The sequence below is a fragment of the Bradyrhizobium sp. 190 genome, assembly GCF_023073415.1.
Lineage (GTDB): Bacteria > Pseudomonadota > Alphaproteobacteria > Rhizobiales > Xanthobacteraceae > Bradyrhizobium.
Genome location: NZ_JADPJL010000062.1, coordinates 228,667 through 406,885, shown reverse-complemented (window position 1 = coordinate 406,885; position 178,219 = coordinate 228,667). Strand labels below are relative to the sequence as shown.

General features: G+C 63.2%; 143 protein-coding genes and 2 pseudogenes (1 of these 145 cut by a window edge). 75 read left to right on the top strand and 70 right to left on the bottom strand.

Going from position 1 to position 178,219, the window contains the following annotated elements:
- Positions 1-186: 186 nt before the first annotated feature.
- Positions 187-1,320, bottom strand: coding sequence for a nitronate monooxygenase (locus IVB22_RS31030; RefSeq protein WP_247520956.1), 1,134 nt, complete (start codon positions 1,318-1,320; stop codon positions 187-189).
- Positions 1,321-1,548: 228 nt separating this feature from the next.
- Between IVB22_RS31030 and IVB22_RS31025 the strand changes: the two genes are divergently transcribed.
- A complete protein-coding gene (locus tag IVB22_RS31025; protein WP_247520955.1) occupies positions 1,549-3,207 on the top strand; it encodes an NAD(P)/FAD-dependent oxidoreductase in 1,659 nt (552 codons plus the stop codon).
- A 146-nt stretch (positions 3,208-3,353) separates the two neighbouring features.
- Here the strand turns inward: IVB22_RS31025 and IVB22_RS31020 are convergent, their stop codons facing one another.
- Positions 3,354-4,451: an aminotransferase class V-fold PLP-dependent enzyme gene (locus IVB22_RS31020; RefSeq protein ID WP_247520954.1), complete on the bottom strand. Its 1,098-nt coding sequence runs from the start codon at positions 4,449-4,451 to the stop codon at positions 3,354-3,356.
- Between the two features lie 255 nt (positions 4,452-4,706).
- Between IVB22_RS31020 and yghU the strand changes: the two genes are divergently transcribed.
- Positions 4,707-5,600 (top strand): glutathione-dependent disulfide-bond oxidoreductase, encoded by an 894-nt coding sequence (gene yghU, locus IVB22_RS31015; RefSeq protein ID WP_247520953.1) that lies wholly within the window; start codon positions 4,707-4,709, stop codon positions 5,598-5,600.
- A gap of 23 nt (positions 5,601-5,623) precedes the next feature.
- Complete coding sequence (locus IVB22_RS31010) at positions 5,624-6,379, top strand: alpha/beta fold hydrolase (protein ID WP_247520952.1); 756 nt, start codon at positions 5,624-5,626, stop codon at positions 6,377-6,379.
- Between the two features lie 85 nt (positions 6,380-6,464).
- On the opposite strand, the gene IVB22_RS31005 is transcribed toward IVB22_RS31010, so the two are convergent.
- From IVB22_RS31005 to IVB22_RS30985, 5 genes are all read right to left on the bottom strand, one after another.
- Complete coding sequence (locus IVB22_RS31005; RefSeq protein WP_247520951.1) at positions 6,465-7,085, bottom strand: flavin reductase family protein; 621 nt, start codon at positions 7,083-7,085, stop codon at positions 6,465-6,467.
- 149 nt (positions 7,086-7,234) lie between these two features.
- Positions 7,235-8,509, bottom strand: a complete 1,275-nt coding sequence (locus IVB22_RS31000) for an acyl-CoA dehydrogenase family protein (RefSeq protein ID WP_247520950.1) — start codon at positions 8,507-8,509, stop codon at positions 7,235-7,237.
- Positions 8,510-8,679: 170 nt separating this feature from the next.
- Complete coding sequence (locus tag IVB22_RS30995) at positions 8,680-10,008, bottom strand: amidohydrolase (protein WP_247520949.1); 1,329 nt, start codon at positions 10,006-10,008, stop codon at positions 8,680-8,682.
- Positions 10,009-10,176: 168 nt separating this feature from the next.
- On the bottom strand, positions 10,177-10,557 hold the full coding sequence (locus tag IVB22_RS30990) for a VOC family protein (RefSeq protein WP_247520948.1): 381 nt from the start codon (positions 10,555-10,557) through the stop codon (positions 10,177-10,179).
- A 120-nt stretch (positions 10,558-10,677) separates the two neighbouring features.
- Entirely contained in the window at positions 10,678-12,420 is a 1,743-nt protein-coding gene (locus IVB22_RS30985) for a transcriptional regulator (RefSeq protein WP_247520947.1), read from the bottom strand.
- A gap of 157 nt (positions 12,421-12,577) precedes the next feature.
- Between IVB22_RS30985 and IVB22_RS30980 the strand changes: the two genes are divergently transcribed.
- On the top strand, positions 12,578-14,158 hold the full coding sequence (locus tag IVB22_RS30980) for an amidase (protein ID WP_247520946.1): 1,581 nt from the start codon (positions 12,578-12,580) through the stop codon (positions 14,156-14,158).
- A gap of 209 nt (positions 14,159-14,367) precedes the next feature.
- The gene (gene htpX / locus IVB22_RS30975) at positions 14,368-15,309 is read left to right on the top strand and encodes a zinc metalloprotease HtpX (protein WP_247520945.1); all 942 of its coding nucleotides are present in this window, start codon (positions 14,368-14,370) and stop codon (positions 15,307-15,309) included.
- Between the two features lie 218 nt (positions 15,310-15,527).
- Here the strand turns inward: htpX and IVB22_RS30970 are convergent, their stop codons facing one another.
- Entirely contained in the window at positions 15,528-16,307 is a 780-nt protein-coding gene (locus tag IVB22_RS30970; protein WP_247520944.1) for an SDR family NAD(P)-dependent oxidoreductase, read from the bottom strand.
- Between the two features lie 164 nt (positions 16,308-16,471).
- On the opposite strand from IVB22_RS30970, the gene IVB22_RS30965 reads away from it, so the two are divergent.
- The 3 genes from IVB22_RS30965 to IVB22_RS30955 are packed head-to-tail and all read left to right on the top strand — an operon-like array spanning position 16,472 to position 18,622.
- On the top strand, positions 16,472-17,263 hold the full coding sequence (locus tag IVB22_RS30965) for an enoyl-CoA hydratase/isomerase (protein WP_247520943.1): 792 nt from the start codon (positions 16,472-16,474) through the stop codon (positions 17,261-17,263).
- A complete protein-coding gene (locus IVB22_RS30960; RefSeq protein ID WP_247520942.1) occupies positions 17,260-18,246 on the top strand; it encodes a phosphotransferase family protein in 987 nt (328 codons plus the stop codon). Before IVB22_RS30965 ends, IVB22_RS30960 begins: the two co-directional genes overlap by 4 nt.
- Before the next feature lies 1 nt (position 18,247).
- Positions 18,248-18,622, top strand: a complete 375-nt coding sequence (locus IVB22_RS30955) for a DUF6285 domain-containing protein (protein WP_247520941.1) — start codon at positions 18,248-18,250, stop codon at positions 18,620-18,622.
- Between the two features lie 226 nt (positions 18,623-18,848).
- On the opposite strand, the pseudogene IVB22_RS30950 reads toward IVB22_RS30955, so the two are convergent.
- Positions 18,849-19,627 (bottom strand): annotated as a pseudogene (locus IVB22_RS30950) (enoyl-CoA hydratase-related protein).
- Between the two features lie 226 nt (positions 19,628-19,853).
- On the opposite strand from IVB22_RS30950, the gene IVB22_RS30945 reads away from it, so the two are divergent.
- Positions 19,854-21,128, top strand: a complete 1,275-nt coding sequence (locus IVB22_RS30945; RefSeq protein WP_247520940.1) for an acyl-CoA dehydrogenase family protein — start codon at positions 19,854-19,856, stop codon at positions 21,126-21,128.
- 171 nt (positions 21,129-21,299) lie between these two features.
- Here the strand turns inward: IVB22_RS30945 and IVB22_RS30940 are convergent, their stop codons facing one another.
- Together IVB22_RS30940 and IVB22_RS30935 are read right to left on the bottom strand one after the other, a co-directional pair.
- Complete coding sequence (locus tag IVB22_RS30940) at positions 21,300-22,880, bottom strand: fatty acid--CoA ligase (protein ID WP_247520939.1); 1,581 nt, start codon at positions 22,878-22,880, stop codon at positions 21,300-21,302.
- 198 nt (positions 22,881-23,078) lie between these two features.
- Positions 23,079-23,951: an SDR family oxidoreductase gene (locus tag IVB22_RS30935; protein ID WP_247520938.1), complete on the bottom strand. Its 873-nt coding sequence runs from the start codon at positions 23,949-23,951 to the stop codon at positions 23,079-23,081.
- Positions 23,952-24,054: 103 nt separating this feature from the next.
- Here IVB22_RS30935 and IVB22_RS30930 point away from each other — a divergent pair, with 103 nt between their 5' ends.
- The 3 genes from IVB22_RS30930 (at position 24,055) to ppc (ending at position 29,559) form a co-directional block, all read left to right on the top strand.
- The gene (locus IVB22_RS30930) at positions 24,055-24,867 is read left to right on the top strand and encodes a crotonase/enoyl-CoA hydratase family protein (RefSeq protein WP_247520937.1); all 813 of its coding nucleotides are present in this window, start codon (positions 24,055-24,057) and stop codon (positions 24,865-24,867) included.
- 131 nt (positions 24,868-24,998) lie between these two features.
- Positions 24,999-26,546 carry an acyl-CoA synthetase gene (locus IVB22_RS30925; protein WP_247520936.1) on the top strand — a complete coding sequence of 516 codons (1,548 nt, stop codon included), beginning with the start codon at positions 24,999-25,001 and terminating at the stop codon, positions 26,544-26,546.
- A 220-nt stretch (positions 26,547-26,766) separates the two neighbouring features.
- Complete coding sequence (ppc, locus tag IVB22_RS30920) at positions 26,767-29,559, top strand: phosphoenolpyruvate carboxylase (protein WP_247520935.1); 2,793 nt, start codon at positions 26,767-26,769, stop codon at positions 29,557-29,559.
- A 163-nt stretch (positions 29,560-29,722) separates the two neighbouring features.
- On the opposite strand, the gene IVB22_RS30915 is transcribed toward ppc, so the two are convergent.
- The 4 genes from IVB22_RS30915 to IVB22_RS30900 form a co-directional block, all read right to left on the bottom strand.
- Complete coding sequence (locus IVB22_RS30915) at positions 29,723-30,889, bottom strand: SMP-30/gluconolactonase/LRE family protein (RefSeq protein ID WP_247520934.1); 1,167 nt, start codon at positions 30,887-30,889, stop codon at positions 29,723-29,725.
- A 205-nt stretch (positions 30,890-31,094) separates the two neighbouring features.
- Positions 31,095-32,009, bottom strand: a complete 915-nt coding sequence (locus IVB22_RS30910; RefSeq protein ID WP_247520933.1) for an SDR family oxidoreductase — start codon at positions 32,007-32,009, stop codon at positions 31,095-31,097.
- 149 nt (positions 32,010-32,158) lie between these two features.
- Positions 32,159-33,298, bottom strand: a complete 1,140-nt coding sequence (locus IVB22_RS30905; RefSeq protein ID WP_247520932.1) for a thiolase — start codon at positions 33,296-33,298, stop codon at positions 32,159-32,161.
- A 5-nt stretch (positions 33,299-33,303) separates the two neighbouring features.
- Complete coding sequence (locus IVB22_RS30900) at positions 33,304-33,717, bottom strand: Zn-ribbon domain-containing OB-fold protein (RefSeq protein ID WP_247520976.1); 414 nt, start codon at positions 33,715-33,717, stop codon at positions 33,304-33,306.
- Between the two features lie 242 nt (positions 33,718-33,959).
- On the opposite strand from IVB22_RS30900, the gene IVB22_RS30895 reads away from it, so the two are divergent.
- The 4 genes from IVB22_RS30895 to alkB all read left to right on the top strand — a co-directional run bounded on the left by IVB22_RS30895 (position 33,960) and on the right by alkB (position 37,586).
- Positions 33,960-35,309 carry an amidase gene (locus tag IVB22_RS30895; RefSeq protein WP_247520931.1) on the top strand — a complete coding sequence of 450 codons (1,350 nt, stop codon included), beginning with the start codon at positions 33,960-33,962 and terminating at the stop codon, positions 35,307-35,309.
- Positions 35,302-35,988 (top strand): DUF2848 domain-containing protein, encoded by a 687-nt coding sequence (locus IVB22_RS30890; protein WP_247520930.1) that lies wholly within the window; start codon positions 35,302-35,304, stop codon positions 35,986-35,988. Before IVB22_RS30895 ends, IVB22_RS30890 begins: the two co-directional genes overlap by 8 nt.
- Positions 35,989-36,173: 185 nt before the next feature.
- Positions 36,174-36,920 (top strand): 2OG-Fe(II) oxygenase, encoded by a 747-nt coding sequence (locus IVB22_RS30885; RefSeq protein WP_247520929.1) that lies wholly within the window; start codon positions 36,174-36,176, stop codon positions 36,918-36,920.
- Positions 36,921-36,932: 12 nt separating this feature from the next.
- Positions 36,933-37,586: a DNA oxidative demethylase AlkB gene (gene alkB, locus IVB22_RS30880; protein ID WP_247520928.1), complete on the top strand. Its 654-nt coding sequence runs from the start codon at positions 36,933-36,935 to the stop codon at positions 37,584-37,586.
- 154 nt (positions 37,587-37,740) lie between these two features.
- Here alkB and IVB22_RS30875 read toward each other — a convergent pair whose 3' ends face one another.
- The 6 genes from IVB22_RS30875 to hpaH all read right to left on the bottom strand — a co-directional run bounded on the left by IVB22_RS30875 (position 37,741) and on the right by hpaH (position 44,143).
- On the bottom strand, positions 37,741-39,369 hold the full coding sequence (locus tag IVB22_RS30875; RefSeq protein WP_247520927.1) for a thiamine pyrophosphate-dependent enzyme: 1,629 nt from the start codon (positions 39,367-39,369) through the stop codon (positions 37,741-37,743).
- 30 nt (positions 39,370-39,399) lie between these two features.
- Entirely contained in the window at positions 39,400-40,269 is an 870-nt protein-coding gene (locus IVB22_RS30870; protein WP_247520926.1) for a fumarylacetoacetate hydrolase family protein, read from the bottom strand.
- Between the two features lie 4 nt (positions 40,270-40,273).
- Positions 40,274-41,257, bottom strand: a complete 984-nt coding sequence (gene hpaD / locus IVB22_RS30865; protein WP_247520925.1) for a 3,4-dihydroxyphenylacetate 2,3-dioxygenase — start codon at positions 41,255-41,257, stop codon at positions 40,274-40,276.
- Positions 41,258-41,370: 113 nt separating this feature from the next.
- Positions 41,371-42,915, bottom strand: coding sequence for a 5-carboxymethyl-2-hydroxymuconate semialdehyde dehydrogenase (hpaE, locus tag IVB22_RS30860; RefSeq protein ID WP_247520924.1), 1,545 nt, complete (start codon positions 42,913-42,915; stop codon positions 41,371-41,373).
- Complete coding sequence (locus IVB22_RS30855) at positions 42,908-43,306, bottom strand: 5-carboxymethyl-2-hydroxymuconate Delta-isomerase (protein ID WP_247520923.1); 399 nt, start codon at positions 43,304-43,306, stop codon at positions 42,908-42,910. The genes hpaE and IVB22_RS30855 overlap by 8 nt, the downstream gene beginning before the upstream one ends.
- Positions 43,307-43,336: 30 nt before the next feature.
- Complete coding sequence (gene hpaH, locus IVB22_RS30850; RefSeq protein WP_247520922.1) at positions 43,337-44,143, bottom strand: 2-oxo-hept-4-ene-1,7-dioate hydratase; 807 nt, start codon at positions 44,141-44,143, stop codon at positions 43,337-43,339.
- Between the two features lie 135 nt (positions 44,144-44,278).
- On the opposite strand from hpaH, the gene hpaR reads away from it, so the two are divergent.
- From hpaR to IVB22_RS30810, 8 genes are all read left to right on the top strand, one after another.
- Positions 44,279-44,815 (top strand): homoprotocatechuate degradation operon regulator HpaR, encoded by a 537-nt coding sequence (gene hpaR / locus IVB22_RS30845; protein WP_374207741.1) that lies wholly within the window; start codon positions 44,279-44,281, stop codon positions 44,813-44,815.
- Positions 44,816-45,016: 201 nt separating this feature from the next.
- Complete coding sequence (locus tag IVB22_RS30840) at positions 45,017-46,102, top strand: malate/lactate/ureidoglycolate dehydrogenase (RefSeq protein WP_247520921.1); 1,086 nt, start codon at positions 45,017-45,019, stop codon at positions 46,100-46,102.
- Between the two features lie 51 nt (positions 46,103-46,153).
- Positions 46,154-46,933, top strand: a complete 780-nt coding sequence (locus tag IVB22_RS30835) for an HpcH/HpaI aldolase/citrate lyase family protein (RefSeq protein WP_247520920.1) — start codon at positions 46,154-46,156, stop codon at positions 46,931-46,933.
- Positions 46,934-47,035: 102 nt separating this feature from the next.
- The gene (locus IVB22_RS30830) at positions 47,036-48,559 is read left to right on the top strand and encodes a UxaA family hydrolase (RefSeq protein ID WP_247520919.1); all 1,524 of its coding nucleotides are present in this window, start codon (positions 47,036-47,038) and stop codon (positions 48,557-48,559) included.
- A 253-nt stretch (positions 48,560-48,812) separates the two neighbouring features.
- A complete protein-coding gene (locus tag IVB22_RS30825; protein ID WP_247520918.1) occupies positions 48,813-52,091 on the top strand; it encodes a DUF2126 domain-containing protein in 3,279 nt (1,092 codons plus the stop codon).
- A 28-nt stretch (positions 52,092-52,119) separates the two neighbouring features.
- Complete coding sequence (locus IVB22_RS30820) at positions 52,120-54,630, top strand: circularly permuted type 2 ATP-grasp protein (protein WP_247520917.1); 2,511 nt, start codon at positions 52,120-52,122, stop codon at positions 54,628-54,630.
- Entirely contained in the window at positions 54,627-55,505 is an 879-nt protein-coding gene (locus IVB22_RS30815) for a transglutaminase family protein (RefSeq protein WP_247520916.1), read from the top strand. Before IVB22_RS30820 ends, IVB22_RS30815 begins: the two co-directional genes overlap by 4 nt.
- Before the next feature lie 129 nt (positions 55,506-55,634).
- Positions 55,635-56,429 (top strand): transporter substrate-binding domain-containing protein, encoded by a 795-nt coding sequence (locus IVB22_RS30810; RefSeq protein ID WP_247520915.1) that lies wholly within the window; start codon positions 55,635-55,637, stop codon positions 56,427-56,429.
- Between the two features lie 291 nt (positions 56,430-56,720).
- Here the strand turns inward: IVB22_RS30810 and IVB22_RS30805 are convergent, their stop codons facing one another.
- Positions 56,721-58,427, bottom strand: coding sequence for a methyl-accepting chemotaxis protein (locus tag IVB22_RS30805; protein ID WP_247520914.1), 1,707 nt, complete (start codon positions 58,425-58,427; stop codon positions 56,721-56,723).
- A gap of 503 nt (positions 58,428-58,930) precedes the next feature.
- On the opposite strand from IVB22_RS30805, the gene IVB22_RS30800 reads away from it, so the two are divergent.
- The 6 genes from IVB22_RS30800 to IVB22_RS30775 all read left to right on the top strand — a co-directional run bounded on the left by IVB22_RS30800 (position 58,931) and on the right by IVB22_RS30775 (position 67,571).
- Positions 58,931-59,530, top strand: a complete 600-nt coding sequence (locus tag IVB22_RS30800; RefSeq protein WP_247520913.1) for a hypothetical protein — start codon at positions 58,931-58,933, stop codon at positions 59,528-59,530.
- 61 nt (positions 59,531-59,591) lie between these two features.
- Positions 59,592-60,974 (top strand): ethanolamine ammonia-lyase subunit EutB, encoded by a 1,383-nt coding sequence (locus IVB22_RS30795; RefSeq protein ID WP_247520912.1) that lies wholly within the window; start codon positions 59,592-59,594, stop codon positions 60,972-60,974.
- 161 nt (positions 60,975-61,135) lie between these two features.
- Positions 61,136-62,725, top strand: a complete 1,590-nt coding sequence (locus IVB22_RS30790) for a B12-binding domain-containing radical SAM protein (protein WP_247520911.1) — start codon at positions 61,136-61,138, stop codon at positions 62,723-62,725.
- Positions 62,726-62,742: 17 nt separating this feature from the next.
- The gene (eutC, locus tag IVB22_RS30785; protein ID WP_247520910.1) at positions 62,743-63,516 is read left to right on the top strand and encodes an ethanolamine ammonia-lyase subunit EutC; all 774 of its coding nucleotides are present in this window, start codon (positions 62,743-62,745) and stop codon (positions 63,514-63,516) included.
- 562 nt (positions 63,517-64,078) lie between these two features.
- Positions 64,079-66,457, top strand: coding sequence for an RND family transporter (locus IVB22_RS30780; protein ID WP_247520909.1), 2,379 nt, complete (start codon positions 64,079-64,081; stop codon positions 66,455-66,457).
- A gap of 55 nt (positions 66,458-66,512) precedes the next feature.
- The gene (locus IVB22_RS30775) at positions 66,513-67,571 is read left to right on the top strand and encodes a hypothetical protein (protein ID WP_247520908.1); all 1,059 of its coding nucleotides are present in this window, start codon (positions 66,513-66,515) and stop codon (positions 67,569-67,571) included.
- A 73-nt stretch (positions 67,572-67,644) separates the two neighbouring features.
- Here IVB22_RS30775 and IVB22_RS30770 read toward each other — a convergent pair whose 3' ends face one another.
- Positions 67,645-68,148, bottom strand: coding sequence for a hypothetical protein (locus IVB22_RS30770; RefSeq protein ID WP_247520907.1), 504 nt, complete (start codon positions 68,146-68,148; stop codon positions 67,645-67,647).
- A 427-nt stretch (positions 68,149-68,575) separates the two neighbouring features.
- On the opposite strand from IVB22_RS30770, the gene IVB22_RS30765 reads away from it, so the two are divergent.
- The 6 genes from IVB22_RS30765 to IVB22_RS30740 all read left to right on the top strand — a co-directional run bounded on the left by IVB22_RS30765 (position 68,576) and on the right by IVB22_RS30740 (position 74,777).
- Positions 68,576-68,821, top strand: coding sequence for a hypothetical protein (locus IVB22_RS30765; protein ID WP_247520906.1), 246 nt, complete (start codon positions 68,576-68,578; stop codon positions 68,819-68,821).
- A gap of 190 nt (positions 68,822-69,011) precedes the next feature.
- On the top strand, positions 69,012-69,890 hold the full coding sequence (gene hpnC / locus IVB22_RS30760; RefSeq protein ID WP_247520905.1) for a squalene synthase HpnC: 879 nt from the start codon (positions 69,012-69,014) through the stop codon (positions 69,888-69,890).
- Positions 69,887-70,726 (top strand): presqualene diphosphate synthase HpnD, encoded by an 840-nt coding sequence (gene hpnD, locus IVB22_RS30755; protein WP_247520904.1) that lies wholly within the window; start codon positions 69,887-69,889, stop codon positions 70,724-70,726. The genes hpnC and hpnD overlap by 4 nt, the downstream gene beginning before the upstream one ends.
- Positions 70,726-71,982 (top strand): hydroxysqualene dehydroxylase HpnE, encoded by a 1,257-nt coding sequence (hpnE, locus tag IVB22_RS30750; protein ID WP_247520903.1) that lies wholly within the window; start codon positions 70,726-70,728, stop codon positions 71,980-71,982. Before hpnD ends, hpnE begins: the two co-directional genes overlap by 1 nt.
- Positions 71,983-72,051: 69 nt before the next feature.
- Complete coding sequence (shc, locus tag IVB22_RS30745; protein WP_247520902.1) at positions 72,052-74,031, top strand: squalene--hopene cyclase; 1,980 nt, start codon at positions 72,052-72,054, stop codon at positions 74,029-74,031.
- Complete coding sequence (locus IVB22_RS30740) at positions 74,028-74,777, top strand: phosphorylase (RefSeq protein WP_374207739.1); 750 nt, start codon at positions 74,028-74,030, stop codon at positions 74,775-74,777. The genes shc and IVB22_RS30740 overlap by 4 nt, the downstream gene beginning before the upstream one ends.
- Before the next feature lie 100 nt (positions 74,778-74,877).
- Here IVB22_RS30740 and hpnH read toward each other — a convergent pair whose 3' ends face one another.
- Positions 74,878-76,038 (bottom strand): adenosyl-hopene transferase HpnH, encoded by a 1,161-nt coding sequence (hpnH, locus tag IVB22_RS30735; protein WP_247520901.1) that lies wholly within the window; start codon positions 76,036-76,038, stop codon positions 74,878-74,880.
- A 67-nt stretch (positions 76,039-76,105) separates the two neighbouring features.
- Positions 76,106-77,032 (bottom strand): 4-hydroxy-3-methylbut-2-enyl diphosphate reductase, encoded by a 927-nt coding sequence (gene ispH / locus IVB22_RS30730; protein WP_247520900.1) that lies wholly within the window; start codon positions 77,030-77,032, stop codon positions 76,106-76,108.
- A 446-nt stretch (positions 77,033-77,478) separates the two neighbouring features.
- Between ispH and IVB22_RS30725 the strand changes: the two genes are divergently transcribed.
- The gene (locus IVB22_RS30725; RefSeq protein WP_247520899.1) at positions 77,479-80,067 is read left to right on the top strand and encodes an MMPL family transporter; all 2,589 of its coding nucleotides are present in this window, start codon (positions 77,479-77,481) and stop codon (positions 80,065-80,067) included.
- On the opposite strand, the gene IVB22_RS30720 is transcribed toward IVB22_RS30725, so the two are convergent.
- A complete protein-coding gene (locus IVB22_RS30720) occupies positions 80,035-80,730 on the bottom strand; it encodes a DUF2147 domain-containing protein (protein ID WP_247520898.1) in 696 nt (231 codons plus the stop codon). The genes IVB22_RS30725 and IVB22_RS30720 overlap by 33 nt on opposite strands.
- A 103-nt stretch (positions 80,731-80,833) precedes the next feature.
- Between IVB22_RS30720 and hpnO the strand changes: the two genes are divergently transcribed.
- The 4 genes from hpnO (at position 80,834) to IVB22_RS30700 (ending at position 85,371) form a co-directional block, all read left to right on the top strand.
- The gene (gene hpnO / locus IVB22_RS30715) at positions 80,834-82,225 is read left to right on the top strand and encodes an aminobacteriohopanetriol synthase HpnO (RefSeq protein ID WP_247520897.1); all 1,392 of its coding nucleotides are present in this window, start codon (positions 80,834-80,836) and stop codon (positions 82,223-82,225) included.
- Positions 82,226-82,362: 137 nt separating this feature from the next.
- A complete protein-coding gene (locus IVB22_RS30710) occupies positions 82,363-82,770 on the top strand; it encodes a GFA family protein (protein WP_247520896.1) in 408 nt (135 codons plus the stop codon).
- 287 nt (positions 82,771-83,057) lie between these two features.
- Positions 83,058-83,330, top strand: a complete 273-nt coding sequence (locus IVB22_RS30705; protein ID WP_247520895.1) for a hypothetical protein — start codon at positions 83,058-83,060, stop codon at positions 83,328-83,330.
- A gap of 154 nt (positions 83,331-83,484) precedes the next feature.
- Entirely contained in the window at positions 83,485-85,371 is a 1,887-nt protein-coding gene (locus IVB22_RS30700; protein ID WP_247520894.1) for a sigma-54-dependent Fis family transcriptional regulator, read from the top strand.
- A 47-nt stretch (positions 85,372-85,418) separates the two neighbouring features.
- On the opposite strand, the gene IVB22_RS30695 is transcribed toward IVB22_RS30700, so the two are convergent.
- The gene (locus tag IVB22_RS30695; protein ID WP_247520893.1) at positions 85,419-88,268 is read right to left on the bottom strand and encodes an AMP-binding protein; all 2,850 of its coding nucleotides are present in this window, start codon (positions 88,266-88,268) and stop codon (positions 85,419-85,421) included.
- Between the two features lie 874 nt (positions 88,269-89,142).
- Between IVB22_RS30695 and IVB22_RS30690 the strand changes: the two genes are divergently transcribed.
- The gene (locus IVB22_RS30690; RefSeq protein ID WP_247520892.1) at positions 89,143-89,292 is read left to right on the top strand and encodes a hypothetical protein; all 150 of its coding nucleotides are present in this window, start codon (positions 89,143-89,145) and stop codon (positions 89,290-89,292) included.
- An 894-nt stretch (positions 89,293-90,186) separates the two neighbouring features.
- Positions 90,187-90,525, top strand: a complete 339-nt coding sequence (locus tag IVB22_RS30680; RefSeq protein ID WP_247520891.1) for a nuclear transport factor 2 family protein — start codon at positions 90,187-90,189, stop codon at positions 90,523-90,525.
- A gap of 223 nt (positions 90,526-90,748) precedes the next feature.
- Here the strand turns inward: IVB22_RS30680 and IVB22_RS30675 are convergent, their stop codons facing one another.
- From IVB22_RS30675 to IVB22_RS30660, 4 genes are all read right to left on the bottom strand, one after another.
- Positions 90,749-91,303 carry a flavin reductase family protein gene (locus tag IVB22_RS30675; protein WP_247520890.1) on the bottom strand — a complete coding sequence of 185 codons (555 nt, stop codon included), beginning with the start codon at positions 91,301-91,303 and terminating at the stop codon, positions 90,749-90,751.
- 89 nt (positions 91,304-91,392) lie between these two features.
- Positions 91,393-92,493, bottom strand: a complete 1,101-nt coding sequence (locus tag IVB22_RS30670; protein WP_247520889.1) for an LLM class flavin-dependent oxidoreductase — start codon at positions 92,491-92,493, stop codon at positions 91,393-91,395.
- Positions 92,494-92,737: 244 nt separating this feature from the next.
- Positions 92,738-93,646: an alpha/beta fold hydrolase gene (locus tag IVB22_RS30665; protein ID WP_247520888.1), complete on the bottom strand. Its 909-nt coding sequence runs from the start codon at positions 93,644-93,646 to the stop codon at positions 92,738-92,740.
- Positions 93,647-93,654: 8 nt separating this feature from the next.
- Complete coding sequence (locus IVB22_RS30660; RefSeq protein ID WP_247520887.1) at positions 93,655-95,274, bottom strand: GMC family oxidoreductase; 1,620 nt, start codon at positions 95,272-95,274, stop codon at positions 93,655-93,657.
- 149 nt (positions 95,275-95,423) lie between these two features.
- Between IVB22_RS30660 and IVB22_RS30655 the strand changes: the two genes are divergently transcribed.
- Both IVB22_RS30655 and IVB22_RS30650 read left to right on the top strand, forming a co-directional pair.
- Complete coding sequence (locus tag IVB22_RS30655; protein ID WP_247520886.1) at positions 95,424-96,596, top strand: M20 aminoacylase family protein; 1,173 nt, start codon at positions 95,424-95,426, stop codon at positions 96,594-96,596.
- Positions 96,597-96,738: 142 nt separating this feature from the next.
- The gene (locus IVB22_RS30650; RefSeq protein WP_247520885.1) at positions 96,739-97,911 is read left to right on the top strand and encodes a M20 aminoacylase family protein; all 1,173 of its coding nucleotides are present in this window, start codon (positions 96,739-96,741) and stop codon (positions 97,909-97,911) included.
- A 231-nt stretch (positions 97,912-98,142) separates the two neighbouring features.
- Here IVB22_RS30650 and ppk2 read toward each other — a convergent pair whose 3' ends face one another.
- A complete protein-coding gene (ppk2, locus tag IVB22_RS30645) occupies positions 98,143-99,069 on the bottom strand; it encodes a polyphosphate kinase 2 (RefSeq protein WP_247520884.1) in 927 nt (308 codons plus the stop codon).
- A gap of 345 nt (positions 99,070-99,414) precedes the next feature.
- Here ppk2 and IVB22_RS30640 point away from each other — a divergent pair, with 345 nt between their 5' ends.
- Positions 99,415-99,885, top strand: a complete 471-nt coding sequence (locus tag IVB22_RS30640; RefSeq protein WP_247520883.1) for a VOC family protein — start codon at positions 99,415-99,417, stop codon at positions 99,883-99,885.
- A 402-nt stretch (positions 99,886-100,287) separates the two neighbouring features.
- Here the strand turns inward: IVB22_RS30640 and IVB22_RS30635 are convergent, their stop codons facing one another.
- Positions 100,288-101,745: a UdgX family uracil-DNA binding protein gene (locus IVB22_RS30635; RefSeq protein WP_247520882.1), complete on the bottom strand. Its 1,458-nt coding sequence runs from the start codon at positions 101,743-101,745 to the stop codon at positions 100,288-100,290.
- A gap of 99 nt (positions 101,746-101,844) precedes the next feature.
- Entirely contained in the window at positions 101,845-103,083 is a 1,239-nt protein-coding gene (locus tag IVB22_RS30630; protein WP_247520881.1) for a putative DNA modification/repair radical SAM protein, read from the bottom strand.
- Positions 103,084-103,246: 163 nt separating this feature from the next.
- Between IVB22_RS30630 and IVB22_RS30625 the strand changes: the two genes are divergently transcribed.
- The 3 genes from IVB22_RS30625 to IVB22_RS30615 are packed head-to-tail and all read left to right on the top strand — an operon-like array spanning position 103,247 to position 109,111.
- Positions 103,247-104,041, top strand: coding sequence for an ImuA family protein (locus IVB22_RS30625; protein ID WP_247520880.1), 795 nt, complete (start codon positions 103,247-103,249; stop codon positions 104,039-104,041).
- Positions 103,932-105,524: a DNA polymerase Y family protein gene (locus IVB22_RS30620; RefSeq protein WP_247520879.1), complete on the top strand. Its 1,593-nt coding sequence runs from the start codon at positions 103,932-103,934 to the stop codon at positions 105,522-105,524. Before IVB22_RS30625 ends, IVB22_RS30620 begins: the two co-directional genes overlap by 110 nt.
- The gene (locus tag IVB22_RS30615; protein ID WP_247520878.1) at positions 105,521-109,111 is read left to right on the top strand and encodes an error-prone DNA polymerase; all 3,591 of its coding nucleotides are present in this window, start codon (positions 105,521-105,523) and stop codon (positions 109,109-109,111) included. The genes IVB22_RS30620 and IVB22_RS30615 overlap by 4 nt, the downstream gene beginning before the upstream one ends.
- Positions 109,112-109,142: 31 nt before the next feature.
- Here IVB22_RS30615 and IVB22_RS30610 read toward each other — a convergent pair whose 3' ends face one another.
- Entirely contained in the window at positions 109,143-110,375 is a 1,233-nt protein-coding gene (locus IVB22_RS30610) for an NAD(P)/FAD-dependent oxidoreductase (protein WP_247520877.1), read from the bottom strand.
- A 171-nt stretch (positions 110,376-110,546) separates the two neighbouring features.
- Here IVB22_RS30610 and IVB22_RS30605 point away from each other — a divergent pair, with 171 nt between their 5' ends.
- Positions 110,547-111,533, top strand: a complete 987-nt coding sequence (locus IVB22_RS30605; protein ID WP_247520876.1) for an AraC family transcriptional regulator — start codon at positions 110,547-110,549, stop codon at positions 111,531-111,533.
- Positions 111,534-112,347: 814 nt separating this feature from the next.
- Here the strand turns inward: IVB22_RS30605 and IVB22_RS30600 are convergent.
- From IVB22_RS30600 to IVB22_RS30585, 4 genes are all read right to left on the bottom strand, one after another.
- Complete coding sequence (locus IVB22_RS30600; protein WP_247520875.1) at positions 112,348-112,815, bottom strand: MgtC/SapB family protein; 468 nt, start codon at positions 112,813-112,815, stop codon at positions 112,348-112,350.
- Between the two features lie 100 nt (positions 112,816-112,915).
- Complete coding sequence (locus tag IVB22_RS30595) at positions 112,916-113,893, bottom strand: hypothetical protein (protein ID WP_247520874.1); 978 nt, start codon at positions 113,891-113,893, stop codon at positions 112,916-112,918.
- A 349-nt stretch (positions 113,894-114,242) separates the two neighbouring features.
- A complete protein-coding gene (locus tag IVB22_RS30590; protein WP_247520873.1) occupies positions 114,243-114,506 on the bottom strand; it encodes a PilZ domain-containing protein in 264 nt (87 codons plus the stop codon).
- A gap of 309 nt (positions 114,507-114,815) precedes the next feature.
- A complete protein-coding gene (locus IVB22_RS30585; RefSeq protein ID WP_247520872.1) occupies positions 114,816-115,586 on the bottom strand; it encodes an SDR family NAD(P)-dependent oxidoreductase in 771 nt (256 codons plus the stop codon).
- A 974-nt stretch (positions 115,587-116,560) separates the two neighbouring features.
- Between IVB22_RS30585 and IVB22_RS30580 the strand changes: the two genes are divergently transcribed.
- The 5 genes from IVB22_RS30580 to IVB22_RS30560 all read left to right on the top strand — a co-directional run bounded on the left by IVB22_RS30580 (position 116,561) and on the right by IVB22_RS30560 (position 124,973).
- Positions 116,561-117,955 (top strand): CoA transferase, encoded by a 1,395-nt coding sequence (locus IVB22_RS30580; RefSeq protein ID WP_247520871.1) that lies wholly within the window; start codon positions 116,561-116,563, stop codon positions 117,953-117,955.
- A 170-nt stretch (positions 117,956-118,125) separates the two neighbouring features.
- Positions 118,126-119,340 (top strand): efflux RND transporter periplasmic adaptor subunit, encoded by a 1,215-nt coding sequence (locus IVB22_RS30575; protein WP_374207736.1) that lies wholly within the window; start codon positions 118,126-118,128, stop codon positions 119,338-119,340.
- Positions 119,341-119,365: 25 nt separating this feature from the next.
- Positions 119,366-122,488: an efflux RND transporter permease subunit gene (locus tag IVB22_RS30570; RefSeq protein WP_247520869.1), complete on the top strand. Its 3,123-nt coding sequence runs from the start codon at positions 119,366-119,368 to the stop codon at positions 122,486-122,488.
- A 106-nt stretch (positions 122,489-122,594) separates the two neighbouring features.
- Positions 122,595-124,049, top strand: a complete 1,455-nt coding sequence (locus IVB22_RS30565) for a hypothetical protein (RefSeq protein ID WP_247520868.1) — start codon at positions 122,595-122,597, stop codon at positions 124,047-124,049.
- 15 nt (positions 124,050-124,064) lie between these two features.
- Positions 124,065-124,973 (top strand): methylenetetrahydrofolate reductase, encoded by a 909-nt coding sequence (locus IVB22_RS30560; protein WP_247520867.1) that lies wholly within the window; start codon positions 124,065-124,067, stop codon positions 124,971-124,973.
- Here IVB22_RS30560 and IVB22_RS30555 read toward each other — a convergent pair.
- Positions 124,961-125,926, bottom strand: coding sequence for an amidohydrolase family protein (locus IVB22_RS30555; protein ID WP_247520866.1), 966 nt, complete (start codon positions 125,924-125,926; stop codon positions 124,961-124,963). The genes IVB22_RS30560 and IVB22_RS30555 overlap by 13 nt on opposite strands.
- A gap of 274 nt (positions 125,927-126,200) precedes the next feature.
- On the opposite strand from IVB22_RS30555, the gene IVB22_RS30550 reads away from it, so the two are divergent.
- On the top strand, positions 126,201-127,796 hold the full coding sequence (locus IVB22_RS30550; protein ID WP_247520865.1) for an FAD-binding oxidoreductase: 1,596 nt from the start codon (positions 126,201-126,203) through the stop codon (positions 127,794-127,796).
- 80 nt (positions 127,797-127,876) lie between these two features.
- Here IVB22_RS30550 and IVB22_RS30545 read toward each other — a convergent pair whose 3' ends face one another.
- The 5 genes from IVB22_RS30545 to IVB22_RS30525 all read right to left on the bottom strand — a co-directional run bounded on the left by IVB22_RS30545 (position 127,877) and on the right by IVB22_RS30525 (position 132,339).
- Positions 127,877-128,251, bottom strand: coding sequence for a hypothetical protein (locus tag IVB22_RS30545; RefSeq protein ID WP_247520864.1), 375 nt, complete (start codon positions 128,249-128,251; stop codon positions 127,877-127,879).
- Positions 128,241-129,341, bottom strand: a complete 1,101-nt coding sequence (locus IVB22_RS30540) for a hypothetical protein (protein WP_247520863.1) — start codon at positions 129,339-129,341, stop codon at positions 128,241-128,243. The genes IVB22_RS30545 and IVB22_RS30540 overlap by 11 nt, the downstream gene beginning before the upstream one ends.
- A complete protein-coding gene (locus IVB22_RS30535) occupies positions 129,334-129,756 on the bottom strand; it encodes a hypothetical protein (protein WP_247520862.1) in 423 nt (140 codons plus the stop codon). Before IVB22_RS30535 ends, IVB22_RS30540 begins: the two co-directional genes overlap by 8 nt.
- A gap of 47 nt (positions 129,757-129,803) precedes the next feature.
- Positions 129,804-130,775: an alpha/beta fold hydrolase gene (locus IVB22_RS30530; protein ID WP_247520861.1), complete on the bottom strand. Its 972-nt coding sequence runs from the start codon at positions 130,773-130,775 to the stop codon at positions 129,804-129,806.
- Between the two features lie 130 nt (positions 130,776-130,905).
- Positions 130,906-132,339, bottom strand: coding sequence for a TolC family outer membrane protein (locus tag IVB22_RS30525; RefSeq protein ID WP_247520860.1), 1,434 nt, complete (start codon positions 132,337-132,339; stop codon positions 130,906-130,908).
- A 345-nt stretch (positions 132,340-132,684) separates the two neighbouring features.
- Between IVB22_RS30525 and IVB22_RS30520 the strand changes: the two genes are divergently transcribed.
- Entirely contained in the window at positions 132,685-134,538 is a 1,854-nt protein-coding gene (locus IVB22_RS30520) for an acetyl-CoA hydrolase/transferase C-terminal domain-containing protein (protein WP_247520859.1), read from the top strand.
- 114 nt (positions 134,539-134,652) lie between these two features.
- Here IVB22_RS30520 and IVB22_RS30515 read toward each other — a convergent pair whose 3' ends face one another.
- Together IVB22_RS30515 and IVB22_RS30510 are read right to left on the bottom strand one after the other, a co-directional pair.
- Positions 134,653-135,432: an enoyl-CoA hydratase gene (locus tag IVB22_RS30515; RefSeq protein ID WP_247520858.1), complete on the bottom strand. Its 780-nt coding sequence runs from the start codon at positions 135,430-135,432 to the stop codon at positions 134,653-134,655.
- Between the two features lie 92 nt (positions 135,433-135,524).
- Positions 135,525-136,217 (bottom strand): hypothetical protein, encoded by a 693-nt coding sequence (locus tag IVB22_RS30510; RefSeq protein WP_247520857.1) that lies wholly within the window; start codon positions 136,215-136,217, stop codon positions 135,525-135,527.
- A gap of 322 nt (positions 136,218-136,539) precedes the next feature.
- On the opposite strand from IVB22_RS30510, the gene IVB22_RS30505 reads away from it, so the two are divergent.
- Both IVB22_RS30505 and IVB22_RS30500 read left to right on the top strand, forming a co-directional pair.
- A complete protein-coding gene (locus IVB22_RS30505; protein ID WP_247520856.1) occupies positions 136,540-137,085 on the top strand; it encodes a sigma-70 family RNA polymerase sigma factor in 546 nt (181 codons plus the stop codon).
- A 2-nt stretch (positions 137,086-137,087) separates the two neighbouring features.
- On the top strand, positions 137,088-137,726 hold the full coding sequence (locus tag IVB22_RS30500) for an NrsF family protein (RefSeq protein ID WP_247520855.1): 639 nt from the start codon (positions 137,088-137,090) through the stop codon (positions 137,724-137,726).
- A 97-nt stretch (positions 137,727-137,823) separates the two neighbouring features.
- Here the strand turns inward: IVB22_RS30500 and IVB22_RS30495 are convergent, their stop codons facing one another.
- Together IVB22_RS30495 and IVB22_RS30490 are read right to left on the bottom strand one after the other, a co-directional pair.
- Complete coding sequence (locus IVB22_RS30495; RefSeq protein WP_247520854.1) at positions 137,824-138,951, bottom strand: DUF2336 domain-containing protein; 1,128 nt, start codon at positions 138,949-138,951, stop codon at positions 137,824-137,826.
- A gap of 64 nt (positions 138,952-139,015) precedes the next feature.
- Positions 139,016-140,161, bottom strand: a complete 1,146-nt coding sequence (locus tag IVB22_RS30490; RefSeq protein WP_247520853.1) for a GGDEF domain-containing protein — start codon at positions 140,159-140,161, stop codon at positions 139,016-139,018.
- Positions 140,162-140,580: 419 nt separating this feature from the next.
- Between IVB22_RS30490 and IVB22_RS30485 the strand changes: the two genes are divergently transcribed.
- From IVB22_RS30485 to IVB22_RS30470, 4 genes are all read left to right on the top strand, one after another.
- Complete coding sequence (locus tag IVB22_RS30485) at positions 140,581-141,150, top strand: sigma-70 family RNA polymerase sigma factor (RefSeq protein WP_247520852.1); 570 nt, start codon at positions 140,581-140,583, stop codon at positions 141,148-141,150.
- Entirely contained in the window at positions 141,147-141,860 is a 714-nt protein-coding gene (locus IVB22_RS30480) for a hypothetical protein (protein WP_247520851.1), read from the top strand. The genes IVB22_RS30485 and IVB22_RS30480 overlap by 4 nt, the downstream gene beginning before the upstream one ends.
- A gap of 63 nt (positions 141,861-141,923) precedes the next feature.
- Complete coding sequence (locus IVB22_RS30475; RefSeq protein ID WP_374207734.1) at positions 141,924-143,645, top strand: S8 family serine peptidase; 1,722 nt, start codon at positions 141,924-141,926, stop codon at positions 143,643-143,645.
- 527 nt (positions 143,646-144,172) lie between these two features.
- Positions 144,173-144,691, top strand: a complete 519-nt coding sequence (locus tag IVB22_RS30470; protein ID WP_247520850.1) for a TIGR03809 family protein — start codon at positions 144,173-144,175, stop codon at positions 144,689-144,691.
- An 11-nt stretch (positions 144,692-144,702) separates the two neighbouring features.
- Here IVB22_RS30470 and IVB22_RS30465 read toward each other — a convergent pair whose 3' ends face one another.
- The 6 genes from IVB22_RS30465 to IVB22_RS30440 form a co-directional block, all read right to left on the bottom strand.
- On the bottom strand, positions 144,703-146,073 hold the full coding sequence (locus IVB22_RS30465) for a TIGR03808 family TAT-translocated repetitive protein (protein WP_247520849.1): 1,371 nt from the start codon (positions 146,071-146,073) through the stop codon (positions 144,703-144,705).
- 222 nt (positions 146,074-146,295) lie between these two features.
- Positions 146,296-146,940, bottom strand: coding sequence for a pyroglutamyl-peptidase I (locus IVB22_RS30460; RefSeq protein ID WP_247520848.1), 645 nt, complete (start codon positions 146,938-146,940; stop codon positions 146,296-146,298).
- The gene (gene meaB / locus IVB22_RS30455) at positions 146,937-147,929 is read right to left on the bottom strand and encodes a methylmalonyl Co-A mutase-associated GTPase MeaB (protein WP_247520847.1); all 993 of its coding nucleotides are present in this window, start codon (positions 147,927-147,929) and stop codon (positions 146,937-146,939) included. The genes IVB22_RS30460 and meaB overlap by 4 nt, the downstream gene beginning before the upstream one ends.
- A 52-nt stretch (positions 147,930-147,981) precedes the next feature.
- Positions 147,982-149,493 carry a tripartite tricarboxylate transporter permease gene (locus IVB22_RS30450; RefSeq protein ID WP_247520846.1) on the bottom strand — a complete coding sequence of 504 codons (1,512 nt, stop codon included), beginning with the start codon at positions 149,491-149,493 and terminating at the stop codon, positions 147,982-147,984.
- A gap of 3 nt (positions 149,494-149,496) precedes the next feature.
- Positions 149,497-149,982 (bottom strand): tripartite tricarboxylate transporter TctB family protein, encoded by a 486-nt coding sequence (locus IVB22_RS30445; RefSeq protein WP_247520845.1) that lies wholly within the window; start codon positions 149,980-149,982, stop codon positions 149,497-149,499.
- 42 nt (positions 149,983-150,024) lie between these two features.
- Positions 150,025-151,020, bottom strand: a complete 996-nt coding sequence (locus IVB22_RS30440) for a tripartite tricarboxylate transporter substrate binding protein (RefSeq protein ID WP_247520844.1) — start codon at positions 151,018-151,020, stop codon at positions 150,025-150,027.
- 220 nt (positions 151,021-151,240) lie between these two features.
- Here IVB22_RS30440 and IVB22_RS30435 point away from each other — a divergent pair, with 220 nt between their 5' ends.
- On the top strand, positions 151,241-151,711 hold the full coding sequence (locus tag IVB22_RS30435) for an SRPBCC family protein (RefSeq protein WP_247520843.1): 471 nt from the start codon (positions 151,241-151,243) through the stop codon (positions 151,709-151,711).
- 12 nt (positions 151,712-151,723) lie between these two features.
- Here the strand turns inward: IVB22_RS30435 and IVB22_RS30430 are convergent, their stop codons facing one another.
- The 9 genes from IVB22_RS30430 to IVB22_RS30390 all read right to left on the bottom strand — a co-directional run bounded on the left by IVB22_RS30430 (position 151,724) and on the right by IVB22_RS30390 (position 159,807).
- On the bottom strand, positions 151,724-152,485 hold the full coding sequence (locus tag IVB22_RS30430; RefSeq protein WP_247520972.1) for a DUF3298 and DUF4163 domain-containing protein: 762 nt from the start codon (positions 152,483-152,485) through the stop codon (positions 151,724-151,726).
- 74 nt (positions 152,486-152,559) lie between these two features.
- The gene (gene scpA / locus IVB22_RS30425) at positions 152,560-154,716 is read right to left on the bottom strand and encodes a methylmalonyl-CoA mutase (protein WP_247520842.1); all 2,157 of its coding nucleotides are present in this window, start codon (positions 154,714-154,716) and stop codon (positions 152,560-152,562) included.
- 42 nt (positions 154,717-154,758) lie between these two features.
- Entirely contained in the window at positions 154,759-155,226 is a 468-nt protein-coding gene (locus IVB22_RS30420; protein WP_247520841.1) for a GFA family protein, read from the bottom strand.
- Positions 155,223-157,091, bottom strand: a complete 1,869-nt coding sequence (locus IVB22_RS30415) for a methylmalonyl-CoA mutase subunit beta (protein WP_247520840.1) — start codon at positions 157,089-157,091, stop codon at positions 155,223-155,225. Before IVB22_RS30415 ends, IVB22_RS30420 begins: the two co-directional genes overlap by 4 nt.
- Positions 157,092-157,185: 94 nt before the next feature.
- Complete coding sequence (gene folK, locus IVB22_RS30410; protein WP_247520839.1) at positions 157,186-157,677, bottom strand: 2-amino-4-hydroxy-6-hydroxymethyldihydropteridine diphosphokinase; 492 nt, start codon at positions 157,675-157,677, stop codon at positions 157,186-157,188.
- 1 nt (position 157,678) lies between these two features.
- Complete coding sequence (gene folB / locus IVB22_RS30405) at positions 157,679-158,050, bottom strand: dihydroneopterin aldolase (RefSeq protein WP_247520838.1); 372 nt, start codon at positions 158,048-158,050, stop codon at positions 157,679-157,681.
- Positions 158,047-158,904 (bottom strand): dihydropteroate synthase, encoded by an 858-nt coding sequence (gene folP / locus IVB22_RS30400; protein ID WP_247520837.1) that lies wholly within the window; start codon positions 158,902-158,904, stop codon positions 158,047-158,049. The genes folB and folP overlap by 4 nt, the downstream gene beginning before the upstream one ends.
- Positions 158,905-158,979: 75 nt before the next feature.
- On the bottom strand, positions 158,980-159,387 hold the full coding sequence (locus IVB22_RS30395; protein ID WP_247520836.1) for a DUF4332 domain-containing protein: 408 nt from the start codon (positions 159,385-159,387) through the stop codon (positions 158,980-158,982).
- A 54-nt stretch (positions 159,388-159,441) separates the two neighbouring features.
- Complete coding sequence (locus IVB22_RS30390) at positions 159,442-159,807, bottom strand: DUF2267 domain-containing protein (protein WP_247520835.1); 366 nt, start codon at positions 159,805-159,807, stop codon at positions 159,442-159,444.
- Between the two features lie 335 nt (positions 159,808-160,142).
- On the opposite strand from IVB22_RS30390, the gene IVB22_RS30385 reads away from it, so the two are divergent.
- The 4 genes from IVB22_RS30385 to IVB22_RS30370 all read left to right on the top strand — a co-directional run bounded on the left by IVB22_RS30385 (position 160,143) and on the right by IVB22_RS30370 (position 166,585).
- Positions 160,143-161,771, top strand: a complete 1,629-nt coding sequence (locus IVB22_RS30385; protein ID WP_247520834.1) for a helicase HerA-like domain-containing protein — start codon at positions 160,143-160,145, stop codon at positions 161,769-161,771.
- 35 nt (positions 161,772-161,806) lie between these two features.
- Positions 161,807-163,129, top strand: coding sequence for a glycosyltransferase family 87 protein (locus tag IVB22_RS30380; RefSeq protein ID WP_247520833.1), 1,323 nt, complete (start codon positions 161,807-161,809; stop codon positions 163,127-163,129).
- Between the two features lie 7 nt (positions 163,130-163,136).
- Positions 163,137-164,531: a M20/M25/M40 family metallo-hydrolase gene (locus tag IVB22_RS30375; protein ID WP_247520832.1), complete on the top strand. Its 1,395-nt coding sequence runs from the start codon at positions 163,137-163,139 to the stop codon at positions 164,529-164,531.
- Positions 164,532-164,968: 437 nt separating this feature from the next.
- Positions 164,969-166,585 carry a PAS domain-containing sensor histidine kinase gene (locus IVB22_RS30370; protein WP_247520831.1) on the top strand — a complete coding sequence of 539 codons (1,617 nt, stop codon included), beginning with the start codon at positions 164,969-164,971 and terminating at the stop codon, positions 166,583-166,585.
- Between the two features lie 142 nt (positions 166,586-166,727).
- Here the strand turns inward: IVB22_RS30370 and IVB22_RS30365 are convergent.
- From IVB22_RS30365 to IVB22_RS30355, 3 genes and pseudogenes are all read right to left on the bottom strand, one after another.
- Positions 166,728-167,710, bottom strand: a pseudogene (locus IVB22_RS30365) (NAD-dependent epimerase/dehydratase family protein).
- Between the two features lie 30 nt (positions 167,711-167,740).
- Positions 167,741-168,520 (bottom strand): class II aldolase/adducin family protein, encoded by a 780-nt coding sequence (locus IVB22_RS30360; protein ID WP_247520830.1) that lies wholly within the window; start codon positions 168,518-168,520, stop codon positions 167,741-167,743.
- Between the two features lie 115 nt (positions 168,521-168,635).
- Entirely contained in the window at positions 168,636-170,285 is a 1,650-nt protein-coding gene (locus tag IVB22_RS30355; protein WP_247520829.1) for a glycosyltransferase family 39 protein, read from the bottom strand.
- Between the two features lie 347 nt (positions 170,286-170,632).
- Here IVB22_RS30355 and IVB22_RS30350 point away from each other — a divergent pair, with 347 nt between their 5' ends.
- Both IVB22_RS30350 and IVB22_RS30345 read left to right on the top strand, forming a co-directional pair.
- Complete coding sequence (locus tag IVB22_RS30350) at positions 170,633-171,517, top strand: DUF308 domain-containing protein (protein WP_247520828.1); 885 nt, start codon at positions 170,633-170,635, stop codon at positions 171,515-171,517.
- A gap of 177 nt (positions 171,518-171,694) precedes the next feature.
- Positions 171,695-172,108: a MucR family transcriptional regulator gene (locus IVB22_RS30345; protein ID WP_247520827.1), complete on the top strand. Its 414-nt coding sequence runs from the start codon at positions 171,695-171,697 to the stop codon at positions 172,106-172,108.
- Between the two features lie 56 nt (positions 172,109-172,164).
- On the opposite strand, the gene IVB22_RS30340 is transcribed toward IVB22_RS30345, so the two are convergent.
- The gene (locus IVB22_RS30340) at positions 172,165-172,593 is read right to left on the bottom strand and encodes a SufE family protein (RefSeq protein WP_247520826.1); all 429 of its coding nucleotides are present in this window, start codon (positions 172,591-172,593) and stop codon (positions 172,165-172,167) included.
- Between the two features lie 82 nt (positions 172,594-172,675).
- Positions 172,676-173,095, bottom strand: coding sequence for a DUF5330 domain-containing protein (locus IVB22_RS30335; RefSeq protein ID WP_247520825.1), 420 nt, complete (start codon positions 173,093-173,095; stop codon positions 172,676-172,678).
- A gap of 422 nt (positions 173,096-173,517) precedes the next feature.
- Here IVB22_RS30335 and IVB22_RS30330 point away from each other — a divergent pair, with 422 nt between their 5' ends.
- The 3 genes from IVB22_RS30330 to IVB22_RS30320 are packed head-to-tail and all read left to right on the top strand — an operon-like array spanning position 173,518 to position 176,404.
- The gene (locus IVB22_RS30330) at positions 173,518-175,326 is read left to right on the top strand and encodes an ATP-binding protein (protein WP_247520824.1); all 1,809 of its coding nucleotides are present in this window, start codon (positions 173,518-173,520) and stop codon (positions 175,324-175,326) included.
- Positions 175,319-176,026, top strand: coding sequence for a peptidoglycan-binding domain-containing protein (locus IVB22_RS30325; protein WP_247520823.1), 708 nt, complete (start codon positions 175,319-175,321; stop codon positions 176,024-176,026). Before IVB22_RS30330 ends, IVB22_RS30325 begins: the two co-directional genes overlap by 8 nt.
- Before the next feature lie 33 nt (positions 176,027-176,059).
- Positions 176,060-176,404, top strand: coding sequence for a DUF1491 family protein (locus IVB22_RS30320; RefSeq protein ID WP_247520822.1), 345 nt, complete (start codon positions 176,060-176,062; stop codon positions 176,402-176,404).
- Here the strand turns inward: IVB22_RS30320 and IVB22_RS30315 are convergent.
- Positions 176,401-177,378: a DUF2336 domain-containing protein gene (locus tag IVB22_RS30315; RefSeq protein WP_247520821.1), complete on the bottom strand. Its 978-nt coding sequence runs from the start codon at positions 177,376-177,378 to the stop codon at positions 176,401-176,403. The genes IVB22_RS30320 and IVB22_RS30315 overlap by 4 nt on opposite strands.
- A 246-nt stretch (positions 177,379-177,624) precedes the next feature.
- Here IVB22_RS30315 and IVB22_RS30310 point away from each other — a divergent pair, with 246 nt between their 5' ends.
- Both IVB22_RS30310 and IVB22_RS30305 read left to right on the top strand, forming a co-directional pair.
- Positions 177,625-177,825 carry a hypothetical protein gene (locus IVB22_RS30310; RefSeq protein ID WP_057848126.1) on the top strand — a complete coding sequence of 67 codons (201 nt, stop codon included), beginning with the start codon at positions 177,625-177,627 and terminating at the stop codon, positions 177,823-177,825.
- Between the two features lie 16 nt (positions 177,826-177,841).
- Positions 177,842-178,219, top strand: the 5' end (the start) of a protein-coding gene (locus IVB22_RS30305; protein WP_247520820.1) for a hypothetical protein. The gene runs 396 nt beyond the window's last position; only the first 378 of its 774 coding nucleotides appear in the window; the start codon lies at positions 177,842-177,844; the stop codon falls past the right edge of the window.

Sequence of the window (178,219 nt, the reverse complement as noted above, 5' to 3'; positions counted from 1 at the left end):
TTCGCATGGCTTCGCGCGCCGCCCTCGCGCCCTGCCAAACCCAACCCAAGCCCGTCAAAGGACTTGACTCACAAATCCCCATATGAGGGTGGGCAAAGGCGCACTTGCGCCGTGCCCACCATCTAACGTCTTGCTCGAAAAATGGTGGGCACGCTTCGCTCTGCCCACCCTACGAGATTTTCGCACTCACTCCTCCATCAGCGCATTCATATGCTCCACCGCATCGGCGAAATCCTCCTTGAATTCCTGCACCACCGCGCCGGCCGATTTCACGCTGTCGATCAGGCCGACGCCCTGGCCGACAAAGTACGTCACGAGATCGCGTGCCTGCACATTGCCGGCGGCGGCGGCGCGGTCGATCGAGTTGAAGGCGTCGCGGCTGATGATGCTCTGCAGTGGCATAGGCAGCGCGCCGGGACTATCCGGCCCGCGGTCCCATGCATCCGTCCACACCGAACGCAATTGCCGCGCCGGCTTTCCGGTGCGGCCCTTGGAGCGCACCGCGTCGCGCGAGGAAGCCGCGATCATTTTTTCGCGGAAAATTTCGGTCGTCTCCGATTCCACCGTCGCCAGCCACACCGAGCCGGTCCATGCGCCCGCCGCGCCCATCGCCATGCACGCCGCCATCTGCCGCCCGGTCATGATGCCGCCCGCCGCCAGCACCGGCACGTCGCGGATCGGCTTGATCGCCTTGATCACCTCGGGCACCAGCACCATGGTCGAGACTTCGCCGCAATGGCCGCCGGCCTCGGTGCCTTGGGCTACCAGGATATCGACGCCGGCCGCAACTTGCCGTAGCGCGTGCTCCTTCGAACCCACGAGTGCCGCAACCGGCACGCCGTGCTTGCGGCCCATATCGATCATCTGCTTCGGCGGCACGCCGAGCGCATTCGCGATCAGCTTGATCGGATGGCGGAAGGAGACGTCGAGCACTTCGAGCGCGCGCTGCGCGTCGAACGGCTGCGGCTGGTTGTCGGCTACGTTGGTCGTCGTCAATTCGACGCCGTATTTCTTCAGCAGGTTCCGCGTGAAGTCGCGATGCTGCGGCGAGATCCGCGCCTCCAGGCTTTTCCAGGTGACGCCCTTTTCGCCCGCGGTCGAGATGTTTTCCGGGATCAGCACGTCGAGCCCGTAGGGCTTGCCGTCGGTGTGATCGTCGATCCATTTCAGTTCCTGCTCGATCGTTTCAGGCGAATGCGCGGTCGCGCCCAGCACGCCAAAGCCGCCGGCGCGGCTGACCGCTGCCACGACGTCTCGGCAATGGCTGAAGGCTAGCAGCGGAAACTCGATTCCCAGCATGTCGCAGATCGGCGATTTCATGGTTGGTCCTCCCGGCGGCAGCATTTCCAGGTTGCTGTTCGGCTTTCCGAGACGCTAGCGCATTGGAGGCTTGCATGCCAAGCGGCCTTGCCCCTCGCCTTGAGGAACGAACATTCCACCTCGCAAAATATGCAATGCCATGCCGCCGATTTGCGTCTTGCGCTTTCACGCTGCGGAGAGAATGCTGGCGACCAAATCAATAGATAATCTGCAAGGGAGCCTGCCTTTATGTCCGCCACGTCTTCCGTTACCGCCAAACCCATCGAGGCCTACGACGTCGTCGTGGTCGGTGCGGGCTTTGCCGGCATGTACATGCTGCATCGGTTGCGCGGGCAGGGGATGACGGCGCGCGTCTTTGAGCAGGGCTCGGGCGTCGGTGGCACCTGGTACTGGAACCGCTATCCCGGCGCGCGCTGCGACGTCGAGAGCATGCAGTATTCCTATTCGTTCTCGGAAGAGCTGCAGCAGGAATGGGACTGGAGCGAGCGTTACGCGCCGCAGCCGGAGATTTTGAAATACGCCAACCACGTCGCCGACCGCTTCAACCTGCGGCCCGACATCCAGTTCAACACCCGCGTCGAAAGCGCTGCCTTCGACGAGACGACCTCGCGGTGGTCGGTCAGGACTTCCGACGGCAAGACAGTCACCGCAAAATTCGTCGTGCTCGCCACTGGTTGCCTGTCGAACGCGCGGATGCCCGACATCAAGGGGCTCGATAAGTTCAGGGGCAAGGTCTACCACACCGGCCACTGGCCGCATGAAGAAGTCGATTTCACCGGCCAGCGCGTCGCCGTCATCGGCACCGGATCGTCAGGGATTCAGTCAGTGCCCGTTATCGCCGAACAGGCGAGCCAGCTCACGGTGTTTCAGCGCACGGCGAACTTCTCCATTCCCGCCCGCAACGCTGCGCTCAGCGAGCAGGAGCGGGAGAAGTTTCGCGCCAACTATCCCGAGATCAGGCGTTTTGCGCGCGAGGTGGCGAAGAACGGCATCTATACCGAAATGCCCGATCGCGGCGCGCTCGATGACGGCGACAATGAGCGCCGCTCGAAATACGAGGCACGCTGGAACCGGGGCGGGCTCACCTTCATGTCGGTCTACAACAACCTCGCGCTGGATCAGGCGGCCAACGACACCGCCGCCAATTTCGTCCGCGAGAAGATTGCGGAGATCGTGAAGGACCCGGAGACGGCAAAGCTGCTGCAGCCGAACAACCATCCGATCGGCTCCAAGCGCATCTGCATCGACACCGATTATTTCGCGACCTTCAATCGCCCCAACGTGACGCTGGTCGACATCAAGTCGAATCCGATCGAGGAGATCGCTGAAGGCGCGGTGCGCGTGGCCGGCAAGGACTACGAGGTCGATGCGCTGGTGCTGGCGACCGGTTTTGACGCCATGACGGGGTCGGTGGCGAAGATCGATATCAGAGGCCGCGGCGGGCAGACGTTGAACCAGAAATGGGCCGCAGGCCCGCGCACCTATCTCGGCCTGATGAGCGCAGGTTTTCCCAATCTCTTCGTCATCACCGGTCCGGGCAGCCCGTCGGTGCTGTCGAACATGATCGTCTCGATCGAGCAGCACGTCGACTGGATCACCGACTGCATGGCGTACATGCGCAATCGCGGCCTCGATACCATGGAAGCGGCCGCCGCTGCCGAAGACAAATGGGTCGCCCATGTCAACGAGGTCGCCTACACCACGCTCTACCCGCAGGCCAATTCCTGGTACATGGGCGCCAACGTCCCCGGCAAGCCAAGGATTTTCATGCCCTACATCGGTGGCGTCGGCCCCTACCGGCAGATCTGCAACGACGTCGCAGCCAAGGGCTATGAGGGTTTTGTGATGGAGAGGGCGGAGCAGCCGCGAGAGATGGCGGCGTCCTAATCCGCTCCCGTAGGGTGGGCAAAGCGCAGCGTGCCCACCCTCACGAGCGGAGCATTAGTGGTGGGCACGCTTCGCTTTGCCACCCTACAAGTCAGCTTCGCAGCCGCCGCGTCAACACCTCAACAAACCGATCGACATCAGCCTCGTCATTGTACACGTGCGGCGACACTCGCATGCGCCCCAGGCGCGGCGCGACATAGACGCCTTCGCTTGCCAGTCCTTCGATCAGGCCGGCCGGCATTCCGCCCTTGAATGCGAGGCTCAATACATGCGGCGCCCGCAGATGCGGTTCGAAAACGTGGACGCCGAGGCCGCGCACGGCTTGCGCGATCCGTTCCGTCAGCATCGTGAGACGTTGCCACAATGGCCGGCGTCCCCCATTCGACCATCATCTCCATGCCGATCGAGGCCATCTCCATCGAAATGAAATGATCGCGCTCGCCCATGTCGAAGCGCCGTGCATCGGGAACGTAGCTGACGTCGGTGAAATAGACCGCGTTCTCGGCGCGCACGTTGCGGCGGCCGGACGCGGTCTGTTCGAGCGGGATACCGCCTTGATGGCGTTTTGCAACATAGAGAAAGGCGCGGCCGTAAGGGCCGAGCAGCCATTTGTAGGTCGGGAAGATCAGGAAATCCGGGTCGAGACGCTTTACGTCCGTCGCCAGCACGCCGGCGCCTTGCGTCGCGTCGATCAGGAAAGCCGCACCCCGCTGCCGGAGCGCCGGGCCGACCTTGTCGACATCGATCAGCCCGCCGTCCGACCAGTGCACCGATGAGATCGAGGCCAGGCTGACCGGCTCGGCGCCAGATCGTTCGATCGCGGCAAGCACCGCCGATGTCCAGTCGCCGTCGTCCGGCTGCCGAACCGTCTCGACGGTGAAGCCTTCCGCCTCGGCCCGCGTCTGCCATTCGAGCACCGGTGATGAATGATCGTTCTCCAGCACGAGCACGCGCGTGCCGCGCCCGATCGGCACGATCTTCGCGGCGGTCGCAACCCCGTAGCTGATCGAGGCAATCAGCGCGACATCGGAGGCCTCGGCATTGATCAGCCGGGCGGCAGCAAGGCGCGCGCGTTCATGCTGCTGGTTGGCGAAGGAAGCCTCGAGCGTCCACGGCGTACCCTTGCGGAGCACCGCGGCGCGGCCGGCCTCCAGAGTCCGAAGCGGCAGCGGGCTGTAGGAGGCGGCATTCAGGTAGCAAATCTGGCGCGGTATCTCGAACAAGGCGCGCTGTGATGGGAGCATGTGGATGGTCTCTTTTGTAGCGACCCATCTATTATGGCCGATCTCGACTACGCCAGCCACAGGAGCATTGCTCCGAGTACACCCGCCTTGCCGTGCGATTAGGGCAGGCGCAGCATGGCGCATTGCTCCCCTGATTTTTGCGCGCTTTTTGTTTGGTTGCGCTGCTGATACGAAACCTTACATGGATTGCGGCGGCCGCCGCACGACGGATCACTTGAACCGCGAGACGGCCGAAGAAGCCTGGAGCCAACCCGAATGACCGACGCCCCCGTCAACGACCCCACAGTTTACGAGCCTCCAAAAGTCTGGACCTGGAACAAGGCAAGCGGCGGCCGCTTTGCCAGCATCAACCGCCCGATCGCAGGGCCCACGCATGAGGCCGAACTGCCGGTCGGCCGGCATCCATTTCAGCTCTATTCGCTGGCGACGCCGAACGGGGTCAAGGTCACCGTCATGTTCGAGGAGCTGCTCGCGGCTGGCTTCGGCGACGCGGAATACGACGCCTGGCTGATCAGGATCGACGGCAACCAGTTCGGCAGCGGTTTTGTCTCTGTCAATCCGAACTCGAAAATCCCGGCGCTGATGGACCGCAGCGGGCCTCAGCCGATCCGGGTGTTCGAGTCCGGTGCGATCCTCGTGCATCTTGCCGAAAAGTTCGGGGCGTTCCTGCCGGCCGGCGGCGAGGCGCGGGCCGAATGCCTGTCGTGGCTGTTCTGGCAGATGGGCAGCGCGCCGTTTCTCGGCGGCGGCTTTGGCCATTTCTACGCCTACGCGCCGACCAAGATCGAGTACGCCATCGACCGCTACGCCATGGAGGTGAAGCGCCAACTCGACGTGCTCGACCGGCGTTTGGCGAGCAGCGAATATCTCGCAGGCAAGGACTATACGATCGCCGACATGGCGACATGGCCCTGGTATGGCGCGCTGGCAAAGGGCCTCGTCTACGGCGCCGGCGAATTCCTGTCGGTGCACGAATACAAGAACGTGCAGCGCTGGACCGACGCGATTGCAAAACGCCCCGCCGTGAAGCGCGGGCGCATGGTCAACCGTATCTCGGGCGATCCGGCGAGCCAGTTGCACGAGCGGCACGACGCCAGCGATTTCGACACCAAGACGCAGGACAAGATCGGCGAGCCCGTCACAACGTAAAGCGCGGGCAGGGGGAAACCACCATGAGCTTTTTCGAAAAGGGCGCCGTCCGCATCCACTATCAGGAAGCCGGCTCCGGCTTCCCGCTGCTCTTGATTGCCGGCGGCGGGCTGAACTCGAACATCGCTGGCATCACCGGCGACTATCCGCCCTTCAACGCCATGAAGGAGTTTGGCGACGAGTACCGCTGCATCGCCTACGACCTGCGCAATGCGCCACCCGGCCAGTCCTCCGGCCCGCTCGATATCGATCGCCCCTGGGATTCCCACACCGACGACCAGCTCGCGCTGATGGACCATCTCGGGTTCGAAAAATTCATGGTGCTGGGATTCTGCATCGGCGGCCCGCTGATCTGGAATCTGCTCAAGCGCGCCCCAGATCGCGTCGTTGCCGGCGTGCTGGCGATGCCGTCAGGCTCGCGTCCCGAAATGCGCGACCTGTTCTACGACAACAACATGAAAGGCTGGGCGCCGGAACTGACAAAACGCCGGCCCGACATCACGATGGAGCAGGCCGAAAAATTCCTGACGCGGATGTACCGGACCAACCCGGATTTCGTCTTCACCGTGACGCGCGATTTCGTGCGGCAATGTCAGACGCCGGTGCTGATCCTGCCCGACGACATCCCGGCGCATCCTTATGCGGTTGCCATGGAGAGCGCGATGCTGGCGCCGAATGCGGAAGTGAGTTTATTTCCGTGGAAGGAGCCGAAAGAGCGGGTGCCGCTCGCGGTGCGCCAGATCCGGTCCTTCCTGCGCGCGCATCGGCCGGCGCCATAGTCCGTAGGATGGGTGGAGCGAAGCGATACCCATCAATACCGTTCGTGATGCCGATGGGTATCGCTGCGCTCCACCCATCCTACGCCTAGACCGCCGTCTTCGCCCCCTCGGCCGGCGGAAACACCACGCGGTCATCCGTCCGGCAGTAACGATCCGCGAACATGCGGCCGATCGGGTGATAGCGATCCATATGGACGCGCATCGCGGCGTGGTCCCACAATTCATCGCGGATGTGGAAGTGGATGCCTTCGCCCATCACCAGCAGCCGATCGCCGTTGACGTCGATTTCCTTCCAGGTCTTGCACTCCATCGCAAAAGGCGCATCCACCAGTCGCGGCACGGCGATTTTGGTCGAGGGCGCCAGCTTGAGATTGAGGTAATCCGGCTCGCCGATATCAGGGGGAAAATCGCCGCTGCTCTCATGCATCGCATGCGCCAGCGCCTCGTCGGTCATGTTGACCACGAATTCGTTCGTCGCGCGGATGTTGATCACGGTATCCTTCACCCGGCCGTCGGGCCGCAAATTGGCGGCGAACATGCAGAGCGGCGGATCCTCGCAGAACACGTTGAAGAAACTGAACGGCGCCGCATTGACCACGCCGGCAGGTCCCATCGACGTCACCCACGCGATCGGCCGCGGCAGCACGAACGATGTGAGCACCTTGTAGCGCTCGCGGGGTTTGAGGTCGCTGGGATCGTATTGCATGCAAGAGGCTCCGCGTAGGGTGGGCAAAGCGGCTTGTCCGCCGTAGCTCGCAGAGCGAAGGCGGAAGCGTGCCCACCATTGAAGACAACGTTCTGGATAGGTGGTGGGCACGGCGCTTGCGCGCCTTTGCCCACCCTACGCAGGTCAGCCTACGGCATGCTCAGCTCGTGCCTTCCGACCACCATCCAGTGCACCTCGTCCGGACCGTCGGCGAAGCGGAGGTGACGCACATCCTGGTACATTTCGCCGAGCGGGCTCCATTGCGAAATGCCGGTGGCGCCGTGCATCTGGATCGCCTGGTCGATGATCTTGCAGGTGCGTTCCGGCACCATGGCCTTGACCATGCTGACCCAGATCCGCGCTTCCTTGTTGCCGAGCACGTCCATCGCCTTGGCGGCTTTCAGCACCATCAGCCGCATCGCCTCGATCTCGCAGCGCGCCTGCGCGATGATCTGCAGATTGCCGCCGAGATGGGCGATCTTCTTGCCGAAAGCTTCGCGGGTCAGCCCGCGCGACACCATGAGGTCGAGCGCCTTTTCCGCCTTGCCGATCGTGCGCATGCAGTGATGGATGCGGCCCGGCCCGAGGCGGACCTGCGAGATTTCAAAGCCGCGGCCTTCGCCGAGCAGCATGTTCTCCTTCGGCACCCGGCAATTGTTGAAGCGCAGGTGCATATGGCCGCGTGGCGCGTGGTCGTGGCCGAACACGTGCATCGGGCCCAGAATTTCCACGCCGGGGGTGTCGATCGGCACCAGGATCTGCGATTGCTGCTTGCTCGGCGGCGCATCGGGATTGGTCTTCACCATCACGATCATGATCTTGCAGCGCGGGTCGCCGGCGCCGGAAATGTAATACTTCTCGCCGTTGATCACCCATTCGTCGCCGACGAGTTTTGCCGTGGTCGAAATGTTCTTGGCGTCCGACGAGGCGACATTCGGTTCGGTCATCGCGTAAGCCGAGCGGATCTCGCCCGCGAGCAGCGGCTTCAGCCACTTCTCCTTCTGCGCCTTGGTGCCAACGCGCTCCAGCACTTCCATGTTGCCGGTGTCGGGCGCCGAGCAGTTCATGGTCTCGGAGGCCAGCGGGTTCTTGGCGAGTTCGACCGCGATATAGGCGTAGTCGAGGTTCTTAAGGCCCTGGCCGGTCTCGTCGTCAGGCAGGAAGAAGTTCCACAGGCCTTCTTCCTTGGCCTTGTCCTTGGCCTTCTGCAGCACCGCGAGCTGTTCCGGCGTAAAGCTCCAGCGGTCCGTCTTGCCTTCGCCGAGCCGCATGAACTCGACCGACATCGGATCGACGGTTTCGCGGATGAATTTCTTGACATGCTCGTACAGCGGACGGACCTCGTCCGACATGCGCAAATCGTTGAGTTCTTCGCCCGGATTGAGATTGTAGGTCGTCGTTCGCGGGATGTAGGCGTGTTTCATGGATTATTCCTCCCATTGCGCAGATCGTCTGCGGGCGCGCACTCGGCTCGTTGGCCGGCAATGTAGACGGGCGGGCAGGGCTTGTACAAGCACGCGCGAAAGGGGCGCGATTTTCCGCCTCGTGGGAAGCCAGGCTAGTGTCCCGATATGGGCGAATTACGTTCCCACTCTCATTTGCGCCGGGCCTTGTCGAACGCGCTGAGCACCGCGAGCGTCATCGCGGTGACGCCGGTTTCGATGGTCGGCTTCGGCACCGGCGCAAACAGTGGCGAATGATTGGACGGTATTGGCGACCCGCCGTTGCGGGCTGCGTCGATACGTTCCTGGTCATAGACGCCGATGTTGAACATCATCGATGGCACGCCTGCACCGGCGTATTCGGAGAAATCCTCGCTGGCGGTCCCCGGCGGCGAAACCCTGAACTTGTCGCCAAATGCCGACTTCAACGCTTCAGCAGTGGCGGCGACCACATCGGGATCGTTCATGACGGGCTTGGTGCCCTCGGCGATCCTGATATCGGGCGCGGGTGCGCCTGACATGGCGGCAGCGGCCTTTGCCGTTCGTTCGATCCCGGCATGCAGTTTGGCGCGAACTTCGGGCTTGAACGAGCGAATGGTGCCGGAGAGTTGCACGGAGTCGGGAATGATATTTCCAGCGGTGCCGCCGTGAATGGCGCCGATGGTCACGACGCCGAATTCAGTTGGATCCTTTTCGCGGCTGATCACGCTTTGTACGTCGACGATGAACCGCGCCGCAATCGCTACGGGATCGATGGTCGTGTGCGGCGCCGAACCGTGACCGCCGCGGCCGTGGAATGTCACCTCGAGACTGTCGGCAGCGGACGTGCCGACCCCGGTACGATAGAAGACCGTCCCATGAGAGAATGGGCCGGCATGCAGGGCAAAGGCGGCGTCGGGCTTGGGAAAGCGCGTGAACAGGCCCTGCACAATCATGGCACGGGCGCCTGCCACAATCTCTTCCGCCGGCTGGGCGATGAACATCAGCGTGCCCCGCCACTGCTCCTTCAGGCCAAGCAGCGTCTTCGCCGTTCCGACCCAGCTCGCCATGTGGATGTCGTGGCCGCAGCTATGGGCGACGAACACCTCCCGCCCGTTCCAGTTGGCCTTGTCGCGGCTCGCATAGTCGAGGCCGGTCTTTTCTTCCATCGGCAGCGCATCGAGTTCGGTACGCACCATGATGGTGGGTCCATCGCCGTTCCGGTAGATGGCGACCAGCCCGGTCTTGCCGACATTCTCGGTGACCTCGAACCCGAGCGCGCGCATCTCTGCGGCGAGCCTGGCTGCGGTTTTCAGTTCCTGAAAGGCAAGTTCGGGATGGGCGTGGAGTTCTTTGTAAAGCGCGTCGAGCTTTGGATAGTCGCTGGCGAGCGATGTCGCGATCGCCTTCTTCAGACTGGGGACATCGAGTTCGGCATGGGCCGGCAGCGAGGTAGCGAACAGGGCGACGGATGCCACCAGGGATCTGACAAATCGATTCATTGCGCAACCTCCCTTGATTGCATCGCAGCGCTCTGTGCGTAGGGTGGGCAAAGCCACCGGGTCGCGCGAATGCGCGCCCGATGACAGGCTCCGCGTGCCCACCATCTATCCGCGACCGTTGTCTTGAATGGTGGGCACGCTGCGCTTTGCCCACCCTACGATCCGCTCCTACGTCGGCATCCGATGCATCACGCAGATCTTGTTACCGTCGAGATCGCGCAAATAGGCGAGATACATCTTTCCGGCCGAGCCTTCGCGGATGCCGGGCGGATTCTCGCAGCTCTTTCCGCCATTGGCGATGCCTGCCGCATGCCACGCGTCAGCCTGCTCGGGTGAGTTCGCCGCAAAACCAATGGTGCCGCCATTGGCATGCGTCGCCGGCTCGCCGTTGATCGGCTTCGACACCGAGAACACGCCGGTCTTGGTGAAGTAGAAGATGCGGTGGCCGTCGACCCTGGCCGGCCGGATATCGAGCGTGCCGAGCAGAGCGTCGTAGAACGCCTTGGCCTTTTCGAGGTCGTTGGTGCCGATCATGACGTGCGAAAACATATTCTATATTCCTCCCGGTTCTTGGAGCGAATGGACCACGCCGCCCGCCTGCGGGGAATGTAAACAGCTGCACGGGCGTTGCACAAGCAGGCAGGACGACGTGCCGGGCGGGTGCAACGCCTATTCGGGCAACCCGGCCAGCTTCAACCCTTCGTAGAAGCGATTGCGTTCCTGCCAGAATGCGGGATGGCGCGACAGCTCCGAGGCCTTCAGGGCGCCGACGGTGTGACCCGGATTGCGCTTTTGATACTCCACCAGATTCATCCTGGCCTGTTCGGTACGGCCGTGCAGCGCGTCGATCGCGGCGAGCCATTGCCATGGAAAAGCATTTTGCGGGCTGCTGATGGTCGCCTGCCGCATATGCTCGTAGGCGGCATCGTCATGGCGCAGATGAAATTCCGCCATGCCCAGCGTGAAGTAGCCAAGACTTACCTGTTCGGCATTGGCCGGATCGAGGCGAAGCGACAGCGTGACCAGTTCGGCGACCTCTTCGGCGCGGCCTTGCTGGAGCTTCAGAAATCCCAGGCGCTGCAGCGCCCGAGGATAGTTTGGATAGAGTGACAGCGCGCGCTGCACCGCCTGTTCGGCTTCGTCCAATCTTCCCTGCGCCGACAGCACGAGGCTGCGAAAATAGTTGGTGCGGGGATCGTTGGGCTGCAGCGCCAGCGAGCGTTCGATCGCCTGCGCGGCCAGCGCCGTCTGGTTGTGGGGATTTCCGCTCGTGCGGTTCAGCACTTCGGTGATGTGGCTGAGCGCCAGGCCCGAGAGCGCCGTGGCGGAATCAGGATCAATCTCCAGCGCCTGCTCGAACAGGGTGCGGGCGCGCTGCGGCATGTCGCGCGTATGCAGCCGTCTCAACAGACGCCAGCCTTCAAGCGTCGGGTCGATGGCCGCGAAGGTACGGCCGGCGTAAGGCTTGTCGAACGTTCTGCTATCGTCGAAGCGAACCCTCAGTTCATTGGCGATGCGCGCCGTGATGTCGCGACGCCAATTCCATCCGGCCTGCTCGCCATAGTCGAAGCGCCCCGACCATAGCAGCGCGCCGGTGGCCGTCGCCTGCAATTTCACCGCGATCGAAACCGCTTCGCCCTGCCGCTGCAGGCTGCCGCTCAGGGCATAGGTGGCCAACTGGCTGTCGATGCTCTTCTCTCCACCCGCCGCCCCATTTCCTGCCGGAGGCGCAATCACGAGCGTGTCGGGCAGACGCGACACTTCGATGGTCAGATCTTCCGTGACGGCCTCGGCGAGGTCGCCTGCATTCTGGCCGCCAACGCCGGCTAGCGGCAGAATGGTAATCGTGTGCTTGCCGACGACAGCGTCGGTTTGCCCGCGATATGAAAGCGCGAGCCAAAGCATGCCCGCGAACGCGATGACGCTCGCGAGGGCCAGAAGCGGCAGCAATGATCCCCTGTGCGAAGGCGAGCGCAGCTGTGCATCGTTGCCAGGTGCAGCGTTTTGGGTTGTCAGGGGCGCGACATCGGTGCGTGCCGGATCGGCCGGAGTTGCATCGAACAGGTAACCACGACGCGGAACAGTCTTGATCAGGCCCTGACCATCGTCTCGAAGGGCGGCCCGAAGTTCGCTGACGCATTGCACCAGCGAGTCGTCGGTCACGGTCACATCGGGCCATACCGCTTCGATCAGTTCGTCCTTGGTCAACAGCCGGCCGGGATGACCGGCCAGATAGGCGAGCAACGCAAAGGTCTTTGGACGGAGGGAAACCGGGGCGCCGCCAACGCGCAGTTCGCCCCGGCCGAGATCGACCTCGAAGCCCGCGAAGCGCAGCACGCCGCCGACAATTGTGACTGGCGTGCCACCGTCCGCGGCCGTCGGCTCGGTTTTCGCGCCAATTTCGGCGTTCATTCGGCACTCTTTCGGGTGTCGCGGCGTCAACGCGCCCAAACTCTCCCAACCGAAACAGAACGGCGGCAATGCCGACGCCATGCTCGCCCCCGATCCTAGGCCAGATCGTCGGCAACGGGAATGGCGTCCGCGCCGCAGGCGGAGAGGAGAGCCAATCATGACCATGAACCGACGTTTCTTTCTGGGCGCGGCCGCCAGCACCTTGGCGACCATGGCTGGCACGCCGCCCAATCCGGCTTCCGCCCAGAGCGCGCGCGCAGCCGCGTCAGGGCAGGGTCTGGATTACCGCAGCGTTAGTGAGCTGCGGGCGCTGCTCGATGCCCGCAAGGTTTCCGCGGTGGAGTTGCTCGATCATGCCGTGCGCCGGATCGAGGCGCTGGATTCCCGTATCAATGCCGTAGTGGTGCGCGATTTCGAACGCGCCCATGCAACGGCAGTGCAGGCCGATGCGGCGCTGGCGCGCGGCGAACGCCGGCCGTTGCTCGGCGTACCCATGACCGTCAAGGAATCGTTCAATGTCGGGGGATTGCCGACCACCTGGGGACTGCCGGCGGGCCGCGACTGGCAGGCGCCGGAAGACGCCGTCGCCGTTGCTCGTCTGAAAGCGGCCGGCGCCGTGATCCTGGGCAAAACCAATCTCGCGATCGCCATCGCCGACTGGCAGAGCTTCAATCCGATCTACGGCACGACGAACAATCCCTGGGATATCAAGCGCACGGCCGGCGGATCGTCCGGCGGCTCGGCGGCAGCGCTGGCCGCCGGATACGTGCCGCTGGAGCTCGGTTCTGACCTCAGCGGTTCGACCCGGATACCGGCGCATCTGTGCGGCGTTTTCGCCCACAAGCCCACATCCAATCTGGTCCCGCAACGCGGCCAGGCGCCGCCGCGCTCGCCCGCGTTGGCGACCGATCTGACAAGCGGACTTGGCGTCTGCGGACCAATGGCTCGAACCGCCGCTGATCTTTCATTGGCGCTGGACGTGCTGGCAGGACCGGACGAGTCTGATGCGCTCGCTTACCGTCTCACCCTCCCGCCGGCGCGCCACGCAGCCTTGAAAGACTTTCGTGTCCTGATGCTCGATAGTCATCCCTTGTTGCCGGTGGCGAGCGAAATTCGCGCTGCGCTGGATCAACTCGCGGGCAGGCTGTCGGCGACGGGCGCGAAAGTTGCGCGGTCAAGCTCGCTGCTGCCTGATCTCGCCGAATCCGCACGCTTGCACACTCGCATGGTGCGCAACTTCGTCGCCTTCGGCCGTTCTCCGGAATTTTTCAAGAAGCACCAGGAGGAAGTTGCGGCACTCATGCCGGATGACGACAGTCTGAAAGCGTGGCGAACCCGCGCGCCCTTGCTTAATCACCACCAATGGATGGCCGGTGAAATCGCGCGCGCCCGCCTGCGCCAGCAATGGGCGGTCCTGTTTCGCGAATTCGACGTGGTTCTGTGTCCGCCGTTTTCAGTGGTCGCATTCCCGCACGACCAGAAGCCGGATCAGGAGCAGCGCACGATCGACATCGATGGCGAAACCCACCCCTACCTCTCGCTGATCGTCTGGTCGACGGTCGCAACGCCGCCGGGTTTGCCGGCCACGGTAATGCCGGTGGGCCGTTCCAAAGCAGGTCTTCCGATCGGCGTGCAGATCATCGGCCCGCTGCTCGAAGATCGCACCCCGTTGGCCTTCGCGGCCATGCTGGAACGGAAATTCGGAGGCTTCGTCCGGCCACCGGAGCTTCAACTCTGATTTGACCTTTCCGGAGAACGATCCGGGTCCCTTACCCGTAAACAGGCGAGTGGAACCGATATGGCGGATTACGCTTTAGTAATCCGCCATGGGCCCGCCAGCAGCGCGGCGCCACGACGCACCATGGCATCTTGAAGGCCCGCCGGGGCAATCCCTACCTGTGGGATGCCAGCCGCGGCGTTTTTGTCGTGAGCTGCAGGGAGACGACAATGAGCTATTTGAAGACTGCCATTCTATTGGCCGGTCTTACCGGCCTCTTCATGGGCGTCGGCTATCTGATCGGCGGCGCTAGCGGTGCCGTGATTGCGCTCGTGATCGCCGCCGCGACGAACATTTTCGCCTACTGGAATTCGGACCGCATGGTGCTGTCGATGTACGGCGCCCATGAGGTCGACCGGAACAGCGCGCCCGACCTCGTCCATCTCGTGGCCGAGTTGGCCGGCCGCGCCGGCCTGCCGATGCCGCGCGTGTTCGTGATGGACGAGGCGCAGCCCAATGCGTTTGCCACCGGCCGCAATCCGCAGAACGCGGCGGTCGCCGTGACCACGGGCCTGATGCAGTCGCTCAGCCGCGAGGAGCTCGCCGGCGTCATCGCGCATGAGCTCGCGCATATCAAAAACCACGACACGCTCTTGATGACCATCACCGCGACCATCGCCGGTGCGATCTCGATGGTTGCACAGTTCGGCATGTTCTTCGGCGGCAACCGCGACAACAACCAGGGCCCCGGCATCATCGGCTCGATCGCCATGATGATCCTGGCTCCGCTCGGCGCCATGCTGGTGCAGATGGCGATCAGCCGTACCCGCGAATACGCCGCCGACGATCTCGGCGCGCGCATCTGCGGCCAGCCGATGTGGCTTGCGTCGGCGCTATCCAAGATCGCGAATGCCGCGCATGTGGTGCCGAACCCGGAAGCCGAGCGCAATCCGGCGACGGCGCACATGTTCATCATCAACCCGCTGTCGGGCCACGGCGTGGACAATCTGTTCACGACGCACCCGGCGACGGAGAACCGCATCGCCGCGCTGCAGCAGCTCGCGGCGGAGATGGGCGCGAGCGGCGGAACGCTTTCCGCCAACACCCGCGGCAGCTATCCGCGCCGCAGTCCGTGGGGCCGGCCCACGGCATCACGCGGACCGTGGGGATAAGCTGACGCGAAGTCGCGTAGCGTGGGCAAAGGCGCGTCAGCGCCGTGCCCACCATCCATCACCGAACGCGCTGCTCGATGGTGGGCACGCTTCGCTTTGCCCACCCTACGGCTTCTCGCCGTCATTGCGAGCGGAGCGAAGCAGTCCACGTCTCTGCAAGCCGCGCTATGGATTGACGACCTTCTGCGCGATGATGTTCTGCGCCAATCAACACCAACTCAAAACGCCGTATACCCGCCATCGATCACAAAGCAATCCGCCGTATGATACGACGACGCCTTGCTCATGATGTACACCGCGATGCCGCCGAAATCCGTGGGCTCGCCGAAGCGGCGCACCGGGATGCGCGGCATTACGTTGGCGACGAATTTGTCGTTGGCCATGATGCCGGCGGTCATGTCGCTCTTGATCCAGCCCGGCAGGATCGCGTTCGCGGTGACGCCGTGGCGCGCGAGCTCAACGGCGAGCGCGCGGCACAGCGCGTTCAGCGCGGCTTTCGTTCCGGCGTAATGCTCGTTGCGCGCGGTGCCGAACAGCGACGCCAGGCTCGAGGTCGCAACCAGCCGGCCGAACTTGTCGCCGGCCTCGGCGCGTTCGGTCATGTGACGCGCGGCGGCCTGAAACACGTGGAAGACGCCGTCGAGATTGGTCGCGAACATTTTTCGCCATTCCTCCTCGGTGCGGTCGATGAAGGCGCGGCGTCCGCCGCCGCCGACGCCGGCATTGGCGAAGCAGCCATCGACCCTGCCGAACGTATCGAGGGTGACCTGCATCGCGGCCTTGACGGAAGCGGGATCGGAGACGTCGCAGATTTGGGTATGCACCTTGCCGGGCCCGGCCGACATGGTTGCCGCCGCGTTCGTGTTCTTCTCCGCGTTGCGGCCCCAGATCGAGACGTTGCAGCCTTGCGCGTTCAACGCCTGCGCGATGCCAAGGCCGATGCCGCCATTGCCGCCGGTGATGACCGCCGTGCGGCCGGTGAGGTCAAAGATGCTCATTGGATGTTTCCATTTCGTGTGGCGCGGGTTAAGGCGTGCGCCCGGTGGCGGGCAGATGTTCTGTTGCAAGCATGGACAAGCGCGTCCGGAAAATCAAATATGGGTCGAGACATCCGATCTTCCGCGCAGCGAAATAGCGCGTAAACACAAGTCATGAGGAAGCAATGCAGTTCAAGCACGTCACGCTCGATTTCGATGGCCCGGTCGCCATCCTCAAGCTCGACCATCAGGAGGTCATGAACGCGGTCTCGATGGACATGCTGGGCGGTCTCGGCGAGGCGCTCGATGCGATCGACGACAAGCGGGAGGAGGTGCGCTGCCTCGTGCTGACCGGGGCGGGGCGCGCGTTCTGCACCGGCGCCAATCTGCAGGGCCGCAACAACCAGAAGGCCGGCAAGAGCAATGCCGGGCAATCGCTGGAAATCGGCTTTCATCCGTTCCTGCGGCGGCTGCGCCGGCTGCATTGCCCGATCGTGTCGGCGGTCAATGGTCCCGCCGCCGGCGCCGGGATGAGTTTTGCGTTGATGGGCGACATGATCGTGTGCGCGCGCTCGTCCTATTTCCTGCAGGCGTTCCGCCGCATCGGCCTGGTGCCGGATTGCGGCTCGACCTGGCTGCTGCCGCGCATGATTGGCAAGGCGCGCTCGGTCGAATTGTCGTTGATGGGCGAGCGGCTGCCGGCGGAGAAGGCGCTGGAGTGGGGCCTCGTCAACCGCGTCTATGACGATGCCGTCTTGATGGAAGAGGCGATGAAGCTCGCGCACGATCTTGCCAATGGCCCGACGATCGCGCTGTCCTTGATCCGAAAACTCTATTGGGACAGCCCGGAAAATTCGTTCGAGGAACAGCTCAACCTCGAATTCGAATCGCAACGCATCGCGGGCGCGGCGGAAGACTTCAAGGAAGGCGTCACCGCATTCCTCGAAAAGCGCCCCGCCAAGTTCAAAGGCAAATGATCGAGGACCAACTCGGACGCTGCGTCGCCTCCTGGTATCCGGGAGCGACCGGCGTGACTGGGGCCGCCAAACTTTCCGGCGGGGCCAGCCAGGAGACCTGGACGTTCGACATCGTTCACGCGAGCGGCAATGTCGGCGCCATCCTGCGCCGTGCGCCGCCGGGCTATGGCGCGTCGCCGGGGCGGGCCGCCGGGCTCGATGCGGAGGCGACGCTGATGCAACTCGCGCACGACGCCGGCCTGCCGTCGCCGCGTGTGATGCATGTGCTCACGCCTAACGACGAACTCGGCACCGGCTTCATCATGCAGCGCATCGAGGGCGAGACCATCGCGCGCAAGATTCTGCGCGATGAGCAGTTCGCTCAAGCGCGGCCGATTCTGGCGCGGCAACTGGGCGGAGTGATCGCGGGCATTCACGGCTTGCCGGTTGCGAAATTGCCGAAGCTGCGCGAGATGAGTGCGACAAAGGAAATTGCCGACCTCGAGCGGGAATATCGCAGCTTCAACTGGCCGCGTCCGGTGTTCGAACTGGCGCTGCGCTGGCTGCGCGAGCGCGATCCCGGGCCGTCGAAGGAGCTGACGCTGGTGCATGGCGATTTCCGCCACGGCAACCTCATCATCGGCCCCGATGGCGTCCGCGCCGTGCTGGACTGGGAGCTCGCGCATTTCGGCGACCCTATGGAGGATCTCGGCTGGATCTGCGTCAACTCCTGGCGCTTCGGCGAGATCGACAAGCCGGTCGGCGGTTTTGGTACGCGCGAGGCGTTGTTCGCGGGCTATGAGGAGGCCGGCCGCAAGGTCGATCCGGATCGCGTGATGTTCTGGGAAGTGATGGGCACGCTGCGCTGGGGCATCATGTGCTGCGGCATGATGCAGCGCTTCCGCTCCGGCCCGGATCATTCGATGGAGCGCGCGATGATCGGCCGGCGCTCGTCAGAGACGGAAATCGATTTGCTGAGATTGCTTGCTCCGAGAGGAGGGTAAGATGCAGGACGAACCGACACCCACCGAACTGATCAAGGCGGTCGCGGATTTCCTCCGCAACGAGATCGTCCCTCAGATCAAGGGCCACAACGCGTTCAAGCTTCGCGTCGGCATCAACGCGCTGGATCTTGTTACGCGGCAATTGGCGTTGGAGCAGGGGAACGATGCCGCGGAGTCAGCGCGGCTGACGCAGTTGCTCGGCGCGGGTGGTTCACTGATTGAGCTGAATCGTGCGCTGTCGGACAAGATTTCAAAGGGCGAGGTCGATCTGCAGACGCCGGGATTGGCCGAGCATCTCTGGCAGACCACGATGGACAAGCTCGCCGTCGATCAGCCGAACTACGCGTCGTACAAGCGGGAGTTGGGAAAATCGTAGGATGGGTAGAGCGAGGCGAAACCCATCATGAGCACCGATACTCCAGCGATGGGTTTCGCTTCGCTCTACCCATCCTACAAGGCTGAGTGCAATCTCGGCGGCGTTCCCCGGATGCAGCGCAGCGCGAAGCGGTGCACTGCTGTTCCGGGGGTCCACTTGCGGCGCCATGGGTCCCGGCTCTGCGGTGCAGCGCTGCGCGCCGCACCGCGTCCGGGACACGAGAGCATTACTTCCCCAGCCATTTCGGCGGGCGCTTCTCCGCAAACGCCTTCGGTCCCTCGATGTAATCCTGCGAGGCCGCCATCGCCTTTACCGCCGGGTACTCGCGCTGCTCAGCGATCGCCTGTTCCAACGATCCGTCAAGCCCCCGCTGGATCGCCTGTTTGGAGGCGCGGATCGACATTGGCGAATTCTTGCAGATCGTCTCCGCCCAGCGCTCGGCGGCGGCCAGCGCTTCACCCGCGGGAACCACCTCGTTCACAAAACCGAGCTCGAGGCCTTCCTTCGCCGAGACATGGCGGGCGGTGAGGATCATGCCCATGGCACGCTTCAGCCCGATCTGCCGCGGCAGCCGGTGCACGCCACCGGCGAGCGCAGCAAGGCCGACGCGCGGCTCGGGCAGCGCAAACGTCGCATTCTCCGCGGCGATAATGAGTCGCAGGCCAGCGCGATCTCGAAACCGCCACCCATCGCGACGCCGTTCACCGCGGCGATGATCGGCTTGTCGCAGTCAAACCGCGAGGTGAGGCCGGCAAAACCGCCCTTGTCCCAGCCGCGTTTGCCGCCGGCGGCCTGCCATTTCAGGTCGTTGCCGGCGCAGAACGCCTTGTCGCCGGCGCCGGTGACGATTGCGACCCATTGCGCAGGGTCGGCGGAGAAATCGTCGAACACCTTGTTGAGTTCGAAATGCGCGTCGATATGCAACGCATTGTACACTTCGGGCCGCGACAGCGTGATGATCGTGACCGGTCCCTTGCGCGTTACCTTGGAGAATTTCAGGTCCATGTTTGCTCCCGTTTCGATTTTCTGCGGAGAAGAATATATTTGGCCGCGATCATAGCGCCAGCGCGGCGTCCGATACCATCCAATTACGCAAGGCGCCTGCGCGTGCCAAGGTCCATTCCGTTGCTTGACTTGGACCGGGTCTTCTCACCTAAATCGATCCGAGCAGGAGCGCTCTCGTAGCGCCTAAACGCAAATCAAAACAAACGACATTCCGGGAGAGACCGCCTTGGATTTCAACCTGCCTGCCGAACTTACAGCCTATCTCGACGAGCTCGATCGCTTCATCGCGCGCGAGATCAAGCCGCTGGAGGAGGCCGACGACAACATCCGTTTCTTCGATCATCGCCGCGAATGGGCGCGCACCGATTTCGAAAACGGCGGCCTGCCGCGGCATGAATGGGAAGCGCTGCTGCGCAAGGCGAAGAATCTCGCCGACGCCGCCGGCCATCTGCGCTTCGCGATTCCGAAGCGCTATGGCGGCAAGGACGGCTCCAACCTCTGGATGGCCGTTATCCGCGAGCATTTCGCCTCGAAAGGCCTCGGCCTGCACAATGATTTGCAGAACGAGCATTCGATCGTCGGCAATCTGCCCATCGTCACCATGCTCGACCGCTACGGCACCGACGATCAGAAGGCGATGATCGACGGATCGATCACCGGAAAATATCGCATCACGTTTGGCCTCACCGAGCCCGAGCACGGCTCGGATGCGACGCACATGGAAACCAGGGCCGTGCAGGCGACCCGCGACAACGTCAAGGGCTGGATCATCAACGGCCAGAAGATGTGGACCACGGGCATGCATGTGGCGACCCATTGCGCGCTGTTTGCCCGCACGTCGGGCAACGACGGCGACGCGCGCGGCATTACCTGCCTGCTGGTGCCGGCCAAGAGCCCGGGCGTCAAGGTCGAGGAATACATGTGGACCTTCAACATGCCCACGGATCATCCGCGCGTCAGCTTCACGGACGTGTTCGTGCCCGACGATGCGCTGTTCGGCGAGGTCGGCCGCGGCCTGTCGCTGGCGCAATGTTTTGTGCACGAGAACCGGATCCGGCAGGCGGCGAGTTCGTTGGGCGCCGCCGTCTACTGCATCAACGAAAGCGTCAAATACGCGCGCGAGCGAAAGCCGTTCGGCAAGGCGTTGGCCGAGAACCAGGCGATCCAGTGGCCGCTTGTCGAGCTTGCGACGCAGGCCGAGATGCTGCGGTTGCTGATCCGCAAGACCGCGTGGGAAATGGACCAGCTCACCCAGGCGCAAGTCGAGCACATGCTCTCGGATCGGGTGTCGATGTGTAATTTTTGGGCCAACCGCCTGTGCTGCGAGGCCGCCGACCGCGCCATGCAGGTGCATGGCGGCATGGGCTATTCCCGCCACAAGCCGTTCGAACACATCTACCGCCACCACCGCCGCTACCGCATCACGGAGGGCAGCGAAGAGATACAGAAGCGGAAGGTCGCGGGATTCCTGTTTGGGTATATGGGGGCGGGGAAGCATTAGAGGATGCGATGCGCATCTCTCTCACCACGTCGTCCCTGCGAACGCAGGGACCCATAACCACAGGACGTGGTTTTGGGCATCAAACGAAGGCGATTGACACTTCCCGCATAACGACGGCACGGCGTATGGGTCCCTGCTTTCGCAGGGACGACGATGTTGATGGACAACGGTTCAATTCACCTGCCGATCCTTGCCCGCCCAATACGGCTCGCGCAAATTCCGCCGCAAAATCTTCCCCGACGGATTGCGCGGCAGCGCTTCCAAAAAGTCGACCGATTTCGGCGTCTTGAATCCTGCGATGCGTTCGCGCGTAAAATTGATGATGTCGGTTGCAGTCGCCTGCTTGCCGGGCTTCATCACCACGATCGCCTTGACCGCTTCGCCCCATTTGTCGTCGGGGATGCCGATCACGGCGGCTTCGGCGACGTCAGGGTGATCGCAGATCGCGCTTTCGACTTCGGCCGGGTAAATGTTCTCGCCACCGGAGATGATCATGTCCTTGATGCGGTCGTGGATGTAGAGATAGCCGTCCTCGTCCATGTAGCCGGCGTCGCCGGTGCGCAGCCAGCCGTCGCTGCCGAGCGTCCTGGCGGTCGCCTCGGGCAGGTTCCAGTAGCCGGCCATGTTGGAGCCGGAGCGGGTGGCGATTTCGCCGACCTGGCGCGGCGGCAACCGCTTGCCGTCAGCATCGAGGATCGCAAGCTCGATGCCGGGCAGCGCCTTGCCGGCGGAGCGCATGCGCTCCAGCCCCTCGACATGGTCCTCGGGCGGAAGGGCTGCGATGGTGCCTGTCGTCTCGGTCATGCCGTACAACTGCACGAAGCCGCATTTGAACACCTCGATGCACTCCTTCAAGAGCGCAGCGGGAATCGGCGAGGCGCCGTAGAGCATGTATTTCAGCCGGGAGAAATCGACCTGCCGCGCCCGCGGCTGCCGCACCACGAACTGCATCGCAGCCGGCACCATGAACAGTTTTGTAATCCCGGACTGCTCGAAGAAATCCAGCACCTTGGTCGGATCGAACTCGTGGGCGATCACGCCCTTGGCGCCGTGATAGAGCCCGATCACGCCCCAGCCGGAGCCGCCGATGTGGAAGACCGGCATCGCCACCAGCGACACATCGTCCGCCGTCCACTTGTTCCATTCGGGCTTCTCGGCCTCGCTGCCGGCGTTCACAAGATTGAGGAAGTTGGCATGCGACAGCATCGCGCCCTTGGGCTTGCCCGTGGTGCCCGACGTGTAGAGCTGGATCGCGATGTCCTTCGGGCTGATCGCAACCTTCGGATCATCGCCGCTGGCCGCATCGCGCCAGGCCGTAAAATCCTGCCATTCCGGCGCGCCGCCTTCAGTCGTGATGATCGTGCGGACATCGGCCAATTGCGGCTTGATGTTGCGAACCTGCGTGATGAACTCGGGTCCCACGAACAGCACTGGCGCCTTGCAGTCGCTGACGATGAAGGCGACCTCGGGGCCCGCGAGACGCCAGTTGACCGGTGCCATCACCACCTTGGCCTTCATCGCGCCCATCAAGAGCTCGAAATAGAAGTCGCTGTTCTTGCCGAGGTAGGCGATCCGCTCGCCCGGCTTGACGCCCATCGCGATCAACGCATTCGCAACGCGGTTGGTCTTGATGTCAAACTCGGCGAAGCTGGTCTGGCGTCCTTCGAACTCATAGGCGATGGCGTCGCCGCGCGTCCTGGCGCGCTCGCGCACCATGTCGGCAAGGTTCGTCAGTTGCTCTGGTGCAGACATGTCTCTCCCGTAGCGTCTTGTTTTCGTTGCGCGGAGTTTGGCGTCATCCAGCAGCAAAGACAATACGGGACTGTCGTCCCCGCGAACGCGGGGACCCATACGCCGCGGCCTATCGGCAAAACGATGCGGCTAGTTGCCTTCGTAAAAGCGGGCGCCGGTGATTATGGGTCCCTGCGTTCGCAGGGACGACAGCGGGGATCACCCCCTTGCCGCGCGGTCCTTTTCGTTTTGCGCCTTGATCGAGTCGCGCGCCTTGTTCCAGTCGTCGTCGCTCCAGTCGCGCAACTGGTAGAAATTGCCGCCCATCGCCAGCGCCTGCGCGCCGTCCATGGCGATGGTCTCGCCGTTGATCCAGTCGCAGCCGCCGGAGATCAGGAACACCGCGAGATTCTGCAGCTCCTCCATCGTGCCGACCCGGCCCATCGGGTTCTGTGCCCGGGTGCGCGCGCCGGCCTCGTCGCCGGGCTTGATGCGCTTGCTCATACCCTCGGTCGGGATTTCGCCGGGCGCAATCGTGTTGAGGCGGATGCCGTGTTTACCCCATTCGACCGCCAGCGACATGGTCATGGCGTGGATCGCGGATTTGCTCATCGCCGACGGCACCACATAGGGCGAGCCGTTGCGCACCCAGGTCACGGTGATCGACACCACATTGCCGGGCAGCTTGGCGGCGATCCAGCGCCGGCCGACCGCATGCGTGACGTAGAAGGTGCCATGCATGACGATATTGGCGACGGCATCGAAGCCGCGCGGCGACAGCTCTTCCGAACGCGAGATGAAATTGCCGGCGGCATTGTTGATGAGATCGGTGAGGGGGCCGGAGGTCCAGATCGCTTCGATCATTTCGTCGACGGCCATCGCATTGCGGATGTCGACGCCGTGGCTGACCACGCGCCCACCGTGCAGATCCATCAGTTCGGTTGCGGTCTCGTCGCACACGATTTTGCGGCGGCCGCAGATGTGGACCTCGGCTCCCAGTTGGAGAAACCGTGCGGCCATGGACTTGCCGAGGCCGGTGCCGCCTCCGGTCACGAGAATGCGCCGCCCGGCGAGAAGCTGATCGTTGAACATCGTTTCCACCCAAGGGGATTGTCTGTTAATTGGTCGATTGACTAAAACCGGCAACGGCCGTTCTGTAAAGCAGCAACTGAAGATATCAGCGAGGAGATTTTTCATGGAGCAACGCGTCTCGATCTCGATTTCGGATGGCATTGCCGATGTCCGGCTGGTACGGGCCGACAAGATGAACGCGCTCGATGCCGCGATGTTTGAGGCGCTGGTGGCTGCAACCGAGCGGCTCGCCCATGAAAAAGGCGTTCGGGCGGTAGTATTGTCCGGGGAGGGGCGAGCGTTCTGCGCCGGTCTCGATATGGGACGCTTCGCCGCGATGAAGGAAAACGGCGGTAACGGGATCGCCGGTGGCGAGAAACGAGACCTCACTGCACGCACGCATGGACTGGCGAACTTTCCGCAAGCTGCGGTCTGGGGCTGGCGTCAGCTTCCGGTGCCGGTCATCGCCGCGATCCAGGGCGTGGCGTTCGGCGGCGGGTTCCAACTCGCGCTCGGCGCCGACATGCGCTTCCTGACGCCGGATGCGCGGATGTCGATCATGGAGATCAAATGGGGCCTGGTGCCCGACATGGCCGGCACGCCGATCCTCGCAAGCCTCGTCCGCGACGATATTTTGCGTGACCTCACCTATACCGGCCGCATCTTCTCGGCGCAGGAAGCCATGAGCTACGGTCTCGCGACGCGGATCTGCGACGACCCGCTTGCTGCGGCCTTCGAGGTCGCGCGCGAAATCGCCGGCAAGAGTCCCGATGCGATCCGCGCCGCCAAGCGCATGTTGAACAATTTGTCCGTCGATCCCGGTCCGGCGCTGCTTGCCGAATCCATCGAGCAGCAGAAGTTGCTGGGCAGCCCCAACCAGACCGAAGCCGTGCGCGCCAACATGGAAAAGCGCCCGCCGCGGTTCGCGGAGGCTTGATACAAAGGACTCCGTCATCACCGGGCTTGTCCCGATGATCCACGTCCTTTGTAACCGCGAGCAAGAACGTGGATGGCCGGGACAAGCCCGGTCATGACGATCTGAGAAGTCCTCATAAGAAAAAGAAGACAATGACCGAAACTTCCTCCCCCTTCCTCGGCATCATCAGCGGCCCGCGCAGGCGCGATCACGGCGAGGTCGCCGATCGCGCCGACCGCATCGCCGGCGGATTGCAAAAACTCGGCGTCAAACAGGGCGACAGCGTCGCCATGCTGATGCGCAACGACATCGCCTTCATCGAGGCGGCCTATGCCGCGATGCGGCTCGGCGCCTATGGTGTGCCCGTGAACTGGCACTTCAAGGCGGAAGAGATCAACTATGTGCTGAAGGATTCCGGCACCTCGGTGCTGATCGCGCATGCCGACATGCTGCACCAGTTGCGTGAGGCGATACCATCCGGCGTCACAGCGCTCAGCGTGCCGACGCCGCCGGAGATTCTTAGCAATTACAAGATCAATCCCGATCATCTGGCAACGCCCGACTTCGCGATCGATTTTGAATCCTGGCTCAAGCAGCACCCGCGCTATGACGGGCCGGCGGTGCCGCAGCCGCAGAACATGATCTACACTTCGGGCACGACAGGCCATCCCAAGGGCGTGCGCCGCTTTGCACCGACGCCGGAGCAGAGTGCTAATGCCGAGCGCATGCGAAGCTTGATCTACGGCCTCAAGCCGGGCGCCCGTGCGCTGCTTCCGGGGCCGTTGTATCATTCCGCGCCGAACTCGTTCGGCCTGCGCGCCGGCCGCCTCGGCGGCGCACTGGTGATCATGCCGCGCTTCGACGCGGAAGAATTTTTGCGCGTGATCGAGACCGAGAAGATCGACACCATCTTCATGGTGCCGACCATGTTCATCCGCCTGATGAAACTGCCGGAGGAGGTGCGCGGGAAGTACGACATGTCTTCGCTGCGCCACGTCATTCATGCGGCTGCGCCCTGTCCGGCCGACGTCAAGCGCGCGATGATCGAATGGTGGGGGCCGATTATCTACGAATTCTACGGCTCGACCGAATCGGGCGCCGTCACGTTTGCCACTTCCGAGGACGCGCTGAGGAAGCCCGGCACCGTCGGCAAGATTTCGCCCGGCGCAGAGCTACGTTTCATCGGCGACGACGGCAAGGAATTGCCACAGGGCGAGATCGGCGAAATCTATTCGCGCATCGCGGGCAACCCTGATTTCACCTATCACAACAAGCCGGAAAAACGCACCGAGATCGATCGTGACGGCTTCATCACCTCGGGCGACGTCGGCTATATCGACGCGGACGGCTATGTCTTCATCTGCGATCGCAAGCGCGACATGGTGATTTCAGGCGGCGTCAACATCTATCCGGCCGAGATCGAGGCCGCGCTGCACGCGATACCGGGCGTGCATGATTGCGCGGTGTTCGGCATTCCCGACTCGGAATTTGGCGAGGCGCTGATGGCCGTGGTGGAGCCGCAGCCGGGCGTGACGCTCGACATCGCCTCCGTCCACGGACAGCTCAAGATATCGCTGGCCGATTACAAGGTGCCAAAGCACATCGAAATTCAGTCCAACCTGCCGCGGGAAGACTCTGGCAAGATCTTCAAGCGCCGCCTGCGCGATCCCTATTGGGAGCGGGCGGGGCGGAGGATTTGATCTCTGTCGTCCCTGCGAAAGCAGGGACCCATAACCACCGACTGCGGGCCTTATAAGAGGTCTCTCGCCAGCGTCTCATAAGAGAGGGCACGGAGTATGGGTCCCCGCGTTCGCGGGGACGACGGAGAACTGGCGACTGCCGCCCTCCATCTTTATCTTGCACTGCGGCAAAAAACTTGCACACTCGGAATTGCCGGGCAATTTCTGAGGTGGCCAGCCAATGTCTTCCCAGACCATGCCTTCCGAGATCGAGCTCCGGTTCAACCGTACCGAGGAAACGCTGGCGCTGGAGGAAGACGCTCGGCTGCGGACCGATATCCGCCTGCTTGGCCGAATTCTCGGCGATACCGTGCGCGACCAGGAAGGCGCCGACGTGTTCGATCTGGTCGAACGCATCCGGCAGACCTCGATCCGGTTCCACCGCGACGAGGACAAGCTGGCGCGGCGGGAACTCGAAACAATTCTCGATAGCATGTCGACCAGCGATACCGTGCGCATCGTCCGCGCCTTCAGCTATTTCTCGCACCTCGCCAATATCGCCGAGGACCAGAACAACATCCGTCAGATGCGCGGGCGTGGCGCCGGCGGGCCGAGAGCAAGCACGCTCGCGCAAACCCTGTCGCATGCAAAGACCGCCGGTCTCAGCGCCGCCGACCTGCGCCGATTCTTTGGGGCGGCCCAGGTCAGCCCGGTACTAACAGCGCATCCCACCGAAGTCCGCCGCAAGAGCACGATCGACCGCGAGATGGAGATCGCGGCACTGCTCGACCGCCGCGAACGCGTCCAGATGACGCCGGAAGAAATCGAGGCCAGCGCCGAGCAGTTGCGCCGCGCCGTCCTGACGCTGTGGCAGACCAATCTGTTGCGACGGACCAAGCTGACCGTGCTGGATGAGGTCGCCAACGGCCTGTCATTCTACGACTACACGTTCCTGCATGAGGTGCCCCGGCTGCATTGCGCGCTGGAAGACCGGCTGAACCAGGAGGAGGGCGGCACGCCCGGCGAGCTGGCGTCGTTCCTGACCATGGGAAGTTGGATCGGCGGCGACCGCGACGGCAATCCGTTCGTTACCGCCGACGTCATGCGCGGCACGCTCCGCCTGCAGTCGAGCCGGGTGATGAACTTCTATCTGGAGGAGTTGCACGTCCTCGGCTCAGAACTGTCGCTGGCGGCGCATCTTGCCGACGTCTCCGACGAATTGCGCGCGCTGGCCGAGCGCTCGCCCGACAAATCGCCGCATCGGAGCGGCGAACCGTATCGCCTCGCGGTGTCCGGTATCTATGCCCGCCTGACGGCGACCGCGCTGCGGCTGGAGGTTGAAACCACGCGCCGGCCGGTCGGCGAGGCCGCGCCCTATACAAGCGTGAAGGAATTCAAGGCCGATCTCGATGTGCTCGAGCGTTCATTGATCGCGAACAATTCTGGCGTGATCGCGCGCGGGCGGCTGCGGTCGTTGCGCCGGGCCGTGGATTGTTTCGGCTTCCATCTCGCCCGGCTCGATATAAGGCAGAATTCTGCTGTGCATGAACGCACGGTGGCGGAGTTGCTCGACGCCGCGACCCCCGGCACGTCCTACCTCGCGCTCGGCGAAGAGGCGCGCGTTGCTCTATTGGCGGGCGAATTGCGCAACCCGCGGCCGCTGGCGTCGTCCTTCGTCAAATACAGCGAGGAGACGCTGGGCGAACTCGCGGTGTTTCACGCCGCGGCCGAGGCGCACGCCAAGTTCGGCGCCGATGTGATCCACCAATGCATCATCTCCATGTGCAAAGGCATGTCCGACATGCTGGAGGTAGCGCTGTTGCTGAAGGAGGTCGGCCTTGTTAACCCCTCCGGTCGCAGCGCCATCAACATCGTGCCGCTGTTCGAGACCATCGAGGATTTGCAGGCCTCATCCGGCATCATGGACCGCATGCTGTCGCTGCACGACTACCGCAAGCTGGTGGACAGCCGCGGCGGCGTCCAGGAAGTGATGCTCGGCTATTCCGACAGCAACAAGGATGGCGGCTTCGTCACCTCGGGCTGGGAGCTCTACAAGGCCGAAATCGAGCTGGTCGATGTGTTCGAGCGCCACCACGTCCGGCTGCGGCTGTTTCACGGCCGCGGCGGCTCGGTCGGCCGCGGCGGCGGGCCGAGCTATGACGCCATCATCGCGCAGCCCGGCGGCGCCGTGAATGGCCAGATCCGTATCACGGAGCAGGGCGAGATCATCTCGAGCAAATATTCCAATCCCGAGGTCGGCCGCAGCAATGTGGAAATCCTCGCCGCGGCGACGCTGGAGGCAAGCCTGCTGCATCCCCGGCAGAGCGCACCGCGCAAGGAATATCTCACCGCGATGGAGCAATTGTCGGCCCTGGCCTTTAGGGCGTATCGCGGCCTGGTCTACGAGACCGAGGGCTTTGCCGATTATTTCTGGGGCTCAACCGTCATCACCGAAATCTCGACGCTCAACATCGGCAGCCGCCCGGCGTCGCGCAAGAAGACCCGCGAGATCGAGGACCTGCGCGCAATTCCCTGGGTGTTCAGTTGGGCGCAATGCCGGTTGATGCTGCCGGGCTGGTACGGTTTTGGTTCTGCGGTCGAAAACTGGATCGCGGAGCATCCAGAGCAGGGCATGCCGTTCCTGCAGGAACTCTATCGTGAGTGGCCGTTCTTCCGCACGCTGTTGTCGAATATGGACATGGTGCTGGCCAAGAGCTCAATCGCGATCGCCTCGCGTTACGCCGAACTGGTGCCCGACGTGAAATTGCGCGAAAGCATCTTTGGGCGCATCCGGCGCGAATGGCATTCGTCGATCGAGACGCTGCTCGACATCATGGGGCATGAGCGCCTCTTGCAGGGCAACCCGTTGCTCGAACGCTCGATCCGCAACCGCTTCCCCTATCTCGATCCACTCAACCATGTGCAGGTGGAACTCTTGAAGGAGCACCGCGCGCACAGTCCGGACGAACAGGTGCTGCGCGGGATTCAGCTCACGATCAACGGGATTTCGGCGGGGTTGCGGAATAGCGGGTGAGAGCACTCTCCCTCGTCGTCCCGGCGAACGCCGGGACCCATACCGCGTGATCTGTCGATAAGGCAGGGTAGGAGACATCCTTCCCCTGCAACGACGCTCTGTGGTTATGGGTCCCTGCTTTCGCAGGGACGACCAGTGGAGAGACCTCAGCAAATGAACGCAGTCACGGCTTCATCGCGCCCTGCACACTCGTATAAACCGCATAGAGCGACGACGAGCCGCAGATATAAAGTCTATTTCGCTGCTGACCGCCGAAGCACAAATTGGCGACAGTTTCCGGGATGTGGATCTTCCCAAGGAGATCGCCCTCCGCCGTGTAGCAGCGCACGCCGTCCTCGTTCGGATCGCCCCACCCCACGGAGCACCAAAGGCGCCCGGCGGTGTCGCAGCGCAGCCCGTCGGTAATGCTGGGCTTGGGCATGTCCGCAAAGACCTTGCTGTTCGAAAGCTTTCCGGCCCCGAGATCCACGTCGAACACGCGGATATGCGACGGGTTGTCCGGTCCGTCGGTGAAGCCGGTATCGCAGATATAGAGCTTCTTCTCGTCAGGCGAGAAGCAAAGGCCGTTCGGCTGCACGAAGTCATCGACCACCATCTTGATGTCGCCGGATTTCGGATCGACCCGGTAGACGTTTTTCTTGTCCTGCTCGGCGTCGGCCTTGATGCCCTCGTAAAAGCCGCCGATACCGTAGGCTGGGTCGCAGAACCAGATCGAACCGTCGGCCGCGACGACCGCGTCGTTCGGCGAGTTCAGCTTCTTGCCATTGTACTTGTCGGCGATGATCGTGATCGAGCCATCGAGTTCGGTCCGGGTGACCCGCCGACCGCTGTGTTCGCAAGTGATCAGGCGTCCTTCGCGGTCGATGGTGTTGCCGTTCGAGTTCATCGACGGCTGGCGATAGACGCTGAGGTGACCGTCGTCCTCTGTGAAGCGCATGATGCGGTTGTTGGGAATGTCGCTGAACAGAACATATCGCCCAGCCGGAAAGTAGACCGGGCCTTCGGCCCAGCGGAATCCGGTTGCGACGCGCTCGACGGCCATGGTGCCCGCGAAGGCCGGAAAACCTGATGGCCCGAACGAAACCTTCGGCTTCTTCATCGATTCCAGGCGAGCGTCCGGATAGCGGGCGCCGGAAAGCGGGCCGAGTGGCAGGGGCGGCGATGCCGTTGTTGGCGCGGCGGTCTGGCCGAGCGGCGCGACGGAAGCCGCAGAGGCCGTCTTCATCGTCACGGCTGAGGCGGCGAGTGCTGCCGCGCCGGTCAATATCTTGCGACGGTCAAAACCGCCGCCTTGTTGCTGGGAATCGGAAAGGGTCAGCGAGGTTGTCATGATTTCCTCCCGTGTATTTTTTGTTGGGAGGAAAAACATCTGCCCGCATTCCGGCATAAAGCGGGCGGGCTGTGCAGGAATAACCGGAAATGGCGTAACGCTTGGTAGGGTGGGCAAAGCGAAACGCGCCCACCATCCCAGACCATAGTCTCCGATAGATGGTGGGCACGGCGCTACGCGCCTTTGCCCACCCTACAATTTTCGCTCAGATCGGATCCCAGGGGAAAATATCCGCGGAGCGATCGAGCTTGTAGAACGATCCCTTGAGCGCCGGCATGCCGTGCTCGGCGATGGTCTGCGGCGTCCAGCCTTCGCTCCGCTGCACCGAGCGCAGCGGACGATTCTGGCTGAACAGGAAGATCTCGTTCATGCGTACCCCAAAAATCTGTCCGGTGACGTCCTTGGCGGCGTCGCTGAGCAGATAGGCGCAGACCGGCGCGATCTTCTCCGGCCCCATCTGCTGGATCTTCGCCACGCGCGCCTTCTCGGCTTCGGTCTCGGTCGGGATGGTGCCGATCATGCGGGTCCAGGCGAATGGCGAGACGCAGTTCGAGCGCACGTTGAAGCGGCCCATATCGAGCGCGATCGACTTCGACAGGCCGACGATGCCGAGCTTGGCGGCGGCGTAGTTGGCCTGGCCGAAATTGCCGATCAGGCCCGATGTCGAGGTGAAGTGCACGAAGGAGCCGCTCTCCTGTTCGCGGTACAGCCGCGCCGCGGCGTGGCTGACGTAGAACGAGCCCATCAGGTGCACCTTGATGACGGCCTCGAAAGCTTCCACGCTCATTTTGTGGAAGATCATGTCGCGCAAAATGCCGGCATTGTTGACGACGCCATCGAGCCGGCCGAAATGATCGGTTGCCGTCTTCACGATTTTGCTGGCGGGGATCGCTTCCGCCACCGACTCGAAATTGGCGACCGCGGTGCCGCCGCGCTTCTTGATCTCCTCGACCACTTCCTCGGCGGGGGCTGCGCTCGAACCGGCGCCGTCTGCGGCAACGCCGGGATCGTTGACCACGACCTTGGCGCCTTCGGCGGCGCAGAGCAGCGCGATCTCGCGTCCGATGCCGCGGCCTGCGCCGGTGACGATGATGACCTTGTCTTGCAGTGATTTTGTCATTGTTCCTGTCCTGTTTTCTGCGGCCGAAGCAGAATTCCACTCGTCATGCGCGGGCTTGACCCGCGCATCCACGCTTCTTCAGAAGAAGATGGATTGCCGGGTCAAGCCCGGCAATGACGGATTGAGCGCTGCGCTCGGGCCAGCCATTTCTAACGCTCGTTCGTAAAGATGATCGTGCCACTTGCCGCGAACATACCGCCGACGCCGTGGCAGACCGAGATTTTCGCGTCCTTGACCTGCGCCGGCGCGATGCCGCGCATTTGCCGCACGCTTTCCTGCAGCGCGTACATGCCGTACATGCCGGAATGCATATAACTCAATCCGCCGCCATTGGTGTTGAGCGGCAGCTTGCCGCCGGGGCGGGTGTTGCCGTCGGCGATGAACTTGCCGGTCTCTTCATGCGGCATGAAGCCGAGATCGCCCAGGCCGAAAAGCGGCAGATGCGCAAAGGCGTCGTAGATCATCAGATGATCGACGTCCTTGTGGCTGATGCCGGCTTCGCGGAACGCGGTGGGCCCCGCGACCTTGAAGGCGCGCGAGGAGTTGAACGTCTCCATCTGGCTGACCATCGGCGTTTCCACGCTCTCGCCGGTGCCGAGAATATAGACCGGCTTGTTCGGAAAGTCCTTGGCGCGGTCGGCCGAGGTGAGGATCAGCGCGCCGCCGCCGTCGGTGACGAGGCAGCATTGCAGGATGCGAAATGGATAGGCGATCATCTTTGAATTCAGGACGTCCTCGACCGTGATCGGCGCCTTCATGGTGGCGCGTGGATTCTTCGCGGCCCATTCCCGCTGCGCCACGGCCACCATGGCGATCTGCTCATGGGTGATGCCGTAGGTCTTCATGTAGCGCAGCACCGGGATCGGGAACATGCTGGGCGGGCCGTAGACGCCGAACGGCGATTCGAACTGGCCGTTCAAACTGTCAGGCGGCGTCGAGCGCGGCAGTTTGCCGATCATCGACTTGCCGCTCTCGGCGTGCGTGATCAGCACGGTCTTGCAGAGCCCGGCCTCGATCGCTGCGGCCGCATGGCGGACGTGCAGCATGAACGAGCAGCCGCCGACGGAAGTGCCGTCGACCCAGGTCGGCGTGATGCCGAGATAGTGCGCGATCTGCTGCGGGGTTTCCACGGCAGTGGCGATGCCGTCGATGTCAGACAATTTCAGTCCGGCATCGGCGATGGCGTTGAGCGCCGCATCCGCGTGAAGCTGGATCTGCGACATGTTCGGGATGACGCCGAGCTCGGTGGTCTCGGCTGCGCCGACGACAGCGACCGCATTCTTGCGCATAGTGCCTACCCCTTCGCCGGACGGAACAAAGGAAGGGTGATCTTGTCGTCGAGTTTTTCGAATGCGACTTCGAGCTTCATGTCGAGCTCCAGCGCCTCCGGCGTCTGCGGACAGTCGATGATGTTGCTCATCATGCGCGGACCTTCGTCGAGTTCGACGACGGCGATCGCATAGGGCGGGGTGAAGCCGGGCGCTGCCGGACGGTGGTTGATGACGTAGCTGTAGAGCGTGCCCTTGCCGCTCGCCTTGAATATCGAGACCTTGCGCGAAGCGCAGGAGGGGCAGAACGGGCGCGGCGGGAAATAGACATTGGCGCAGGCGTCGCAGCGCTGCAGGCGCAACTCTCCGGCCTGCGTTCCATCCCAGAAATGCTGCGTTTCCGGTGTGGGTTTTGGTTTAGCGCGCGCGGGCTCCGCCATATCGGCTATTCTCCTTGGGGCGCGGGCGTCGGCCCGCATGTTGCGATCTTGATGCGACATTTGTCTGTTCCCCGTCAACGGTCCAGCCGCTGCTGCATGGCCGCATTCCGAACGCGAGAGCGCTTGTATGCCAGCGTGTCATCGGAGATAGTCCGCGCCACGGCAAATCGCCGAGGACGCCTCTCGACACCAGGGTCGCTTCGGATTGACAAGTGACGCCAAAGGAAGCGAACGAGCAAGCCATGCCGAACCATCCGACACTTGCCAGCCTGGCCGCCGATCTCGACGCTGGACGCACCACTTCGCGTCAACTGGTCGATGAATGTCTCGCAAGGATCGCCGATCCCGCCGGTGAGGGCGCGCGAGCCTTTATTCACGTTGACAAGCACGCCGCGATATCGGCCGCGGACGCGATGGATCATCTGCGTAAAGCGCGCGCCGCGCCGTCGCCATTTGCCGGCATTCCCGTCTCGATCAAGGATTTGTACGACGTCAAGGGGCAGGTGACCCGCGCAGGCTCCCGCGCGCTGGAGGATTCTGCGCCGGCTGAGGCCGATGCGCCCGTGGTGGCGCGGCTGCGCCGGGCCGGCTTCATCGTGATCGGCCGCACCAACATGACCGAATTTGCCTATTCGGGCATCGGCATCAATCCGCATTACGGCACGCCGAAAAGCGTCTTCAATCGCAGCGTCGGTCATGTGCCGGGCGGCTCGTCCTCGGGCGCAGCTGTCTCAATCGCCGACGGCATGGCCTACGGTGCGCTGGGCACCGATACCGGCGGCTCGTGCCGGATTCCGGCGGCTTTTAACGGCATCGTCGGCTTCAAGCCGACGCAGGCGCGCGTGCCGCTCGAGGGCGGCGTCCCGCTATCGTCCTCGCTCGACAGCTTTGGTCCACTGGCGCGCACCGTCAACTGCTGTGCGGTGCTCGACGCCGTGCTCGCCAATGAAGCCGTGCAACCATTGCAACCGCGCCCGATCAAGGGCATGCGGCTTGCGGTACCAACCACGATCGCGCTGGACGACCTCGATGAAGAGGTCGCGAAAACCTTCGAGCGTGCGCTGGAGACGCTGTCGCGGCAGGGCGCGTCGATTGAGCGGATCGAGGTGCCGGAATTCCACGATGTCGGCGTCATGAACAGCAAGGGCGGTTTTGCCGCCGCTGAGAGCTACGCCTGGCATCGCTACCTGATCGTGAGTCATGGCGACGTCTATGACCCTCGCGTCCACGTCCGCATCCTGCGCGGCGAGGGCATCAGCGCGGCTGACTATATCGATATCCTCAACGCGCGCCGTTCGTTCATTGCACGCACCGAACAGCGCATCGCCCCCTACGACGCGCTGGTGCTGCCGACCACGGCGAATGCACCGCCCAGAATCACCGATCTTGCCGACGACAAGGCCTTCGCCACGCAAAATCTGCGCGCTTTGCGCAATTGCACGCTGATCAACATGCTCGACGGCTGCGCGATCTCGCTGCCGGCGCATCGCGAAGGCGAGGTGCCGGTTGGGCTGATGCTGGCCGCCGCGGGCGGATCGGATCGCCGCATCTTCGAACTCGCCGCCGGAATGGAGAACATCATCCGTGTTTGATCTGACCTTCAATGTCGACGACAAGGGCATGTTGACGCCGCTGACACTTGCGATCGAGCAAGCCGTCATCGCTGGCTGGACCGGCCGTGATCCGGTGGCGCGCGACAAGCACATCGCTGAGCTCGAAGCGATCGGCATCGCGCGGCCTGCGTCGACGCCGATCTACTACCGTTGCTCGGCGCGGCGGATCACCTTGGAGGATCGCATCGAGGTCTCCGGCGAAAATTCCAGCGGCGAGGTCGAGTTCGTGCTGATCGGCTGGCAGGGCCGCATCTTCGTCGGCTGCGGCTCCGACCACACCGACCGCAAGGTGGAAGCCTACAGCGTCACGGTCTCCAAGCAGATGTGCGACAAGCCGGTGGCGTCCGTGCTGTGGGAACTGGAGGACGTCATCGCCCACTGGGACAAGATGATCCTGCGCTCCTGGGCGGTCATCGATGGCGCGCGCGTGCTCTATCAGGAAGGCACGCTGGATGCCATGCTGCCGGTGAAGGACCTGATCGACCGAGGTTTCAGCGGCAAAGGCCTGCCCGACGGCTGCGCCATGTTTGGCGGCACGTTTGCTGCCAAGGGCGGCATCCGCCCGGCGGATCGCTTCGAGTTCGAGCTGGAAGATCCCGTGCTGAAGCGGAAGATCAGCCACGGGTATGACGTGATCACGATGCCGGTGTTGGGCTGATCCTGTCGTCCCTGCGAACGCAGGGACCCATACGCCGCGGCACCAATTGTTTTGGAAGACGTTAGCCATCTTGCTTTTATCGATAGGACAACGCGGTATGGGTCCCTGCGTTCGCAGGGACGACGTGGTAAGGGCCTGCCGGAAATCGGGTGGCCAAAGTCCGGGTGGTTTGCGAGACTGCCAGCATGAAAGCAACCGCAAGAAATATCGACCGTTCCGCGTCCCCCGACATCGCCACCCGCGTCGATGCCATCGACTGGACTCAGACGACCGCTGACCTCGACGCACAGGGCTGCGCCGTCCTGAAGGAATTGTTGTCGCCTGACGAATGCGCCGCGCTGGCGGCGCTCTATCCGGACGACAAGAATTTCCGCAGCCGGATCGTGATGGGGCGTCATGGCTTCGGCCGCGGCGAGTACAAATATTTCGCCTATCCGCTGCCCGATCTGATCGCGCAATTGCGCCCCGAGCTTTACGTGCGGCTTTGCCCCGTCGCCAATCGCTGGAACGAGACGATGGGGATCGATATCCGCTATCCCGACCGGCACGCGGCGTTCCTGAAGCGGTGCCACGACGCCGGGCAGGCGCGGCCGACGCCGCTGCTGTTGCAATATGGCGAGGGCGATTACAATTGCCTGCACCAGGATCTTTACGGCGAGCACGTGTTTCCGCTGCAGGTCGCGATCCTGCTGTCTCAGCCGGGCCGCGATTTCGAAGGCGGCGAGTTCGTGCTGACGGAACAGCGGCCGCGGATGCAGTCGCGGCCTGAGGTGGTTCCGCTCAGGCAGGGCGATGCGGTCGCCTTTGCTGTGCATCACCGGCCGGTGCAGGGGACGCGCGGGCCTTATCGCGTTAATCTGCGCCATGGCGTCAGCCGGATCCGTTCCGGCCACCGCCACACCGTCGGCGTGATCTTCCACGATGCCAAATGAGTGCGAATTGAGTTGACTGCAGATTTGTTCGAGGCCGTTCCGGATGCGCACCCGCCGCGTGAAGCGATAGCGGAGGGCGCGGTGTTGCTGCGCAGATTCGCGCGGCCGTTCGAAGCCGAGCTGCTTCCGGCACTGCGCGCGATCGTCAAACAGGCGCCGTTTCGGCATCTGATTACGCCGGGCGGCCACCGCATGTCGGTCGCGATGACCAATTGCGGCAGTGTCGGCTGGGTGTCGGACGACACGGGTTATCGCTATGACGCCATCGACCCCGTGTCCAAACTGCCGTGGCCGGCGATGCCGCCTGTGCTGCGCAGGCTCGCGGCCGCCGCTGCGGCGGACGCCGGGTTCAACGGCTTCGGGCCGGAGGCCTGCCTGATCAACCGCTATTTGCCAGGCGCGAAGCTGTCGCTGCATCAGGACAAGGACGAGCTGGATTTTGCCGCGCCGATCGTATCGGTGTCGCTGGGGCTGCCCGCGATCTTCCTGTTCGGCGGCCCGAAGCGCGCCGACAAGCCGAACCGTTACCGGCTGGAGCATGGCGACGTCGTGGTCTGGGGCGGCCCGTCGCGGCTGTTCTTTCACGGCGTAGCGCCGCTCGCCGACGGCGAGCACGCTGTCATGGGCCGCCAGCGCATCAACCTGACTTTCCGAAAAACGCGGTGATATTCCTTCTCCCCTTGTGGGAGAAGGTGCCTTCGCGGCACGCGAAGGCGGATGAGGGGTCTCTATCCGCGGAGACAGACCCCTTCCGTCTCGCATCTGACGATGCGAGCCACCTTCTCCCACAAGGGGAGAAGGGAAGAAGCATTCCATGTGGCTAGGCGTTCTTCGCCGGATGGATGAACGCCCACGGCGAGACTTCCGAATCCGTTGGCACCTCCACCGAAATCACGTAAGGGCCGCCGTCAGCCAGCGCCTTTTCCAGCGCGGGGCGGAAATGATCGGGCGAGGTCACGCGCGCAGCGCCGACGCCGAAGGATTCCGCGAGCTTCACGAAATCCGGATTGACCAGATCCGACGCCACCACGCGTCCGTCAAAATGCTGGCGCTGGTCGCGGCGGACATTGCCGTAGGCGTTATTGTTGAACACCAGCGTCACGACGCCGATCTTGAACTGCACGGCGGTCGACAGCTCCTGCACGGCGAACATGAAGCCGCCATCGCCGGTGATCGCGACCACCGGCCGGTCTGGATTGGCGACCTTGGCGCCGAGCGCGGTCGGGAAGCCGGAGCCGAGCGTGCCCTGATAGCCCGAGGTGATGAAGGTGCGCGGCTCGTAGATCGGAAAGCCGTACCAGGAAGCGAAACCGACCTGCGATAATTCATCGGTGACGATCGCATTGGTCGGCAGCACCTCGCGCAGGATGTTCAGATACGCCATCTGCGGCTGAACTTTTTGAATCTCCTGCTGCGCCGCCGCGGTGGCCTCGCGGATCTCGCCGCGCCGACCGCTGGTCTTGCTGTAGCCGGCCTTCTTCACCGCCGCCGCCAGATCGGCGGTGCCGGACTTGGCATCCGCGATGACAGCCGCGTCGGACACGTAGCGCCGCATCTCCACCGGATCGATATCGATGCGAACCGATTTCAGGCCGTCGGGACGATAGGGCCAGCGCGACATCGTCGGCAATTCCAGCCGCGTCCCGATCCCGATCATCAAATCGGTGGTCGGCCACAGCCTGTAGGCCGCCGCCATGGTCAGCCCGAGTTCGTGGGCATTGGAGACGATGCCGCGGCCGCTGCGGAACGCCACCACGGGCGCATCGATCATTTCGGCGAGTTCGAGGATTTCCTCGTGCGCATGGATCGCGCCGCTGCCGACGAATATCATCGGCCGCTTGCTGTTTTTGATGAGCGCCGCAGCTTCCTTGATCCGGTCGGGGTCGGGCTGCGGCGCGGGCAAAGCATCCAGCACCCTGGATGGCCCGACCTGCGCGCGCTGGGTAAACACGTCCCATGGCATTTCCAGCGACACCGGGCCGCGGCGGCCCGACATCATTTCCTGAAATGCACGCGAGACCATGGCCGGTGCGACGTCGGGATATTCGATGCGCTCGGCCCATTTCACGAAGGTGCGTAGCGTCGCGAGCTGGTCCGGCATCTCGTGCAGATGGCCGCGGCCCTTGTCCAGGAACTGCGTCGGCACCTGACCGGTGAGGCAGAGCACCGGCTCGTTGCACCCGAACGCGGTCAGAAGTGCCGCGCCCGCATTGAGCACACCGGGGCCGGGCACCACGCTGAATACGCCGGGGCGCCCCGAGGACCGCGCATAACCAAAAGCCATGTAACCGCAGGCCTGCTCGTGGCGTGCCCCGATCACCTTCAACTGCGCCTGATGGAAGGCATCGAACAGGCCGTAGGTTTGCGCGCCGGGCAGGCCGAACACCGTATCGACGCTATGCGCGACGAGGCCATTGACGATCGCTTCGCCGCCGGAGGTTGATTTCATAGCTCTTTCCACTCGCTTGCAGGGATTTTATCAGGCTTCGTCGACCACGCCGTTCTTCAGCACGCCGACTCCCTCGGCTTCAACCTCGATGATGTCGCCGGGCTTGAGATAGCGCGGCGGGTCGAACCGCGCACCGGCCCCCGTCGGCGTTCCCGTGACGATGACGTCGCCGGGCACCAGCGTTGTAAAGGTCGAGAGATAGTTGATCAAATAGCGGAAGCCGAAAATCAGCCGGCCGGTGCGATCGTCTTGCCGCGTCTCGCCATTGACCCGCGTGGTCAGACGAATGTCCGCAATTTGCGATTCACTGGTGTAGGGCACGAGCCATGGTCCCAGACTGCCGGTGGAATCGAAGTTCTTGCCCTGCGTGACGTTGAACTTGGCGTGCCGCACCCAGTCGCGGATGGTGCCTTCATTGCAGAGCGTGACGGCGGCGATGTGATCCAGCGCATCGCTCTCTTTAATATGCCGGCCGGCCTTGCCGATGATGAGCACCAGCTCGCCCTCGTAATCGAGCTGCGCGGAGGCGCGCGGGCGCACCAGCGGCGCGTTATGGCCGACAAAGGAACGCGGCGTGCGCATGAACATGCTCGGGTATTTCGGCGCGTCCTGGCCGTCCTTGTATTCGGCGTTGCGGTCCGGGTAGTTCACGCCGATGCAGATGATCTTTTCCGGCGAGGGGATCGGCGGCTGCCATGTAATCGCATCGAGCGCATGGTCCGGCGTACGCCGCGCCGCATCCTCGGCGAGCTTCATCAGCGCGCCATCAGCGATGACTTCGCGCAGGGTCGGATAATCCTTTGCGAAACGCGCCGAGAGATCGACGATGCCGGAATCGGTCACGGCGCCATATTTCTGCGAGCCGTCAACGGTGAACGTGGCAAGGCGGGGAGGGGTCATCTTCTCAGTCCGCAATCGTGACGTCGGCGACGAAGGCCGGTTCGCGCACCGCCTGGCCGGTGAAGGGCGTACCTTCCTCGAACCAGGAGCGCGGCGCGGGTGCGCCCCACAGCGTTTGCCGGCGTGGGTCCTTCAGCGACCAGCGCAGCGGCTCGTGGTCGTGGTCGCCGGTGAAATAATCGCTGGTGTAGAGTTCGAGCCGGTGGCCGTCGGGATCGCGGACATAAAGAAAGAACGCATTCGAGATGCCGTGGCGGCCCGGGCCGCGCTCGATGTTCTTCAGGTAGCCGCTGGAAGCCATGACGTCGCAGAGATGCAGGATATTCATCGCCGTCGGCGTCCAATACGCCATGTGGTGCAGGCGAGGGCCACGGCCATTGGTGATAGCGAAATCATGGACATTGCCCTTGCGGTGCATCCACGCCGCCGCGATGCGCCCGTTCGGGCCGTCTTCCTCGCCATATTCGGTCAGGCGGAAGCCGAGCCGGGCGTAGAAATCGACGGTGTTTTGGACCTCGGGCGCGAACACGTTGAAATGGTCGAGCCGCTGCGGATGGCAGCCCTTGTAGAGGTCGTAGCGCCTGAGCAGGTGCGGGCGCTTTTCCATCGACGCGTAGAGTTCGAGCTGGAAGCCGGCGGGATCGGTGAATTGCAGCGTGCGGCCCTGGAACGGCTGATCGACAAAGGCGTAGGCGATGCCGTTCTCGGAAAAGAAGCTGGCGGCCTTGTCGAGATCGCCGTCATTGCCGACCTTGAAGCCGAGGCGGTTGCAGGCCGCGACCGGGGCTTTCCGCAGCACCAGCGAGTGATGCTGATGCTCCTCGCTGCCGCGCAGGTACACCGCCTTGTCGTCGCTGTCCTCGACATGGAGGCCGACGGTGTTCTCGTAGAAGGCGCGGCTCTTGTTGAGGTCGACGACATCAAGCACGGCATGGCTGCAGCGGATGATGTTGAACGGCGGGTCGAAGATGTGTGTCGGAACGGGCATGTGTTTTATCCAGTCCTCAATTGTTGATCCTCATGGTGAGGAGGCGCGCCAGCGCCGTCTCGAACCATGTGGCCCGTGGCCCATCCTTCGAAACGCGGGCTTGCGCCCGCTCCTCAGGATGAGGGCAGGCCGAGCTTCTGAATCTTATGCGTCCCGCGGGCGAGCGAGACGTGCTTGGTTTCCATGTAGAAGTCGAACGAGTAGTCGCCGCCGTCGCGGCCGATACCTGAGGCCTTCATGCCGCCGAACGGCGTCGGCAGATGGCGGACGTTTTCGGAATTGAGCCAGATCATGCCGGCCTCCAGCGCATCGGCGACGCGTAGCGCGCGGCCCATGTCGCCGGTCCAGACATAGCCGGTCAGCCCGTACTGCACGCCGTTGGCGATCTCGATGGCGTCCTTCTCATCCTTGAACGAGATCACGGTCAGGAACGGGCCGAACACTTCCTCCTGCGCCACCCGCATTTTTGAATTTGCGCCGGTGACCAGCGTCGGCTGCACGTAATGTCCACCGCCCGGACCGTCATGCGGCTTTCCGCCGACCGCAATGGTGGCGCCGTCCTTCTGCGCGACGTCGAAATAGCTGCAGACCTTTGCGAGGTGCCGCTCATGGATCAGCGGCCCGATTTCGGTGGCGGGATCGAGGGGGTGGCCGACCTTCAAGGCCTTCACTCGCGCCGTGAGTTTTTCGATGAATTTTCCGGCGATGCCTTCCTGGACCAGCAGCCGGCTGGAGGAGGTGCAGCGCTCGCCGTTCAGCGAGTAGATCATGAAGACGACCGCATCCAGCGCCCGGTCGAGATCGGCGTCGTCGAACACGATCACGGGGTTCTTGCCGCCGAGCTCGAAATGGACGCGCTTCAGGGTGGGGGCGCCCTGGGCCATAATGGCCGAGCCGGTCGAGCTCTCGCCGACAAAGCCGATCGCCTTGATCGCGGGATGCTCGGTCAATGCCTTGCCGGCCTCTTCGCCCATGCCGTGCACGGTGTTGAGCACGCCGTCGGGCAGGCCGGCTTGTTTCGCGAGCTTGACCAAAAGGTCCGCCGTTATCGGCGACCATTCCGCAGGCTTATGCACCACCGTGCAGCCGGCGGCCAACGCCGGTGCAATCTTCCAGGTCGACAGCATGAACGGCGTGTTCCAAGGCGTGATCACGCCGACCGGGCCGATCGGCACCCGGGTCGAGATGTTCCAGTGTTCCTCGCTCGGCGTGTTGAGGCCGTCGCGGGCTTCGGCGCATTTGTCGGCAAAGAAGCGGAAGTTCTCGGCCGCCCGGATCGCGGCCTTGGCCATGAAGCGATGCGCCTGGCCGGTGTCGATGCATTCCAGCACCGCGATGTCATCGGCATGGTCCTCGATCGCGTCGGCCACGCGATGCAGCAATTTCTTCCGCGCTGCCGCCGGCGTGTCGCGCCAGGATTTGAAGGCAGCCGCGGCAGCGGTTGCTGCACGGTCGATGTCCTCGGCATTGCCGCGCGCCACCGACGCCAGCACCGCGCCATCCACCGGAGACTTCGTCTCGAACGTCTGGCCGGAGACCGACGGCACGGTCTTGCCGTCGATCATGTGGCCGATGCCTTCGCTCTTTAGTTTGGCGAGCAGGGGCGCTGCGCGGTCGCAGTTGGCCTGAAACACGTCCTTCGGGGTCGCCTTATCCATGGATAGCCTCCACTTTCAGAGCTTCGTGGATGTCGTTGCGTTTCCAGCTTGTTTCCTTGTCGTTGATCTGCATGTCGAACGACAGCGCGAACTTTTGGTTCGCGAACACGGGGTCAAGGTAGGCCGACAAGGTCTTGAAAATATGTTCACCGGCCTTCTTGCGGGTGGCGAGGTCGCGGCCTTCGCCGAGCCGCAGCACCATGTCGAGAAAACTGTAATTCGCAGCCCCGTCGGCGATCGCATAGTGCTCGCACCTGACCGCGCGGACACGAATACCGCCGAGCGGGAAGATGCCGGTCTCGACCGCGGCCTTGCGAACCAGTTCCACGACCGCGCCCATGTCGACGCGCCCGTCGAGATTGCCTGAATATTCAATCGTGAAGTGCGGCATGTTGCGATGACTCCCGTCTTCCCTAACGCATCAGGCGAAGTAGCAGCTCACGGAACCGTAGGGTCCATAGTCCGCCTGGATCGTGTCGCCCTTGCAGGTCTCGATCGGGCGGATGAACGAGCCCGCCAGCACCACTTGCCCGGCCTCCAGCGCCAGCCCGTTCGGCGCGATCTTGTTGGCAAGCCAGGCCACGGATGTTGCGGGATGGTTGAGAACGCCGGCCGCAAGCCCGGTTTCCTCGAGCTGGCCATTGCGGAAGCAGAGCGCGCCGATCCAGCGCAGGTCGGCATCCATCGGCCGTATCGGCCGGCCGCCGAGTACGATGCCGGCGTTGGCCGCGTTGTCGGCGATGGTGTCAAAAATCTTCCGGGTGGATTTGGTTTGCGGATCGACCCGCTCGACCCGTGTGTCGAGAATTTCCAGCGCCGGCACAACGAAATCGGTGGCGTTGAGCACGTCGAACATCGTGCAGTCCGGTCCCGCCAGCCGCGACTTCATCACGAAGGCGAGTTCGGCCTCGACGCGGGTGGCGATGAAGCGATCCGATGGCACCAGCCCGCCGTCGGCAAAGAACATGTCGTCGAGCAGGATGCCTGAATCCGGCTCGTCGATATTGAGCGCACTCTGCATCGCCTTTGAGGTCAGGCCGATCTTGTGGCCCTTCACGACGCGGCCCTCGGCGACTTTGATATCGACCCATGCCTTCTGGATAGCGTAGGCGTCTTCGATCGTTATGCCGGGATGTTCGAGCGAAAGCTGCCGGATCTGTTTCCGGGTCTTTTCGGCCTGATCGAGCCGTTCGGCGGACTTGCGGATTTCGTCCTGGGAAAGGGCCATATGCGTTCGCAAAAAGAGGGTGCTGAAATATGTTTAACATGTTAAGTTATATTGCGCAAACTGATTTGGTGCTTGTTGCAACGCAAAACTTTATCCTTCTCCCGATCAACGATTCCTGATGGCGGACGACTGAAGATGGCAGCCAAGAAATCGCCGGACGGATCGCATGGCGGCGCCGGCAAAGCGGGCGAGATGCGTAGCTTGCCGATGCGTGAGTTCTCCCGCTCGCTGCCGATGTCGCTTCTGCGCGCGCGAGAAGCCGTGATGCGCCAGTTCCGTCCATCCCTGCGCAACCATGGGCTGACCGAGCAGCAGTGGCGGATCCTGCGCGCGCTGACGGCGGTGGATACCATCGAGGTGACCGAACTGGCGCGCGTCGCGTTTTTGCTGGGTCCGAGCCTGTCGCGAATCCTGCGCGACCTCGAAGCGCGCGATCTGATCGAGCGGCGGACCGCCAAGGCCGATCTGCGCCGCGGCGAGGTGTCGATCTCGTCCAAGGGGTTGAAGCTGATCGAGGCCGTCGCGCCGACCTCGGAGGCGATCTATGCCGAAATCACCAGCCGCTATGGCGCGCGCAAGCTGGCTGAACTGCAGGATATGCTGGGTGAACTCGAACGCGGCCTTGCGGAAATGGAAGTGGCCGGTGAGGCAGAGGCTGATACCGACGAGTAAGCGCAAATTTGCATGATGCTAGCGGCCCGATGCATAACGGCCGGGCAAATGATTGCAATCATTTGTCTAATGGTAGACACGCGCGCGATTTTTCGCTCAAAGTGCCGGCCAAGCCGGTCATCAAAACCGGCGCGGGAGTCTTGGGGTTCGCCGCCAATACAGAGGCTGCCCCGGCGCTAGGACAAGGCTGAAATCCGAAAAATGGTCACCATACAAGTCAACAACCTGATCGATTTTGTCGCCGAGGTTTTTTCGCATTCGGAATCCTCGCCCGAGGAAGCCAGGCGCATCGCGACCTATCTCACCACTGCCAATCTTACCGGCCATGACAGCCACGGCGTGATCCGGGTTCCGGTCTACATCCGTTGGAAGAAGACAGGCAACGTCGTTCCCAACCAGATCCCCGAGATTGTCGTCGATACGCCGTCGCTCGCCGTGGTCGATGGCAAGTTCGGCTACGGCCAGACCGTGACGCCGTTCGCCGTGCGGACCGGCATCGAGAAATGCAAGAAGGCGGGGCTGGCAGCGATCGCACTGCGCAATGCCGGGCATATCGGCCGCGTCGGAGACTGGGCCGAAATGGCCGCTGCTGAAGGGCTGGTGTCGGTGCATTTCGTCAACGCCGCAGGCTCGCTGCTGGTGGCGCCGTTCGGCGGCGTCCAGAAGCGGCTTTCGACTGCGCCCTACTGCGTCGGCATTCCGCGCAAGGGGCAGGATCCGATCGTGCTCGATTTCGCCACCTCGATCGTTGCCGAGGGCAAGGTACTGGTGGCGAGCCGCGGCGGCAAGAAGTTGCCGACCGGTGCGCTGGTCGACGCCGACGGCACGCTGAGCGAGGAGCCGTCCGTGCTCTACGGTCCCTACACGCCGGATGGACCTCGGGACCACACCCAGGGCACCGGTGCGATCCGCGCGTTCGGCGAGCACAAAGGGTCGGGATTGGCCTTCATCTGCGAACTGCTCGGCGGCGCGCTCACCGGCACGGGCGCCACCTCGGGCGGCCGCCAGTTCGCCAACGGCATGCTTGCCTTCTATGTCGACCCCAAGGTGATCGACACCAGCAATTACTTCGACGACGAAATCTCGCGCTACACCGACTTCATCCGGGAGACCAAGCCGATCGCCGGCGTCGAGTCCGTGCTGGTCCCCGGAGACCCCGAACGCAAGATGCGCGCCGAGCGCACCAGGAACGGCGTACCGCTGCCTGATGATACCTGGGCTGCGATCGTCAACACCGCCCGCGAGGTCGGCGTCAGCGAGGCCAGCATCCAGCGCGCCGCCAGCTAATCCACTCCACGAACTCCAACTATCGCAACGATCACAAAGGGAAAGCGATCAATGGCAACCAACAACGTCAAGAAAGTATGGGCCTCGGGCAAGGCTGTGGTGAACGCGTGGCTCGCGATCCCGTCCGGCTTCTCGGCCGAAGTGATCGCGCAATGCGGATTCGACAGCGTCACCGTCGACATGCAGCACGGCGTGCAGGATTACCTCTCGATGGTGCAATGCTTTCAGGCGATGAACGGCCATCCGGTAACGCCGATGGTCCGTGTGCCCTGGAATGAGCCCGGCATCATCGGCAAGGTGCTCGACGGCGGCGCCTATGGCGTGATCTGCCCGATGATCAATACCTCGCAGGAAGCCAAGAACCTCGTCCAGTACGCCAAGTACCCGCCGAAGGGCACGCGCTCCAACGGCCCGATCCGTTCGGGCATGTACGGCTCGGCCGGCACCTACCAGCAGACGGCCAACGACGAAATCGTGCTGCTGCCGATGATGGAGACCAGGACGGCCGTCGAGAACATGGAATCGATCCTCGACGTCGAGGGCATCGACGGCGTCTATATCGGCCCGTCCGACCTCGGCTTCTCCTACGGCCTGGTGCCGAAGCTCGATCGCGACGAGCCGGAAATCCTCAAGATCTATGAGAAGATCATCAAGGAGTGCGGCAAGCGCGGCCTCAATCCCGGCATCCACTGCTCGGGCGCCGAGGGCGCGGTGCGCGCGATCAACATGGGCTTCAAGCTGGTGACGCTGTCGAACGAGAGCGGGTTGATGATGACCTACGCCAAGATGCAGGTGAACCAGACCCGGAAGGATTCCGGCGGGAAGGCCTAGGACGTAATAGCGAATGGCGAATAGGGGGTGGAGAGCAGCGTAACAGTCTTTACTATTCGCTACTCGCCATTCGCTATTCGCCGACTTTAAGGAGACACCCAAATGACCCCGGCACCCGTCATTCGCCTGCATCCTGACGACGGCGTGCTGATCGCGCGCTCGAGCCTGCCGCCGGGCATGGTGGTGGCCGATGGGGTCACCACGGTCGAGCGTATCCCGGCGGGGCACAAGGTCGCGATCAAACCGATCGCCATGGGCGAGCCGGTGCGCCGCTACGGCCAGATCATCGGCTTTGCCACCGCGCCGATTGCGCCGGGCCAGCATGTTCACACGCAAAACTGCGGCATGGGCGATTTCGCCAAGGACTATGCGTTCGGCGTCGACGTCAAGCCGGTGCCGAACTTCGATCTGCCGGCGACCTTCGAGGGCATCCGCCGCGCCGACGGCCGCGTGGCGACGCGCAACTATATCGGTATTCTGACGTCGGTGAATTGCAGCGCCCATGTCGCCGGCATCGTCGCCGACATGTTCAAGAAGAACCCGTTCACCGGCGACAATCCGCTGGCGGATTTCCCGAATGTCGACGGCGTGGTGGCGCTGACCCACAAGACCGGCTGCGGAATGACGCAGGACGAACCGCTGGCGCTGCTGCGGCGGACGCTCGGCGGCTATGCGCGGCATGCGAATTTCTCCGCCGTCGTCGTGCTGGGCCTCGGCTGCGAGGTCAACCAGATCGGCGGGCTGATGCAGGAGCAGAAACTCGCCGGCCGCCTGCGCGCGATGGACATCCAGGAAGTCGGCGGCACCCGTAAGACGGTGGAGGCCGGTATCGCCTTCGTGAAGGAGGCGCTGACCGACGCCAACAAGGTAAAGCGCGAACCGGTGCCGGCGAGCGAGCTGACGGTGGCGCTGCAATGCGGCGGCTCCGACGGTTATTCGGGCGTCTCGGCCAATCCGGCGCTCGGCGTGGCGAGCGATCTTCTGGTTGCACACGGCGGCACGGTGATCCTCTCGGAAACTCCCGAGACCTACGGCGCCGAGCATCTCCTGACCCGGCGCGCGGTCAGCCGCGAGGTCGGCGAAAAGCTCGTCGGCCTGATGCGCTGGTGGGAGGAATACACCAAGCGGGAAGGCGCCGAGATGAACGCCAATCCGAGCCCCGGCAACAAGGCCGGCGGCCTCACCACGATCCTCGAGAAATCACTGGGCGCGATGGCCAAGGCCGGCAGCACCAATCTGGTCGATGTGCTCAACTACGCCGAGCCGATCACCAAGAAGGGGTTCGTGTTCATGGATACGCCCGGCTATGACCCGGTGGCTGCGACCGGGCAGGTGGCGGGCGGCGCCAATCTCGTCTGCTTCACCACCGGCCGCGGCAGCGTGTTCGGCTGCAAGCCTGCGCCCTCGATCAAGCTCGCCACCAACACGCCGATGTACAAGCGCATGGAAGACGACATGGACGTCAATTGCGGTACCATCCTCGACGGCGAGGAAACCGTGCAGCAATGCGGCCAGCGCATTTTCGAACTGATGCTGAAAACGGCATCCGGCCAGCCGACCAAGAGCGAGAGCTTCGATTTCGGCGGCGCGGAGTTTGCGCCATGGGTGCTCGGCGCGACGATGTGAGAATGTGCACACTCTGTCGTCGTCCCTGCGAAAGCAGGGACCCATAACCACAGGCGCTGGTTGTGGAGCAGGCGTCAGCGATCCCGCCTTACGTCATAGATCACGCGGTATGGGTCCCCGCGTTCGCGGGGACGACCCACAGATAATTCGGACAGCTAATCCGCACTTCCCATAGGCACTCCGTGCCCGTTGTTAGTGCTTGATCCCACCCGGAACCGGTGTTCTGCTTAAAAAAGCCGCTGGAGTCCGGTCCGTGTCGATCTTCGTCGCACTGCATCACGTCACGCACTACAAATACGACCGACCGATCGATCTCGGCCCGCAAACCGTTCGCCTGCGTCCGGCGCCGCATACGCGCACGCCGATCCTGAGCTATTCGCTCAAGGTCACGCCAACAAATCATTTCGTGAACTGGCAGCAGGACCCGCAGGGCAACTGGCTGGCGCGCTTCGTATTTCCCGAGAAGGCGTCTGAGCTGAAGATCGAAGTCGACTTCACGGCGCAGATGACGGTCGTCAATCCCTTCGACTTCTTCGTCGAGCCCAGCGCCAGCGCTTTTCCGTTGCAGTACACCAGCGATCTCAAGACCGAGCTTGCGCCCTATCTCGCCACGACGGAGCAGGGGCCGCTGTTCGCGTCGTATCTGAAGGAGATTGCGCGCGAGGCCGACAGCACCGTCAATTTTCTGGTCGACCTCAACGCGCAACTGCAGAAAAAGATCAGCTATGTCATCCGGATGGAGCCGGGCATTCAGACGCCGGAAGAGACGCTGGCCTCTGGCTCCGGATCATGCCGCGACTCGGCGTGGCTGTTGATCCAGATCTTCCGTCACCTCGGTCTCGCGGCGCGCTTCGTCTCCGGCTATCTCATGCAGCTGCGCCCGGACATCGATCCCGTCGAAGGGCCGCGCGAGGTCGAGAGCGATTTCACCGATCTGCACGCCTGGGCCGAGGTCTATCTTCCGGGCGCCGGGTGGATCGGGTTCGACGTCACCTCGGGCATGCTGACGGGTGAGGGGCACATTCCCGTCGCCGCCACGCCGCATTACCGCTCGGCGGCGCCGATCAGTGGCAGTGCCGGCTTCGCCAATGTCGAATTCGGTTTCGAGATGAGCGTCAAGCGCATCCGCGAGGCGCCGCGGATCACGCGGCCGTTCTCCGATGAATCCTGGGCGCGTCTCGATGCGCTCGGCGAACAGGTCGATGCCGATCTCCGGGCGGACGACGTGCGCCTGACCATGGGCGGCGAGCCGACCTTCGTTTCCATCGACGATCTGGAATCGCCGGAATGGAACATCGCCGCCGTCGGCCCGACCAAGCAGGCGCTGGCCGATGAACTGATCCGCAAGCTGCACGCCCGCTTCGCGCCAGGCGGGCTGCTGCATTACGGGCAGGGCAAATGGTATCCGGGCGAAAGCCTGCCGCGCTGGGCCTTCGGTCTCTATTGGCGCAAGGACGGCGTGCCGATCTGGAAGAATGCCGAGCTGATCGCGAATATCGAGAACCCGCGCAAGGGGAAGATCGAAGACGCCAAGGCCTTTATGGAAGGGACCGCGAAGCGGCTCGGCCTGGATGCCGGCTATGTCATACCGGCCTATGAAGATTCCGTACACTGGCTGCAGAAGGAAGCGTCACTTCCGGTCAACGTCGATCCCGGCGACTCCAAACTCGCCAACGCGGAAGAGCGCGCGCGCATGGCGCGGGTATTCGATGAGGGCTTGAACAAGCCCAAAGGCTTCGTGCTGCCGATCCAGCACGCGGACGCTGACGCTTCGGGCTGGATGAGCGAGCGCTGGCAGCTCAAGCGTGGCCATCTGTTTCTGATACCGGGCGATTCCCCGCTTGGGCTGCGGCTGCCGATGGCGTCGCTGCCGCATGTCCCGCCGGAAGAATATCCCTACGTGGTCGAGCAGGATCCGATGGAGCCGCGTCTCGAATTGGCCGTCGAGGACAAGGACGCTGTAACTGACGGCGTGCCGGCGAAGCCCGCGCAGAAGCCCAAACCAAAACCGAAGCCGGTTCGCACGGCGACATCAGTTGAGGTTCGTGACGGCGTCTTGTGCGCATTCATGCCGCCGGTGGAAAAACTCGAAGATTACCTCGAACTGATCGCGGCGGTGGAGGCGACCGCCGAGGAACTGCAGTTCCAGGTTCATGTCGAGGGCTACGGGCCGCCCTACGATCCGCGCGTCGAGGTCATCAAGGTGACGCCCGATCCCGGCGTGATCGAAATCAACGTTCAGCCGGCGCAGAGCTGGCGCGAGGCGGTCGATATCACCTTCGGCCTGTATGAAGACGCCGCCAAAGTCCGGCTCGGCGCCAACCGCTTTCTCGTCGACGGCCGCCACACCGGCACCGGCGGCGGCAATCATGTCGTGGTCGGTGGCTCGACGCCGCAGGATTCGCCGTTCCTGCGCCGCCCCGATTTGCTGAAGAGCCTCGTGCTGTACTGGCAGCGTCATCCGTCGCTGTCCTATTTGTTTTCGGGCATGTTCATCGGCCCGACCAGCCAGGCGCCGCGCATCGACGAGGCACGGCATGACGGGCTCTATGAACTGGAGGTCGCGCTGGCTCACGTGCCGCCGCCTGATATCGAGGCCCCGCTTTGGCTGGTGGACCGCCTGTTCCGGCATATCCTCGTCGACATAACAGGCAATACCCATCGCGCCGAAATCTGCATCGACAAGCTCTATTCGCCGGACGGGCCGACCGGCCGTCTCGGGCTGGTCGAATTCCGCGCGCTCGAAATGCCGCCCGATCCACGGATGTCGCTGGCGCAGCAATTGTTGATCCGCGCACTGATTGCAAAACTCTGGCGCGAGCCACAACAAGGCAAGTTCGTGCGCTGGGGCACCACGCTGCACGATCGCTTCATGCTGCCGCATTTCCTCTGGGAGGATTTTCTGGGCGTGCTCGAAGAGCTCAGGCAATCCGGTTACGAATTCTCGCCGGAATGGTACTCGGCGCAGCTCGAGTTTCGTTTTCCGGTGTTTGGCCGTGTCCACCATGGCGGCGTCGCGCTGGAATTGCGTCAGGCGCTGGAGCCTTGGCACGTGCTTGGCGAAGAGGGGGCGGCAGGCGGCACGGTGCGTTATGTCGATAGTTCGGTGGAGCGCTTGCAGGTGAAGGCGGCCACGGGCTTTGTCGAAGGCCGTCACGTCGTGACCTGCAACGGCAGGCGAATGCCGATGACGGCAACCGGCCGCTCAGGCGAGGCCGTCGCCGCCGTCCGTTTCAAGGCGTGGCAGCCGGCATCGGGGCTGCACCCGACCATCCCGGTCCACGCCCCACTGACATTTGACTTGATAGATACCTGGAACGGCCGCTCGCTCGGCGGCTGCGTGTACCATGTCGCCCATCCCGGCGGGCGCAGCTACGATACCAAGCCGGTCAATTCCTATGAGGCGGAAGCAAGGCGGCTGGCCCGGTTTCAGGATCATGGCCATACCCCGGGCAGGATCGACCCTCCGCCCGAGGAACGCACAAATGAATTCCCCTTGACGCTCGACTTGAGGACGCCGCTCCTGATCTAATCGGAGCGACCGTCTTTAGGGAATCGGAATGGCAGGCCAAGGCAGCAATCAGGAAAGCAAGGCCCGTCCGGGCCAGCGCCGGATCGCGCAATGGACGCGCGACTATGCGCGGCTGCCCGGCATTCCCGACGAATATATCGGACCGGACGGCGCGCCCCGCGCGGCATGGAGCCGGTTTTTCGATGCCTTTGCCGCGCTTTCGCCTGTTGATATCGAGCGGCGCTTTGCCTCCGCCGACCGGCATCTGCGCGAAGCCGGCGTCACCTACCGCGCCCCCGGCGAGACCGCCGACCGGCTGTGGCCGCTGAGCCATCTGCCGCTCATCATCGACGAGGCCGATTGGCAGCAACTGACCACGGGCATCTTGCAGCGTGCGCAGTTGTTCGAAATGATCCTGCGCGATCTCTATGGCGAGGGCCGGCTGATCACCGATGGCGCGGTGCCCGCGGCCGCGATTGCCGGCAGCAACGAATATCTGCGCGCGGTTTGCGGCGTCAAACCGCCCGGGGGGCGCCATCTTCACCTCTATGCGGCCGATGTCGGCCGCGGCCCCGACGGGCGCTGGTGGGTGCTCAACGACCGCACGCAGGCGCCATCAGGCGCCGGCTATGCATTGGAAAATCGGCTGGTGCTGTCGCGCGCCTTTTCCAATCTCTACAAGTCGATGAATGTCGAGCGTGTGGCGCCGTTCTTCGAGGCGTTCCGCGATAGCCTGCGCGCCAGCGCCGATCGCGACGAGCCGCGGATCGGCTTGCTGACGCCTGGCGTCTTCAGCGAAACCTTTTTCGAACACGCGACACTCGCGCGTTATCTCGGCTTTCTGCTGGTCGAGGGCGACGACCTCGCCGTCAGCGGCGACCGCGTCCACATCCGTACCGTCGCAGGCTTGAAACGGCTCGACGTGCTGCTGCGACGGGTCGATTCCAATTTCCTCGATCCGCTGGAGCTCAATGCGTCGTCGCATCTCGGCGTGCCGGGCCTGATCGACGTGCTGCGCAAGGACGGCGTCGTCGTCGCCAACATGCCGGGCTCGGGCGTGCTGGAAGCGCGGGCGCTGCTCGGCTTCCTGCCCAGCCTGTGCCGGCGCTTGCTCAGCGAGAATTTGATCATGCCGCACATCGCGACCTGGTGGTGCGGGCAGAAATCCGCGCGTGAGGAAGTGTTGTCGCGGCTGGAAGATTTCGCGATCGAGGGCGCCTATGGGCGTTCCGTTCCGGGCTTTCCGGGCCACGGTCCCGTACTCGCCGGCGAGTTGTCACCGGCCGAGCGCGACCGGCTCAGGAGCGCGATCACCGACCGTGGCATCGACTATGTTGGCCAGGAGCTGGTGCGGCTGTCGACGACGCCGGTGTGGGAGCAGGGACGGATCACGCCGCGCCCGTTCGTGCTGCGGGTGTTCGCTGCCGCAACGCCCCAAGGCTGGACCATCCTGCCCGGTGGCTTCTGCCGGATCGCCGAACAGCCCGATGCCCGTGCCGTCTCGATGGGTGATGGCGCGCGGTCGGCGGATGTCTGGATTGTCTCCGACAAGGCGGTCACGGCTTCGACGCTGCTGCCGGCCGCCGAAGCCGTGCGCATCAGGCGCATCGCCGGCGTGGTGCCGAGCCGCGCCGCGGACAATCTGTTCTGGCTCGGCCGCTATCTCGAGCGCGCCGAGGCGACGCTGCGGCTGATCCGCGCGCTCGGCACGCCGATGCGCGACCCCGTCAAGGGATCGTCGACCGCGCTGCCATCGGTCGAGCGCATCCAGCGGCTTCTGGTGACCTGGGGCGCGACCTCGCAGGCGACGCGAACGAACCCCGCAAGGGTCGTCGCCGAGGCGCTGCAGAGCCCGGACAAATTCGGTTCGGCCCTGTCATTGGCAAAATCGGCGCAGCGTACGGCGAGCTCGTTGCGCGAGCGGCTTTCGCCGGACGCCTGGCAGATCATCACCGAGATGGTGGAGCGTCTCGCCCTGCAGGTCGACGACGATGACAGCGTCGTCAGCGCCGCCGAACTGACGTTGCAGGAACTGGCGAGTCTTGCAGGTTTGGCGCAGGAAAACATGAATCGCGCCGCCGGCTGGCGCTTTCTCGACATGGGGCGCCGTGTCGAGCGCGCCATCAACACCGCGCGGTTCGCGCGGCAATTCGCCTATGACGAAGCCGGCGAAGAAGATCTCGATGTGCTGCTGACGCTGGTCGATTGCCAGATCACCTATCGTTCGCGCTATCTGGTCGGCCCCGCGCTGGCGCCGGTGCGCGATCTCGCGGTGCTCGATCCTTATAACCCGCGCTCGGTCGCGTTTCAGGTGGCGACGCTGAATGATCACATCGCCGCACTCCCGAGCTTGAAGGAGCATGGCCTGATCGAGCGGCCGCAGCGGCTGGCGGTGGCGTTGCAGGCGACGTTGACGACAGCCGAGGCCGCGACGCTGGATGTCAAGACCCTGTTCGCGCTGGAGCAGGATCTGCTCAATCTCGCCGACGCCATCGGCCTGCATTACTTCCCGCACGGGCCCAATGCGAGCCGGCCGGAGAAGCTGACGGGCCTCGCGTGATCTACGACATCCGTCACGTTACGACATACGCTTACGAAAGCCCGGTGAGTTTCGCGCGGTGCTCGCTGCGGCTGGAGCCGAAGTCGGGCGACGGGCAGCAATTGATCTCCCATTCGGTCGAGATTCGGCCGCGGCCGGCCGAACGTACGGTGCGGCGAGACTTTTTCGGAACCCATACCGAGAGCGTGCTGATCGAGGCCGCACATCGCAATTTGCGGATCGATTCCCGCTCGCGGGTTTCGGTCTCGCGCAAGGCGCTCGACCGCGCCGCGCCGAGCCCGTCATGGGATGATATCCGCGACCTGGCGTTCGAGGCCAGCAGTCTCGGCCCGGCCTCGCCAATCGGCTACGTCTTTGCGAGTTCGCTGGTGCCGGTGCTGGCACCACTCACCGCCTATGCCGCGCCAAGCTTTCCGCCGGGCGGCGGCATCCTTTCAGGTGCCGTCGACCTGATGCACCGGATCCGCCGCGATTTCAAATACGACCCGAAGGCCACCGTGATTTCGACGCCGCTGCGGGAAGTGTTCGAAAAGCGCCACGGTGTCTGCCAGGACTTTGCCCATGTGATGATTGCGGGCCTGCGCGGGCTTGGCCTGCCGGCGGCCTATGTCAGCGGCTATCTCCGCACCATTCCGCCCGCCGGCCAGCCGCGCCTGCAGGGCGCCGACGCCAGCCACGCCTGGGTTTCGCTCTGGTGCGGCGTCGAGCTGGGCTGGATCGGGTTCGACCCGACCAACGACCTGCTGGTCGAGAATGACCACATCATCCTGGCGATCGGGCGCGATTTTTCCGACGTCTCCCCAGTCGACGGCATCATCGTCGGATCACGCAAGCAGAAGCTTGGCGTCGCCGTGGACGTGCTGCTGGTGGAGTGAGGCTGGCTGTTCGCAGCCTTGCCAGGCTTTCTCTTTCCGCGCGATGACTGCCTTGTGACGTCTGGTAGGAGCGGACTGGTCTAAGATTGTCCAGCGCAAATAGTCGCCGCGTCGGAGGGGTACACCACCATGTGGACACGGAGAGAGACGGTCGCAGTCGCAATCACGGCATTAGCCACAGGCTGGACGCACGCCAGAGCGCAGACGCAAGCCCCATCAGTCAACAGTACCTTGCTTCCGACCGGCAAACTGCGCGCTGCTCTGATCACCTCCAATCCCGTTCTGGTGACGCGGCGCGCTGACGGCACTTTTGGCGGCGTTTCCGTCGTCGTGGCCCGCGCGCTTGCTACGCATCTCGGCGTTCCGGTCGACCTCAAGCCCTACGACAATCCCGCGCGCTACAACGAAAGCCTCGCGACCGATGATTGGGACATCGGGCTTGCTGCGCGCGATCCGTCGCGCGCAGAGCACCTCGCCTTCAGCGTGACATTCATGGAGGTCGACAACGGCTATGTCGCGCGCCCCGGCGCGGCACCAACCAACGCCGAGGAAGTGGACCGTCCCGGCGTGAAGATCGCGGTCGCGCAAGGCAGCGCACCCGACACCGTACTGCGTCGTCTCATCAAGAATGCAGAGATCGTTCCAGTGCCCGGTGGGTTGGAGCCGGCGCGCGAGGCGCTGGCGACAGGAAAGGCAGACGTTTACGGCGAGAACCTGCACCTTGCCCACCGTATCGCCGACGCTTTACCCGGCGCGCGCGTGCTGCCTGGACGCTTCAATGTCGTGCAAATGGCGATCGGAGTGCGCAATCGGGCCGCCTCGGAGCTTCCCACCATCGACGCGTTCGTCAACCGAATCCGGTCTGATGGCACCGTGCAGAACGCCGTCGCCGAAGCTGGCTTGCGAGGCGTGCGGGTCCCGTAGCCTACGGTGGGGAATAGTTGGCGAGAGGTGCAGGCGAGACGCGAGGATCAATGCGGATGGCGGGGACTTGAATCCGCAATGGATTGCGCGCCCATCTCGGCTCGCGTGCGCTCAATAGCTTTGTTCGGGTGTTGCGACCGGCGGAAGTCCATGTCGCTTGTAGGCGTTCACGTCGATTTTGTTATCGGCGACACGTCCACTATCCCGAACAAGTCCCGCGGCGTGCCAAGGGCCAATGATCGACGTGTCGTGGTCTCCTCACACTTTGGCGCGATCGGAGATGCTGTCCGCTTACGTGCCGGTCTTGCGCGCCTGCTCGGACGAATCCGCGCGCAGATTGCGGAAGAACTTTTCGACCTCGCGGGAGAGCGTCTCGGCGGTAGCCGTCAGTTCGCTGGATGCGGTGAGAACGGATGCTGCGGCAGTGCTCGTCGTGCCGATCGCGTCGCTGAGCGAATTGATATTGACCACCAGCGTTCCGTTGCCCTGCGCCGCCAATTGCGCATTCGACGATATCTCGCGGGTTGCCGCATCCTGCTGCTCGATCGCGCTGGCGATGATGGAAGTCACCTCGTTGATGTCGCGCACCGCGTTGCCGATCTCGCGAACCGCTTCGACGGAGGTTTTGGTCGAGGTCTGGATCAGGCCGACATTCTGGCCGATTTCGGCGGTCGCCTTGGCGGTCTGCTCGGCGAGTGCCTTGACCTCGTGGGCGACGACCGCAAAGCCGCGGCCGGCGTCGCCGGCACGCGCGGCTTCGATCGTCGCGTTCAACGCCAGCAGATTGGTTTGCTCGGCGATCGCCTGAATCAGGGTGAGCACGCCGTCGATGCGCTGGGTGGCGGCTGCAAGCCCTTCGATTTCGGCGACCGATCTCTCGGTGCGCTGGCCGGCCTGCTCGACGGCGCTGGCCGATTGGCGTACCTGGCGGCCGATTTCCTCGACCGAGGCTGAGAGCTCCTCGGCCGCGCTGGCGACGGCGGAAACGTTGCTGGAAGCCTGCTCGGTCGCGCCGGAGGCGGCGACCGCGCGGCCGCTGGCGTCAGATGAAACGCTGGCGATGGTCTGGGCGGTGCCGCGCATCGATGTCGCATTGTCGGTGACGGCGCGCACAATGCCGCCGATCGCTTCCCGGAAGGCGTCGACCGAGGCCTCGATGTGGCGGGCGCGCTCGCCGCGCGCTTTCGAATCTTCCACCACCTGCGAATTGAGGTTGCGGTTGCCCTCCATCGCTTCCTGGAAGATCTTGATGGCACGGGCGAGCGCGCCGATCTCGTCGGCGCGGCCGGTATGCGGCACCTCGACGCCTTCGGCGCCGTCGGCGACCTTCTTGATGGTTGCGGTGATCACTGAAAGCGGCTTCGCGATCGAGCGGGCGATGATCATTACGCCGATGACGACCACCGCCAGCGCCATGACGCCGAGGCAGGTCAGCACAAAGGCCATCGTGTGGTTGGTGTCGGTCTGTTGCACCAGTCTCTTGCTGCGTTCTGCATAGACCTTGGACAGCGCCTCGAGATCCTTGTTTAGCGCGGTGCGCACTTGACGGTTGGCGTCGTTGTCGCCCCATTCGCGCCCCGCAGCCCCGTTGATCTCGACGCCGCGGCGAACCAGCTCCTTGCGGAAGTCGACGAACTGCTCGATGCGCTTCTTGAAGGTGGCGAACTGCTCGGCGTCGTCCGCCTGGACCAGCGCCTGCCAGTTCTTGACGACCTCGAGAATCCGTTCGTTGAACTTGAGCAACCCGTCGCCGTACTTCTTCACCACCGCCGGCTCGCTCGACATGTAGATGCCACGGGATTCCATCACGACCGCATAGACCAGCGAATTGATGCGCTCGACATTGAGCGCGGCGCGGCTGGCGATCGAGACCGCTTCGGTGAGTTCGGCGTTCTGGCGGGTGTTGTAGTCGGACAAGGCCGTGATGGCGGCGACCAGCAGCGCGAACAGCGCGAAGATCGAATACAACTTGGCTGCAAGCGAAAACCGGGATGCCATGGCGCCACCAAAAACGAGTACGGGATTTACAATTCAGCCGTATCGGCGCGCCGGGATGGTTTCCAGCGATTGCCTACGGCGTAGGCAAATTGTGCTGAAGTTTGATGGAGATTGTCTTAACGCGCGAAGTTCCGAGGACTGCAACTACGTCAAGATAATCAAGTAATTACAAATCATTACGGATATGGGGCAAGTTACGTCCCCGGGAGAATTCGGCAGCCTCTCGCGACCGTGACGGGCTTTGGTATGCCTGTGCAATTGGAGGTCGCGATCCTCTGGCGGCCAGCGGGAGGGCCAGCAAGCGGGAACCGTCTTCCGAAGGGCGTCGGCGTTGGCAGAACAATTGTGATCGAATCAAGCTAGACAGCGAGCACGAGGACGGAATGTCGATTTCGTCTTGCCGGGCGGCAAGCGCGCAATCCTCAAGGCCATCGCCGGAATCGTCGCGGGACGCCTGCTGAAGGCGCCGCGCTGGTTTGATGATGCGTGAGAGCGGGGACTTAATGGTTCAAAGTGCTGCCTTGCCGGCCAACGCCGATCTCTACCTTCACGTCCGTGTGTTAGTCGCCATTATCCTCGGACTCAGCGTCACAAGGTTGGTCAGCGGCATCGCGGCATTGATCCAGCATCCCGGCCGCTACCCGATCTGGTCTGTTCATCTGGGCTGGGTCGCGTGGGCACTCCTGAACGTGGTCACGTTCTGGTGGTGGGAATTTCGGCTGAGCCTGGTCCAGCACTGGACGTTTGGCCTTTATTTCTTCGTTTGCGTGTACGCATCGATGTACTATTTCCTGAGCGTCCTGCTTTTTCCTCAGGATCTGGATGAATATAAGGGTTACGAAGACTACTTTCTCTCTCGCCGGCGCTGGTTCTTTGGCTTTGCAGCCCTCACGGAAGCGCTCGATGTCGTCGATACCTGGATAAAGGGCGAGGCCCATCTACGATCGCTCGGGTTAGAGTATCTCTTGAGCGTGGGTGCATTCGTGCTGCTATGCGCCGTCGCCGCGACAACGCGCAATTTGAGATTCCATATGCTGTTTGCGTTCGGCGCGGTACTCTACGAGATAAGCTTCTTCGCCCGCAACTATGGTACGCTGAACTAGCCGGAGACGCGGTCGTCGCGGCGAGGGCTGCGGAGCGCAGGCAAGGTGGAGGAAACCCAGCATGGTCTATCGCCAGATCATCGGTGCCACCTCCTATGTATTCGCGGATTTGCGCGAACTGCTCGCCAAGGCGACGCCGCCGCGGTCCGGCGATCGGCTTGCCGGCGTTGCGGCGGAAAGCGCGGAAGCGATGATCGCGGCGCGGATGGCGCTCGCCGACGTGCCGCTCAAGCAATTCCTCAACGAGGCCGTGATCCCTTACGAGGACGACGAGGTCACCCGGCTGATCCTCGATACCCATGCGGCGCAGGCCTTTGCGCCCATTTCCTCGCTGACCGTCGGCGGCTTCCGTGACTGGCTGTTGTCCGATGCCGCAACCAGCGAAACGCTCAACAAGGTTTCGCGCGGGATCACGCCGGAAATGGCCGCCGGCGTCTCGAAGTTGATGCGCAACCAGGATCTGATCCTGGTCGCGAAGAAGTGCGCCGTGACGTCGGCGTTTCGCAACACCATCGGCCTGAAGGGCCGGATGAGCGTGCGGCTGCAGCCTAACCATCCTTTCGACGACGCCAAGGGCATCACCGCCTCGATCCTCGACGGCATCCTGCTTGGATCGGGCGATGCCTGCATCGGCATCAACCCCGCCAGCGACGATCCGGCCGTGATCGGCGAACTGCTGCGGCTGCTCGACGGCATCATCTCGCGGCTGCAGATTCCGACACAGGGCTGCGTGCTCACCCACGTGACCACGACGCTCGGATTGATCGGGCAGGGCGCTCCGGTCGATCTGGTATTCCAGTCAATCGCAGGAACGGAGGCCGCCAACCGCAGCTTTGGCGTCGATCTCGCGCTGCTGCGCGAGGCGCGAGAGGCCGGGCTGTCGCTCCGCCGCGGCACGGTCGGCGACAACGTAATGTATTTCGAGACCGGGCAGGGCTCGGCGCTGTCGGCCAACGCCCATCACAACGTCGATCAGCAGACCTGCGAGGCGCGGGCCTATGCGGTGGCGCGCGCGTTCGATCCGCTGCTGGTCAACAGCGTGGTCGGCTTTATCGGTCCGGAATATCTCTATGACGGCAAGGAAATCATCCGCGCCGGCCTGGAGGATCATTTCGGCGGCAAGCTGCTCGGCCTGCCGCTCGGGGTCGACGTCTGCTACACCAACCATGCCGAAGCCGACCAGGACGACATGGACAATCTCCTGACGCTGTTGGCGGCCGCCGGCGTCACCTTCATCATGGGCGTGCCGGGCGCCGACGACGTCATGCTGAACTACCAGTCGACCTCGTTCCACGACGCGCTGTATATCCGCGACCTCTTCGGACTGAAGCGGGCGCCGGAATTCGACGACTGGCTGGTTCGCTCAGGCCTCGCGGATGGCGATTTCCGGCTTGCAGGCAATGCGGGTCTGCTGCCCGAATTTGCCGCGCGGCTGATCGCCTGAACGCTGGCCCTCAGCCCGCCGGCAGTTTTTTCCTGCAACCAATTGAACCCACAGCGAGTTAGAGCCCACAATGAGCTAGAGGTGACCGTCACAATGTTGAAGAATTTCTGGCCCAGCCTTCAATGTCGTGCTTAAATTCATGTCAGCCTTGAGGAAATTTGATGAGAGCTGAAGGCATCGGAACGGCACGGCGTATCCTGTGCGTCTTCCCGCGCTATACGTCTTCTTTCGGTACATTCGAGCACGCCTATCCCCTGACCGACGGCGTGCAGGCGTTCATGCCGCCGCAGGGCCTGTTGCTGATCGCGGCCTATCTCCCGGAGAATTGGCCGGTCCGCTTCATCGACGAGAACATTCGTCCCGCCACCAAAGAAGATTTCGAATGGGCCGAGGCAGTATTCGTCAGCGGCATGCACATCCAGCGCCAGCAGATGAACGACATCTGCCGCCGCGCGCATGCCTTCGATCTCGCCGTGGCGATCGGCGGACCGTCGGTCAGCGCGTGTCCGGATTACTATCCTTCGTTCGACTATCTTCATGTCGGCGAACTCGGCGACGCCACCAACGAGCTGATCGCGCGGCTGGCGCGTGACCCGTCGCGCCCCGAGCAGCAGGTGGTGCTGAAGACCAACGATCGCCTGCCGATGACGGAGTTTCCGATCCCGGCCTACGAGCTGGCGGAGGTCAAGAAATACTTCCTCGGTAGCATCCAGTATTCGAGCGGCTGTCCCTATCAGTGCGAATTCTGCGACATCCCCGGTCTCTACGGCCGCAACCCGCGCCTGAAGACGCCGGAGCAGATCATCGCCGAGCTCGACAAGTTACGGGAATGCGGCGTCACGGGATCTGTTTATTTCGTCGACGACAATTTCATCGGCAACCGCAAGGCCGCGCTGGATCTGCTGCCGCATCTGGTCGAGTGGCAGAAGCGGACCGGCTACGTGATGCGACTGGCCTGCGAGGCGACGCTGAACATCGCCAAGCGGCCCGAGATTCTGGAGAAGATGCGTGAAGCATTCTTCGTGACGGTGTTCTGCGGCATCGAGACGCCCGATCCCGACGCGCTGAAGGCGATGCACAAGGACCACAACATGATGGTCCCGATCCTGGAAGGCATCCAGACCATCAACTCCTACGGCATGGAAGTCGTCTCCGGCATCATCATGGGGCTCGACACAGACAAGCCGGAGACCGGCGACGCGCTGCTTGGGTTCGTCGAGGAGTCGCAGATTCCGCTGCTCACGATCAATCTGTTGCAGGCGCTGCCGAAGACGCCGCTGTGGGACCGGCTCGAGAAGGAAGGCCGGCTGGTCAATGACGACGACGGCCGCGACTCCAATGTCGAGTTCCTGCTGCCCTACGATCAGGTGATCGAGTCCTGGCGCAAATGCATGGAAGTCGCCTACCAGCCGGAAAAGCTGTTCGCGCGCTACCAGTACCAATGCGACTACACCTATGCGCGGCGGATCAAGGTGCCGGTCACGCCCGAGCAGAAGAGCTGGGCCAACATCAAGCGCGGCCTGATCATGCTGCGGAACATTTTCTGGAAAGTCGGCGTGCTCGGCGACTACAGAAAGGTGTTCTGGAAATTCGCGCTCGGACGGCTGCGTCGCGGCGACATCGAGGGCCTGATCGGCCCGGCGATGATCGGACATCATCTGATCATGTTCGCGCGTGCCGCATCGGTCGGTCAGCAGAACGCATCGAACTATTCGATTCGGCTGCGCGAAGCCTCGGTCCCTGCCGAGTAAAAGCCCATGAAAACGCCATGAAAACGCCGGCGCCGCCGTCTCGCCCGCTCGAAGCCTTGCGGAAGCTGACGCCGGCGCGAGTCGGGCTCGGCCGCTCCGGCGCGAGCATGCCGACCGATGCACTGCTTGCCTTTACCCTCGACCACGCGCGTGCGCGCGATGCCGTTCACACAGCTTTCGATGCGCCGCATCTGGTTGCCGGATTGGCCGGCCTCGGCCTGCAGGTCAGGGAGGTTTCCAGCCAGGCGCGCAACCGGCGCGACTATCTACGCCGTCCCGATCTCGGACGCATGCTGGATGCGGATTCACGGCGCGCGCTGGAAAAGCACGGCGGCAGCGCGGGCGAGGTTGTGATCGTGATCGGCGACGGGCTGTCGCCGGCCGCCGTCAATATCCACGCCGTCGAACTGGTTCGCCATCTTGTTCCGCGCCTGACGGAAGCGGGAATCTCGTTGGGCCATGTCGTGGTCGCGTCGGGTGCGCGGGTGGCGCTGGGCGACGAGATCGGCGCCGTGCTTGGCGCGCGGATGGTGGTGATGCTGATCGGCGAGCGGCCCGGCCTGTCGGCGCCCGACAGCCTTGGCGCGTATCTCACCTTTGCCCCGCGCATCGGCCTCACCGACGAGAAGCGCAATTGCGTGTCCAACATCCACAGTGCGGGGCTGAGCTACGATGAAGCCGCCTTCAAGATCGCGTGGCTGGTGCGTGAAGGCATCGCGCGCGGGATCACCGGCGTGGCGCTGAAGGACGAGAGCGGAACCGCGCTCATCGCCGCCAGGCCGATCGATTGAACCCGAAATTGGATCGATAGGCGGCCGCTTCGCCGTTGTGAGCCAAGTCGCGCCTGATATAAGCGAACACGGAGCGGGCAGAGACAGGCTATGGGGAAAACGGGAGCGGCATCATTTCCGCGACACCGCGCATATTTCCAATGTCAATGCGAGCCAGTACGAGGGCTTGTTCGACGCCGCGTTCATAGCAGCCCTTCGTGCCGGAACTGAAGCAGACAAGAGGAATGACTGAGTGTCACCGCCGTCTCCCCAAGATTTGACCAGCGGGACTGCGGCGCTCGGCAGCGAGCCGCGTTCATTACCCGGGAGAACGCCCCAAGGCCGTGCCGGCAGGTGTGGCAAATCAGAGACTTAACGCGCATTTTCGTCATCTTCGTGTCGATTTGCCCCGCCGCGCGCGCTTGCCGGATGGGGTTCGGCCCTGTAAAACGGCGCCGATTAATTTACCGCGTGATTTCAATGGCTAGCGCCGATCGGATGGAGCTGGCAAAGCCGCATTGGCGCCACCAAACTGCATAAAACCAAGCTGCACAAACGGGCCGACGTGAGAACTGGACAGGGTATGCTCGACAAGAACTCCGAAAGTCGCGTCCACGTCGAAGCCATCGAGGAACCGCCGCCGCCGGGCAAGAGTATCGCCTTCGGGCTCGAGCGCATGGGGCTGATCGCGGTCAAGGCGCCGATCATGTCCATGATCATTCTCGCCGCGCTGGTCGTGGCTGCGATCTTTGGCATCTACCGGATCAAGATCGACGACTCCCTGAGCCAGTTGTTCCGCTCCGATTCCAAGGACTACAAGCAATACGAAGCCGTGACCAAGCGCTTCCCGGCGACCGAATTCGACGTGCTGGTCGTGGTCGAGGGCAAGACGCTGCTGGCCCGCGAAAACCTCGAAAAGATCCGCGACATGGTCACCGACCTGCAACTGGTCGAGGGCGTGCGCGGTCTGGTGTCGCTGTTTTCGGCGCGCCAGGCGCCGGAGCCCGGCAAGCTGCCGGCCGCGCTGTTCCCGCCCGAACTGCCGCAAGGCGCCGCCTACGAGAAGTTCACCGAGACCGTCAAATCCAACGAGATCATTCGCGGCAAGCTGTTGTCGGAGGATGGCACGCTGGCCCTGATCGTGCTGTCGCTGGAGCCGAGCGTGGTTTCCAGCAACGATCTCGGCAAGGTGGTCGGCGAAATGCGGAAGATCATGGCCGACGATTTGTCGGGCAGCGGTCTCAACGCCCAGCTCTCCGGCGTTCCCGTGATGCAGCTCGAGATCCGCAACGCGGTCAAGCGCGACGGGCTGACCTACAACATCCTCGGCATTCTGGCCGGCTGCATCATCGCGATCATCTTCTTCCGCAAGATATCGTTCATGGTGGTTGCGGCGTTTCCGCCGATCATCGCGATCCTGCTCGCGCTCGGCGGCCTCGGCTGGGCCGGTTTCAATCTCAACATGTTCCTGAACGTGATGACACCGCTCATCATGGTGATCAGCTTCTCGGACTCGATGCAGTTGACCTTCGCCGCGCGCGACCGCCTGATCGCGGGTCAGGACAAATTGACCGCGTTCACCAACGCCGTGCTGGTGGTGGGCCCGGCTTGCGTGCTCACCCATGGCACCGCCGGCATCTCGTTCATCGCCCTGCAATTCTCCGATTCCGAATTGATCCGAAAGTTCGGCGAGGCTGGCCTTGCCGCCACCATCATCGCGTTGATTGCGGTCCTCGCATTGGTGCCGGTGTTCGGCGTGCTGTTCGTCCGCAACGAAAAGATCTTCGCCGTCAAGTTCCAGAGCGCGGATGCCGGCGTGCAGGCGCTGCGCAATTTCTGTTACTGGATCGCGGTGCGCATGGTCGGACGCCCCGGGCTGTTCAGCCTGCTCGCGTTGCTGCTCGTCGCCGGCCTCGGCTACATCTACGCCACGCTGGAGCCGCGCTATCGCCTCGCCGATCAGGTGCCGGACAAGCGGCAGGCGGTGGCGGCGTCGAGCCGCCTCGACGCCAAGCTCACCGGCGCCAATCCGATCGATGTGCTGATCGAATTCCCCAAGGGCGCCTCGCTCTATGCGCCGGATACCTTGAAGACGATCGCCGAAGTTCACGTGATGGTCGAGAAATCGGCCGGCGTAGGCAACGTTTGGTCGCTCGAAACCCTGCGCCGCTGGCTCGCCGAGAAAGCCGGCAGCAACGACGTCGCGACACTGAAGGAATATGTCAGCGTTATCCCCGAGCATCTAGTCCGCCGTTTCATCTCGGCCGATCAGGATGCCGTGGTGGTGTCGGGCCGCGTTCCCGATCTCGATTCAAGCGAAATCCTTCCCGTGATCGACAAGCTCGACAAGTCGCTCGACAAGGTGAGGGCCGAGCATCCCGGCTTCGAAATCGCGGTCACGGGTCTATCGGCGATCGCCGCGCGCAACAGCGCCAACATGATCGACAAGCTCAACCACGGCCTGACGATTGAATTCCTCATAGTTGCGATCTTCATCGGCTTGGCATTCCGTTCGGTCGTGGTGATGTTCTCCTGCATCCTGCCCGGCATTTTCCCGGTCGTGGCCTCGGGTACGGTGCTGTGGATAATGGGCGAGGGGCTGCAGTTCGCCAGCGTGGTCGCGCTGACGGTGTCGTTCGGCCTCGGTTTGAGCGCCACCATCCACTTCCTCAACAGGCTGCGGCTGGAGAGCAAGCCGGGCGTTACTCCGGAACTGGCGGTCGAGCGCGCCACCGTGCTGGTTGGCCCCGCGCTGATCCTGACCACGGTGGTGCTGGCCTGCGGCCTCGTCGTGACCGTGTTCTCCGACCTGCCGTCGCTGCGGCTGTTCGGCTGGCTCAGCGCGTTCTCGATGGTTATGGCGCTGGTCGCGGATCTCTTCATCCTGCGGCCGACCTCGATGTTCCTGATCAACCTGTCGGAAAAGATTCGCGGCGTCAGTCACGCCAAGCCGGCGAAATAACAGGCCTGCCAATGAACAAGGCTGCCGGGCAACGCAGCCGAAGAGGGGCTGAGGAATGACGTCTGCAGGATTAGCTGTTCGCCCTGCGGCCGATGTCGCCGCCTACCGCGCGGTCGAGCACATCTATCATTCCTATCTCACCGGGCTGATCCTGATGCTGGCCTCGCGTGCCGGCGCTGATCGCGCCGCCGAGGTGGTGTTTCGCACCTTCCGGCGGCAGCAACTGGCGCGCTTCCTTCCCGGATTGAAGAAGCTCGGCCTCGACCAGCTTCCGCATGCGGTCGCGTGCGCCCAATATCATTATCTGTCGAACCAGGTCGGCGGCGTGAAGGTCGAGTATGTCCATGAGAGCGACAGCAAAGCCTGGGTGCGCTATCCGCCGCCGCGCTGGATCTGGTCCGGCACTGCGATCTGCGGCATTCCGTCAGAAGTGTCGCGGGCGATGCTGCGCGGATGGCATGCCAACAACGGCGTCGTGCTCGGCAATCCCAGGCTCGGCTTCGTCTGCACGGGTCAAACCGTCGACGGCCAGCCGGGGCTGGAGGGGTACTACAAGGAGTGGGATCACGAACTCGCGCCCGAGGAGCGGCTGCAGTTTTCGCCCGGCGAGCGCTGTCCGCCGTTCCAGGCTGATCTTGCGCCGCGCCTGCCCGGGAACACATGGCCGGAGGAACGGCTGCAGAAGGTGCTTCGCAATTATGCGATGGAGTACGTCACCTCGATCGTGCCTGAGACGATCAGGGTGCTCGGCCCGGAAGAGGGTGGCCATCTTGCCGGCGCCGCGGCGCGGCTTGTCGGGATGCACGCCTTCGACGAGGTAGCTCGGCTGTTGGGTGGCGTGGAAGCTGGCGCGGCGGGTTTCGCCAAGGCCTTCGCCCGGCTTGCCCGTGGGCAGGACGACGACGCGGAACTGCAGGTGGAAGGCTCAGCCGCGACCGTGCACCAGACGTCGTGGCGACTGATGGCGGAACGTGAAGCGCTGTCGCCCGCAGTTTTCGATGCCTGGAACGAATTGTGGGTGGGGGCGGTGCTGGCGCATGATCGCTTCATGCGTGTCGAAGTGACGCAACGCCGTGACTGCGGCGATCCCTGTTGGCGCTGGAAATTTGGCTGATCAGGCGTAGCTGGTCGTAAAAATGAAAAGGCAGCGCCGAGCGCTGCCTTTCATGCTGTTTCGAAGGCCAGCGTCAGGTCTTCGTCATTGTGATCTTGACGCCGCGGATCTCGCCCTTGGAGTCGATCTGCACGGACTGCTTGTTGCCGGTGGTCTTCAAATTCAGGTTCGCGGCAAATCCGGAAGCCTCGACGAACACCTCGATCTGGCCGCCGCCTGCGGTGCCCTGCAGATTGCCGAAGATATTGCGGCTCTTCTCGCTCCAGTTACCGGAGATGCGGTCACCCTGGCTGGTGACGTCGCTCGACAGATCGAACTTGTAGCTGTCGCTGGCGCAGTGCAGGTTCTGCTTCAGGCCGAGCCCGCTGGCGTTGACCTTGTAGTCTGCCTTGCAGCGGATGTTCTCGGTGGTGCCGTTGGAGAGCGCGACCGTGCCCGAGCCGGCCCAGTTTCCGTCGAAACCGGCAAACGGGCCTCCCGCCTGGGCGTGGCTTGCGGTGACCGACAACATGAGCGCGGCGCCGACGCCGGCAGCTGCGAGAGCCTGACCGAACAAGCTGGAACCAAACAGTTTCATTGTAGTTTTCCCATCAAATCGACGTTCTTTGCAAAGATACGTCTCGCCGCATCGAAGATTTAGTGTTCCCGCAGTATCTTAGGTTCAAATGACGGGGTGCGGTTTCCGGCGCTCTCGGCACGAAAAAGTGCACGGTCGGCCGAGTGGCATCGAAACATTCACACCGACTCCGTCGGCGCAGCATCTAGCTTTGCACCGCATTGTCTGCAACAACCAATTGCCGGGAAAGTGTGGCGGAAATACACTTTAAATATCAGTCGGTTATTTAAGGTGCTTAGGTTGCCGTAAAGGTCGCCGTAAATTTGTCCGCATTTACCATGCTTGTCATCTGTTCGTTGCTGCATTACGCGGCGCGCCTGCCATCCAAACAAATCCGTTCCGGCGCAGATCGAGGAACAGGATTTTGCTGCCGAAATGAAGGAATACGATGCGTAAATTTCTCCTCGCACTCACTCTGTTGTCGCTCGCGGCTTCGTCCGGAGCCCTTGCCCAGCAGCAGCAGCAACAGCGCAGTGGAACGGCGGACGAGCAGAAGGCCTGTTCCCGCGACGTTCAGAAGCACTGCCGTCCGGTGATCGATCAGGGCGATTTCACCATCCTGGCGTGTCTGAAAGAACATCGTTCCAAGATCAGTGCCGCCTGCGACCAGGTTCTCAAGAACAACGGCCAATAAGGCGCGCTGCGTCCGTTAACCCCCGCGGAAAAGCCATTTTCGGCTCTATGACGCGCGTCACGGGCGGGGCTAATCAGCCCAGATAGCATTGGTTTTGGCGGCGTATTCCCCTATATGGGGCTCGCGATCCCCTCGCGTGCGCTGAGCATCGGCGCACGCCACCAATTCCGATTGATGTAGCCAGTTCTTGATGACCAGTGCGAGCGACCTGCGATCCGGGAAGACCCACCGCGACGAGAATTTTCCGGTCGCGTCGTGGATCATTCATCCGCGTCACCGGGCGCTGATCCTGAGCTACTATAATTTCGTCAGGACGGCCGACGACATCGCCGATCACGCGACGCTCGGCGCGGACGAGAAGCTGCGCTATCTCGACCTGCTCGAAGCCGAGTTGCTGGGCAACGGCGACACGCAACCGGAGGCGGTCAGCCTGCGCCGCGCTTTTGCCGAGCGTTCGATGGCTCCGCGCCATGCGCTCGACGTGCTGGTCGCGTTCCGGATGGACGTCACCAAGCTGCGTTACGAGAACTGGGACGACGTCATTCACTATTGCCGTTATTCGGCCATGCCGGTCGGCCGCTTCATGCTCGACGTCCATGGCGAGAGCACCTCGACCTGGGCCGCATCGGACGCGCTGTGCGCGGGGCTGCAGATCAACAACCATCTGCAGGATTGCGCCAAGGATTACAAAAACCTCAACCGCGTCTATCTGCCGCGCGATGCGCTGGCCGCCAGCGGCGCCACCGTCGAGATGCTGGGCGAGGCGAAGTCGCAGCCGGCGCTGCTGCAATGCCTTCATGCGCTCGCGGTGCGCACCGAAACTCTGCTCGATGAAAGCAGGTCGCTCAGCGCCGAGGTGAAGGATTTCCGGCTCGGGCTCGAGGTTGCCGTGATCCAGGCCTTTGCCGACAAGATCGTCGGTATGCTCAAGGTGCGCGATCCGCTCAGTGAGCGCGTGCATTTGAGCAAGCCCGAACTGCTCATGCAGAGCATCGGCGCCATCACCAGCGAAATGATCAGGCGTGCCGCTGGGCGCCGCCCCCAGACAAGACCGGCGGCTGGCGCATGACGGTGCAGACGGCGGCGGCCAACGCAGATTACGGCACTACCGCGTCCGGCAGCTCATTCTATGCCGCGATGCGCATCCTGCCGCGCAGGCAGCGCGAGGCAATGTTCCAGATCTACAGCTTCTGCCGGCAGGTCGACGACATCGCCGATTCCCATGGGCCGCGACCCGAGCGGCTGGCCGCGCTGCAGCAATGGCGCGACGACATCGATGCGCTATATCACAGTCATCCGCCGCCGCGCCTGCAAGATTACGCCGCCTCGGTGAAAACCTTCGGCCTCAAGCGCGAGGATTTTCTCGCGGTCGTCGACGGCATGGAGATGGACGTGCCACAGGACATTCGTGCGCCGGATCTTGCCACGCTCGATCTCTATTGCGATCGCGTTGCCAGCGCCGTCGGGCGTCTGTCGGTGCGGGTGTTCGGCATGCCCGAGGAAGACGGCATCCTGCTCGCCCACCATCTCGGCCGCGCGCTGCAACTGACCAATATCCTGCGCGACATCGACGAAGACGCCGGCCTCGGCCGCCTCTATCTGCCGCGCGAAGGCCTGCTGCTCGCCGGCATCACCAGCGACAATCCGCAGAAGGTGACTGCCGATCGCGCACTTCCTAAAGTTTGCCTGCCGCTGGCCGAGCGAGCGAAAAAGCACTTCGAAAAAGCCGACGAGATCATGAAACGCAATTCGCGGCGCGTGGTGCGCGCGCCGCGGATCATGTCGAAATATTACCGCGCGATACTGGACCTGTTGCTGGCCCGGGGCTTTGCCGCCCCGCGCGAGCCGGTCCGCGTCCACAAATGGGCGAAGATTGCCATCCTTCTTCGTTACGCGATCATCTGATGCAGAAAAACGTTCATATCATCGGCGCCGGTGTTTCCGGCCTCTCGGCGGCCGTGCGGCTCGCCAACGCCAATTACCGGGTGCATGTCCACGAGGCCACGCAGCAGGCCGGCGGCCGCTGCCGGTCCTATTTCGACGCTGCCACCAATCTCACCATCGACAACGGCAACCATTTGCTGTTGTCCGGCAACCGCCATGCGCTGGCCTACGCCAGATCGATCGGCACCGAGGCGGGGCTGGTTGGGCCGAAGCTTGCGCAGTTTCCCTTCGTCGACATCATGACCGGTCAGCGCTGGCAGCTTGATCTTGGCGACGGCAAATTGCCGCTGTGGGTGTTCGACGAGGCGCGCCGCGTCCCCGATACCAAGCTGCTCGATTATCTCGCATTGGCGCCGCTAATCTGGGCCGGCACCGGCAAGCTGGTCGGCGACACCATCCCCTGCAAAGGCACGCTGTACCAGCGGCTGGTGCAGCCGCTGCTGCTGGCCGCGCTCAATGTCGATCCGCCCGAGGGGTCGGCGGGCCTGGCCGGCGCGATCGTACGGGAAACGCTGCTGGCGGGTGGGCAGGCCTGCCGGCCGCTGATCGCGCGCGACGGCCTGAGCGCGGTTCTGGTCGAGCCGGCGATCAAGCTGTTGCAGGACAAGGGCGCCTCGATCCAGTTTGGCCATGAGCTGCACGAACTCGCGATGACGGGCAACGCCGTTGGTGAGCTGAAATTCGGCAGCGACGACGCGATTGCGCTCGGCCCCGACGACGTCGTGGTGCTCGCGGTGCCGCCACGTCCGGCGGCGGCGCTGTTGCCGGGCCTGAAGACGCCGTCGAAATTCCGCGCTATCGTCAATGCGCATTTCCGCTTCGATCCGCCCCGCGATGCCGCGCCGATCCTTGGCGTCGTCGGTGGCCTCGTGGAATGGCTGTTCGCATTTCCGCAACGGCTGTCGGTCACCATCAGCAATGGCGACCGCCTCGTCGACATGCCGCGCGAAGAACTCGCGCTGGCGATCTGGCGCGATGTCTGCAAGGCCGCAGGGCTGCAGGGCGACTTGCCGCTGCCGCCCTGGCAGATCGTGCGCGAGCGCCGTGCGACGTTCGAGGCCACACCGGAGCAGAACGCGCTGCGCCCGGGGGCGGTGACATCATTCAAAAACCTGTTTCTCGCCGGCGACTGGACTGATACGGGATTGCCGGCAACCATCGAAGGATCGATACGGTCGGGCGACCGCGCCGCCGATCTGGTCCTGGCGAGGCCTTAAGGGCCCGACCGGATTTGTTGCGTGACCGGCTTCACAGAGCCCGCGCGCGAATAGAGGGATGCTAGCGATATGCTTTCCGTAGACAAAACAATTGCAGGCGAACCCGTCGCGACAGTCGACCCCGTCGCGCTGGAGAAGAGCATCTCGTCGGCGACCGAAGCGCTGCTCGGTTATCGGCAATCCGATGGACACTTTGTGTTCGAGCTGGAAGCCGACAGCACGATTCCGTCCGAATATATCCTGCTGCGGCATTATCTCGCCGAGCCCGTCGACAGCGCGCTCGAAGCCAAGATCGCGAACTATTTGCGCCGCACGCAAGGCAATCATGGCGGCTGGCCGCTGGTGCAGGACGGCCCGTTCGACATGAGCGCCAGCGTGAAATCCTATTTTGCGCTGAAGATGATCGGCGATTCCGTCGATGCGCCGCACATGGTGCGCGCGCGCGAGGCGATCCGCAGCCGCGGCGGCGCTGCCCGCGTCAACGTTTTCACGCGCTTCCTGCTCGCTTTCTACGGTGTGCTGAGCTGGCGCGCGGTGCCGGTGCTGCCGATCGAGATCATGTTGCTGCCGATGTGGTCGCCGTTCCATATCAACAAGATTTCCTACTGGGCGCGTACCACGATCGTGCCGCTGATGGTGATGGCGGCGTTGAAGCCTTTGGCGAAGAATCCCAAGGGCGTCGGCATTGACGAGCTGTTCCTGCAGGATCCCAAATCGGTCGGGATGACGGCGAAGGCGCCGCATCAAAGCTGGGGCTGGTTCGCGCTGTTCAGCACGCTCGACAGGATCCTGCGGGTGGTCGAGCCGTTGTTTCCGAAGAAGCTGCGCCAGCGCGCGATCGATGCGGCGCTCGCGTTCACCGAAGAGCGGCTTAACGGTGAAGATGGCATGGGCGCGATCTATCCGCCGATGGCCAACATCGTCATGATGTACGATGCACTCGGCAAGGGGCCGGATTTTCCACCGCGCGCGGTCACCCGCAGGGGTATCGACAAGCTGCTGGTGATCGGCGAGCACGAGGCCTATTGCCAGCCCTGCGTCTCCCCGGTGTGGGACACTGCGCTGACCTGCCATGCGCTGGCGGAGGCGGGCGGCGAAGACACGATCAAGAAAATGGAGCAGGGCCTCGACTGGCTGAAGCCGAGGCAGGTGCTCGACCTCAAGGGCGACTGGGCGGTGAAGGCTCCCGATGTCCGTCCGGGCGGCTGGGCGTTCCAGTACAACAACGACTATTATCCCGATCTCGACGACACCGCCGTGGTCGTGATGGCGATGGACCGCGCGCGCCGGGCTTCCGGCAGCAAGGAATACGACCAGGCGATCTCGCGCGGCCGCGAGTGGATCGAGGGCCTGCAGAGCCGCGATGGCGGCTGGGCCGCCTTCGACGTCAACAATCTCGAATACTACCTCAACAACATCCCGTTCTCCGACCACGGCGCGCTGCTCGATCCGCCGACCGAGGACGTCACCGCGCGCTGCATCTCGATGCTGGCGCAGCTTGGCGAGACTGCCGAGACCAGCAAGGCGGTTGCGGACGGGATCGCCTATCTGCGCCGCACTCAGCTCGCGGAAGGGTCATGGTACGGCCGCTGGGGCCTCAACTACATCTACGGAACCTGGTCGGTGCTGTGTGCGCTCAATGCCGCTGGCGTCGATCATCAGGACCCGATGATTCGCAAAGCTGTGGAATGGCTGGTTTCGATCCAGAACAAGGATGGCGGTTGGGGCGAGGATGCCGTCAGCTATCGCCTGGACTACAAGGGATTCGAGGGCGCGTCGTCGACCTCCTCGCAAACGGCATGGGCCTTGCTTGGACTGATGGCAGCAGGAGAGGTCGAAAACCCGGCCATCGTGCAGGGTGTGGAGTACCTAAAAGCCACACAGACCGAGAAAGGGCTGTGGGATGAGGCCCGATACACGGCAACAGGCTTTCCGCGGGTGTTTTACTTGCGTTATCATGGCTACTCGAAGTTCTTTCCGCTCTGGGCGCTGGCGCGGTACCGAAATTTGAGAAGCACCAACAGCAGGGTGGTAGGGGTCGGGATGTGACTTTGGGGGCGGGGGCCGCCGCGATCGCGGACAATTCGGTTGATCGCAATTCGAATGATCCACGACCGGTTTTGATCGTGACAGGATTGGTGCAGGAGGCCCGCATTGCGGCCGGGCCTGGCATGATCGTCATCTGCAGTTCCAGCGATCCGCAGCAGTTGCGCGCGCTGCTGGCAACGCTGGATTCTACCACTTTCAGGGGTGTCATCTCCTTCGGCGTCGCCGGTGGGCTCGATCCTTCGCTCAAATCGGGCGACGTGGTGGTGGCCACCGAGGTGCTGGCCGGCGATACCCGCTTTCTGGCAGGTTTGGCGCTGAACGAGGAAATGATTGCCAGCGCCGCACTGGGCCGCCGGCGCGTGGTCCGCGGTGGCTTGGCCGGCGTCGAACAGGTGATTGCGGCGGCCGCCTGCAAGGCCGCGCTGCATTCGGAGACGGGCGCGGCAGCGGTCGATATGGAAAGTCATATTGCCGCAGCCTATGCGTCCGAGGCCGGCTTGCCGTTCGCGGCGCTGCGCGTCATCTCCGATCCGGCCAGCCGGGCGCTTCCGGCGCTGGCCAAGAGCGCCATCAAGCCGAACGGCGATATCGACCTCGGCAAGGTGCTGCGCGGGGTGGCGCGCAATCCCACCACGCTGCGCGCGCTGGTCTCCACGGGAATCGATTTCAATCGCGCGCTGCGCTCCCTGCGCGGCTGCCGCGGCTTCCTGCACGGCGAAGAGGGGCTCGCCACCGCGGGGATCTGATCCGCAGGGCACCCGGCTTCAGGATTTTCGAAGGGCGTTGAACAAAAAGAAAAGGGCCCCGGTTCGTCGAACCGAGGCCCTTAATCTTTTCCATCTCCACTTAGGCGGCGGTGGATGCCTTCTGTTGCTGCTTGGCGGCTGCGGCAGCGGCCTCGTCGCGGCGGATTTCGGACAGGCGCTTCTGCACCTCGGCCGAGAAGATGTACTGGGCCGGACGCTGCGTGGTGAGATCGATTTCGGGCGCCATCGGACCCGTGGTGCGGACGCCGCGGAGCGCGACCCACATCGCCTTCAGCGGATTGACCAGCGCAGCGTTGGCCGCTGTCGGCTCGTAGCCGCAATGCGCCATGCAGTCGGCGCACTTCTCGTACTTGCCGGTGCCGTAGGTCTCCCAGTCCGTGGTCTCCATCAATTCCTTGAAGGTCTTGGTGTAGCCTTCGCCGAGCAGATAGCAGGGTTTTTGCCAGCCGAAGATGTTGCGGGCCGGCATGCCCCAAGGCGTGCATTCGTAGCTCTGGTTGCCGGCCAGGAAGTCCAGGAACAGGCCGGAATGCATGAAGTTCCACTTCTTGCCTTTGCCGAGCGCGAACACGTCGCGGAACAGCTTCTTGGTTTTGGTGCGGTTGAGGAAGTGCTCCTGGTCCGGGGCGCGCTCATAGGCGTAGCCCGGCGACATCGAGACGCCGACGCCAAGTTCCGTGGTGAAGTCGAGGAACTTCGCGATCTCTTCGGCCGCATGACCGTCGAAGATGGTCGCATTGACGTTGACGGTGAAGCCGCGCGCTTTCGCAGCCTTGATCGCGGAAACGGCGCGGTCGAACACGCCCTTCTGCGACACCGCCTTGTCGTGGTGGTCCTTCAGGCCGTCGAGATGCACCGAGAAGAACAGATAGGGCGAGGGCTCGAACAGATCGAGCTTCTTTTCCAGCAGCAGCGCGTTGGTGCACAGCGAGACGAATTTCTTGCGCGCCACGAGGCCGCGCACGATCTCGCCGATCTCCTTGTGGATCAGGGGCTCGCCGCCGGGGATCGCCACCATCGGCGCACCGCATTCGTCGGCCGCATCCCAGCATTCCTGCGCCGACATGCGGCGGTTGAGGATCGCGTCGGGATAGTCGATCTTGCCGCAGCCGACGCAAGCAAGGTTGCAGCGGAACAACGGCTCCAGCATCAGCACGAGCGGATAGCGCTTCCGGCCAAGCAGCTTCTGCTTGATCAGATAGCCGCCGATACGCATTTCCTTGAAGAACGGTATTGCCATTGAGAGATTTTCTTTCTGGACTTGGAGTCTGGACCTGGCGGTCCAGACTTGGAACTCGTGAAGTGGATCAACCCGCAGTCAGTTCGGCCGGAAGCCGGAACTCGATGTTCTCCTCCCGGCCGGGAAGCACCGACACCTTAACGGGTCCGATACGCCTCAAAGCCTCGATCACGTCGTCGACCAAAACTTCGGGCGCCGAGGCGCCCGCCGTAATGCCGACGGCTTTTGCATCCTTCAGCCAATCGGGGTTCAACTCGCTCCCGTCGGCAATCAGATAACTCGCGACGCCGACCTCGGTGCCGATTTCGCGAAGCCTGTTTGAGTTGGAACTATTGGCAGCCCCCACCACCAAAATGACGTCCACCAGCTTACTTAGATCCCTTACCGCAGATTGGCGGTTCTGTGTCGCATAGCAGATATCCCGGATGTCGGGGCCTTGAATATCTGTAAATTTTGCCTGAAGGGCGGCGATTATGTCCTTTGTGTCGTCCACGCTGAGGGTAGTCTGGGTGATATAGGCCACCGGGGCGTCGACAGGCAGGGGCAGGGCGGCCACGTCGTCGACGTTCTGGACCAGCAGAACCGGCCCTGGAACCTGGCCCATGGTGCCCTCGACCTCGGGATGGCCGGCATGCCCGATCAGTACCAGGGTACGGCCCTTGGACATATACCGCTTGCCCTGATTGTGGACCTTGGTGACCAGCGGGCAGGTGGCATTGAGGACGGGCAAGCCGCGGGCGGCGGCCTCTTCCTCGACGCTGCGGGCCACGCCATGGGCGCTGAACACGGTTACCGCCTGCGGCGGAACCTCTGACAGGTCCTCGACAAAGATCGCGCCCTTGGCTTTAAGGCTTTCGACCACGTACTTGTTATGCACGATCTCGTGCCGGACATAGACCGGCGGACCGTATTTCTCGAGCGCGCGCTCAACGATTTCGATGGCACGCACCACTCCCGCACAAAATCCGCGGGGCTGCGCTAGATACACTTCCATGGGATGATGTCCATTACGCCTGTTGCACCATGTACTTAATTCGCAAATTCATCCGAAGGTCTCCGTGCAGCCGGTCACATTCGGATCTGCAATATCCGCACCATGACCGGAACCCGTAGGTAATCCCCACCCAAGCAGATGGAAGCGCAGGACTATGTGTCAAAAATTGTGCGGCGAGAAAAGGTGCATCGCGCAATGGTTACCAAGATATAGGTAATAAAATACCTAAAACGCGCTGCGAGAAACCATTGCTCCTCACTGGTTCGTCACTTTGTTGCCCATTCGGACGGGCTATACCGGCCCCGAACGCCTGTTCCGGTCCGTTTTGGCGGCTTCGTTTGAACCGTCGGGGAAGTAACCAAAACAACATTAGATCGGCTTCGGGAACTCCGCTAGACAGCGGGCGTTTTCGCCCAGTTCTCCTTTGAGATTTAGAAAGAAACGAAGTGCTGACCAGTATTGTCATCGCCGTTGTCAGAACCTGTACGCGGTTTGCCACTCTCGTCGTCATCCTCTCGCTGCTTCTGGCGGTCGGAGCGAGCTACTATGGCGCCCGGCATTTCGCCATCAACACCGACATCAACACGCTGATTTCGCCCGACCTCGACTGGCGCAAGCGCGACCAACAGTTCGAGCAGGCGTTCGACCGCGAAAAGCTGATTCTCGCCGTCGTCGAGGCGCCGACACCCGAACTCGCCAGTGCCGCGAGCACGGCGCTTTTCACAAAGCTCTCCGGCGACACCAAGCATTTCGAATCAGTGCAGCCGCTGGGGTCGGGCGAGTTCTTCGAAAAGAACGGGCTGTTGTTCTTGCCGGTCGAGGAAGTCGGCAAGGTCGCCGGCCAGCTCGAAGCCGCCGCGCCCCTGATCGAGATCATGGCCGGCGATCCCTCGATCCGCGGCCTGACCGGCGCGCTGGAGACCGGGCTTGCCGGCGTCAAGCGCGGGCAGGTCAAGCTCGACAATACCGAACGGCCCTTCAACCTGATCAGCCAGACCGTCGAGGACATCCTGAACAAGGGGACGGCGACGTTCTCCTGGCGCGAGCTCGTCAGCGACAAGCCTTTGACCGATGCCGATCGCCGCGCCTTCATCGAGTTCAAGCCGAAGCTCGACTACAGCGAGCTGGAACCCGGCAAGGGTGCGACCGACGCGATCCGGCAGGCCGCGACCGATCTCAATTTTGCAGGCCAGTACAGCGCGCGTGTGCGGCTGACCGGCCCGGTTCCGATCGCGAATGAGGAATATTCGACCGTGCAGGAGGGCGCGATCGTCAACGGTGTCGCAACCGTCCTCATCGTGCTGGTGATTCTCTGGATGGCGCTGCACTCCTCGAAAATCATCTTCGCGGTGTTCGTGAACCTGTTCATCGGCCTTTCGCTCACCACCGCCGTCGGTCTGATGATGGTGGGATCGCTGAATCTATTGTCGATCGCCTTTGCCGTGCTGTTCGTCGGCCTCGGCGTCGATTTCGGCATCCAGTTCAGCGTCCGCTACCGTTCCGAGCGTTTCAAGAACGAAGACCTGGCCCTGGCGCTGGAGAGCGCGGCCAGACGCTGCGCGGTGCCGCTTTCGCTCGCCGCGATGGCGACCGCCGCCGGCTTCCTGTGTTTCCTGCCGACCGACTACAAGGGCATTTCCGAACTCGGCAAGATTGCCGGCGCCGGCATGCTGATCGCGTTCATCACCAGCATCACGTCCCTGCCTGCCATGCTGAAGCTGCTTCACCCGCCCGGCGAAAGCGAGCCGGTCGGTTACGCGTTCCTGGCGCCGGTGGACGAATTCCTCGAAAGGCATCGCGTCATCATCGTCGTTGGCACGCTGCTCCTCGTCGTGGCCGGCCTGCCGCTGCTCTATTTCATGAAGTTTGACTTCAACCCGATCAACCTGCGCAATCCGAAGGCTGAATCGATTGCGACCTTCCTCGACCTGCGCAAGGACCCCAATACAGGCGCCAACGCCATCAACGTGCTGACCACTTCGGAAGCGGAAGCGAAGAAGATCGAGGCGCGGCTGGAAAAGCTGCCGGAAGTTCTTCGCGTGATGTCGATCGATAGTTTTGTCCCTGATGATCAGCCGGCAAAGCTGCAGTTGATCGCGAAGGCGGCGAAGGTGGTGGGGCCTGCGCTCAATCCCGACTCGGTCGATGCGGCGCCCTCGGATGAAGAGAATGCGGAGGCGCTGAAGAGTTCGGTCGACAGCCTGCGCAGAGCCGCCGGTGACGGCAAGGGGCCCGGCGCGGTTGCCTCACGAAGGCTGGCGGATGCGCTGTCGAAACTTGCCGGAAGCGACCAGGCGACGCGCGACAAGGCGCAGAACATTTTCGTCGCCCCGCTCAAGATCGTGTTCGATCAGCTCAAGAACACGATGCAGGCAGGCCCTGTCACGTTGAAGACGCTGCCGCCGGAACTGTTGAACAGCTGGAAATCCAAGGATGGGTTGATTCGCGTAGAGGCGCTGCCGAAGGGCGATCCCAACGACAATGACAACCTCCGGCGCTTTGCCGATGCGGTTCTGGCGGCCGAGCCGAATGCGATCGGCGGGCCGGTATCGATCCTCAAATCCGGCGACACCATCGTGAAGGCGTTCATCCATGCCGGCATCTGGGCGCTGCTGGTGATCAGCCTGTTGCTTTACCTGGCGCTGCGGCGGATCGCCGACGTGCTGATGACGATGGTGCCGCTGCTGGTGGCCGGCGCGGTAACGCTGGAACTTTGCGTGCTGATCGGGCTGCCGCTCAACTTCGCCAATATCGTCGCATTGCCGCTGCTGCTCGGCGTCGGCGTCGCCTTCAAGATCTATTACGTCACGGCCTGGCGCGAAGGCAGAACTAACCTGCTGCAGTCGAGCCTGACGCGCGCGATCTTTTTCTCGGCGCTGACGACTGCGACCGCCTTCGGAAGCTTGTGGCTATCCAGTCATCCCGGCACCGCCAGCATGGGCAAATTGCTGGCGCTGTCGTTCGTCATCACGCTGGCCGCGGTGCTGCTGTTCCAGCCGGCGCTAATGGGCAAACCGCGCGATGTCGGGGAGTAGGCAGATATCGCCGATATCGCCGGATTGGCCGGCCGCCTGCTTCTGAGCGGACGGGGCCTTCGGCGCGGTTGCAGGGTTGGCAGGTGCGGGATTCGCTGTACCTGTGGTCTTCGGTGCAGCCGGCGCAGGAGCCGTTGCCGCAGTCGTCGGGGCAGCAGTCTTGGACGCCGCGCCAGCTGGCCCCTTCGGTGCGCCCTTGGCCATGCTGTTGGCAGGGCTCGAGGGAATCGGCGGTCCGACGCGGGTCCAGGTTTCGCCGCCGCACAGGAAGCCGAGCACGCAGCCTTGAATCTCGAGCTGGTCGGTTCCGACCGGCTTGATCGTCGAGCTGTAGAGCTGTCCGTCCTTGGCGTTGTAGACTTGGCCTTCCCAGGCATCGACGCCGGGCTTCTTCTTCATGTCGATCAGGATCGGCATGCCAAGCGTCGGCCGGCTCTGCTTTGCGGCGTCCGGATTGTTCTTGTCCTTGCCGCCCGGCATCTTTTCCCAGGCGACCACGCCCCACATGTTGCCGCTACATTGGGCGACGCGAATATTGGCCACACCATCGGCCACTTTCCAGTCACCGGTGGGGTCCGCGGCCAGCGCCGCGCCAAGACCTGTGGCTAAAAAAACTCCCGAATAAACTATTGTACGCGCGACAGTTCTTGGGCAGTGCAACATGGTTCAGACCTATGTTTAAGTAAGATGATCCAAAGCGGGGGTCAAAACGCCGCATTGAGTGTTTTCAGTTGACGAAACGGCCATCAACCGACGTATGTAGCGAATGCCAAGTTCATATCTAGACGTTTCCGAGCTGTTTGTTGACCGGCAGGCGCAGCGAAGTTCCATGCATGCGCGCCACCTGAACGAGCAGCTCGTCCGTGTGCTGAAGACCATCGGCTACGATGTGGGCTTTCAGAAGGGTCAAGGTCAATACCTGTTCGATCGTGACGGGGCCCGCTATCTTGATCTACTGAGCGGATTTGGCGTTTTTGCGATTGGCCGCAATCATCCTGCACTGCGTGAGGCGCTGAAAAGCGTGCTCGACAGCGATTTTCCCAATCTGGTTCAACTTGATGTGTCCACGCTCGCGGGCGTGCTGGCGGAACGCCTGCTGGAACATGTTCCATATCTGGACAAGGTGTTCTTTGCCAATTCCGGTGCCGAGACCGTCGAGGCCGCGATCAAGTTCGCGCGCGGCGCGACCGGCCGGCCCGGCATCGTCTCCTGTTCCCATTCCTTCCACGGCCTGTCCTATGGCGCGCTGTCGCTGATGGACGATGCGAACTTCCGCGGCGGTTTCGAGCCGCTATTGCCGGGGTGCACACAGATCCCTTTTAACGATCTTGCAGCGCTGGAGCAGGCGCTGTCGTCGCGCCAGGTCGCAGCCTTCATCGTCGAGCCGATCCAGGGCAAGGGCGTCAATCTGCCATCGGACGAATTCCTGCCGGGCGCGGTGGCGCTGTGCAAAAAATACGGCACCATCTTCATCGCCGACGAAATCCAGACCGGCATCGGCCGCACCGGAAAATTCCTCGCGGTCGAGCACTGGAATGTCGAGCCCGACATGGTGCTCTTGGCGAAGGCGCTGTCGGGCGGTCACGTGCCGGTCGGCGCGCTGCTGACGCGCAAGAGTATCTTCGACAAGATCTTCAACCAGATGGATCGCGCGGTCGTGCACGGCTCGACCTTTGCGAAGAACGACCTGGCGATGGCCGCCGGCATCGCGACCCTCGACGTGATCAAGCAGGAGAAGCTGGTCGAGCAGGCCGCCAAGCGCGGCGCCGAGCTTCGTCTCGCGTTGACCCGCATGGTGCCGGGCTATGAATTGCTGAAGGAAGTGCGCGGCAAGGGATTGATGATCGGCATCGAGTTCGGCCCGCCGAAATCGCTGAAGCTGAAAGCTTCGTGGAATCTGCTGGAGACCGCCAACAAGGGCCTGTTCTGCCAGCTCATCACCGTGCCGCTGTTCAAGGATCACAAGATCCTGACGCAAGTCTCCGGCCACGGCAGCCACACCATCAAGCTGCTGCCGCCGCTCGTGATCACGGAAGAGGACTGCAGCTGGATCGAAAAGTCGTTCGACGACGTCATCGCCGCCAGCCACAAGGTTCCCGGCGCGATCTGGTCGCTCGGCAAGACGCTGGTCGACAACGCGGTCAGGAAGTCGGCGTAAAATCCTCGTAGCCCGGATGAAGCGAAGCGTAATCCGGGGGCCTCTCCTTGAGAGACGTGTCCCGGATTACGCTGCGCTTCATCCGGGCTACAATCCATCCTGCGCAACGTATAAAACCGTATCGATTGGAGGAGAGCATGAGCAACATCACCGGCGGCTGTCATTGCGGTGCCATCCGCTATCAGGTCGAGGGCGAACTGATCGTTCATGCGTTGTGCCACTGCACCGATTGCAGACGCCACGCCGGCGCGCCGGTTGTCGGCTGGACGATGTACGCCGAGGATGCGGTCAAGGTGACGAAGGGGCAGCCCAAGACCTACGAGTCTTCGGAGCATGGCCGGCGGCAGTTCTGCGCCAACTGCGGCACGGGTCTCTTCTATACCAACGCAAACTTCTTGCCTGGCATCATCGATATTCAGAGCGCTACCTACGACGACCCCAATGCCGTCCCCGCCATGGTGCATATCCAGACCGCCGAGCGGCTGCACTGGATGGAGCGTGCGCACGAACTGCCGACCTTCGAGCGCTATCCGCCGCAGACATAGCGGCTGCTCGGATTCGCAGGGCGGATACGCTGCGCTAATCCGCCCCTTGACCGCGGGTGGGAGGCTCTACGGCACTGCCGCGCAATAGCGAAAGTGTTGCGCCCATCGGTTCATTTGTAGGCGAATATTCTGCGCATTTTCTGGTGAAGATTTTCCGCGCGTTCACGCCATCGGGATTTTCGCGCACGGCTTTTCACATCGCGGTGAGAACTTTCGTCCGGCTATCCGCTTTTGCGATGCGATACCCAATTGGATGGGATGACTTCATAACAACGAGGATCTCACCGATGACCAAGTCGATCCCAACACTCGCCGCCGCGTTTCTGATGACCGCGATAGCAACGCCCGTGTTCGCGCAAGCCGCGATCCAGGAGCCCGGCGCCTTCGCCTTCTACCATCCCAATGCCGATGTGCTCGGCGGCCGGCCGGCCTATCGATCGTTCGATCAATCGAATGCCTATTACAATTCCAACGCCTACTACAACGAAGCCGTGCCCGCACCGGAACCGCGGCTGCGGCAGAGGTCGGTTGCCCCAAGGCATTATCGCAGGGCGCAGTAGCACGAGCGGCGTAGGTTCAGCGTCGCGGCCTGCACGTGACTGTGTCCCGCTGTGCGAGCCGGCCAGGCCGTCTTCTCGGCGTCCCGCTTGACGATTGACTTCCACGCCTGCGATGCCAGACTTTGCGCAGCGCTACAGGGGTGGAGACGTCTGCATGGCCAGCCTTTCGGCTTCGAACCATGTCGCCCGCGTTTTGTCCGTCGCCGATCAGGTGACCGACATCGATAACGGTTCGCGGATCGCGAATTCCTGGCGGCGCTGCCTGCTCGATCACAAGCTCGATCCCGCCCGCCGCGGACCGCCGCAGACCTTTACCGAAGCCGAAGTAAGACACGTCGCCGAGCCGATGGAGGAATTGATCCGGGTCGCGGTGCCCGAATTGGAGGATCTCGCGCGTGTGCTGCGCGACGCCGGATATTGCGTCAACCTGGCCGATCCCAACGCGACCATGTTGATCAGCCGCCTTCCGGGCGGGACCGATGACAGGATGTTCCTGCAATGGAAGGTCTATACGGGCTCGAATTTCGCGGAAGCATTCGAGGGGACCAATGGGCTCGGCACCGCGCTCGCCGAGCAGAGGCCGATCCTGGTGCATCGCGATGAACATTTTCGCGAGCAATGGGGCATCTTCAGTTGCGCCGTGGCGCCGCTGTTCGACCATGGCGGCCGTCTTGCCGGCGCGGTTAACATCACGTCCTGCCGCGACGACCTTAGCCGAGCCGCGCACCAGCTCGCGCTGGCGGTCACCATGGAAGCCACGCGCCGGATCGAGCGGTCGATCTTCCGCCGCCGTTTTCGCAACGCCTGGATCGCGACGGTGCCGGGTGAAAGCGGCAGCGGGCTGATTGCCTATGATGACGACCGTCGGGTCGTGGGCGCCTGCCGGTCGGCGCGATCGATGCTGTCACTGACCGACGGCCTGGTCGAGTCCGGCATCGCATTGTCGGATGTCGTCAGGTTCGAAAATCAAGCCGCAGACATGCAAGCCGCAGACATGGCGGATGGCCGCGTCGACCTTCATCGAGCCGACGGCAGCCTGCTAGGACGGGGGCACGTTGCGCCGCCGCTGCGCGGGAAGCCGGCGCGGCTTCCACCGGTCAAGCGCCGCGAAGTTCCGGCAGGCCGGTTTGACCGCCTGAACCAGCTCGCCGGCAGCGATCCAGCGCTGATCAGGGGCGTCAACCGCCTGAAGAGCATCGGCGATCACAATCTGCCGATCCTGCTGCGCGGCGAGACCGGTGTCGGCAAGGACGTGTTCGCGCGCGCCATCCATGCCTCGAGCAGTCGCGCGCGGCAAAACTACGTAGCCCTCAATTGCGCGGCGATGCCGGAGAGCCTGATCGATGCCGAACTGTTCGGCTATGAGGCCGGCGCCTTCACCGGCGCGCGCCGCGACGGATCGAAAGGCCTGATCGTACAGGCCGACGGCGGGACGTTGTTCCTCGACGAGATCGGCGACATGCCGATCGCGCTGCAAACGCGACTGTTGCGCGTGCTGGAAAATCGCGAGGTCTGGCCGCTCGGGGCGCTGAAGCCGGTCGCCGTCGACATCCGCCTCATCAGCGCAACCCATCGTGATCTCGGCCGCATGGCGGAGGCCGGCAGCTTTCGCGCAGATCTTTACTACCGGCTACGAGGCTTGGAAATCGGGCTGCCCGCCTTGCGCGCGCGCGCCGACAGGGCCGATGTGATCGCGCTGATCGCAAGCGAGGAGGCGCCCGATTGCCGGCTTGCGCCTGCGGCCTGGTCGGCGCTGCTGGCCTATCCCTTCCCGGGAAACATGCGGCAGCTCCGCCATGTGCTGCGGCTCGCCGGCTGCACGGCCGAGGACGGCGTCATCACGGATGCCGATCTCGACCTGCCGCCGTTCGGTGGCGGCGCCACTGAGCCTGATGCCGCTGCGGCGGAACGTGCGGAAATCACGGAGACGCTGCGCAGCCATGGCGGGCGCGTCACTGATGCCGCGCGGGCGCTGCATGTCAGCCGCGCCACGCTCTACCGCAAGATCAAGCTGTTGAAGATCGATACAAACTCACACTAGAGCTTGAACCCAGGACGCGACCTTCGACGGCTAATCAAGGGATCGTTTCAGTGCGATCCAGAGCTGCGGCGGTATGGCAGCGGCATATAGGATCCGATCTTCTCCGCTGTCTTCGCAACCCACCGCAGCATCAGGTCGGTTCGTGCGCTGTTCAAATCGCCGTCAGCTCGCGGACTGAGTCTATCAAGCTCACCACGCACGAGCGCGCCCTGACTATCGTCACATGCCAATCCAGCCAGGCGTCCGCGACGTGCGCGGTTCAATGGCGGATGCGCGCCGTCAGCCAGAACGTCAATTCTTTGCCGCAGATGATCGACCAGCGGTTCCGCGCCGATAGCCAGGCAGCCATGATGTCCTCCGGCCACCTGGATCACTTCGAGTTGAGAACTGAGATGCCGCCACGCCTGGCCGTCGTGTTCGGCCGCGTAAAAAGCCACAGGGACCTCGAGCGGTGCAGGAAGATATTGCGCCATTGCGACCGAATAAGCGTCCCACAACGCCGGCGGAATCTCGAGCTCGGCCACCGCGATCGGCGCGCTCGTAGACCTCTTGGAGCGTCGCTCCAGCTCCGCCATTTGTTCATACGTCCAGCGCAGCAGGTAAGGCGAAACTATGGGCTTCATCAGCCCGATGATCGCCCGCTGCGCCGGACGGGCACTGACGGTCGGGGGGTCGATCATCGCAACCATATCAACCTTGTGGCCGGCTGCCATCAGCAGGCGGGCTGCTTCGAACGCCACCATGGCGCCGTTGCATTTGCCGCCCAGGAGGAAAGGACCGCTGGTCTGCCTCGCCAGGATAAGCGGCAGGCGATCGGCGGCCATCTGCTTGATCGAGGGTGGAATCGGTTCCCCACGAAGACCATGGGGATCGATGGAGATGATTGGGTAATCGGGACCGAAAAGATCGACCATCCGCCGCAGAGACGAGTGGCCGCTGACGAGGTCCCCATTGAAGAAGTGCAGGGGAGGTCGATCGCCACGGGCATGGAACTGGAAGACCGGCGTCGCCGGCGTGCCCGTCTGCATGGCGATTTTTGGGGCAAGTTGCCGGATTGTTTCTGCCCCGAACAGGATCGTTTCCGGTACGGGGTGGCCGACGAGCCGCTCGACCTCGATGAGCATTTCCATCGCCAGAAGGGAGTCGCCACCGCTGGCAAAAAAATCATCGTCGACCGTCACAGCCTCGGACTTGAGCAGCCTCCGCCATAGGATCAGCAATTCAGCTTCCAGATCCAATGGCCCTTTGTCCACAGCAGGCAGCGGCATCGCGCGCTGATGACCCAACAGCTCGTCGAGCGACTCGCGCAGCCGTCGCCGTTGGACCTTTCCCGTCGCCCCCTTTGGCAGTTGGTCGAGGAACAGAATGTGCCGCGGAATCTTGAACGAAGCCAACTCGCGTTGCAGGAGCCGTCGTAGCTCCGCAGGCGTCGTCTGCGCGCCAGGATGTGGAATGACGACGGCTGCGACGTCATCGCCAAGTCGTGGATGGGCGATTGCGAAAGCAGCAGCTTCGGCTATGGCTGGATGGCGCAGTAGCGCGGTTTCGATCTCAGCAGGGGCGATCTTCTCACCGCCGCGGTTGATTATTTCACTCAGACGGCCGTGCAGGGACAGGAAGCCATCTCCGTCGAGGCTGCCGATATCGCCCGTGCGAAACCAGCCCTCTCTGAAAGCAGCTTGATTGAGTTCCGGCGCATCGAGATAGCCAGATATCACGGTGGGACCACGAACCCATATCTCACCCCGCTCGCCGGCTGGCAAGGGATGTCCATCCTCACCAACAATGGCCACGGTATCAGGCCAAGGTTGCCCGCAAGTCCCTGGCCTGTTCGGCCCGGGCGGCGGCAGGTTGGCGGCGATCTGCGCGGCTTCGCTGGAGCCGTAATGCTCTAGCACCGGCACGCCCAAAATGCGCTGCAGGTCGTCCTGCACCTCTTTCAGCAGCGGCGCGCCACCCGATACGACGAATCGCAGAGTGTGCGCCGCCGGCGCATCCTCAAGGTTTTCTGCCTTGTCCAGCACGGCAGTGTGAAGCGTAGGACCTGCCGAGTACCAAGTCGGCCGCAGGACATCGAGCCACTCATCCAGCGCCACGACGGCACTGTTCGCCGGGAAGGCAATGCTGCCGCCCGTCAGCAGCGGTGTGAAGACCGTTACTTTGAGCCCATGGGAATAGTAAGGGGACGAAACGCTCAGGCAACGGTCCAGGTGTGTGAGGCCGAACCAGGCCTGAAGCCGTGCGGCCGCCGCCAGCATATTGCCATGACTGAACGGAATGAGCTTTGGCTGCGCGGTCGTGCCCGACGTCTGCAGGATGAAGGCGGGCGAGCCCGGATCAGGCTCAGCGTCGATCGCGGGGAAGTTGGAGACCTGCACTGCGATATTGAGTCCGAGCTGACCGTGTCCGACCGGAGCGGCTTCGATGATGGGGAGCCTTCTCCGCTCAGCGGCCTGGCGAGCTTCAGAGGTACTGCCTTGCGGCACGAGAAGAGCGTTCAGGCGCAGCATGTCGAAACGCTGATCGATCTCCGCCCGGGACAGCCGCGGATCAAGAGGAACCGCGACGCTGCAGCAGGCTACTGCCACGATGGTGAGAACCGCGTCCGCGCCGTTCGGCATGAGTATCCCGATGCGGGCGTTGCAATCGAACCCAGCCCACCGCAGCTGCCGGCGGATCTCGTCCAACTGGCGCTGAAGATCGTGATACGTCAGAGGCGCAGACGTGGCGGAGACGATCGCAGGCTGATGTGGGAACCGGTTGGCAGTCCGACCGATGACTTGGCCCAGTGTGCACTGGGATTCCGGCTCTGTGCCGTCGCGGCCAGACGGGACGGGCAAACCTCTCGTTCCCCTGCCAGCAAATTCCCCTCGCCGCTTCAGATCGTACTGAACCATGTCCGGCGCCAATGGACGTTAGGACGGTCCCCTTTGGACCGCATCGTCGGAGTGCAATCAACGTAGTGGGAAAAGATGGCAAAAGACGAGGAGAACAGGGACGTAATCCTTAATTTCCATGCGCGGAACTGTTTGTCGAAGACCAAGGAACAATCGGCTTGGCAGAGCGTCGATTCCAGTGCTTCCAGCCGAAAGGTGCCCCCCCGACTGCTGGAGGAAAACCCGTATCGTTCGGGTTGGCGGCCCCCGGTTGGGGCCGTTTAAATTCGGATGGCTCGGCATCGCAAGTCCATCAAAAAAGCGCGACTTCATGCGGGATAGACGCGAGCGAAATACGAGTCTGAGTTAGACCAGCCGGAGGGTCAATTGACGCCGATCGGGCTCCTCGCGCCGTTCGACAAAATCAGACATCAAGGAGGGAAGCTCGCGCATCTGCAGATCGCAGCGACGGCGCAATTCGCGCGAATACAAAGAGGCGAACTGCAAAGGCTATCGTTAGTGCGGTAGGCCATCGTCCGCTGCGGCGATTTAAGCTTTTCCTAGCTGCCGTTCGAAAGCAACCGACCCAGAAGCACTTCTCGTTTGTTCCCCAAGTGCACTCAGTTCTCACCGACCCGACTCGGGGAAGGTAGCATTCTATGGCTACTTATAACGGGAACAAGTGGCAACAGGCCTGCGTTTATCGATGGGCAGCTCTCTGGAGGAGGCGTACATGCCAGTCTTATTGCTTTGGGCCGTCCCGACCGTGATCGTTGTTGGCGGCGTCGGATACTATTTGCTTCGTGCTGTTCATTAAGCGGAATTGCTAGAGGGAGGGAAAGGCCCGAGTCGGAACGCCGGTCGGGTTTTTCTCGTCGTTGAAGGACGCTTCGCGATGGCAGATGAGCGCGCTTTGAAATTGATTGGCATCATGTTCGCCGCCTTGACCCTGATGGCAATCTCGACGGCGGCTGTAGTGGTGACCGGTCACGCCGCGACAAGCGTCAACGGTGATTATCTCAAATTGGTAGATCTTCATGAGTAGTTCACGGGAGTGGGAGATGCAGTGTGCGAGCGCGACGGTCATTGTCGCATTCGCTACGAGTGTTTGGGTGGCAGGGCAGCGCGTGAATCAACTCGGTGCGGATAAGCAATTCACGCCTATTCTGATCTTAAACTCAGCAGGGAGTTGCGGCGATCGCGCTCTGATGGCTGAAGGTCGACGACTTGAATGGCCTCGGCGCACGGCAGCGCTGGGGCCATTTTATGGCCCCAGCGACTTATAAGAGGAATTTGACTCCGATCATCTTTCCCGTTCGCCAAATAGCGATGCATCTGATGCGGTCATAGGCGACTACCAATGTAAATTGTGCCGGAAGCTTGATCGTGCTGACTAACTCCAAGGCCGCTCCAGTCTCGGACTGGTTACGAATGAGACAGGCAATCGTGTGCCCGCTAAACTCAATGCTCGCTGCCTTCATGCCTCATACGATCCCCTGGCTAGTTTAGGACACGGGGGTTCGGCCTTACTTCTTCTGATTGGAAACTAAATTTTCTAGTGCCTTGGGCGGCTGTAGTCCGGGAGATCGAAGCCGATTGTTGATGTGTGGTGCCGTCTCGGCCTGCCGTGCACGCCGCAAAAGTAGGAGGGCGCTTTTCGGCGGCTGCTTTAAACTTAATCGCCTCTTCCGCTAGGCGTTCTTCAAAAGTCGCCGTGTAAATGACGCGCTTGCGCCGTTGAGCCATGGAGTTCCTCTTAAGCTCGCCCATCGCTGATTAAAGGCCGGTTGATCCTTTCAGTCTGTTTGGCAGCCGACATTAGGGACTTGGATTCGGGAAAAATCGGCAAAATGAATCCGTTGGCCTCTTTCGAACATCACATTCAGGCAACGTTCATTTAGACTCGTTCTAATCCGCCTTTTGGCAGGTAGGTAGGATCATGAGTTCCTTTGACCCGATGGCCGCAGCGGTTGACTGGCTTGACGCCTATCGCGCTGCCACCCTTTCGATTGTTGATTTGTATGGCCCGGACGCTGTGCTGGAGTGCGGCTGCAATGGACAAGCGACGGTAATCGGCCGTAGCGCGCTTATCGAATACTGGCGGCAACGGTTCGATGAGAAACCCGCGGGTGAGCTTCAAGGCTTGGAGACGGCCGGCGACAGGATTTTGGTATCATATGAAGTGCCGGGCGGAACCGTGCAGGCGACACTGGAATACAATGATGCTGGCCAGATCGTTCGTAGCCAATGCGGCCCCGTTTACGACAGCCGCACCTAAACGAACCAAGACACTCGCATTCAAGCAAACAATTCCGCGCTTTCAGGCGTGAAGGTGACGAAGGTCCCGGATTCGTGCAGCGTGGCCAGCCGCGCTCGATCGCAAAGTTGAGCCCTGCACCATACTTGGCCGGGCTGCCGCCATCGCGGAACAGAAAAGGCTCGTTGATCTTCTCGATGTGGATGCCTGATCGCATCGTCGTGCAAAGGCCGCCATGCGAGCGTCAGGAAAAATCGCTCCAGCTCAGCCGTCTGGCATCGACGTCGCCGAGCGAGAGCGCATCCCTGATCTCGCGCGTGCCGTGAAAACTTCCGCGGAGATAGAGCAGGGGCGTGTTCTGCGCGGACAGGGACACGTTTCGTACTTCACCCACGAATATCGAATGGGTTGTTGTTTCGAATTCCTGCGTCAGCACACAATCGAAGGCGGCAACGGCATCTTCCAGGATCGGTGTACCGGTCACGCCGGTGGTCCAGCGCCCGAAGGCGAAGCGATCCTCGCCGTTGATGCCCTTCTGCCCGCTGAAGGTCAGCGCCAGCAGCGCGTGCTCCTCATGCAGGAAGTTGACGGCGAAGGCGCGTTCCTCGCCGATGCGCGCATGCGCGCTCGCATTGCGATTGACGCAGGCAATGAGCGACGGCGGCTTGTCGGACAGCGAACAGGCGGATGTGACCGTCAGGCCGGTGCGTTGCCCTGGCGCCGTGCCTACCGTCACTAGCGCAACGGCGCCGGCGCATTCGCGCATGGCCTGCTTGAAACTTGGCGCGTCGATATTCATGCCTCGATCCCCAGGGTGATGCGGGTGGTTGTGGTTAAACGCGGACCAGCGGATGCGGAACGATCGTCCCGCATCCGCAGCTTCCGTTCTCAAGCCGCCTTGATTCGGTCGGCGCCGAGATGCTTCAGCCGCGGCATCACTTCATGCCGCAGCAGTTCGAGCGAATGGCGCCACGCCTCGGGCTTGTGCTTGTAGTCGAAGCCGAAAACCAGCAGCACGCCGAAGCCGCCGACTTCCTGATAGATGGTCTCGATCTTTTCGGCGACGGTGGAAGGCGAGCCGACGATCCAGTTGCGGCGGGCGCAATAGTCGACCGTAACGTCGCTGTCGGGCACATCGGGCGCGTGCTTCAAATAATCCTTGAAGCCGAAATGCCCGAGCAGCGGCAGGAAATACTCGCCCATCATCCGGCCCATCATGTCGCCGGCCGAGAGCTTCCAGGCTTCCTCGTCGGTATCGGCGACGAACACCTCGCGCACCAGCCGCCAGTCCTGCCGGTTCGCCTTGCGTCCGGCTTTCGCCGCGCCCGCTTCCACCGAGTCCCAATGGCTGCCGACATAGGCCGGATTGAGGTTGAGACTCATCGGGATGAAGCCGCGCTCGCCGGCGAGCTTCAGCGTATCGGAGTTCTTGGAAAGCCCGGCGACGCCGATCGGCGGATGCGGGGCCTGCACCGGCTTGATGTGGGGTTTGAGAAAATCGAACATCGTGTCCGGCTTTGTCACCGTCCAGAACTTGCCCTTGTAGGTAAAGGGCGCGGGATCGCTCCACAGCTTCAGGATGATCTCAAGCGCCTCCCGCGTCATGTCGCGGTTCTGGCCGCTCATGCCGTCGACATTGAACATCGCCCAGTCGCTCGGCAGGCCGCTGGCCGCGACGCCGAAATTCAGCCTTCCCTCGGAAAGATGATCGAGCATCGCCACGCGGTTGGCGAGTTCGGCGGGATGATGATAGGGCAGCAGGAATCCGCCGGGGCCGATGCGGATGTTCTTGGTCTGCAGCAGGGCCTGCGCGATCAAGAGGTCCGGCGCGGGATGGGGCTCCCAGGGCGCGGTGTGATGTTCGCCGATCCAGGCCTCCTGATAGCCGAGCTCGTCGAGCCAGCGCAGAACCTGGAGGTCCCAATCCTGCCCTTCCTTCAACCCGCACTCCGGCGGATGCGAAGGCATCGTGAAATAGCCGATCTCCATGGTGTTCTCCTCGATAGTGTCTACTTGCTTGCGGACGCGTCTTGATGCGCGGTTCCGGCAATGGAGCAAGCGGTGTGCCATCAGGGATCGGCCTCGATTTTCGCCGCAAGGGCCGGCCTTCGGGCGCAAATAGCCCGTGGTCCATGAGCAACGCGCGGGCGCGCGTCTCACTTGTCGCAAGACAAGTCTTGAATCGTGAGACATAAAGCGGCGCCGGCATGTATGGCAGGCAGCCCGGATGGATCTAGCGGTCTTTCGCTTCGAATATTTGCAGGGCACCAAGCAGGAGTTTTGGGTCCTCTTGGCCGACGCAGTGACCGACCCCGGCAAAACGCCATTCGCTGACTTGCGGAATCAGCGCCACGGCCCGTGATGCCATCATTTTATAGATCGCCCACGATTGTTCGGTCGTCGCAACGCAGACGGGGCAGTCGATATCGGTCAGCCACGCGAAAGGATTGCCGCGGCCGTCTCCGGTGTAGACCTGCTCCATCGCCTCACAAATCCGGAGAGTAATGGCGGACTCGATTTCAGGCGTGCAGCGCAGTCGTACCCGGCCGTCCCTCAGAGGGGCGAAGCCATGCCGGATGTAGGCCCAGAGCGAGGACTCGGACCATGTCGCAAACGCAGGCGCGGCGCGATAGCGCTGGAACGCCGCCTCGGCGCTGTTGAACTCGGCCTGGCGGCGCAGCACGCTCTGCACAGCAGCGGTCGACCTGTCGCTCAATCCGGGGCCATCGGCGCGGATCGCATGCGGATCCATGACGGTCGGCTCCATCACGAACAGGCGCGAAAAGCGCTGCGGCAAAAGTTTCGCCGCGAGCAGGAGATCGGTGGCGCCTGCGCTGTGGCCGATACCGAATATATCTAACAGGTCGAGCGCCTCGATCACCCGACACAAATCCTCGGCGAAATCCTGGAAGTGATAGCGGTCGGCCGCCGGCTTGTGACTGTCGCCATGGCCGCGGCGGTCGAGCGCATAGACGGTGTAACGCGACGCCAATTCACGGGCGACCTCATCCCAGACCTCGGCGACAAAGCCGGTGCCGTGCAACAGCAGCGCGGGCGGTTTGCCCGAGCCGTCCTCGCCCCATCGGGCAAGCGCAATGTGTTCGCCGACAGGTCCGACCGAAATCCGTTTGGGGTTCGTCATGGGAGGAACTACCTCGCATCCTCCAGAAGCATCGCAGCGCCTTTCTCCGCGATCATCGCCGTCGGCGTATTCGTGTTGCCCGACGTGATCGTCGGCATCACCGAGGCGTCGGCGACGCGCAAGCCGGCGATCCCGTAGAACCGCAACCGCTCGTCGACGACGGCCATGGCATCATTCGCCGTGCCCATCTTCGCTGTCCCCACTGGGTGGAAGATCGTGGTGCCGATATCGCCGGCGGCTTTCGCCAGCGAGGCGTCGTCGTCGCCGACGGTGGGGCCGGGCAGGTATTCTACCGGGCGATAGCGTTCGAGCCGCTTTTGCTTCATCAGGCGCCGCGTGGTGCGGATGGCATCTGCGGCGACCTGACGGTCGTCGTCGGTCGACAGATAATTCGGCGCGATCGACGGCGCTTCGTCGGGCATCCCCGAGCGAATCCGCACGGTGCCGCGCGAGGTCGGCTGCAGGTTGCAGGCGCTGACGGTAATCGCGGGAAAGCGATGCAGGGGATCGCCGAACTTGTCGAGCGACAATGGCTGCACGTGGAACTGGATGTTGGCGCGTTCGCGGCGTGGGTCGGAGCGGGTGAAGATGCCGAGCTGCGACGGCGCCATGGTCAGCGGGCCGCGGCGGCGGAAGGCATAATCGAGCCCCATCAGGCCGCGCCGCATCAGCGACCAGTAAGTCTCGTTCAGCGTGCGCACGCCCTCGACCTTGTAGATCGCGCGCTGCTGCAGATGGTCCTGCAGATTGCGCCCGACGCCCGGCTTATCGAGCACGACGTCGATGCCGAGCGGCGACAGCCAGTCCGCGGGCCCGATGCCGGATCGATGCAAGACCTGCGTCGATCCGATTGATCCCGCACACAAAATCACTTCGCCTTTGGTTCGGGCCTCGACCACTTCACTACCCTGCATGAAGCGTACGCCGACCGCGCGCCCTTGCTCGACGATCAAGCGGTCGACCAGCACGTTTTTTTCCAGCCGCAAATTGCCGCGGTTCAGTACCGGCTTGAGAAAGCCGCGCGCCGAGGACCAGCGCCGGCCGCGCTTCTGGTTGACGTGGAAGTAGCTCGTGCCTTCGTTGTCGCCGGTGTTGAAATCGGCAATGCGCTTGATGCCCATTTCCTCGGCCGCATCGCCGACCGCGTCGAGAATGGCCCAGGACAGCCGCGGCGCCTCGATCCGCCAGCCGCCGCCGGTGCCGTGATGTTCGCTCTCGCCCAGGAAATGATCCTCCAGCCGCTTGAACAGCGGCTTTACGTCGTCATAGCCCCAGCCGATCAGGCCGAGCTGCCGCCAGTGATCGTAATCGGCGGATTGCCCCCGCATCGAGATCATGGCGTTGATGGCGGAAGAGCCGCCGATCACCTTGCCGCGCGGATAGGCGAGCGCCCGCCCGTTGAGCCCGGGCTCTGCCTCGGTCTTGAACATCCAGTCCGAGCGGGGATTGCCGATCGCAAAGAGATAGCCGACCGGGATATGAAACCAGATCCAGTTGTCGTTGCCGCCGGCCTCGAGGATCAGCACGCGGTTTTTCGGATCGGCCGACAGCCGGTTGGCCATGATGCAGCCGGCCGTGCCCGCGCCAACCACGATATAGTCGAAATCGCCTTCAAGCCTTCGCGGCATCTTTGGTTTCCACCCTTAACGTTCTTTCCGTCCTAATAGTCAGACGGGGATGGCCGGGACAAGCCCGGCGTCTCCTGAGGCTGTTGGGTGGACCGCGCCTTGCATGCTACAGGGGCAGAAGCGTTCAACCTGGAAAGCCTGTTATCTCCATGCCCATCGTCAACCGCGTCGCCGAGTTGCAACCCGACATCCAGGTCTGGCGCCGGGATATTCATGAACACCCGGAACTGCTCTACGACGTGCACCGCACTGCGGCATTGGTGGCGGACCGTTTGCGGGAGTTCGGCTGCGACGAGGTCGTTACCGGTCTCGGCCGCACCGGCGTCGTCGGCGTCATCAAGGGCGGCAAGCCCGCCGGCAAGGGTGAGGTGAAGGTCATCGGGCTGCGGGCGGATATGGACGCGCTGCCGATCGAGGAGGCGACCAATCTGCCCTACGCTTCCAGGACGAAGGGTCTGATGCACGCCTGCGGCCATGACGGCCACACCGCCATGCTGCTGGGTGCGGCGCGCTATCTCGCGGAGACCCGCAATTTCGCCGGCGATGCGGTCGTGATCTTCCAGCCGGCAGAAGAGGGCGGCGCGGGCGCGGTTGCGATGATCAAGGACGGGCTGATGGACCGTTCCGGCATCGAACAGGTCTACGGCATGCATAACGGTCCGGGCATTCCGGTCGGCTCGTTCGCGCTTCGGCCCGGCCCGATCATGGCCGGCGGCGATGCCGTCGTCATCAAGATCGAGGGGCGCGGCGGGCACGCCGCGCGTCCGAACCAATGCATCGATTCCGTCCTTGTCGGCGCGCAGTTGATTACGGCGCTGCAGTCGATCGTGTCGCGCAGCGTCGACCCGCTGGAATCGGCTGTCATTTCGATGTGCGAATTTCACGCCGGCCACGCCCGCAACGTGATCCCGCAAACCGCGGAGCTGGCGGGCACCGTCCGTACCCTGAACGGCGACGTGCGGAAAATGGTGGAAAGGCGGGTCCGCGAGGTCGTCGCCGGCGTAGCGCAGGCCACCGGCGCCAGGATCGATCTGACATACGATCGCGGCTATCCGGTAACGGTCAACCATATCGAGCAGACGGATGTCGCGACGCGGGCGGCCATGGAAATCGCCGGCGATGCCAATGTGCATGTGATGCCGCCGCTGATGGCAGGCGAAGACTTCGCCTTCATGCTGGAGCAGCGGCCGGGCGCGCTGATCTTCTGCGGCAACGGCGACAGCGCAGGGCTGCATCACCCCGCCTACAATTTCAACGACGAGGCGATCGTGTTCGGCACCTCTTACTGGATCAAGCTGGTCGAGAACACGCTGGCCGCGTGACCCGCCAAGGGTTGCCTAAGCCTTCGCCGGGGTCGGCCAGGCTTCCGGGCGGATGGGGACTGTGAGGCAGAGTGTTGGGTGGACCGCCGCTTGCATGCTACAGAAGCACTAGCATTCCAACCTTTGAGGCCAGAGAATTCCCATGCCCATCGTCAACCGCGTCGCCGATCTGCAACCCGATATTCAGGCCTGGCGCCGCGATATCCATGAAAATCCTGAATTGCTGTACGACGTCTACCGCACTGCAGCATTCGTGGCAGACCGCTTGCGCGAGTTCGGCTGCGACGAGGTGACCACTGGCCTCGGCAAGACCGGCGTCGTCGGCGTCATCAAGGGCAAACAGCCCGGCAATGGCGAGATCAAGGTGATCGGGCTTCGCGCCGACATGGACGCGCTGCCGATCGAGGAAGCGACCAACCTTCCCCATGCCTCCAAGACGCCGGGCCTGATGCATGCCTGCGGCCATGACGGCCACACCGCGATGCTTTTGGGTGCAGCGCGATATCTCGCCGAGACCAGGAATTTCGCCGGCGACGCTGTCGTGATCTTTCAGCCGGCCGAGGAGGGCGGCGCGGGCGCCGCCGCCATGATCAAGGACGGTCTGATGGACCGGTTCGGCATCGAGCAGGTCTATGGCATGCATAATGGGCCGGGGATTCCGGTCGGCTCCTTTGCCATCCGCCCCGGCCCGGTAATGGCCGCGACCGACTCGATCGACATCAAGATCGAAGGGCTCGGCGGCCACGCCGCGCGCCCGAACAAATGCATCGATTCCGTGCTCGTCGGTTCGCAGGTGATTACTGCCCTGCAGTCGATCGTCTCGCGGACCCTCGATCCCCTGGACTCAGCCGTGATCTCGATCTGCGAGTTCCACGCCGGCAACGCCCGCAACGTGATTCCGCAGACCGCCGAGCTCCGGGGCACGGTCCGCACCCTGACCCCGGAAGTGCGCGAACTGGTCGAGAAGCGGGTCCGCGAGGTGTGTGAGGGCGTGGCCAAGATGACCGGCGCCAAGATCGATCTCGTCTATGAGCGCGGCTATCCCGTGACCAAGAACCATGCCGAGCAGACCGAGTTCGCAACCAGGGTGGCCAAGGAAGTCGCCGGCGCCCAGAACGTCCACGAAATGCCGCCGCTCATGGGCGCGGAAGATTTCTCCTACATGCTGGAAGCGCGGCCGGGCGCCTTCATCTTCTGCGGCAACGGCGACAGCGCGGGGCTTCATCACCCCGCCTATGATTTCAACGACGAGGCGATCGTGTACGGCACCTCGTACTGGATCAAGCTGGTCGAGAACAAGCTGGCCGCGGCGTAAAAGCGCACAACGCCACTTCAACTTCGATCGCACATGAAGTGCGAGGTCACATCAAGGAAGGCCCGTATCTCGAGTGCGGGCCTTCATTTTTTTGTCGCTCAACCGCGACTTGAAATGCGGGTAGATGCCTCGTCTTCAATATCTGACGTCGCGATCGAGATTTCCAGCGGCATCCGGAAATGCGCAGCCGTGTGTCATCAAGCCGTATCCCCGGCGCGCGCAGTCCGCCGCTCAATAGCGCTCCGGCACGTACATTTCGGGTGGAATCGGCCCGCGGCTATATTCCGGGTTGCGAACCCGCGGCGGCAGTACCACCGGCTCGCGCTTGATTTCCTGGTGGGGAATTTGCTCGAGCAGATGCGCAATGCAGTTCAGCCGTGCCTTCTTCTTGTCGTCGGCTTCGACCAGGTACCAGGGAGCTTCCGGAATGTGGGTACGCTCCAGCATTGCTTCCTTGGCCTTGGTGTATTGCTCCCAGCGGCTGCGCGATTCCACATCCATCGGGCTGAGCTTCCACTGCTTGAGCGGATCGTGGATCCGCATCGTGAAGCGCAAATACTGCTCTTCGTCAGTGATGGAAAACCAGTACTTGATGAGGATGATTCCGGAGCGCACGAGCATACGCTCGAATTCCGGCGCCGACCGGAAGAATTCTTCGACCTCGTCTTCAGTGCAGAAGCCCATCACCCGCTCGACGCCAGCGCGGTTGTACCAGCTACGGTCGAACAGCACGATCTCGCCGCCGGCCGGCAAATACGGAACGTAACGCTGGAAATACCATTGCGTGCGCTCACGCTCGTTCGGCGCCGGAAGCGCCGCGACGTGGCAGACCCGCGGATTGAGTCTTTGGGTGATGCGCTTGATGACGCCGCCCTTGCCGGCGGAATCGCGCCCCTCGAAAATCACCACCACCTTGAGCTTGTGGTGCTGCACCCAAGTCTGCAATTTTACCAGTTCACCCTGCAGACGGAACAATTCCTTGAAGTAGACGCGCCGATCGATCGTCTCCTGTGCCGTATGGTCGGCAAATTCATTGGTCAGCGCATCGAGGCGATCGTCGTCGATTTCTAGTTCCAGTTCCTCATCGAAACTATCCAGCATTTCCGCCTGAATGCGGTCCTGGATCGGCGTCGTGCCATTCAGGGGTAGTTTGGTCATGGCGGGCTCCGGCTGCATAGCGTTGGGTTCGCGTGGGACATCGATGCCCTGCCGTAATCATCGGTCAGGGTACCCTGCGGAAAGCAGAAGGCCGGAGTTTGGTTCCGGCGTCCGCCATCTGCAGGCCCGAGCCGTTGGCCGCCATCGTGCCGGCGACGCCGGATGACAGCACATGGCTGCTGGAGAGGTGAAGTGATGCCGCTTGAACCAGTTTGTTGGTTCAGGGGTTGATCGTCCGTTACAAAAATTTAATCGCGCTGTCGGGCGCCGGCCTCCTCCATCCGTCCTTGGTACAGAAGCGGCCGCGCGCGTGCGGCCGAATATCAGATAAAGGAGGCCGCACCGATGAAGGTCACGCAGCATCTCTGGTTCGAGAAGGACATGGAGGCCGCGATCGGTTTCTACACCTCGCTCGTCCGCGGCTCATCGGTCGACTGGGTTTCGTCCCTGCCTGCCGAGAGCCCGAGTGGTCCCGCGGGCAGCGTCAAGATCGCAGCCTTCACCCTGGGCGACCAGCGCTATATGGCGATTGAGGCTGGCCCCCTCGATCCGTTCAACCACAGCTTTTCGATCATGGTCGAATGCGACACGCAGGCCGAGATCGACCGTCTGTGGGATGCCTTGAAGGAGGGCGGCAAGATCGAGCAATGCGGCTGGCTAAGGGATCGCTGGGGTCTCTCCTGGCAGATCGCGCCCAGACGGCTCGGTGAATTGATGAATGATCCCGACCGCGACAAGGCCAGGCGCGTCGCGGAGGCCATGCTGAAGATGGTCAAGTTCGACATTGCAGAACTGGAGGCCGCGGCGAGGGGTTAGAGCGTTTTCCAGCGAAGCATGCCCTCGGACTTGATCCGTGGGTGGAGGCCGGTTCGCGTCAAGAAAACGCGTCCCGTTCCGATTCCATCGGAACGAGACTCTAGAACGCATCGCTATTTGCCGCTGCGACGGATTTGTTTGGGCTGGCGGATGAAACGCCGGGCGCGACGCGCGCTGCGGCGCCACAAGGCAGGAGGAAGAGTGGTCGCGCGCTGCACGGCGCCGGGGCTGAAGGGGTACCGCGCAGCGCGTCGACCGTATGGGAGCGTCCTGGCGTGACCAGACGTCCCACATTCCCTTGAGAATGCGATTGTGTTCTTAATCAATTAATGGTTGTGAATCGGATTGTCAATTTTTCCCGTTATATTTCACCAGAAATTGCGACTGCCGGATTGGCGAAATTCAGGCCGCACGTGCTGATTTTCGCAGCGCGTCAGCGGCGATTTTGAGGTCCTCGACGAAGCGCCGGTATTCCCGTGCCTTGGCATCGGCATCGGGCAATCGCAACAGATAGGACGGGTGCACCGTCACCAGCGCCCTGGTGCCGTCGTCGAGATCGATCGGGCGGCCCCGGTTCTTGTTGATCGGCGTAATTTTCCCGAACACGCTTTGCGCCGCGGTGGCGCCCATTGCCACCACAAGGTCGGGTTTGATCGCGGCCAGTTCACGTTCGTACCATTGCCGGCACGCCTTGATCTCCGGCGTGTTCGGCTTCTGGTGCAGGCGGATCTTGCCGCGCGGCACGAACTTGAAATGCTTGACCGCATTGGTGACGTAGACCTTGCGGCGGTCGATCCCGGCTTCTTCCAAAGCGCGGTCGAGCATTTGCCCCGCAGGCCCGACGAACGGCTTGCCGGCGAGATCTTCCTTGTCGCCGGGCTGCTCGCCGACCAGCATGATCCGCGCCGTTTGCTGGCCTTCGCCGAATACGGTCTGCGTGGCGTCTTTCCAGAGCGGGCAGGCGCGGCAACCGGCGGCTTCCTCGCGCAGCGTCTCGATATCGTCGGCGTGTTTGCGGGCCATTTCGCTTGCCTGGTCGTTTACCTTGGCCGGTTCCAGCCGCTTTTGAGGCTTGTGCGGCTCCGTCGCCGGGTTCGCGATCATCGCGCTTGCGGTACGTCCGGCGTCTTCGATCAGGGGTTTAATCATCGAGGCCTCCGGCAGGTTCCGCCAGTATTTCCGGGGCATCTCCTTATGCATGGCCAGCACTTTCAGCCGGGCGGGATTGAAAATGCTGGCGTAGTAGCGCCGCCAGGTTTCCTCCAGCCGATCCGCGGTCGGAGCTTCGCTTTGGCTGACGCCCGGCGTGATCGAGACGGCATGGCCGTCCCAATGCGCGCAGGCGTCCGGCGTCAGGATCGACCAGGGCATGTCGGCGAAACGGCGCGCGAAGAACGGCGCGGCCAGTTCGACGATGTGGTGCTCCGGCTCGAACCACGCGACGAAGTGCGATGTCTGCTCGCGGCCGACTTCGCGGAAGCGGACAAAGGCGTGCATCTTGTGCTCTTCGCGGCGCACGGCCTTGGCCATGGCGGCGACTTCAGCCACATCGGGATCGGTCGCGATGTCGAGCAGATCGTGGTTGCTGCGCAGCCGCCACAGCAGACGATAGAGCAGGGCGAACCGCTCGGGGTTGCGGTGCAGGATCGCAATTTCAGCCAGTTCAACGAATTTAGCCGGTACGTTGAACGTGCCGGGTGGTGGCTCCAGCGGCGCGGCCGTCGGCTCGAACAGTTCGGGCGCATCGCCCGCCACGCGCCATGTTACGTTGGAAGGTTTCACATCGTTCAGTGCCAGCGCGCGGGCGGCTTTGCGCCAGCCGTCGAAATCGGTTTCGCTGTCGAGGGTGATGAAATTCATTTTCTCTCCTCCTCGTCATTGCGAGCGTAGCGAAGCAATCCATTCTTTCTTCGCGGCGCGATGGATTGCTTTACTTCGCTCGCAATGACAGCTGTGGGTTCAGAACCCAAATCCCAACTGCGTCGTCTTCGGTTTGAACCGCTCCGTCAGCTCCGCGCCATCGAGCAGATGCGGCGATGGCCGGTGATCGCTGAGCACGATGAACGGCAGCGCCTTCTTCTGTGGGATATGCAACCGCGCCAGGTCGGCGACGCGGATCGACGTCAGGCGGCGCGTGGCGATGATACGGTCGACTGCCTTGGTGCCGAAGCCGGGAACCCGCAACAGCTCTTCGCGGCTGGCGGTCGAAACAACGAGCGGAAAGCGGTCGCGGTGGCGCAGCGCCCAGGTCAGTTTCGGGTCGATGTCGAGCGGCAGCATGCCTTTGGCCTCGTCGACGATCTCGCCAGCGTCAAAGCCGTAAAACCGCATCAGCCAGTCGGCCTGATAGAGCCGGTGCTCGCGAAGGAGCGGGGGCGGGACCAGCGGCAGCGCGCGGCTGGCGTCCGGGATCGGACTGAAGGCCGAATAATAGACGCGCTTGAGACGGTAGGAGCCGTAGAGATTGGCGCTGGTATCGAGGATGGTTTTGTCGCTGGCGGTGTCAGCGCCGATGATCATCTGCGTGCTCTGGCCGGCTGGCGCAAATCGCGGTGGCTTTGCTTTTGTCGCGATCTCGCCATTCTCCTTTGCCTCATCGAGCTTCAAGCGCAGCCGGCCCATGGTGCGGCGGATCGCCCGCACGTCCTTTTCCGGAGCGAATTTGGCGAGGCTCTTTTCCAAGGGCATTTCGATATTGATGCTGAGGCGGTCGGCATATTTGCCGGCTTCCGCGATCAGCGCATCGTCGGCCTCAGGGATGGTCTTGAGATGAATGTAGCCGCGGAAGTAATGCTCCTCGCGCAGTTTGCGCGCGACGCTCACCACCTGCTCCATGGTGTAGTCGGCGCTGCGAATGATGCCGGAGGAGAGAAACAATCCCTCGATGTAGTTGCGGCGATAGAAGTCGATCGTCAGCTTCACCACCTCGTCGACCGTGAAGCGCGCCCGCGGCACGTTCGAAGAAGTGCGGTTGACGCAATATAAGCAATCGTAATTGCAGGCGTTGGTAAGCAGCACCTTCAACAGCGAGATGCAGCGTCCGTCCGGCGCGTAGGAATGGCAGATGCCCATGCCGGGCGCGGTCGAGCCAAGGCCCTTGCCGTCGCTGGAATCCCGCTTCTCTGTGCCGGAGGAAGCGCAGGAAGCATCGTATTTCGCGGCATCCGCCAGGATTTCCAGCTTACGTTGCACATCCATCGTTGAATCCCTTTGATTCCATTCGTGAATCGCGAAAGTGTCGATCCCGATTGACTCTGCCGGGCCGGTTAGCTTTATATTAGAACATATCATGAACAAATGAGCCAGCCGCGGGTTCACTCGGGAAGAAGCGGTAAGGCCAAATTTCCTTAAGGAGCGGCGCATGAGCACCGCACGCACAAGCACGCTTGCGAATTTGCGCGGGAGCATCCAACGGCTCGAAGCGCATGGCGATGCGCATGATCTCAACAAGGTCGCGCTCGGCCATGCGGCAGCGGATGCTGTGCTGTGCGGTGGGCTTGCGGCAGCAGTGGTGCACGAAGTGTTCGCCGAGGGCCATCAGAGCGCGGCGGCAACGGGCTTCATCGCAGGGCTGGCGGGAAGGGTGTCGCCGCGCCGGCCGCTGGTCTGGGTGCGGCAGGATTTTTCGGAAATTGAATCCGGCGCGCTGTCGATGAGCGGGCTGTGCGAGCTGGGTCTCGATCCGCGGCTGCTCGTGACGGTACGCGCGCCTGACACCGACGCCGCATTGCGGACCGCTGCCGACGCGCTGGCCTGCGATGCGCTCGGCGCCGTCGTGCTGGAAGTCTGGGGGCAGGCGCGCCAGCTCGATCTCGTCGCCAGCCGCAAGCTCACGCTGGCCGCGCAAGCCTCCGGCGTCACTGCGCTACTGCTGCGGGTGGCTGCGGAGCCGCGGCCCTCGACCGCGGAAACCAGATGGATCGTGCGCGCGGCGCATTCGCCGCCGTCAGTCCCTTGGCACGCCTGGGGCGCGCCCGTGTTCGACGCGCAGCTCGTTCGTAACCGTCATGGCCCGGTCGGCCGGTGGATCATGGAATGGAAATGTGATGAGTGCCTCTTCAGTGAACCGGCGGCGTATCCTCAGCCTGTGGCTGCCACGCCTGCCCATCGACCGCATCAAGCGCAAGCTTTTACAGAACGGCGACGCGCTGGATAAAACACCCAGCGTCGTCGTCGCCAAGCAGCACAACGCCATTCTGATTTACGCGCTCGATGATCTGGCCGTTCGCGCCGGCCTGTCGATCGGCCTGCCGCTCGCCAATGCTCGCGCGATCTGCCCCGAATTGACCGTGTTCGATGCCGACGAGATCGCCGACCGCAAGACGCTCGAAGACATCGCCGACTGGTGCGACCGCTTCACCCCATTGGTGGCGCTCGATCCGCCGCATGGGCTCTATCTCGACATCACCGGCTGCGCCCATCTGTTCGGCGGCGAGCGCGCGCTGCTGCAGATCGTGAGCGGTGCATTTAGCCGGCGCGGCTTTGCCGTCAGCGCCGCGATCGCGAGCACCTCAATCTGCGCCCGGACGCTGACGCGCCAGGCTTCCGGAAAGATCATTGCCGATGGTGAGGAAGCCGCGGCCGTCAGTCCGCTGCCGGTATCTGCGCTCGGCGCCGGTGACCCCATCACCGGTGGCCTGCGCCGTGCCGGCCTGAAAACCATCGGCGACGTCGTCTCCCGCGGCCGCCACGAAATCACCGCGCGATTCGGCGCAGGCTTTACGACGCTATTGGAACAGGCGCTGGGGCAGGGCGATGCGCCGATCAGCCCGCGCAAACCGCTGCCGGATTACATCGTCGAGAAACGCTTTCCCGATCCGGTCGCCACCGACACCGTGATCGCGATGAACCTGTCCGCGCTGGCCAGCATGCTGGTCACGGCGATGGACAAGCAGGGCAAGGGCGCGCGGCGGCTGGAAGCAAGTTTTTTTCGTACCGACGGCGCGGTGCGCACAATTGCAGTCGATACCGGCCGTCCGGTGACGAAAGCTGATATGATCGACCGCCTGTTCCGCGAGCGGCTCGATGCGCTCAACGACCCCCTCGATCCCGGCTTCGGCTTCGATCTCATTCGCCTGTCCGCCAGCCGCACCGAGATCGTGGTCCAGCAGCAGCGCGATCTCGACGCCAACATCCATGACAATGACGAACTGGCCGCACTGATCGACCGCATCGCCGCGCGCATCGGGGGCAAGCGCGTCGTCGTGCACCTGCCGCAGGATACCCACATCCCTGAAAGCGCCGTGTTGGCCGTAGCAGCGCAGCATCATCTGGCCGCCGCGGCACAGGCGGCATGGCCGGAGCGCATCGAAAGCGAACCGCCGCTACGGCCGTTGCGCCTGTTCGACAAGCCGGAGCCGATCAAAGTGCCGTTTGCAGCCGTGCCCGACGGCCCGCCGCATCAGTTCACCTGGCGCCGCGTGACGCACGCGGTGGTGCGGGTGGAAGGACCCGAACGGATCGCCATGGAATGGTGGAAACAGAACGGCGATGGCCCGACGCGGGATTATTTTCGCATCGAGGATGACGCCGGCTTGCGCTTCTGGATCTTTCGCGATGGGCTCTATGAGAGCGAACCGGCAGATGCGGAAGGCGAGGCCGTTCCGGTCAGATGGTTCGTGCACGGGCTATTCGCATGAACGGCCCGGTAAATATTGCGCGCGTTGCGGCAGCGCCCGGTTATGCCGAAATCGGCATCACCACCAATTTCTCGTTCCTGCGCGGCGGCTCGGATCCGCGTGCCTATGTGCATCAGGCCAGCGAGCTCGGCATTCCCGTCATCGGCATCGCCGACCACAACACGCTGGCCGGTGTGGTGCGCGCGTACAAGGAACTGGATAATCCCGAGGTCAAGCACAAGCCAAAGCTCCTGATCGGCACGCGCCTCGTCTTCATCGACGGCACGCCCGACATTCTGATCTATCCGCGCGACCGCGCCGCCTATGGTCGGCTTTGCCAGTTACTTACCCGCGGCAAGCGCGGCGACGACATCACGCGGATCGAGAAGGGCGAATGCCATCTGAGGTTTGATGATCTGCTTGAATTCGCCGAGGGCCAGCTTCTGGTGCTGGCGCTGCCGCACCGCTTCGATGCCGAGAACGCGCAGAAAATTCTGAAGCGGTTGAAGGACAGCCGCGCCGATGGCGTCTGGCTTGCCGCGAGCCTGCTTTACCGCGGCGACGACAGACGTCGTCTCGCGGGGCTGCATCGCTTGGCGCTCGCCGCAAAGGTCCCGCTGCTGGCGACCAATGAGGTGCTGTACCATCATCCCGCCCGCCGTCGGCTACAGGACGTGCTCACCTGTATCAGAGAGAAGACCACCATCGATGCCATCGGCCGGCGGCTCGAAGCCAATGCCGAGCGTTACCTGAAACCGCCCCGCGAGATGGCGCGGCTGTTTCGGGATATCCCCGAGGCGATTGCAGAAACCATGCGCTTTGCCGGCCGCATTTCGTTTTCGCTTGACCAGCTCAAATACCAGTATCCGGACGAGCCGGTGCCGCCGGGCAAGACCGCGCAGCAGCATCTCGAAGATCTCACCTGGGCCGGAGTCGACAAATATTTCGGCGGCGAGATCTCTGAGACGCTTCACGCCACCTTGCGGAAAGAGCTCGCGCTGATCGCCGAACTGAAATACGCGCATTATTTCCTGACCGTGCACGACATCGTGCATTACGCGCGCAGCCAGAACATCCTGTGCCAGGGCCGGGGATCGGCGGCCAATTCCGCGGTCTGCTACGTGCTCGGCATCACCTCGGTCGACCCGACCAAGGTCGATCTGCTGTTCGAGCGGTTCATTTCCAAGGAGCGGCTGGAGCCGCCCGACATCGACGTCGATTTCGAACACTCGCGGCGCGAGGAGGTGATGCAATATGTCTACCGCCGCTACGGCCGCCACCGCGCAGCGATCATCGCCACCGTCATCCATTATCGTCCGCGCAGCGCAATCCGCGATGTCGGCAAGGCGCTGGGGCTGACCGAGGACGTCACTGCGGCGCTCGCCGACACCGTGTGGGGAAGCTGGGGCAAGGGCCTCAACGAGATGCAGGTCCGCCAGGCCGGGCTGGACCCCCAGAATGCGATGGTCGAGCTCGCGGTCGAACTCGCCACCGAGCTGATCGAATTCCCCCGCCACCTGTCGCAGCATGTCGGCGGCTATGTGCTGACCCAGGACCGGCTCGACACCTATGTGCCGATCGGCAATGCCGCGATGGACGACCGCACCTTCATCGAATGGGACAAGGATGACGTCGACGCGCTCAGCATGATGAAGGTCGACGTGCTGGCGCTGGGCATGCTGACCTGCATCCGCAAATGCTTTGACCTGATCGCCGATCACAAGGGCCGGCGTTACGAGCTGGCCGACATCAAATCGGAAGACGACGACGAAGTTTATCAGATGTTGCAGCGGGGCGAGTCACTCGGCGTGTTCCAGGTCGAGAGCCGCGCACAGATGAACATGCTGCCGCGGCTCAAGCCGCGGACGTTCTATGATCTCGTGATCGAAGTCGCGATCGTGCGCCCGGGCCCGATCCAGGGCGATATGGTGCATCCCTATTTGCGCCGACGAAACAAGATCGAGCAGGTGAGCTATCCCTCGCCGGCGCCTGGGCAGGGCGACCCGGATGAGCTCTACAAGGTGCTGCACAAGACGCTCGGCGTGCCGCTGTTCCAGGAGCAGGCGATGCGGATCGCGATCGAGGCCGCCAGGTTCACGCCGGAAGAGGCCAACGGGCTGCGCCGCGCCATGGCGACGTTCCGCAATGTCGGCACCATCGGCAAGTTCGAAGACAAGATGATCGGCAACATGATCGCGCGCGGCTATGCGCCGGAATTTGCCAGAAACTGCTTCGAGCAGATCAAGGGTTTTGGCTCCTACGGCTTTCCGGAAAGCCACGCAGCAAGCTTCGCCCAGCTCGTCTATGTCTCGTCATGGTTGAAGCATTACCATCCCGATGCGTTCTGCTGCGGGCTGTTGAATTCGCAGCCAATGGGCTTTTACGCGCCCGCGCAGATCGTCGGCGACGCCCGCAAGAACGGTGTCGAGGTGCGCGAGATCGATGTGTCTTATAGCTTTGCGCAGAACACGCTGGAGCAGGGGGAGGGTAAGTACTGCGCCGTCCGTCTCGGCTTCCGCCAGATCGACGGGTTTCACTGGGTCGATGCGGATGAGGAGAGGCTGAAGCAACTTCAAGCATCATTCCGGGATGCGTTAAAGGTAGAATCCCATTTAGCCAACCGCACGGGGACAGTGCTCCCTCTCCCGCTTGCGGGGGAGGGTCGGGGTGGGGGTGTCTCCGCGAGTCACACTGTTCGTGTGGAGAGAGTTTCCCCCACCCGCATCGCAGATGCGATGCGACCTAAGAGCGAGCTTCGCTCGTCTCGACCCCCGCAAGCGGGAGAGGTGACTACAGACTGGGCCGACCGCATCGTCGCCGCCCGCAACCGCCGCCCCTTCACCTCGCTGGAAGAATTCGCCCGCGACACGGGCTTACCGAAACGCGCGCTGATCCTCTTGGCCGATGCCGACGCCTTCCGCTCCATCGGGCTCGACCGCCGCGCGGCACTGTGGGCGGTGCGGCGGCTGCCCGACGACGTGCCGCTGCCGCTGTTCGAGGCCGCGGTCGCCCGCGAGCAGCCCGACGAGAATGCAAAGCCGCTGCCCGAAATGCCGCTGCCGGAGCAGGTGGTCGCCGATTACCAGACGGTCCGGCTGTCGCTGAAGGGGCACCCGATGGAATTCTTGCGCGAGAGGTTTACGAGAGAGCGCGTCGTCGCCTGCAAGGACGTCAACCACAGAAACGACAAGCGCCGTATCAGCTGCGCCGGCGTGGTGCTGGTGCGGCAGCGCCCGGGTAGCGCCAAGGGCGTCGTGTTCATGACGCTCGAGGACGAAACCGGCATCGCCAATATCGTGGTGTGGCCCAAGGTGATGGAGCAGTATCGGAAAGAAGTGATGGGCGCCCGCCTCATTCTGGTCGAGGGCTATATCCAGAGCAGCCCCGAACAGGTGACGCATCTGGTGGCGCAGCGGATGTTCGACCGCTCCCACGACCTGATCGGCCTCGCCAACGATGCACCCGGCCGCAAATACCCGGTACCGGCAGGCCCCGCGCTGATCGAGCCGCTCAACGACGACCGCCGCGATCACCCGGACAATCCCGCGCAGAAAATCCGCCACCCGCGCGACGTCCGCATCCTGCCGCCGTCACGGGATTTTCATTGAGCCGATTTCTTCTGTTGTGGCCATCGGAGTATCACGATGCACTCATCCTCTGCGTTTTCTCGGCCGCCGCAGCAAAGATCGCCTCGACATTCTCCGGCGCGAAAAATTCCGTCGGCGATATCGTTCCGGCGTTCATGCGCGCAAAGCCGTCCATGGCTGCCTGATTGCCGTGACCCGCGCCAAGGATCCGTTGCAGCTCGGGTGGCGGCGGTTCGAGCGTTGCGAGGTCGCAGGTGAAATCGTACATCGCTCCAACGTCGGCGTCGCGTATGCGCTGGTACTCACCCATGGCCTCCTCGAATGGCCGCGCGCCGGACAATGATTGGTCGATTGCCGTGGCGCAGAGTTCGGCGTCCCGGAATGCATCGAGAATTCCCTGTGCGGTTATGAAGTCCCTGTTATAGCCGGCGTCTCCCACGAGAGCCCAGCCGGGGCCGTAAGGCTTGCGAAAATAGTTCGGCACCGCCGCGCCGGCGAACGGTGCTTCGCGTGTTGCGTTACGCAACCGCTCGGCAAAGTCCGGCGCCTGTTCGATGGCTTTCAAATAATTGCCCTCGATATCCTTCCTGTTTTCCGTAAACTCTGCGTAAGGCCATCCGGCAATGACAAGCGTCAGGTCGTCGTGGGTCGGCATTGCCGCAAATGCACGCCTGTCGCGGATATAGACCTCAAAGCGGCCGTCGGTGGGTATGCCTCTCCAATAACTGTAGTAACCCGCGCACAGTGGCGGCTTCTCGCGGTAATGCTCGGGATGTACCGCCTCGCTCAGCATCGAGTGTCGGCCGTCAGCACCGACGACAACATCGGCATATTCCGTGACAGTGCCGCCTTGCTTCGATCGACCCTTGATGCCGACGACGCGCTCGCCTTCGATCATGATCTCCTCGACGACAAAACCCTGACGGATCTCCGCGCCGGATTCGGCGGCGGCATCGACCAGCAGTTTGTCGAGGATCGTCCGCCGCGGGCAGTAGGCAACGGGATCCTTGTCGGTGCCGGGGGCGCCGGCAATGGTGAATGGGCCAAAGTCGAACGCGTAGGTATGGATCGGCGGGCATCCGGTCGCCACCAGCCGGTCGAGCAGCCCCCATCGCGATAGCGCATTCACAGCGCGGGGATGCACGAGATGGGTCGAGACGGTGTCGCTCGGGAATGACGCGCGGTCGACCGCCAGCACGCGGTACCCCTTGCGCGCCAGCAACATTGCGGTTGGCGAGCCGGCGCAGCGCGCGCCCATGACGATCGCGTCGAATGCCTTGTCCATCGGAATCTCCTTGCAAGGTTGTTCCGCGCCGGTTCACGGCAGCCAGGCTGACCGATCGCGGCGGCCCGACCCATGCATTCGAGTTTAGCGGGAAGCCGAAGTCCCAACTTTGCCGAAACTCCGTGGTTCTTTGCAGGTTGTTCAGGGGTCCAAGGTCGACGGAGCACGGAAATGGATGCTCTATCGGAGGCGCTGGCGTCCGTGCGCATGACCGGCGCCATCTTCTATCACGCGGAGTGCACGGCTCCCTGGGGGTTCCGGGTGCCGCCGCTGGAAGACGTTGCCCACGTGCTAGCCCCCGGAACCGAGCGGCTGGTCAGCTATCATCTGGTCACCCACGGCAAGGCGGTCGTGTGCTTCCCGGGCGAAGCGGACATCCCTGTCACAGCGGGCGATATACTCATCATTCCCCACGGCGATGCCCACACCGTCTCGAACGGCTCGCCTTCGGCCTTCATTGACAGTGGGGCTTCGCTCGGCAGTTTTCTGGCGGGCGAATTGACGACAATGCGATTGGGTGGCGACGGCGAGCTGACCCAATTCGTCTGCGGCTATTTCGGCTGCGAACGTCATGCCGATCGGCTCTTCCTTGCCGGCCTGCCGTTGATGATCAAGATCAACCTGCGCGGCGACCCGGCCGGCGAATGGCTGGAGAGCTCGGTTCGCCATCTGGTCTCTGAGGCTGGATCAGCGCGGCCGGGACAGGCGGTCCTGCTCTCCAAGATGGCGGAAGCGCTCTTCATCGAAACCATTCGCCGCTATATGGAGGCGTTGCCGCCGAAGCAGACCGGCTGGCTTGCGGGTGCGCGGGATCCGGTCGTCGGCGGTGCACTGGCGCTGCTGCACCGAAAGCCCTGTCGTCATTGGACCGTGGAGCAGCTTGCCGCCGAGACCGGCGTTTCGCGCTCAGTCCTTGCCGAGAGGTTCTCCCGGATTCTTGGCGAGCCGCCACTGACCTATCTTGCGCGCTGGCGATTGCAACTCGCGGCCAGGATGCTGCAAACCACGCGGGAGCCGGTGATACAGGTGGCGTCCGAAGTCGGCTATGACTCGGAGGCGGCATTCAATCGGGCGTTCAAGCGCGAGTTCGGCGTTCCGCCGGGACAGTTCAGGCGATCGTGCGCCCGATCGGACCTCATTCCCTCGGGCACGGCGTGAAGGGAAGCAAAAAAGGTATCCCCGTGGGAAGACCTCTGTGGCGCGATCCCTGATCCGCCGGTTTCCGATCTACCAGTAGATCAATCCGCGTCGCGTCTTTCCGGCGCCACTTCTGGCAAATGCAGCTGCGAGCCTTTGCTTTTCGGCGCAATGTGCAGCCAGGGATTCGTATAGCCTTGCCTCCACGAACGGGGCGTGTTCCCTGCTGGTGGACGCTGCATCGGCGGTCGCAGATATCAGCGCACTGATTTGGCGTATCAGCAGATCGTCTGTCGATGGCTGCATAACCTTCTCCTTCGAACTCCGTCCGACAAGATGATTCCTGATTTCGGTTCACCGCAAGCCGGCAAATCACAGGAACCCTAAATGCCGGCTGCGACAGATTGCGCGCGCTTCATTAGAGCGTTTTCCAGCGAAGTGGGGACCGGTTCGCGTCAAGAAAACGCGTCAAATTAAAAATTTAGGGCCTCGTTCCGATTCCATCGGAACGGAAGAGGCACTAAGCTTCAGCGAGAAAGGCTGAACCTGCGCATCTCCTGCAGCCGAGCCCGGCAATATTCCCGGTAAAGTATCTCGATGAGGTTCCACATGATCGACTCCACTGTCTGATCAGAGGATCACGTTACGACGCTATCGTTTCGGGATTTCTTCCTCGGTCGAGAAAATGGCTTCGCGCGAGGCGCGGAATATTTCATGCGGGCAGCGAGCGGCGAAACGGCCTCACGTTGCGGTGACTGTTGTGTATCGTATCCGTCGGATGGCTCCTGCCGGCTTGATGCTTTGGCGACCAGTCCCGGTATAATCCAACCTTGGCTCAATCCGACTTAGTATCGGTCTTGCGCTCGCTCTCGCCATCGTCCTTAAGGTCGTCTTCATCCTTGACCAGCGTCAGCAGCCTCAGCGTCAGGAACGTGAACACCGCGACCGTCACCGCGACGTCGTAGCTGCCGAGCCCGACGGAAACGCCGATCGCACCGGTGGCCCACAGGCTCGCAGCCGTCGCCGTGCCCTGCACGGTAGTGCCGTGCTTGAGGATCGCGCCGCCGCCGATGAAGCCGATCCCGGTGATCACGCCTTCGATGACTTTCGACATGCCGTCGGGAGAACTCGCCATCAGTTGCTCGCTGGCCTGCACGAACCCGCAGCTTGCCATGGCGACCAGCGGAAAGGTGCGCAAGCCCGCGCTTCGCGCCCGCTTTTCACGATCCCACCCGATTGGTACGGCGAGCGCGAAGGCCGCCGCCAGCGTCAGAAAATGAATGCCTATCTGAAATCTGTCCAAAGCCAGCCCCCCGTGAAACCAAAGCCCACGCCCGCGATAAACGAGCGCCGTCGCGCGACCACGCGAAGCTAAGGCTTCAGAGCGGGCAACCGCGATGGAGCTACGGCGCCGCGTTCTTCCTCAACGCATCTGCCGCGGAAATGTTCACGGCCGGCACGGCGCCGTTGGCACCATGACCGGCCACTGCGTCAGTCGACACGCTCACGATCGCTGCCCCGGTCCGATACTGCGGCAGATGATTTTCGAGCGAGTAGAAGACGCACAGCGCGAGGCTCGACCAGACTGCCAGGCTGAAATAAAGCGACATCCAGGCAATCTCGTCCTTCCACTCGGCAAGGTCGTGCGTCACCACCCAGCGCGTGCTCACGTCGCGCAGGCCCTCGCGCGGCGTCAGGCGCTTGTCGCCATCGGCATCGCCGGTTCGCCAGCGGTTCAGGTACATCGGGACGTCGATCGTCATGAGAAACGCCAGGAAGCCCGCAATGCCTGCGATGGCTATGGCCAGCACCACGCGAACCGCACCATGGAATTCCGGCAGCAGGCGGCAAAGACCTACGCCGATGATGAAGAAGGCAACCGCCCACAGCGAATTTTCGATGGCGTTGCCGAGATAGTTTCTGGTCAGCACCGCATACCATGAGAGGCATTCCGCGATCAGGATCAGAGGTACGATCACCCACGCGGCGTTCACGGTCGTTTCCGCCCCGGTCATCGTGCCGAGCTGGTGCAGGAGAATCGCCCATTGCGCGACAAAACAGATCTCGGCCACGGTCGCCACCGTCCGCCCGACCAGAACGCTCGACCACCAGGTGTCGAACAGGCAGATCCGCTGAACATCGGCGCGCGGCAAAAACGACCGGAAGGCGCAGCCGAAAACATAGGCCGCACAGAAGAGCAGCATGGCCCCGATACCAAATGCGCTGCCGGCAGCGCCGGCCGGCTGGAGCGGAAGCTCGCGATACAGCACGAACCAGACGGCGATATTGACGCCGCTCACCAGCGTCAGAAGGCCCCACCACCAGGACACGGGATTAGACCAGGCCAGGGAACCTGACCGCGCCTGCCATTCCAAACTCATTTCGCGCTCCGCCGTAATCGAATTGACATCTGTCTGTAATAATACAGTCATACGTCGAGGCCAATCACGTATGTCGGAGGGGACGTAGAGAAGGGGCGCGGGGGTCGCCCCCGGGGGCGATGTCGGCAGCCGATTCGGTCGAGCCAACTAGGTCCGGCCGATCTTAGGGTGGCTCAAAATGCGGGCAATGAAGCGCGGTCTCACCGCGAATTCGTCATGCCCGGCCTCGTGCCGGGCATCCACGTCTTCTTCACTTGGATAGAAAGACGTGGATGGCCGGGACATCTAGCGCGAAGACGCGCTTCGCGCTTTAGCCCGGCCATGATGGAGACGGAATTCGATCAGAATCTCAGGGCAGGAATTTCACGCCGTAAGTCTTGCCCCGTCGCCAGACCACTTCGCACGACTGGCGCGTCGTATGTTCGGGCACCAGCGCCAATTCAAAGCTGTCTCTGACGTCCAGCGCAGTATCGGTCGCGATCTTGGCGCCGCCCGGCGAGACGTCCAGGACGAAGCATTGAATCTTCGTCATCCCGTTGTCGATCGTCATCCATGTCGGCCGTTTGCGCAGCTCGCGCCGCTGCACCTTTGTTCTTTGCTCGTCGACAATCATCCTGCCCATCCGTCGTTGGACCCAGTCGTCTGGGTCTTCGAAACAGGCCATTAGAGTGAACGCAATTTCGTAAAGTTCCCTTAGTTTATCGTTTCAAATTTACCGGTTTGCTTCGCGAGTTGTAAGGCGAGTTCTCGCAACCTTGCCGCGGCCCTCTGCAATGTCAGATTTTAGGAATCGTAGGGTGGGCAAAGCCAACGGGTCGCGCGAATGCGCGCCCGATGACAGGCTCCGCGTGCCCACCATCTTGCTTGCCGCGAATTGGTGGGCACGGCGCAAGCGCGCCTTTGCCCACCCTACACAACGCTCTCAGAAATTCACCCGGTTCGAGATCGCGCCGTCGACAACGAGGTTCGAACCCGTCGTGAAGGAGGAGGCCGGGCTCGCCAGGAATACCGCCGCGTTGGCGATTTCCTGCGGCGTCGCCATGCGGCCGGTGGGGTTGCGCGCCAGCGCATCCTGATAGCGCTTCGGCATGTTCTGCTCGACCATGTTCCAGATGCCGCCGCTGAAATAGACCGTGCCCGGCGACACCACGTTGACGCGGATTTTCTTTGCCGCGTATTGCCGCGCCAGTCCCTTGGCCATGTGGATCAGCGCCGCCTTGATCGGGCCGTATGAGCTGGCGCTATCCGCCTGCGCCGCCGAAACCGACGAGATAATGACAAAGGCCGCGTCGCCGGTCTTCTCGCCGCCGGCTTCGAGGAAGGGACGCGCGGCCTCGAACGCGTTGACTGCGCCGAGCACGTCGAGCCGGAAATTCTGCTCCCATGAGGCGGCATCGCCGCCCTGTGCCATCGCGCCGGCGTTCGAAAACAGCATGTCGAGGCTGCCGAGCTCCTGCGCGACGCCTGATATCCACGACTTCAATGCGGCGGCGTCGGTGATATCCACGGACGCACCGGTTGCCTTCACGCCCATCGCTTTCAACTCTGCAACGGTGCCGGCGACCTGATCCGCGTTGCGGGCGCAGACGGCGACGCCTGAACCTTCGCCCGCCAGCGTCTCCGCAATCGCCCGTCCGATCCCGCGCGTGCCGCCGAGCACGATGGCGTTTCTGCCCTTCAAACCCAAGTCCATCTTGTTTTTCCTTATGTGATTCCGCCGCATTGTAGCGCCCACTTCGTAGGGTGGGCAAAGGCGCACTTGCGCCGTGCCCACCATCTATCACCGATCGCGCTGTGAAATGGTGGGCACGCGGAGCCTGTCATCGGGCGCGCATTCGCGCGACCCGTTGGCTTTGCCCACCCTACGCGAACTGATTTGCTTCGCGTACAAGCGCAATTTCATGTAGCGACTGCGACCAATTGGCACGACGGGCAAATCAGTCAAAACCTGTCCAGCCCTTTTCGCAAAAATATTCCGCTTAACGCGCAGGGCAAATCACCGGCATAACTCCGCCCGTCTCACGGCGGATGAGGGGCGTTGGCCATCGTCACGAACGTGCGGTGAGATGCGATGGACGCTGAGGGCGCGATAGACGTACGCGCCTGACGCGTACGGCGAAGTCGTGTGGTTCGGGCGCCGCGGTGCTGGCGCTAAGTCCGGGAGAAGCGAAGCTTCTCTCGTGGCGACGGAGGCAAAAGAGCCGTTCTCCGGGAAGAGCACGAAGTAAGCCGTAAAGCCATTGCGCAGGGAAGGCCGGAATGCTCCCGCTGCCCTGTATGCTCGTGTGCACTTTTGTTTGCGCAAATCGCACGCGAGACCGCGGGTGCAGCAAGCACCCGGTCTTCCCTGCGCCCTCTGATTTCGAAGAGGGCAACGAAGATGCAAACCTCGGGCGATCAGCGCCGCGAGAACGCGAAGTTATGTCGTAGAATGGGTGGAGCGAAGCGATACCCATCGCCACACGCACCGGCATTGATGGGTATCGCTTCGCTCCACCCATCCTACGGGCAATGACGGGGAGGAAACGGTGCCCCTGGAATCCGTAGCCCGGATGGAGCGCAAGCGAAATCCGGGAAGATATTGCCAAGCGGATCGCTCTACCCGGATTGCGCTACGCTCCATCCGGGCTACGCTGCGATGCTAGCTAGGACGGAAGAGACACGCCGATGCAAAGCCCCCGCGAAATCCTCTCCGATATCTGGACCTCCACCGGCGGCGAAGCTTCCGCGCTCGACGCGCTCACGCTGACCGGCGACGAACCGCAATTGCCATCCTCGTTTCGCGTCGCTGCCGCCGCACAGGTCGGCGTCGCCGCGACCGGACTGGCGGCAGCCGAGATCTGGAAAATGCGCAGCGGGCAGGCGCAGGACGTCGCGGTCGATATGCGCCATGCCGTGGTCGAATGCCGGAGCGAACGCTATCTGCGCGTCGACGGCAATCCGCCGCCGCCGGCCTGGGACGCGATCGCCGGCGTCTACAAGACGCGCGATGGCTTCGTGCGCCTGCACACCAATTTTCCTCATCACCGCGACGCCGTCTGCACGGCGCTGAACTGCAAGCCGGAGCGCGACGAAGTTCAGGCCGCGCTGATGCAATGGGACGGCGAGGCGTTCGAGTCCGCGGCTAATGCCGGCGGCGGCGTCGTCGCCTTCATGCGCTCCCATGACCGGTGGTCGGCGACGCCGCATGCCAAGGCGCTTGCCGGATTGCCGCTGATCTCAATCACGAAGATCGACGAAGCGCCGCCAAAGCCGTGGCCCGGAGGCGACCGGCCGCTCGCAGGCATTCGCGTGCTCGATCTGTCGCGGGTGATCGCGGGTCCGGTGGCGGGGCGCACGCTCGCCACGCATGGCGCCGACGTGCTGCTGATCTCCAGCCCCAACCTGCCGGCGATCCCGTGGCTCACCATCGACACCGGCCGCGGCAAGCTGACGAGTTTCATCGAACTCAAAGACGAGCAGGGACGGGGCGTGTTGCGCGAACTGTTGGCCGCGGCGGATATTTTTTCGCAAGGCTACCGGCCGCGCGCGATCGCCGGTCTCGGGTTCTCGCCGGAAGATGCCGCACGCATCAATCCCGGCATCATTTATGTCACGCTGTCGGCCTATGGTGCCGCGGGGCCGTGGGCCGAGCGCCGCGGCTTCGACTCGCTGGTGCAGACCGCGACCGGATTCAACCATGCCGAGGGGCAGGCCGCCGGCGTCGATGGACCGAAGGAATTGCCCGCACAGATGCTCGATCACGCTACCGGTTACTTCATGGCGTTCGGCGCCATGAAGGCCAAAGCGCGTCAGGCGCGTGAAGGCGGAAGCTGGCACGTCCAGGTGTCGCTGGCGCAGACCGGACGCTGGCTGTGGAATCTCGGCCGGGTCGCCGACGGCCTCAATACCCGTGATCTTACGGGGGAGATCGTGAGGCCCTTTATCGAGGAGGCTAGCTCAGGCTTCGGTGCGCTGCGGGCGGTCAGGCATTCTGCGGTTTTGTCGAAAACTCCGGCATTCTGGGCCCGCCCGGCGATGCCGCTCGGCAGCCACCCGCCGCAATGGCCGGCACGCGAATAGGGATTCAGGTGACGGTCGAGCCTGCCTTTTCAAACTTTAACCTCACCCGCCAATGCCATTTGCATTTTTAGGGTTGTGCGAGACGCCAATTGGGCACTATTAGGCGGGGTGAGACAAATTGTCGCTGAGTTCCCGGCCATATGTTCAACGATTTTTCCCAGCGATTGCGAATGGTTAGCCCCCGGCGATGGGCGGTGGCGGCAGCGCTTTTGGCGCTGGCCGGCGGGGCCGTTTACGCCGCCACCTATGTCGGCGGCGCTAAGCGCGGGCACTCGGAAGTCTCGAGCCAGTCCCGCAAGGGATTGCAGCGCTACACGCCGAGCCCCGCCGAATGGGCCAGCCTGACCATTCAACCCGTCGCCGAACGCGGCTTCCGCGCCGAGCACGTCACCGAAGGCAAGATCGCGATCGACGAAGATCGCTCGACGCCGGTGTTCTCGCCCTATGCAGGCCGCGTCACCAAGCTGCTGGCCAAGCCGGGCGACAGCGTCGTCAAGGGCCAGCCGCTGTTCGTGATCGAGGCCGCCGACAATGTTCAGGCGCAAAACGATTTCATTGCGGCGATGAGCGCCATGAACAAGGCGAAGTCCGCACTCGAACTTGCGCAGTTGCAAGGAGCCCGCGCCAAGGACCTGTTTGAGGGCAAGGCCGTTCCGCTGAAGGATTATCAGCAGAGCCAGGCGACGCTGATCCAGGCGCAAAACGACATGCGCTCATCGGAAACGGCGATGCAGGCGGCGCGCAACAAATTGCGCATTCTCGGCCTCACCGACGACGACATCGCGACCTTCCAGGAAAAGGGCCGCATCAATCCGGAGACCACCATCTTCGCGCCGATCGCCGGCACCGTGGTCCAGCGCAAGATCGGCCCGGGCCAATATGTGAACGCTGGCGCCAGCGACCCCGTCTACGTGATCGGCGACCTCTCCACCGTCTGGATGACGGCCTTCGTCCGCGAAAGCGATTGCGCGAACGTCGCGATCGGACAGGACGTGACCTTCAATGTGCTGGCGCTGCCGAGCCGCTCGCTTTCGGCGCGGATCAACTACGTCGCCACGGCGATCGATCCTGCGACGCGGCGGCTGCTGGTGCGCGCCACCATCGACAACAAGAACGGCACCCTCAAGCCGGAAATGTTCGCCAACGTCACGATCTATTCGGCGGGCGACCGTCCGGCGGTCGGCGTGCCGAAGCAGGCGTTGATCTATGAAGGCGATCAGGTCCGGATCTGGGTCGCGCATGCGGACAAGACGATTGAATTGCGTCAGATCAAGCCTGGCCTCACCAACGGCGATCTCGTCGAGGTGGTCGGCAATCTCAGGCCCGGCGAGCAGATCGTCACCAAGGGTGCGCTATTCATCGACCGCGCCGCGTCCGGCAGCTGACCCCTCATTGAAAGCTCCGGTCTGAATGGATCGCCTGGTTGCCCTAGCAGTCAGCCGCCGTTATTTGATGGTCGGCATGTTCATAGCCGTGCTGGTCGGCGGCCTGATCGCGTTCAAGCAGCTCAACATCGAGGCCTATCCCGATCCGACCCCGCCGATGGTCGACATCGTGACGCAGAGCCCGGGCCTGTCGTCGGAAGAGATCGAGCGCTACATCACGATCCCGATCGAGACCCAGGTCGCCGGCATCAAGAACCTGCGCACTATCAGAACCATCTCGCTGTACGGATTGTCCGACGTCAAACTGCAGTTCTCGTTCGACTACACCTATGAAGAGGCGCTGCAGCAGGTGTTGAACCGGCTGTCGCAGCTCGCGCCGTTGCCGGGGAATGCGCAGCCGGGCATTTCGCCGCTGAGCCCGACCGGCGAAATCTTCCGCTACCGGCTGAAGGGACCGCCGAACTACAGCGTGCTCGACCTCAAGACGCTGCAGGACTGGGTATTGCAGCGCCGCTTCCGCGCGGTGCCCGGCGTCGTCGACGTTACCGGCTGGGGCGGCAAGACCAAGACCTACGAGCTGCAGGTCGATTTCAACAGACTGGTTGCCAACGGACTGACGTTGCCGCAGGTGCTGCAGGCTGTTTCCAACGCCAACATCAATGTCGGCGGCAACACCGTCAACATCGGCGCGCAATCCGCCGTGGTGCGCGGCGTCGGCCTGATCCGCTCGATCGACGACCTCAGCAACACCATGGTGTCGCAGTCGGGCGGCAATCCGGTGCTGGTCCGCGACATCGCGCATGTCACGATCGGCGAGAAGCCGCGGCTCGGCATCGCCGGCCTCGACCAGGACGACGACATCGTGCAGGGCATCGTGCTGATGCGGCGCGGCGAGCAGAGTTCGCCGACCATTGCCCGGGTCGAAAAGCTCGTCCACGAGATCAACCATTCCTCGATCCTGCCGCCCGGCGTGAAGATCGAGCGCATCTACGACCGCAAGGATCTGATCGACATCACCACGCACACGGTGCTGCACAACATGGTGGTTGGCATCATCCTGATCGTGCTGTTGCAGTGGCTATTCCTTGGCGATCTCCGCAGCGCGCTGATCGTCGGCGCGACGATCCCGTTCGCGCTGTTTTTCGCCGTCATCATCCTGGTGCTGAGGGGCGAATCCGCCAATCTGCTGTCGGTCGGCGCGATCGATTTCGGCCTGATCGTCGATGCCACCGTGATCATGGTGGAGGCGATCTTCCGCCGGCTCACTCAAACCACCGCGCTGTCCGAAGCCGAGCGCAGCCATATCTCCTTCGACACCACGATGGGAATGAAGAGCCACGCTATCATGTCGGCTTCGGCCGACGTGTCGCGCTCGATCTTCTTCGCCGCCGCCATCATCATCGCCGCCTTCCTGCCGCTGTTCACGCTGAGTGGCGTCGAAGGCAATATCTTCGGCCCGATGGCGCGGACCTATGCCTACGCGCTGGCGGGCGGATTGCTCGCGACGTTCACCGTGACGCCCGCGCTGAGCGCGATCATCCTGCCGTCGCATCTGGAAGAGGCCGAAACCTGGGTCGTGAAAAAGCTCGACCGGCTTTATGTGCCGGTGCTGAAATGGGCGGTCGCGAACCGCAAGATCGTCCTGACCGGCGCCGCGGGTCTCGTGGTGCTGACCATCGTGTTCGCGCGGCTGCTGGGGCTGGAATTCCTGCCCAAGCTGGAAGAAGGCAATTTGTGGATCCGCGCCACGCTGCCGCCGACCATTTCGCTGCAGGAAGGCAACGCGTACGTCAACGAGATGCGCAAGATGATCCGTGCGCGTCCCGAGGTGGAATCGGTGGTGTCGCAGCACGGACGCCCCGACGACGGCACCGACGCCGCAGGTCTCTTCAATGCGGAGTTCTTCGCGCCGCTAAGGCCCAACAGCGAATGGCCTGATACCCGCGACAAGGACGAACTGACCGCGCAGCTACTGGGACAACTGCAGGACAAATTCCCGGGCGTCGAATTCAACTTCTCGCAATATCTGCAGGATAACGTCTCGGAGGCCGTCTCGGGCGTCAAGGGCGAGAACTCGATCAAGCTCTACGGCAACGATCTGCAGGCGCTGACGGATACGGCCAACAAGATCAAATCCGTGCTGAGCACCGTGCAGGGCGTCACCGACCTTGCAGTGTTCACCTCGCTTGGCCAGCCGACCATTCAGATCGACATCGATCGCGCCCGTGCCGCCCGCTATGGCCTGTCACCCGGCGATATCAACGCCACCATCAAGGTCGCGGTCGGCGGCGACAGCGCCGGCGATCTCTATGAACCCGGCAGCGACCGGCATTTCCCGATCATCGTTCGCCTCGCGCCGGAATACCGCAAGAGTGCCGAAGCTATCCATAACCTGCGGATCGGCGTGGCAGGGCAGGGCGGCACGATCACCCAGATCCCGCTCAGCGAGGTCGCCTCGATCAACCTGATCTCGGGCGCCGCCTATATCTACCGCGAACAGCAGGAACGCTATCTGCCGATCAAGTTTTCGGTGCGCAACCGCGACCTCGGCAGCGCGATCCAGGAAGCGCAGGAAAAGGTCGCAGCTCAAGTCCAGTTGCCGCCGGGCTCGCGGGTCGAATGGGTCGGCGAGTTCGGCAACCTGCAGGACGCCATCAAGCGGCTGTCGATCGTGGTGCCGATCAGCCTTGCGCTCATTGGCGTGCTGCTGTTCTTCAATTTCGGCTCCATCGTCGACACCCTGCTGGCCATGAGCGTGATCCCGATGGCGATCTTCGGCGGTGTGCTCGGTCTGCTAATTACCGGCATCCCCTTCAGTGTGTCGGCGGCGATCGGCTTCATCGCGCTGTTCGGTATCGCCGTGATGGACGGCATCATCATCCTGTCGCAGTACAATCAGCTCATCGACGAAGGTTATGAGCGGATGCGGGCGGTGATCCGCGCCGGCGAACTGCAATTGCGGCCGGTGCTCATGACCTGCGTGGTGGCGGGTGTCGGGCTGTTGCCGGCGGCGCTCTCGGAGGGGATCGGTTCGCAGGTGCAAAAGCCACTGGCGATCGTGGTCGTCACCGGCATGATGCTGGCGCCGATCGTGATCCTGGTGACGCTGCCGGTGCTGATCTCGGTGTTCTCGCGCCGGGCGCGGTAGATGCGCTGTGGGCACATGCCCATGTTTCCTGCCCACTCGGTTTGTGGTTGACGCAATCCGGTGGCCGTCCCCAGATGTCGGCAGGGGACAACCGCGGGAGAACACCATGCGGATCGAGGAAAGCCAGGGATCGAACGGCGGGCAGAACGGCCACGCGCAGCCGGCGAAATCGGCGCCGACGGCCGAGCAGATTCTCGGAGAAATCCGAGCCTTCTGTCGCGAGACGCAGACGGCGGAGTCCACCTTCGGACGGCTGGTGGTCAACGACGGCAAGCTGGTGTCGCGGCTGCGCGACGGCGCCCGGATCACGACCGGCACGCTCGACAAGGTCCGCGCGTATCTCGCCGAACACCGGCCCGCTTCGACCGCAGCGGAAGGCCAGCCGTCGCCTTCAGCCAAACCGCTGAACGGCACGGCCGCCGCCAACGCCGTCGCGCCGCCGGGCTTCCGGTTCTTCGACAATCGCCAAAAATACCTGCTGTTCGTCTCGACCTGCAGCGAGAAGACCGAGGTTGGGAATCGTATCTCGCTCGAGCTCGGCAACCTGCAGCCGGCGCCGCCGGCGCTTCGCATCTTCGATGCCGGCGTCGGCGACGGCACCGTGCTGTCGCGGGTGATGCGGGCGGTGCATGCGCGCTTCCCCACGATGCCGCTCTATGTCGTGGCGAAGGAGATCAGCTACGAAGACGTCCGCCTGATGTTGGAGAAGATGGCGGACCGCCTGTTCGAGCATCCCGCGACCGTGCTGGTCGTGACCAATCTCTACTACGCCGAGGCGCCATGGCTGACGCCGCGCTCGGTGACATCTGCGCAAGGCCTGATCTGGAAGGACGTCACGCTGACCGGCAACACCGCGCACGGCTTCGCCGAGCAGATCGGCGAACTCGAAGGCTTCCTCGCCGAGAACTGGCGGGCGGGGATCAGCCCGACCACCGGCAATCCGGTGTACCAGCGCCCGGTCATCCTGACGCTGCGGCGCGAGGATCATTCGTTCCTGCTCGACCCGATCATGCCGCGGCCGGGGCGGGTGATGGCGGACTACGATCTGGTCATTGCCTCGCAACCCTACCGGGCGCGGGCGAGCGTCGAGTTCAAGGCGTCGAAGGTGGTGACGCCGCTGGTCAAGTCGCTGCGGCCGGGCGGGCGGCTGATCGGCATCCATTCGCACGGCAGGGATCCCGGCATCGAGATCATCGACCAGGTCTGGCCGGGCGATGATCCCTTCAAGACCGACCGCTACGCCATCCTGCGCCAGGTCAAGCACGAGCTTGGCGCGGCCGCGCGGCATTACAATTTCAACGCATCCTCCGACGCGCGCTCGATCTTCCGCTATCGCATGCACACGCTCCCGGACGAAGTCAGCGGACCGATCGGGACGTCGACGCTGTTCGCGGCCTGGAACGCCGCGATCTACGTGGCGCAGATCGAGGACAACAGGTTGTCGGAGGTGGTCCGCGGCGGCCGCTACCTCGAAGCCACCGACCGCGTGCTGAAGAAGCATGGCGGCCTGTGGTTCAACGATGAAACCTACGTGATCTCGCGCCGCCGCGCGCCGGCATGATCTTGGGAGGCGCCCGTGACCGTCTCCGATCAGTCATCTCCCAGGCTGGCCACGTTGCTGTCGTCGGCATCAGTCGAAATCTCCTCGCGCGGGCATCAGATCGCGGAACTGCGTGACCATTTCGCTGCAGGCATCGACGTCACCATCACGTTCCTGCCCGGCGACCATTATCGCCACAATGTCGAAACAGCTACGGCGCTGCGCCGCGCCGGCTACAATCCGGTGCTCCATATCGCGGCGCGCGAAATGGCCTCGCGCGATGCGCTCGACGATTTCCTGGCGCGGGCGCGGGGCGAGGCTGACGTCACGCGCATTGTCCTGATCGCGGGCGACGTCGCCGCCGCAAGGGGGCCATTCAAGTCGACACTCGATGTCTGTGCGAGCGGATCAATAGAGGCGCACGGGATCACGGCCGTCAGCGTGGCGGGGCATCCCGAAGGCCATCCGTTCCTCGAACTGCCGGACGCGCTGAACGGGCTTAAAGCTTGGCGCGATTGGGGACGGCGGACAGGCGCGCGCGTGGACGTCGTCACGCAATTCTGCTTCGAGAGCGCTCCGATCCTGCAATGGATTGCTGAAATGGATCGCGCCGGCATCGATCTGCCTGTCATCGTCGGCCTTGCCGGGCCTGCGACGCCGGCGACATTGACAAAATTCGCGCTCCGCTGCGGCATCGGCAATTCCATGCGCGCGCTGCGGGCCCAGATCGGTCGGTTCGGCCGCCTGCTGACGGATACCGGGCCGGACGACGTCGTCAGGGGATTGCGCTGCGCGCCTCCGGCCGCGACGGCGCCGATTGTGGGATTTCACCTGTTCCCGTTCGGCGGCCTGCGCAAGGCCGGCGGCTGGTTGCGAACCTACGACCGCGGCCCGCTCGCATTTGAGCGGGCCGCGATGTCGAGCGCCGGGCTTCAGAACCCGTAAAGCTGCGCCGGATTGTCGACCAGGATCTTCTTGCGGATCGCCGCGTCTGGCGCCCACACCGGAAGCTGGTTCAACAGCCGTCCGTCGTCGATCTGGAACAGCGGCGTGACGTCGGTGATCTTCTTGTCGGCAGGCGTGACCGAGTTCGGGTGCGGCCAGTCTGTGCCCCAGACGATGCGGTCGGGGTTGGCCGCGATCAGCGACTGCGCGAGCGGAATGCAATCGGCATAGTCGGGCCCGAGCTTCGAGGCGCGGTAGGCGCCGGAAATCTTCACATGGGCCTTGCCCGATTTGACGAGATCCACGAGATCGGCAAAGCCGGGCTGCTCGACGCCGAGGGCCGCCTGTGCGCCGCCGAAATGATCGAACACGACCGGCACCGGCGAGGTCATGACCAGATCCTTGATCGCGGTGATCATCGCCAGATTGGTATAGAGCTGCACATGCCAGCCACGCGCCTTCATGCGCTCGACGGCGGTCGTGAAGCGTGGCCTGGCGACACTCAGATCATTGACGCCGCCGGTTGCGAGATTGAGGCGGACGCCGCGAATGCCGGCCTTGCCCATCAGGTCGAGATCGCTCTCCGAGGTCTTGTCGTCGATCACGGCAACCCCGCGCGCGGTCGGTCCCCGCGCCGCCATGCCGAACAGCGTGGCCGAGTTGTCGGTGCCGTAGATCGAGGGCGTGACGATCACCACGCGCTCCATGCGCAGCGCCTTGTGCAGGGCGGTCATCTCCTCCGGAGAGGCCAGTTCGGGCGTATAGACGCGGCCCGAGAAGAACGGGAATTTCTCGGGGTCCGGATGGATATGGGTGTGGCAGTCGCAGGCGCCTGCGGGCACGTCGAAATTCACCGGCGTCGCTGGCTGGGCCGCTTTGGCGGAGGCGGTTCTGTTGTTCATGAGCACTCCGGCGGCGATGGAGGCAAGCATCATACTGCGTCGCGTCAGCATTGGTGTTCTCCCCGGATAATGTTGTTGATTGTTGGTGTGCGGACAGGGCGTCGTGCCCATCGACTTCAGCGCTCCTCCTCGGCGCCGGGCGTTGCTTCGCCTGCGGTGCGATCAGCAGATTATCGGTAGAAGTGAGGTGCGGGAAGGGCGCTCGCCGTCTGGCTGCATTGAGTTATCTGTTCGGTAACGCAGCCGGTCTATCGAACCGGAAGGCGCTCCGATTTGACTAATCATCCGCCCGCCCGGAATATCTCCCATCTCCTGGAATCAGTTCATGCGAAAATTTTCACAAAAGTTCAAAACCGGCGCGTCAGTCGCTGCCGTGGTCGTCGTGTTGCTAGGCGTCTACAGCTATCGCAAGCTTCAGGCGCTGGCGGCCGATCCCTCCGGGGAAAAGGATTGCGGGCCGGCTTTCGGCGGCGAGCAGGCGAAAATCGATCTGGAGCGGATCAAGGCGATTGCGCCGCTCAAGGACCTGAAATGGTCGCAGCTTGGCGGCAGCATCAATGATGCGAGCTGCCTCAACAAGACCGAAATCTACGGCATGGTCGAGGTGCGCAGCGTCGAAGATATCGCGAAGACACTGGCCTTTGCGCGCGACAACAAGCTCTCGGTGACGACCGCCGGCGTGCGTCACAGCATGGGCGGGCACGCCTTCCGCAAGGGCGGCATCGTGCTCGACATGCGTGGCTTCAACAAGATCGTGCTCAACGAGAGTTCGCGATCGGTCACGGTGCAGCCGGGGGCGACCTGGCATGACATCCAGAACGCGCTGCATCCGCGCTTTGCGGTTCGCGCGATGCAGTCGACCGACATTTTCACCGTCGGCGGCTCGATCTCGGTCAATGCCCATGGCATGGACCATCAGGCCGGCGCGCTCGCGAAGTCGATCAAGTCGATGAAGGTGATGCTGGCTGATGGATCGCTGCGCACGGTGTCGGCGACAGAGAATCCGGATCTGTTCAATCTCGTGGTCGGCGGCTACGGCCTGTTCGGCGTCATCGTCGAGGCCGAACTCGATATTGCCGATAACCTGGTCTACCAGACCGGGCGTCGCATGATGGACTACAAGGAATTCCCCGCGCTGTTCGCCGGCGAGATCGAGAAGGACGGCAATATCGGCCTGATGTATGGCCACCTCTCGACCGCGCCGAGCTCGTTCCTGAAGGAATTGCTGCTCTACACCTACACCAAGGTGGACGGCACCGATTTCAAACGCGAACCGCTCGGCGAGGTCTCAGGCACCAAGCTGCGGCGGCTCACCATCAACCTGTCCAAGCAGGGCCCGCTGTTTCAGGAAATGAAATGGTTGTCGGAAAAGCACATCGAGCACCGGATGGAAACCTGTACGGTGACGCGGGCGCAGGCGATCGGATCGGCGGAGGCCTGTCTCGTCAACCGCAACGACCCGATGCACGATTCCGTGCCGTACCTGCGCAACGCGCTGCCCGACGACACCGACATCCTGCACGAATATTTCATCCCGCGCAGCCAGTTCGTCTCGTTTGTCGACGGCATGCGCAAGGTGCTGACCGACAACAAGACCAATCTGTTGAACGCGTCGGTGCGGGTCGTGCATCAGGAGAACAATTTCCTGACCTATTCGCCCGAACCGGCGTTCTCGCTGGTGCTCTACATCAACCAGACCACCGATGATGAGGGCAATCGGCGAATGAAGAAAGCGACGGAGGAACTGATCGACCTCACCATCGCGCATAAGGGCCGGTTTTTCCTGCCCTACCAGCTCTATTATTCGCGCGACCAGTTGCAGCGGTCATATCCGCAGATCAACGACTTCTTCGCGGCGAAGCGGAAGTATGATCCGGCGGAATTGTTCACGAATACGTTCTATCAGAAGTACGCGTCATAGGGCCTGCTCCCGTCATTGCCTGCGACAAACGCGAAGCGTTTGCGCAAGGGAGCGAAGCGACGAAGCAATCCAGATCTTGCCTAGCCCAACGACGGATTGCTTCGCTTCGCTCGCAATGACGACGCCGCGAGCGATGGCGGTAGGCCGCTGCAGCCGCCGGCTTGTTCCGCGTCCAGTACCAGTAGCGCGCCCGCCGCGTAGAGGCGAGCGACGAAGCCGGCGTCGTCGGACCGGGCAATGGTGACGTAGTCGTTCGAGGCGAGGATGCTCCCATTGGCCTTGGCGATGGCTGCCAGCACCTGTGACGGCGGACCGATGACGGCCATCGACTTGCCGGGGGCCGAGCCGAAGGTCAGCGCAACGACCACAGCGAGCCAGCCGCAGATGACGAGGGTAACCGCACCGGCGATCCGGCTCCACCGCCAAGCTCTACGTTGACGCCCGTCAGTAGTCATAGAAGTGCTCAATGCTCGAGCCCCTGGCCTTGAGCTCGCGGTTGATATCCACGAGGCGGTCGATCCGGGCCTTCAGGCCAGCCCTGCGAAACCCGGGCCGGGCATCCAACTCCAGCGAAAACAGCTCCGTCGTGCCCTTGATATCGAGTTTTGCAGCATCGGGCGCAATCACCGTGATGAAGATGTCGTGATTGCCCGCGATTTCCGCAAGGCCAAATCCCTGGTCCAGCAGGCTCTGCAGGATCTCGGTGAAGGCCTTGTAGCGCGGCGTCTGCACCAGTTGCCATTGCGGCGTCAACGCGCGGACCGGCTTGATGCGCTGTTCTTTCGCCAACACGTCAGGCGGCAGTGTCGCGACCGCGAACATGATGTCGCGCGGCTCGTTGTCACCACCGGCGTCGAGCGCCTTCTGGATCAGCGAGGCATAGCCGATCTTGACGAAATATTCCGCGCCGAGCGCGAAGTCGCGTTCCCAGGTGCGCAACTTGCTCGGCGTCGGCGCCGAGATCGCCATCAGGCCGTCGAGCTTTTCGCGAAACGGATATTTGTACCAGGGGATGGTGTAGAGGAAGGCGGCATAATCCTGCAGCACGGCGCGGCCGAATTCGTCGTGCGGGGTACGCTCCTCGCCCCTGATCCATTCGAACGCACGGCCGATGGTATTCTCATAGAATCCCTTGACGGCGTATTCGACGGAATAGCTGACGCCGATGATGTAGATCATCGTCTTTACTTCGGTCAGCGATTCTCCCGTCGCGGGCACGGTGCGGTTGATGGTGCAGAAGCTCTGCCAGAACCCGAAAATATGGCCGAGATAGTTGAAGTGGCTTTCGCTGGAGCGATCGAGGAAGCGGCCGAAATCTTCAAAGGAATAGACGATGTACCATTCGGGAAAGGTGAAGAAGGTGTTGTTCAGTTTGCGCCGATAGCCCGGCTCGTCGATCGCGGGCAGGGTGACGGCCGGCGCACTGGCCGCTGCGGCGCCGGAAGAGGGGCGGCACGCCCCCTCGATATAGGCGAGCGGCATGAGCACCGACAGCGTGATCAGGATCGCGAAGACAGCCAGGATCCGCCGCAGCGATTTAAGCATGGACGGTGGTCCGCGTCCGCGGCGCGAGCCCATAGCCGATCAGGATCGCCACGCCGCCGAGGCCGAGATGCGGCGCATTGGCGAAAAACCGCGTCGAGAGCGGCAGGTTGAGCACGCCGTTGATCAGGATCCCGAAGTCGAGATAGCCGCTGCCGGTGAGCAGGCCGAGCACGCCGTCGGCAAAGTAGAACACGCCGAACAATTGAAAGAACAATTCCGAGGCGCGGCGCGAGGTCATCGCCGCCGCAGCCGCCCACAGCGCCGAGACGAGATGCAGTCCGTCGGCGTACCAGGTGCGGCGAAACAGGCCGAAGATCATGTCATTGGCGTCGATGAAGGCCGGGATGTAGCCGGTGAGGATCACGAAGCCGAGCAGGGCGGCATAGCCCCAGGCGCACAATCTGATGATGTCCATGATGTCTCCGGCCGCGGTCTGTAAGACTTGTCGAATCTCTGCCCAGTCTAGAGTTTTCCAAGTGTCTTGAGCAGCGCATCGTTGAACATGCCGGGGTCCTCGATCTGCGGAATGTGACCGAGCCCGGGCAGCAATGTCAGGCCCGTATCGGGCGACAGCAGCGTTCGCAGATCGAGAGCTTGCTCAACCGGGGTGATCGTATCCTTGTCGCCCCACAGGATCGCGACGGGGACTTCCAGCTTCGCATAGGCATTGCGGTCCGCGCTCGCGGCGTGTGTGTCGGAGCCGAGGAAATAATACAGCCAGTCGGCGATATCGCTCGTGCTGCCGCGCTGCGCCAGCGGCCTTTGCAGGATCGCGACATATTCCGGCGACGCGCGCTCTTTTTTCGCGATCATTGATTGCAGCAGCATTTGCGTTGCCACGGGATTGGTGATGGTCAGCGACACCAGGATTTCGCGAATCCATTGCGGCCGAACCACCCAAGGCGCGTCCGATGGCGCAGCCGTCAATCCGAGCGCCGCATCGACCAGCACCAATGCGCGCGCCCGCTCCGGATATCGCATCGCGAGTTCGGTCGCCGCACCAGCGCCGAAGGAGTGACCGACTATGATGGCGGGCTCAGCTTTCAGTGCATCAAGCACATCGTTGATCCTGGCGGCCTGGTCCTGCCGCGTATAACTGCCGGGACGGTCCGAGAATCCAAACGGCGGGAGATCGAGGGCGATCACATGAAAGCCTGCCGCGGCCAGCGCGTCGCTGGTGTGTCGCCACAGCTCGCTCCAAGCCGCCGTGCCGTGAAACAGCACCACGGGAACGCCGCCCTCCGGACCCTTCTCCTGCACGAAAACGCGGCCTGAACGCGTCGGCACCAGGTGGCCGGTCTTTGGCGCCAGTTGAGCGCGCACGCCGGTCTCGCGTATCGACGCCGCCATGCGAAATGAGGTGATCAGAAGGACTACGGCCAGGAGGAGGACCAACAAGCCGTTGGCCGACCAGCGCAGAATGTTTGCAACCACGAGGCCTCGCAAAATCGATCGATCAAAACGGGGAACGGAAACGGGCCGAGTTTTAGGCCAACGCGAATAGCTGGCGACTGAAAATACCAGACATAATCAGCGCCCGGTTAACACCGGGAGAAAATAAAACTTACTGCCCTGATGGCGTCCGCAGGCCGTGCCAGGCATCGCGCACCTGATGGTAGTGCACTTCCGGCAGATAGTCCGGCGTATCGAGGCCGAGGTTCTTGACGTCGAGCCGGCCGATCGCGCTGAGCAGGGTATAGGAGGCGATCACGCGGTCGCGCTGCGCGCCGATCAGCCGGGCCTTGGCCAATATCAGGTCCTGTTGCGCGTTCAGGACGTCGACGGTGGTACGCTGTCCGCCGGCCGCCTCCCGCTGTACGCCCTGGAGGGCGACGGTGGCGGCGCGCACTTCGGATTCGGATGCGGTGACTGCAATCTTGGCGCCTTCATTGGCGACCCATGCGCCGACCGCCGCAGTCCGGGCCTGGTTGCGGAATTGATCCAGCACCTGCCGGCTGTGGGCCGCGATTTCCTTGGCCTGCCTAGTCTGCGAGGCGGCCATGCCGCCGTCGTAGATCGGTTGCGTGAGCTGGCCGGTGATCGAAGCCTGGTCGGTCCCGAAGGTGCCGAGGGTGGGATCCGACTGCTTGCTGCGGCTGGCGCTGCCTTGCAGCGTGATCGTCGGCATCAGGCTGCTTTCGGCGACGCGGATCGAAGTCGTGGCGACGTCAAAGTCGAAGCTCGCCGCCATCACCGCCGGGTGCTCCCGGAAGGCGAGGCCGGTGGCGTCATCGCGGCTGCGCGGCAGCAGGCGGTCCACGGTTTCGGCGGAGCGGAGCGAGTTGGGCGCGTTGCCGATCACCTGGGCATAGGTCGCCTGGCTGATGGCGAGATTGACCTCGGCGGCATTCAGATCGGCGCGGCCCCGGCTCAGGCGCGCCTCGGCCTGCGCGGCATCGGTGGGCGTGACGTCGCCGGCATTGAGACGCTTCTGGGTGATGCCGAGCGTTTCCTGCAGGAACGCCACGTTGGCGCGCTGCGCTTCGACCAGCGATTGGTTGGCGAGCACGTTGGTATAGACGGTGACCGCGTCGAGCAGCACGCCCTGGCCGACGTTGCGCAGGGCTTCGCGGCCGGCTTGCACCTGGAGTTCGGCCGCGCGCACGCTGTTGGCTGTCTTGAAGCCGTTGAACAGCGTCTGCGTCACGGTGACGCCGACGGTCCAGGGCTTCAAGTTTGCGGACTGGATGGTGTTGTCGGGCAGCAGGTTCCGTACTGACTGAAGGCCGGCGGAGAGGCCAGCTATGATCTGCGGCCGGTAGCCCGCAAGCGCCTGCGGCACATTCTCGTCGGTGGCACGCTGGCGCGCCCGTTCGGCATTGAGCGCGGGATTGGTCTGGTAGGCCTTGGCCAGCGCCTCCGGGAGGTTTTCGCCATGCGCCGCGGGCGCAGCAAACACGACGCAGCTCACCACCCCAAGGTAAATCCCAAGGTAACTCCCAAGGCAAATGCCCGATCGAAGCACGTGCCTTCCAACGTTAGCCGTACGCCAAGTCATCTGATCCTGTAACCAACACGAAAGCGTGATGACTCTTGTTCGAGTCATCCCGCTCCATCTTCCTGTTTATGCATGATCTTCGCGGAGAACCGCCGCCGACTTTCCGGATCACGCGTTGGACGTCCGCTCCCGCCGACGACCCGACACGTCTACCTGTTTAGGGGGCGTCGCCGCCACAGGCAAACCGCCGCGCGACATCAGTACATCAATTCCGTGAAATCAGTGCTTGGCTGTTGCAGGTTCGTCACAGACGAATGTCGGCGGCAAATGCACTATAGGCTCTTGCGTGGCTGGCGTCCGATTCCAGGGCGGTTGGCTGTTCAGCTATGCCCGGGTCCGTATGCGATGCCGAAGTTGTTTGCCGATCCCGAAGCGATCGCGGAGGATATCGTCCGCGATGTCGGAACCAACCTCGTGGTCGGGTTGCCGCTCGGGCTCGGAAAAGCCAACCACGTCATCAACGCGCTGTACGCACGCGCCGCTGCCGACCGTTCGATCAACCTGACCTTTTTTTCCGCGCTGACGCTGGAAAAGCCCAGGCCCTCAAGCCTGCTTGAACGGCGCTTTATCGGGCCGGTGATCGACCGGCTGTTCGGCGGCTATCCCGACCTGACATATGCAAGCGCGTTGCACCGGGGCGAACTGCCTCCGAACATCAGTGTGATCGAGTTTTTCTTCCTGGCCGGCAAATGGCTGCAGGTGCCGTACGCGCAGCAACATTACATTTCGGCAAACTATACCCACGCGTCCTCCTATTTGCTGACGCGCGGGCTGAACGTCGTCACGCAACTGGTCGCGAAACGTGTGGTCGATGGCGTGACGCGCTACAGCCTGAGCTGCAACACCGACACCACGCTCGACATCCTGCGCGCCCGCGAGCAAGGCCGCGCATCGTTCAAGCTCATCGGCCAGGTCAATTCAGAGCTGCCGTTCATGCCGGGTCCGGGCAATTTACCGGCGGATGAGTTTTCCGCTGTTCTCGACAGCCCCGAGACGGATTTTCCGCTGTTCGCCCCGCCCGCCGAGCCGGTCAGTGACGCCAAATATGCGATCGGGCTTCATGCAGCCAGCCTCGTGCCTGACGGCGGCACCTTGCAGATCGGCATCGGGCAGGTCGGCGATGCACTGGCGCACGGGTTGATTGTCCGGCATCGCGATAACGCGCAGTTCCACGCCATCATGAAGCGGCTTGCACCGGGAGCGGTACCCGCGGAGAGCGCACCGTTCACGAAAGGGCTTTATGGGGTCAGCGAAATGCTGATCGAGGCGTTTCTCGGCTTGATCGACGCCGGTATCCTCAAGCGCGAGGTCGATGGCGTGACACTGCACGGCGCGTTTTTCTTAGGACCCAAATCGTTCTATCGCGCGTTGCGCGAAATGCCGGCCGAGCAACTCGCGCGCATCCAGATGATGCCGGTATCCTTCACCAACCAGCTCTATGGCGACGAGGATGCCAAGCGCCGGGCGCGTGTCGATGCGCGCTTCATCAACACCGCGATGATGGCGACGCTGATGGGAGCCGCGATTTCGGACGGCCTCGAAGACGGCCAGGTCGTGAGTGGCGTCGGCGGCCAGTACAATTTTGTCGCTCAGGCATTCGCGCTGCAGGGTGCGCGCTCGGTCCTCGCGCTGGAATCGACACGGCAGGCGGGTCGTAAAACGCTTTCCAACATTCGCTGGAATTATGGGCACCAGACCATCCCGCGGCATCTGCGCGACGTGTTCGTCACCGAATACGGCGTTGCCGACGTCAGGGGCAAATCGGACGCCGAGACCATCGCCGCGATGCTGGCGGTCACGGATTCCCGTTTTCAGGATGAACTGGCCGGGATTGCCAAGGATGCCGGCAAGCTGCCGAAGGAGTATGAAATTCCGCGCAGCCACCGCGAGAACTTTCCGGAGCGGATCGCGCAAGCCTTAAAACCTGCGCGCGATACGGGGCTGCTGCCGTCATTTCCGTTCGGTAGCGATTTTGACGAGGTCGAGCAACGGCTGATCCCGGCGCTGCAGTTGCTGCGGGAAGCGCAGCGGACGCCGCTGCTTTTGCCCGGGTTGCTGTGGCAGGGGATGAGGCAGCCGCCGGACGCCTCGAACCGCGAATGCCTGGCGCGGTTGGGTCTCGATCGCCCGACAACGTTCGCAGAGCGCGCCTATCGCGCGCTGGTCAACGCGGCGCTGGCGCGGAGTGGGGGTTTGTAGGAGGTGCCGTAGGGTGGGCAAAGCGTAGCGTGCCCACCATCGCTTGCACCGAACGCTGGAATGGTGGGCACGGCGCAAGTGCGCCTTTGCCCACCCTACAAGTTCGAGCAAGCCCTACCTGTTCTTGTTCACCGGCTTGCGCTTCTCGATGAACGCCGCCATGCCTTCGGAGCGATCTTCCAGCGCAAAGGTCGAGTGGAACAAATTGCGCTCGACATTCATGCCTTCCGACAGCGGCGTCTCGAACGCGCGGTTGATGGCCTCCTTGGCCATCGCCGCCGCCGGACGTGACATCGAGGCGATCTTTTCTGCAGCCGAGAGCGCCTCTTCCATCAACTTGTCCGCGGACACGACGCGGCTGACGAGGCCGGAGCGCTCGGCTTCCGCCGCATCCATCATGCGTCCGGTGAGGCAGAGATCCATCGCCTTGGATTTGCCGATCGCGCGTGTCAGCCGCTGGGTGCCGCCGATGCCCGGGATGGTGCCGAGCGTGATTTCCGGCTGGCCGAATTTCGCGGTGTCCGAGGCGATGATGATGTCGCACATCATGGCGAGCTCGCAGCCGCCGCCGAGCGCATAGCCGCTGACGGCCGCGATCGTCGGTTTGCGGCAATTGGCGACGCGGTCGCCGCCGATGGCGGCGAAATCGCTGGAGAACATGTCGATGAAGCTTTTCGGCTGCATCTCCTTGATGTCGGCGCCGGCGGCGAACGCTTTTTCGCTGCCGGTGAGCAGGATGCAGCCGATCTTGTCGTCGGCCTCGAGGTCGTCGACGGCAGCGGCAATCTCGCGAAACACGCCGAACGACAGCGCGTTGAGCATTTTCGGCCGGTTCAGCGTAATGATGCCGACCGCGCCCTTGCTCTCGACAATGATGTATTCGAACGTCGCCATGATCCACCCCGGGTACCGATTTGCGGGCAATGTGCCCGCTGCCGGGGTGGGCTTCAAGTGGGACAAGCGGATGAGGCGGCTGTCGCGTCCCGCTACGCCATGAACATCCGTGCGGCCGACGCCATCGTCAGCAGGGCGCCAAAGGCGATAAAGATCTTTCCGATCAGCGAAGTCTTGTCCAAGGTGGAACTTTCGTTGTTCGCGGCCTGAGCAGCGCCCTCCGCTGCGGGTTTGGCCGAGGCCATCGCAACCGTCTGTGTGGCGGGGGTCTCCTCTTGCAGCGCCCGATCGACGTCGTTGAGCTGGTCGGGGGGAACCACGGCGGTATCGGCCGGCGCTTCCGCCTCGGCTGGCTTGTCTGCCGCCGCCTGCAGGACCGTGTTGGCTTTCTCCGACATTGCCGCCGACATCCCCTTGGCGCTATCGGGGGCCGCATCGGTTGCAGTCATTTGCGCATTGGCGTTGGCGAGCCATTCCGGCATCGCGGGCGGGGTAGGGCCACTGGCGTCAGCGACCCGCTTTTCATCGGCTTTCTTGCTCTCGTCGGCTTTCTTGCCCTCGTCGGATTTCGATGCCGCGCGCGTATGTTTGCGATGGACATAGCGTTTCTTCACGGAACGCGAATCCTGCTTGGCGGACTTGTCGGACGTCGCACTCTCCGGCTTCGAGACCGTGGCGGTATCCGCATCCGTGCCGGCGGCCATCGCCGGCGGTGGTCCTGCGAAACTTACCAAAAGTCCTGCTGCGAGAATCAGGGCCGACCGCGCGCTGGCTTTGATCGTCATGTAGAAATCTCCCCATTGGCCGCCGCCCAACCGCGAAAAAAGACCCCGCCGCGTGTCCACAGCACGGCGGAAAAAGGGAATCTTCGGGCAACACTGGGCAAAAGCTGGGCAATGGTGTTGCAGCGGGCGTGTGTCGGGCCTGCCTCGGATGCGAGCCCGCGCAATCAATGTTATGAGCCTGCCATCCGCGCAGCCGGCCGTCCCGATTCCTGGACAGGAGGCCGCCAGCGGGTGCGCCGGGGTCTTCGCTCACGACTTCGTGATCGAATCGTCCTGACGTAACAAATTGAAAGATCGACCGAATTGCAGGGTAGGAGCGCTCTTGCGCGAACGGGATGACGAATGGACCGGCCTGATGCGGTCGGCCATTGCAGGCGACAGTGCGGCGTATCACCGCCTGCTCAAGGCCGTCACGCCGGTGCTCCGGGCCGCGGCGCGCCGTGGGCTGGCTCGGGCAGGGCAACCGGTCGATCAATCCGAGGACATCGTGCAGGACATCTTGCTGGCGGTCCATCTGAAGCGGCACACCTGGGACGTCACCGCCCCGTTTGCCCCATGGCTGTTTGCGATCGCCCGCAACAAGCTGATCGATGCGTTGCGCCGCCGCGGCCGGCGCATTTTCGTCGATATCGACGATTTCGCCGAGACGCTGCCGGGCGAGGCGCCGGCCGAGACGGCGTCGGCGAGCGAGGTTGCCGCCCAGCTTCAGACGCTGCCAGCGCGGCAGCGCGACGTCTTGCAGTCGATCGCGGTCGACAGCGCCTCGATCAAGGATACGGCCACGAAATTTTCGATGAGCGAGGGGGCGGTGCGGGTGGCGCTGCACCGGGGGCTGGCCAGCCTGACCGCGAAGCTACGGGAACAGTGAGAATGGATACCGATCAGCTCATTCGAACGCTGGCTGCCGACAATGCGCACCGGGCGCGGCCCGTCGGCTTTTCGCTGATGCTGGCGCTTTTGGCCGCGGCGCCGGTCTCGCTCCTGATGTTCTTTACCGAACTCGGCATCAGGCCCGACGTGATGGTTGCGATGCGCAACCCGTTCTTCGACCTGAAATTCGCTGTGACGCTGGCGCTGGCGATCGCGGCAATTGCCGTCAGCCTGCATTTGTCGCGGCCCGAGGCGTCGCTGCGCGGATTTGGCTGGCTGCTGCTGGCGCCGGTGGGGATTTTGAGCGCGGCGATCGGTGGCGAGATGATGATGCCGCAGCGGCTTCCGATGATGACGCGGCTGGTCGGCAAGAATTCGTGGATGTGCCTGACGGCGATCCCGCTGATGTCGCTGCCGCTGCTGGCTGGTGCGCTGATCGGCCTGCGCCACGGCGCGCCGGCGCGGCCGGCGGTCGCCGGCGCCATCGCGGGACTGTTGTCGGCGGGATTGGCGGCGACGCTCTACGCCTCGCATTGCACGGACGATTCACCGCTGTTCGTGGCGGCCTGGTACACGATCGCGACCGCGCTGGTGACGGCGATCGGCGCGCTCGCCGGAGCGAAGCTGCTGAAGTACTAGAGTAGCCCGGATGGAGCGAAGCGAAATCCGGGAGTCTCGCCGCTCATGAAAGCGTCCCGGATTGCGCTGCGCTCCATCCGGGCTACGAAAGCTGAATTCACGTCCCGGGCGCATTCTGCTGCATGCGGTGGAAGCGCAGCACCTGCTGCGCCGTCGACGGCCGCAACCGCTCATAGGTGTCCTGGCAGGCGGCAAGATCGGTCGGCTCCGTGCCGGACAGCTCGTCGCGCATCCTGATGATGGTCCTGACCGTCGACCACGACAGCCCCGCGACCTTCGCCAAAATCATCACGCCTTCGGCCCGGGTTTCGATCATCATGTTCTCGGCGATCGCCACCGGCACGTTGGCGAGCGCTGCGATCGACGCATTGGCCTCGTCGAACTTGCCGGCCTTGGCAAACGACGCCACCTGAGGTTCGTCGAGCCGGCCGTCCTCGTACAGCGACTTGACCAGCGCGTGCGCAATCTCGGTGTTCCTGGTGATCGTCGAGGTCGCCGAGCGCGCGCGCCGCGTTGCTTCCTTGACCACGCTCGGCACCTCGGCCGCCTGCTGCGGGTTGGCGGCCTCCAGCCGCTGCCGCACCGTGTCGGAGGCCTTGGCGAGCAGTTTCAGATAGAGATGCCGCGGCACGGACGGACGCAGGCCGATGCAGGTCGTGAGATTGTCGTCGCCTTCGGCGCGGCTGACGAGGCGGGTAAAGCCGCGTTCGGTGAACTCCGCGCCCGGATTGTTCACGGTAGACTGGATCACGTCATCGTTGCCGCGCTGGACCAGCACGTCGGTGACCGCGCCGCTCAGGGTCCTGCGGGTCGAAATCGCCATCAGATGCGCCTGGCTCTTGCTGCGCGCATTCTCGATCAGGGTCTTGTCGTCGAGCCGCATCGATTGCGACAGCACCGGACCTGCCACCTCGATGACATCATCGAAAGCAAGCGCGCGGATGGTGAGCGGCGGGGCGGTGTCGATCGGGGCGAGACGGTTTGCCAAGAGCATCTTGGCCGAGGTTTCGATGTGATCGATCAGACACTGGAAGACGTCGTCGAACAGCCCGATCTGCTCGTCCGAATAGTCCACCGCTCCGTTGATGAAGAGATCGGTTACCCGGCGCAGGGTCTCTACCCGGCGAGCGACGGTACCGTGCGCAAGGGTAGACTGCAGCTCGTCGAGCAGGTTTCCGGGAGAGGGAGATCCGGGAGAGGAAGACTTGGCGGCTTTCGAAATCATGACTCTGTCCTGGAGCAAAAAACCGGCGGCGGCTTCTCCGCCGTCGGAGCTGAAATATGTCGGATCAGGCGCGGGTAATGCGGTTGCGTCCCTGCGCCTTGGCTGCATAAAGCGCGCTGTCGGCGCGCGCGAGAAATGTGTCTGACGTCTCGTTCGAATTCAGCGTTGCAACGCCTGCCGACATCGTCACCTGCATGCCGGGCGAGAACGCGCTCCAGTCGAGCTCGGCAATAATGGCGCGCGACCGGTCGAGCGCCCGCATGGCCTGACCGGCGTCCATGTCGGGCAGCACCAGCAGGAATTCCTCGCCGCCGTAACGGCCGAACCGGTCGACGCTGCGGATGTTGGCGAACATGGTGATCGAGAATGTCCGCAACACCTCGTCGCCGGTCGGATGGCCGTAGGCGTCGTTGATGCGCTTGAAGTAGTCGAGGTCGATCAGCGCGATGGAGCAGGGCGATCCGCTGCGGGTCGCGCGGGCGATCTCCTCCTCCAGCATTCGCATGATACAGCGCCGGTTGGACGCCCCCGTCAATTCATCGAGCTCGGCAAGCTCCTCGATCCGCTTGTAGGCTGCCTTGAGTTCGGAGCTGCGGTCGTAGAGCATCTTGCGCATGGTGCTGCCATACAGTCCCACGAACGCGCATTGACCGATCGTGAGGACAAAGGAAAGCATGGCCGCGACGCGTTCGGTCTGGGTGGTAATCGGCAGGCCGATCGGGGTGCTGCTGAAAAGGAAGATCGGCGCCAGGCCGATCATGGTGAGCGTCCAGGAGGTGACCGCCTGCCGGGAGGTCATTCGCAGCGCGCCGAACCCGAAAATAAGAAACACCACGCTCAGGAAGGCAAACCCGATCTGCGGCGCCGCCAGCAGAAAACAGAGCTGGAGCGCGACGTGGCCGGCAACCTGGAAGATTGTCAGATAGTGGTCTTCGAACCGGTCATTGAAATGAGCTTCCGACAACACAACAAAGACCGAGACCAGTCCGATGCCGGAAAGGAAATAGGCCGACGGAATGATGATCGGGACGGTACCGGCGTAGCAATAGGCCAGCAGCACCGAGGTGATCAGCGTGTAGCTGACGCCCTGTACGGCCAGCATGTGCCGGCGCTGGCCGGCCCGGCGCTTCAATACTTCCAGCGGCAGCCGGACCGGCGCGGCCGTACTGTGGGAACCTTGCCCCTGAAGCAATGAAGCCGCGCTGCTCATGTCCCGTCGCTATTGGAGTATGCCGGACGAAACATTAGGGAATAAAGCCTTTAGGTTTGGTATCTTTTGAAGCCGAATCGGGTCCGTTAAAACCCTGCCATTGCACTGTTTCGCAACGGAAATCTGCCGGATTCCGATAGTGCGGAACCCGCGTGCGCGGTAGCCTTGGGCATGAAGCAGGTGCTGCCCTGCCGGCGAAGCCTTGCTAAGGTCCCGGGTGGTGCGTCTTTAGGAAAGTGTTTCCGTATTATGGTACCAATTTTGGGCAGTAGGTCGCTCTGGCTGGGACAATGGCCTTGTAGTGGCCGTCTGTGGGGTAGGTCACACATGCAATCCGGACATTGCCGTAATGTGAAGAATCTCACTCTTCACATCGAACCGCCGGCCTCTCCCGTCAGACCAACTTTGCGAGACGGCCATTGAACGCGTCACAGGCGGCTTCAGACGAAATTCTGATCGCTCGGATCGCTCAAGGCGACCGGCTCGCCATGCAGGTGCTTTACGGAAGGCACCATGTCCGGGTGTTCCGTTTCGGGCTTCGGCTCGTAAGGGACGAGCAGATTGCGGAAGATCTCATTAGCGAGGTTTTCCTCGATGTGTGGCGTCAGGCCGGCAAGTTCGAAGGCCGATCCGCCGTTACCACCTGGCTCCTGGCGATCACGCGGTTCAAGGCCCTTTCGGCACTTCGGCGCCGCAAGGACGTCGGACTGGATGACGAGACCGCGAACGCGATCGAGGACACGTCCGACGATCCGGAAGTGGTGGTGCAGAAGAAGGATACGGGTGAAGCGTTGCGCAAGTGCCTGACGGCGCTTTCGCCAGAGCATCGGGAGATCGTCGATCTCGTCTACTACCACGAGAAGTCCGTGGAAGAGGTGGCCGAAATCGTCGGTATTCCGGAGAACACCGTCAAGACGCGCCTGTTTTATGCGCGCAAGAAATTGGCCGAGTTGCTGAAGGCAGCCGGCATAGAGCGAGGTTGGCCATGATGGCGGCGAGCAAAAAAATGCTGGATCAAGAGCCCAGCGAAATCGAGATGCTGTTGCCGTTCCACGCGGCCGGCACCTTGAGCACGCGCGATGCACGCCGCGTCGAGGATGCGCTCGCCAGCGATCCCGAGTTGGCCCGGCAATACGCCGTCATCCGCGAGGAATATGCCGAGACGATCGGTCTCAACGAGAGCCTGGGTGCGCCTTCGGCGCGCGCCATGGCGAAGCTGTTTGCCGCGATCGACGGAGAGCCCGTGCGCAAGCCATCGCCTTCGGTGAGCCTGTCCGCCCGGGTATCGGAATTTTTCGCAAGGCTGTCGCCGCGTACGCTGGCCTGGTCGGCGAGCCTCGGCGCCGTGGCGCTGCTGTTGCAGGCCGGCGTGATCGGCGCCGTGCTGATGAAGAACCAGACCGCTTCGTTCCAGACCGCCTCGCTGAGCCTGAACGAGCCGTCGGCAGCGCCCATCACGCGCGATCTCGCAGGCAGCGCCGCGCCGACGCGTGCGCTGGTGCGGTTTGCGCCGGAAGCCCGGATCGCCGACATCACCGCGTTGCTCGACAACTACCAGGCTTCCATCGTCGACGGCGCCAAGGGCGGCATGTTCCGGCTGCAGTTCGGCAACAAGGCGATGAGCAAGGACGAAGCCGCCGGCCTGCTCGCCAGGCTGCAGCGCGAGAAGATCGTCAGCCTCGCGGTCGCAACGCCCTAAGAGGCAGTCGGGGCGCCCCGGGAAGGCCGAGGTTCCATGGTTCACGATGGCCCGAATTGGCTGATGAAGACGCGCCGCGCGGCATTGGTTTTTTCGGCGGCGTTTCTGCCATTGATGGCTTTCGCAGCCTCGGCGGTTCATGCGCAGAGCATCATGCGCACACCCAATCTCAATGTCGGGGTGCGGACGCCTACCATCAATCCAACGGTGACGCCGCGGATCAATCCCGGTATCGCGGCCCGGCCGAGCGTGAGCGCCGATCGAGTGGCGCGGACGCCGCCGTCCCGGATCGGCACCATGAGCTCGACGCTGCGAACCCGCCCGGGGGCCGGCGTGCCGTCGACGCTTCCCCATGCGCGATTTTCGCCCAATCTCTATCCGGCTTGCCAGAATGCGTTCCGCGGTCCCGACGGCGAATGCTTCGATCGTCCGGTCATGTCGGCGGGCGGCGGCAACGGCACCTCGGCCAGGAAGGGCAATGGCGGATCGCGCAATAACAATGTGCAGGCTGCGGTCAATACGCGCGTGGTCCAGAACGAGCTCGTCGCCGAAATCGACGGCGCGCTATCCACAGCCGAGGCCGATGAGCTGGCGCGGCGTCATGGCCTGGAGCGCATTTCATCGCAGAGTTTCCCGCTGCTCGGCGGCACCATCGGCCTGTTCCGCATCGTCGACCGGCGGCCGGTGGACACGGTGCGCCGCGAGCTCGCGGCCGACGGCAGCGTGCGTTCGGTGCAGCTCAATTTCCGTTACTTCCTGCAGGACCAGAAGAAGCCCTCGATCGGGGGTGACTCCGCGCAATACGCCGTCGCCCAGCTCCGGCTGCCGCAGGCGCACGCGCTCGTCCGCGGCATGAACGTCACCATCGCGGTGATCGATTCAGGTGTCGACGTCAAACATCCCGAGCTCGCCAATTCGGTCGCCGACAGTTTCGACGCGCTCGGCAGCAGTGAAGGTCCGCATGTCCACGGAACCGGCATTGCCGGCGCGATCGTCGCGCATGCCAGGCTGATGGGTAGCGCGCCGGAGGCGAGGTTGCTTGCGATCCGCGCATTCGGCGCGGGATCGAAGGGCGCGGAGAGTACGTCCTATGTGATCCTGAGGGGATTGAACTACGCGGCCGAGCATGGCGCGCAGATCATCAATATGAGCTTTGCCGGCCCGAAGGATCCGTTGATCGAGCGGGGGATCGCCGCCACCGCAGCCCGTGGCATCCTGATGGTGGCTGCGGCTGGCAATGCCGGTGCGAAATCGCCGCCGCTCTATCCCGCCGCCAATCCGAACGTCATTGCAGTGAGCGGAACCGACGCGCAGGAAAAGCTGTTTGCGGCGTCCAACCGGGGCAACCACATCGCGATATCGGCTCCAGGCGCGGATATCTTCCTGCCGGCGCCGGATGAAAAATATCAGATCACGTCGGGCACGTCGTTTTCCGCCGCCTATGTCAGCGGCGTTGCGGCGCTGTTGCTGGAGCGCAATCCTGCATTGAAGCCGAACGATGTTCGCGCGATCCTGGCGAAGACCGCCCGCGATCTTGGCGCCCCCGGCCGCGACGATCAGTTCGGGGCAGGCCAGGCCGACGCCTTTGCCGCGGTCACCGCGGCGACCGCCGCGCCGGCAGTTCCGCTTGCCTCGGTTTCCGGCAAGCCTGCGGGAGAAAAAACGCCGGCGCTTGACCCGTCTGCCGATAACGCTTCCGTGAGCCGGGCACTGAATGACTCCCCGCCATCGATGGCGTCGGACAAATCGGCCGCAAACGCCGCGAAACAGCCTGCTGCGCAGTGATTTTTGCGGCAATCGCCCCGAACACAAGGTTAAAAAAATCAGCCGGCGTTTTGAACGTTCGGCGAGGGTGCTGCGACTTATCTATGTGGGAGCGGTAATCCCTCCCCATCGGCTGTATTCGGCGCGAGCGCCCATCCACCCCAAGCGCCCCATATGGCTTGACCCGTCCGGTTGTCCCCCCGGACGGGTCTTTCATTTTCGGCACAGGTTTTTTGGAAGCAGCCGCGTCGCGTGCGGCGCGGTGTGGGCTTGCCAGACTTCCGTTCGTCTGCGTGACGCGCGATATTCCCCCGTGTCTTCCAAACGAGATTATCGAGGCGCGCTTCGCAACGCGGCCATGCTGCCGTGCAGCCTGACGGTGAACAGCGCTGATAACTTCGTATTTGTGCGGGTTTGTTCGATTGCTGCGTGCTCCGTAGCTCCACGCACTGGACAATCAGAAAGTTTTCCACAGAATATACCTGTCACGTCCAATTGATTCGTTTCAGGTTGCGTCTTGCGTCCGTTTCTCTCTTACGGGCTGATTTATGGCACATCCTGCAGACGTGGCACGTGGCCGCAACATTGTTGCGCGCTGGTGCAACCTTGCCGAGCAACGGCTGGAATACCTTACCGAACTGTTCGAGACCGGGCGCTGGCGCCGCTATCACACCGAACTCGATTTTCTCGAAAACATCCAGGAAGCCAAGGCCGCCGTCGAAACCTGGCGCGACCTGTTGAGCCGCGAAGCTTCGCTTGAAAACACAGCGATCGATATGGCCTGGCTCGGCCGCCGTCGTAGGGCGCCGCTGCTGCTGACGCCGCTGCCGCGCGATGAAGGGTTCCGTCAGCCGGTTGTACAGTTTCAGCCGAAACCGGCACCAGTTGCAGCGCCGCCGCCGCGCGATGTTCCCGCTCACGTTCTGGTCGCGCTGGAGAGCCAGCTCGTCGTTGCGAATGAGGCGCCTTCCGTACCCGACGTGCTGGCGCTCGACGAAATGCAGTTCCCGGCGCTCGATCTCGATTCGATGAAGGAACGCTATCCGCTGCTGCGCAACGCGATGTAGCGCGGCGCGAGCTAGCGCCGCACCGCGTTGCCTCCGACCACCACCTGTGCGTAGCGCTGGGCGCCTTCGGCTGACAGATCGGTCGTAATGGTGCGGGCATGGTCGAGGCCGACCACGGCGCCGCGCGGGGTTTCCGAGATCATGTTGTTGTTGACCAGCGCCGTGCCGGCGCCGGGCATTACCGACACGCCGACGCCGACGAAGGCGTTGCGGATCACATTGCCTGTGATGGCGACGTCGCGGAGATATTTGCCCCAGCCGGCGATGATCCCGAACGAGGGCGCGTTCTCGATCACGTTGCCGGTCACGGAAGAATCCGCCTCGACATAGATGCCGATCCCGGCGTCGTCGTCCGGCGCGGTGCCGATCGGCCGCTTCGGCAACAGATTTCTGACGATGTTGCCCTGCACGACGGCGATGCGTCCGCCTTCGTTGAAATTGCAGACGGAGACGCCGACGGCCGCGCCATCCACCGTGTTGTTGGCGATCACGGCGCCTTCGAACGCGAATTCCGAATAGAGCGCGACCTCGCGGACATTGCTGACACTGTTGTCCGTGATGTGGATATTGGATGCCGAATTGCCGCGCACCGCGGAGTAGTCGCAATTTTTGATGCGATTGCCCCGCACGATGACGTTGCCGGCGCGGAAAGCATTGATGGCGTTGCCGTATTGCCCGGAGCCGCCGGGGCCGGCCTTGATGTCCTCGATGCGGTTGTCGATCACCAGCGTGCCGTCGTCACCGATCGCCGTGCGCAGGATCTCGATGCCATTATCGTTGGTATCGGTGATGGTGTTGCGCGATACGATCAGGCCCAACGCGTCGAACGATACGACCGCTGTTGTCGCGATCTTCCTGAAGATGTTGCCGGAGATGTCGCCGGAAACCTGTTCCAGCCAGATGCCGTTGCCACCACTGCCGATGATTTCACAATCGGCGATGCGGACGTCGCGCCCGCCGAGGCAATGCACGAGACCGCGCCGCGTCGGCAACGGAATGCCGCCGCCGTCGAAGGTGATGCCGGTCAGGCCGATACTGTCGGCGCCTTCGCTCTGGATCATCGAGGCGCCGCCATTGAATACGAACTTGGTCGCGCCGCGCACGCCGACCAGTTGCGTGCCGTTCGAAAGGCGCAGCATGCCCGTGCGATAGACGCCCGGCGGCAGCGCCAGCGGCACCTGCGCGCGCGCGGCTTCGTCGATGGCGCGTTGCAGTTTCGCAGTTTGATCGTCGGGGCTGCCGGGACGCACGCCATACTGCGTCACGTCGCGTCCGAGCGCCGAGGTCAGCGGCGCAGCGCGCGCCGGCTCCGGCAACATCGCTAGTGCGCCTGCCATACCGGCGGCGGACGCTCCAATGAGATGGCGGCGGTTCATGTCCATGGTGGCCCTCGCGCGATGCAAGTTCTGGCATTCGCGAATTCATAGGTATCGCGAAAATGCGGCGCAGCATGGTGAAGACCGGGAACAAAGGCGGCGATTGTTCAGGGTAGGGTTAATGTTGGGTACGGTCGCGGTCCGTAGGGGTGGGCAAAGGCGCGCTTGCGCCGTGCCCACCATTTCAATTTGCAGAGACAATGGTGGGCACGCTTCGCTTTGCCCACCCTACGAGGTTCTTCGTGCCAACCTCACCATTTCCAGCAGCATCGCTTCGCCGGCGTCGACCAGCTCTTCCAGCGTGATGCGCGAAAAACCTTTGCGCCTGACGGCACCGCCGCGCGCCAGCGGCGGAATATGGACGAAGGCGGCGAGGCGGGGGCCGTTGTCAGCATCGACGGCCTCAAGCGCGCGCCAGCTCAGATAATTGCAGAGATAGCTGCCGGCATCGCGCGAGGCGCGGGCGTCGAGACCGGTACCCTCAGCGGCACGCAGCAGTTTCGCGGTGTGCGGGCCGAACCTTTGCGCATCGGCGCCGTCGGCGATCGAGCCCTTGCGAGCGCGGGTTTGCGCGGCATCGGGCCACAACATGGTGACGGCATTGCGGGCGCGGGTTTCGATACGCACAAACTTGGTGCGGCCGGCCAGGCCGAACATCAGCATCGCGTGCGGCTTGTGTTCTGCGAGCGCCAGCGGCAATTCACGGTCGACCGCCTTGTATGTCACGGGAAAGATATGACTGGACAGTTCGACGTCGGTGAAGGCAGGACGACGCAGCCGCGTCAGCCGCGCCACCAGCGCCTGCGTTGGATTGTGGGGCGCACCGGGAAACGGGCCGAAGCCGGTGACGAGAATGCGAAGTTTGTCGTTCACCGCAGCCACTCCGCGATCTGTTCGGCGGCGACCGCCGGCGTGATGCGGCCGTCGGCGACCTCGGCCTCGGTCTTCTTCACCTTGGCGCGGATCGCGGGATCGGCGCGCAGGCGGGCCATCATCCGCTGCTCCAGCATCGACCACATCCATTTCACTTGCTGCTCGCGCCGCCGGCCCGCGAACTCGCCCGAGGCGTTCATGGCGGTGCGGTGATCGAGGATCTTCTGCCACAGCGCGTCCATGCCCGTGCCCGTCAACGCCGAGTAAGTCAGGACCGGCGGATGCCAGTGCTCCGAACGGGGGCTCAGGATGTGCAGGGCGCCGCGATATTCAGCCGCCGCCAGATTGGCGCGCTTGATATTGTCGCCGTCGGCCTTGTTGATCGCGATCATGTCGGCGAGTTCGACGAGGCCCTTCTTGATGCCCTGCAGTTCGTCGCCGGCGCCGGGCAGCATCAGGGCCAGGAAGAAATCGGTCATGTCGCAGACGGCAGTCTCGGACTGGCCGATGCCGACGGTTTCCACCAGCACCACGTCGAAGCCGGCCGCCTCGCACAGCAGCATCGCCTCGCGGGTTTTTGCGGCGACCCCGCCGAGTGTGCCCGACGCAGGCGAGGGCCGGATGAAGGCGGCTTCCGAATTCGCCAGCCGCGCCATCCGCGTCTTGTCGCCGAGGATCGAGCCGCCGGTGCGCGCGGAGGAGGGGTCCACGGCCAGCACGGCGACCTTGTGGCCGCGCTCGATCAGGAACATGCCCAGTTCGTCGATGGTGGTGGACTTGCCCACCCCGGGCGAGCCGGTGATGCCGACGCGGACCGCCTTGCCGGTGTCCGGCAACAGCGCCTGCACCAGATCGCGCGCTGCGGCCTGATGATCGCTTCGCCTGCTTTCGATTAGCGTGATCGCACGCGCCAGCGCCGCGCGGTGGCCGGAGCGGAGATCTTTGGCGAGTTTCCCGACATCGGGGGAGGGATTCTTCGGCAGGGTCATGGCTTGGTTTACAACGCCCGCGCCATGCAGGCGAGGGGGCCCTGCAGTCCGTTCAGCGCGCCGACGCGGCGGCGGGCGCCTCGCGCCTGAGCCGCCGCCACACCCAGACCAGCACCGGCCAGATCAGTGCGCCGATCGCCATGGCGGCCAGGATCGCGGCGATCGGACGCTCGAAGAACGGGAATATACTGCCGTCGGATTTGATCAGCGAGGTGACGAAACTCTGCTCGATCATGGTGCCCATTACGATGCCGAGCACCATCGCGGCGACCGGATAGCCATTTTCTTCCATGACATAGCCGATGACTCCGAAGGTCGCGACGATAACGACGCCGAATATGTTGTTGCCGATCGCGAACGAGCCTACTGCGCAGCACAGCATGATGACCGGCATCACGGTGGAACGCGGTGCGCGCAGCACGTAGCTTGCAAGCCTGATCATGACGATGCCGAGCGGGATCATGATGATGTTGGCGATGATGAACATCAGGTAGATCGCATACATGCTCGACGCTTTTTCGGTGAACAGCGTCGGGCCGGGGTTGAGGCCCTTCATGTAGAGTACGCCGATGGCGATGGCCGCGATGGTGTCGCCGGGGATGCCGAACAGCAGCGAGGGTACCCAGCCCGAGGCGATGCTGGCGTTGTTGCTGGCGCCGGCCTCGACCAGGCCCTCGACATGGCCGGTTCCGAACTTCTCGGGTTCTTTCGAAAAGCGCTTGGACATTGCGTAGCTGACCCAGGCGGCCATGTCGGCGCCGGCGCCCGGCAGCACGCCGATGATGATCCCGATGATGTTCCCTCGCGTCATCTGCCAATTGTATTTTTTGGTGAGCTTCCACTGGCCCGCCAAGATGCTTCCGAATTTGCGCCGCGGGATCGGCGGCGGTTCCGGCGTCAGCATCGCGCGCATCACCTGCGCCACGGCAAAGACACCGACCAGCGCCGGGATCGGTTCGATGCCGCCGAACAAATTGGTCATGCCAAACGTGAAGCGCGGCACGCCGCCGGGGTTTTCGATGCCGATGCACGCGACGAGCAGGCCGATGAACATGCTGGCGATCGCCTTCACCGGAGAGGAGCGCGCGACCAGCGTGGCGCACATCAGGCCGAGGAATGCGAGCCAGAAATATTCGAAGGTCGAGAACGACAGCGCGATCTCGGCGAGCGGCGGCGCGAGGATCATCAGCGAGAGCGTGCCCGCGATGCCGCCGACGGCGGAGAACCACACGCCGGCGCCGAGCGCAAGTTCAGCTTCGCCCTTGCGGGTCATGGCATAGGCTTCGTCGGCATAGGCCGCGGAGGCGGGGGTGCCGGGAATGCGCAGCAGTGCGCCCGGGATGTCGCCAGCGAAGATCGCCATCGTTGATGCGGCGACGATGGTGGCGATCGCGGCGATCGGCGACAGATAAAAGGTGACGGGAACCAGCAGCGCCGTCGCCATCGTCGCTGATAGCCCGGGCAGCGATCCGATGACGAGGCCATAGACCGAGGCCGCGAACATCGCGATGATGACTTCCCAGGTGGAAATTAGCGCAAACGCTTGGGCGAGGGTATTGAGCATCGATCACCAGGGCATCGGCAAAAGGCCGGGCGGAAGCGGCACGCGCAGCAATTTTGAGAAAATCAGATGGATACCGATCGGCGCCAGCACGGCGAGCGGCAGTGACAGCTTCCAGCGGGCGCCGAGTGCGGTCGACGTCACGAACACGATCAGTGCTGCCGTAATGATGAAGCCAAGCCGATCGGCCACTGCCACGTAGAACAGCAAGAGCGCTGGCGGCAGCAGGGCGCGCAGGCCGTAAAACTTCCCGGTCGGCGGCGGCGGCTGGCCGCCCTCGACCGGAATGAGTTCTTCTTCCTCTTCAAAGGAATGGCCGATCCCGAATGCGATCGCGAGTCCGCACAGCGCCAGACCCGTTCCGATCACCAGCGGAAACACATTGGGCCCGACCGGCTGGCCGGGCACTGGCGGCAACTGCCAGCCGCCATAGGCGGCGGCCGCGCCGAGGCCAACGAGGAACAATCCCGTGACACGATCGGGAAGACGCATGGACTAGCTCCGCAGATATCGGACGATGTCAGCCGATCAGGATCAAACCTTCGAGAGACCAGCGGCCTTCATCGCCACGCCCATCTGCGCGTCGCCCTTGTCCATAAAGGCTGCGAATTGCGCCGCATCGCCCCACACCGTTCCGAAGCCGCGATTGCTCATGAAGTCCTTGAACTCCTTGGAGTCGTAAACCTTCTTCAGCGACGCCGTGAGCTTGGCCGCGACATCGGCCGGCAGGCCTTTGGGACCGGCAATGCCGCGCCACGCACCGGTCGAATAGTCGATGCCTATGGCTTCCTTCAGCGTCGGCACATCGGGGAATGCAGGATTGCGCGCTGTAGCCATGACGGCGAGGCTGCGCGCCTTGCCGGCCTCGATGATCGCGCGGGCTTCCGGCACCGAGCAGGTGGTAAGGTCGAGGCCGCCGGCCGCAAGATCCTGCATCGCGGGCGCAGCGCCGTTCGACGGCACCCAGGCCACGTGGTTCGGCGCAAGTCCCATCGCCTGCATCCAGCCGACCAGCGCGAGATGCCAGATGCCGCCCTGGCCGGTGCCAGAGGCCTTGAACTTGCCGGCAGGCGCGGCCTTGATGGCGTCGGCGAGCTCTTTCACGGTCTTGTAGGGCGATCCGGAACCGACCTGGATTCCGGGCGGATCCTCGTTCATCAGCGCAAGCGGCGTGTAGCTCTTGGGTGCGAGTTCCGTGAGCCCCTGCCAGTGCATCATCGAGATTTCCACCGTCAGCATGCCGATCGTGTAACCGTCGGGCTGGGCGGTTGCGATCGCGGAATGGCCGACCACGCCGGAACCGCCGGTGCGGTTGACCACGTTGAAGGGCTGGCCGAGGTCCTTCTCCAAGAGCGCCGCAACAATGCGCGCGGTCGCGTCGGTGCCACCGCCGGCGCCCCAGGGAACGATCACGGTCACCGGCCGGGCCGGATAGGCCTGCGCCAAAGCCGGCTTGAAGCCAAAACCCGCGACGGCCGCGGCAGCAGCGGATGAAGCCGCGAAGGCGCGGCGCGTGATCTTCTTGGACATCGGTGGTCCTCCCTGCGGCGTCCGTGAGGCCGGGCGCTCTTGTGATGCGACATTCTAGGCGGCTTTGCGTTGTGGTCGCAAGGCATTGGCTCGTGAGGAAAATCGTCGCCCGGTGGGCATCTCGCCACATCCGGAAATCGGGTGGCGGCGATCGGGCTACCCGAAATAGGTATCCATGTGCGGCTCAGTCATCGAGCCGCGATCGATTGCGGAGATCATCATGACGACAGCCTATTACAGCACCGTGCTGAACCATCCCCTGGAAACCGTGTGGGACCTGATCCGCGACTTCAACAACTACCCGGCCTATATCGATGGCGTCAGCGAAAGCGTGATCGAGGACGACAAAGGCGGCGACGAAGTCGGCGCGGTCAGACGCTTCTGCTACCTCGGCAACTGGATCAGGCAGCGGCTGGCGGGCCATTCCGACGAAGCGCACACGCTGACTTATGCGGGCATCGAGCCGTTCCCGTTTCCAGCCGAGCTTGCTTCGGATGCCCCCGCGCCGACGCGCTATGAGGGGACGATGCACCTGCTGCCGGTCGTCGAGGGCAACCGGACCTTCATCGGATGGTCGGTCCAGCTCGATACCAAGCCGCAGGATGCCGATCGCTGGCAGACGCTGTTCCAGTCATGGATTCCGGACTGGACGCATTCGCTCGAGAGAGCGCTGGGCCGCCGGGCTGCTTGAATGGTGCGGCCGTTATTGTGGGCGCTCTTCGTCGTCCTTCGGTCGCGCGCCGCCGAAAATTCTGGCGCCTTCCGGCGTCAGATACGGCTTTAGCGTCTCCCACGGCACGAAGGCGATATACTCGCCTTCGGCGTAGGAGCCGACCGCGTAAGGGGCGTAGTGAAAGGTCAGGCCGGAGCTCTTGCCTTCCTCGGTCGATGGCGCCAGCGAGACCGGCCCGATCTTGAGAAGCTTTGGCTCGATGGCTTCGATGGTGCTGGTGTCAGTGCCTTCCGCGCCGCGCTTCTTCTTCTCGGCCTCCAGCGATGTAATGACACCTCGCCGCATCGCTTTCAGCGTCGGGCCGTTGTCGGCTGTTTCGGTGAAGAATGGACGGATGCTGATGCGCTTGCCCGCTGACCTGTCCCACAGGATCGTGTCGGACGAGCTGTTGGGGTGCGCGCCGCCAGTATATTCGTAGTCGCCCCTGACGATGCTGACATAGCGGCCGTCGACCACCGAGCGCGTCTCGTATTTCCGCTCAAACGACCACGCATTGCGGAACAACTCGGGGTCCTGCTTGCGTTCCTTGTCGGCATCGGCACGGTTCTTCTGGGCCCATGTCTTGCCCTCGGCCAGGCAGTTCGCCGCCAGCGCCGGATCGGTCTTGATTTTCGCGTCGAGGGTGACGCTGACCTCGACCCATTTGGCCTTGATGGAAAAGTCCGGCTTGGGCTCGGCGGCAAACGCTGCGCCAAGCGCCGCACTGCATGCGATGGCGCCCGCGAAACCAATTGTCCTGACGAATGTGAGGAATGCAATGCCGCGCAAGGGCGATCCTTTGGAATTAGCTGCGCCCGGCGGAGAAACTACTCCGCCGCTTCGCTGTGGCCGAGCCGGGCGTTGAGCTTGCGGATCAGCTCTTCGGCGGCATCGGAGATCACGGTGCCGGGCGGGAAGATTGCTTCCGCACCGGCCTTGTAAAGCGCATCGTAATCCTGCGGCGGCACCACGCCGCCGATGATGATCATGATGTCCTCGCGGCCGTGTTTCTTCAGCGCCGCCTTCAATTCCGGCACCGCGGTGAGATGGGCGGCCGCCAGCGACGACACGCCGAGGATGTGCACGTCGTTCTCTACCGCCTGCCGCGCCGCCTCGTCGGCGGTGGCGAACAGCGGCCCGATATCGACGTCGAAGCCGACGTCGGCGAAGGCGGACGCGATCACCTTCTGGCCGCGGTCGTGGCCGTCCTGGCCGATCTTGGCGACCAGGATGCGGGGGCGGCGGCCCTCGGCATTCTCGAACGCATCGATCAGTTCCTGCACTTTTTCGACCCGGTTGGACATGGCGGACGCCTCCCGCTTGTAGACGCCGGTGATGGATTTGATTTCGGCGCGGTGTCGCCCGAACACTTTTTCCATCGCGTCCGATATTTCGCCGACGGTGGCTTTCGCCCGCGCAGCATCGATCGCCAGCGCCAGCAGATTGCCGTTGCCTTCGCCGGCGCTGCGCGTCAGCGCGGCGAGCGCCTGATCGACTTCCTTCTGGTCGCGCTCGGTGCGCAGTCGCTTCAGCTTGTCGATCTGCAGCCGCCGCACGGTGGAGTTCTCCACCTTGAGCACGTCGATCGCCGCTTCATTGACGGGCTTGTACTTGTTGACGCCGATCACGGCCTGCTTGCCGGCGTCGATCCGCGCCTGCGTTTTGGCGGAGGCTTCCTCGATCCGCAGTTTCGGAACGCCGGCTTCGATAGCCTTGGCCATGCCGCCGAGCGCCTCGACCTCCTGGATATGCCCCCATGCCTTGGCTGCGAGATCCCGCGTCAGCCGCTCGACATAGTACGAGCCGCCCCAGGGATCGATGATGCGGTTTGTGCCACTTTCCTGCTGCAGGAACAATTGCGTGTTGCGCGCGATGCGGGCCGAGAAGTCGGTCGGCAGCGCGAGCGCCTCGTCGAGCGCATTGGTGTGCAGCGACTGGGTGTGGCCTTGCGTGGCCGCCATCGCCTCGATGGTGGTGCGCATCACATTGTTGAAGACGTCCTGCGCGGTTAGCGACCAGCCGGAAGTCTGGCAATGCGTGCGCAGCGACAGCGAGCGCGGGTCCTTTGGATTGAACTGTGTCAGCAGCTTGGCCCACAAAAGCCGCGCGGCGCGCATCTTGGCGACTTCCATGAAGAAGTTCATGCCGATCGCCCAGAAGAACGACAGCCGCGGCGCGAAACGGTCGACGTCGAGGCCCGCGGCAAGCCCGGCGCGCAGATATTCGACGCCGTCGGCCAGCGTGTAGGCGAGCTCGAGGTCCTGCGTGGCTCCAGCTTCCTGCATGTGATAGCCGGAGATCGAAATTGAATTGTACTTCGGCATTCTCTGCGACGTGTACGCAAAAATGTCGGAGATGATCCGCATCGAGGGAGCGGGCGGATAGATGTAGGTGTTGCGCACCATGAACTCTTTCAGAATGTCGTTCTGAATGGTGCCTGATAATTTCTCCGGCGGAACGCCCTGTTCCTCGGCGGCTGCTACGAACAGCGCGAGGATCGGCAGCACCGCGCCGTTCATGGTCATCGACACGCTCATCTGGTCGAGCGGAATGCCCGCAAACAGCGTGCGCATGTCGTAGATGGAGTCGATCGCCACGCCGGCCATGCCGACGTCGCCGGACACGCGCGGATGATCCGAGTCATAGCCGCGGTGGGTGGCAAGGTCGAACGCGACCGAAAGACCTTTTTGCCCGGCCGCAAGGTTACGGCGATAGAACGCGTTGGAATCTTCCGCCGTGGAGAACCCGGCATATTGCCGGATGGTCCAGGGCTGGTTGACGTACATGGTCGGGTAGGGGCCGCGCAGATAGGGCGCAACACCCGGCCAAGTCTCAAGAAAGTCGATGCCTTCGAGATCGGCCTCGCTGTAGCCGGGCTTTACCGGAATGCCCTCGGGCGTCAGCCACGGCTCGGCGGCGCCTGCGGGCTGCGCGGGCGCGATGGCTTCAAAGGCGATATTCGCAAAGTTCGGTATGCGGCTCATGGTACCCATTATAGCACATGTGAACGTCGGGGATCGTCACCCCTAATCATGGTCCGGATGCTGGTGGCTGGTGATGGTTGCCATCTTCTCCGGCCCGTAATTCTGCTGCGTGGTCTGGCTCGGCAGATTGGCGATGCCGACCACCCAGCCGAGCCGGGATTCGGTTCCATATTGCCGCGTCGGCACCACCCGGTCGGGGCGGTCGAACGCGCCGGTCATGATCTCGATCCGGGGGCCGCCGATCAGCCGGTAGGTCAGGGGCGTGCCGCAGGCTGCACAGAAATCGCGCTCGGCGATGGAGGAGGACTGAAACGTCGCCGGCTTGCCGCGGGTCCAGGTGAAATGCTCGTGCTCGATATCGGCGAGCGAGGCGAAGGGCGCTCCCGATGCTTTCTGGCACATCCGGCAATGGCAGATGCTGACCTTGGGCGGCGGTACCGACAGCGCAAAGCGGACGGCGCCGCACTGGCAGCCACCGGTCAGGACCGTCTTGTGGTTGTTTTCCGTCATGCTCGCTCCATTCGCCGCCAGGCTTCCTGCAGCATCGCCAGCGCGTCGCCGCCAGCAAAGATGAAATCGCCGACACCGGCATTGCGTAGCGCGGCCTCCTGTTCGCCGGGCCGTCCTGCCAGATAGATATGCTTGGTGTCGGCCGCTTGAAGGGCCTTTGCGGCGGCCGCCGCGTGTTCCACATAGACCTTGTCGGACGAGCACAGGCAAACAATAACCGCGCCCGATGCCTTGAACGCGGCGGCGAGCGCCGCCGTGTCGGCAAAGCCTTGCGTGTCGATCGCTTCGATGCCGCCGGTCTCGAAAAAGCTCTTGGCGAAGGCGGCGCGCGCGGTGAAGTCGGCGGCCGTGCCGAGATTGGCGAGGAAGATCTTTGGCCGGGCGCCGGATGCCTTGAGCTTGTCGTCCGATTTGTCGCGCAGCGCCTCGAACGGTGCGGCGAGCCGCATCGGCGGCAACGGGTCGAACTTGAATTTCGCCTCGCCATAGGGCGGCAGCACGACTGGCCTTGCATCGAGTACGGCGATCTCAGCCTCATGCAGGTTCGGAAATTCGCTCGCGCCCGTCAGCACGTCCTTCCGCTTGGCGATGTTGGCCTCGCGTGTGGCCCGGGTCGCGGCGACCTTGCGCTGGATCAGGTTTTGTTCGAGCGCCGGGAACATGCCGCCGGCTTTCTCGATCTCCTGGAACAGCGACCACGCGGCTTCGCAGAGCTGCTTCGTCAATGTCTCGATGCCGCCGGAGCCGGCTGCGGGATCGCTCACCTTGGCGAGGTTGGACTCTTCCAGCAGCACCAGTTGCGTGTTGCGAGCGGCACGCCGGGCGAACGGATCAGGTAATCCCAAGGCCAGCGTGTGCGGCAATACGGTGATGGCGTTGGCGCCACCGAGACCGGCCGAGAAGGTCGCTATCGTCGCGCGCAGCATGTTCACATAAGGATCGCGCTGCGTCAGCATTCGCCACGCCGTATCGGCCGCGATGAACAGCGGTTTGGGTGTCAGGCCGCAAGCCTGTTCGATCCGCGCCCACAACAGCCGCAGCGCCCGGAATTTCGCCAGCGTTAAAAACTGGTCGGCGTCGGCGGCAAGCCGCGCATAGACCATGCCTTGCGCGTCTTCGAGCGCAATCCCGGCCTGCTCGATCGCGCGCAGATAAGCGACACCGGCAGCCAGCACGTATGCCAGCTCCTGCACTTCCGATCCGCCCGCATCATGGATCACTCGTCCGTCGGCTGCCGCAAGCCGGCCCTTGAAGCCCATCGCTGCGAGGTCTTTGACGACGCTCGTGACCGCGGTCACGATCTCGGCCCAGTCATTGGGGCTGGAGCCCCATACCGCACGGGATCCAAGCGGGTCGAGGCCGAAGCGGATGTCGCAGGCCGCAGGATCGATACCTCTGCGCTTGATGTATTCGGCGACGTGAGTCGCGGCCATTCGCGACTGCAGACCGATCTGGAGCTCGATGCCGATGCCGGCGTCGATATAAATGCCGTCGAGAACCCGCGCGACCGCCTCGGCCGAAGGATCCAATCCAAACCCATGAGCGCCATTGGCGCCGGCGAACACAAGCGTCAGCCCCGTCGCGCCGTTCTCCAGATCGTGCAGCGCCTGCGCGTTGGCCGCCTTTGCATCGGGATGATCGATCCGCTGCATGATCTGCCAGGGCGCGGCGGCGGCACGGCCGGCGACCGGCGCAGCACCTTGGGCGCGGCGATAGATCGGATCGATTTTCAACCCGTCAGGCGTCTTGCTGACCAGTTTCTCGAACGGCGCGCCCTTCAGCACCCCGTCGACCAGCTTGCGCCAGTCCTCGTAGGTCGCCTGCGGAAACTCCGCGGCCAATGTCAGCTCGTCAGTCTTGGTCATCCGGGCTATTTATTCTCTGGTCGTCTCTTGATTTGGCCGGAAATTGCCACGGGGCGGGCGCCAAGCCAAACGGTTGTTTTGGGGCCTTTCGGGGTTAATCGAGGTCGGGCAACCGCTGGATACCCTCGGTCGAAAGCTGCGCCAGCGCGTCGCTGACACGCCGTCCCGCAATGATACGGTCGGGCGCGATCTCGGCCAACGGCACCAGCACGAAAGCGCGCTCGAAAGCCCGCGGATGCGGCAGCGTCAGTTCCGGCTTGTCGAGCCTGACGTCATCATAGGCGATCAGGTCGAGATCGAGTGTACGCGGACCCCAGCGCGTCTCATGCGCGCGGTCACGGCCGAACTTCTTCTCGATCTTGTGCAGCGTGAACAGCAGCGCATGCGGATCGAGACTGGTTTCGATCTCGATGCAGGCATTGGTGAAAGGCGCCTGGTCTTCCTCGCCCCAGGGCGGGGTGGTGTAGTCGGAGGAACGCGCCAGCAGGGCGGCCTGCGTCATGCCGCAGATATTGGAGATGGCCTTGTTGAATGTCGCGCGGACGTCGCCGACATTGCCGCCGAGCGCGATCAGCACGTCCGCCATGTCAGGGCGATTGCCGCTTGCGCGTCAGCACCACGCCGACATCCTCGAAGATCGCGGCAATCGGCGCATGCGGCTTATGCACGGTGACCTTGACCGCGTCGACGCGCGCAAACGCCGCGAATATCGCGTCTGCAACGGCGCCGGCAGCGCGCTCCAGGAGCTTGTAATTGGTGTTCTTGAACGCCGCCGTCGCGGTGGCCACCACACTGGCATAGGATACGGTGTCCGACAGGTGATCGGTGCGCGAAGCTTCCGACAGATCAGCGGAAAGTTCGAGGTCGATGACAAAACGCTGCCCGACTTCAGTCTCGTGCTCCATCACGCCGTGGCGGGCATGGATGACGATGCCGGTGATGAAGATCGTATCGCTCATCCCTGTTCCCTGATTGCGGCGGTGACGCGCAGCGCCTGTACGGTTTCGGCGACGTCATGCGCCCGGATGATCCGCGCCCCGTTCTGGGCCGCCGACAGATGCGCGGCAATTGAGCCGCCGAGGCGCTGATGCGGCTCCGACGGCGTCACCGTGCTGATGAAGCGCTTGCGCGAGGCGCCGACCAATAGTGGAAGTCCGAACGACTGCAACTCGCCGAGCCGCGCCAGCGCGGTCATGCTCTGCTCGGGCGTCTTGCCGAAGCCGATGCCGGGATCGAGCACGATCTTGTCAGGCGAAATTCCGGCACGGGCAGCGATGTCGAGCGAGGCTGCAAAGAAATTGGAGATGTCCTGCATGATGTCTAGAGCAGGATCGGCACTCTCGCGGTTATGCATGATGATAACGGGTGTGCCGCGCTCGGCGACCAGTCCTGCCATGCCGGAATCGCGCTGCAGGCCCCAGACATCGTTGGCGACGGCGGCGCCCTGGTGGAGCGCCCAGGCGACGACGGCCGATTTCATGCTGTCGATCGACACCGGAATGCCGAGCGCGACGATTTCGGGCAGCACCGGCTGCAGCCGTTTCAATTCTTCTTCCGCCGAGATCGGTTCCGACCCGTAGGGCCGGGTGGATTCCGCGCCGATGTCGATGATGTCGGCGCCCTCGGCGACCATCCGCCGGGCCTGGGCCAGCGCGGGCTCGGGGGCGGCGAATTGCCCGCCGTCCGAGAATGAATCGGGCGTTACATTCAGTACGCCCATCACCGCCGGATAAGATCTGGACAACAGCGCAGGCAGCACCGGGTGACCGGCCGGACCGGTGGCGGCGGTGGGGCTGGGCTTGGCTGCGATCATGCGGTGGCTTTGCGCGGTCCGCGCCGCCGAGTCAAGGCGTGAGAGCCGAACCCCGCGGGCTGGTCTGACCGGCTTTTAGTAGCTGATCTTAGGCTGCAGCTTGCGCGCCTGTTCGATCAGTTGCTCGACCGATCTTTCGGAGGGCAGAACCCGGACCAGTTTGCGCTTGGTATTCACGTCTTTCATATTCTGGGCGAGCCGCGCCGGATTGCGGAGCGCGAGCTCACGCACGGTGGTGACGCCGGCCGCGCGCACCAGGCCGACCTTGGCCTTGCCCATCCCGGGGATACGCATGTAGTCGGAAAAATTCGCCCATTCGAGCAGTTGCTGCTCGCTGATGCCGGTCTTCGCCGCGAGCGCCTTGCGTCCCTTCACCGTGCGGGCAGCTTCCAGCAGCGCCTCGGTGGTGCGAATGCCCAACGATTTCAGTTTCGAGGCAGAGTAGGCGGTCAGGCCTTCGATCTCGGAAAGGGGATAAGTCATGATACTCGATGAAAAAAGAATGTGCTGAGGCCGAACGTGCTCACCAAATAGGTGCTATGCGAACTGGCTGAGGCCCGGCGTCCCTGAAATGATTTCGCCCATTTGATCCGCTCCGATTTTGTCGCGACCGAACCTGAAAAGTTCACGCGCCACGTTTTGAATCTCGCTCATGCTCAGACCGAGCGCCATCAGCTTGGTGCCGACCGCCATCAAGCCCCCGCCCATCAGCCGTGCGAAGCCGGCATTGCCGCTGGACGCCGCAATCGCAGCTTCGGCACCCGGAATTTGGTCGATCAGGGCCTGAACCTTGTCGGAGGGCCCCTCGTTACGGAGAAAACCCAGAACGATTCCGACGGTTTTTTCAGCGACAGCGCTATCGATGCCGGCCTTGGAGGCCAGCCGTCCTATCAGTTCGTCCATATTGCCCCGTCCCCAACCGGTTTTACCGGGTCGTCTACTTGTCGATTGATCTTGAGCGCCTGCGATCTGAAATACAAGCGATCCCCGCACATCAAGGCGATGTGGTTCTCGATTCGCGCGGCGAGTGTTGCAGCAATGCAAGAGTGAATGCCGGATTCATGCAGAGTTATTGCGCTGCGCCCTCGATTTTTCTGCCAAAGGTCGGAAAAAAGTATGAGGCACGGTCCTTTGGTGCGCTGCGACCGTGTCGCTGACGGTTTCAATCGGCGGACAGGATGCGATATGATGGTGTGACTTGACACCTAGAGCTTCCCGATGCGCGATGAGGCGATGTGATGGCGACCTCCGATAACAAGACCGCTGATACCGACGAGAAGATTTTCATCGGAAAGGGCGAACAGACGGCCTGGCTGGCGCTCGCGCTTGCCAATCGCCATGGCCTTGTCACCGGAGCGACCGGGACCGGCAAGACCGTGTCGCTGCAGGTGATGGCGGAAGGCTTTGCACGTGCCGGTGTTCCCGTGTTCGCAGCCGATATCAAGGGTGACCTGTCCGGTATCTCCGAAGTAGGCGAGGCCAAGGACTTCATCCTGAAGCGCGCCAAAGAGATGGGTCTCGATTTCCAGCCGGACCAATTCTCAACGGTGTTCTGGGACGTGTTCGGCGAGCAGGGCCATCCGGTTCGCGCCACGGTCACGGAGATGGGGCCGTTACTGCTGTCGCGGATGCTCGACCTGAACGACGTGCAGGAAGGCGTCCTTAATGTCGCATTCCGTGTGGCGGATGAAAACGGCATGCCGCTGCTCGACATGAAGGATCTGCGGTCGCTGTTGGATGCGATTGTTCCCAATGGCCGCAAGAAGGGCCCGGATGCCGAGGAAGATCCGTTTGCCGAGATCCGAAAGGTCGCGCAGGGCTACGGCAATGTCAGCAAGGCAACCGTCGGAACCATCCAACGCCAGCTTCTGGTGCTGGAAAACCAGGGCGGAATGAAATTCTTCGGCGAGCCGGCCTTGGCACTGAAGGATTTCATGAAGACCGACAGCGATGGTCGCGGGATGGTCAACATTTTGGTTGCCGACAAGCTTATGGAGAGCCCCAGGCTCTACGCCACCTTCCTGTTGTGGTTGCTGTCGGAACTGTTTGAGGAATTGCCGGAAGCCGGCGACTTGCTGAAGCCGAAACTGGTGTTCTTCTTCGACGAGGCGCATCTGTTGTTCAACGACGCGCCGAAGGCGCTGATGGACAAGATCGAGCAGGTGGTCCGCCTGATCCGCTCCAAGGGCGTCGGCGTCTACTTCGTCACACAGAATCCGATCGACGTGCCGGACAAGGTGCTGGCCCAATTGGGCGGTCGCGTGCAGCACGCGCTGCGCGCCTTCACGCCGCGCGACCAGAAGGCAGTGAAGGCGGCCGCGCAGACCTTTCGGCCCAACCCCAAGCTTGATACCGCCCGCGTCATCATGGAACTCGGCAAGGGCGAGGCGCTGGTGTCGTTCCTCGAAGGCGGCGGCACGCCGACCATGGTCGAGCGCGTGATGATACGGCCGCCGTCGGCACGGATCGGGCCGATCACGCCGGAAGAGCGCAAGGCGATCATGAACAAGAGCCCGGTCAAGGGCAAATACGACACCGCGGTCGATGCCGAATCCGCCTATGAGATGCTGCAGAAGCGCGTTGCCGGAACGGCGGCGCCTGCGGATGGCGTGGATGGCGGCGCTGGCGCCGGCGGCGGGTTTCTCGGACAGATCGGTTCGATTGTCGGCACGATCTTCGGCACCAACGTCAAGCGCGGCAGGATGTCGACCGGCCAGGTGATTGCGCGAGACGTTACGCGGTCGGTCACCAACAAGGTGGTCGGCGGCATTGTCGCCGATCTGGGCAAATCGGTCGGCGGATCGCTCGGCAGTTCGATCGGGCGTTCGCTGGTGCGCGGCGCGCTCGGCGGATTGCTGCGGCGGTAAAGCTACGGTCTCCCTCTGACCTTCGGAACGAGCGCGTGCTGAGATATCCGTCGCTACGAAGACCGCTCGATATCCTGTTTCTGGTCAGCTGCATCGCCTTGACCGCCACTGTCCTCGTCCCGGAAATCTGGGGCAACGGCAAAACCAAGGATTATCCGCTGTGGTTCTGGGCGGGGCAGCAGGTGTTGCAGGGCGGGAATCTCTACCCTGACAATCCCTCCACCTATTTCGAATTCATCTATCCGCCGCTATCGGCGGTGCTGCTCGCCATCCCGAGCTGGTTCGGCAAGATCCCGCTTTATCTCTGCCTGTCGTTCCTCAACATTGTCGCGTGGTGGATGACGGCGCAGTTCTCGCACGCGATGGCGGGATCGGGGCGCAAGCCCGGGCCCTGGCTGGAAGCGCTGCCGGGCTTAGTCACCTTCACCTTCGTGTTCGACATGTTCGACCTCGGCCAGCCGAACCTCGTGCTGCTGGCGCTGATGCTCTATGGATTCTGGCTGCTGCGCGATCACCGTGGCTGGATGGCGGGCAGCATGTTTGCGCTGGCCACCGCCATCAAGGTGTTTCCGGTGGCGGTGCTGCCTTATCTCGTGTGGCGAAGGCAATGGGCGGCGGCCGCGAGCATGCTGGTGTTCATCGGTGTGTTTCTGTTCGTGCTGCCGGCGCCGTTTCGCGGCTTCCAGCACAATGCCGCGGAGCTGAAGATCTGGTACCAGGGCATGGTGGGATCGAGCTCGGACAAGGGGTTCGGACAGCGCGAAGCGCAGAACTGGTCGTGGGTCAACCAATCGATCATCGCGATGACGCACCGGCTGACGCGGCCCGTCAACTACAACCAGCGCGAACCGTCCAAGCCCGTGCGGACGATGAATATCGCCAACGTCGATTTCAACACCGCGAACTGGCTAGTGCTGGCAGTTTCGCTCGGGATCGGGCTCGGTTATCTCGCGGTGATGCCGCCGGCGTCGCGCCGGACGGAGCGGTCGGATGCCGAGGAGCTTGGCATCCTGTTCTGTCTGATGACGGTCGCTTCGCCGTTAGCCCGCCAATATTACTTCCTGTGGCTGTTCTTTCCGATCACCGTGCTGGCCCATCGTGCCGCTTATGATCCAAGACCTGCGATCAAGACAGGCACGTGGATCTTGCTGGCCGTGGCGGGCGGCCTGCTGTTCCTGTCGCTTCCGCTGTTTCCGATCGACCTGCAGGCCTATGGCAATAATCTCGCTGCCACCATCCTGCTCGTGGCAGGGCTGGCCTGGCACATGCGCCATCCGCCTGCGGCGGATGCCGCCTTGCCTCAGGCGGTAGGCAAGCTACAACTTGATGCCAATAACAAGGCCCACAGCCAGGGATAATTCAGCCATGTCCAAGATCCAGCCGGTCCTCGACCACATCGACTCCGATTTCGACAACAGCCTCGAGCGGCTGTTTGCGCTGTTGCGGATCAAGTCGATCTCGGCCGATCCGGCCTTCGCAGGCGATTGCAAGGCGGCCGCCGATCATCTTGCGAAAGATATCGCGACGCTCGGCTTCAAGGCCGAGGTGAGGCCGACGGCGGGGCATCCCGCGATCGTCGCCAAGGCGAACGGTAGCACCGATGGTCGGCCGCACGTGCTGTTCTACGGGCATTATGATGTGCAGCCGGTCGATCCGCTCAATCTGTGGCACCGTCCGCCGTTCGAGCCCGTCGTCACCGATCACGCCGATGGCCGCAAGATTATCGTTGCGCGCGGGGCAGAGGACGACAAGGGGCAGTTGATGACCTTCGTCGAGGCCTGCCGCGCCTGGAAGAAGGTGACGGGGTCGCTGCCAGTCGATGTCACGATCCTGATCGAAGGCGAAGAAGAAGTTGGTTCGAAGAATTTCGTGCCGTTTATGGAGGCGATCAAGGATGAGTTGAAGGCCGACTTCGCCCTGGTCTGCGACACCGGCATGTGGGACCCGAACACGCCCGCCATCACAACCTCGCTGCGCGGCTTGATGTATGACGAGGTCACCATCAAGGCCGCCAACCGCGACCTGCATTCCGGTGTGTTCGGCGGTGGCGCGCGCAACCCGATCCGCGTGCTGACCAACATCCTCGGCGGCCTGTTTGACGACAACGGCCGCATCACCATTCCCGGCTTCTACGACGGCGTGAAGGATCTGCCGCCGGACATCCTGGCGCAGTGGAAGAACCTGAACCTCACGCCTGAGTCGTTCCTAAAGCCAATCGGCCTCTCGATCCCCGCCGGCGAAAAGGATCGCCTGCTGATCGAGCAAGTATCCTCGCGTCCGACCTGCGACATCAACGGCATCATCGGCGGCTATACCGGCGAGGGCTCGAAAACCGTGATCCCGGCGGAAGCTTCCGCAAAGATCTCCTTCCGTCTGGTCGAAGGCCAGGACCCGCAGAAGATCAAGAAGGCGTTCCGCGACTATGTCACCGCGCGGCTTCCGGGCGATTGCAAGGCCGTCTTCACCGAGCACTCCAGTGGGGCGGCCATCGCGCTCGACTGGAACATGAAGCCGCTGGCGGTTGCCAAGCGCGCGCTGACCGAGGAATGGGGCAAGGAGGCGCTGCTGGTCGGCTCCGGCGCCTCGATCCCGATCGTCGCCGATTTCAAGCGCACGCTCGGCCTCGACAGCCTGCTGATCGGCTTCGGTCTCGACGACGACAACATCCATTCGCCGAACGAGAAGTACGACCTCAAGAGCTTCCACAAAGGCATCCGCTCCTGGGCGCGGATTTTGGGAGCGTTGGCGGAGGCAAAGTAGGGCGCGAGACAGTGTAGGGTGGACAAAGGGCGCATTGCGCCGTGCTCACCATTCTTGCGGAGGCCGAGGTTGGTGGGCACGCGGAGCCTGTCATTGGGCGTTCGCGCGACCCGTTAGCTTTGCCCATCCTGCCGCGCTTGGCACCGTCATTGCGGCGACCGCCGTAGACCCGCACGGGTGCAGAATGTGGTGGTTCTAGGGCGGTCCAGGGTTATTGGTACTATTGCACGTCACCCTATTGAGGCGTTCAATCCCGCAGATGACCGTCTCGTCGTCCGATACGGACCAGCTCGATCTGCCGGCGGCAGACGATACTGTCAGCGACATGATCCGGATCCCGGCGGCACGCATGCCGAAGCGATCAATACCTCTAAAAACGTATCGGGTTTAGTTGCGTCGTGCGCGGGAGGATTGGCGATAGAAGCCGATAGCAGCCGATGACACCATATCAATCCTCGATCACAACCGGCGTGCCGCCGCGATTTTCAGACGAGGTGTTCGATGCGCGGCAGCCATCACTGCAACTGATCTACGACACTGCGCCGATCGGCCTTGCGTTCCTGTCGCCGGAGTGCCGCTACCTCCAGATCAACCAGCGCCTGACCGATATCTGCGGCATATCAGTCGAGGATCATCTTGGCCGCTATGTGCGGGATTGCGTACCGGCGCTGGCGGACGCGGTCGAAGGCATCGTGCAGTCGATCATGCGGACCGGCGATCCCGTTATCGGCGTCGAGGTGGCCGGCCAACGCGCCGACCAGACCGATGAGCGTTTCTGGGTCACCTATTGGCATCCGCATCGCAGCGCCGACGGTGAGATCGTCGGCGTCAATGTCGCCGCCGAGGAGATCACCGAGCGCAAGCGTGCCGAGGCCGCGCTGAGGGCCAGCGAACGCCAGTTCCGCACGCTGGCGGATTCGATTCCGCAACTGGTGTGGATGGCGCACGCCGACGGCGCGATCTACTGGCTAAACAGTCACTGGTACGAATACACGGGCCGGCCCGCTGGCGAGATCAACCCGCATGCCTGGCATATGGTGCTTGGCAATCGCTGGACCGAGGCATTGGCAACCGGCGCCGCCCTGGAGTCGGAGTTGTCGCTGCTCAGCAAGGACGGTGAGTATCGCCCGTTCCTGACGCGCGTCGTTCCGCTGCGCGATCCCCAGGGCGTGGTCTATGGCTGGATCGGCACGCATATCGACATCAGCGAGCGCAAGCGCAGCGAGCGGGAAGTGCAGAGGGCCAGGGATGCGGCCGAAGCCGCGTTGCAAAATCTGCGCGAGACCCAGAACTGGCTGATCGAGGCGGAAAAGCTTGCAGCGCTCGGCCGGCTGGTGGCGGGTGTCGCGCACGAAATCAACAATCCGCTCGGCACCAGTCTGACGGTCGCGTCCTCGCTGGAGCGCAAAAGCCGATTGTTTGCTGCGGAAACGGCGCAGGGAACGCTCAAGCGGTCGAGCCTCAACGAGTTTGTGGACGCAGTGCGCGACGGCTCTGCGCAGCTTCAGGAGAGCCTGAACCGCGCGGCCGGATTGATCCAGTCGTTCAAGCAGGTGGCGTCCGACCGCAACAATTCGGAGCTTCGGTCGTTCGACCTCGGCGATCTCACCGAGCAGGTCGCCACGGGCTTACGGCCGGCTCTGCCGAAGCACGGCGTGACGCTCAACGTCGAGTGCGAGCAGGGCCTTTCGATCAGCAGCTATCCCGGCTCCTACGGGCAGGTGCTGACCAACCTTTTCCTCAACTCGATCGCGCATGCGTTTCCGGACGGCCGGCAGGGAAATATTGCCATCAAGGTGAGCGCATGCGGCGACAATGATGTCGAAATCATCTTTAGCGACGACGGCTGCGGCATGAGCCCGGACGTCAGGCGGCAGGCGTTCGATCCGTTCTTTACCACCCGCCGCCACCAGGGCGGCACCGGCCTCGGCCTGCATATCGTCTACAGCGTGGTGACGGATCGCCTGGGCGGTCAGCTTCGCTTGAGCAGCGAACCCGGGGAGGGGACTGACGTAAGGATCATACTTCCAAGACAGATCCCGGACAGGACGTGAGCGTTACGCCCCGCCAGACCGCCGGCCCCAAATAAAAACGCTGCCCGGGATTGGGCAGCGTTTTGATTCCGGATGTGCAGAGGTATGTGGCCAAGAGTTTAGCGCATACGCGCGGTTCGTCCACCGGATATTTCCCGCGCCCTCACTCCACCGGGTAGGGGCCCTCGCCAAAGACGCGATCGTGATAACCCTTGCTGCCTATCTCGCGCGCGAGCGGACTACGGATGTCCTCGCCGGCCTTGAGCCGCGCAATCAGCGTGCGGAAATCGTGGCGCGGCTGCCAGCCGAGTTCGGCGCGCGCCCGGTCATTGACGTAAACGCGATCGATGCCTGGAATCATTGTCCAGCCGCGCCGTGCAAATTCGGCCTCATGGTCCGGAACGTAACGGCGGACCACGGGCGGCGCGTTGTTGCGCAGTTCCGCCGCGTCGTGACGCGCGAATGGCGTGGTGGCGCTGATGATGTATTTCGCGAAACCGACCGATGGCGCGCGAAGGGCCGCCAGCAGATGCGCGCTGACCACGTCTTCGATATCGACGCGGCGATAGAGGAACTCGTTGGTCTTGGCGTTGGCGTCGGTGTAGGCCTCGCGTACCGCGCGACTGTCGTCCTCCTCGGGAAAGAAACGCGAGGTGCGCAGCACGATGGCGCGAATCGAATGATTGCGCGCGAACAGCTGGCACAGGTCCTCCGCGGCCGCCTTGGTGGCGCCATAGATATTTTTCGGCACCGCCGCGACGTCTTCGGTTATCCATGCCGCCGGCTCGCCCGGCGGCGGCACCAGCGCTTCGCCGAACACGCTTGTGGTGCTGGTGTAGACAAACGCCGCGACGCCGGCTGCGGCGGCTTCTTCGAGCAGATTGAGCGTGCCTGAAATGTTGACGTCGACGAAGTCCTGACGGCCGTGCGTTGCCACATGCGGCTTGTGCAGCGTCGCGGCGTCAGCACGGTCGTGACGCCTTTCATGCAACGGCGCACGAAAGCCCGGTCGGTGATCGAGCCTACGTAATGGGTGAACGCGCCGGGCAGAACATCGATGCCAATCGTCTCGCGCCGCTCCGCCCGCAGCGTACGCACCAGCGCCTCGCCCAAATGGCCGGAACTGCCGGTCACCAGTACCGTCACGCTGCCAAAACCTTTCGCGCTAGCCCGGGCTCAAGTCTTGTAGCTCGGATCGATGCGATCGAGTTTGCGCAATAGCGGCGGCCACACCAGATTGGTCGAGCGCCGTTCCGCGAAATCGGCATTGCTGAACAGTCGCTCGTTCTTGTCGATCACGGCCTGTTCGACCGGATAGGCTGAAGGCCCCAGCATGCGGGTGCGCACCTGCATCGTGCAGGCGCGCTCCAGATGGTACATGCGCTCGAAGGCGGAAGCGACCGAACGGCCGACCGTCAGCGTGCCGTGATTGCGCAACAGCATATGGTTCTTGTTGCCCAAGTCCTTCTGCAGCCGCGGGCGTTCGTCGTGGTCCAGCGCCACGCCTTCGTAGTCGTGATAGGCGAGGTCGTGGGTGACGAACTGCGCCGTCTGGTTCATCGGCAGCAGGCCTTCCATGCAGCTTGCGACTGCCGTTCCGTCGGGCGTGTGCAGATGAAGCACGCAGCCGGCGTCCTCGCGCGCCTCGTGGATCGCCGAATGGATGGTGAAGCCGGCCGGGTTGATGCTGTATTCGCTCTCGCTGAGCTGGTTGCCGTGGAGATCGACCTTGACCAGGCTCGACGCGGTGATTTCCTCGAACATCAGGCCGTAAGGGTTGATCAGGAAGTGATGGTCGGGGCCCGGCACGCGCGCCGAGATGTGGGTGTCGACCAGATCATCCCAGCCATACAGCGCGACGAGGCGATAGCAGGCGGCGAGATTGACACGCTGGTTCCACTCGGCGTCAGTCATGCCGGAAGGAACTTGCTTCAAGCGAGCTTCGGCTGGCGACATGGCGCGCTTTCTCCGGAAAAATTGTTGATTTTCGAAAAGCGAGCCTAGCCCTGTGCCGATCGGGCAGCAAGGCGGACGTCCTGCGTGGCAGTCATGCTATCGCGGCTATGCGCCGTTACGGCGCCGGAATTGCCAGCAGGGTCGAGATGCCGCGGCCGCGGATATCGTAGACGCGCGCGAACACGACATCGTCACGCTTGATTTCCACCATGACGGGCGCGGTGAGGCCCTTGCAGTAGAACTCGCCGAGCGTCATCGCGAAGTCGGCGGACTGGCTGTCCCAGCCGATCGTGAAGTCGGGGCCGAGCGCCACCTGAGCCGGGCGCTGCGGGCCGCATACCGCGACCTTCCACTTCCGCCCCTGCGGCGGCGATTCCTGCCGCTCGACCAGCTCTTCGCGCAGGCCATCGGACGCCTGCTTTAGTGCCAGCCCCCAATAATCCAGCATGAACAGATTGTCGGCGCCGCGAACGGTACCGACGAGGTGATTGAAATGCGTATACTCGTACGGATGCAGGCGGATCATCTCGCTGAGCGGCAACAGCAGGCCGAACGAGAACACCGCCAGCGCGGCGGGTTGCCAGCGGCGGTGATTGACCTTGAGCCAGTTCATGCCCCAGGCGAACGATACGCCGGCGAGCACCGCCATCGGCGGGATGACGAAGACGAAATGCCGGATGCCGTTGTAGAGCGCCGGCCGCTTCACCATCGCGATCACCAGCGGCAGGGTGGCCGCCATCGTCAGCATCAGGAACATGGTCTTGCGGCGCGCCGAGACGTCGGTGCGCGACAGCGACATGAAGGTGCCGACGACACCGGCGAACAGAAGCGCGAGCAATATTTCGGGAAGCTGCAGCGCGAACAGCGTCGGCAGGTAGGACCACGGCATATCAGGCACCGAGACCAGCGCGCCGTCGAACATTTCCTTCCAGGGCTTTTCGAAGAAGTGCGAGAAATAGGTCAGCGCCTTGAAGGGATGGTCCGCCTCCATGATCGCCCACGGCCACACCAGGCCCATGATCAGGTATCCGAGCACGAGGCCGGGCAGCAGCACGTACACGACATGGGCAAAGCGGCGCATCGCTTCGCGCGAGCCTTGCGTGCGAACGTCATCGATCAGCAGCGGCACGAAGCCTACCATCGCGTAGACCAAAGCCAGCCCGCCGAGAATCCGGCAGCCGATGGAAAGGCCGGCGCCAAGGCCGATGATCAGGATGGTTCGCGGCGAGGGGGCAGGATATTCCTCGGCGAGGCGCACCAGCCCCAGGATCAGGATCACCATCGAGACGGCAAACGGCGCGTCTTTCGGGTTCATGAACATGTGCCCGTAGAATGTCGGGCACAGCGCCAGCAGCAGCAGCGTCGCGAGCCCGGCAAGCGGGCCGCCGACGCGCCGCGCCAGCCGCCAGGTCACGGCAAGGCCGATCAGGCCGACGACGGCGCCAAGCAGGCGGCGCGTTTCAAACAGTTCGAGCGGAATGACCTTGTGCAGCAGGGCTGCCGCCATGTCGAAGCCGCCGCCATACATGTAGAGATTGGCGAACGACAGCGCGCCGGTGTCCTTGAAGCCGGAACCGTACATCCGCAACAGCAGGTCGGCATATTCGGCGTGCGTGTAGTCGTCCCAGCCCAATCCGTAGTCACGGAAGGTCAGACCCGCGACAATGGTGACCACCGCCAGCACCAAGATGGCAAGGTCGTCGCAGGTCCGCTCCACCGAGCGCCGCGTAGGCGTATCGAGGGCAGAAGTCGTGATGGCTGACATGGCGATTGGTAACCCAGCGTCCCCTATGGCCCAGCTTGGATATTCTTGAGCCTCATTCCCCGGGTACCCATATAGCGCAGTTCCATTTCCAAGTAATTGGGAATTGTGGCCTAAATCCCTGATGCAATGCAACAAAAGGGCAGTAATTGGTAGGCGGTAAAACTACGGCCGGCGGGCTGAACGGTACCTGAATGGCAAGAATCGTCCGTGACCGGATTCCTGCCTTCGAACGGCGCAAATTACGGGAACCCTCGGCGCAATTGGCGGTTGGCGGTGCACACAATATGACGGTATCGTGGCGTGGGGCGGCTGGCGAGCGTTTCGGGCGCGGCTGAGGGGTTAGTTCAATGGTGTTTGTTCTGTTGGTCGCCGGGATCGGCCTCGTTTTGGCGGGCCTGCTGGCGATCGGCTTCGGGATCCCGATCAAGGAATTCAGTACCGGCAACACGCTGATCATCGCCGGCGCGATCGGCGTTTGCTCCGGCGCGATCGTGCTCGCTTTCTGGATGACGGTCCGGGAGTTGAAGAACATCGCGCGGCGGCTCGGCACTGGCGTCCTTGAAGCGCGCGGCGAGGCCACGGTGCGGCCGGTTCCCGTCGCCGCGACGCGAGATTCCGCCTCCGCCGCTGGCGGCTTCCCGGCCGCTGAGCAACCCGGCGGTTCCGGATCATTCCCGCCGGCGGCGCCTCCGCCTTTCCCTCCAGCGTCACCGCCGCCGTGGCAGAACGAGGCTGTGCTGCGGGATCACCCGATCCCGGAACCGATGCACCCCGAACCGTCGGCGCCGAAGTCGAAGCGCAATTTGCTGTTTTCCTCGACATCGCGAAAGGAGCGCGAGCGCACCCAGGCGCGGGGCGGCGAACCGCTGCTGCCGGACCCGTTGTCGTCAGACCTTCGCTCCAGGCCGCCCACCGTGCCGCCGGTCGAAACCGCCGAACCGCAGCCGGCATCGTTCGAAGATACCTGGCCGAGGGCGGAACGCGCAAATCGCAGTGAAAGCCCGCTGCAGCGGCGCGGCCGTACGCCCCCAACGCTCGCGGAACCCAATGGCGGTCCGGCGCCGCGCCCCGAGGATCATCAACCGGACGTGACGGTGCTTAAATCGGGCGTTGTCGACGGCATGGCCTATTCGCTCTATTCCGATGGCTCGATCGAGGCTCAGATGCCCGAAGGAATGATGCGCTTCGCCTCGATCGATGAACTGCGCGCGCATCTCGATCAGCGGCCCTAGCGCTGGCAATACTTGCCGCGAAGCCCGCTCTGGAAAATAAAGCGCCGCCGTTCTTGTCAGTTTCCCGGCACTTCGTTCATATTCGCCAAGTCGTATGAGATTCCGCTGATGTATAGGCGTGGTTGGATACTGTCCGAACCGTATCGCCGACAGATGCATTCCCAAAAGGTTTGACACATGACCGATTCCGCCGGCAAGACGCCCGTCGAACTGACCGCCAATATCGTATCGGCCTATCTCAGCAACAATCCGACCCAGGCCTCTGAAATCCCGAACCTGATCAGCCAGGTCCATGCCGCGCTGATGCGGGTATCGAGCGGCCGCCCCGAGACGCCGCTCGAGCCGGCCAAGCCGGCCGTGTCGGTGAAGAAGTCGATGACCCCGGAATATCTGGTCTGCCTCGAGGACGGCAAGCGCTTCAAGTCGCTGAAGCGCCATCTGCGCACGCAGTACAACATGACGCCGGAGCAATACCGCGACAAATGGGGCCTGCCGTTGGATTACCCGATGGTGGCGCCGAACTACGCAGTGGCGCGTTCACAGCTCGCCAAGAAGATGGGCCTCGGGCAGCAGGCGCGGAAGCGGAAGTAGACTCCGTCATTGCCTGCGACAAACGCGAAGCGTTTGCGCAAGCAATGACGGAGTGTCTAGGAAGCCGTGGCCAGCGCCTCGCGCGCGTCGGAGCGGATACGCTCGACCATGGAGCGCAGGCCGTTCGAACGTTGCGGCGTCAGGTGATCGCGGAATCCGAATTCGTCGAATACGGCAAGCGCATCCGTTGTCAGGATCTGTTGCGGCGTGCGCCCGGAATAAAGCGTCAGCAGGATCGCGATCAGGCCGCGCACGATGTGGGCGTCGCTATCGCCCAAATATTTCAGCCGCGGTTCGCCGTTGCCGCTGCGGTCGATCTGCCGGGACAGCCAAACCTGGCTGACGCAGCCGTTCACCTTGTTCTCGGCGGAATGCTCGGCCTCCGGCATCGGATCAAGCATGCGGCCGAGCTCGATGACGTACCGGTAGCGGTCGTCCCATTCCTCCAGCAGCTCGAAATTGTCCCTGATCTCGTCGATCGTCATCGTGGCCCGCGTCCGTTTCCTTAAAGTCCTATATAGGATGCGGATCGCGCGAAAGCGACGGAAATGGAACCAGTTCCGCAGGCTATTTTGAGGCCAGCGGCGTCCGCGGCAGCCGCCATTCGATCGCCATGTCGTCTTCCGTCAGCGCCTCCGTGGGCGGCACGGCCGCGGCCACGGCGTCGTCGGCCGTGTCGATCGAACTGGTATGGTCGGGCTTCTTGTCCGGGACGCTGGGATGGTCGGGCTTGGTGATGATCTTGTACAACTGGCGGGCGCCATCCTGGGCGCGCTGGCCGATCGCCGTCGCCGCCTGACCGCCGACTTCGCAAGCCGCCGGCTGGCGCTTGCAGAACTGGCCCATGTCGGAGGCGGCGGCGGTCGCAGCCGATATGGCTTCGGAAGCGCCGATCTGCGGCGCCTTGTCCGATTCAGGCGTCTTTTCCCTGGGCAACAGCACGAGCACCAGCCCGAGCCAGAATGCCATGCGAAGCAGAAAAAACATCTCGCGACCCCGGTCGTCTCTTATGGTTGTGTTGCGGTTAAACCGCAGCTTTGTTCCTGACTAACAGCCGTCGATAAATCGGAAGTATTTCTATTGAGGTAAAGTCGCCAAAAATTGGCTGAAAATTGCAATGATTCGATTCGGCGTAAATTTTCGATTGATGACCACTATCGCGCGAGAAACGCGCGCCGTTCGCGCATCCACCATTTCGAAACCATAGATCGATCGCGCTTGTAACCTGTCGTTCACCATCCGGGTCGAATGAGCGTCGTGCGAGGCGTGAAACGCCCGCGAATGCACAGTGTTGGACGGTCGCTCCCGGCGCCTTAGCGTTCGCTTAAGTTCGCTCTGACACGGTGACGCAAAGATTGAGGGGGCGTTCCGGCGCGTCTGTCTGACGAACAAGCCGAAGCGCGAGAGCCGTGACTGTTTTGAGTATCATCCGCGATTGTCTCGATGCCCTGCTGCATCCCTCGGCACGATATGATGCGTTGACGCGTGCGCGTCACCGCGCATTCATCGCGCCGCGGCTGCTCGGCAGCCTGGTGGCGCTTGCGGCTTTTCCGATCTATCTGGCGATGCGCGGGGCGCCCACGGCGCTCGAGGTCGCGGCCTTCGCCTGGCTGATCGCGCCCATTCTGTTGTCCTGGTTCCTGTCGCGCACCGGCCGCTACGAAGGCGCGCATATCCTCTCCGCGCTGGCGCTGGCGGGCCTCGTCATGATGGTTGCCATAACCACCGGCGGTATCGAATCATTCGCCGCGGTCTGGCTCATCGTCGTTCCCCTGGAAGCCGCGTTGTCGGCCTCGCGCCGCGTGGTTGCGTTCGCTTCCGCGCTGGCGCTGGCATGCGTCGCCTTGCTGATCGCGCTCGGACATTTTCACTTCCTGCCGATGCCGGAGTCGAACGCGGCCCTGCGCAGCGTCCTGATGGGAACCGGGGTGGCTTCCGCGACGCTCTATGCGGCAGGACTCGCCGTCAGCGCCGAATCGCTGGCGCGCACTTCCGTGGCGTTGCTCTATGTGGAGGAAGACCGTTATCGCTTGCTCGCGCGCAACATGAGCGACGTGATTTCGCGTCATAACCGCAACGGCGCTGTGGAATTCATTTCGCCGGCGGCGGAAGCCATGCTCGGCACGCCGGGCGCACGGCTCACCGGCCATGGCCTGTTCGACCGCGTCCATGTCGTCGATCGTCCGGCCTACCTCACGGCGCTGTCGGATGCCGCGCGCGGCAGCGAGCAACGCGTCGAATTCCGTCTGCGCCGCGACGCGGTTCGCGGCCAGAACATTTCCGCGGATTTCATCTGGGTCGAGATGGGTTGCCGGCCGCTCGAGCAGGGGTCGACCGAGGCCGAGGTCGTCGCCGTGATGCGCGACGTCACCGACCGCAAGGTCCAGGAGCAGGCGCTCGAACTGGCGCGCACCGCCGCCGAGCAGGCGGATGCCTCCAAGACGCGATTCCTGGCTACCATGAGCCACGAGCTACGCACGCCGCTGAACGCCATCATCGGTTTCTCCGAGATGATCGTGCACGAAGAGGCGATGATGGTCGACGCCGCGCGCCGCAAGGAATATGCGCAGTTGATCAACGATTCCGGCCAGCACCTCTTGTCGGTCGTCAACGGCATCCTCGATATTTCCAAGATGGAAACCGGCAATTTCGAAATTTCGCCGGAGCCGTTCGCGCCGCGCGCGGCGCTCTTGCACTGCTGCAATTTGCTGGCGCTGAAGGCGCGGGACAACGGCGTCGATCTGATCACCCGCGCGGCGGAGGACTTGCCCGTGATGAACGGCGATCCCCGCGCGTTCAAGCAGATCGCGCTGAACCTCGTCGCCAATGCCATCAAGTTCACCGAGCGCGGCGGCAGCGTGACGGTTTCCGCCGAGGTCGAGGGCGCGCGGCTGATGCTGTGTGTCACCGATACCGGGGTCGGGATCGCCGCCGAAGATCTCGCGCGGATCGGCGATCCGTTCTTCCAGGCCGGCAAGACCTATCAGCGCAAGCACGAAGGCACCGGCCTCGGTTTGTCGATCGTGAAGGGCCTGGTCGCATTGCACAATGGCGAGATGAACGTGCAGAGCACGGTCGGTGAGGGCACCACGGTGTCAGTTGCCTTGCCGCTTGACTTTGCGCCGGTGCTGACGCCTTCCAACAACGTCGCGACGCTGAAACCGGCACTGCGACCCGAATCACAGGATCAAGCCCATCAGGTGAAGAAACGTGCCTAGGCGTATTGACGACGATGACGAGATGCCGCGCCGCCGCCGTCGCAGCGCGAAGGCGGCCGCGATTGAGGTGGAGGAAGAGCGCGGTCTTGTGATGCGCATCCTCCTGCACAGTCCGAAAGACATGGTCGCGGCCCTGCTCGCCGCTGCCGCGATCTGCGCCATCCTCGCCAATGCGCTGTTCCTGCAGGCCGGACGCCATCCCTCGCCGATGTTCGGTTCCGTGGTGACACTGCCGGCGCCGCAAGCTGCCGTCGTGAGCCCGCTGCCGCGCCCGCGCCCGGTCGAACTGTCCTCAGAGCCGCCGGAAATCAGACCGGTCGAGGTGAGGGGCGCTGATCCCAAACAGGTCGAGATCAGGAGCAACGATTCCAGGAACGCTGACCCCAAAAGCCCTGACCCAATGGCCAATCTGGTCGTCAAGTCGACCGGTGCGCCCACCACAGCGCCCGCGAATGTAGCGCGTCCGCCCGCGCCGATTCCGGCCACCGCGCAAAGCGCCGGCGCGCGCCGCGTGGCGGCCGTGCAGCGCGCGCTCACCCAATATGGCTACGGCCAGTTGAAGCCGACCGGGGCGGTCGGTTCGGACACGCAGGCTGCGATCTCCAAATTCGAGCGCGACCGCAAACTCCCGGTGACCGGCCAGATGTCCGATCGGCTTGTGAAGGAGCTCACGGCGATGATCGGCCACCCGATCGACTAGCTTCCGCCTGGTCGCTGGCCTATCGTCGAACTCATGCGATTGAAATCCAGCATCTGGGTGGCTGCTTACCTGCGCCGCTGCCAGACCGAGGGCGTCTTTGGCGCCGTGCGCAAGCGCGGGGCGGAGGAGGCGGGGGCGGTGTTCGTCAAGGTGGCGCTGCTCGACGGCAACGCCATGCTGTATTCACCCGCGCCGCAGACGGTCTATGACGAGAGCCGCCCGGCGGAGCGGTTGTTCGCGCCGGCGTCGCCGCAGCCGGTGCCGGAGCAATCCGTGGAAGAACGCCTCGCCAAGGAACTCCGCTTCGATCCGGACGCCTGGATCGTCGAGACCGAGGACCGGGCAGGGCGGCACTTTCTGGATCTGGCGAAGACTTAGCGCTTCGAACCGTCGGTGCCGGTGCGAACGGCCGGCGCAGTTCCGGGTTGCACCGCGGGGCGGGTTTGCGATGTTGTGGCACGCACGCGATGGCGTTCATCGTCGTACAGCGTAGCGCGGTATTTGGCGCGGGTGACCGCCATGGTCGAGCCGCGCCACGCGGCCAGCATCACGAGCGCGGATCGTTCGCTCAGATGGTCGTACAGTCGCGACAAGCGATAAACGTTATGCACGGATGAGCCGAACTCGGGATTGAGGAACAGCAGCACGCGCTGGAAGGCGGCGCTCGGCATGTCCAGTGCGCGCGCGGCGCAGGCCAGCGGCTCGCCACCGGGATCATGCACCACCTGCTCGGCAATCCGCTGCGGCAGGATCAAAGCTTCGCCGATTTCGAGCGCGAAGTTCTCGGTATCCTCGGCGAACGCGGCCATCTCCAGGATATGGAGCGCGCGCGCGGCGCGGGCTGCGGGAATGCGCGGCGAGGCTTTCAGCGGCGTGTCGGCGAGATTGTGCAGGATCAGCGCGCGCTCGCTGGCGCCTGCGGCAAAGAACATGTCGCTGATTTCGGCGGCATCGTTAGGCCGCATCGCCAGGCTCGCCGCCATCCGCAACTGCGCTTCGGTCGGCGGCTTCACCGTCGGCGTACTGGTCGGAGCATCGGCAATCGATGCTGCGACCGGAAGGATCTGGCCGGGGGACGAACGCCGCAGCCCGAGCTTGTCCATGATCTCGGCCGGCGTTGCCGGATAGATCGCGAGCCGCGCCCGCACCGCGGCGCGGGTAGCGTCGTCGACCTGATCGATCAGGCGGGACGTCAGTTCGATGAACTGCCGCTCTTCGTCGGCGGAATGGGCGCTGGTTTGGACATAGAGGTCGGTCAGCACGCGCAGCAAGGTGGGCCTGATATCGACCCCCTCGCGGCGCGAGAGCGTCATCAGCCCGTCGAATCCCGGAAACATTGGAGCTGCGGTCATGTCAGGTGTGTACGCGACTTCGGTAATCCCTCGCGTCAGCCTACGCACGGCGCTTTAAGAGTTGGTTAAGGAAAACAGCCCGTGAAGAAATCCGATAAAATGCGAGCTTTCGGTGGGCGCAAACAGCCCCAGAACCCGTAACTGTACCGCCTGCACAAATTAAGATGCCGTTAACCACGTTCTGTTCTGAATAATGTCATGTCGCCGGCCAGATCGTGTCCGTGCGGCAACCAGAAAGAACGGAACATGGGCACCATCATTGAATTTCCGGCGGATGCGGCTTCGCGACGGCCGGGCTCAACCATGGATGGCGCTCCACGCGATGGCCTGGGAACCGTGCTGATCCTTCCCGTTGTCCGCATCGAACGTGAAGCCGGCGAAACCGGCGACGGGCGCGGGCCGGAAGAGGGGACGGCGCCCGGTCGCCGTCGCCGTCGGCGCCCCTGAACGACGGAATTTTGAAATGCCGGAGCTGTGCCTCCCGATCCGGACCACCGGGCTTCGGTCACTCCCGGCTCTTATGCTGCTCGTGGCAAGTGCTGTGCTCAGCGGCTGCAGCGGCGGCGATTTCGGCCGCACCCGCGCCGATATGCGCAACGATGACATGCACCGCTGGCTGGGCGCTGAGGCTACCGCTAGCGTCGGCCTCAAGCCCTCGCACTTCCAGCTCACCGAAAACGAGCGCCAGCTCCGCGATCTCGCCTATCCCCTGATCGAACCGCCGCATTCGCGGCCCGCCTGGAAGAGCGTGTTCGGCGATTATCAGCCGTTGCCCTCGCCATGGCGGCAGAAAGTGGTGTTCGACCGCACCACCTATGGACGCGCCCTGATCGACGAGCCG

Excerpts from the sequence above, each read along its gene's own strand:
- IVB22_RS31000 (WP_247520950.1), bottom strand. The coding sequence starts at position 8,509 with ATGAAACACGCCTACATCCCGCGAACGACGACCTACAATCTCAATCCG.
- IVB22_RS30795 (WP_247520912.1), top strand. The coding sequence starts at position 59,592 with ATGGTCTATCGCCAGATCATCGGTGCCACCTCCTATGTATTCGCGGAT.
- IVB22_RS30440 (WP_247520844.1), bottom strand. The coding sequence starts at position 151,020 with ATGTCCAAGAAGATCACGCGCCGCGCCTTCGCGGCTTCATCCGCTGCT.
- IVB22_RS30355 (WP_247520829.1), bottom strand. The coding sequence starts at position 170,285 with ATGTCAGCCATCACGACTTCTGCCCTCGATACGCCTACGCGGCGCTCG.
- IVB22_RS30570 (WP_247520869.1), top strand. The coding sequence starts at position 119,366 with ATGGATCGCCTGGTTGCCCTAGCAGTCAGCCGCCGTTATTTGATGGTC.
- IVB22_RS31020 (WP_247520954.1), bottom strand. The coding sequence starts at position 4,451 with ATGCTCCCATCACAGCGCGCCTTGTTCGAGATACCGCGCCAGATTTGC.
- yghU (WP_247520953.1), top strand. The coding sequence starts at position 4,707 with ATGACCGACGCCCCCGTCAACGACCCCACAGTTTACGAGCCTCCAAAA.
- IVB22_RS30720 (WP_247520898.1), bottom strand. The coding sequence starts at position 80,730 with ATGTTGCACTGCCCAAGAACTGTCGCGCGTACAATAGTTTATTCGGGA.
- IVB22_RS30415 (WP_247520840.1), bottom strand. The coding sequence starts at position 157,091 with ATGACCAAGACTGACGAGCTGACATTGGCCGCGGAGTTTCCGCAGGCG.
- meaB (WP_247520847.1), bottom strand. The coding sequence starts at position 147,929 with ATGACCCTGCCGAAGAATCCCTCCCCCGATGTCGGGAAACTCGCCAAA.
- folB (WP_247520838.1), bottom strand. The coding sequence starts at position 158,050 with ATGAGCGATACGATCTTCATCACCGGCATCGTCATCCATGCCCGCCAC.
- IVB22_RS30820 (WP_247520917.1), top strand. The coding sequence starts at position 52,120 with ATGGCAGGCCAAGGCAGCAATCAGGAAAGCAAGGCCCGTCCGGGCCAG.
- folP (WP_247520837.1), bottom strand. The coding sequence starts at position 158,904 with ATGATCGCAGCCAAGCCCAGCCCCACCGCCGCCACCGGTCCGGCCGGT.
- IVB22_RS30375 (WP_247520832.1), top strand. The coding sequence starts at position 163,137 with ATGTCCAAGATCCAGCCGGTCCTCGACCACATCGACTCCGATTTCGAC.
- IVB22_RS30605 (WP_247520876.1), top strand. The coding sequence starts at position 110,547 with ATGGATGCTCTATCGGAGGCGCTGGCGTCCGTGCGCATGACCGGCGCC.
- folK (WP_247520839.1), bottom strand. The coding sequence starts at position 157,677 with ATGGCGGACGTGCTGATCGCGCTCGGCGGCAATGTCGGCGACGTCCGC.
- IVB22_RS30385 (WP_247520834.1), top strand. The coding sequence starts at position 160,143 with ATGGCGACCTCCGATAACAAGACCGCTGATACCGACGAGAAGATTTTC.
- IVB22_RS30810 (WP_247520915.1), top strand. The coding sequence starts at position 55,635 with ATGTGGACACGGAGAGAGACGGTCGCAGTCGCAATCACGGCATTAGCC.
- IVB22_RS30350 (WP_247520828.1), top strand. The coding sequence starts at position 170,633 with ATGGTGTTTGTTCTGTTGGTCGCCGGGATCGGCCTCGTTTTGGCGGGC.
- IVB22_RS30360 (WP_247520830.1), bottom strand. The coding sequence starts at position 168,520 with ATGTCGCCAGCCGAAGCTCGCTTGAAGCAAGTTCCTTCCGGCATGACT.
- IVB22_RS30965 (WP_247520943.1), top strand. The coding sequence starts at position 16,472 with ATGCAGTTCAAGCACGTCACGCTCGATTTCGATGGCCCGGTCGCCATC.
- IVB22_RS30565 (WP_247520868.1), top strand. The coding sequence starts at position 122,595 with ATGCGGATCGAGGAAAGCCAGGGATCGAACGGCGGGCAGAACGGCCAC.
- ppc (WP_247520935.1), top strand. The coding sequence starts at position 26,767 with ATGTCTTCCCAGACCATGCCTTCCGAGATCGAGCTCCGGTTCAACCGT.
- IVB22_RS30310 (WP_057848126.1), top strand. The coding sequence starts at position 177,625 with ATGGGCACCATCATTGAATTTCCGGCGGATGCGGCTTCGCGACGGCCG.
- IVB22_RS30985 (WP_247520947.1), bottom strand. The coding sequence starts at position 12,420 with ATGAACGCCGAAATTGGCGCGAAAACCGAGCCGACGGCCGCGGACGGT.
- IVB22_RS30580 (WP_247520871.1), top strand. The coding sequence starts at position 116,561 with ATGCAAAGCCCCCGCGAAATCCTCTCCGATATCTGGACCTCCACCGGC.
- hpnD (WP_247520904.1), top strand. The coding sequence starts at position 69,887 with ATGACGGTGCAGACGGCGGCGGCCAACGCAGATTACGGCACTACCGCG.
- IVB22_RS30370 (WP_247520831.1), top strand. The coding sequence starts at position 164,969 with ATGACACCATATCAATCCTCGATCACAACCGGCGTGCCGCCGCGATTT.
- IVB22_RS31030 (WP_247520956.1), bottom strand. The coding sequence starts at position 1,320 with ATGAAATCGCCGATCTGCGACATGCTGGGAATCGAGTTTCCGCTGCTA.
- hpnC (WP_247520905.1), top strand. The coding sequence starts at position 69,012 with ATGACCAGTGCGAGCGACCTGCGATCCGGGAAGACCCACCGCGACGAG.
- IVB22_RS30915 (WP_247520934.1), bottom strand. The coding sequence starts at position 30,889 with ATGACAACCTCGCTGACCCTTTCCGATTCCCAGCAACAAGGCGGCGGT.
- IVB22_RS30980 (WP_247520946.1), top strand. The coding sequence starts at position 12,578 with ATGACCATGAACCGACGTTTCTTTCTGGGCGCGGCCGCCAGCACCTTG.
- IVB22_RS30515 (WP_247520858.1), bottom strand. The coding sequence starts at position 135,432 with ATGGCGACGTTCGAATACATCATTGTCGAGAGCAAGGGCGCGGTCGGC.
- IVB22_RS30955 (WP_247520941.1), top strand. The coding sequence starts at position 18,248 with ATGCAGGACGAACCGACACCCACCGAACTGATCAAGGCGGTCGCGGAT.
- IVB22_RS30700 (WP_247520894.1), top strand. The coding sequence starts at position 83,485 with ATGGCCAGCCTTTCGGCTTCGAACCATGTCGCCCGCGTTTTGTCCGTC.
- IVB22_RS30855 (WP_247520923.1), bottom strand. The coding sequence starts at position 43,306 with ATGCCGCACTTCACGATTGAATATTCAGGCAATCTCGACGGGCGCGTC.
- scpA (WP_247520842.1), bottom strand. The coding sequence starts at position 154,716 with ATGAGCCGCATACCGAACTTTGCGAATATCGCCTTTGAAGCCATCGCG.
- hpnO (WP_247520897.1), top strand. The coding sequence starts at position 80,834 with ATGCCAAGTTCATATCTAGACGTTTCCGAGCTGTTTGTTGACCGGCAG.
- IVB22_RS30595 (WP_247520874.1), bottom strand. The coding sequence starts at position 113,893 with ATGAGTTTGGAATGGCAGGCGCGGTCAGGTTCCCTGGCCTGGTCTAAT.
- IVB22_RS30840 (WP_247520921.1), top strand. The coding sequence starts at position 45,017 with ATGGTCACCATACAAGTCAACAACCTGATCGATTTTGTCGCCGAGGTT.
- IVB22_RS30450 (WP_247520846.1), bottom strand. The coding sequence starts at position 149,493 with ATGCTCAATACCCTCGCCCAAGCGTTTGCGCTAATTTCCACCTGGGAA.
- IVB22_RS30660 (WP_247520887.1), bottom strand. The coding sequence starts at position 95,274 with ATGCCGCGAAGGCTTGAAGGCGATTTCGACTATATCGTGGTTGGCGCG.
- IVB22_RS30550 (WP_247520865.1), top strand. The coding sequence starts at position 126,201 with ATGCGAAAATTTTCACAAAAGTTCAAAACCGGCGCGTCAGTCGCTGCC.
- IVB22_RS30390 (WP_247520835.1), bottom strand. The coding sequence starts at position 159,807 with ATGGACGAACTGATAGGACGGCTGGCCTCCAAGGCCGGCATCGATAGC.
- IVB22_RS30930 (WP_247520937.1), top strand. The coding sequence starts at position 24,055 with ATGGAGCAACGCGTCTCGATCTCGATTTCGGATGGCATTGCCGATGTC.
- IVB22_RS30990 (WP_247520948.1), bottom strand. The coding sequence starts at position 10,557 with ATGTTTTCGCACGTCATGATCGGCACCAACGACCTCGAAAAGGCCAAG.
- IVB22_RS30925 (WP_247520936.1), top strand. The coding sequence starts at position 24,999 with ATGACCGAAACTTCCTCCCCCTTCCTCGGCATCATCAGCGGCCCGCGC.
- IVB22_RS30805 (WP_247520914.1), bottom strand. The coding sequence starts at position 58,427 with ATGGCATCCCGGTTTTCGCTTGCAGCCAAGTTGTATTCGATCTTCGCG.
- eutC (WP_247520910.1), top strand. The coding sequence starts at position 62,743 with ATGAAAACGCCGGCGCCGCCGTCTCGCCCGCTCGAAGCCTTGCGGAAG.
- IVB22_RS30620 (WP_247520879.1), top strand. The coding sequence starts at position 103,932 with ATGAGTGCCTCTTCAGTGAACCGGCGGCGTATCCTCAGCCTGTGGCTG.
- IVB22_RS30435 (WP_247520843.1), top strand. The coding sequence starts at position 151,241 with ATGACGACAGCCTATTACAGCACCGTGCTGAACCATCCCCTGGAAACC.
- IVB22_RS30510 (WP_247520857.1), bottom strand. The coding sequence starts at position 136,217 with ATGACGATCAAAGCCAGCGCGCGGTCGGCCCTGATTCTCGCAGCAGGA.
- IVB22_RS30895 (WP_247520931.1), top strand. The coding sequence starts at position 33,960 with ATGCCGAACCATCCGACACTTGCCAGCCTGGCCGCCGATCTCGACGCT.
- IVB22_RS30690 (WP_247520892.1), top strand. The coding sequence starts at position 89,143 with ATGGCAGATGAGCGCGCTTTGAAATTGATTGGCATCATGTTCGCCGCC.
- IVB22_RS30480 (WP_247520851.1), top strand. The coding sequence starts at position 141,147 with ATGATGGCGGCGAGCAAAAAAATGCTGGATCAAGAGCCCAGCGAAATC.
- IVB22_RS30615 (WP_247520878.1), top strand. The coding sequence starts at position 105,521 with ATGAACGGCCCGGTAAATATTGCGCGCGTTGCGGCAGCGCCCGGTTAT.
- IVB22_RS30520 (WP_247520859.1), top strand. The coding sequence starts at position 132,685 with ATGCCGAAGTTGTTTGCCGATCCCGAAGCGATCGCGGAGGATATCGTC.
- IVB22_RS30695 (WP_247520893.1), bottom strand. The coding sequence starts at position 88,268 with ATGGTTCAGTACGATCTGAAGCGGCGAGGGGAATTTGCTGGCAGGGGA.
- IVB22_RS30555 (WP_247520866.1), bottom strand. The coding sequence starts at position 125,926 with ATGCTGACGCGACGCAGTATGATGCTTGCCTCCATCGCCGCCGGAGTG.
- IVB22_RS30670 (WP_247520889.1), bottom strand. The coding sequence starts at position 92,493 with ATGGAGATCGGCTATTTCACGATGCCTTCGCATCCGCCGGAGTGCGGG.
- IVB22_RS30885 (WP_247520929.1), top strand. The coding sequence starts at position 36,174 with ATGAAAGCAACCGCAAGAAATATCGACCGTTCCGCGTCCCCCGACATC.
- IVB22_RS30935 (WP_247520938.1), bottom strand. The coding sequence starts at position 23,951 with ATGTTCAACGATCAGCTTCTCGCCGGGCGGCGCATTCTCGTGACCGGA.
- IVB22_RS30345 (WP_247520827.1), top strand. The coding sequence starts at position 171,695 with ATGACCGATTCCGCCGGCAAGACGCCCGTCGAACTGACCGCCAATATC.
- IVB22_RS30650 (WP_247520885.1), top strand. The coding sequence starts at position 96,739 with ATGCCCATCGTCAACCGCGTCGCCGATCTGCAACCCGATATTCAGGCC.
- IVB22_RS30610 (WP_247520877.1), bottom strand. The coding sequence starts at position 110,375 with ATGGACAAGGCATTCGACGCGATCGTCATGGGCGCGCGCTGCGCCGGC.
- IVB22_RS30340 (WP_247520826.1), bottom strand. The coding sequence starts at position 172,593 with ATGACGATCGACGAGATCAGGGACAATTTCGAGCTGCTGGAGGAATGG.
- ispH (WP_247520900.1), bottom strand. The coding sequence starts at position 77,032 with ATGGAAGTGTATCTAGCGCAGCCCCGCGGATTTTGTGCGGGAGTGGTG.
- IVB22_RS30625 (WP_247520880.1), top strand. The coding sequence starts at position 103,247 with ATGAGCACCGCACGCACAAGCACGCTTGCGAATTTGCGCGGGAGCATC.
- IVB22_RS30470 (WP_247520850.1), top strand. The coding sequence starts at position 144,173 with ATGGCACATCCTGCAGACGTGGCACGTGGCCGCAACATTGTTGCGCGC.
- IVB22_RS30635 (WP_247520882.1), bottom strand. The coding sequence starts at position 101,745 with ATGAATTTCATCACCCTCGACAGCGAAACCGATTTCGACGGCTGGCGC.
- IVB22_RS30535 (WP_247520862.1), bottom strand. The coding sequence starts at position 129,756 with ATGGACATCATCAGATTGTGCGCCTGGGGCTATGCCGCCCTGCTCGGC.
- IVB22_RS30940 (WP_247520939.1), bottom strand. The coding sequence starts at position 22,880 with ATGTCTGCACCAGAGCAACTGACGAACCTTGCCGACATGGTGCGCGAG.
- IVB22_RS31005 (WP_247520951.1), bottom strand. The coding sequence starts at position 7,085 with ATGCAATACGATCCCAGCGACCTCAAACCCCGCGAGCGCTACAAGGTG.
- IVB22_RS30665 (WP_247520888.1), bottom strand. The coding sequence starts at position 93,646 with ATGACGAACCCCAAACGGATTTCGGTCGGACCTGTCGGCGAACACATT.
- IVB22_RS30800 (WP_247520913.1), top strand. The coding sequence starts at position 58,931 with ATGGTTCAAAGTGCTGCCTTGCCGGCCAACGCCGATCTCTACCTTCAC.
- IVB22_RS30780 (WP_247520909.1), top strand. The coding sequence starts at position 64,079 with ATGCTCGACAAGAACTCCGAAAGTCGCGTCCACGTCGAAGCCATCGAG.
- hpnH (WP_247520901.1), bottom strand. The coding sequence starts at position 76,038 with ATGGCAATACCGTTCTTCAAGGAAATGCGTATCGGCGGCTATCTGATC.
- IVB22_RS30765 (WP_247520906.1), top strand. The coding sequence starts at position 68,576 with ATGCGTAAATTTCTCCTCGCACTCACTCTGTTGTCGCTCGCGGCTTCG.
- IVB22_RS30490 (WP_247520853.1), bottom strand. The coding sequence starts at position 140,161 with ATGAGCAGCGCGGCTTCATTGCTTCAGGGGCAAGGTTCCCACAGTACG.
- IVB22_RS30905 (WP_247520932.1), bottom strand. The coding sequence starts at position 33,298 with ATGCGCAAGAATGCGGTCGCTGTCGTCGGCGCAGCCGAGACCACCGAG.
- IVB22_RS30675 (WP_247520890.1), bottom strand. The coding sequence starts at position 91,303 with ATGAATATCGACGCGCCAAGTTTCAAGCAGGCCATGCGCGAATGCGCC.
- IVB22_RS30970 (WP_247520944.1), bottom strand. The coding sequence starts at position 16,307 with ATGAGCATCTTTGACCTCACCGGCCGCACGGCGGTCATCACCGGCGGC.
- hpaE (WP_247520924.1), bottom strand. The coding sequence starts at position 42,915 with ATGGATAAGGCGACCCCGAAGGACGTGTTTCAGGCCAACTGCGACCGC.
- hpaH (WP_247520922.1), bottom strand. The coding sequence starts at position 44,143 with ATGGCCCTTTCCCAGGACGAAATCCGCAAGTCCGCCGAACGGCTCGAT.
- IVB22_RS30465 (WP_247520849.1), bottom strand. The coding sequence starts at position 146,073 with ATGGACATGAACCGCCGCCATCTCATTGGAGCGTCCGCCGCCGGTATG.
- IVB22_RS31010 (WP_247520952.1), top strand. The coding sequence starts at position 5,624 with ATGAGCTTTTTCGAAAAGGGCGCCGTCCGCATCCACTATCAGGAAGCC.
- IVB22_RS30995 (WP_247520949.1), bottom strand. The coding sequence starts at position 10,008 with ATGAATCGATTTGTCAGATCCCTGGTGGCATCCGTCGCCCTGTTCGCT.
- IVB22_RS30705 (WP_247520895.1), top strand. The coding sequence starts at position 83,058 with ATGACCAAGTCGATCCCAACACTCGCCGCCGCGTTTCTGATGACCGCG.
- IVB22_RS30680 (WP_247520891.1), top strand. The coding sequence starts at position 90,187 with ATGAGTTCCTTTGACCCGATGGCCGCAGCGGTTGACTGGCTTGACGCC.
- IVB22_RS30770 (WP_247520907.1), bottom strand. The coding sequence starts at position 68,148 with ATGAAACTGTTTGGTTCCAGCTTGTTCGGTCAGGCTCTCGCAGCTGCC.
- IVB22_RS30525 (WP_247520860.1), bottom strand. The coding sequence starts at position 132,339 with ATGACTTGGCGTACGGCTAACGTTGGAAGGCACGTGCTTCGATCGGGC.
- IVB22_RS30590 (WP_247520873.1), bottom strand. The coding sequence starts at position 114,506 with ATGATTGTCGACGAGCAAAGAACAAAGGTGCAGCGGCGCGAGCTGCGC.
- IVB22_RS30960 (WP_247520942.1), top strand. The coding sequence starts at position 17,260 with ATGATCGAGGACCAACTCGGACGCTGCGTCGCCTCCTGGTATCCGGGA.
- IVB22_RS30870 (WP_247520926.1), bottom strand. The coding sequence starts at position 40,269 with ATGACCCCTCCCCGCCTTGCCACGTTCACCGTTGACGGCTCGCAGAAA.
- IVB22_RS30830 (WP_247520919.1), top strand. The coding sequence starts at position 47,036 with ATGACCCCGGCACCCGTCATTCGCCTGCATCCTGACGACGGCGTGCTG.
- IVB22_RS30875 (WP_247520927.1), bottom strand. The coding sequence starts at position 39,369 with ATGAAATCAACCTCCGGCGGCGAAGCGATCGTCAATGGCCTCGTCGCG.
- shc (WP_247520902.1), top strand. The coding sequence starts at position 72,052 with ATGCTTTCCGTAGACAAAACAATTGCAGGCGAACCCGTCGCGACAGTC.
- IVB22_RS30655 (WP_247520886.1), top strand. The coding sequence starts at position 95,424 with ATGCCCATCGTCAACCGCGTCGCCGAGTTGCAACCCGACATCCAGGTC.
- IVB22_RS30335 (WP_247520825.1), bottom strand. The coding sequence starts at position 173,095 with ATGTTTTTTCTGCTTCGCATGGCATTCTGGCTCGGGCTGGTGCTCGTG.
- IVB22_RS30420 (WP_247520841.1), bottom strand. The coding sequence starts at position 155,226 with ATGACGGAAAACAACCACAAGACGGTCCTGACCGGTGGCTGCCAGTGC.
- IVB22_RS30315 (WP_247520821.1), bottom strand. The coding sequence starts at position 177,378 with ATGACCGCAGCTCCAATGTTTCCGGGATTCGACGGGCTGATGACGCTC.
- IVB22_RS30630 (WP_247520881.1), bottom strand. The coding sequence starts at position 103,083 with ATGGATGTGCAACGTAAGCTGGAAATCCTGGCGGATGCCGCGAAATAC.
- IVB22_RS30320 (WP_247520822.1), top strand. The coding sequence starts at position 176,060 with ATGCGATTGAAATCCAGCATCTGGGTGGCTGCTTACCTGCGCCGCTGC.
- IVB22_RS30585 (WP_247520872.1), bottom strand. The coding sequence starts at position 115,586 with ATGGACTTGGGTTTGAAGGGCAGAAACGCCATCGTGCTCGGCGGCACG.
- IVB22_RS30575 (WP_374207736.1), top strand. The coding sequence starts at position 118,126 with ATGGTTAGCCCCCGGCGATGGGCGGTGGCGGCAGCGCTTTTGGCGCTG.
- IVB22_RS30540 (WP_247520863.1), bottom strand. The coding sequence starts at position 129,341 with ATGCTTAAATCGCTGCGGCGGATCCTGGCTGTCTTCGCGATCCTGATC.
- IVB22_RS30710 (WP_247520896.1), top strand. The coding sequence starts at position 82,363 with ATGAGCAACATCACCGGCGGCTGTCATTGCGGTGCCATCCGCTATCAG.
- IVB22_RS30640 (WP_247520883.1), top strand. The coding sequence starts at position 99,415 with ATGAAGGTCACGCAGCATCTCTGGTTCGAGAAGGACATGGAGGCCGCG.
- IVB22_RS30545 (WP_247520864.1), bottom strand. The coding sequence starts at position 128,251 with ATGACTACTGACGGGCGTCAACGTAGAGCTTGGCGGTGGAGCCGGATC.
- IVB22_RS30445 (WP_247520845.1), bottom strand. The coding sequence starts at position 149,982 with ATGCGTCTTCCCGATCGTGTCACGGGATTGTTCCTCGTTGGCCTCGGC.
- hpaR (WP_374207741.1), top strand. The coding sequence starts at position 44,279 with ATGGCAGCCAAGAAATCGCCGGACGGATCGCATGGCGGCGCCGGCAAA.
- hpnE (WP_247520903.1), top strand. The coding sequence starts at position 70,726 with ATGCAGAAAAACGTTCATATCATCGGCGCCGGTGTTTCCGGCCTCTCG.
- IVB22_RS30900 (WP_247520976.1), bottom strand. The coding sequence starts at position 33,717 with ATGGCGGAGCCCGCGCGCGCTAAACCAAAACCCACACCGGAAACGCAG.
- IVB22_RS30790 (WP_247520911.1), top strand. The coding sequence starts at position 61,136 with ATGAGAGCTGAAGGCATCGGAACGGCACGGCGTATCCTGTGCGTCTTC.
- IVB22_RS30910 (WP_247520933.1), bottom strand. The coding sequence starts at position 32,009 with ATGACAAAATCACTGCAAGACAAGGTCATCATCGTCACCGGCGCAGGC.
- IVB22_RS31025 (WP_247520955.1), top strand. The coding sequence starts at position 1,549 with ATGTCCGCCACGTCTTCCGTTACCGCCAAACCCATCGAGGCCTACGAC.
- IVB22_RS30500 (WP_247520855.1), top strand. The coding sequence starts at position 137,088 with ATGGATACCGATCAGCTCATTCGAACGCTGGCTGCCGACAATGCGCAC.
- IVB22_RS30395 (WP_247520836.1), bottom strand. The coding sequence starts at position 159,387 with ATGACTTATCCCCTTTCCGAGATCGAAGGCCTGACCGCCTACTCTGCC.
- IVB22_RS30835 (WP_247520920.1), top strand. The coding sequence starts at position 46,154 with ATGGCAACCAACAACGTCAAGAAAGTATGGGCCTCGGGCAAGGCTGTG.
- ppk2 (WP_247520884.1), bottom strand. The coding sequence starts at position 99,069 with ATGACCAAACTACCCCTGAATGGCACGACGCCGATCCAGGACCGCATT.
- IVB22_RS30475 (WP_374207734.1), top strand. The coding sequence starts at position 141,924 with ATGAAGACGCGCCGCGCGGCATTGGTTTTTTCGGCGGCGTTTCTGCCA.
- hpaD (WP_247520925.1), bottom strand. The coding sequence starts at position 41,257 with ATGCCCGTTCCGACACACATCTTCGACCCGCCGTTCAACATCATCCGC.
- IVB22_RS30495 (WP_247520854.1), bottom strand. The coding sequence starts at position 138,951 with ATGATTTCGAAAGCCGCCAAGTCTTCCTCTCCCGGATCTCCCTCTCCC.
- IVB22_RS30775 (WP_247520908.1), top strand. The coding sequence starts at position 66,513 with ATGACGTCTGCAGGATTAGCTGTTCGCCCTGCGGCCGATGTCGCCGCC.
- htpX (WP_247520945.1), top strand. The coding sequence starts at position 14,368 with ATGAGCTATTTGAAGACTGCCATTCTATTGGCCGGTCTTACCGGCCTC.